The sequence below is a fragment of the Zavarzinia marina genome, assembly GCF_021568905.1.
In the GTDB taxonomy this organism is placed as follows: Bacteria; Pseudomonadota; Alphaproteobacteria; order Zavarziniales; family Zavarziniaceae; genus Zavarzinia; species Zavarzinia marina.
The window spans coordinates 1-226,735 of the sequence record NZ_JAKGSB010000001.1; the positions used below are offsets into that span (position 1 = coordinate 1).

General features: G+C 67.9%; 207 protein-coding genes and 1 tRNA gene (1 of these 208 cut by a window edge). 94 read left to right on the plus strand and 114 right to left on the minus strand.

All coding sequences use genetic code 11. The features are described 5' to 3' along the window. Window positions 1-314 precede the first annotated feature (314 nt). The 3 genes from L2U69_RS00010 (at window position 315) to upp (ending at window position 4,097) form a co-directional block, all read left to right on the plus strand. Window positions 315-1,688 carry a class II 3-deoxy-7-phosphoheptulonate synthase gene (locus L2U69_RS00010; RefSeq protein ID WP_236104296.1) on the plus strand — a complete coding sequence of 458 codons (1,374 nt, stop codon included), beginning with the start codon at window positions 315-317 and terminating at the stop codon, window positions 1,686-1,688. 166 nt (window positions 1,689-1,854) lie between these two features. Then, window positions 1,855-3,345, plus strand: coding sequence for an NCS1 family nucleobase:cation symporter-1 (locus L2U69_RS00015; protein WP_236104297.1), 1,491 nt, complete (start codon window positions 1,855-1,857; stop codon window positions 3,343-3,345). A 110-nt stretch (window positions 3,346-3,455) separates the two neighbouring features. Beyond that, on the plus strand, window positions 3,456-4,097 hold the full coding sequence (gene upp / locus L2U69_RS00020) for a uracil phosphoribosyltransferase (protein ID WP_236104298.1): 642 nt from the start codon (window positions 3,456-3,458) through the stop codon (window positions 4,095-4,097). Between the two features lie 145 nt (window positions 4,098-4,242). Here upp and L2U69_RS00025 read toward each other — a convergent pair whose 3' ends face one another. The 4 genes from L2U69_RS00025 to L2U69_RS00040 are packed head-to-tail and all read right to left on the minus strand — an operon-like array spanning window position 4,243 to window position 8,810. After that, entirely contained in the window at window positions 4,243-5,214 is a 972-nt protein-coding gene (locus L2U69_RS00025) for an esterase-like activity of phytase family protein (protein WP_236104299.1), read from the minus strand. A 4-nt stretch (window positions 5,215-5,218) separates the two neighbouring features. Then, window positions 5,219-7,156, minus strand: coding sequence for a cobaltochelatase subunit CobT (gene cobT, locus L2U69_RS00030; RefSeq protein ID WP_236104300.1), 1,938 nt, complete (start codon window positions 7,154-7,156; stop codon window positions 5,219-5,221). A 15-nt stretch (window positions 7,157-7,171) separates the two neighbouring features. After that, complete coding sequence (cobS, locus tag L2U69_RS00035) at window positions 7,172-8,164, minus strand: cobaltochelatase subunit CobS (protein ID WP_236104301.1); 993 nt, start codon at window positions 8,162-8,164, stop codon at window positions 7,172-7,174. Window positions 8,165-8,189: 25 nt separating this feature from the next. Then, window positions 8,190-8,810: a J domain-containing protein gene (locus L2U69_RS00040; RefSeq protein WP_236104302.1), complete on the minus strand. Its 621-nt coding sequence runs from the start codon at window positions 8,808-8,810 to the stop codon at window positions 8,190-8,192. Between the two features lie 46 nt (window positions 8,811-8,856). Here L2U69_RS00040 and L2U69_RS00045 point away from each other — a divergent pair, with 46 nt between their 5' ends. Next, the gene (locus L2U69_RS00045) at window positions 8,857-9,165 is read left to right on the plus strand and encodes a BolA family protein (RefSeq protein ID WP_236104303.1); all 309 of its coding nucleotides are present in this window, start codon (window positions 8,857-8,859) and stop codon (window positions 9,163-9,165) included. A 117-nt stretch (window positions 9,166-9,282) separates the two neighbouring features. Next, window positions 9,283-9,495, plus strand: coding sequence for a ribbon-helix-helix domain-containing protein (locus tag L2U69_RS00050; RefSeq protein WP_236104304.1), 213 nt, complete (start codon window positions 9,283-9,285; stop codon window positions 9,493-9,495). A 41-nt stretch (window positions 9,496-9,536) separates the two neighbouring features. On the opposite strand, the gene L2U69_RS00055 is transcribed toward L2U69_RS00050, so the two are convergent. The 4 genes from L2U69_RS00055 to L2U69_RS00070 form a co-directional block, all read right to left on the minus strand. Further along, a complete protein-coding gene (locus L2U69_RS00055) occupies window positions 9,537-10,775 on the minus strand; it encodes an ABC transporter permease (protein ID WP_236104305.1) in 1,239 nt (412 codons plus the stop codon). Then, window positions 10,772-11,692 (minus strand): ABC transporter permease, encoded by a 921-nt coding sequence (locus L2U69_RS00060; protein ID WP_236104306.1) that lies wholly within the window; start codon window positions 11,690-11,692, stop codon window positions 10,772-10,774. Before L2U69_RS00060 ends, L2U69_RS00055 begins: the two co-directional genes overlap by 4 nt. Before the next feature lie 5 nt (window positions 11,693-11,697). Further along, window positions 11,698-12,789 (minus strand): ABC transporter ATP-binding protein, encoded by a 1,092-nt coding sequence (locus tag L2U69_RS00065; RefSeq protein WP_236104307.1) that lies wholly within the window; start codon window positions 12,787-12,789, stop codon window positions 11,698-11,700. Between the two features lie 211 nt (window positions 12,790-13,000). Continuing rightward, window positions 13,001-14,143, minus strand: a complete 1,143-nt coding sequence (locus tag L2U69_RS00070; protein WP_236104308.1) for an extracellular solute-binding protein — start codon at window positions 14,141-14,143, stop codon at window positions 13,001-13,003. 114 nt (window positions 14,144-14,257) lie between these two features. Here L2U69_RS00070 and L2U69_RS00075 point away from each other — a divergent pair, with 114 nt between their 5' ends. The 3 genes from L2U69_RS00075 (at window position 14,258) to L2U69_RS00085 (ending at window position 17,513) form a co-directional block, all read left to right on the plus strand. Beyond that, complete coding sequence (locus tag L2U69_RS00075) at window positions 14,258-15,766, plus strand: aminotransferase-like domain-containing protein (protein WP_236104309.1); 1,509 nt, start codon at window positions 14,258-14,260, stop codon at window positions 15,764-15,766. Window positions 15,767-15,931: 165 nt separating this feature from the next. Beyond that, on the plus strand, window positions 15,932-17,044 hold the full coding sequence (locus tag L2U69_RS00080) for an NADH:flavin oxidoreductase (RefSeq protein WP_236104310.1): 1,113 nt from the start codon (window positions 15,932-15,934) through the stop codon (window positions 17,042-17,044). Window positions 17,045-17,303: 259 nt separating this feature from the next. Further along, window positions 17,304-17,513, plus strand: a complete 210-nt coding sequence (locus L2U69_RS00085) for a cold-shock protein (protein WP_236104311.1) — start codon at window positions 17,304-17,306, stop codon at window positions 17,511-17,513. A gap of 126 nt (window positions 17,514-17,639) precedes the next feature. Here the strand turns inward: L2U69_RS00085 and L2U69_RS00090 are convergent, their stop codons facing one another. Further along, window positions 17,640-18,956, minus strand: a complete 1,317-nt coding sequence (locus L2U69_RS00090; protein ID WP_236104312.1) for an aminotransferase class III-fold pyridoxal phosphate-dependent enzyme — start codon at window positions 18,954-18,956, stop codon at window positions 17,640-17,642. 140 nt (window positions 18,957-19,096) lie between these two features. Here L2U69_RS00090 and L2U69_RS00095 point away from each other — a divergent pair, with 140 nt between their 5' ends. From L2U69_RS00095 to purU, 7 genes are all read left to right on the plus strand, one after another. Continuing rightward, window positions 19,097-19,849, plus strand: coding sequence for an SDR family NAD(P)-dependent oxidoreductase (locus L2U69_RS00095; protein WP_236104313.1), 753 nt, complete (start codon window positions 19,097-19,099; stop codon window positions 19,847-19,849). Window positions 19,850-19,921: 72 nt separating this feature from the next. Then, window positions 19,922-20,557: a helix-turn-helix domain-containing protein gene (locus L2U69_RS00100; RefSeq protein ID WP_236104314.1), complete on the plus strand. Its 636-nt coding sequence runs from the start codon at window positions 19,922-19,924 to the stop codon at window positions 20,555-20,557. 92 nt (window positions 20,558-20,649) lie between these two features. Beyond that, window positions 20,650-21,546, plus strand: a complete 897-nt coding sequence (locus tag L2U69_RS00105; RefSeq protein ID WP_236104315.1) for a class II glutamine amidotransferase — start codon at window positions 20,650-20,652, stop codon at window positions 21,544-21,546. After that, the gene (locus tag L2U69_RS00110) at window positions 21,543-22,229 is read left to right on the plus strand and encodes a protein glxC (protein WP_236104316.1); all 687 of its coding nucleotides are present in this window, start codon (window positions 21,543-21,545) and stop codon (window positions 22,227-22,229) included. Before L2U69_RS00105 ends, L2U69_RS00110 begins: the two co-directional genes overlap by 4 nt. Before the next feature lie 13 nt (window positions 22,230-22,242). Further along, window positions 22,243-23,589: an FMN-binding glutamate synthase family protein gene (locus L2U69_RS00115; protein WP_236104317.1), complete on the plus strand. Its 1,347-nt coding sequence runs from the start codon at window positions 22,243-22,245 to the stop codon at window positions 23,587-23,589. A gap of 34 nt (window positions 23,590-23,623) precedes the next feature. Then, complete coding sequence (gene glnT, locus L2U69_RS00120) at window positions 23,624-24,925, plus strand: type III glutamate--ammonia ligase (protein WP_236104318.1); 1,302 nt, start codon at window positions 23,624-23,626, stop codon at window positions 24,923-24,925. 86 nt (window positions 24,926-25,011) lie between these two features. Then, entirely contained in the window at window positions 25,012-25,872 is an 861-nt protein-coding gene (purU, locus tag L2U69_RS00125) for a formyltetrahydrofolate deformylase (RefSeq protein WP_236104319.1), read from the plus strand. Window positions 25,873-25,875: 3 nt separating this feature from the next. Here purU and L2U69_RS00130 read toward each other — a convergent pair whose 3' ends face one another. The 4 genes from L2U69_RS00130 to L2U69_RS00145 all read right to left on the minus strand — a co-directional run bounded on the left by L2U69_RS00130 (window position 25,876) and on the right by L2U69_RS00145 (window position 34,984). Further along, window positions 25,876-30,933 (minus strand): nSTAND1 domain-containing NTPase, encoded by a 5,058-nt coding sequence (locus L2U69_RS00130; RefSeq protein ID WP_236104320.1) that lies wholly within the window; start codon window positions 30,931-30,933, stop codon window positions 25,876-25,878. 115 nt (window positions 30,934-31,048) lie between these two features. Further along, window positions 31,049-31,939 (minus strand): hypothetical protein, encoded by an 891-nt coding sequence (locus L2U69_RS00135; protein ID WP_236104321.1) that lies wholly within the window; start codon window positions 31,937-31,939, stop codon window positions 31,049-31,051. Between the two features lie 341 nt (window positions 31,940-32,280). After that, a complete protein-coding gene (locus tag L2U69_RS00140; RefSeq protein WP_236104322.1) occupies window positions 32,281-33,699 on the minus strand; it encodes a nucleobase:cation symporter-2 family protein in 1,419 nt (472 codons plus the stop codon). A 61-nt stretch (window positions 33,700-33,760) separates the two neighbouring features. Beyond that, window positions 33,761-34,984 carry a urate hydroxylase PuuD gene (locus tag L2U69_RS00145; RefSeq protein WP_236104323.1) on the minus strand — a complete coding sequence of 408 codons (1,224 nt, stop codon included), beginning with the start codon at window positions 34,982-34,984 and terminating at the stop codon, window positions 33,761-33,763. A 144-nt stretch (window positions 34,985-35,128) separates the two neighbouring features. On the opposite strand from L2U69_RS00145, the gene L2U69_RS00150 reads away from it, so the two are divergent. Next, complete coding sequence (locus tag L2U69_RS00150; RefSeq protein ID WP_236104324.1) at window positions 35,129-36,064, plus strand: LysR family transcriptional regulator; 936 nt, start codon at window positions 35,129-35,131, stop codon at window positions 36,062-36,064. Between the two features lie 11 nt (window positions 36,065-36,075). On the opposite strand, the gene xdhC is transcribed toward L2U69_RS00150, so the two are convergent. The 4 genes from xdhC to uraH are packed head-to-tail and all read right to left on the minus strand — an operon-like array spanning window position 36,076 to window position 41,007. After that, entirely contained in the window at window positions 36,076-36,861 is a 786-nt protein-coding gene (xdhC, locus tag L2U69_RS00155) for a xanthine dehydrogenase accessory protein XdhC (protein WP_236104325.1), read from the minus strand. Further along, entirely contained in the window at window positions 36,858-39,167 is a 2,310-nt protein-coding gene (xdhB, locus tag L2U69_RS00160; protein WP_236104326.1) for a xanthine dehydrogenase molybdopterin binding subunit, read from the minus strand. The genes xdhC and xdhB overlap by 4 nt, the downstream gene beginning before the upstream one ends. Beyond that, window positions 39,154-40,644 (minus strand): xanthine dehydrogenase small subunit, encoded by a 1,491-nt coding sequence (gene xdhA / locus L2U69_RS00165; RefSeq protein ID WP_236104327.1) that lies wholly within the window; start codon window positions 40,642-40,644, stop codon window positions 39,154-39,156. Before xdhA ends, xdhB begins: the two co-directional genes overlap by 14 nt. 3 nt (window positions 40,645-40,647) lie before the next feature. After that, a complete protein-coding gene (gene uraH, locus L2U69_RS00170; protein WP_236104328.1) occupies window positions 40,648-41,007 on the minus strand; it encodes a hydroxyisourate hydrolase in 360 nt (119 codons plus the stop codon). 188 nt (window positions 41,008-41,195) lie between these two features. Between uraH and puuE the strand changes: the two genes are divergently transcribed. Beyond that, window positions 41,196-42,113, plus strand: coding sequence for an allantoinase PuuE (puuE, locus tag L2U69_RS00175; protein WP_236104329.1), 918 nt, complete (start codon window positions 41,196-41,198; stop codon window positions 42,111-42,113). Continuing rightward, the gene (gene uraD / locus L2U69_RS00180) at window positions 42,110-42,610 is read left to right on the plus strand and encodes a 2-oxo-4-hydroxy-4-carboxy-5-ureidoimidazoline decarboxylase (RefSeq protein ID WP_236104330.1); all 501 of its coding nucleotides are present in this window, start codon (window positions 42,110-42,112) and stop codon (window positions 42,608-42,610) included. Before puuE ends, uraD begins: the two co-directional genes overlap by 4 nt. Window positions 42,611-42,614: 4 nt before the next feature. Here the strand turns inward: uraD and L2U69_RS00185 are convergent, their stop codons facing one another. After that, a complete protein-coding gene (locus tag L2U69_RS00185; RefSeq protein ID WP_236104331.1) occupies window positions 42,615-43,472 on the minus strand; it encodes an SDR family oxidoreductase in 858 nt (285 codons plus the stop codon). A gap of 84 nt (window positions 43,473-43,556) precedes the next feature. On the opposite strand from L2U69_RS00185, the gene L2U69_RS00190 reads away from it, so the two are divergent. Beyond that, window positions 43,557-44,012 (plus strand): winged helix-turn-helix transcriptional regulator, encoded by a 456-nt coding sequence (locus L2U69_RS00190; protein ID WP_329605352.1) that lies wholly within the window; start codon window positions 43,557-43,559, stop codon window positions 44,010-44,012. 4 nt (window positions 44,013-44,016) lie between these two features. Here L2U69_RS00190 and L2U69_RS00195 read toward each other — a convergent pair whose 3' ends face one another. Further along, window positions 44,017-47,424 carry an EAL domain-containing protein gene (locus tag L2U69_RS00195; RefSeq protein ID WP_236104332.1) on the minus strand — a complete coding sequence of 1,136 codons (3,408 nt, stop codon included), beginning with the start codon at window positions 47,422-47,424 and terminating at the stop codon, window positions 44,017-44,019. 159 nt (window positions 47,425-47,583) lie between these two features. Next, window positions 47,584-48,609 carry an AraC family transcriptional regulator gene (locus tag L2U69_RS00200; RefSeq protein WP_236104333.1) on the minus strand — a complete coding sequence of 342 codons (1,026 nt, stop codon included), beginning with the start codon at window positions 48,607-48,609 and terminating at the stop codon, window positions 47,584-47,586. 142 nt (window positions 48,610-48,751) lie between these two features. Between L2U69_RS00200 and L2U69_RS00205 the strand changes: the two genes are divergently transcribed. From L2U69_RS00205 to L2U69_RS00220, 4 genes are all read left to right on the plus strand, one after another. After that, window positions 48,752-50,401, plus strand: a complete 1,650-nt coding sequence (locus tag L2U69_RS00205) for an AMP-binding protein (protein ID WP_236104334.1) — start codon at window positions 48,752-48,754, stop codon at window positions 50,399-50,401. A gap of 184 nt (window positions 50,402-50,585) precedes the next feature. Then, a complete protein-coding gene (locus L2U69_RS00210; RefSeq protein WP_236104335.1) occupies window positions 50,586-51,350 on the plus strand; it encodes an SDR family NAD(P)-dependent oxidoreductase in 765 nt (254 codons plus the stop codon). Window positions 51,351-51,364: 14 nt separating this feature from the next. Then, window positions 51,365-52,540, plus strand: a complete 1,176-nt coding sequence (locus L2U69_RS00215; protein WP_236104336.1) for an acetyl-CoA C-acyltransferase — start codon at window positions 51,365-51,367, stop codon at window positions 52,538-52,540. A gap of 1 nt (window position 52,541) precedes the next feature. Then, the gene (locus L2U69_RS00220; protein WP_236104337.1) at window positions 52,542-53,681 is read left to right on the plus strand and encodes an acyl-CoA dehydrogenase family protein; all 1,140 of its coding nucleotides are present in this window, start codon (window positions 52,542-52,544) and stop codon (window positions 53,679-53,681) included. 24 nt (window positions 53,682-53,705) lie between these two features. Here L2U69_RS00220 and L2U69_RS00225 read toward each other — a convergent pair whose 3' ends face one another. Then, complete coding sequence (locus tag L2U69_RS00225) at window positions 53,706-54,848, minus strand: transferrin-binding protein-like solute binding protein (protein ID WP_236105805.1); 1,143 nt, start codon at window positions 54,846-54,848, stop codon at window positions 53,706-53,708. Between the two features lie 177 nt (window positions 54,849-55,025). Here L2U69_RS00225 and arsC (L2U69_RS00230) point away from each other — a divergent pair, with 177 nt between their 5' ends. Together arsC (L2U69_RS00230) and L2U69_RS00235 are read left to right on the plus strand one after the other, a co-directional pair. Further along, window positions 55,026-55,367 carry an arsenate reductase (glutaredoxin) gene (gene arsC / locus L2U69_RS00230; protein WP_236104338.1) on the plus strand — a complete coding sequence of 114 codons (342 nt, stop codon included), beginning with the start codon at window positions 55,026-55,028 and terminating at the stop codon, window positions 55,365-55,367. Continuing rightward, on the plus strand, window positions 55,367-55,681 hold the full coding sequence (locus tag L2U69_RS00235; RefSeq protein ID WP_236104339.1) for a cupin domain-containing protein: 315 nt from the start codon (window positions 55,367-55,369) through the stop codon (window positions 55,679-55,681). Before arsC (L2U69_RS00230) ends, L2U69_RS00235 begins: the two co-directional genes overlap by 1 nt. 6 nt (window positions 55,682-55,687) lie before the next feature. Here the strand turns inward: L2U69_RS00235 and L2U69_RS00240 are convergent, their stop codons facing one another. The 4 genes from L2U69_RS00240 to L2U69_RS00255 all read right to left on the minus strand — a co-directional run bounded on the left by L2U69_RS00240 (window position 55,688) and on the right by L2U69_RS00255 (window position 61,155). Further along, entirely contained in the window at window positions 55,688-57,004 is a 1,317-nt protein-coding gene (locus L2U69_RS00240) for a porin family protein (RefSeq protein ID WP_236104340.1), read from the minus strand. Continuing rightward, window positions 57,004-58,170, minus strand: coding sequence for a transferrin-binding protein-like solute binding protein (locus L2U69_RS00245; RefSeq protein ID WP_236104341.1), 1,167 nt, complete (start codon window positions 58,168-58,170; stop codon window positions 57,004-57,006). Before L2U69_RS00245 ends, L2U69_RS00240 begins: the two co-directional genes overlap by 1 nt. A 230-nt stretch (window positions 58,171-58,400) precedes the next feature. Beyond that, the gene (locus L2U69_RS00250; RefSeq protein WP_236104342.1) at window positions 58,401-59,783 is read right to left on the minus strand and encodes a glutamine synthetase family protein; all 1,383 of its coding nucleotides are present in this window, start codon (window positions 59,781-59,783) and stop codon (window positions 58,401-58,403) included. A gap of 1 nt (window position 59,784) precedes the next feature. Further along, on the minus strand, window positions 59,785-61,155 hold the full coding sequence (locus L2U69_RS00255; protein WP_236104343.1) for an aspartate aminotransferase family protein: 1,371 nt from the start codon (window positions 61,153-61,155) through the stop codon (window positions 59,785-59,787). A 160-nt stretch (window positions 61,156-61,315) separates the two neighbouring features. Here L2U69_RS00255 and L2U69_RS00260 point away from each other — a divergent pair, with 160 nt between their 5' ends. Next, complete coding sequence (locus L2U69_RS00260) at window positions 61,316-62,305, plus strand: zinc-dependent alcohol dehydrogenase family protein (RefSeq protein WP_236104344.1); 990 nt, start codon at window positions 61,316-61,318, stop codon at window positions 62,303-62,305. Between the two features lie 3 nt (window positions 62,306-62,308). Here L2U69_RS00260 and L2U69_RS00265 read toward each other — a convergent pair whose 3' ends face one another. Then, a complete protein-coding gene (locus L2U69_RS00265) occupies window positions 62,309-63,790 on the minus strand; it encodes a bifunctional aminoglycoside phosphotransferase/ATP-binding protein (protein WP_236105712.1) in 1,482 nt (493 codons plus the stop codon). A gap of 115 nt (window positions 63,791-63,905) precedes the next feature. Between L2U69_RS00265 and L2U69_RS00270 the strand changes: the two genes are divergently transcribed. The 3 genes from L2U69_RS00270 (at window position 63,906) to L2U69_RS00280 (ending at window position 66,181) form a co-directional block, all read left to right on the plus strand. Continuing rightward, a complete protein-coding gene (locus tag L2U69_RS00270; RefSeq protein WP_236104345.1) occupies window positions 63,906-64,691 on the plus strand; it encodes a Crp/Fnr family transcriptional regulator in 786 nt (261 codons plus the stop codon). 65 nt (window positions 64,692-64,756) lie between these two features. Then, window positions 64,757-65,209, plus strand: a complete 453-nt coding sequence (locus L2U69_RS00275) for a hypothetical protein (protein ID WP_236104346.1) — start codon at window positions 64,757-64,759, stop codon at window positions 65,207-65,209. Window positions 65,210-65,305: 96 nt separating this feature from the next. Continuing rightward, entirely contained in the window at window positions 65,306-66,181 is an 876-nt protein-coding gene (locus L2U69_RS00280) for a universal stress protein (protein ID WP_236104347.1), read from the plus strand. Here the strand turns inward: L2U69_RS00280 and L2U69_RS00285 are convergent. The 8 genes from L2U69_RS00285 to L2U69_RS00320 all read right to left on the minus strand — a co-directional run bounded on the left by L2U69_RS00285 (window position 66,178) and on the right by L2U69_RS00320 (window position 73,142). After that, window positions 66,178-67,422 carry an MgtC/SapB family protein gene (locus tag L2U69_RS00285; protein ID WP_236104348.1) on the minus strand — a complete coding sequence of 415 codons (1,245 nt, stop codon included), beginning with the start codon at window positions 67,420-67,422 and terminating at the stop codon, window positions 66,178-66,180. The genes L2U69_RS00280 and L2U69_RS00285 overlap by 4 nt on opposite strands. Continuing rightward, the gene (locus tag L2U69_RS00290) at window positions 67,422-67,886 is read right to left on the minus strand and encodes an iron-sulfur cluster assembly scaffold protein (protein WP_236104349.1); all 465 of its coding nucleotides are present in this window, start codon (window positions 67,884-67,886) and stop codon (window positions 67,422-67,424) included. Before L2U69_RS00290 ends, L2U69_RS00285 begins: the two co-directional genes overlap by 1 nt. Before the next feature lie 13 nt (window positions 67,887-67,899). Then, window positions 67,900-69,135 carry an aminotransferase class V-fold PLP-dependent enzyme gene (locus tag L2U69_RS00295; RefSeq protein WP_236104350.1) on the minus strand — a complete coding sequence of 412 codons (1,236 nt, stop codon included), beginning with the start codon at window positions 69,133-69,135 and terminating at the stop codon, window positions 67,900-67,902. 127 nt (window positions 69,136-69,262) lie between these two features. Continuing rightward, complete coding sequence (locus L2U69_RS00300) at window positions 69,263-69,961, minus strand: HAD family hydrolase (protein WP_236104351.1); 699 nt, start codon at window positions 69,959-69,961, stop codon at window positions 69,263-69,265. A gap of 121 nt (window positions 69,962-70,082) precedes the next feature. After that, window positions 70,083-70,571 (minus strand): DUF934 domain-containing protein, encoded by a 489-nt coding sequence (locus L2U69_RS00305; protein ID WP_236104352.1) that lies wholly within the window; start codon window positions 70,569-70,571, stop codon window positions 70,083-70,085. After that, entirely contained in the window at window positions 70,558-72,213 is a 1,656-nt protein-coding gene (locus L2U69_RS00310; RefSeq protein ID WP_236104353.1) for a nitrite/sulfite reductase, read from the minus strand. Before L2U69_RS00310 ends, L2U69_RS00305 begins: the two co-directional genes overlap by 14 nt. Window positions 72,214-72,224: 11 nt before the next feature. Beyond that, on the minus strand, window positions 72,225-72,521 hold the full coding sequence (locus L2U69_RS00315) for a DUF2849 domain-containing protein (protein ID WP_236104354.1): 297 nt from the start codon (window positions 72,519-72,521) through the stop codon (window positions 72,225-72,227). A gap of 144 nt (window positions 72,522-72,665) precedes the next feature. Beyond that, a complete protein-coding gene (locus L2U69_RS00320; protein ID WP_236104355.1) occupies window positions 72,666-73,142 on the minus strand; it encodes a Tat pathway signal sequence domain protein in 477 nt (158 codons plus the stop codon). Between the two features lie 187 nt (window positions 73,143-73,329). Between L2U69_RS00320 and L2U69_RS19080 the strand changes: the two genes are divergently transcribed. The 6 genes from L2U69_RS19080 (at window position 73,330) to L2U69_RS00345 (ending at window position 78,374) form a co-directional block, all read left to right on the plus strand. Then, a complete protein-coding gene (locus tag L2U69_RS19080) occupies window positions 73,330-73,458 on the plus strand; it encodes a hypothetical protein (RefSeq protein ID WP_268967194.1) in 129 nt (42 codons plus the stop codon). Continuing rightward, entirely contained in the window at window positions 73,443-74,222 is a 780-nt protein-coding gene (aztA, locus tag L2U69_RS00325) for a zinc ABC transporter ATP-binding protein AztA (RefSeq protein WP_236104356.1), read from the plus strand. Before L2U69_RS19080 ends, aztA begins: the two co-directional genes overlap by 16 nt. A gap of 196 nt (window positions 74,223-74,418) precedes the next feature. Then, a complete protein-coding gene (locus tag L2U69_RS00330) occupies window positions 74,419-75,291 on the plus strand; it encodes a metal ABC transporter permease (RefSeq protein WP_236104357.1) in 873 nt (290 codons plus the stop codon). A 2-nt stretch (window positions 75,292-75,293) separates the two neighbouring features. Further along, the gene (locus L2U69_RS00335; protein ID WP_236104358.1) at window positions 75,294-76,307 is read left to right on the plus strand and encodes a metal ABC transporter substrate-binding protein; all 1,014 of its coding nucleotides are present in this window, start codon (window positions 75,294-75,296) and stop codon (window positions 76,305-76,307) included. A gap of 17 nt (window positions 76,308-76,324) precedes the next feature. Next, a complete protein-coding gene (locus L2U69_RS00340) occupies window positions 76,325-77,287 on the plus strand; it encodes a CobW family GTP-binding protein (protein WP_236104359.1) in 963 nt (320 codons plus the stop codon). Further along, window positions 77,277-78,374, plus strand: coding sequence for a WD40 repeat domain-containing protein (locus L2U69_RS00345; RefSeq protein WP_236104360.1), 1,098 nt, complete (start codon window positions 77,277-77,279; stop codon window positions 78,372-78,374). The genes L2U69_RS00340 and L2U69_RS00345 overlap by 11 nt, the downstream gene beginning before the upstream one ends. 125 nt (window positions 78,375-78,499) lie before the next feature. Here the strand turns inward: L2U69_RS00345 and mce are convergent, their stop codons facing one another. The 11 genes from mce to L2U69_RS00400 all read right to left on the minus strand — a co-directional run bounded on the left by mce (window position 78,500) and on the right by L2U69_RS00400 (window position 87,128). After that, a complete protein-coding gene (gene mce, locus L2U69_RS00350; protein WP_236104361.1) occupies window positions 78,500-78,922 on the minus strand; it encodes a methylmalonyl-CoA epimerase in 423 nt (140 codons plus the stop codon). A gap of 80 nt (window positions 78,923-79,002) precedes the next feature. After that, window positions 79,003-79,551 carry a glutathione peroxidase gene (locus L2U69_RS00355; RefSeq protein ID WP_236104362.1) on the minus strand — a complete coding sequence of 183 codons (549 nt, stop codon included), beginning with the start codon at window positions 79,549-79,551 and terminating at the stop codon, window positions 79,003-79,005. Between the two features lie 63 nt (window positions 79,552-79,614). Then, a complete protein-coding gene (locus L2U69_RS00360) occupies window positions 79,615-80,022 on the minus strand; it encodes a DUF4149 domain-containing protein (RefSeq protein ID WP_236104363.1) in 408 nt (135 codons plus the stop codon). 30 nt (window positions 80,023-80,052) lie between these two features. Further along, window positions 80,053-81,654 (minus strand): proton-conducting transporter transmembrane domain-containing protein, encoded by a 1,602-nt coding sequence (locus L2U69_RS00365; RefSeq protein ID WP_236104364.1) that lies wholly within the window; start codon window positions 81,652-81,654, stop codon window positions 80,053-80,055. Beyond that, entirely contained in the window at window positions 81,651-83,141 is a 1,491-nt protein-coding gene (locus L2U69_RS00370; protein ID WP_236104365.1) for a complex I subunit 5 family protein, read from the minus strand. Before L2U69_RS00370 ends, L2U69_RS00365 begins: the two co-directional genes overlap by 4 nt. Further along, the gene (locus L2U69_RS00375) at window positions 83,138-84,634 is read right to left on the minus strand and encodes a proton-conducting transporter transmembrane domain-containing protein (RefSeq protein WP_236104366.1); all 1,497 of its coding nucleotides are present in this window, start codon (window positions 84,632-84,634) and stop codon (window positions 83,138-83,140) included. Before L2U69_RS00375 ends, L2U69_RS00370 begins: the two co-directional genes overlap by 4 nt. Beyond that, window positions 84,631-85,053 (minus strand): cation:proton antiporter subunit C, encoded by a 423-nt coding sequence (locus L2U69_RS00380; protein ID WP_236104367.1) that lies wholly within the window; start codon window positions 85,051-85,053, stop codon window positions 84,631-84,633. Before L2U69_RS00380 ends, L2U69_RS00375 begins: the two co-directional genes overlap by 4 nt. Then, the gene (locus L2U69_RS00385; RefSeq protein WP_236104368.1) at window positions 85,050-86,024 is read right to left on the minus strand and encodes a DUF4040 domain-containing protein; all 975 of its coding nucleotides are present in this window, start codon (window positions 86,022-86,024) and stop codon (window positions 85,050-85,052) included. Before L2U69_RS00385 ends, L2U69_RS00380 begins: the two co-directional genes overlap by 4 nt. Before the next feature lie 3 nt (window positions 86,025-86,027). Then, the gene (mnhG, locus tag L2U69_RS00390) at window positions 86,028-86,381 is read right to left on the minus strand and encodes a monovalent cation/H(+) antiporter subunit G (RefSeq protein WP_236104369.1); all 354 of its coding nucleotides are present in this window, start codon (window positions 86,379-86,381) and stop codon (window positions 86,028-86,030) included. Further along, window positions 86,378-86,635, minus strand: coding sequence for a monovalent cation/H+ antiporter complex subunit F (locus tag L2U69_RS00395; RefSeq protein ID WP_236104370.1), 258 nt, complete (start codon window positions 86,633-86,635; stop codon window positions 86,378-86,380). The genes mnhG and L2U69_RS00395 overlap by 4 nt, the downstream gene beginning before the upstream one ends. A 1-nt stretch (window position 86,636) precedes the next feature. Then, window positions 86,637-87,128 (minus strand): Na+/H+ antiporter subunit E, encoded by a 492-nt coding sequence (locus L2U69_RS00400; RefSeq protein WP_236104371.1) that lies wholly within the window; start codon window positions 87,126-87,128, stop codon window positions 86,637-86,639. 297 nt (window positions 87,129-87,425) lie between these two features. Here L2U69_RS00400 and L2U69_RS00405 point away from each other — a divergent pair, with 297 nt between their 5' ends. After that, window positions 87,426-87,962, plus strand: coding sequence for a cold-shock protein (locus tag L2U69_RS00405; RefSeq protein ID WP_236104372.1), 537 nt, complete (start codon window positions 87,426-87,428; stop codon window positions 87,960-87,962). 76 nt (window positions 87,963-88,038) lie between these two features. On the opposite strand, the gene L2U69_RS00410 is transcribed toward L2U69_RS00405, so the two are convergent. Continuing rightward, on the minus strand, window positions 88,039-88,959 hold the full coding sequence (locus tag L2U69_RS00410; protein ID WP_236104373.1) for a LysR family transcriptional regulator: 921 nt from the start codon (window positions 88,957-88,959) through the stop codon (window positions 88,039-88,041). A 145-nt stretch (window positions 88,960-89,104) separates the two neighbouring features. Here L2U69_RS00410 and L2U69_RS00415 point away from each other — a divergent pair, with 145 nt between their 5' ends. The 3 genes from L2U69_RS00415 to L2U69_RS00425 all read left to right on the plus strand — a co-directional run bounded on the left by L2U69_RS00415 (window position 89,105) and on the right by L2U69_RS00425 (window position 92,140). Further along, window positions 89,105-90,304 (plus strand): acyl-CoA dehydrogenase, encoded by a 1,200-nt coding sequence (locus tag L2U69_RS00415; protein ID WP_236104374.1) that lies wholly within the window; start codon window positions 89,105-89,107, stop codon window positions 90,302-90,304. Further along, window positions 90,304-91,473 (plus strand): CaiB/BaiF CoA transferase family protein, encoded by a 1,170-nt coding sequence (locus L2U69_RS00420; protein ID WP_236104375.1) that lies wholly within the window; start codon window positions 90,304-90,306, stop codon window positions 91,471-91,473. The genes L2U69_RS00415 and L2U69_RS00420 overlap by 1 nt, the downstream gene beginning before the upstream one ends. Before the next feature lie 91 nt (window positions 91,474-91,564). Further along, entirely contained in the window at window positions 91,565-92,140 is a 576-nt protein-coding gene (locus tag L2U69_RS00425; RefSeq protein WP_236104376.1) for a Spy/CpxP family protein refolding chaperone, read from the plus strand. A 73-nt stretch (window positions 92,141-92,213) separates the two neighbouring features. Here L2U69_RS00425 and rpsD read toward each other — a convergent pair whose 3' ends face one another. Continuing rightward, complete coding sequence (gene rpsD, locus L2U69_RS00430) at window positions 92,214-92,825, minus strand: 30S ribosomal protein S4 (RefSeq protein WP_236104377.1); 612 nt, start codon at window positions 92,823-92,825, stop codon at window positions 92,214-92,216. Window positions 92,826-93,063: 238 nt separating this feature from the next. Here rpsD and L2U69_RS00435 point away from each other — a divergent pair. From L2U69_RS00435 to L2U69_RS00445, 3 genes are all read left to right on the plus strand, one after another. Further along, a tRNA-Gln gene (locus L2U69_RS00435) sits at window positions 93,064-93,137 on the plus strand. A 201-nt stretch (window positions 93,138-93,338) separates the two neighbouring features. After that, the gene (locus L2U69_RS00440; RefSeq protein WP_236104378.1) at window positions 93,339-94,706 is read left to right on the plus strand and encodes a DUF1329 domain-containing protein; all 1,368 of its coding nucleotides are present in this window, start codon (window positions 93,339-93,341) and stop codon (window positions 94,704-94,706) included. A gap of 110 nt (window positions 94,707-94,816) precedes the next feature. Beyond that, entirely contained in the window at window positions 94,817-95,830 is a 1,014-nt protein-coding gene (locus tag L2U69_RS00445; RefSeq protein ID WP_236105714.1) for an AraC-like ligand-binding domain-containing protein, read from the plus strand. On the opposite strand, the gene gloA is transcribed toward L2U69_RS00445, so the two are convergent. Beyond that, window positions 95,770-96,291: a lactoylglutathione lyase gene (gene gloA, locus L2U69_RS00450; RefSeq protein WP_236104379.1), complete on the minus strand. Its 522-nt coding sequence runs from the start codon at window positions 96,289-96,291 to the stop codon at window positions 95,770-95,772. The two genes, L2U69_RS00445 and gloA, sit on opposite strands and share 61 nt — an antisense overlap. Before the next feature lie 220 nt (window positions 96,292-96,511). Between gloA and L2U69_RS00455 the strand changes: the two genes are divergently transcribed. Further along, entirely contained in the window at window positions 96,512-96,970 is a 459-nt protein-coding gene (locus L2U69_RS00455) for a cupin domain-containing protein (RefSeq protein WP_236104380.1), read from the plus strand. A 10-nt stretch (window positions 96,971-96,980) separates the two neighbouring features. Here L2U69_RS00455 and L2U69_RS00460 read toward each other — a convergent pair whose 3' ends face one another. Continuing rightward, complete coding sequence (locus L2U69_RS00460) at window positions 96,981-97,187, minus strand: hypothetical protein (RefSeq protein ID WP_236104381.1); 207 nt, start codon at window positions 97,185-97,187, stop codon at window positions 96,981-96,983. Then, window positions 97,184-99,430: a molybdopterin-containing oxidoreductase family protein gene (locus tag L2U69_RS00465; protein WP_236104382.1), complete on the minus strand. Its 2,247-nt coding sequence runs from the start codon at window positions 99,428-99,430 to the stop codon at window positions 97,184-97,186. Before L2U69_RS00465 ends, L2U69_RS00460 begins: the two co-directional genes overlap by 4 nt. An 89-nt stretch (window positions 99,431-99,519) precedes the next feature. On the opposite strand from L2U69_RS00465, the gene L2U69_RS00470 reads away from it, so the two are divergent. After that, complete coding sequence (locus L2U69_RS00470; protein ID WP_236104383.1) at window positions 99,520-99,999, plus strand: MarR family winged helix-turn-helix transcriptional regulator; 480 nt, start codon at window positions 99,520-99,522, stop codon at window positions 99,997-99,999. 6 nt (window positions 100,000-100,005) lie between these two features. Here L2U69_RS00470 and L2U69_RS00475 read toward each other — a convergent pair whose 3' ends face one another. Next, window positions 100,006-100,824 (minus strand): hypothetical protein, encoded by an 819-nt coding sequence (locus L2U69_RS00475; protein ID WP_236104384.1) that lies wholly within the window; start codon window positions 100,822-100,824, stop codon window positions 100,006-100,008. A 70-nt stretch (window positions 100,825-100,894) separates the two neighbouring features. On the opposite strand from L2U69_RS00475, the gene L2U69_RS00480 reads away from it, so the two are divergent. Further along, window positions 100,895-102,517 (plus strand): acyl-CoA dehydrogenase family protein, encoded by a 1,623-nt coding sequence (locus L2U69_RS00480; RefSeq protein ID WP_236104385.1) that lies wholly within the window; start codon window positions 100,895-100,897, stop codon window positions 102,515-102,517. Here L2U69_RS00480 and L2U69_RS00485 read toward each other — a convergent pair. The 17 genes from L2U69_RS00485 to L2U69_RS00565 all read right to left on the minus strand — a co-directional run bounded on the left by L2U69_RS00485 (window position 102,451) and on the right by L2U69_RS00565 (window position 122,767). Next, the gene (locus L2U69_RS00485) at window positions 102,451-104,094 is read right to left on the minus strand and encodes a bifunctional 3-(3-hydroxy-phenyl)propionate/3-hydroxycinnamic acid hydroxylase (protein WP_236104386.1); all 1,644 of its coding nucleotides are present in this window, start codon (window positions 104,092-104,094) and stop codon (window positions 102,451-102,453) included. The two genes, L2U69_RS00480 and L2U69_RS00485, sit on opposite strands and share 67 nt — an antisense overlap. 31 nt (window positions 104,095-104,125) lie before the next feature. Continuing rightward, window positions 104,126-105,079 carry a fumarylacetoacetate hydrolase family protein gene (locus L2U69_RS00490; protein ID WP_236104387.1) on the minus strand — a complete coding sequence of 318 codons (954 nt, stop codon included), beginning with the start codon at window positions 105,077-105,079 and terminating at the stop codon, window positions 104,126-104,128. Between the two features lie 10 nt (window positions 105,080-105,089). After that, window positions 105,090-106,202 carry a VOC family protein gene (locus L2U69_RS00495; RefSeq protein WP_236104388.1) on the minus strand — a complete coding sequence of 371 codons (1,113 nt, stop codon included), beginning with the start codon at window positions 106,200-106,202 and terminating at the stop codon, window positions 105,090-105,092. After that, entirely contained in the window at window positions 106,199-108,094 is a 1,896-nt protein-coding gene (locus tag L2U69_RS00500; protein ID WP_236104389.1) for an acyl-CoA synthetase, read from the minus strand. The genes L2U69_RS00495 and L2U69_RS00500 overlap by 4 nt, the downstream gene beginning before the upstream one ends. 2 nt (window positions 108,095-108,096) lie before the next feature. Continuing rightward, the gene (locus L2U69_RS00505; protein ID WP_236104390.1) at window positions 108,097-108,714 is read right to left on the minus strand and encodes a TetR/AcrR family transcriptional regulator; all 618 of its coding nucleotides are present in this window, start codon (window positions 108,712-108,714) and stop codon (window positions 108,097-108,099) included. A 70-nt stretch (window positions 108,715-108,784) separates the two neighbouring features. Continuing rightward, window positions 108,785-110,005: an MFS transporter gene (locus L2U69_RS00510; RefSeq protein WP_236104391.1), complete on the minus strand. Its 1,221-nt coding sequence runs from the start codon at window positions 110,003-110,005 to the stop codon at window positions 108,785-108,787. After that, the gene (locus L2U69_RS00515) at window positions 110,005-111,318 is read right to left on the minus strand and encodes an FAD-dependent oxidoreductase (protein WP_236104392.1); all 1,314 of its coding nucleotides are present in this window, start codon (window positions 111,316-111,318) and stop codon (window positions 110,005-110,007) included. The genes L2U69_RS00510 and L2U69_RS00515 overlap by 1 nt, the downstream gene beginning before the upstream one ends. Window positions 111,319-111,370: 52 nt before the next feature. After that, window positions 111,371-111,688, minus strand: a complete 318-nt coding sequence (locus tag L2U69_RS00520; RefSeq protein WP_236104393.1) for an ArsR/SmtB family transcription factor — start codon at window positions 111,686-111,688, stop codon at window positions 111,371-111,373. Window positions 111,689-111,756: 68 nt separating this feature from the next. Further along, window positions 111,757-112,782, minus strand: coding sequence for an ACR3 family arsenite efflux transporter (gene arsB, locus L2U69_RS00525; RefSeq protein WP_236104394.1), 1,026 nt, complete (start codon window positions 112,780-112,782; stop codon window positions 111,757-111,759). 9 nt (window positions 112,783-112,791) lie between these two features. Then, on the minus strand, window positions 112,792-113,220 hold the full coding sequence (arsC, locus tag L2U69_RS00530; protein ID WP_268967196.1) for an arsenate reductase (glutaredoxin): 429 nt from the start codon (window positions 113,218-113,220) through the stop codon (window positions 112,792-112,794). Then, window positions 113,220-113,747 carry an arsenate reductase ArsC gene (locus tag L2U69_RS00535; protein WP_236104395.1) on the minus strand — a complete coding sequence of 176 codons (528 nt, stop codon included), beginning with the start codon at window positions 113,745-113,747 and terminating at the stop codon, window positions 113,220-113,222. The genes arsC (L2U69_RS00530) and L2U69_RS00535 overlap by 1 nt, the downstream gene beginning before the upstream one ends. 124 nt (window positions 113,748-113,871) lie before the next feature. Continuing rightward, window positions 113,872-116,007, minus strand: coding sequence for a CHASE2 domain-containing protein (locus L2U69_RS00540; protein WP_236104396.1), 2,136 nt, complete (start codon window positions 116,005-116,007; stop codon window positions 113,872-113,874). After that, complete coding sequence (locus L2U69_RS00545; RefSeq protein WP_236104397.1) at window positions 115,994-116,770, minus strand: hypothetical protein; 777 nt, start codon at window positions 116,768-116,770, stop codon at window positions 115,994-115,996. Before L2U69_RS00545 ends, L2U69_RS00540 begins: the two co-directional genes overlap by 14 nt. An 88-nt stretch (window positions 116,771-116,858) precedes the next feature. Further along, window positions 116,859-117,983, minus strand: coding sequence for a CobW family GTP-binding protein (locus tag L2U69_RS00550; RefSeq protein WP_236104398.1), 1,125 nt, complete (start codon window positions 117,981-117,983; stop codon window positions 116,859-116,861). 89 nt (window positions 117,984-118,072) lie between these two features. Then, window positions 118,073-118,822: a SapC family protein gene (locus tag L2U69_RS00555; RefSeq protein WP_236104399.1), complete on the minus strand. Its 750-nt coding sequence runs from the start codon at window positions 118,820-118,822 to the stop codon at window positions 118,073-118,075. Between the two features lie 79 nt (window positions 118,823-118,901). Next, window positions 118,902-119,297 (minus strand): DUF4112 domain-containing protein, encoded by a 396-nt coding sequence (locus L2U69_RS00560; RefSeq protein ID WP_236104400.1) that lies wholly within the window; start codon window positions 119,295-119,297, stop codon window positions 118,902-118,904. Window positions 119,298-119,428: 131 nt separating this feature from the next. Then, window positions 119,429-122,767: a calcium-binding protein gene (locus tag L2U69_RS00565; protein ID WP_236104401.1), complete on the minus strand. Its 3,339-nt coding sequence runs from the start codon at window positions 122,765-122,767 to the stop codon at window positions 119,429-119,431. 498 nt (window positions 122,768-123,265) lie between these two features. Between L2U69_RS00565 and L2U69_RS00570 the strand changes: the two genes are divergently transcribed. From L2U69_RS00570 to L2U69_RS00590, 5 genes are all read left to right on the plus strand, one after another. Then, window positions 123,266-124,048 (plus strand): dienelactone hydrolase family protein, encoded by a 783-nt coding sequence (locus L2U69_RS00570; protein WP_236104402.1) that lies wholly within the window; start codon window positions 123,266-123,268, stop codon window positions 124,046-124,048. 104 nt (window positions 124,049-124,152) lie between these two features. Next, on the plus strand, window positions 124,153-125,427 hold the full coding sequence (locus L2U69_RS00575; protein ID WP_236104403.1) for an imelysin family protein: 1,275 nt from the start codon (window positions 124,153-124,155) through the stop codon (window positions 125,425-125,427). A gap of 73 nt (window positions 125,428-125,500) precedes the next feature. Beyond that, complete coding sequence (locus L2U69_RS00580; RefSeq protein ID WP_236104404.1) at window positions 125,501-126,916, plus strand: di-heme oxidoreductase family protein; 1,416 nt, start codon at window positions 125,501-125,503, stop codon at window positions 126,914-126,916. An 11-nt stretch (window positions 126,917-126,927) separates the two neighbouring features. Continuing rightward, complete coding sequence (locus L2U69_RS00585) at window positions 126,928-128,052, plus strand: imelysin family protein (protein ID WP_236104405.1); 1,125 nt, start codon at window positions 126,928-126,930, stop codon at window positions 128,050-128,052. 3 nt (window positions 128,053-128,055) lie between these two features. After that, a complete protein-coding gene (locus L2U69_RS00590; protein WP_236104406.1) occupies window positions 128,056-129,192 on the plus strand; it encodes a DUF1513 domain-containing protein in 1,137 nt (378 codons plus the stop codon). Between the two features lie 23 nt (window positions 129,193-129,215). On the opposite strand, the gene fabI is transcribed toward L2U69_RS00590, so the two are convergent. Beyond that, entirely contained in the window at window positions 129,216-130,004 is a 789-nt protein-coding gene (fabI, locus tag L2U69_RS00595; protein WP_236104407.1) for an enoyl-ACP reductase FabI, read from the minus strand. Next, a complete protein-coding gene (locus tag L2U69_RS00600; RefSeq protein ID WP_236104408.1) occupies window positions 129,988-131,721 on the minus strand; it encodes a PHA/PHB synthase family protein in 1,734 nt (577 codons plus the stop codon). The genes fabI and L2U69_RS00600 overlap by 17 nt, the downstream gene beginning before the upstream one ends. Before the next feature lie 206 nt (window positions 131,722-131,927). Between L2U69_RS00600 and L2U69_RS00605 the strand changes: the two genes are divergently transcribed. From L2U69_RS00605 to L2U69_RS00615, 3 genes are read left to right on the plus strand one after another with little or no spacing between them, the layout of a single operon-like run. Then, a complete protein-coding gene (locus L2U69_RS00605) occupies window positions 131,928-132,914 on the plus strand; it encodes an HlyD family secretion protein (protein WP_236104409.1) in 987 nt (328 codons plus the stop codon). Further along, window positions 132,878-135,637 (plus strand): ribosome-associated ATPase/putative transporter RbbA, encoded by a 2,760-nt coding sequence (gene rbbA / locus L2U69_RS00610; protein ID WP_236104410.1) that lies wholly within the window; start codon window positions 132,878-132,880, stop codon window positions 135,635-135,637. Before L2U69_RS00605 ends, rbbA begins: the two co-directional genes overlap by 37 nt. After that, window positions 135,638-136,768 carry an ABC transporter permease gene (locus tag L2U69_RS00615; protein ID WP_236104411.1) on the plus strand — a complete coding sequence of 377 codons (1,131 nt, stop codon included), beginning with the start codon at window positions 135,638-135,640 and terminating at the stop codon, window positions 136,766-136,768. It abuts the gene before it with no gap. 429 nt (window positions 136,769-137,197) lie between these two features. Here the strand turns inward: L2U69_RS00615 and opgC are convergent, their stop codons facing one another. The 4 genes from opgC to bufA2 all read right to left on the minus strand — a co-directional run bounded on the left by opgC (window position 137,198) and on the right by bufA2 (window position 140,377). Then, window positions 137,198-138,400: an OpgC domain-containing protein gene (gene opgC, locus L2U69_RS00620; RefSeq protein ID WP_236104412.1), complete on the minus strand. Its 1,203-nt coding sequence runs from the start codon at window positions 138,398-138,400 to the stop codon at window positions 137,198-137,200. A 63-nt stretch (window positions 138,401-138,463) separates the two neighbouring features. Further along, complete coding sequence (locus L2U69_RS00625) at window positions 138,464-139,237, minus strand: HvfC/BufC family peptide modification chaperone (RefSeq protein ID WP_236104413.1); 774 nt, start codon at window positions 139,235-139,237, stop codon at window positions 138,464-138,466. Further along, window positions 139,234-140,067, minus strand: coding sequence for an MNIO family bufferin maturase (gene bufB, locus L2U69_RS00630; protein WP_236104414.1), 834 nt, complete (start codon window positions 140,065-140,067; stop codon window positions 139,234-139,236). The genes L2U69_RS00625 and bufB overlap by 4 nt, the downstream gene beginning before the upstream one ends. Before the next feature lie 58 nt (window positions 140,068-140,125). Next, window positions 140,126-140,377, minus strand: coding sequence for a BufA2 family periplasmic bufferin-type metallophore (gene bufA2, locus L2U69_RS00635; RefSeq protein ID WP_236104415.1), 252 nt, complete (start codon window positions 140,375-140,377; stop codon window positions 140,126-140,128). A gap of 171 nt (window positions 140,378-140,548) precedes the next feature. Here bufA2 and L2U69_RS00640 point away from each other — a divergent pair, with 171 nt between their 5' ends. The 6 genes from L2U69_RS00640 (at window position 140,549) to sigJ (ending at window position 145,790) form a co-directional block, all read left to right on the plus strand. Beyond that, window positions 140,549-141,625 carry a glycosyltransferase gene (locus tag L2U69_RS00640; RefSeq protein WP_408065791.1) on the plus strand — a complete coding sequence of 359 codons (1,077 nt, stop codon included), beginning with the start codon at window positions 140,549-140,551 and terminating at the stop codon, window positions 141,623-141,625. 91 nt (window positions 141,626-141,716) lie between these two features. Continuing rightward, window positions 141,717-143,066: a TldD/PmbA family protein gene (locus L2U69_RS00645; protein ID WP_236104417.1), complete on the plus strand. Its 1,350-nt coding sequence runs from the start codon at window positions 141,717-141,719 to the stop codon at window positions 143,064-143,066. Next, window positions 143,063-143,875, plus strand: coding sequence for a 3'(2'),5'-bisphosphate nucleotidase CysQ (locus L2U69_RS00650; RefSeq protein ID WP_236104418.1), 813 nt, complete (start codon window positions 143,063-143,065; stop codon window positions 143,873-143,875). The genes L2U69_RS00645 and L2U69_RS00650 overlap by 4 nt, the downstream gene beginning before the upstream one ends. Window positions 143,876-143,941: 66 nt before the next feature. Continuing rightward, complete coding sequence (locus L2U69_RS00655) at window positions 143,942-144,388, plus strand: hypothetical protein (RefSeq protein ID WP_236104419.1); 447 nt, start codon at window positions 143,942-143,944, stop codon at window positions 144,386-144,388. Beyond that, entirely contained in the window at window positions 144,388-144,906 is a 519-nt protein-coding gene (locus L2U69_RS00660) for a hypothetical protein (RefSeq protein WP_236104420.1), read from the plus strand. Before L2U69_RS00655 ends, L2U69_RS00660 begins: the two co-directional genes overlap by 1 nt. Further along, a complete protein-coding gene (sigJ, locus tag L2U69_RS00665; RefSeq protein ID WP_236104421.1) occupies window positions 144,903-145,790 on the plus strand; it encodes an RNA polymerase sigma factor SigJ in 888 nt (295 codons plus the stop codon). Before L2U69_RS00660 ends, sigJ begins: the two co-directional genes overlap by 4 nt. Here sigJ and L2U69_RS00670 read toward each other — a convergent pair. Further along, entirely contained in the window at window positions 145,777-146,481 is a 705-nt protein-coding gene (locus L2U69_RS00670; protein ID WP_236104422.1) for a fused DSP-PTPase phosphatase/NAD kinase-like protein, read from the minus strand. The genes sigJ and L2U69_RS00670 overlap by 14 nt on opposite strands. 122 nt (window positions 146,482-146,603) lie before the next feature. Here L2U69_RS00670 and L2U69_RS00675 point away from each other — a divergent pair, with 122 nt between their 5' ends. From L2U69_RS00675 to L2U69_RS00695, 5 genes are all read left to right on the plus strand, one after another. Next, complete coding sequence (locus tag L2U69_RS00675; RefSeq protein ID WP_236104423.1) at window positions 146,604-148,373, plus strand: ABC transporter ATP-binding protein; 1,770 nt, start codon at window positions 146,604-146,606, stop codon at window positions 148,371-148,373. A 16-nt stretch (window positions 148,374-148,389) separates the two neighbouring features. Next, window positions 148,390-149,106, plus strand: coding sequence for a lysophospholipid acyltransferase family protein (locus tag L2U69_RS00680; RefSeq protein ID WP_236104424.1), 717 nt, complete (start codon window positions 148,390-148,392; stop codon window positions 149,104-149,106). Beyond that, the gene (locus tag L2U69_RS19085; RefSeq protein ID WP_268967197.1) at window positions 149,103-150,389 is read left to right on the plus strand and encodes a 3-deoxy-D-manno-octulosonic acid transferase; all 1,287 of its coding nucleotides are present in this window, start codon (window positions 149,103-149,105) and stop codon (window positions 150,387-150,389) included. Before L2U69_RS00680 ends, L2U69_RS19085 begins: the two co-directional genes overlap by 4 nt. Beyond that, window positions 150,376-151,347, plus strand: a complete 972-nt coding sequence (lpxK, locus tag L2U69_RS00690; RefSeq protein ID WP_236104425.1) for a tetraacyldisaccharide 4'-kinase — start codon at window positions 150,376-150,378, stop codon at window positions 151,345-151,347. Before L2U69_RS19085 ends, lpxK begins: the two co-directional genes overlap by 14 nt. A 62-nt stretch (window positions 151,348-151,409) precedes the next feature. After that, on the plus strand, window positions 151,410-152,192 hold the full coding sequence (locus L2U69_RS00695; protein ID WP_236104426.1) for a 3-hydroxybutyrate dehydrogenase: 783 nt from the start codon (window positions 151,410-151,412) through the stop codon (window positions 152,190-152,192). 35 nt (window positions 152,193-152,227) lie between these two features. On the opposite strand, the gene eutC is transcribed toward L2U69_RS00695, so the two are convergent. After that, on the minus strand, window positions 152,228-153,040 hold the full coding sequence (gene eutC, locus L2U69_RS00700) for an ethanolamine ammonia-lyase subunit EutC (RefSeq protein ID WP_236104427.1): 813 nt from the start codon (window positions 153,038-153,040) through the stop codon (window positions 152,228-152,230). Further along, the gene (locus L2U69_RS00705) at window positions 153,037-154,443 is read right to left on the minus strand and encodes an ethanolamine ammonia-lyase subunit EutB (RefSeq protein WP_236104428.1); all 1,407 of its coding nucleotides are present in this window, start codon (window positions 154,441-154,443) and stop codon (window positions 153,037-153,039) included. Before L2U69_RS00705 ends, eutC begins: the two co-directional genes overlap by 4 nt. 199 nt (window positions 154,444-154,642) lie before the next feature. On the opposite strand from L2U69_RS00705, the gene L2U69_RS00710 reads away from it, so the two are divergent. Then, window positions 154,643-155,068, plus strand: a complete 426-nt coding sequence (locus tag L2U69_RS00710) for an MAPEG family protein (protein WP_236104429.1) — start codon at window positions 154,643-154,645, stop codon at window positions 155,066-155,068. Here L2U69_RS00710 and L2U69_RS00715 read toward each other — a convergent pair. The 3 genes from L2U69_RS00715 to L2U69_RS00725 all read right to left on the minus strand — a co-directional run bounded on the left by L2U69_RS00715 (window position 155,065) and on the right by L2U69_RS00725 (window position 157,669). Then, complete coding sequence (locus L2U69_RS00715) at window positions 155,065-155,493, minus strand: hypothetical protein (protein ID WP_236104430.1); 429 nt, start codon at window positions 155,491-155,493, stop codon at window positions 155,065-155,067. The two genes, L2U69_RS00710 and L2U69_RS00715, sit on opposite strands and share 4 nt — an antisense overlap. A gap of 14 nt (window positions 155,494-155,507) precedes the next feature. Continuing rightward, window positions 155,508-156,686 (minus strand): vWA domain-containing protein, encoded by a 1,179-nt coding sequence (locus L2U69_RS00720; protein ID WP_236104431.1) that lies wholly within the window; start codon window positions 156,684-156,686, stop codon window positions 155,508-155,510. Between the two features lie 125 nt (window positions 156,687-156,811). Further along, complete coding sequence (locus L2U69_RS00725; RefSeq protein ID WP_236104432.1) at window positions 156,812-157,669, minus strand: AAA family ATPase; 858 nt, start codon at window positions 157,667-157,669, stop codon at window positions 156,812-156,814. A 309-nt stretch (window positions 157,670-157,978) separates the two neighbouring features. Here L2U69_RS00725 and L2U69_RS00730 point away from each other — a divergent pair, with 309 nt between their 5' ends. From L2U69_RS00730 to L2U69_RS00745, 4 genes are all read left to right on the plus strand, one after another. Further along, complete coding sequence (locus L2U69_RS00730; protein WP_236104433.1) at window positions 157,979-161,824, plus strand: ExeM/NucH family extracellular endonuclease; 3,846 nt, start codon at window positions 157,979-157,981, stop codon at window positions 161,822-161,824. A gap of 274 nt (window positions 161,825-162,098) precedes the next feature. After that, window positions 162,099-163,343 carry a flagellar hook protein FlgE gene (flgE, locus tag L2U69_RS00735; protein WP_236104434.1) on the plus strand — a complete coding sequence of 415 codons (1,245 nt, stop codon included), beginning with the start codon at window positions 162,099-162,101 and terminating at the stop codon, window positions 163,341-163,343. A gap of 30 nt (window positions 163,344-163,373) precedes the next feature. Beyond that, window positions 163,374-164,732, plus strand: coding sequence for a flagellar hook-associated protein FlgK (gene flgK, locus L2U69_RS00740; RefSeq protein ID WP_236104435.1), 1,359 nt, complete (start codon window positions 163,374-163,376; stop codon window positions 164,730-164,732). 6 nt (window positions 164,733-164,738) lie between these two features. Next, entirely contained in the window at window positions 164,739-165,725 is a 987-nt protein-coding gene (locus L2U69_RS00745) for a flagellin N-terminal helical domain-containing protein (RefSeq protein ID WP_236104436.1), read from the plus strand. Between the two features lie 15 nt (window positions 165,726-165,740). Here the strand turns inward: L2U69_RS00745 and L2U69_RS00750 are convergent, their stop codons facing one another. Next, window positions 165,741-166,220, minus strand: coding sequence for a hypothetical protein (locus L2U69_RS00750; protein WP_236104437.1), 480 nt, complete (start codon window positions 166,218-166,220; stop codon window positions 165,741-165,743). Between the two features lie 528 nt (window positions 166,221-166,748). Between L2U69_RS00750 and L2U69_RS00755 the strand changes: the two genes are divergently transcribed. Both L2U69_RS00755 and L2U69_RS00760 read left to right on the plus strand, forming a co-directional pair. Beyond that, complete coding sequence (locus L2U69_RS00755; RefSeq protein WP_236104438.1) at window positions 166,749-167,627, plus strand: flagellin N-terminal helical domain-containing protein; 879 nt, start codon at window positions 166,749-166,751, stop codon at window positions 167,625-167,627. 26 nt (window positions 167,628-167,653) lie between these two features. After that, window positions 167,654-168,010 carry a hypothetical protein gene (locus L2U69_RS00760; protein ID WP_236104439.1) on the plus strand — a complete coding sequence of 119 codons (357 nt, stop codon included), beginning with the start codon at window positions 167,654-167,656 and terminating at the stop codon, window positions 168,008-168,010. A gap of 81 nt (window positions 168,011-168,091) precedes the next feature. Here L2U69_RS00760 and L2U69_RS00765 read toward each other — a convergent pair whose 3' ends face one another. From L2U69_RS00765 to L2U69_RS00785, 5 genes are all read right to left on the minus strand, one after another. After that, the gene (locus L2U69_RS00765) at window positions 168,092-169,141 is read right to left on the minus strand and encodes an N-acetylneuraminate synthase family protein (protein WP_236104440.1); all 1,050 of its coding nucleotides are present in this window, start codon (window positions 169,139-169,141) and stop codon (window positions 168,092-168,094) included. Continuing rightward, window positions 169,138-169,782 (minus strand): NeuD/PglB/VioB family sugar acetyltransferase, encoded by a 645-nt coding sequence (locus tag L2U69_RS00770; RefSeq protein ID WP_236104441.1) that lies wholly within the window; start codon window positions 169,780-169,782, stop codon window positions 169,138-169,140. The genes L2U69_RS00765 and L2U69_RS00770 overlap by 4 nt, the downstream gene beginning before the upstream one ends. Further along, on the minus strand, window positions 169,782-170,864 hold the full coding sequence (locus L2U69_RS00775; RefSeq protein ID WP_236104442.1) for a nucleotidyltransferase family protein: 1,083 nt from the start codon (window positions 170,862-170,864) through the stop codon (window positions 169,782-169,784). The genes L2U69_RS00770 and L2U69_RS00775 overlap by 1 nt, the downstream gene beginning before the upstream one ends. A gap of 86 nt (window positions 170,865-170,950) precedes the next feature. Next, a complete protein-coding gene (locus L2U69_RS00780) occupies window positions 170,951-173,113 on the minus strand; it encodes a bifunctional diguanylate cyclase/phosphodiesterase (protein WP_236104443.1) in 2,163 nt (720 codons plus the stop codon). Window positions 173,114-173,286: 173 nt separating this feature from the next. Next, window positions 173,287-174,162 carry a LysR substrate-binding domain-containing protein gene (locus L2U69_RS00785; RefSeq protein WP_236104444.1) on the minus strand — a complete coding sequence of 292 codons (876 nt, stop codon included), beginning with the start codon at window positions 174,160-174,162 and terminating at the stop codon, window positions 173,287-173,289. A gap of 97 nt (window positions 174,163-174,259) precedes the next feature. Between L2U69_RS00785 and L2U69_RS00790 the strand changes: the two genes are divergently transcribed. Continuing rightward, a complete protein-coding gene (locus tag L2U69_RS00790) occupies window positions 174,260-175,198 on the plus strand; it encodes a DMT family transporter (RefSeq protein WP_236104445.1) in 939 nt (312 codons plus the stop codon). Here L2U69_RS00790 and L2U69_RS00795 read toward each other — a convergent pair. Continuing rightward, window positions 175,176-175,550, minus strand: coding sequence for a hypothetical protein (locus L2U69_RS00795; protein WP_236104446.1), 375 nt, complete (start codon window positions 175,548-175,550; stop codon window positions 175,176-175,178). The genes L2U69_RS00790 and L2U69_RS00795 overlap by 23 nt on opposite strands. A gap of 137 nt (window positions 175,551-175,687) precedes the next feature. Between L2U69_RS00795 and L2U69_RS00800 the strand changes: the two genes are divergently transcribed. Genes L2U69_RS00800 through L2U69_RS00810 form a run of 3 tightly spaced genes read left to right on the plus strand, consistent with a single transcriptional unit; the run spans window position 175,688 to window position 179,109 of the window. Further along, window positions 175,688-177,529: an ABCB family ABC transporter ATP-binding protein/permease gene (locus tag L2U69_RS00800; RefSeq protein ID WP_236104447.1), complete on the plus strand. Its 1,842-nt coding sequence runs from the start codon at window positions 175,688-175,690 to the stop codon at window positions 177,527-177,529. Window positions 177,530-177,560: 31 nt separating this feature from the next. Further along, window positions 177,561-178,262, plus strand: a complete 702-nt coding sequence (locus L2U69_RS00805) for a phosphatidylserine decarboxylase (protein ID WP_236104448.1) — start codon at window positions 177,561-177,563, stop codon at window positions 178,260-178,262. Window positions 178,263-178,272: 10 nt separating this feature from the next. Further along, window positions 178,273-179,109, plus strand: a complete 837-nt coding sequence (locus L2U69_RS00810) for a CDP-alcohol phosphatidyltransferase family protein (RefSeq protein WP_236104449.1) — start codon at window positions 178,273-178,275, stop codon at window positions 179,107-179,109. Between the two features lie 29 nt (window positions 179,110-179,138). Here the strand turns inward: L2U69_RS00810 and L2U69_RS00815 are convergent, their stop codons facing one another. Then, entirely contained in the window at window positions 179,139-179,765 is a 627-nt protein-coding gene (locus L2U69_RS00815; RefSeq protein WP_236104450.1) for a hypothetical protein, read from the minus strand. Between the two features lie 97 nt (window positions 179,766-179,862). Between L2U69_RS00815 and L2U69_RS00820 the strand changes: the two genes are divergently transcribed. Next, window positions 179,863-180,234, plus strand: coding sequence for a hypothetical protein (locus tag L2U69_RS00820; protein WP_236104451.1), 372 nt, complete (start codon window positions 179,863-179,865; stop codon window positions 180,232-180,234). A gap of 22 nt (window positions 180,235-180,256) precedes the next feature. On the opposite strand, the gene L2U69_RS00825 is transcribed toward L2U69_RS00820, so the two are convergent. The 4 genes from L2U69_RS00825 to L2U69_RS00840 are packed head-to-tail and all read right to left on the minus strand — an operon-like array spanning window position 180,257 to window position 185,520. Beyond that, on the minus strand, window positions 180,257-180,646 hold the full coding sequence (locus L2U69_RS00825; RefSeq protein WP_236104452.1) for a glyoxalase superfamily protein: 390 nt from the start codon (window positions 180,644-180,646) through the stop codon (window positions 180,257-180,259). Continuing rightward, the gene (locus L2U69_RS00830) at window positions 180,643-183,861 is read right to left on the minus strand and encodes an efflux RND transporter permease subunit (protein ID WP_236104453.1); all 3,219 of its coding nucleotides are present in this window, start codon (window positions 183,859-183,861) and stop codon (window positions 180,643-180,645) included. Before L2U69_RS00830 ends, L2U69_RS00825 begins: the two co-directional genes overlap by 4 nt. Continuing rightward, window positions 183,858-184,958: an efflux RND transporter periplasmic adaptor subunit gene (locus tag L2U69_RS00835; protein WP_236104454.1), complete on the minus strand. Its 1,101-nt coding sequence runs from the start codon at window positions 184,956-184,958 to the stop codon at window positions 183,858-183,860. The genes L2U69_RS00830 and L2U69_RS00835 overlap by 4 nt, the downstream gene beginning before the upstream one ends. Further along, window positions 184,951-185,520 carry a helix-turn-helix transcriptional regulator gene (locus L2U69_RS00840; protein ID WP_236104455.1) on the minus strand — a complete coding sequence of 190 codons (570 nt, stop codon included), beginning with the start codon at window positions 185,518-185,520 and terminating at the stop codon, window positions 184,951-184,953. Before L2U69_RS00840 ends, L2U69_RS00835 begins: the two co-directional genes overlap by 8 nt. A 290-nt stretch (window positions 185,521-185,810) precedes the next feature. Between L2U69_RS00840 and L2U69_RS19215 the strand changes: the two genes are divergently transcribed. Beyond that, window positions 185,811-186,536: a cold-shock protein gene (locus tag L2U69_RS19215; protein ID WP_329605353.1), complete on the plus strand. Its 726-nt coding sequence runs from the start codon at window positions 185,811-185,813 to the stop codon at window positions 186,534-186,536. A 74-nt stretch (window positions 186,537-186,610) separates the two neighbouring features. Here L2U69_RS19215 and L2U69_RS00855 read toward each other — a convergent pair whose 3' ends face one another. Genes L2U69_RS00855 through L2U69_RS00865 form a run of 3 tightly spaced genes read right to left on the minus strand, consistent with a single transcriptional unit; the run spans window position 186,611 to window position 187,850 of the window. Further along, entirely contained in the window at window positions 186,611-186,994 is a 384-nt protein-coding gene (locus tag L2U69_RS00855) for a hypothetical protein (protein ID WP_236104456.1), read from the minus strand. Continuing rightward, on the minus strand, window positions 186,991-187,476 hold the full coding sequence (locus L2U69_RS00860) for an EF-hand domain-containing protein (protein WP_236104457.1): 486 nt from the start codon (window positions 187,474-187,476) through the stop codon (window positions 186,991-186,993). The genes L2U69_RS00855 and L2U69_RS00860 overlap by 4 nt, the downstream gene beginning before the upstream one ends. A gap of 44 nt (window positions 187,477-187,520) precedes the next feature. Next, a complete protein-coding gene (locus L2U69_RS00865) occupies window positions 187,521-187,850 on the minus strand; it encodes a DUF2834 domain-containing protein (RefSeq protein WP_236104458.1) in 330 nt (109 codons plus the stop codon). Window positions 187,851-187,971: 121 nt separating this feature from the next. On the opposite strand from L2U69_RS00865, the gene L2U69_RS00870 reads away from it, so the two are divergent. Next, on the plus strand, window positions 187,972-189,582 hold the full coding sequence (locus L2U69_RS00870) for a GMC family oxidoreductase (RefSeq protein ID WP_236104459.1): 1,611 nt from the start codon (window positions 187,972-187,974) through the stop codon (window positions 189,580-189,582). 266 nt (window positions 189,583-189,848) lie between these two features. Here L2U69_RS00870 and L2U69_RS00875 read toward each other — a convergent pair whose 3' ends face one another. The 4 genes from L2U69_RS00875 to moaA are packed head-to-tail and all read right to left on the minus strand — an operon-like array spanning window position 189,849 to window position 193,355. Continuing rightward, on the minus strand, window positions 189,849-190,760 hold the full coding sequence (locus L2U69_RS00875; protein ID WP_236104460.1) for an aminotransferase class IV: 912 nt from the start codon (window positions 190,758-190,760) through the stop codon (window positions 189,849-189,851). A gap of 1 nt (window position 190,761) precedes the next feature. Further along, on the minus strand, window positions 190,762-191,502 hold the full coding sequence (locus tag L2U69_RS00880) for a sulfotransferase (protein WP_236104461.1): 741 nt from the start codon (window positions 191,500-191,502) through the stop codon (window positions 190,762-190,764). Between the two features lie 13 nt (window positions 191,503-191,515). Next, a complete protein-coding gene (locus L2U69_RS00885) occupies window positions 191,516-192,295 on the minus strand; it encodes an NAD kinase (RefSeq protein WP_236104462.1) in 780 nt (259 codons plus the stop codon). A 25-nt stretch (window positions 192,296-192,320) separates the two neighbouring features. Then, a complete protein-coding gene (gene moaA / locus L2U69_RS00890; protein ID WP_236105726.1) occupies window positions 192,321-193,355 on the minus strand; it encodes a GTP 3',8-cyclase MoaA in 1,035 nt (344 codons plus the stop codon). Window positions 193,356-193,474: 119 nt separating this feature from the next. On the opposite strand from moaA, the gene glpK reads away from it, so the two are divergent. From glpK to L2U69_RS00925, 7 genes are read left to right on the plus strand one after another with little or no spacing between them, the layout of a single operon-like run. Next, a complete protein-coding gene (gene glpK, locus L2U69_RS00895; RefSeq protein ID WP_236104463.1) occupies window positions 193,475-194,977 on the plus strand; it encodes a glycerol kinase GlpK in 1,503 nt (500 codons plus the stop codon). A gap of 49 nt (window positions 194,978-195,026) precedes the next feature. After that, window positions 195,027-196,040 carry a lipid A deacylase LpxR family protein gene (locus tag L2U69_RS00900; protein WP_236104464.1) on the plus strand — a complete coding sequence of 338 codons (1,014 nt, stop codon included), beginning with the start codon at window positions 195,027-195,029 and terminating at the stop codon, window positions 196,038-196,040. 10 nt (window positions 196,041-196,050) lie between these two features. Then, window positions 196,051-197,103, plus strand: a complete 1,053-nt coding sequence (locus tag L2U69_RS00905) for a patatin-like phospholipase family protein (protein ID WP_236104465.1) — start codon at window positions 196,051-196,053, stop codon at window positions 197,101-197,103. 50 nt (window positions 197,104-197,153) lie between these two features. Further along, entirely contained in the window at window positions 197,154-198,377 is a 1,224-nt protein-coding gene (locus L2U69_RS00910) for a hypothetical protein (protein WP_236104466.1), read from the plus strand. Between the two features lies 1 nt (window position 198,378). Beyond that, on the plus strand, window positions 198,379-199,764 hold the full coding sequence (locus L2U69_RS00915) for a cytochrome P450 (RefSeq protein ID WP_236104467.1): 1,386 nt from the start codon (window positions 198,379-198,381) through the stop codon (window positions 199,762-199,764). After that, window positions 199,761-200,957 (plus strand): glycosyltransferase family A protein, encoded by a 1,197-nt coding sequence (locus L2U69_RS00920; protein WP_236104468.1) that lies wholly within the window; start codon window positions 199,761-199,763, stop codon window positions 200,955-200,957. Before L2U69_RS00915 ends, L2U69_RS00920 begins: the two co-directional genes overlap by 4 nt. A 23-nt stretch (window positions 200,958-200,980) precedes the next feature. Next, complete coding sequence (locus tag L2U69_RS00925; protein ID WP_236104469.1) at window positions 200,981-201,622, plus strand: glutathione S-transferase family protein; 642 nt, start codon at window positions 200,981-200,983, stop codon at window positions 201,620-201,622. A gap of 45 nt (window positions 201,623-201,667) precedes the next feature. On the opposite strand, the gene L2U69_RS00930 is transcribed toward L2U69_RS00925, so the two are convergent. The 3 genes from L2U69_RS00930 to L2U69_RS00940 form a co-directional block, all read right to left on the minus strand. Continuing rightward, a complete protein-coding gene (locus L2U69_RS00930; RefSeq protein WP_236104470.1) occupies window positions 201,668-203,299 on the minus strand; it encodes an HAL/PAL/TAL family ammonia-lyase in 1,632 nt (543 codons plus the stop codon). Window positions 203,300-203,325: 26 nt separating this feature from the next. Next, complete coding sequence (locus L2U69_RS00935) at window positions 203,326-204,609, minus strand: allantoate amidohydrolase (RefSeq protein ID WP_236104471.1); 1,284 nt, start codon at window positions 204,607-204,609, stop codon at window positions 203,326-203,328. Between the two features lie 81 nt (window positions 204,610-204,690). Beyond that, entirely contained in the window at window positions 204,691-206,361 is a 1,671-nt protein-coding gene (locus tag L2U69_RS00940; protein ID WP_236104472.1) for a thiamine pyrophosphate-dependent enzyme, read from the minus strand. Between the two features lie 121 nt (window positions 206,362-206,482). Between L2U69_RS00940 and L2U69_RS00945 the strand changes: the two genes are divergently transcribed. After that, window positions 206,483-207,304, plus strand: coding sequence for a thermonuclease family protein (locus L2U69_RS00945; protein ID WP_236104473.1), 822 nt, complete (start codon window positions 206,483-206,485; stop codon window positions 207,302-207,304). 32 nt (window positions 207,305-207,336) lie between these two features. On the opposite strand, the gene L2U69_RS00950 is transcribed toward L2U69_RS00945, so the two are convergent. The 8 genes from L2U69_RS00950 to L2U69_RS00985 all read right to left on the minus strand — a co-directional run bounded on the left by L2U69_RS00950 (window position 207,337) and on the right by L2U69_RS00985 (window position 215,586). Then, on the minus strand, window positions 207,337-208,155 hold the full coding sequence (locus L2U69_RS00950; protein WP_236104474.1) for a hypothetical protein: 819 nt from the start codon (window positions 208,153-208,155) through the stop codon (window positions 207,337-207,339). 205 nt (window positions 208,156-208,360) lie between these two features. Continuing rightward, window positions 208,361-208,876 carry a CarD family transcriptional regulator gene (locus L2U69_RS00955; protein WP_236104475.1) on the minus strand — a complete coding sequence of 172 codons (516 nt, stop codon included), beginning with the start codon at window positions 208,874-208,876 and terminating at the stop codon, window positions 208,361-208,363. A gap of 476 nt (window positions 208,877-209,352) precedes the next feature. Continuing rightward, the gene (gene fdxA / locus L2U69_RS00960; RefSeq protein WP_236104476.1) at window positions 209,353-209,691 is read right to left on the minus strand and encodes a ferredoxin FdxA; all 339 of its coding nucleotides are present in this window, start codon (window positions 209,689-209,691) and stop codon (window positions 209,353-209,355) included. Window positions 209,692-209,717: 26 nt separating this feature from the next. Continuing rightward, window positions 209,718-210,113, minus strand: coding sequence for a tellurite resistance TerB family protein (locus L2U69_RS00965; protein ID WP_236104477.1), 396 nt, complete (start codon window positions 210,111-210,113; stop codon window positions 209,718-209,720). A 137-nt stretch (window positions 210,114-210,250) separates the two neighbouring features. Further along, window positions 210,251-210,730, minus strand: coding sequence for a DUF2269 family protein (locus L2U69_RS00970; protein ID WP_236104478.1), 480 nt, complete (start codon window positions 210,728-210,730; stop codon window positions 210,251-210,253). Continuing rightward, window positions 210,727-212,013 (minus strand): SDR family oxidoreductase, encoded by a 1,287-nt coding sequence (locus tag L2U69_RS00975; RefSeq protein ID WP_236104479.1) that lies wholly within the window; start codon window positions 212,011-212,013, stop codon window positions 210,727-210,729. Before L2U69_RS00975 ends, L2U69_RS00970 begins: the two co-directional genes overlap by 4 nt. 49 nt (window positions 212,014-212,062) lie before the next feature. Further along, window positions 212,063-212,344, minus strand: a complete 282-nt coding sequence (locus L2U69_RS00980) for an RNA-binding S4 domain-containing protein (protein ID WP_236104480.1) — start codon at window positions 212,342-212,344, stop codon at window positions 212,063-212,065. Beyond that, the gene (locus L2U69_RS00985) at window positions 212,341-215,586 is read right to left on the minus strand and encodes a helicase-related protein (protein ID WP_236104481.1); all 3,246 of its coding nucleotides are present in this window, start codon (window positions 215,584-215,586) and stop codon (window positions 212,341-212,343) included. Before L2U69_RS00985 ends, L2U69_RS00980 begins: the two co-directional genes overlap by 4 nt. Before the next feature lie 131 nt (window positions 215,587-215,717). Between L2U69_RS00985 and L2U69_RS00990 the strand changes: the two genes are divergently transcribed. From L2U69_RS00990 to L2U69_RS01000, 3 genes are read left to right on the plus strand one after another with little or no spacing between them, the layout of a single operon-like run. After that, on the plus strand, window positions 215,718-216,395 hold the full coding sequence (locus tag L2U69_RS00990) for a hypothetical protein (RefSeq protein WP_236104482.1): 678 nt from the start codon (window positions 215,718-215,720) through the stop codon (window positions 216,393-216,395). Between the two features lie 33 nt (window positions 216,396-216,428). Beyond that, a complete protein-coding gene (locus L2U69_RS00995; protein WP_236104483.1) occupies window positions 216,429-216,692 on the plus strand; it encodes a hypothetical protein in 264 nt (87 codons plus the stop codon). Next, window positions 216,693-217,130, plus strand: coding sequence for a hypothetical protein (locus L2U69_RS01000; RefSeq protein ID WP_236104484.1), 438 nt, complete (start codon window positions 216,693-216,695; stop codon window positions 217,128-217,130). Window positions 217,131-217,148: 18 nt separating this feature from the next. Here L2U69_RS01000 and L2U69_RS01005 read toward each other — a convergent pair whose 3' ends face one another. Both L2U69_RS01005 and L2U69_RS01010 read right to left on the minus strand, forming a co-directional pair. Continuing rightward, a complete protein-coding gene (locus tag L2U69_RS01005; RefSeq protein WP_236104485.1) occupies window positions 217,149-217,652 on the minus strand; it encodes a hypothetical protein in 504 nt (167 codons plus the stop codon). A 73-nt stretch (window positions 217,653-217,725) separates the two neighbouring features. Next, window positions 217,726-218,769 (minus strand): lipid A deacylase LpxR family protein, encoded by a 1,044-nt coding sequence (locus L2U69_RS01010; protein ID WP_236104486.1) that lies wholly within the window; start codon window positions 218,767-218,769, stop codon window positions 217,726-217,728. A gap of 162 nt (window positions 218,770-218,931) precedes the next feature. Between L2U69_RS01010 and scpA the strand changes: the two genes are divergently transcribed. Next, window positions 218,932-221,079 (plus strand): methylmalonyl-CoA mutase, encoded by a 2,148-nt coding sequence (gene scpA, locus L2U69_RS01015; RefSeq protein WP_236104487.1) that lies wholly within the window; start codon window positions 218,932-218,934, stop codon window positions 221,077-221,079. A 67-nt stretch (window positions 221,080-221,146) separates the two neighbouring features. On the opposite strand, the gene L2U69_RS01020 is transcribed toward scpA, so the two are convergent. Together L2U69_RS01020 and L2U69_RS01025 are read right to left on the minus strand one after the other, a co-directional pair. After that, the gene (locus L2U69_RS01020; protein ID WP_236104488.1) at window positions 221,147-222,028 is read right to left on the minus strand and encodes a DUF3108 domain-containing protein; all 882 of its coding nucleotides are present in this window, start codon (window positions 222,026-222,028) and stop codon (window positions 221,147-221,149) included. A 14-nt stretch (window positions 222,029-222,042) separates the two neighbouring features. Continuing rightward, the gene (locus tag L2U69_RS01025) at window positions 222,043-222,855 is read right to left on the minus strand and encodes a DUF3108 domain-containing protein (protein ID WP_236104489.1); all 813 of its coding nucleotides are present in this window, start codon (window positions 222,853-222,855) and stop codon (window positions 222,043-222,045) included. Between the two features lie 78 nt (window positions 222,856-222,933). Between L2U69_RS01025 and meaB the strand changes: the two genes are divergently transcribed. The 4 genes from meaB to L2U69_RS01045 all read left to right on the plus strand — a co-directional run. Beyond that, window positions 222,934-223,968 carry a methylmalonyl Co-A mutase-associated GTPase MeaB gene (meaB, locus tag L2U69_RS01030; protein WP_408065792.1) on the plus strand — a complete coding sequence of 345 codons (1,035 nt, stop codon included), beginning with the start codon at window positions 222,934-222,936 and terminating at the stop codon, window positions 223,966-223,968. A 252-nt stretch (window positions 223,969-224,220) separates the two neighbouring features. Then, the gene (locus L2U69_RS01035) at window positions 224,221-224,754 is read left to right on the plus strand and encodes a Csu type fimbrial protein (RefSeq protein WP_236104490.1); all 534 of its coding nucleotides are present in this window, start codon (window positions 224,221-224,223) and stop codon (window positions 224,752-224,754) included. A 19-nt stretch (window positions 224,755-224,773) separates the two neighbouring features. Continuing rightward, window positions 224,774-225,514, plus strand: coding sequence for a fimbrial biogenesis chaperone (locus tag L2U69_RS01040; RefSeq protein ID WP_236104491.1), 741 nt, complete (start codon window positions 224,774-224,776; stop codon window positions 225,512-225,514). Beyond that, on the plus strand, window positions 225,495-226,735 hold the 5' end (the start) of the coding sequence (locus L2U69_RS01045; protein ID WP_236104492.1) for a fimbria/pilus outer membrane usher protein. 1,342 nt of this gene lie beyond the right edge of the window; 1,241 of the gene's 2,583 nt are visible here — the first part of the coding sequence; its start codon is at window positions 225,495-225,497; its stop codon lies beyond the right edge, outside the window. The genes L2U69_RS01040 and L2U69_RS01045 overlap by 20 nt, the downstream gene beginning before the upstream one ends.

The window sequence follows — 226,735 nt, forward strand, 5'->3', positions numbered from 1 at the left end:
GGCAGATGCCGGTCGCCTTGATCTCGACCAGCACCTCGCCCGCCTTCGGGCCCTCCAGCTGCACCGTGACGATTTCGAGCGGTTTGCCGGCCTCGAAGGCGACGGCGGCGCGGACGTCCATGGATTCCCTCCCTCGGTTGTGGGCGGCAGTGTTCCAGAGCCCTGCCCGAGAGGCAATGGCACCAGCGGCGCATGGGCGCCCTGCGCGCGGCGGGACGGTTGAGGCCCGTCTGACGGGCCGTAATGCTGGCTTTCCCGGGCCAAAGTCCCTATATGTGTTGCCCCTGTTGTTGGAACGAACCGGATACGGAAAGATGGGTAAGCCCTGGAGCCCCGAAAGCTGGCGCAACCTGCCGATCAAGCAGGTGCCGGAATATCCCGACGCCGTCGCCCTCGACGGCGTGCTGGACAAGCTCCGCTCCTATCCCCCGCTCGTCTTCGCCGGCGAGGCCCGCAAGCTGAAGAAGGCACTGGGCGACGTGGCCGAGGGGCGGGCCTTCCTGCTCCAGGGCGGCGACTGCGCCGAGAGTTTCGCGGAGTTCCACCCGAACAACATCCGCGACATGTTCCGCGTCATCCTGCAGATGGCCGTGGTGCTGACCTATGCCGCGTCCTGCCCGGTGGTGAAGGTGGGCCGTATCGCCGGCCAGTTCGCCAAGCCGCGCTCGGCCCCGACCGAGGAAGTGGGCGGCGTCACCCTGCCGTCCTACCGGGGCGACAACATCAACGGCTCGGAATTCTCGGCCGAGGCGCGGATCCCGGATCCGGTGCGCCTGCTGCAGGCCTACGGCCAGTCGGCCTCGACCCTCAACCTGCTGCGCGCCTTCGCCCAGGGCGGCTACGCCGATCTGGCGGAGGTGAACCGTTGGAACATGGGCTTCGTGCAGGGCCCGGCGATGGAACGTTATCGCGACCTCGCCCAGCGGATCGAAGAGTCGCTCGACTTCATGCGCGCCTGCGGCATCACCGGCGAGACCACGCCGGCGATCCGCCAGACCGAGTTCTACACCTCGCACGAGGCGCTGCTGCTGAATTACGAGCAGGCGATGACGCGCGAGGATTCGACCCAGGGCGGCTGGTACGACACCTCGGCCCATATGCTCTGGATCGGCGAGCGCACCCGCAACCTCGATGGCGCCCACATCGAATTCATGCGCGGCATCCGCAACCCGATCGGCTGCAAGGTCGGCCCGGGCATGGAGCCGGACGAGCTGCTGCGCCTGATCGACGCGCTGAACCCGAACAACGAGGCGGGCCGCCTGACCCTGATCACCCGCATGGGCCACGATCAGGTGGAACGCAAGCTGCCGGCGCTGGCGCGCGCGGTGAAGCGGGAAGGGCGCAAGGTCGTCTGGTCCTGCGATCCGATGCACGGCAACACGATCAAGTCCGCCTCGGGCTTCAAGACCCGGCCCTTCGACCGCATCCTGGCCGAAGTGCGCGGCTTCTTCGCGGTCCATCAGGCGGAAGGCACCTATGCCGGCGGCATCCATCTGGAGATGACCGGGCAGAACGTGACCGAATGCACCGGCGGTGCGGTGGAGATCGTCGACGAGCAGCTCGCCGATCGCTACCACACCCATTGCGACCCGCGTCTGAATGCGTCTCAGGCCCTCGAACTCGCCTTCCTCCTGGCCGAGGGCATCAAGCAGGAACGCTCCGGCGCCAAGCTGGCGGTCGCTTCCTGAGAGTGATGGGCCTCGTCGGCGACGGGGCTCATCAAAACGCCCGAAATTTGGGCAATGCCGATGGCATTGTCGCGCATTTGCAATAAAAACCTGCAATCGCTCCAAGGGTTTTGCGATGCGGTATGCGCCTCTACGCTGAGATCGGGCCAGCAGAGGAGGTATAACAATGCGCCACGATTCAGATTTCGACATAAGCGAGAAGCACCCCAGCCTGTACAATGAAGACCTGGCGCCCCTGCCACCCTCGAAGAGGCGGTGGGGCTGGTTCGAAATCTTCAATGTGTGGTCGAACGATATTCAGTCGCTGTTCGGCTATACCCTCGCCGCGACACTCTTTCTGAGTTCCGGTCTCAACGGCTGGTGGGTCTTCGCGGGCATCATTCTGGCCGGCTTCATCGTCATGGCGCTGGTCAATCTGACCGGCCGGCCGTCGGTCCTCTACGGCATTCCCTATCCCGTGATGGCGCGGGCCGCGATGGGGATCCGGGGGGCGAATTTTCCCGCGCTGATCCGGGGTATCGTCGCCATCTTCTGGTATGGCGTTCAGACATATTTCGCCTCGACCGCCGTCGCCATGCTGCTTTACGCGCTCTTCGGCGGCAAGGACGGGGGCACCTTCCTGGGCCTGACCACCATGGACTGGCTGGCCTATGTATTCGTGTCCGCCTTCCAGGTCGCGCTCTTCATGCGCGGCATCGACTGGATCACCAACTTCCTGAACTGGGCCGGCCCGCTGGTCTATGCCGTGATGATCGCCCTTGCGCTCTACATCTGGTACGACGCGGGTAACGGCATCTTCACCGCGCTCGGTACGATCTTCAGCCCGGCCGAGGGTGCCGAAGGTGGCGGCGTGGGGGCGTTCCTCGGCGTCGTCGGCACGATGATCGCGTATTTCGCCGCGGTCATCATCAACTACGGCGATTTTTCACGCTTCGTGAAGTCGCAGGGCGCCATGCGTTTCGGTAACTTCATGGGCCTTCCGGTCAGCCTCGCCTTCTTCTCCTTCCTCGCGATGTTCATCACGGCGGGAACCGTCGCCATCTTCGGCACGGCGATGACCAATCCGGCCGAGATTGTCGGTCAAGTCGACAATGTCGCGCTGACCCTGATCGCCGCCCTGACCTTCTTCGGCGCGACGGTGGGGATCAATCTGGTGGCCAACTTCATTCCGCCGTCCTACGATCTCGCCAATCTGGCGCCCTCGAAGATCAGTGCCCGGACCGGCGGCCTCATCACCGCGGCAATCGCCTTCTTCATCGGTGGTCTTTGGGTCGCCGTGATCTCGAACATCGGCATCGCGGCCTTCGTCGATACGCTCGGTGCGGTGCTGGCGCCGCTGTACGGCATCCTGGTGGCGGACTATTACTTCGTCCACCGGTCGCGCCTGAACCTCCAGCATCTCTTCGCAACGCCGCCGTCGGGCGAGTATTTCTATCAGGACGGCTGGAACAAGCGCGCGATGATTGCCTTCGCCATCGGCGCCGTGTTCTCGATCGCCACCGTCTGGTTGCCGTTCCTCGGTTTCCTGTCGGGCTTTGCCTGGATCCTGGGGGCCGCGATCGGTGCCGGCGCCCATGTCTATCTGATGCGGGCACGCATGCGCGCGATCGCCGCCGGGCTTTCGCCCGACCTCGTTGCCCGGGAGCCGGCGGAATAATCCGGAGGGTCGCGAAAGGGCCGGCCTGGCGGCCGGCCCTCTTGCCGTTCGAGAAGAACGATGTGTCTGCTATAGAAACGAAGACGCGCGCGGAAACGATGAGAGGAAACATGGAGCCCGGTCGCGATGGGACGATCCTGGTGGATCACCCCCTGATCCAGCACAAGCTGACCATCATGCGGAAGGCCGAGACCTCGACCCTCGGTTTTCGCCGCCTGCTCGGCGAGATCGCCATGCTGCTCGCCTATGAGGTGCTGCGCGACGCGCCGACCGAACTGGTCGAGATCGAGACCCCGCTCACGACCTGCATGATGCCGCAGCTCGCCGGCAAGAAACTGTGCCTCGTCTCGGTGCTGCGGGCGGGCGACGGGCTGCTGTCCGGCATGCTCGACATCCTGCCGGCGGCCCGCGTCGGCCATGTCGGGCTCTACCGCGATCCGAAGACGCTCCAGGCGGTCGAATATTTCATCAAGCTGCCGCGCGACATCGACGAGCGCATGGCGATCGTCCTCGATCCCATGCTGGCCACCGGCAATTCCGCCGTCGCCGCCGTGCAGAAGGTGAAGGACGCCGGCTGCACCTCGATCAAATTCGTCGCCCTGCTCGCCGCCCCCGAAGGCATCGCGAACCTGCGCGAGGCGCATCCGGACGTGCCGGTCTACACCTGCGCCATCGACCAATGCCTCAACGACCACGGTTACATCGTCCCCGGCCTCGGCGACGCCGGCGATCGCCTGTTCGGCACGAAATAGGCACGGCATCGACACCCCTCACCCCTACCCTCTCCCCGCAAGCGGGGCGAGGGAGTCCGTCCCTTGCTCGGCCAAAGCCCTCGCCCCTTCGGGGAGAGGGTTGGGTGAGGGGGGAACACCAACGGTTCCCTCTCGCCCGGGATCTCTACGGCAGCACGAATTCGAGCAGCAGGGTGCGTTGCAGGAAGCTGGTGTTGTCGTCCGAGAGGATGAGGGCGCGGGTCTTGCCGGCGCCGTCCCGCCAGAGCGCCAGACATTCGAAATTGTCGACCGTCAGGGGCGGGATCAATTGCGCCAGCTCGCGGTCCTGGACCGGGCCGGTGCCATCGAGGATCGCCTTCGGGATCACCGAGAGGCGGGCGCCCGGGCCGCCGGTCACGGTGAAGCGGCGTTGCAGGAGCAGGAAGTCGCCATCCGGCAGGACCTTCAGATCGGTCGGCTTGTAGATGCCGGTGGCGGCCAGTTTCAGTTCCCGGGCGGCGCCGTCGCCCGTGGCCGGGAACAGCCAGCCGGTCTGGTTGCCGGCGCCATCGAGCAGGCTTTCGGCGAAACCGATCAGGCGCCCGTCCGGCAGCGCGAACAGGGCTTCGAGGCCGCCGTTCGGCTCCGCCGCCGCGATGCCGGCGGGCAGGTTCAGGGTCGTCGGCACGGCCGCCAGGGTCTGATAGCGGAGAATCCGGTGGCGATGCTCGAAGCCGACGGCGAAGGCGCCGTCGGGCAGCAGGGTCAGGGATTCCGCGTCGCCCCATTCCTTGTTGCCGGCAAGGGAGGCGCCGTCCTCGCCGCGCAGGGGCGCGATGTCGACATCCGCCAGGCCGGCGATGCGCCCCTCCGTCCGCTCGATCACGGCCGTCATGGACCAGCCGTTGTCGGAGACCGCGGTCAGATGCGCGCCGTCGGCGGCGACCACCATGCCCGACCACCCGCCGAAACCCTTGGCCGTGGCCACGAGGTTCAGACCGCCGGCATAGGCGAGCGCGCCGACTGCATCGCGCGTGCCGTCATCGGGATCGAGGGCGACCGGATAGGCCGAGACCTCGACCGGGGCCGCGATGGCCGGGCCGGCGCAGAGGCCGGCGGCGAGAAGGGCGGCGAGCGCCGCCCGCGGGAATGCCACCGGCCTATCTCCGCCCGCGACCGCCCGCGACGCGCCGCGCGGGCTTTGCTTCCGGCTTTTCGTCGAAGAGGGATGCGAGCTGTTCCATCATGGCGCCGCCCAGTTGCTCCGCCTCGACGATGGTGACGGCGCGGCGATAGTAACGGGTGACGTCATGGCCGATGCCGATGGCGATCAGTTCGACCGGCGACCGGGTCTCGATCCAGTCGATCACCTGGCGCAGGTGCTTCTCGAGGTAGGAGCCGGAATTGACCGACAGCGTGCTGTCGTCGACCGGCGCGCCGTCCGAGATGACCATGAGGATGCGGCGCTGTTCGGTGCGCGCGATCAGGCGGTTGTGGGCCCAGAGCAGGGCCTCGCCGTCGATGTTCTCCTTCAGCAGGCCCTCGCGCATCATCAGGCCCAGGTTCTTGCGGGCCCGGCGCCAGGGCGCATCCGCGCCCTTGTAGACGATATGGCGCAGATCGTTGAGGCGGCCGGGCTGGGGCGGCTTGCCCTCCTTCAGCCAGCGCTCGCGCGACTGCCCGCCCTTCCAGGCCCTGGTGGTGAAGCCCAGGATCTCCACCTTGACCGAGCAGCGCTCCAGGGTCCGGGCCAGAATGTCGGCGCAGGTCGCGGCGACGGTGATCGGGCGCCCGCGCATGGAACCCGAATTGTCCAGCAGCAGGGTGACCACCGTGTCGCGGAAGGTCGTGTCCTGTTCGACCTTGAACGAGAGGGGATGCATGGGATCGGTGACCACGCGGGACAGCCGCGCGGCATCGAGCAGGCCTTCCTCGAGATCGAATTCCCACGACCGGTTCTGCTTCGCCATCAGGCGCCGCTGCAGCCGGTTGGCGAGCTTGGAGACGACGCCCTGCAGCGCCTGGAGCTGCTGGTCGAGATAGGCGCGCAGCCGCGTCATCTCGTCGGCGTCGCACAGGTCCTCGGCCTCGACCACTTCGTCGAATTCGGTGGTGAAGGCGCGGTAGGGCGGCTCCCCCGGTTCGTTGGTCAGGGGGCCGTTGGGGCGCCAGGGACGCGTCGCCTCCGACGGATCCTCGCCCTCGGTGCTGTCGAGATCCTGGTCGGTGTCGACTTGGACGGCGGTCTCGGACGAATCGTCGTCGCTGCTCTCCTCGGTCTCGACCATTTCGGTGGTCGAGCCCTCGGGGGCGGCGCCGTCGCCTTCGCTGTCGTCGCTCTCGCCCTCGTCGTCGTTCTCTTCCTTCGCGTCGTCGTCCTTGTCCTGGTCGTCGGGCTCGGCGTCCATGTCGTCGGAGAGGCCGAGGTCGGCGATCAGCTTTCGCGCCATCCGGGCGAAGGCGGCCTGATCGTCGGCGACGCCGACCAGGCGCTCGATGTCGCCCGCCGCCTTCTCGTCCACCCAGTCGCGCCAGAGATCGACCATCTTGGCGGCGGATTCGGGCGGCGCCGAACCGGTCAGCCTCTCGCGCACCATCAGGGCGACGGCTTCGGACAGGGGGGCGTCCGCCCGCTCGGTCACCCGGCTGTAGCCGCGCGATTTCGAGCGTTCGTCGATCATGGTGGCGAGGTTCTGGGCCACCCCTTCCATCGAATTGGCGCCGAGGGATTCGCAGCGTGCCTGTTCGACCGCGTCATAGACCGCGCGCGCGCTCGATCCTTCGGGCAGGAACTGGCCGTGCAGCTTGTCGTCGTGATGGCGCAGCCGCAGCGCCGCGGCATCGGCCTGGCCGCGCACCACGGCGACGTCGGTCGCCGACATCTCGCGCCCGGGCTGGGGCAGGCGCAGTGCGGCACCGCCGCCCGCGGGCGCCTTGGCGGCGCCGGCGAAGCCGCTGCCGGGACCGGCCGGAACCGGGCGGTTGCTCACGCCTTCGGCGCCGAAGGCGATGGTCAGCTCGCGCTTGTCGGCGATGGCGCGGGTGGTCGCGGCCACCGCGCGCTTGAACGGCTCGACGGGGTTTTCGGGGCGGCCCATGATCGGCGCCCGTCCTCAGGCGATGCGGACGTTGGCGGCCGACTCCGGCAGTTCCTTGCCGAAGCAGCGCTGGTAGTATTCCGCCACCGTCGCGCGCTCGACCTCGTCGCATTTGTTGAGGAAGGTCACCCGGAAGGCAAAGGCGACGTCGTTGAAGATGCGCGCGTTCTCCGCCCAGGTGATGACCGTGCGGGGCGACATCACGGTCGAGATGTCGCCGGCGATGAAGCCCGCGCGGGTCAGGTCGGCGACGCCCACCATGGCGCCGATGGTCTTCTTGCCCTCGGCGCTCTGGAACTGCGGCGACTTGGCGAGGACGATCGCCACTTCCTGGTCCTTCGGCAGATAGTTCAGGGTGACGACGATGTTCCAGCGGTCCATCTGGCCCTGGTTGATCTGCTGGGTGCCGTGATAGAGGCCCGTGGTGTCGCCGAGGCCGACCGTATTCGCCGTGGCGAACAGGCGGAAGGCGGAGTGGGGCCGGATCACCCGGTTCTGGTCCAGCAGGGTCAGCTTGCCCTCGACCTCCAGGATGCGCTGGATGACGAACATCACGTCCGGGCGGCCGGCGTCATATTCGTCGAACACCAGGGCGGTCGGGTTCTGCAATGCCCAGGGCAGGATGCCTTCGCGGAATTCCGTCACCTGGCGGCCGTCCTTCAGGACGATGGCGTCCTTGCCGACGAGGTCGATGCGGCTGATGTGGCTGTCCAGGTTGATGCGGATGCAGGGCCAGTTCAGGCGCGCGGCAACCTGTTCGATATGAGTCGACTTGCCGGTGCCGTGATAGCCCTGGATCATGACGCGGCGGTTGAAGGCGAAACCCGCCAGGATCGCCAGCGTGGTCTCGCGGTCGAAGCGGTAGCTGTCGTCCAGATCCGGGACATATTCGTTGGGGACCGAGAAACCGGGAACCTCGAGGTCGCTGTCGATGCCGAACACCTGGCGCACCGAAACCTTGATGTCGGGCTTTCCGTCAGGCGTTACGGCATGGGTGGAAGCAGTCATGATCGGTCCAATCCTAACTCTGCGATTACCTGGTCGTTTCCTCGCGCATGAAGCCCTTGTCGCGCAGGTGACGATAAGCTTCGATCACCTGTCTTAGCCGGGTTTCCGCGCCCTTGTCCCCCCCATTGCGGTCGGGATGATAGCGTTTGACAAGGGTCTTGTAGCGCGACTTGACGTCCGGCGCCGCCGCCCCTGCGTCAAGTTCGAGGACGGCGAGGGCCTTTCTGTCCTCGTTGGAGAGGGGGCGGGCGGCCGGCGCCGGCCCCGATTTGGCGCCGGGATCGATTCGATAGCCGGCCTCGCCCAGAAGGTCGAAGGGATCGAGGTGGGCGGCATGGTCCTGATGCGCGGCATTCCGCCCGGACGAGCGTTCGCCGAGGCGCCAGGTCGGGCGGTGCCAGGTCGCGTTCTGCGACTGATAACGCTCGATCTCGGCCGCCCCCATGCCCTCGAACCAGTTCCAGTTGCGGTTATATTCACGCACATGGTCGAGACAGAACCAGAACGGCTCGGCCTTCGGATCGCGCGAGCGCGGGGCGCGGTATTCGCCGGCCAGAGCGCAGCCCTCGCTGGCGCAAATGCGCAGCGGCGGCGTCTCACCCGGGCTTCGCGCCCGGCGCGGGTATGCGCTTTCCTTCCGGGACATCGGTGGATTATGGGTGGCCTGATGCGGCGAAACAAGGTGGGCCGGCATGGAAACCGGCCCCCCGACGACAGACAAGGAATACAGCATGCGCATGGCGGACCGAATTCGCGAAACCCTGCAGGAAGCGCTCGCGCCGATCGTGCTCGAGGTGGTGGACGATTCCGCGCGCCATGCCGGCCATGCCGGCAACCCCGGCGGCGTCGGCGAGACCCATTTCCAGATCCGCGTGGTCGCGGCGGGTTTCGCCGGACAGAGCCGGGTGGTGCGCCATCGCCGGGTCAATCAACTGCTGGCGGCGGAATTCGGGCGCGGCCTGCACGCGCTTCAACTGACCCTGCTGGCCCCCGGCGAATGAAGCCCTGAATTGCGCGCCGAGATTTGTATCCCGGCAGTTCGCATGTTCCGATTGTAATATCCTGATTGGATATGATGTTATGTATCACTCGCGATGGTAGTTTCAGCGGGGCGGGACATGCGCGTGAAAAACATCAGGATCAACGGTCATCGCACCAGCGTCCGGCTGGAGCCTTCGCTCTGGGACGCGGTCGAGGACATCTGCAGGCGCGAGGGCATCAGCCTGGACGACCTGTGCAACCGCGTCGCCGCCGAGCGGCCGGGCGGCAACTACACATCCAATCTGCGCTGCTGGGTGGTCGACTACTTCAGGTTCGCCAGCGCGGCCTGAAGGGCCGCGCGTTGGTGGTCATGCCTGCGGCCTGAAGGGCCTCATTCGGCATCCACCGGCTTCGGCAGGCTGTCCGGCGTGAAGACACCGCCGAAGGGTGTCGACGGGGCGCTGGGGGGTGCCGCAGGGGCCGGCGCCGGCGCCGCATCGCCGCCGCCGAGGCCGCCCGGCGCGAAGACGCCGCCGAAGGGGGTCGAGGGCGCGGCGCTGCCGCCGGGGGCCGTCGGGGCGTCCTGGCGCTGCTGCTGCATCCGCTCGCGCATTTCCTGTTGCAGGCGTTCCTGTTCGGCGCGCTTGGCGTCCAGGATCGACTGCACGCAGACGTCGGAATTGTGCCGGCTGCCCAGATAGATCGCGCCGCCGATGACGGCGACGAGGATCGCCGCCACGGTCGCGGGATGGCGGATGAAGGCGTTGACCGGATTGTTCAGGATGCGCGCCGCCGTCGCCCCGCCCTGGGCGAGCGCCGCCGCCCGGCGCTGCCACGCCTCGTGGACGATGGCGCCGAACAGGGTCAGCGCGATGATCACCACGGCAACGGCCGAGATCGAGGGATCGATGCCGAGGCGGACCTTGGAGGCGAGTTCGGTCGTGAAGGTGCTTTCGGCGACGATCGAGAAGACGGTGGTGTTGTAGTTCTCGAGCGAGGCGAGGAAGGCGAGCACGGCGCTGGAGAAGATCGCGGGGCGCAGGAACGGCAGCAGGATCTTGCGGAAGGCCTGGGCCGGCGTCGCCCCCATGTCGAGCGCCGCCTCGGTCAGCGTATGGTCGAAGCGCTGCAGCCGGGCGATGAAGATCAGCATCGAATAGGCCGAGATGAAGCACACCTGGCCGAGGATGGTCAGGAAGAAGCCGTTGAAGAAGACGCTATCGAAACCGAAGCCGAGCCCGCTGCCGAGACGGCCCCAGAACATCAGGGTCGAGATGCCGATGACGATGCCCGGCATCAGGATGGGCGAGATGAAGATGGTATAGAGCGCGCCGCGCAGGCGGGGCCCGACCTCGGACAGGGCCAGGGCCGCGGCAAGGCCGATGGGCGTCGCGAGGAGGACGACGCCGGCGCCGATGAACAGCGAATTGCCGAGGCCGGTGAGAAGCTTGGCGTCTCCCGCCAGCTTGCCGAACCAGTCGGTGGTGAAACAGTCCCACGGCACCACGCGCGGGAAGGGCGACGAATTGAACGCCGTCAGCACCATGATCACGAGCGGCCCGAACAGGAAGCCGAAGAACAGCAGGCAGAAGGCGATGGTGCCGAGCCGGCCGGCGGCGCTGGAACTCATCGCCCGATCTCCCCGATCCTCACCTTGAAGACCCGCATCATGAGAAGCGTGAAGAGGATGCAGACGACCACCAGGATGACCGCATAGGCGGAGCCGCGCGGCCAGTTCGAGGCATCGTTGAACCATTGATAGACGAGTTGGGTGAACCACAGGTTCGACGGCCCGCCCAGGATCTGCGGCGCCGCCAGCGCCCCGGTGGTCAGCATGAAGACCATGGTGCAGCCGGAGGCGATGCCGGGCTTCGCCATGGGGATCACGACCCGCCAGTGGATGCGCCACCACGGCGCGCCCATGTCGCGCGCCGCCTCGATCTGGTTACGGTCGAGGGCTTCGATCGCATTGTAGATCGGGAAGATCATCAGGAGGATATAGGCATAGGTGAGGCCGGCGTAGAGCGCCACGTCCTCGCGGATGAAGTCGATCGGCTCGGACCACAGGCCCAGCGTCATGCCGACGCCGTTCACCAGCCCGGTGGAACCGAACAGGATACGGAAGGCGAAGGCGCGCAGCACCTCGTTGATCCAATAGGGCACGATCAGGCCGATCACCATCAGCCGCGCCATCGACTGGCGCGCGCCATGGGCCAGCAGATAGGCGATCGGATAGCACAATATCAGGTCGAACACGGTGACCACGACCGAGGCCAGCACCGTCTTCGCCAGGATGGTCAGATGCAGGGTGTTGAAGCCGCCGTCGTTGCCGAAGATGAAATAGCCGTATTGCGACAGGGTATAGACGTCGTTCGGCCCGCCCTGTTCCGAGGGCGGCAGATTGTGACTGAAGGAGATCAGCACCATGGCGATCTGCGGCAGCACGATCAGCACGAAGACCCAGAGCGCCACCGTGCCCGCGATGAAGAGACCGACGGCGGCGCCGTGGCGGGCGAAGATCTGCCGGAAATCGGCCAGCGCACCCATGGGCGTCAACCCTTGGCCAGCGGCCCGTCGGGCAGCACGAGGCCGTTCTCCGCCGGAAAGCCGACCAGGATCGAGCCGTCGGGCCCGATGGGGGGCGGGCTGCCGTCGTTGACCAGCGACATGCGAAGCCTGAGCCCCGCCGAAGTCTCCAGCATCAGATGGCGCAGATTGCCCTCGAATTCGTCGCCCACCACCTTGGCTGCGATCTCGTTGTCGCCGGGCCTGGCCGGGCGCATCTGTTCCGGCCGGACGAAGACCAGACAGGCATCGCCCGCCTTGTACTGCCGCCCGCCGGCGGCGACGCCATGCAGGCTCAGCCCGCCCGCTCCCTCGGCCGAGACGCGGTCGCCGGCCCTGGCGGTCACGCTGACCGGGATCGCATTGGTCTCGCCCACGAAGGAGGCGACGAAACTGGTCTTCGGGCGGTCGTAGAGGGTGACGGGATCCGCCACCTGTTCGATCACGCCCTTGCTCATCACCGCGACGCGGTCGGACATGGTCAGGGCCTCGCCCTGGTCGTGGGTGATGTAGATGAAGGTGAGGCCGACGCGCTTCTGGATCTCCCGCAGTTCCGTCCGCATGTGCTGGCGCAGCTTGAGGTCGAGGGCGGAGAGCGGCTCGTCGAGCAGCAGGATGTCGGGCTCGACCGCAAGGGCGCGGGCGATCGCCACGCGCTGGCGCTGGCCGCCCGAAAGCTCGGTCACCTTCTTGTCGGCGGTGCCGGGGAGCGCGATCAGCTCCAGCAGTTCCTCGGCGCGCTTGCGGCGCTTGGCCTTGGAGATACCGCGCACTTCCAGCGGAAAGGCGATGTTCTCGGCGACCGACATCAGGGGGAAGAGGGCGAGGTTCTGGAAGATCAGGGCGGTCGGACGCTTGTTCGGGCCGACGCCCTTCATGTCGTCGCCGCCGATCAGCACGCGCCCCTCGGTCGGCTGGATGAAGCCGGAGACGCAGCGCAGAAGCGTGGTCTTGCCGCAGCCGGACGGCCCGAGGAAGGAGAAGAACTCACCTCCCGCGATCTCGAGATGGGCATCGTCCACCGCGAGATATTGGCCGAAACGGATCGACACATGGTCAAGGGTGATGGTCTTGGTCATGCGCGCACCCGACGGCCGTTACGAAAACACATTGTCCCCCCCCCCAACGCGTCGTCCCGGCGCAGGCCGGGACCTCGTGACGGAAGGGCGCCCACCTCCCCCCGAAGATCCCGGCCTTCGCCGGGATGACGCCTGAAAGAGGAGGGCGCGGGGACGAAACCACGAAGAAGCATCCGGGCCGGCGCGCCCCCCGCGCCGGCCCGGACGGCCGTCAGGCGCTCTGGAACTTGTTGACGTATTCCGCGCGCTTTTCGGCATACCAGGGGGCTTCCGGCGGCCAGGGGTTCAGCTTGGCCAGGGCTTCGCCCGGATAGGCGTCGCCGAAATTCTTGGCATAGACCTCGCCGGCGAATTTCTCGGCCCCGGTGACGGGCGAGTTGTAGCCATGGGTCTTGATCGCCTCGCCCGCCAGCTCGGGGTCGTAGCAGGCTTCGATGAAGGCATAGACCTGCTCCATGTTCTTGGCGCCGACGGGCAGGCACATGCCGTCGACCCAGGCCATGGCACCTTCGACCGGGGCGCGGTACATCACCGGCTCGCCGGCGGTCTTCAGGGCGATGGGTGGGCCGTCCCAGGTCTGGCCCACGATCACGCCCTCGTTCAGAAGGCCGTTCTTCTGGGTGTCGGCATCGTTCCACAGAAGCTTCAGGTTCTTCTTCTTGCCGATGCAATAGTCGGTCAGCTTGGACCAGACTTCGTCCAGCTTCTCCGGCGTCTCATAGGCCGACCACATGGTGCCCGGTTCCCATTCGCCCTTGTATTCGAGGGCGAGACCGGCGCCCAGCATGCCGGAATGGCCGCGGCACATGGTCTTGCCGGCATTGGCGTCGTCCCAGACGTCGCCATAGGAGGGGAATTCGCCCGCCGGGGTGAACTTGTCGGTGCGCCACGCCACACCCTCGGTGCCCCAGATGTGCGGGATCCACATCTGGCCCTTGCCGCCGAAGTTCCAATTGGTCTCGCCGGCCTTGGCCATGGCCGGGTTCACCTTGTCGATGGCGATCTTCGACATGTCGAAGGGCTGCACCAGATCCAGCGGCTCCCACAGCAGCGAGCGGTTCATGGTCGGCGTGATGATGTCGAAGCCCTGGCCGTTCGTCGCCTTCATCTTGTTCAGGATGTCGTCGTTCGAACCGATGCCGGTGAAGTTGATCTTGATCCCGGTCTTCTTGGTGAAGGCCTCGCGGAAACTGTCCGGCAGATAGTCGGACCACATCATGATGTCGATCTCGCCCGACGAGGCGAGAACGCTGCGGCTCACGATCGCCGGCATGGCCAGGGCGGCACCCCCGACAGCAGCCCCCTTCAGAACCGAACGGCGGCTGACGCCGTTCTTCCCGCGCTTGGATGCCATTGACCACTCCTTGAATTGTTCCTGCCCCGGGGAACCCCTGCGCCCCATGATGCGGCGCAAAAACGCTAGGTCGATTAGGGGAAACGGTATTAGATCCACAGGAAGAATTTTTTGGTGCCAGGAACAACCGTGCTGGACCGCTATTTCCTCGAACCGCTGGACCACGCGCGCCGCCTTCAGCAACAGGTCCACGACCGCCTGGTGGAGGCGATTCTGGACGGCGGCGTGCCCCCGCACGAACCCTTGCCCGCCACCCGCGACCTGGCCACCCGCATCGGCGTCTCGCGCAATACCATCGTGCTGGTCTACGAACGCCTGGTGGAGGACGGCTATCTGACCCCGGTGCGCCGAAGGGGCCATTTCATCAACGAACAATACGTCCGCCAGCAGCTCAACGTCCGACTCGACTATCGCCCATCGACCCTGTTCCGTGATGGCGAGACCGCGGGCAAGGCCTGGGCGGAGCGTCTGCGCCAGCACCCCTCGCGCAACCGCAACATCGTGAAGCCGGCCAATTGGCGCGACTATCGCTATCCCTTCATCTACGGCCAGGTGACGACGGACAAGACCTCGATCGCGCGCTGGCGCGACTGCACGCGCCTTGCCGGCACGCCCTATCACGCCAATGCCTGGGTCGGCGACCTGATCGACGCCGACGATCCCCTGCTGGTCGACCAGGTGATCTCCCGCGTGCTGCCCCAGCGCGGGCTGCGCGCGGGAAGGGAGGAGGTGCTGATCACCTGCGGCTCCCAGAACGCGCTCTATATGGCGGCGCAGCTTCTCGCCGGGCCCGGCTGCCGGGTCGGGATCGAGAATCCGGGCTATGTCGATGCCCGCAACATCATGGCCGCCACGGGGGCGGACCTCGTGCCCCTGCCGGTCGATGCCAATGGCGTCGTCACCGGGGCGGCGATGCGCGGCTGCGATCTCGTCTATACGACCCCCAGCCATCAATCGCCGACCAGCGTCACCCTCTCCCTGCAACGCCGCCTCGCCCTGGCCGAGGCGGCGCGCAACGACGACATCCTCCTGATCGAGGATGATTACGAGCACGAATTGAATTTCATCGGGCCCCAGCGCCCGGCCCTCAAGAGTTTCGACACCACGGGCCGCACGATCTATCTGGGCTCGCTGTCCAAGGCCCTGTTCCCCGGGCTCCGTCTCGGCTTCGTCGTCGCCCCCGAACCCCTGATCCGCGAGATGCGGGCGCTGCGCCGCATGATGTATCGCCACCCCTCGGCCCACGACCAGCGCGCCATGGCGATCTTCCTGATGGAAGGCCATATGGACGCCCATGTCCGGCGCCTGCGCGATCAACTGGCCCGCAAATGGACCACCATGCACCGCGAACTCGCCGCCCGCCTCCCCGACAGCCGCCCCACCGCCACCACCGGCGGTTCCTCGGTCTGGCTCCGCCTCCCCCCCGGCATCGACTGCTGGACCCTGCAACGCGCCGCCGCCCGCCGCGGCGTCCTCATCGAACCCGGCGACATCCATTTCCTGGGCCCCGAACCGCCGAGGGATTACGTGCGTCTGGGGTTTGCCGCGATCGGGTTGGACGCGATTGCGCCGGGGCTGGCGGAATTGCAGGCGGCTGTGGAGGAGGTTGAGAGGGGGGCTTGATGCAGACTTCTTTCCGGTCAGTCTTTTTGCTTGAGCGTTGTCCCCCCAATCCACACCCCGCGACCGATGATCCAGGCGCACGGAGGCCCCGACAAAATGGGGCTAGGCAGGGGATTGCGAACGCAGCACGGTTTGCGGCAGGGCGAACACGCTTGAGGAAGAACAATGTCGGCTGACGCGAACAGCATTCTTTTCCGGCCCTTCGATGTGAAGAGCCTGCATATGAAGAACCGGATCGTCATGGCGCCCATGACGCGGGACAAGTCGCCGGGTGGTGTGCCGGGGCCGGATGTCGCGGAATATTACCGGAAGCGCGCGGCGGGCGGCGTCGGGCTCATCATCACCGAGGGCACGACGATCGACCATGCGGCGGCGTCGGGCTCCGACAATTATCCGCGCTTTCATGGCGAGGATGCGCTGGCGGGCTGGGCCGAGGTCGTGAAGGCGGTCCATGCCGAGGGCGGACTGATCGCGCCGCAGCTCTGGCATGTCGGCATGATGCGGAGCCCGAAGCAGGTGTTCAATCCGGAGGTGCCCAGCGTCGGCCCCTCCGGCCTCAAGGTGCCGGGCAAGCGGAACGGCCACACCCTGACCGAGAGCGAGATCGGCGACATCATCGCCGCCTTCGCCAAGGGCGCGGCGGACGCCCAGCGCCTCGGCTTCGATGCGGCGGAATTCCATGGCGCGCACGGCTATCTGATCGACCAGTTCTTCTGGGACGGCACCAACGAGCGCACCGACCGATGGGGCGGCGATCTGGTGGCGCGCGGGCGTTTCGGGGTCGAGATCGTCAAGGCGGCGCGGGCCCTGGTGGGCCCCGACTTCCCGCTGATCCTGCGCATGTCGCAATGGAAGCAGCAGGATTTCACCAAGCGCCTGGCCGAGACCCCGGCGGAATGGGAAGCTTTCGTCACCCCCTTCGTCGATGCCGGCGTCGATGTCTTCCACTGCTCCACACGGCGCTTCTGGACCCCGGAATTCGAGGGTTCGGACCTCAATCTCGCCGGCTGGACCAAGAAGCTGACGGGCAAGCCCACCATCACAGTCGGCAGCGTCAGCCTCGGCGGCGCCGATGACTTCATCGCCGCCTTCGCCGGCCAGGGCGCCGAGATCGTCGGCATCGAGAACCTGGTGGAGCGGATGGAGCGCGGCGAATTCGATCTGGTCGCCGTCGGCCGCGCGCTGCTCGCCAATCCCGACTGGCCGAAGCTGGTGCAGGGCGGGCGCTATGGCGACCTCAAGGCCTATTCGAAGGATTTCCTGCTCGAACTGGTCTGACGCGAGGGCTCGCGCGGCCGCCGTTCGCGACGATGAGAAGCGAGCGCGGCCAAGGGCTTGCCGGAATACCGACGGGGCCTTCGCGGCCCCGTCTTGTATTCTGGCCTTGAATGCCTTAAGTATGACCCGTCGATCTTGTTGACGAATTTTGTTACTGCGCTTTGGCGCCCCGACGATCTTCTACTCTCAATATCGAAATGCCAGTCCCTGGGGCGTTCCCGGGGGCGAAAACCTATGCCGATCTGAGAAAGGAATCGTCATGATCACGGGCACCGTGAAATTCTTCAACACCACCAAGGGCTTCGGCTTCATCCAGCCCGAGAACGGCGGCGCGGACGTCTTCGTCCACATCTCCGCCGTCGAGCGCTCGGGCCTGCGCGGCCTGGTCGACGGTCAGAAGGTCAGCTTCGAGATCGTCAAGGACAGCCGCACCGGCCGTTCCGCCGCCGACAATCTGCAGGCGGCGTAATCCACGCGCCGCGCCGGCGGTCGACCACGGATGTACTGGCGATCGCCGCGCTGAACGGCGTGATGGATTGAAGAGAGGTCGGGGGATTCCCCCGGCCTTTTTTCTTGCCCGATCGAGGCGTGCCGGTCAGAGATCGGCGCGGCCCAGCACCTTCTGCAGGATCTCGCCCATGCGCAGCATGTCGTCTTCCGGCACCGAGAGGGCGGGGGCGAAGATGACGGCATCGCCGGTCGCCTTGATGTGCAGGCCGGCATCGAACAGCAGGCGCTGCACCGTGCTGCCCTTGGCCCCCGGCGCCGCGCCCGGTGTCAGTTGAATGCCCGCCAGCATGCCGTAACCCCGCAGGTCCGCCACCTGGGGCAGGTTGCGGAAGCCGAAGACCATGTCGAGGAATTTTGGCGACAGCGCCTTGGCCCGGCCGAACAGATCCTCGTCGCGATAGATGTTCAGGGCGGCGATGCCGGCGGCGCAGGCGACCGGATGGGCGGAATAGGTATAACCGTGGAAGAGTTCCGGCCGGTCGCCCTGGGCGGCGTCGATCACCGCTTCCTGAATCTCGCCCTTCACCGCGACGGCCGACATGGGCACCACGCCATTGGTCAGCGCCTTGGCCATGGTGATCAGGTCCGGCTTCACCGCGAATTCCTGGGCCGCGAAGGCGGAGCCGGTGCGCCCGAAGCCGGTGATCACTTCGTCGAAGACCAGAAGGATGCCGTATTTGTCGCAGATGGCGCGGATCCGCTCCAGGTACCCCTTGGGCGGCACCACGGTGCCGATGGAACCGGCGATCGGCTCGATGAAGACGGCGGCGATGGTCTCGCCCCCGTAGAGGCGGCACATTTCCTCCAGATCCTCGGCGCGGTCGGCGCCCGTCTCCGGCTGGCCGCGGGAGAAGCGCTGCTCCTCCGACCAGGTGTGGCGCATGTGGACGGCATCGAAGGTGACGGCGCCGAAGTCGCGGCGATTGTTGACCATGCCGGCCAGCGAGGTGCCGCCCAGATTGACGCCGTGATAGGCCCAATTGCGCGAGACGAAGCGGGTGCGCTGGCTCTGCCCCGTGGCGCGATGATAGGCAAGGCAGATCTTCACGGCGGAATCGACCGCCTCCGAGCCCGAATTGCCGAAGAAGATACGGTCGATACCGTCCGGCAGGATGCCCGCCAGCCGTTCCGCGAATTCGAAGGAAATCGGCGCCGCGCGCTGGAAATGCGGCGTGTAGTCGAGGGTCATGATCTGCTGATGGACGGCGTCCGCGATCTCGCGCCGGCCGTGGCCGGCGGCGCAACAGAACAGGCCCGAGGCCCCGTCCAGGATCTTCTGCCCGTCCGGCGTCCAATAGCGCACACCTTCGGCCTTGGCGAAGATCTGCGGCGCTTCCTTGAACAGCCGGTTGTTCGTGAACGGCAGCCAGTGATGATCCATCTTCGGCAGGGGGGCATTCATGATCGGCATTCCCATCGAGCGCACAGTCGGTGCACAGTCTGCCGGATCGCCTCCACATGATAGATCCACGGGGGCTAATTTCGATGGTCCAGAGCCTGTTCTGGCACCATCGCCTCTCGCCGTCCTTCAGGAGATTCGTCATGTCCAAGACCGTGCTCATCACCGGCGCCACCGCAGGCTTCGGCGCCGCCGCCAGTCGCCGCTTCGTCGCCGCCGGCTGGAAGGTGATCGGCACCGGGCGCCGGGCGGCGCGGCTGGATGCGCTGCGCGACGAATTGGGCGCGGACAAGTTTTGCGGCGCCGCCTTCGACATGCGCGACGAGGCGGCGATCCAGGCGGCGCTCGACGGTCTGCCGGCGGATTTCGCCACGATCGACTGGCTGGTGAACAATGCCGGCCTCGCGCTCGGCACCGGGCCGGCGCAGACGTCCGATCTCGACCAGTGGCGCCAGATGATCGACACCAATATCACCGGCCTCGTCACCATCACCCGCATGCTGCTGCCCCGGCTGATCGAGGTGAAGGGCGGCATCGTCAACCTGTCGTCGGTGGCGGCCCATTGGCCCTATCCGGGCGGCAATGTCTATGGCGGCACCAAGGCCTTCGTGCGCCAGTTCTCCTATGGCCTGCGTTGCGATCTCGCCGGCACCGGCGTCCGCGTCACCTCGATCGAGCCGGGCATGTGCGAGAGCGAATTCACCCTGGTGCGCACCGGCGGCAACAAGGACGCCTATGACAAGCTCTATGGCGGCGCCGATCCCCTCCAGCCCGAGGATATCGCCGAGACGATCTTCCATGTCGCCAGCCTGCCGGCCCATATGAACATCAATGCGATCGAACTGATGCCGGTTTCGCAGAGCTGGTCGCCCTTCGCGGTTCATCGCAAGGGCTGAGCCATCGTTTTTGCGCCTCTCTTTCGCGTTGCGGTGTAGACTTTGGATTCCGCAATGCGAAAGGGGGAGCACGTGACGGGGATCGATCAGGACGAAGGCTTCGCCACCGGTTCCGGCGCGCCGGCCGTCGCCGACAAGACCCTCGAACAGGCGCTCGGCGTGCAGATCCGCCATCTGCGCCGCCAGCTCGACCTGACGGTGGCCCATCTGGCCGGCGCCGCCGGCATTTCGACCGGCATGCTCTCGAAGATCGAGAACGGCCAGATCTCGCCCTCGCTCAACACGATCCAGGCGCTGGCTGGCGCGCTCAATGTGCCCATCGCCGCGCTCTTCGCCTCCTTCGACGAGAAGCGCGACTGTTCCTATGTGCGGGCGGGGCAGGGCGTGATCATCGAGCGGCGCGGCACCAAGGTCGGCCATCAATACGAATTGCTCGGCCATGCGCTCGGCGGCGAGATCGTCTGCGAACCCTATCTGATCACCCTTCGGGAAGAGGCGACGCCCTATACCGCCTTCCAGCACGGCGGCGCCGAATTCATCTACATGATGTCGGGCGAGATCCAGTACCGCCACGCCGACCGCATCTACGACCTGAAGCCGGGCGACGCCCTGCTGTTCGACAGCGGCGCCGCCCACGGCCCCGACCGTCTGGTCAAGCTGCCCGCCACCTATCTCTCGGTGATCATCTATCCGCGGGACAAGGAGTGAGTTTCTTTTGAAGAAATAATTATTCCTGACCGTTGACGGCTCGCGAGGGCTCGGCTAGAACCGTGGCATCGGTCAAATCGCGGGACAGGCGCATGTGCGGCATCGTCGGACTCTTCATTAAGGACCCTGCATTGGAGCCGCGTCTGGGGGAATTGCTCGCCCGGATGCTGGAGGTGATGAGCGATCGCGGGCCGGATAGTGCGGGCTTCGCGGTCTATGGCGCCGGGCGGCCCGATTTCGTGAAATTGTCGCTGCGCCCGCCCGCCGGCTTCGATGCGCGCAGCCTGATGGCAGCACTCTCGGTCGCGGGCGGCGAGGTTTCGGCGGTGACGCGCGACAGCCATGTCATCGTCGAAATCCCGGCCAAGGCGGAGGCGGCGGCCCGCGCCCTGATCGCCGAACGCTTTCCCGAGGTCACGGTGGTCGGCTCCGGTGCGCGCATGGAAATCTACAAGGAAGTGGGCCTGCCGAAAGCGGTCGCCGAACGTTTCGGCCTGCCGGCCATGAGCGGCAGCCACGGCATCGGTCACACGCGGATGGCGACCGAATCCGCCGTCACCACCAATGGCGCCCATCCGTTCTCGACCGGGCGGGATCAATGCCTGGTCCACAATGGTTCCCTTTCCAATCACAATGACATGCGCCGCCGCCTGACGCGGGAAGGCGTGCGCATCGAGACCGAGAACGACAGCGAGGTCGCGGCCGGTTACCTGACCTGGCGCCTGGGGAAGGGGGAGGCGCTGAACGACGCGCTGACCGCCGCGCTTTCGGCACTGGATGGTTTCTTCACCTTCGTCGTCGGCACCGAGACCGGCTTCGGCGTGCTGCGCGATCCGATCGCCTGCAAGCCCGCGGTGATGGCCGAAACCGATGCCTATGTCGCCTTCGGGTCCGAATATCGTGCGCTTGCCGGCCTGCCGGGGATCGAGACTGCCCGCGTGTTCGAGCCGGAACCGGCCACCGTCTATTTCTGGGAGCGCGCGGCATGACCACCCGTGTCATCGATCTCGCCACGGAAGGCGTGCGCGGCCTCAATGCCGCCCTTCACGCCGACAAGGCGCATAAGCATTGGCAGGTACTGAACCCCGCCGGTCTCCATTCGATCGCGGTCGGTATCGATGCCCCAACGACGGTCGAGATCGACGGCCATGTCGGCTATTACTGCGCCGGCATGAACAAACATGCGTCCGTCACCGTGAAGGGCAATGCCGGGGTCGGCGTCGCCGAGAACATGATGTCGGGCCGGGTTCATGTGCTGGGCGACGCCAGCCAGGCGGCCGGCGCCACGGCCCATGGCGGTTCCCTGATCATCGACGGCAATGCCTCGGCGCGCTGCGGCATTTCGATGAAGGGCGTCGACATTCTGGTGAAGGGCAACATCGGCCATATGTCCGCCTTCATGGCCCAGGCCGGTACGCTGACCGTGCTCGGCAATGCGGGCGACGCGCTCGGCGATTCGATCTATGAGGCGAAGATCTTCGTCCGTGGCACCGTCGCCGGCCTCGGCGCCGACTGCATCGAGAAGGAGATGCGGGACGAGCACAAGGCCCTGCTGTTCGGGCGCCTGAAGGCGGCGGGGCTGGACGGCCAGGTCGACGTCGGGGAGTTCCGGCGCTACGGCTCGGCCCGCAAGCTCTATAATTTCACCACCGACAATCTCGACGCCTATTGAGCGGGGGCGGGACATGAGCAGTTACCACAATCCCCATACCTTCCCGCGCAAATCGGCCGCCTTCGACGATTATGCCCTGTCGGAAATTCGGCGCGCGGCGGCGACCGGCCTCTATGACATCAGGGGCGGCGGCGCCAAGCGGAAGGTGCCGCATCTCGACGACCTTCTCTTCCTCGGCGCCTCCATGAGCCGCTATCCCCTGGAAGGCTACCGCGAGAAATGCGGGACCAATGTGATCCTGGGCGATCGTTTCGCGAAGAAGCCGATCGAATTGAAGATCCCGGTCACCATCGCCGGCATGAGCTTCGGCTCCCTCTCGGCCGAGGCGAAGGAGGCGCTGGGGCGCGGCGCCTCCGCCATGGGCACCTCCACCACCACGGGCGACGGCGGCATGACGCCGGAGGAACGGGGCCATTCCTCGATCCTGGTCTATCAATATCTGCCGTCGCGCTATGGCATGAACCCGGATGATTTGAGGAAGGCCGACGCCATCGAAGTGGTCGTGGGCCAGGGCGCCAAGCCGGGCGGCGGCGGCATGCTGCTGGGCCAGAAGATCTCCGAGCGTGTGGCCGAGATGCGCTGCCTGCCACAAGGCATCGACCAGCGCTCCGCCTGCCGCCATCCGGACTGGACCGGGCCCGACGACCTCGAAATCAAGATCGAGGAACTACGGGAGATCACCGACTGGCAAAAGCCGATCTATGTGAAGATCGGTGCCGCACGGCCCTATTACGACACGGCGCTGGCGGTGAAAGCGGGGGCCGACGTCGTCGTCCTGGACGGCATGCAGGGCGGCACGGCGGCGACCCAGGAAGTGTTCATCGAACATGTCGGCCTGCCGCTGCTGGCCGCGATCCGCCCGGCGGTGCAGGCGTTGCAAGACCTCGGCATGCACAGGAAGGTGCAGCTCATCGTCTCCGGCGGTATCCGCAATGGCGCCGATGTCGCCAAATGCCTGGCGCTGGGGGCCGATGCGGTCTCGATCGGCACGGCGGCCCTGGTGGCGCTGGGCGACAACGACCCGGTGCACGAGACGGAATACAGGACGCTTGGCACCACCGCCGGCGCCTATGACGATTGGCACGAGGGGCGCGATCCGGCTGGCATCACCACCCAGGACCCGATGCTGGCCAAGCGCCTCGACCCGGTGCTGGCCGGGCGGCGCCTCGCCAATTACCTGGCGGTGCTGGCGCTCGAGGCCCAGACCATCGCGCGCGCCTGCGGCAAGAGCCATGTCCACAATCTGGAGCCGGAGGATCTGGTGGCCCTGACGGTGGAGGCGGCGGCCATGGCCAAGGTGCCCCTGGCCGGAACCGACTGGATTCCGGGCAACGAGAGTCGGGGGCGGGGCCCCTATTGAATGGATCGAGACTGACGGAAGGCGGGCGAGGCACATGGCGACGGATCTGGCGGCGGCGGCCAAGGAACTGGGCATCAGATATTTCCTGATCTCCTATACCGACCTCTTCGGCGTGCAGCGGGCGAAACTGGTGCCCGCCTCGGCGATCGGCGGCATGGCCCGGGACGGCGCCGGCTTCGCCGGCTTCGCCACCTGGCTGGACATGAGCCCGGCCGACAGCGATCTCTTCGCCGTGCCCGATCCCGACAGCCTGATCCAACTGCCGTGGAAGAAGGAAGTCGGCTGGCTGGCCGCCGATCTCTGGATGGACGGCAAACCGGTCGAACAGGCGCCGCGCGCGGTCCTGAAGAAGGCGATGGCGGCGGCGGAGGCCCGGGGCTTCGAGCTGAAGACCGGCGTCGAATGCGAATATTTCCTCATCACGCCCGACGGCAAGTCGATCTCGGACGCCGCCGATACGGCGGACAAGCCGTGCTACGACCAGCTCATCCTGATGCGGCGCTACGACGTCATCACGGAAATCTGCGATGCCATGCAGTCGCTCGGCTGGGCGCCCTATCAGAACGACCACGAGGATGCGAACGGCCAGTTCGAGATGAACTGGGAATACGACAACGCGCTCGTCACCGCCGACCGCCACGCCTTCTTCAAATACATGGTGAAGTCGATCGCGGAGAAGCATGGCCTTCGCGCCACCTTCATGCCCAAGCCCTTCCCCAATCTGACCGGCAACGGCTGCCACATGCATGTCTCCCTGTGGCAGGGCCATGTGAACGCCTTCGCCGATCCGGCGGGCGAACTTGGCCTCTCGAAGATCGGCTATCACTTCATCGCCGGCGTGATGGCGGAAGCCCAGGCGCTCTGCGCCCTGACCAATCCGACGGTGAATTCCTACAAGCGGATCAATGCCCCGGTGACGCTGTCGGGCGCCACCTGGTCGCCCAATACGGTCACCTATACCGGCAACAACCGCACCCATATGATCCGGATCCCGGATGCCGGGCGCTTCGAATTGCGCCTGGCCGACGGCTCGGCCAATCCCTATCTGCTGCCGGCGGCGGTGCTGGTCGCGGGGCTCGATGGCATGGCGCGGGAACTGGATCCGGGCAAGCGCCTGGACATCAACATGTATACCGAGGGGCACAGGGCGCGGAACGCGCGCAAACTGCCCCTCAACCTCCTCGACGCGCTGCGCCTGCTGGCTCGGTCGGCGGTGCTGCGCGGCGGGCTGGGCGACGATTTCGTCACGGCCTACCTCAAGCTGAAGCAGGAGGATTGGAACGCCTATTCGCGCCACCTCACCCAGTGGGAGCGCGATACCACCCTCGATTGCTGATCCCGCCGCAAAGGGCGATGCGGGCTTGACGCCGGGCGGTCGACAGGCTTTCTGACCGCCAAAGTCGAGACTGTCGCGAGAGAACCATGTCAAATGCTGCGATTCTGACCCTGTCCTGCCCCGATCGGCCGGGCATCGTGGCCCGTGTCTCGACCTATCTGTTCGAAGCGGGCGTCAACATCCTGGAAGCCCATCAGTTCGACGACACGGAGACCGGCCGCTTCTTCATGCGTGTCGATTTCGAAGTGGTGGCCGACGAAGCCTCGGTCGCCACGGTCCGCGACGGTTTCGCCGCGATCGCGGAGCAATTCGCCATGGACTGGCAGATGCGCGACAAGGCGGAAAAGCGGAAGGTCATGCTGCTGGCCTCCAAATCCGACCATTGCCTTGCCGATCTCCTGTATCGCTGGCGCGCCGGTTTCCTTTCGATGGACATCGTCGCCATCGTCTCCAACCACGCGCGAGCGACCTATCAGCACCTCGATTTCGACGGCATCCCCTTCCACCACCTGCCGGTCACCAAGGAGACCAAGCTGGAACAGGAAGCCGCGATCTGGGCCCTGGTGAAGGAGAGCAAGGCGGAACTCGTCGTCCTCGCGCGCTATATGCAGGTATTGTCGGACGGGCTGGCGGCCAAGCTGTCGGGCCGCTGCATCAACATCCACCATTCCTTCCTGCCCGGCTTCAAGGGCGCCAAGCCCTATCATCAGGCTCACGAACGGGGCGTGAAACTGATCGGCGCCACCGCCCACTATGTGACCTCGGACCTCGACGAAGGCCCGATCATCGAGCAGGACGTGGAGCGGATCAGCCATCAGGACAGTCCGGAGGATCTGGTGGGCAAGGGCCGCGACATCGAGCGCCGCGTGCTGGCCCGCGCCATCGCCGCCCATCTCGAGGACCGCGTGCTGCTCAACGGGCGAAAGACCGTGGTCTTCCGCCACTGACGGTCAGGACGGCGGCGCGCCGCCGTCCATTTCGCGCTGCAATTCCAGCACACGGTCCAGCCCGGCCGGATCGCTCAGGCGCAGCGCCTTTACCATGCCGGCCCGTGCGGCCTCCGCCTCGTCGCGCTCCCGTGACAGGCCCTGGCCCCTGGCCGAAAGCCGTTCCACCGCGCGCATCAGATTGGGCAGGGCGTCCGCCGGCGTCGTGGTGGCAAGGCCCAGCATGAGATCGGCCCGGCCGGATCCCAGCGCGGAACCCTTCAAATACCAATCCGCCGCCTGGGTCGCATCGGCCGCGCGCTTGCCCAATTCGACCGCCGCCTCGCCATCGCCGAGCGACAGCGCCTTTTCCAGAAGCGCCCGCGCCTGATCGGGCCTGTGGCGCGCCAGCCGGACCATGGCGGCCGGATAGTCGCGGGCCACCGCTGCCTCCAGAAGCTTCACGGCGGCACCGGTCTGGCCCAGGCGCAGAAGGGCCATGGCTTCCTGATGGATGTAACGTGGCTCGTCCGGTTGGGCGGCGGCCGCCGCCGCGCAGGCCGCGATCAGGGGATCGCCCTCCGCCGGCAGGGCGGGGAAGGGCAGGGGATCGGGCAGGGCGACGCCGGCCGAGACCATCGGATCCAGCGGATCGGCCGCGCCGGCATCGCAGGTCATGGCCGGCGGCGTGCCGGGAACCGGTGGGGCGGGCGGCGCGTCCAGGAAGGCGGCGATCCGCTCCGCCGCGGTCAGGCCACGGCGCGTGCTGGCGCGCAGCAGGTCGATGACATCGCCGTCGGGCCGCGTGACCGCCGGCGCCAGATCGAACCAGCGCACGCGCGCCCCCGCCGGCCCGCCCATATTGATGCCGGCGACCATCAGCGTGCCGGGCAGCAGGGCCAGGGGACCGCTGCTGGCATAGCGCCGGGCATAGGTGGCGCCGGTCGCCGGGTCGAACAGGGCGATCATGCCGTGGTTGGTCGCGGCGGCGGCAAGCCCGCCGTGGCGCGCGAAAGTGATGTGCTCGATCGCATCAAGCTCGTCCAGATCGCTGCCGGGCACCAGGTCCATGTCGCGCAGAAGGCGCCCGGCGGCGAGGTCGAGATGCTGGACATCGCCGCCGCCGAAGCCGATCAGCGCCTCGGTCCGGCCCGGCGCGATGGCGAAGGCGCTCGGGTTTTCGCGCAGGCCATGGATCCGCCGCAGCACCCCGCCGGTCGTGCCATCGAAGACCGTGAGGGTGCCTTCGCCGGTATAGGCGGCCAACATCGTGCCATCGGCGGTGAAAGCGGGCAGGGGATTGAACTGCTTCTGGACCGGCAGGGCGGCGATGACCGCCTTCCGGTCGATGTCGTAGAGCACGCCGCCGTCCCACCAGAACAGGGCCAGGCGCTTGCCGTCCGGGCTCAGCGCCAGGCCGGTGAAGGTGGCGCCTTCGGGCGCCGGCCCGGTCAGCACCTTGGCCCCGGTCTCGGTGTCGATCACGTCGACCCGCTTGCTCTCTACCGGGATCGCGGCGATGCGCCGCCCGGCGGCATCGCTGGCGATCTGGAGATAGAGTTCGTCGCCGAGTCCCGGCAGCGGGTCGGACAGGGCGCCGGTCGCGATATCCATGCGCCGCAGGCCGCCGCGCCGATAGACGGCCATCAGGCTTCTGCCGTCGTCGGCCGGGACGGCGGCGGCGATATATTCGGAACCCTGGCCGAAGGCAACGCCGGTGGACTGGTCCATCACCGTCTGCGGCAGGATGTGGGACAGGTCGATCAGTGAAATCAGCCCTTCCCGGTCGATCAGCGCGGCCCGCCGCCCGCCGCCGACGATGCGGTCCCAGAAGCCCCGCCCGGTGCCGAGGTCGGACCGCATCACGCGGCGTTGCAGGTCCAGGTTCCAGATCTCGATGCCGTGCTCGTGGGTGGCGATGACGGCAACGCCCGCTTCCTCGAACCAGAGGTGTTGGGTGGCGTCGGCGATACCCATGGGCACGGTCGACTGCAGGGCGAAATCGATGTTCGGTGTCCAGGTGGTCAGGTCGCGTCCGAAGGCCAGCAAGCCGTCGCCGATCCGCCGGAACAGGATGCCGGCGCCGACCGGGGCATCGGGCCGCGCCGCCACGAGGGCACCGTCAGCCCCCGCCAGCACCGCGAAACCATATTGATCGGCGACCGCGACATGGGCGCGGTCGGCCGATACGGCGATGCGCGTCACTTCCTGTTCCGCCAGCGCCGTGGTGCGCCACAGCAGGCGGCCGTCCCGGGGGTCGAAGGCAATGACGTCACCTTCGCCGGTCCCGGCGACGGCGAAATCCGGCGCCACGACGCGAAGCGCCGAAACATAGCCTTCGACCGGCAGGGTATAGGCCTGCTTGCCCCCGGCCAGCGGCCAGGCGCGGATGCCACCTTCGAAGCGCGAGGCGATCACCAGCGTGCCGTCCGTCGAGAGAGCGGCACCGGCCACCTGATCGCCGCCCTCGAAAGTGGCGACCACCGCGCCGTCCGTCAGGTTTCGCAGTTCGAGGCCATGGTCCCCGGTCACGGTCAGCACAAGGTCGGGTCCGACGAAACGAGCCAGCGTAACCGTGCCGGTGCCGATGGCGAAACTGTCGATGAAGCGTCCGCTGTCCATGTCGATGACATGCAGCGTGCCCTTGCCGTCGCCCACAACGGCCCGCGCGCCGTCGTCGGAGATAGAGATGTCGCCGGCGAAATTGTCTTGGCCGGGCATGCGGATGGTCGCGATCAGAATGTCCTGGTCCAGCGCCTGGCGCGCGGTCTCGACGGCGGCGGGCACCAGGGGGCGGGGCGGTTCCTCGCCGGGGCTGGGCAGGGCTTCGACCAGTAGGGCCATGGCGCGGTCACCGGCGCCTTCGGTCATGGCGGCCTGGGCCTTTTCGGTCAGGGCACGGGACATGGATTCCTGGGCGTCGATGCGGCGCCGGTCGGCCTCGTCGGCATTGCGTTCGGCGATCACCGCCTGGCGCTCGGCCTCCGCCTGGCCGGTGAAGCCGAACCAGGCGCCGACACCGGCACCCGCCGCCAGCACGGCCAGCACGGCGGCGGTCAGGCGCAGGCGGCGCAGGCGCCGCTTCTCGGCGGCGGCGGCACTGGTCGAGGAAATCTCGATGAATTCGGCCAGCGAAGGCGGCAGTTCCGCGCCGCGCCGGGCCAGCAGATCCTCCGCCTCCGACAGGGCCAGACCCTTCTGGAGGAGAAGGGTGGCGTCGCGCTCGCGCTGGGTCCAGGTCGCGGCGGCGGCCTCGATCCTTGCGCGGCGCTCGATGTCGTCGCGGTCGTGGGCGATCTGTTCGGCGGCGCGCGGCCAATGGGTGATCAGGGCTTCATGGGCGAGGCGCACCCGCTCGCCCTCGACCACGAGGAGACGGGCTTCGACCAGGGTCGAAATCAGATGATCCGCCGCGGCCGACAGCGCCAGATCCTCGCGCGCCACCGGGCGCGAGGTGGCATTGCCGTGGCCGCCCTGGCCGACGGTGACGAGCTGGCGCAGCAGGGCGGGGAAGGCGGCACGCTCCGCATCCGACAAGTCGGCATGGACCGCCTCGGCGCGCCGCGCCAACGCGCCTTCGAGGCCGTCCAGTCGCTCGTAGGCGGCGAAGGTCAGCAGACCCTCCGGGCTCCGCTCCCGCCACATCTGGTCGAGCAGGAAGGAGAGCAGGGGCAGGGCGCCCGGCGCCGACAGCGCGGCGGCGCGGATCACTTCGTCCAGCGCCTCCCCGGTCTCGGTCCGCGCCTCGAAACGAAGCCCGGCCTCGAAGGCGGGCAGGCGGACGATCTCGCCCACCTCGGCATCGCTGGGCGGCAGCAGGAGGAAACGTGCTTCCCCATCCGACAGGGTGGCGAGGCGCGGCACCGTCGCCAGCAGGTCGAAGAAATCGGCGCGCATGGTGGCGACGACCCAGACCACGCCGGAGCCGGCCAATCGCTCCAGGGCTTCGATGAAACGGCTGCGGGCCTCGTCGCCGATCTGTTCCTGGGTGAAGAGTTCCTCGAGCTGGTCGACGACGACGAGAAGCCGCGCCTCCGCCCCCTCCAGCAGACCGGCCGCCTTGCCGGCGGCCTCGAGCCCGAGGCGGATCACCTCGACCAGATCGCCGCTCGTCGGCGACAGGCCGAGGCCGGCGATCTCCGGCAGGGCGTCGGCGCCGAGAAGGGCGGTGGTCAGGGCGCCCAGGGGTTCGGCCCCGCCCTCCGACGGTTTCACGATCAGATGGCGGGTCAGGGCGACGCGGCCGATCATGCCGGGCAGCTTCAGATCCGGCAGCAGGCCCGCCTTCACCAGCGACGATTTGCCGGAACCGGACGCGCCCATGACCAGGACGAAGGCCTTGTCCCGCGCGGCCTGACGTTGGAGCAATTCGCGCAATTCGTTCCGGGCGCGGGTGCGGCCGAAGAAGACGCCGGCATGTTCCGGCTCGAAGGACAGCAGGCCGCGATAGGGCGGCTGGTGCCAGCGCACCTCGCCCGCCACGCGCTCGCCGTCGGCGGACAGGCCGCGCAGGCGCCGGCGCAGCAATTCGCGCAGATGGTCTTCCAGCAAGGCTTCGAATTCGGCGCTGGCGGCGAATTCCCAGAAGGCGGCGGTGAAGCCGCCCTCGGCATCGCGGGTCCAGCGCGCCATGAAATCCTCCACGAGGCGGCGCTGGCGGCGCGCTTCCTCGAGGCGGGCGTCGTCGTCGAGATCGGCGGCGAGGGGGGCGTTCTTTCGATAGAGCAGCAGGTCGGGCCGCTTGACGGCGCGAAAGCCCGCCAGCGCATCCTCGAATTCCCATTCGGTGCCGGTCACCGGCTGGCCGGAAATGGCGCCCTGGAAACGGTCGCGCGGCAGGATGACGCCGAGGCGGGACCACAGGATGCAGACCACCAGATCGGTCTCGCGCGGGGGGACGATATTGTCCTGGAAATGGGCGCCGGCGGTCAGCGGCTCGCGCTCCCAGAGCACGGGCTCGACGATGAAATGATAAGCGAATTCCCGCGCGAGACGGCGGATCAGCCGTTCGGCGATGAGCCGTTCCGGCCGCACGTCGGCCGGCGAAGAGACGAAGATCCTGATTTTTTGCCGTTCCGCCATCGCCGTTCTTTCGGACGATTCGCCACGCCCCCGATCCTAGGCGGCGAGCATAGCGGCGGCAGTGAGGGAATTCACTTCCCCGGCACGGGGGGAACCGTGCCGGGGGTGGGCGCCATTACCAGTGGAATTCGACGACCAGCTGCGGCACCGAGGCTTCGGTGCCGACGGCCGTGAATTTCGGGTCATTGCCGAATTTGTTCTTCCACCACTGATAGCCGAGGCCCAGGTAGAAGTGGCCCTTCTCGGCACCCAGGTTGGGGCCGATATCGGCCAGCAGCGCGGATTCGACCAGATATTCGATCGCGGTCGCCTGGCCGAAGCCATTGTCGCCCTTCTCGCCGGTCACGGTGAAGAAGCCCTTGAACTTGAACGGCAGGCCGACCTCGAAGGGGATGCCCCAGGCGCCGGCGACGCGCCACGTCGGATCGAAATCGTCGGGCTGGTTCAGGATGCCGTTGTAATTGTGCTCGAAATAGGCCTGCAGACCGATATTGGCGAACCCGGGGACGTCGAAGTCGATGGTCGGGCCGATGACGAACTTGCGCACGCGCGCATTGAAGGCGGCATCCTTGTAGGACAGGTCGGTGCCGAAGGTCAGGCCGATGTCGCGGATGATGCCGCCGTATTCGGCGCCGAAGATCTTCGACGAGCTGAGGGTCTCGCGGAAGACGAAATAGATTTCCTTCGCCGCCTTGGAGCCGTCCTTGCTGGCCTCCTCGTTCTTGCTGAGGCCGGCCAGCACGTCGAGGTTCATGAAGGTCGTGCCATAGGTCCAGCCATGGGTATGGCCCAACTGGAAGATGATCTTCGCCACGTCCTTGGGATTGGCCGGTTCCTGGTAATCGATGCCGTAGCGCAGAGCGGCGAAAGTGTCGCTCCACTGGATGATGTCGGCCTTGGCGCCGCCGGCGCCGGTCATCGTCGGGCCGGTCAGGGCCGCGCCGGCCACCAGGGCGCCCGCGGCCAGACGGAACAGCCCGCCCTTCAATCTTTCAATCGCCCCCATTGAACCCACTCCTTGCATCTAGATCGGTTTGACGTGTTGGCCTCGCAGCCCTGCAATTCCGCATTCCCGGGGCGTTTCCCGTCGCGATGTTGCGCGACATTTTTTTGACGCTTGATCTTGCGCCTTCAAGAAAGGTGCCAATGATCCGTGCAGTTCTGAACGCGGATTAGATCATTGGTTTTTATATGCTATTTCCAATTTCTCTCTTTTTCCGGGTTCCGGTCCTGTATGTACGTGAGAAGCGGTGGCTAAAAAGAGGGCAAAACTGGAAATATGCATGCATGATTTTTGGCGGTAGGTGACCACCGCCGGCCAAGACCGGCGATGGTCGTGGCGGTGGATCAGACGTGTTCGCTGGCGGCGGCGCCGGCGGCTTCAGCCTCGGCCGAGGCCTTGTCGCCCAGGCCGTTGAAGAACAGGTTGAGCAGCAGGGCGACCAGGGCGGCGAGCAGGATGCCGGACTCCAGCAGCGGGTGCAGGGCGTGCGGCAGGTGCTTGAAGAAATTGGGCGCGACCAGCGGGATCATGCCGAAGCCGACCGAAATGGCGACGACGAACTGATTGTTCGGCTGGCTCTTGAAATCGACGTTGGCGAGGATGCGCACGCCGGTGGCGGCAACCATGCCGAACATCACGATGCCGGCACCGCCCAGCACCACCGTGGGCACGGCCTCGACCAGGGCGGCCAGCTTGGGCATGAGGCCGAGCGCCAGCATGATGGCGCCGCCGGCGGCGGTGACGTAGCGCGTGCGCACGCCGGTGACGCCGACCAGCCCGACGTTCTGCGAGAAGGACGTATAGGGGAAGGTGTTGAAGATACCGCCGATCAGGGTGCCGAGGCCGTCGGCCCGCAGCCCCTTGGTCAGGGACGCGCGGTCCACCGTCTTGCCGGTCAGTTCGCCGAGCGCCAGGAACATGCCGGTCGATTCGATCATGACGACGATCATGACGAGGCACATGGTCAGGCTGGCGACCACGTCGAACTGGGGCATGCCGAAGGCGAAGGGCACCACGACGCCGAACCAGGGGGCGTCCGCCACCTTGTCGAAATGCATCAGGCCGAAGGCGGTCGCCACGGCACCGCCGACGATGATGCCGATCAGCACCGCGACATTGCGCACGAAACCCTTGCCCCAGCGGGTCAGGGCCAGGATGACGATCAGCACGAAGAGCGCGAGGGCGAGACCGCCGACCTGTCCATAGGCCGGATTGGCGAAATCGCCGAGCTGCTGCACCGGTGCCCCGTCGACCACGCGCTCGGCCATGGACTTCAGGGTGGGCAGCCCGCCGCCGGCCCAGTTGATGCCGACGCGCATCAGGCTGATGCCGATCACCAGGATGATGGTGCCGGTGACGACCGGCGGAAAGAAGCGCAGCAGGCGCGAGACGAAGGGCGCCACCAGGAGGCCGAAGATGCCGGCGACGATGACCGCGCCATAGATGCCGAGCAGCCCGAGGTCGGGATTGTTGGCCATGGACAGCATGGGCCCGACGGCGGCGAATGTGACCCCCATCATCACGGGCAGGCGGATGCCGACGCCCGGAAGGCCCAGGGACTGGATCAGCGTGGCGATGCCGCAGGCGAAGAGGTCCGCGTTGATCAGGGCCGAGACCTGTTCGGGGCTCAGCTTCAGGGCGCGACCGATGATCAGGGGCACGGCCACGGCGCCCGCATACATCACGAGGACGTGCTGGAGACCGAGCGTGAAGAGCCGGGGGGCCGGTAGCTTCTCGTCCACGGGATGTACGGCTGTACTCATGGGGCAACGTTCCTTGTCAGTATGGGCCGGTCGTTTCGGGCCTCTTCGGTTGGGAAAGGGGTCAGTTGACGGCGGCAGCGCCGTCCTGGAACCAGCGGGCCAGGCGGCGGCGCTCGTCGATGGTCATTTCGGTGATGTTCGAAGGCGGCATGGCATGGGTCCAGACCGAGGCGACGAAGATCTGGTCGGCGTGCTTGCGCACCGCTTCAGGCGTATCCAGGACGACGCCCTTGGGGGCGACATGGACGCCTTCCCAGACCGGCTCGGCCGTATGGCACATGGAACAGCGGCTGATCACGATGTCGGCGGCATCGGCCAGGCCGACGGGCGCTTCGGCAACCGCGGCCGCGGGCATCAGGGCCGCGTCCTCCGCCGGGTCGATCGGCGTGACGCGGCTGATGGCGACGACGATCAGGGCGCAGACGCCGGCGATCCACCAGGTCCACCACGGCGCCGGCAGGCCCTTGTGCATCGTGTTGAAGAAGTGGCGGATCGACACCCCCATGACGATCAGCACGGCGAGGATCAGCCAGTTCAGCACGGCGCCGTAAGCCAGCGGATAATGGTTGGCGATCATCACGAAGACGACGGGCAGCGTGATGTAGTTGTTGTGCATCGAGCGCTGCTTGCCCGTGCGGCCGAGGCTGGGGTCGGGCTTCTCGCCCTTCATCAGGGAGGCGACGACCCTGCGCTGGTTCGGGATGATGACCATGAAGACATTGGCCGCCATCACCGTGCCCATCAGGGCGCCGGCCATCATGAAGGCGCCGCGCGGGCTGAAGATAAGGGTGAAGATCCAGGTGGCGAGCACGACGAAGCCGAAGCCGAAGATCGCCAGCCAGCCGTCGCTCTTGCTGAGCTGCGAGCGGCACAGCCCGTCGTAGATGCCATAGCCGAGCACCAGCGAGCCGACCGAGATGGCGATCGCTTCCCACGTCTGCAGCGCCATGACCTGGGCATCGATCAGATAGAGCTGGGCGCCGAAGTAATAGACGAAGATCAGCAGGGCGAAGCCCGAAAGCCAGGTCGCATAGGCTTCCCATTTGAACCAGGTCAGTTCGTCCGGCATGTTCGACGGCGCGACCAGGAATTTCACCATGTGGTAGAAGCCGCCGCCGTGGACCTGCCAGGCTTCGCCGGCCGCGCCCTCGGGCAGGCCGGCGCGCGGCTTCAGGCTGCTGTCGAGGTGCACGAAATAGAAGGACGAGCCGATCCAGGCGATGCCGGCAATCACGTGCAGCCAGCGGATGCCCGCGCCAATCCATTCCCAGACTATCGGATCCATTTTCCGGCCCCCGCTCAGCTTTCCGTCAACCCCGGCGCATTTTTTTTGTGCGCCGCACTATTGCTACAGTTGCGTTGCGCTAAGAAAAGATTTTCACTGCCAATAGCACCTTCAAATTTTTGCGAAGAATGTAAGGGGCAGCCTGTGGCGCTGATCGAAAACATCAAGGTCTTCGTGCGTGTGCTGGAACTCGGCAGCCTGTCGGCGGCCGGCCGACACATGCGCCTGTCGCCGGCGGTGGTCAGCCATCGCCTGCAGCAGCTGGAGGGCCATCTGGGCGTTCGTCTGCTGAACCGGACGACGCGGCGGGTGCGTCCGACCGAACATGGCTCCGCCTTCTACGAAGCCTGCCAGGACGTTCTCGCCAGCCTCGAACGTGCGGAGGCGACGGTGGCCGATGCCGGCCGCCTGCCGCGCGGCACCCTGCGCATCACGGCGCCGCTCGGCTTCGGGCGGCAGATCCTGGCGCCGATCCTGCCCGACTTCCGCGACGAACATCCCGAGGTCTCGGTGCAGCTCCGCCTGTCGGACCATATCCTGGACCTGCTGGCGGAGGGCATGGATGTCGCCATCCGCCTCGGCACCCTCGCGGATTCGAGCCTGATCGCGCGCCGCATCGCCGATTGCCCCCGCGTACTCTGCGCCGCCCCCTCTTATCTGGAGCGGAAGGGCCAGCCGGAGGAACCGGGGGAGTTGCTGAAGCACGATTGCCTGATCCTGCGCCTGCCCGGCGCGCGGCCGGTGCGCTGGGTCCTGACCACGCCCGATGGGCCCGTGACCCTGCCGGTCTCGGGCCAGGTGGATGCCGATTTCGGCGACGTGCTGACCGAATTCGCGCTGCGCGGTCACGGCATCGTCCTGAAGCCCCTGTGGGAAGTGGCGCATTATCTCGAATCCGGGCGCCTGGTGCCGGTGCTCCCGGATTTCCCGCCGCCGCCGATCTCGGTCTCGGTGGTCTATCCACACCGCCGGCTGGTGGCGGCGAAGACCCGGGCCTTTTCCGATTTCATGTTCGACCGCGGCGCCACCGCCATCCGCGACGCCCTCGGCGGTTTCGCCGCCCAATCGACGGCGGCCTGAAGGCCGGTCCGTCACCCGATCAGGGCGCCCAGCAATTCGGCCGCCACCAGGGCGGCGATGACCGGGGGGCTCTTGTCCCCCAGTTTGCGACCGCCGATCGGGCAGATCAGCGGCTCCAGCAGGGCGGGATCATTGCCGTTGGCGATGAAGCCCCGGCAGAAGCGCGCGCGCTTGGTGGCCGAGCCGATCATGCCGACATAGGCGAAATCGCCGCGCACCAGGGCGGCTTCGGTGATGGCATAGTCCAGGCGATGCTCGTGGGTCATGACGACGGCGGCGGCGCCGGGCGGGGCCGCGGCGATGGCGGCGGCTGGATCCTCGCGCATGGCGGTCATGGGCGCGTCCGCGCGCTCGTCGTACCAGCGAAGGGCGAGCGGCAGGGGCGCCAGGGCCCTGGACAGCGCGATCCCGACATGGCCGGCGCCGAACAGCAGCACGGTCGGCCAGCCGACCGCCGCCGCCGCCTCGTCGCGCGCGATCGCGGCCGCGAGATCGGCGTCGAGCACGGCCAGCGCCAGCACGACATGGCCGCCGCAGCATTGCCCGACCGCGGGGCCGAGGGGCAGGGACATCACGGCCTCGCGCTCGCCCGCCGCCATCATGGCGCGGGCCCGGTCCGCCGCCGCCCACTCCAGGCGCCCGCCGCCGATGGTGCCGTGCAGCCTGTCGGCCGCGACGATCATGCGCGTGCCCGCCTCGCGCGGGGTGGATCCCCGGGCCTCCCGCACCGTGACCAGCACCGCCGGCTGCCCCGCCGCCGTCAGACGGGCAGCGACGGGGGCCAGCGCCTCGGTCATTTCGCGCGGGCCCTCAGCGCCTCGATCGTGTTCAGCACGCGTTCGGGTGTCGCGGGCGCGTCGAGACGCGGACAGAGGCGGTAATCGGCAACCGAGGCGATGGCATCCGACATCGCATGGAGCACCGAGAAGGCGAGCATGAAGGGCGGTTCGCCCACCGCCTTGGAGCGGTGGATGGTCTCTTCCACATTGGCCTGGTTCTCGAGGAGGGCGACCTCGAAATGCAGGGGGCGGTCGCCGCAGGCCGGGATCTTGTAGGTCGAAGGCGCATGGGTGCGCAGCCGGCCCTGGCCGTCCCACCACAATTCCTCGGTCGTCAGCCAGCCCATGCCCTGGACGAAGCCGCCCTCGATCTGGCCGATGTCGATCGCCGGGTTCAGGGACTTGCCGACGTCATGCAGGATGTCGACCCTGAGCACGCGGTACTCGCCGGTCAGCGTATCGACCGCGACCTCGGCACAGGCGGCGCCATAGGCGTAGTAGTAGAACGGCCGGCCCCGGCCCGCCGCCCGGTCCCAGTGGATCTTCGGCGTCTTGTAGAAACCGCTGGCGGAAAGCTGGACGCGGGCGTTGTAGGCGCGCTTCACGAAGTCGGCGAAGCTGAGCGTCTCGCCGCCGACGGTGACCGTGCCGTTCTCGAACTTCACGCTGTCCGCCGCCACCTGCCAGCGTTCGGCGGCGAAGGCGGTCAGGCGCTCGCGGATCTGGCGCGCCGCCGCCTGGGCCGCCATGCCATTCAGGTCGGAACCCGACGAGGCGGCGGTGGCCGAGGTATTGGGAACCTTGGAGGTATCGGTCGCGGTGATGCGCACGGCGCCGATGTCGAGGCCGAATTCGGCGGCGACGACCTGGCCCACCTTCACGTGAAGGCCCTGGCCCATCTCGGTACCGCCGTGGTTCAGCATGATGCTGCCGTCGGTATAGACGTGGACCAGGGCGCCGGCCTGATTATACTGCGTAGCGGTGAAGGAAATGCCGAATTTCACCGGGGTCAGGGCGATGCCGCGCCTGATCACCGGGCTCTTCGCGTTGGCCTCGCGGATCCTGGCCTTGCGCGCCGCGTAATCCGCCTTGTCGGCCAATTCGGTCATCAGGCGCGGGGCGACATTGTCTTCCACGGTCTGGTGATAGGGCGTGACGTTCCGCGTGTCGGTACCGTAGAGATTGCGCAGCCGGACCTCGAGCGGATCGAGGCCGAGGGCATAGGCGATCTCGTCCATCACCCGTTCCGCCAGGACGACACCCTGGGGCCCGCCGAAACCCCTGAACGCGCAGTTGGAGACCGTGTTGGTCTTCAGGGGCAGGGAGACGAAGCGCGCGGCCGGGTAGTAATAGGCATTGTCGGCATGGAACAGGGCGCGATCCGTGATCGGGCCCGACAGGTCGGCCGACCAGCCGCAGCGCGCGGCGAAGGTGCCCTCGATGCCCAGCACCATGCCGTCATCGTCGAAGCCGACGCGATAGTCGATCACGAAGTCGTGGCGCTTGCCGGTCACGATCATGTCGTCGTCGCGGTCGGGGCGGAACTTGGCCGGGCGGCCGGTCTTCCGCGCCACCAGGGCGGCGATGCAGGCGAAGACGTTGCCGCTGGTCTCCTTGCCGCCGAAGCCGCCGCCCATGCGCCGCATCTCGACCGTGACCAGATGCAGCGCCACGCCCAGTGCCTCCGCCACCATGTGCTGGATCTCGGTCGGGTGCTGGGTGGAGGACAGCACCTTGATCTCGCCGCCTTCGCCCGGGATCGCCATGGCGATCTGGCTTTCCAGGTAGAAATGCTCCTGCCCTCCGACGGCGCAGCGCCCCGCGATCACATGGGGGGCCGTGGACAGGGCGGCCGGGGCATCGCCCCGGTTCAGGGTCATGGGTGTGACCACGGTCCTGCCCTTGGGGCGCGCCGCCTCGATGTCGATATGGGCGTCCATATCCTCATAGGTCACCTTGGCGAGGCGGGCGGCGCGCCGTGCCGCATCCCGCGTGGCGGCGGCGACGGCGAAGATCGGGTGGCCGTGGAATTCGACCACGTCCGTCGCCAGGATCGGCTCGTCATGGGCGTGGACAGGGCTGATGTCGACGTCGGGCGGCATGTCCGCCCCGGTCAGCACCAGGACGACGCCGGGAAAATCGCGCACGGCCGAAAGGTCCATGGCGACGATCCGGGCATGGGCGCGCTGCGCCAGGCCGAAGGCGATGTGCAGCGTGCCGGGGAGCTCCGGCAGGTCGTCGATATAGGGGGCGGTGCCGGTGACGTGGCGCGCGGCGCTTTCATGGATGGTGCTGCGGTGGACCGCGAGGTCAGAGGCCGGCATCGTCAATCCCCCTCTTGTCCCAGAGCCGGGTCGCGGCGTCTTCGTCGGTCACTTCGATGAAGACACGCATCAGCATGTTCTGCGCCGCCTTCAGGCGATAGGCGGCGGAGGCGCGCATGTCGGTCAGCGGCTTGAAATCGATGGCGAGTGCCCGCATGGCGGTCTCGAAGGCGCTCTTCTCCAGGGTATGCCCGGTCAGGGCCGCCTCGGCCGAGGGGCTGCGCTTCGGCGTGCCGGCCATGCCGCCGAAGGCAACGCGGGCGGTCACGATGCGGCCTTCGTCGACGAAGAGGGAGAATGCGCCCATCACCGCCGAAATATCCTGGTCGAAACGTTTCGAGAGCTTGTAGGCCTTGAAGATCTGACCCGGGGCCGGGCGCGGGATGGTCACCGCCTCGACGAATTCGCCGGGCGCGCGGTCCTGCTTGCCGTAGTCGATGAAGAAATCCTCGATCGGGATGACCCGGCGGATACGGCCCTGGCGCAGATGCAGCCGGGCGCCGAGCGCGATCAGCATGGGCGGCGTGTCGCCGATGGGCGAGCCGTTGGCGACATTGCCGCCGATGGTGCCCGCGTTGCGGATCTGGGTCGAACCGATGCGGCGGACCACGGCGCCGAAATCGGGCCAGGTCCAGCTCAGATGGGCCAGCGCGTCGGAATAGGTGACACCGGCGCCGATGGTGATGTCCGTCGTCGTCTCCTCGATGGTGGCGAGGTCGCGGGCGCGGCCCAGCCAGATCAGGGGATCGGGACGCATCAGATGCTTGGTCAGCCACAGGCCGACGTCGGTCGCGCCGGCGACGATGGTGGCGTCGGGATATTGCAGCATCAGTTCCGCCAGCCCGTCGGCGGACGCCGGCGCGTGGAACCATCGCGTCTCGTCCTCGGTCAGGCTGACGTCGGCGCCGTCGTCCATGGCCGCGAGCGCCGCCTGGGTCTCTTCCCGGCGGGCGTCGAAACCGTCGGTGATCTCCATCGCCGCGAGGCCGTGGGCGGCGCGGGCGATCGGGGCATAACCGGTGCAACGGCACAGGTTGCCCGCCAGGATCTCGTCGATCGCCTGATCGTCGGTCTCGGGCGGGAAGCCCTCCTTGGTCATGGCGAAGAGCGACATGACGAAACCCGGCGTGCAGAAACCGCATTGCGAGCCATGGCAATCGACCATGGCCTGCTGCACCGGGTGCAGCGTGCCGTCCGCCGCCGCCAGATCCTCGACCGTGATCAGTTGCGCGCCGTCCAGCGTGCCGAGAGGCTGGATGCAGGCATTCACCGCCTGATAGCGAAGCCCGCCTTCGGGGCTCGGCCGGGCGACGACGACGGTGCAGGCGCCGCAATCGCCCTCGGCGCAGCCTTCCTTGGTGCCGGTACGGCGTTCCTCGAGGCGCAGATAGTCGAGGACGGTGGCGGTCGGGTCGACGGCATCGAGGGTCCGCGCCTCATGCCCGAGAAGGAACTTCAGGCAATTGCGCGCCGCCATCGGTCAACTGCCCCGATAGGTCGAGAAGCTGAAGGGCGAGGCCAGCAACGGGACGTGGTAATGCGCCGCCTCGTCCGCGATGCCGAAGCGGATGGGCACGATGTCGAGGAAGGCGGGGGCGGGCAGGGCGGTGCCCCGGGCGCGGAAATAGTCGCCGATGTGGAAGTCGAGCTGATAGACGCCGGCCCTGAAGGCGTCACCCGCCAGAAGGGGGGCGTCGCTGCGCCCGTCGTCATTGGTGACGACGGTCGCGATATGCCGGGGGGTGCCGTCGCCGAGCGCGACGAGGTCGATCCTGACGCCTTCCGCGGGGACACCGTGGGCGGCGTCGAGTACATGTGTGGTCAGCCAGCCGCCCGTCATCGTTCCGCGAATCCTTTCACCAATTGCCCCAGCCTATGGTGAATGCGGCCGGATGCGGGAGGGAAGACTCGATTTGGCCAAACATCTTTTAAAAAACACGAATGATCGCAACGGCCGATCTGTACTATGGCTGTCGGGCGGGCGATACATGCGGGAACGACGCTTCCCAATCCCCGGTGAGAGAGGACATGAGCTGGCAGCCCCCGCGCGATTTGATCGGTTACGGCCGCACCCCGCCCCGGGTGACATGGCCGGGCGGTGCCCGCATCGCGGTGCAGATCGTGCTGAATTACGAGGAAGGTGGCGAGAATTCGATCGAGAACGGCGACGCCGCCTCGGAAGCCTTCCTGTCCGAGGTGGTGAACGCCCAGCCGCTGCCGGGCGTGCGTCATCTTTCGGTCGAATCGGTCTTCGACTATGGCGCGCGGGTCGGCGCTTGGCGTCTGCTGCGGCTGTTCGCGGCACGGAAGGTGCCGGTCACCGTCTTCGCGGTCGCGCGGGCGGCGGAAAAGCACCCGGACCTCATCCGCGCCATGGTGGAGGAGGGGCACGAGATCGCCTCCCATGGGCTGCGCTGGATCAACTACCAATATGTCGAGGAAGCGGTCGAACGCGCCCATGTGCGCGAGGCGGTGGAAATCCTGAGCCATGTCGCCGGCAGCCGGCCGGTCGGCTGGTATACGGGGCGCACGGGGCCCAACACGCGGCGCCTGGTCGCCGAATACGGCGGCTTTCTCTACGATGCCGATGCCTATGACGACGAATTGCCCTATTGGCAGACGGTCGAGGGCAAGCCCCTGCTGATCGTGCCCTATACGCTCGACGCCAACGACATGCGCTTCATCAACGCCCAGGGCTTCGGTGACGGCGCGCAGTTCTACACCTACCTGAAGGACAGTTTCGACACCCTCTATGCCGAGGGGGCGGAGACGCCGCGCGTGCTGTCCATCGGCCTGCACTGCCGGCTGGCGGGCAGGCCCGGGCGCTTCATGGCCGTCCAGCGCTTCATCGACTATGCCCTCGGCCACGAGGGGGTCTGGTTCGCCCGGCGGGACGAGATCGCCCGCCATTGGCACAGGCATCATCCCTTCGGAGTTCGCGCATGAGTCTCGTCGCCGGCCTCGACCGCGCCGCCTTCGTCCAGCGTTTCGGCGGCATCTTCGAGCATTCGCCCTGGATCGCGGAAGGCGCCTTCGACGCCGGCCTCGGGCCCGAGGCGGCGACGGCGGACGGTCTGCACGCCGCGCTCTGCCGGGTGCTGGACGCGGCCGGAGAGGAGGCGAAGCTGGCCCTGCTGAACGCCCATCCGGACCTTGCGGGAAAACTCGCGCTCGCCGGCGGACTCACCGCCGATTCGACGGCGGAACAGGCGGGCGCCGGCCTCGACCGGCTGACGCCCGACGAATTGGCCCGTTTCACCACCTTGAACGACAGCTACAAGGCGCGCTTCGGCTTTCCCTTCATCATCGCGGTCAAGGGGCTGGACAAGACCGGCATCCTCGCCGCCTTCGAGACGCGGGTCGAAAATCCGCCGGCCGTGGAATTCGACACCGCGCTCGATCAGGTGAAGCGGATCGCGTTGCTCAGGCTCCGCGCGCTCTGAACCGTCAGGCGGCCAGGGCGGCCGCGACGGTCCGCGCCAGCGGCGTGGTCGGCCGGCCGATGAGGCGCGACAATTGCCCGCCGTCCTCGAAGAGCGCACCCGAAGCCGCCTTCACGTCGCTTTCCGCGAGCGCGGCGGCCAGACCCTCCGGCAGGCCGAAGCCGAGCAGGGCGGCCCGGTAGTCCGCTTCCGGCAGATCCCGATAGACCACCGGCTTGCCCGCCTGACGCCCGATCTCGGCCGCGAGATCGGCGAGCGTATAGGCGCTGTCGCCCGCCAGTTCGTAGATGCGGCCCGCCTGATCCTCGGCGCTGGCCAGCACCCGGGCCGCCGCCTCGGCGAAATCCGCGCGCGCGGCGGAGGAGATCAGGCCGGTGCCGGCCGAACCGATCACCGCGCCGTGGGCCAGCGCCGCGCCGGTGCTGCCGGTGTAGTTCTCGGTGTACCAGCCGTTCCGCAGGAACACGAAGGGCAGGCCCGAGGCCCGGATCGCCGCCTCGGTGTCGCGGTGTTCGACCGCCAGGCCCATGGGATTGCTGTCGGCGTGGAGGATGCTGGTATAGGCCAGCAGCCTGACTCCGGCGGCCTTGGCGGCGTCGATCACGTTGCGGTGCTGCGGGGCGCGCTGGCCGACTTCGCTCGATGAAATCAGCAACAGCTTGTCGACGCCGGCGAAGGCGGCGGCCAGGGTTTCCGGCCTGGTATAGTCGGCGCTGCGGATCTCCACGGGCAGATCGGCGGCGGCGGCGGCATTGCGCGCGATGGCGACCACATGGGCGCCGGGCGCCACGCGGCGCAGATGGTCGATCACCAGGCGGCCCAACTGGCCCGTCGCACCGGTCACGGCGATGGTCTCGGTCATTGTCTCGGTCCTTCTTTCAGGTTTAGAATGAAGACCTGGTCTATATATGAGACCTTGAGAGAGGACGTAAGGAGGCAGTTTTTCGTGACAGGGTTACCTTCCGATAACCACCTGCCCGATAACCAGGTTGCGGCGGCCCGGGCGCGGCTGGCCGCGTGTTTCGACGTCTGGAGCGCGGGGGATTTCGATCTGTCGCTGTGCCCGGTGCGCGGCGTGCTCGATCATCTGGGCGACAAATGGACGACCCTGATCGTGATCGTATTGGCCCTGCGCCCCCATCGCTTCAGCGAGATCCGCCGGGCGATTCCGGATATTTCGAAGCGGATGCTGACCCAGACCCTGCGGGATCTGGAACGCGACGGACTGATCGCGCGCCGCGTCTTTCCGACGAAGCCGCCCAGCGTCGAATACAGTCTGACCGCGCTCGGCCAGTCGCTGCTGGAGCCGCTGACGGCGCTGGTCACCTGGGCGGAAGCGAGCCGTCCCGCGATCGAGGCGGCGCGCACGGCCTTCGAGACGGCGGAGGCCGCCGTCCCCTGAACCGTCAGGCGATGTCGGGCAGGATGTCCTCGATCGGCACCGGCCGGGCGATGGTATAGCCCTGCGCCATGTCGACGCCGAGATCGCGCAGGAGGTCCAGGGTCGCCTGGTCCTCGACGAATTCGGCGATGGTGCGGGCACCGAACTTGTGGCCGAGATCGTTGATCGATTCGACGATGGCCCGGTCCACCGGGCTGTTCACGATCTGGCGCACGAAATTGCCGTCGATCTTCAACTGGTCGACCGGGAACCGGCGCAGATAGGAGAAGGAACTGAGGCCGGCCCCGAAATCGTCCAGCGTGATGCCGCAGCCGATGGCCCGGACCGAAGCGACGAATTCGCTGGCCGCCTCCAGATTGTCGATGAGGGCGGTCTCGGTAATCTCGAAATTGAGGCGGCGGGGCTCGATGCCCGAAGCTTCCAATTCGGCCCTGACGAAAGGCCAGAGGTTCGGATCGTTCAGGGAATTGGCCGAGAGATTGATCGCCAGCGAGAAGTCGCCGAGGGCGCGCAGCCGAGGTCCATAGCGGCGCAGCGTGGTCTGGATCACCCAGCGGTCGATCTCGCCCATCAGGTCGTAGCGTTCCGCCGCCGGAATGAAGGCGCCGGGGAACATCATCTCGCCGTTCTCGTCCTCGAGGCGCAGCAGGATCTCGAAATAGCGCCGGGTGCCGTCGCCGCCGTCCTGGAGATAGGTGATGCGCTGGGCGAAGATCCGGAAGCGGTCCTCGGCGATGGCGCTGCGGATGCCGGACGCGATCTGGATGTCGCGGTGGTAACGCCCGGCCTCGCTCTCTTCCGGGCGATAGAGGCTGACCCGGTTGCGCCCGGTCGATTTCGCCGTGTAGCAGGCGACGTCGGCGCGGCTCATCAATTCGCCGACGGCGATGCCCTCGACCGGGATTTCGGCGATGCCGGCGCTGGCGGTCAGGGCGAAGCCGCGGCCTTCCCAGGCGAAGGGCAGGGCGGCGACGGCGCGGATCACGGCCTTGCCGATCTGTTCCGCCTCGTCCAGGGGGCATTCCATCAGGATGGCGAATTCGTCGCCGCCCAGGCGGTGAACCTCGTCGCCGGGCCGGATGTTGGCGCGGATGGCCTCCGCGACCGCGACCAGCAGCGCGTTGCCGGCGGCATGGCCGGCGCTGTCGTTCAGGATCTTGAAGCGGTCGAGATCGATGAAGCACAGGCTGATCCGCCGGCGGCCCAGCCTGACCATCTCGTCCGCCTCGGCCAGGCGCTGCTCCAGCGCCTTGCGGTTGGGCAGGCCGGTCAGGGGATCGATCAGGGCCGATTGCGCCAGCTCGTTCTGCAGCGTGCGGGCCGGGGTCACGTCCTGGAACACCAGTACCGCGCCGATCAGCCGGCCCTCGACGTCGCGGATCGGCGCCGCGGAATCCCGCACCGTCAGGCGCTTGCCGTCGCGGGTGGTCAGACTGGTGTCGTCGCGCATGTAATAGGGGACGAGGTCTCGCAGGCACGCCCGGACCGCGCAGGGCGGGTGATTGCCCATGGGATCGACCACGTCGAAGATGTCGTGCACCGGACGGCCCACCGCTTCGCCGAGGGTCCAGCCGGTCATGGCTTCGGCCACCGGGTTCATGAACGTGATGTTGGCGTCGGTATCGGTACAGATCACCGCGTCGCCGATCGAACAGAGCGTGATCCGCAGGCGCTCCTTCTCCTCGAACAGGGCGGCGGTCAGGGCGCGCAGGTCGTCTTCCGAACGCTTCTGCGCGCTGATGTCGACATGGGTGCCGATCATGCGCCGCGCGCGTCCGTCCGCATTGCGGGCGACGACCCGGCCCCGGTCGAGAATCCAGATCCAGCGGCCGTCGCGGTGACGCATGCGGAATTCGCATTCGAAACCGTCGACGCCGCCGTCGATGCAGGCGGCGTCGAGCTCTTCGGCATGGGCCTTGTCGTCCGGGTGGATCAGGCGGGTCCATTCCGCCGAACTGTCCGATATCTCGTCGTCGCCATAACCGAGCATCGCCTTCCAGACGGGCGAGTAATAGGTGCGGCCGGCGGTGATGTCGCGATCCCAGACGCCGTGGCGCGCACTTTCGAGCGCGAAATTCCAGCGGCTCTCGCTCACCGCGAGCGCCTCCTCGGCGCGTTTGCGCTGGTCGATGTTTTCGATCTGGGAGATGAACTGAACGACGCGGCCGTCCTCGTCACGCATCGCGGACACCGCGAGATGGCCCCAGACCGCCTTGCCGTCGGCCCGGATGTACCGCTTTTCCAGGAAATAGCTGTCCGCTTCGTTGCGCAGCAGGCGATCCACCTGGGCGAGGTCCTTGGAAAGATCCTCCGGGTGGGTGAACTGGGCGAAATTCATCCGCGTCAATTCGTCGGCGGTATAGCCCAGCATGTCGCACAGGGCCCGGTTGACGCGGGTCAGACGGCCGTCGCTCGTCACCAGCGTCATGCCGATGGCGGCATTGTCCATGGCGCCACGAAAACGTCGCTCGCTTTCCACGAGGCTGGACTGGCCGCGGCGGTGCTGGTCCAGCGTCAGGGCGACGAAGAAGGGCGCGACGAGGGCGAGCCAGACGGGAAGATTTCGGGACGGGCCGTCGCCGCCGTCCGCGTCCGGATCGGCGAAGCCCATCGCCATCAGCACGAGAATGGCGCAGGCGGCCGAGAGTATGGCCATGGCGAAACGGTCGAGACGGACCGCCGCCAGCATCAGGACGACGCAGATCAGCACCATCGGTGCCTGGCTGACCGTCGACAGGTAGAAGGAGAGGATCAGGCAGGTGCTGGCGACGATGCCGAATTCGAGGCCCCGGCGCCCGCCGAAGGTTCTGGCGATGGCCTTGGCGTCGGCCGCGAAGACGATCGGCATGACGATCACGGCGCCCAGCGCCGAGCCCGACCACCAGCCCCAGAACACCGTCCAGAAGCCGCCGGCGCCGTCATGGCCGAAGCCGCAGAGCCCGGCGCCGAGGGCGGCGACGAAGGGCGCGGCGATGCCGGCCACGGCCAGCACGGGCAGTTCGATCATGGCGGCGCCGCGGTCGAACGGCAGACGGTCGATCAGCCAGGCGGCCACGGAAATCTCGAGGATATCGGCCGCGGTCAGGGCACCGGCGGCGGTCGGGGGGGCACCGAAGGCAAGCGCGGTGGCGAAGCCGCCGACGGCGGCGCCGAACAGCAGCGCCGCGACGTTGAGGTCGCGGTCGCGGAACATCAGCGCGATCAGGACGGCGTTGGCGGGCCAGACGGTCGGGGCGTGTCCGGTCAGGCGCGTGAGCAGAATGCCGGCGACGGCGAGCACCGCGTAGAGGCCGAAGGCCCCGACCACGGTCCGCGTCGCGTCATTGCGTCTCTCGGCGGCACGGGAATCCCGCCGTCGCCCCAGCAGCGAAGAGGCGGTGGAATAGGCGCGTTCGTGGGGGGGAGCCGTCAATCTGTCGATCTCCCTTGCCTGGAGTTCGGATTCGAACGGCGGCCGCAAGAGCCGAGCGCGCTGGATTTTAGACGTTCTGTCATGATCGTTTCGCTGACCTGGCCCGATCGGCCCAGATTGGATGTATTGCGATCCTCTCCGGTGGGAATTAAGGACAGGTTAAGCAGATACCGAGAGCGGCGCTCGCAGGTTGTGCCGCCGGCGATATTCGCGCGGCTGCAACCCCGTCCATTTCTTGAAGGCGCGATGGAACGAACTGGGTTCGGAAAAGCCGAGACGGGCCGCGATCTCGGCGACGCTGGCGTCACCCCGGGCCAGGCACTGGACCGCGAGGTCGCGGCGCAGCGAATCCTTGATCGACTGATAGCTCTCGCCCTCGCCGTCGAGGCGGCGGCGGAGCGTCGAGGCGGACATGTGCAGGCCCGCCGCCAGCGTGTCGAAATCGGGCCATTCGGTCGGTGGCTGGCGGCGCAGGCTCTGGCGCACCCGGACCGTCAGACTGTCGTTTGAACGGTATTTGACCAGGATGTTGGCCGGCGCCTTGCGCAGAAAGGACTTCAGTTCCGCCTCGCTGCGCTTCACCGGCAGGTCCAGGACGGCGGCGTCGAATTCCAGCCGCGTGCGCGACCGCCCGAAATGCAGGTCGTGGGTGAAGAGGGTGCGGTAGTCGTCGGTATAGGCGGGTTCCGGACAGCGGAACGATGCGGCCCGCAGCGGAATGCGCCGTCCCGCCAGCCAGCAGGTCAGGCCGTAGACGATCAGCCAGAAGGTGCAATAGGTGAAGGCCCGGCGCGGCGGGCCGTGCTCATCGAGGGTGATCGCCGCGCGCTCGCCCTCCAGCGACAATCGGGCCTCGAAATCGTCGAGGATCAGGCCGATGAAGCGCAGCGCCCGGCGCAGACCCTGGCCCACCGTCGGCGCGCCATGGGCGCTGCGGCACATCAGGGTGAAACTGCCCGGACGCATGGGATGGCTGTCCATGGCGAAGAATTCGCAATCCAGCGCCTGCGCGAGGCCGAGCCAGAGCGCGGCATATTGAGTCGCCGGCACCCGCGCTTCCGCCTCCCGCAGCAGGGCGGGGTCGATGCCGGCCGCCGCCAGAAGCGCCTCCACCCGGACATCGCGGGCACGTGCCTCCACCAGGGCTTCCTCGACCAGATGAATCGAAATGGTGCCGCGCTGCATGGTTCCGGCCTGGCGCCCCCTCCTGTTGCAAAAACGGTCGAACGATTTGGAGCCTGGGGCCATTGTAGCCGTCATGCAATTGGGCTTAAGCCCATGCATCAAACGGCGGATGCCGCAACAAAGCCGCAAGGGAGACGCGCAGATGAAGCGTGCCTATGATTCCGTGATCGCCAATTTCTCGGTTCCGGCGCTCGAGAAGGAACTGCTGAAGGGCAGTCTGGCCGGCGGTCTCAATGCCTGTCTCGAATGCTGCGACGCCCATGTCGGCGCCGGCAAGGTGGCCCTCCACTACGAGAGCAAGGACGGGGCGAGCGCCGACTACACCTTCGAGCAGATGCAGGCGCTGTCGGCCCGCTTCGCCAATGTCCTGAAGGCCCGGGGCGTCAAGCCGGGCGACCGGGTCTCCGGCCTGCTGCCGCGCACCCCCGAGCTGCTGATCACCATCCTCGGCACCTGGCGGGCCGGCGCGGTCTATCAGCCGCTGTTCACCGCCTTCGGCCCGAAGGCGATCGAGCACCGGGTGAAGACGGCGGAAAGCCGCTTCGTCGTCACCGATCTCGGCAATCGGGGCAAGCTGACGGACGTCAAGGATTGCCCGCCGGTCCTGACCGTGGGCGATGCGGTGCCGGACGGCGACCTGAACTTCCATGCCGAACTGGACGCCCAGTCGACCGATTTCGAGCCGGTGCCGCGCGCGCCCGACGATGCCTTCCTGCTGATGTTCACCTCCGGCACCACGGGCCTGCCCAAGGGCGTGCCGGTGCCCCTGAAGGCGCTGCTCTCCTTCGGCGTCTACATGCGCGATGCCGTCGATCTGCGGCCGGACGACGTGTTCTGGAACATCGCCGATCCGGGTTGGGCTTACGGCCTCTATTACGCCGTCACCGGGCCCCTGCTGCTCGGCCATGGCACCATGTTCTACGACGGTGGCTTCACGGTCGAATCGACTTATGGCCTGATCGAGAAGCTGGGCATCACCAATCTCGCCGGCTCGCCCACCGCCTATCGCCTGCTGATCGCGGCCGGGGCGGAAGCGGCGGCGGCGGTCAAGGGCAGGCTCCGCGTCGTCTCCTCCGCCGGCGAGCCCCTGAACCCGGAGGTGATCCGCTGGTTCGACGAACATCTGGCCGCGCCCATCAACGATCACTACGGCCAGACGGAACTCGGCATGGTGGTCAACAACCACCATGGTCTCGACCATCCGATCCGCATGGGTTCCGCCGGTCTCTCCATGCCCGGCTATCGCGCCGTGGTGGTGAACGAGGAGGGCACGGAAGAAATGCCGGTCGGCAAGCCCGGCATCCTGGCGATCGACCGCAGCCAGTCGCCGCTGTTCTGGTTCCCCGGCTATCTGAACCGCGACACGCCCAGCTTCGTCGGCCCCTATTACCTGACCGGCGATACGGTCGAATGGAACGACGACGGTTCGGTCAGCTTCGTCGGCCGCTCGGACGACATCATCACCTCGTCCGGCTATCGCATCGGGCCCTTCGACGTCGAAAGCGCCCTGATCGAACATGCGGCGGTGATCGAGGCGGCTGTGGTCGGCAAGCCGGACCCCGAGCGGACCGAGATCGTCAAGGCCTTCGTCGTCCTCGCCAAGGGGTTCGAGGCGTCGGACGCGCTGGCGGAAGAATTGCAGCAGCATGTGCGCAAGCGTCTCTCGACCCACGCCTTCCCGCGCGAGATCGAATTCGTCGCCGATCTGCCGAAGACCCCCAGCGGCAAGGTCCAGCGCTTCATCCTGCGCAACCAGGAAGTCGCCAAGTCGAAGGAAAGCAACGCCGCCTGAGCATTCCCCCCGCAAGGGGAGGGGCGGTGTCGAGCAGCAGCAATTACGCCCTCTCATATCGTCGTCCCGGCGGAGGCCGGGACCTTGAGGGGATTAGGTGGAGCCCTCTCCGTCGCGAGATCCCGGCCTGCGCCGGGATGACGAGTGGGGGGTGGGTCGAGACGATTTTTTTCAGGAGCCTGACGTGCAGATCACGGGCAAGACCTTCATCACGACCGGCGGCGCTTCGGGCCTCGGGCTCGCCACGGCCAGGATGGTGGTGGCGGCGGGCGGCAATGCCGTTCTCGTCGACGTCAATCCGAACGGGGCGGCGGTCGCCGACGAACTGGGACCCAACGCGATCTTCGTGAAGACCGACGTCACCAATGCCGATGACGCCCAGGCCGCCGTCGACGCGGCGCTGGCCAGGTTCGGCGCGGTCCATGGTCTGGCCAATTGCGCCGGCATCGTCATCGGCGAGAAGGTGGTGGGCCGCGAGGCGCCCCACAAGCTCGATACGTTCGCCAAGGTGATCGGCGTCAATCTGATCGGCGCCTTCAACATGCTGCGCGTCGCCGCCTTCGCCATGGCCAGGAACGAGCCGGGCGAGGACGGCGAGCGCGGCGTGATCGTCAACACCGCCTCGATCGCCGCCTACGACGGCCAGATCGGCCAGGCCGCCTATGCCGCCTCCAAGGGCGGCGTGGTCGGCATGACCCTGCCGATCGCGCGTGAACTGGCGCGTTCCGGCATCCGCGTCGTCTCCATCGCCCCCGGCACCTTCGAGACGCCGATGATGGCGGGCATGGCGCAGGAGGTGAAGGACAGCCTGGGCAAGCTCGTGCCCTTCCCGTCGCGGCTCGGCGATCCCGCCGAATTCGCCGCCCTGGTCAAGCATATCGCCGAGAACCGCATGCTGAACGGCGAGGTGATCCGTCTCGACGGCGCGCTTCGCATGGCCGCGAAATAACGAGGAGAGGAACCATGGAAGACCCCATCGTCATCGTCGGCGCCGCCCGCACCCCCATGGGCGGGTTCCAGGGCGACCTGAAGGATTTCACCGCCTCGCAGCTCGGCTCGGCCGCGATCGGCGCCGCCCTGTCGCGCGCCGGCCTCGCGCCCGAGGCGGTCGAGGAGATCGTCTTCGGCTGCGTGCTGCCCGCCGGCCAGGGCCAGGCCCCGGCCCGTCAGGCGGCGCTGGGTGCCGGCCTGCCGCTGGGCGCCGGTGCCACCACGGTGAACAAGATGTGCGGTTCGGGCATGAAGGCGGCCATGTTCGCCCATGACCTGATCCTGGCCGGTTCCGCCGATGTCGCCGTCGCCGGCGGCATGGAGTCGATGACCAATGCGCCCTATCTGCTGGAGAAGGCGCGCGGCGGCTATCGCATGGGCCACGGCCGCGTCATGGACCATATGTTCCTCGACGGGCTGGAGGATGCCTACGACAAGGGCCGCCTGATGGGCACCTTCGCCGAGGATTGCGCGCAGAGCTTCCAGTTCAGCCGCGAGGAACAGGACGCCTATGCCATCGCCTCCCTGACCAAGGCGCAGAAGGCGATCGCCGACGGCTCCTTCGCCGGCGAGATCGTGTCCGTCACCACGAAGAAGGGCGGTGATATCTCGAGCGACGAGCAGCCACCCAAGGCCAGGATGGACAAGATCCCGACCCTTCGCCCCGCCTTCCGCGAGGGCGGCACGGTGACGGCGGCCAATTCCTCCTCCATCTCCGACGGTGCCGCGGCGCTTCTCCTGATGAAGCGATCCGAGGCCGAGAAGCGCGGCCTGACCCCGATCGCGGTGATCCGGGGCCATGCCACCCATGCCGACAAGCCGAGCCTGTTCCCGACCGCGCCCATCGGCTCGATCGAGAAGCTCTTCGCCAGGACCGGCTGGACCAAGGCCGACGTCGATCTCTACGAGATCAACGAAGCCTTCGCCGTCGTCGCCATGGCGGCGATCCGTGAATTGGGCCTGGATCCCGAGCGCGTGAACGTCCATGGCGGGGCCTGTGCGCTGGGCCATCCGATCGGCGCCTCGGGCGCGCGCATCCTGGTCACGCTGCTGGCGGCCCTGCGCAAATACGACATGAAGCGCGGCGTCGCCTCGCTCTGCATCGGCGGCGGCGAAGCGACTGCCATGGCGGTCGAACTGGTGAACTGAGATGAACGATTTCGGTTACACCGAGGAACAGGTCCAGATCCGCGACGCGGCGCGATCCTTCGCCGCCGAGCGCCTGGCCCCCTTCGCGGCCGACTGGGACCGCAAGCACGAATTCCCGGCCGGTGCCATCGCCGAGATGGGCGAACTCGGCTTCTTCGGCATGGTCCTGCCGGAGGAATGGGGCGGTTCCGACACCGGCAATCTCGCCTATGCCATGGCGCTCGAAGAAATCGCGGCCGGCTGTGGTGCCGTTTCCACGATCATGAGCGTCCACAATTCCGTGGGCTGCCTGCCGATCCATAAATTCGGCACCGACGAACAGAAGGCGCGTTTCCTGCCCGACATGGCGTCGGGCAAGGCGATCGGCGCCTTCATGCTGACGGAACCCCAGGCGGGGTCCGACGCGGCGGACCTGCGCACCCGGGCCCGGAAGGACGGCAACAGCCATTACGTCCTGAACGGCACCAAGCAGTTCATCACCTCCGGCAAGAACGCCAAGGTGGCGGTGGTCTTCGCGGTGACCGACCCGGACGCCGGCAAGAAGGGCATTTCCGCCTTCATCGTGCCGACCGACACGGAAGGTTACAAGGTCGCCCGGATCGAGGAAAAGCTCGGCCAGCACGCGTCCGACACCTGCCAGATCATCTTCGAGGATCTGCGCCTGCCCGCCGAGAACCTGCTGGGCAAGGAGGGGGAGGGGTACAAGATCGCCCTTTCCAACCTCGAGGGCGGGCGCATCGGCATCGCCTCGCAATCCGTCGGCATGGCGCGCGCGGCTTTCGAATACGCCAGCGCCTATGCCAAGGAACGGGTGACCTTCGGCAAGCCGATCTTCGAGCATCAGGCGGTCGCCTTCCGCCTCGCCGACATGGCGACCAGGATCCAGGCCGCCCGCCTGATGGTGCATCACGCGGCAAGGCTCCGCGAGGCGGGCCTGCCCTGCCTGGTCGAAGCCAGCCAGGCCAAGCTCTTCGCCTCCGAGATGGCGGAACAGGTCTGCTCCGCCGCGATCCAGATCCTCGGCGGTTACGGCTATCTGGCCGACTACCCGGTCGAGCGGATCTACCGCGACGTCCGCGTCTGCCAGATCTACGAAGGCACCTCCGACGTTCAGCGCATGGTCATCGCGCGCAGCCTCTGATCACGGAAGCGGTGGCCGCCCGCGTCAGCGGGCGGCACCGAAGGCGCCGGTCCACAATTCGGTGAAGCCCGTTTCCGTGTCGTGCTCCTGCAGGCCCCAGGTGCCGCCGGCTTCGGTCGCGTTGGGGCCGAAGAAATTGCCGGCCATGGCACCGCTGCCGTTCAGGGCTTCGCCGCTGAAGCCGACGGTCATGCCGCTGTCGGTCGAGCCCGCAAAACTGGCATTGGCGGCGTCGATCGCGATGCCGTCGAAATCGATGGTCTCGCCCGTCAGGGAGGCGTCGACCGTGGCTGAATCGAAGAATTTCAATCCGGTGACCTGGGCGCTCATGGCGCCCGCGCCGAAATCCGCCCGCAGGCGAATGTCGCCGGCGAAGGTGAAGAACGCCCCCGCGCCCTCGACGACGACACCGCCCACGGTCGTCCCATTGTAGACGGCGGTCGCGGGCAGGGCGGCGATCGTGGTCAGATCCGGACTGACGGAGCCGATGGCGCCGCCGCTCATGCCGAGGAAGAATTCGGTCTCGTCCGGGTGCATGCTGGACAGGATCCAATAGGCGAAGCTCATGTGGCTGAGATCGACCGTGCCCGCGCCGTCGAGGGCCAGGCCGTTGATTTCCGTTCCGTCGGGCGGATCATAGAGCACGTCCTGAACACCGCTCATCCAGCCGCTGTCGGACACACCGATCTTCAGGCCGGGCATCAGTTCGTCGAGGGGCGCCCAGGCCGAGATGGAGGCGCCGACCACGAGATCGGGGCCGCCCGGCAGGGATTCCCTCATCTCGACCACGAAACCCTCGGCCGAACCGGGAATGCGGCTGAGGCTGGCTTCGGAGAAGGGGAATGTCACCGGCTCTATTTCGGGTATCGGGTCGAGCGTCCCGGGAAGTTCGGTGCTGCCGCCGGGGATATAGAAGGGCCCGGGCAATGTGCCGACGTCCGTTCCGGCGGCCACGATGATACCGGTCACGACGGCCGGCACCGTGCCGCCGTTGAAGCCGGCCGCCGTTTGGGCGGGGCTGACGGTCGTGGTACCGGAAGCGGGCAGAACGGCGCTGAAAGAGGTGATGGTGGGGGCCGGCGCCGGTGCCGGCGCCGGCGCGGATCCGCCGCCGCCGCCACCCGTGCAGGCGGCGAGGCCGAGGACGGCGCCCAGGAAAAAAAGCATCCGCGGCGCTTCGCCGATCCGGGTGCCGTGCAAACGAAGATTGGATTCCACGGACACATTTCCTCGAAGGTGGTTTTTCGTGATCAATAACACACGAGGATTGTGTCCCACAGCCCCATAATGCAGAGAGCAGGACGCCGTTGCCGGCACGGCGGGGGGCTGCCAGAATGCGGCGCCATGACCGTGACCATCTATCACAACCCGAAATGCGGCACGTCCCGCACCACGCTTCAGCGCATCCGCGCGGCGGGTATCGAGCCCGTCGTCGTCGATTATCTGAAGACCCCTCCGACCCGCGCCGAACTGGCCAGGCTCGCGGAGGTGCCGGGTCTCGGCGCCAAGGCCCTGCTGCGCGCCAAGGAGGCGCTGGCCAAGGAGATGGGTCTGGCGACGGCGGCCGACGGCGCCATTCTCGATGCCATCGCCGAGCATCCGATCCTGCTCAATCGCCCGATCGTGGTGACGCCGAAGGGGGGGCGCGCCACCCGCCCGCCGGAGACGGTGGACGAGATCCTCTGATGCGTTTCGTCGATCCCCGGGGCTTCACCGCCGCCCGTGCCTGGGGCGCCCTCGACATCGCGCGCTTCGATGCCGCGACCGTGCGCCTGCATTGGACCGATGCGCCCTATCGCTGGCATGTGAACGACGGCGAGGAAGTCTTCGTCGTGCTCGACGGCGAGGTCGACATGCATTGGAAGGACGAGACGGGGACGGAACGGGTCACCCGCATGGTCGCGGGCGACATCGCCCATGCCGGCGTCGGCGCCGAACATGTCGCCCATCCGCGCGGCCCGGCCCGCATCCTGGTGGTGGAGACGCCGGGCTCGGTCTGAACAGCGTCAGAACTCCTTGGTGAAGCCGATCTGGAAGATGTCCCGGTCGTATTCGTAGATCGAGATGTTCGACTGGTTCGAGACATGGGTGTAGCGGAACTGCGGCGTGATCTTCCAGAAATTGATCTTGCGGTTCAGCAGGGTGGCTGAGGCCTGCCAGACCGTATCGTCGCGGTCGACGCCGAACAGCGGCTGCACGCCGTCATAGGCCGCTTCCGAATAGCGGTAGGAGGCGCCGGCGGAAAAGCCCCAGGGCAGGTCGCCGTAGACCCCGGTGGCGACGCCGACAGATTTGCTCGACAGATGGTTCGCCTCCAGGCTCTCGCGATAGGCATTGGCCGAGCCATAGATCAGAAGGCTGGGGCGCACCGCATAGCGCAGCGTGAAACTGCTGTCGTAGGTCCGCCCCTCGCGCCCGTCGCCGGTCAGGGAGTCGAGCAGCGCGACCCGCCCCGATGCCTCCGCCCGCAGGCGCCGGGACAGCAGATATTGGCCGTCCACCCGGACGCCGGTCGACACGGCATAGGGATCGAGCCCGTACCAGCGGTAATAGCCGTCGAAGGAGACGCCGACCTCGCCGCGCGACAGCAGAAGGCGCGGGCCGACGCTGAAGCTCGCCACCGTGTCGTCGAAATCGCTGTCCTCATAGCTGCGCTGGTTCAGGCCGCCTTCGGCCTTGATGCGCCAGCGCTCGCCCAGATCGAAGCGATAGCCGCCGAAGACCCCGGTCAGGACGCCGACCCCGGATTTCCGGGTCGAGGAATCGTTCAGATAGAACGGCAGGCCGCCCAGATTCACCTCGCGGCTTTCGGGGCCGCCGGTGATGTTGCTGTCCGGCACGATGGCGACCGTCAGCCCCAGGCTCCAGCGTCGGCGCAGGCGGATCGCGTCGAGGAATTTCTCGATATTGGCCTTCACCGCCTCGGGCAGGTCGGCGGACAGCAGGCGCTCGAACTGGAAGCGCGCGCGGTCGTCGTGCTCCCCGGAGAGATAGAGTGCGCGGGCGAGCTCCAGGCGGACCCGGACCAGGTCCGGATCATGGTCCAGGATGTCGTCGAAGATGACGGCCGCGGCCTCGTAGTCGCCGGCGGTGATGGCGATCAGGCCGAGACGGAACGCGGCCTCGATCCGGAGCTGTTCGTCCGTCGGTCCGCTTTCGGGCGACAGGGGGGCTGGCGGCGCCTCGGGCCCGGTCGCCGTCTCGGCCGCGCGCGCGGGCGACGCGGCGAGGGCGATGCCGAGGGCCGAAGCCGCCAGGAGACGCGCCGCGTGGCCGGCGACGGAAGGAACGGCGCCCCGCCGCGCCGTCCGCCGCGGCGGCATCACTGCGCGGCGCCGAAGGAGCCGCTGATCTCCACCACGGGGGGCGTGCCCGTGGTGTCGGGGATCATGTTGTCGCCGCTGACGTACCAGGTGCCGGCGGTCTCGTTCGCGGCGGGGCCGAAGAAGCCGCCCTCCAGCGCGGTCTGACCGTTCGGCGTGGTGCCCGTCGTCGTGGCCGGATCGAAAAAGGTCTTGGCCGTGCCGCCCGAGAAGGTCGCATTGCCCATGTCGATCGCGGCGCGGGAGAAGGTGACGCTGCCGAGCGGCGCGGAATTGCCGGCACTGTCGTAGACCATGAGGTTATAGGCCCGGGCATTGACCAGGCCGGTGCCGAAATCGGCGCGGACCAGGAAATTGCCGGCGACGATGCTGATCCCGTCGATGCCGGAATTCACCGCCGCCGACCCCACGGTCTTGCCGATATAGGTCGCCGTGGCGGGCAGCGAGGCGATGGTGGTCAGGTCCGGGCTGCCCTCGGTCGAGAAGGACGAGCCGCCGGCCGCCATGAACTGGTATTTGGTCGCGTCGGCCGGATCGAAATCCTCCGCCACCCAATAGCCGAAGGCGACATAGCTGAGATCCGTGGTCGCCGTGGCGTCGAGGATCGTCACCTTGACGTCGCCGAGAGAAGTATATTCGGCCGCCGTGAAACCGGTCAGCGTCGCCGTTTCCGACAGGGAATGGCGCAGGCCCGGCAGGATGGTGTCGACCGCCGTCCAGTCCTTGAAGGTCGCCGTCAGTTCCTTGGCGGTGCCGCCGCCGGCGCGATTGCCGGTCAGGGTCACTTCGATCCCTTCCGGTTCCGCCGTCCTTGCCATCGCCGCCTCGTCGAAATCGAAGGGATAGTCGAGCCGCGCCGTCGTCGTCGTGGTGGTGGTCGGGCTGCCCAGCAGCAGGGCGAGCAGGCCGCCGAGCAGGCCGGTCGAGCCGCCGGTCGTGGTCGTGGAAGACGGTGTCACCACCGCGCCCTGGATGGTCGAGGCTTCGTATTGGCCGTCCGTGCCCTCCAGTTGGCCGGTCGTCGGCAGTACCTCGCGCAGGGAGACCAGGGGATTGGGCGTCGTGTTCGGCACGACCGGGGCGGTGCCCCCGCCACTGCCGCCGTTGCAGGCGGCGATCGCCAGCGGCAGCGCCAGCATCACAGGAATCCGGACGACCTTGACCATATGCTCCCCCTCGCGTCTGCCACGCGTCAGCAACCACGATCCGATCCGCCCCCGGGGACCGTGTCCCGCGCCCGTATGCCGCGGCGCGGGGAAGTCTTCACCGAAGACATGGTGAAAAATAAGTTAATACATCTTTCGGGAGGGGGCATACGGCCGTCGGCCCGGCCCGGCCGGCTAATTGACCCATAATGATATGGATTTAGAGTCGTTTTCGGCGGGCCGTCCCGAAATCAGGCGTTGCGCAGGTACCAGAGATAGTCGAGCGCGCCGACTTCCGCGTAGAAGCGATCCATTTCCGCTTTCTTGATGGCGGTGAAGACCTGGGCGTAACGCGCCCCCAGATAGTCGCGCATCAGATCGGACGATTCGAACAGGGCGATGGCGTCGGCCCAATGGGTGGGCAGGCGTTCCACCGTCTCGGCATAGCCGTCCTTCACCACGATGGGCGGCGGCGTCAGCTTCTTCACCATGCCGTGATGGGCGCCCGCCAGCACCGCCGCCAGCGCCAGATAGGGATTGGCGTCGGCGCCGCAGACCCGGTGCTCGACATGGCGGCTGGGGGCGGGACCGATCGGCACCCGGACCGAGACGGAGCGGTTGTTGACGCCCCAGCAGGGCGCGATCGGGGCATAGGAGCCGAGGCGGAAACGGCGATAGGAATTGGCGCCGGGCGCGAAGATCGCCGTCGCCTCGGGCATCGTCGCGATCAGGCCGGCGATGGCGTTGCGCATCACCTCGGGCCCGGTCTCGTCCGCGCTGGCGAAGGCGTTCCGGCCGTCGGCCCCGTTCATCGACAGGTGCAGATGCAGCCCCGATCCGGTGCGCCCGGTGAAGGGCTTGGCCATGAAGGTGGCGACCAGCCCATGCTTCTGGGCGACGCCCCGGATCGTCCGCTTGAAGAAGATCGCCTCGTCGATCGCCTTCATGGCGTCCGGCTGATGGCGCAGCGTGATCTCGAACTGGCCCGGCGCGAATTCGCTGATCGCGGTCTCGGCCGGGATGCCCTGGGTGTCGAAGGCGGCCTGCAGCTCGGTCAGGAACGCGCCGAATTCCTCGAGCGCGTTCAGCTCGTAGACCTGGGTGGTGGCGAGACGCTGGCCGGTCAGGGGCGATTTCGCCAGTTTCACCATGCCGTCGGCGCCGATCTCTGGATCGACCAGATAGAATTCGAGCTCTGGCGCCACCACCGGCGTCAGGCCCAGTTCGCCGAAGCGCAGCACCACGCGGGCCAGCGCATGGCGGGGATCCGCCTCCTCGGGCCGTCCGTCCAGATGCCAGACCGACAGGATCACCTGGGCCGTCGGCACCGGCAGCCAGGGCGCGCGCCGCAGCGTGCCGGGCACCGGAAAGGCGAGCCGGTCGGCATCGCCTTCCTCCCAGACGAGGCCGGTCTCGTCGACGTCGGCACCGGTCACGTCGAGGCCCAGGATCGAGCAGGGCAGGGGCCGCCCGCCGGTATAGACGGCGGCCAGTTCGTGGGCTCGCACCGTCTTGCCGCGCGCCACGCCGCTGGTATCGGTCAGGACCAGTTGCACCGCTTCGATGTCGGGATTGGCGGCGAGGAAGGCGGCGGCTTCGGCGCCGTCGGTGGCGGCGGGGTGGGTGAAAGGCAATTCAGGCTCCGGCTAGAAGATCGTCGCAGGCGGCGCCGACGCAGGCGACCAGGCGCTCCACGTCGTCCGCCGTCGTTGCGGGGCAGGTCAGGGTCATGTTGTGGAAGGGCGCGATCAGGAAGCCCCTGTTCATCAGGAACAGATGGATCGCCGCCTCGAGATCGCCGTGCATCGCCGCCGCCGCCTCCGTGCCGTTGCGCGGCGGCACGGGCGCGCAGACGAATTCTGCCCGCGCCCCGACGGAAGAGACGTGCCAGGGCAGGCCGCGCGCCGCGATCACGGTGCGAATGCCGTCCGCCAGCCGGGCCGACATCGCCAGCATGTGATCATAGGCGGCGCTGGTCATCACCCGTTCCAGATTGGCGCGCAGGGCGCGCAGCGCCATGGCATTGGCCGACAATGTGGTGCCCATGCCGGAATGGCCGGGGCCGGCCGCCGCGCGGGCGTGCTTCATCGCGGCGGCGACGGCCTCGGTGAAACCCCAGACGGCACAGGGAACGCCGCCCGCGATCGCCTTGCCGACGACGAGGAAGTCGGGTTCCAGATCCGCCGCCCTTGTCCAGCCGCCGGGCCCGGTCGAGATCGTATGGGTCTCGTCGATCAGGAGCAGGGTGCCGGTCGCCCGGCAGGCCCGCTGCACGCCGTCCAGGAAACCGGGTTCGGGCAGCACCATGCCGATGTTGGTCAGGGCCGGTTCGGTGATCACGCAGGCGATGTCGCGCGCCGCAAGCGCCGCCTCCAGCGCGGGCAGATCGTTGAATTCGACCACGGCGGTATTCGCCGTCAGGTCGACCGCCTGACCCAGCAGGCCGGGACGATGGACCGGGCGCCCGTCCGCCAGACGCACGAAGGTCTCGTCCACCGTGCCGTGATAGCAGCCGTTGAAGACCAGCACCCGGGGCCGCCCGGTGATGGCCCGGGCCCAGCGCAGCGCGAAACGATTGGCGTCGGTCGCGGTCGCCGCCACCTGCCATTGGGGCAGGCCGAAGCGTTCGGCCAGCAGCCGGCCGATCACCGGCACGTCCGCCGTCGGCAGCATGTAGGTCAGGCCATGGCCGCCCTGATCCGCCAGCACGCGCAGGATCGGGTCCGGCGAATGGCCGAACATGGCGCCGGTATCGCCCAGGCAGAAGTCGCGATAGCTGTGGCCGTCGACATCGGTCAGCCGTGCGCCGCGCGCTTCCGCGACGAAGAGGGGGAAGGGCGTGCCCCAGTCGGTCATCCAATGCAGCGGCACGCCGTCCGGAAAATGCCGTTCCGCTTCGGCGGCCAGCGCCCGGGACTGGGGATGGGCGGCCGAAAAGCGCGCGCTTTCCCGCGCCTTCACGGTGTCGATGCGCGCCCTGGCGATGCCGGCGATGCTGTCGTCCATGTCCCTTCGTCCCCGCGTTGGCGAGAGGGGCGGATCATGCTGCCGCCATGGTCCCCTTCGCAAGAGGATCGACCGCGCTCATCCCAAAATGCAGTTGCGGCGACCCGCCAGTGACGATCACTGTCGACCGGGTGGCAGGGCGGAGGCGAGAGGGCGGCGCATGACGTATCGCGCGATGGTGTCGGAACAGGCCGGCCGCCCCCTGATCCGCTGCGACCGGGCGTCGCCGCCCCTCGCGCCCGGCCAGATCAGGATCAGGGTCGCGGCCTGCGGTGTCTGCCGCACCGACCTCCATCTGGTCGACGGCGAACTGCCGGACCGCAAGGGGGCGGTCGTGCCGGGGCACGAGATCGTCGGCCGCGTCGCCGAATGCGGACCCGGCGTCGCACGCTGGAAGACGGGCGACCGGGTCGGCGTTCCCTGGCTGGCCTGGGCTTGCGGGGCGTGCCGCTATTGCCGCCGGGGTCAGGAGAATCTCTGCGCCGAGGCCCGTTTCACCGGCTATACGGTCGACGGCGGCTATGCCGAGGAAGTGGTGGCCGAAGCCGATTTCGTCCTGCCCATTCCCGACCGCTACGACGATGTTTCGGCGGCGCCGCTGCTCTGCGCCGGGCTCATCGGCTATCGCACCTGGGCCATGGCGGGGCCGGCGGAAACCCTGGGTATCTACGGCTTCGGCGCCGCCGCCCACCTGATCGCCCAGATCGCCGTCGCCAAGGGGCAGAGGGTCTTCGCCTTCACCAGGCCCGGCGACCGCGCCGCGCAGGATTTCGCCCGCGGCCTCGGCGCGGTCTGGGCCGGGGAGTCGGGTCAGGCACCGCCCGAGGTGCTGGACGCCGCCCTGATCTTCGCGCCGGTCGGCAATCTCGTGCCGCTGGCGCTGTCCCAGGTCGACAAGGGCGGCACCGTCGTCTGCGGCGGCATCCACATGAGCGAGATCCCTGCCTTCCCCTACGAGATCCTGTGGCACGAGCGCGTGCTCCGCTCCGTCGCCAATCTGACCCGGGCCGACGGTGAAGCCTTCATGGCGCTCGCGGCCGAAATTCCGCTCCATGCGGCCAGCGTGCCCTATCCCCTGCATCGCGCGAACGAGGCGCTGGGCGATCTCCGCACCGGGCGGCTTCAGGGGGCCGCGGTTCTCGTTCCCTGAGACCTAAAGAAGGCGGCGCGCCGCCGCCGCCAGATCGGCGATCGGGCCGCCGGCGGGAAGCCGGTGCCAGTCGATCGGGCCCAGGTCGTAGGACTCCTGCCGGGCCGCGACCTCGGCCGTGGCGTCGGAGGCATCGTCGCGCCGCCCGCCGATCCGCGCCTGCCGCGCGTCGAGGGGCAGGTCCAGCCAGATCCCGGTGAAATCGGGCCACAGCGCGGCGATGTCGGCCCGTTCGCCGGGTCTGGCGAAGACCGCGTCGACGATCACGCTCCGCCCCTCGGCGAGACCGGCGCGCGCGGCCGCCGCCATCGCGGCATAGACGCGGTCCGAGGCGTCGGGCGTATAGGCTTCGGGCGGCAGGCGCTCGGTCTCGGCAACCCCGCCGAGGCGCTTCCGGATCACGTCGGTGCGAAGGTGGAGCGCGCCCGGCACCAGTCCGACATGGGGCGCCAGGGCCCGGGCGACGGTGGTCTTGCCGGTGCCCGACAGGCCGCCGACGGCGATCAGCCGGGGCGGCGCCGGGCTCAGCGCCGCTTCGGCGATCGCAAGCAAATTCCCGATCTCGGCGGTCGGCGCCTCCGTGCCCTTCGGTGCCCCGTGCCAGGCGGCATGGGCGACGAAGGCGCGGATCGCGGCGCGCAGCGCGACGAAGGCGGGCATCAGCCGCGCCCCGCCCGGCCCATGACCGCCATAGCTCTCGAACAGGCTCAGGGCCAGGTCGGGACGGTCGCGCCGGCCGAGATCCATGACCAGGAAGGCGAGATCGTAGAGCACATCCCCGGTCGCCAGCGCATCGTCGAATTCGAGGGCGTCGAAGGGCACCAGGCGGCCGTCGATCAAGGCGATGTTGCCGAGGTGGAGATCGCCGTGGAAGCGCCGCCACCAGCCCTGGGCCGCGCGCTCGGTGACGTGCCGGTCGGCTTCCTCGAAGGCCGGCACCAGGCGCTCGACCAGCGCCGTCAGGCGTGCGGCCGGCACCACGTCGGCCATGGCGCGAATGGGCGCGAGGCAGGACTCCAGCAGGCGGGATGCCGGCCGCGGCCCGATCGGCGGCACCGGGCAGTCCCGGTGGAAGCGGGCGAGGCGCAGCCCCAGGTCGGCGATCATGGCGGCATCGATCCGCCCGTCGGCGAGCGCGGTCGTCGCCAGGGCATCGTCGGGAAAGCGGCGCATGACCACGACCGGCTCCACCGCTTCCCCCGGACCGTCGAGGGCGAGCGTGCCGTCCGCCGCGCGCGTGACGTGGGACAGGCCCAGATAGAGTTCGGGCGCGGTCATCCGGTTCAGGCGCAATTCGGCGGCGCAGGCGGCCTCGCGCCGGGCCATGGTGGCGAAGTTCAGATAGCCGAGGTCGACCGGGCGCTTGATCTTGAAGGCCCGTTCGCCCGCCAGGAAGACATGGGCGCAGGAGGTGTCGATTCGCCGGACGGGGGCGCCGCCGTGGGTCGCCGGGTCGGCCAGGAAGGCGATGATCTCGTCATGCATCGAATTCAACGCCGATACTCCCCGCCCTTCGGGCCTTGCATTGATCCAGGTCAAGGATTGTCGCCCCGGTCTCTGGACATCTAGCATCGGATTGTGATCGGGATGTGGATCTGAAATGCGGGATCGCGTGCAGGAAACGGCGAATTGCAGGGGCGCGGCGCACCGCCGCCAGCATCCCGACGCGCATACCTGCGACCTGTGCGAGGCCCGCGCCTTCAACATGTGCAACGCGCTGGAACCCCACGAGCTGGAGCGTCTGGCCGCCATCATGTCGAACCAGCGCGTCGAGGCCGGCACCACCTTCATCGAGGAGGGCGCGCCGGCGGACGACCTGTTCAACCTGACCGCCGGCACGGTGAAGGTGTTCAAGCTGCTGCCGGACGGGCGCTGCCAGATCACCGGCTTCATGATGGCGGGCGACTTCCTCGGCCTGTCGCGGGGCGGCGCCTATGCCTATAGCGCGACGGCGGTGACGCCCGTCACCTTCTGCCGTTTCCAGCGCCCGCAGTTGCGCGGCCTGTTCAACGAACTGCCGAAGATCGAGCGCCAGATGCTGGGCCTCGCCATGAACGAACTGATGGCGGCGCAGGATCAGATGGTGCTGCTGGGCCGAAAGACCGCGCGGGAGCGGATCGCCTCCTTCCTGCTGACATTGTCCGACCGGGCGGTCCGGCGCGGACGCCCCGGCAATCCGGTCGACCTGCCCATGACGAGGGGCGACATCGCCGACTATCTGGGTCTGACCACCGAGACCGTCAGCCGCAGCTTCACCCAGTTGAAGACCGACAGGGTGATCGCGCTCAAGGGCAATCACGCGGTCGAAATCCTGGATCTCGAGGCGCTGGAGGACATCGCCGGCATCGACGAGCGGGGCGAACTCGCCTTCGACAGCATCGCTTGATCCACCTCAAGGCATATTCCCCGCACGCCCGCTAGCGTTTCGGGCACGGCAGGGAGAGACCGGAAATGGCTTCGGCATATCAGGTGACACCATTGACGGCGGATCATGTGGACGAAGCGTTTCCGCTCGCTCACGCCTGTCTCGCGGTGCCCGACCTCGGCACCTGGCGCCGGACGGCGGCCCGCTTCGCCAAGGACGACGACTGCGGCATCGTGATCGCGGAACGCGACGGCTATATCCGCGGCCTTGCCACCTATTGCCTGCTGCCCGCCATTTCGGGCGGGCGCGAACTGGTGGTGAACGCCCTCGCGGTCCTCGAACTGCTGTTTCCCGAGCGCGCGGCGCTGGCCCTCGTCGATGCCATGCGCGCGGTTGCCCGTGCCCGGCAATGTGGTGATATCGTCTTCGCCGTGCCGAACGATTCGGCCTGGTTGACGACGCTGCTCTCGGATCATGCCTGGCACGACGCCGGGCGCCTCATGGTCGGCCACAGCGCCCAGACCATCGAGGCGCGATAGCGCCGCAAGCCATCGAGGCGCGATAGCGCCGCAGGCCCATGAGGCGCGCCGATCAAACGGGGCAGCCGCCCCTCGAAACGAACCCGAGGTCCGTCCATGTCCTTCAAGACCATCCTGGTGCCGGTCGAACGGCCCAAGACCGCCCGTCCCGCCCTTCGCCACGCTCTCGGCCTCGCGCGCGAGATGGACGCCCATGTCGACGTGTTCCATCCCCAGGTCGATCCGGCCCTTGTGCTGCCGCCGGTGTTCGACGGCCTCTCCGGCGTCGCCTTCGCCCCCGAACTGATCACCCAGGCCCAGCAGGCGGGCGAGGAACTGAAGGGCGAGATCAAGGCCATGGTCGAGGAAACCCTGGTCGAGGCCGGCATGGCCGATGTCCCGCGCGAGCGGAAGGCCGGGCTCTCCGTCGTCTTCTCGACCATGATCGGCGCGCCCGAACGCCTGGTCGGCGCGCGTGGGCGGCTCGCCGACGTCACGGTGATCGCCAGAACCCCCGCCGCCGTTTCGCGCGGGGAAAGTGACAGTCTTTCAGGCGCGCTCTGGGCCAGCGGCCATCCCGTGCTCATCGTTCCGGGCATCGAGGAGACGGCGGCCGCGGCCGCGGCCCCGAAGCGCGTGGTGATCGCCTGGAACGCCAGCCTCGAGGCGACGCGCGCCCTGGCGGCGGCGCTGCCCGTGCTGAAGGCGGCGGACAGCGTCGACATCGTCACGTTCGACGGCAAGGTCGACCGGGAAGGGCTCGCCGCCGTCGCCGCCTATCTGGGCGGCCATGGTGTCGAGGCGCGGACGTCCGACATCGCGACCGAGGGCTATCTGCTGTCGAAGGCGCTGTTCGACCGGGTCATCCAGCGCGAGGCCGACATGATCGTCATGGGGGCCTATACCCACAGCCGGGTGCGCGAATATCTGCTGGGCGGCCTGACCCAGGAGATCCTGGACGGGGCGCCGGTCCCCGTCCTGCTCGCTCACTAAAGCAGCACGACCGCCGCCGCCGCCCCGGTCATCAAGAGGGCGGCGGGGACGAGGCGGGTGGCCAGCGCCCGCCCGCCGGCATAGGCGCCGAGACCGGCCTTCACCAGGTTGTTGGTGACCGCGGCGATCACGATCACCCGGGCCGCGGCGCCGAGGCCGATGCCGGCCCCGGTATCGCCGCTGGCGATCGACAGCGTGATGGCGTCGACGTCCGCCACGCCCGAAATCACCGCCAGCACCTCCAGCCCCGAGGTGCCGAAGCGGTCCTCGACCCAGCGGCTCAAGAGCATGATCACGCCGAGCAGCACGGCGAAGCGCAGCGCATTGCCGATCTCGAACGGGTTCTGGGCCGGATGGGCGCGGTGGTCGTCGCCCTCGTGCCGCAGCCGCAGGAACCACAGGACCAGCAGGACGCCGACCCCGGCCATGGCGCCGATCGCCGGCAGCAGCGCGATCCCGAGGGCGGGGTCGAGGACATGGACGATCAGCACCACCCGGGCGCACATGACGACCCAGGCGGCGACCGCGCCGGCGGCGGCGGCCGGCGCGATCTCCGCCGCCGCCTTCGCCATGCGCGCCAGCGCCAGGGTGGTGGCGGTCGAGGAGACGAGGCCGCCGAAGACCCCGGCGAAGAGCACGCCGCGCCGCGCCCCGCCCAGCCGAACCGCGACATAGCCGACGAAGGAGAGGCCGGCGATGGCGACCACCATCAGCCACATCTCGAAGGGATTGAGGGCGCCGTAGGGGCCATAGCCCTGGTTCGGCAGCACCGGCAGCACGACCACCGAAATCAGCAGGAGGCGCAGGGCCGCCAGCATCTCCTGGGCATCGATCCGCCGCAGCAGGCTGTGGGTGAAGGGCTTGGCGGACAGCAGCACGGTGGCGACCACCGCCGCCATGGCCGCCGGCAACGGATGGCCGAGGGTCGCGGCCCCGCCCAGCAGCACCGCCAGCACGCCGGCGATGACCGTGGTCAGGCTGAGATCGCCGTCCGCGCTCGCCTCGCGCCAATAGCCGAGGCCGAGAAGGCCGGCGACCGCGACCACCGCCGCCGCCAGGGGCCAGCCGGGTCCGGCAAGGCCGGCGACGCCGCCGATCAGGCCGATCAGGCTGAAGGTGCGGATGCCGGCGACGCGGCTGCCCTCGGCATCGTCGCGGCGCTTCCAGCCGCGCTCGAAACCGATGACGGCGCCGCAGCCGAACGCGATGGCGAGATCGCCGACGGACGACAGGGGATCCATCAGGCGGACGCCTTTCCGCCGGCTTCGCCGGCCTTCCTTTCGGCCGCGTCCCGCGCCGCCGCTTCCAGGGTCTCGAAGGGCAGCAGCACGCAGGCGAAACGCGCGCGGTGCTTGCTGGTACTGGCGAAGAGATCGAAGCCCGGGTGGTCCGGCAAAAGCGGCGCCTCGCCCTTCTTCATGGCCGCCAGAAGGTCGTCGCCCATGGCGGCGATCTGTTCCGCATCCATGCCGGCGGCGGCGGCCGACAGCAGGCTCGCGCTCGCCTGACACAGCACGCAGGCCTGGACCCGATGGCGCAGCGCGCGGATGCGGCGCCCGTCGTCCAGGGTGACGTCGAAGGCGACCCGGTCGCCGCAGAAGGGATTGTCGAGGGTGGCGCTGCCGTCCGGCGCCGGCAGGCTGCCGGCGTGGGCGATATCCGTCGCGGCACGCAGCATGTCCCTGGGATAGAGGTCGTCGGTCATAATGGAAGAACCTTCAGGGCAGAAGAACCTTCATGGCGTCCTCGATACCGGCAAGGCAGGCGTCGATGTCGCCCCGGTCGTTGAAGGCGGCGAGGGAGGCCCGGGCCGAGCCGGCGACCCCGAAAGCCTCGTGCAGAACCTGGGCGCAATGATGGCCGCCGCGAAGGGCGACGCCGCGCCGGTCCAGGATCTGGCAGATATCGTGGGGATGCGTGCCCTCGACGATGAAGGAGACCAGCGGCAGGCGCTCGGCCAGGTCGTCCGGCCCGATCAGCCGCAGCCGGTTCCCGCAGCGCGCCTTCAGCCCGTCGATCAGGCGCCCGGTCAGGTCCATCAGATGGGCATTCGCCGCCGCGTGGTCGATCGCGGCATGGAAGCGGCAGGCGGCGCCCAGGCCGACGGCGGGGCCGATGGGCGGCGTGCCGGCCTCGAAGCGCTGGGGCGGGCGGGCATAGGTCGAAGCCTCGAAGCGGACGGAACGGATCATCTCGCCGCCGCCCAGGAACGGCGGCATGGCGGCCAGCAGGTCGCGCCGGCCCCAGAGCGCGCCGATGCCGTTGGGCGCGCCCAGCTTGTGGCCCGAAAGCGCGTAGAAATCGCAGCCCAGCGCGGGCACGTCCACGGGGCCATGGGGCGCCATCTGCGCGCCGTCGACCAGCACCACGGCGCCCGCCGCATGGGCCAGCGCCGCAACCGCGGCAACCGGCGTGATGGCGCCGGTGACGTTGGAGGCATGGGTGACCGCGACCAGCTTCACCCCGTCCAGAAGGCCGGGCAGGGCCGCCATGTCCAGCCGGCCGTCCGGCGTCATCGGCAGGGGCACGAGGCGCAGGCCCCTGCGCGCCGCCAGCATCTGCCAGGGCACCATGTTGGCGTGATGTTCGAGGGTGCTGACGGCGATCCCGTCGCCTTCGCTCAGCAGGCTGCCGTAACTGTGGGCGACCAGATTGATCGCCATGGTGCAGCCGGGCGTCAGCACCAGATCGCGGGCGTCGACGTTCAGATAATCCGCCACCGCGTCCCTTGCCGCGTCATAGGCATTGGTGGCCCGTTCGGCGAGGGTATGGACACTGCGCTTCACGTTGGCGCGGGACCGCGTCTCATGGGCGATCACGGAATCGAGCACCGCGCGCGGCATCTGCCCCGTGGCACCATTGTCGAGGTAATGCAGGGGCACGCCGGGCGCCAGGTCCTCGGCCAGGATCGGGTATTCGGCGCGGAGCAGGGCGGGAGAGAATACGGCGGGCATCACGCGCCCCCCTCACCCCATCCCTCTCCCCGAAGGGGCGAGGGGGCCGGCCCGCGCACCGCATCGACTCCCTCGCCCCCCTTCAGGGGGGAGAGGGCTGGGGTGAGGGGGGCTGCCGGGGGCGTATTCACGCCGCTTCCTCGCGCACCAGGGCGGCGGTGAAGATCGTGTCGAGGGCGCGTTGCAGATCGGCGAAATCGGGCAGCACGCGAGTGGCGCCGGCGGCGCGCAGGCGCTCGGCGGCGGCACCATCGCCGATGCCGACGAAGCCGATGCCGAGACTGCGGGCGGCGGCGAGATCCCAGACGCCGTCGCCGACATAGACACGGGCGGCAAAGGCGGCGATGGCGTGCTCGGCGCAGGCAAGGCGTGTCGCCGCCTCGATCACGCCGGCGCGTTCGTCATGGGCGTCGCTGAAGGCCTTGGGCACCTGATCGACATGAAGCCCGGAGGCGCCGAGCTTGAGGCGCGCGGTGCGGGGAAAACTGCCGCTGGCGATGGCGACGCCGACCCCGGGCAGGGCGCGGAGCGTGGAGACGAGGCGCTGGGCGCCGGGCATCTGTTCGAGGCGGAGGTCGGCGGGGTAGCGCCCGAGGATCGCATCCTCGACCTGGGTGATGGCACCGTCGTCCGAGGGGCGGTTCAGGCGTTCGCCCAGGATTTCGCGGGCGATTCCCCGGTCGGTCGAGGTCCGGTAGCGCGACCAGTTTGTGTCGATGGCATGGCCGTGGAGATCGGCCCAGGCGGCGGCGATCACGCCGTCGTCCACCCGGGTGGAGCGGATCAGCGTGCCGTCGATGTCGAGGATGACGAGGAGATTCGGCATGGCGGCGGGAAGCATAGCCGCCTTTGCTCAGGCGATCAGCAGCCAGATCGCGCCGAGGCCGAGCAGCACCAGGGCGGTGACCCAGACCGGGGCGCGAATGCCGCCCCGATCGGTGCCAGCGTCAGCCATGGCGCAGTTCGAACACGGTCGGGCGACCGCTGACGTCGGGCTGATAGACATTGGTGAACACGGTGCGCGCCTCCTCGAAGGCTTCGAGCGGGAAATCGTCGGCCACCTCGAAGGCGTCGACGCCACAGCGCAGCATATTCGGAATCTGGTCCCAGAGCACGTCCCCGACGGCGCGCACCTCGCCGTCGAAGCCGAAGCGCTGGCGAAGCTGGACGGCGTGGGTGTAGCCGCGCCCGTCGCGGAACACCGGGAACTCCAGGGCGACGACCTCGAAACGGGTCAGGTCCTCGGCCACGTCCGCCGGCGGCTCGTGGGACTGCAGGCGCAGGCCCAGCGGCGCGTTCCGGCCCATCAGGGCGTCGCGATCGGCCTTGAAGCGGGCCAGCGAGACGATGACGGCGGCGCCGTCCGGCAGCTCGCCGTCGTCGTCGACATGGGTCCAGGCGTCGGCGGCCGGGGCGCCTTCCTTAACGAGCTTCATAGAGCGCAGCCTTGAACGGGGCCATACCGACGCGGCGGTAGCAGGCCAGGAAGCTTTCGTCGTCGCCGTCGCGAAGGCTCAGATAGGTCTCCACGACGGTTTCGACCGCGTCGACGATACGATCCGGCGGGAAGCCCGCGCCGGTGAGTTTGGCCAGCGAGGCATCCTCCGCCCCCGAGCCGCCGAGCTGGAGCTGGTAGAGCTCCTGTCCGTGCTTGTCGACGCCGAGAATGCCGATATGGCCGACATGGTGGTGGCCGCAGGCATTGATGCAGCCCGACATCTTGATCTTCAGGTCGCCGATGGCGTGCTGGCGCTCGAGATCGGCGAAACGGCGCTGGATCGCCTCGGCGACCGGGATCGAGCGGGCATTGGCCAGATCGCAATAATCGAGACCGGGGCAGCAGATGATGTCGGAGACGAGGCCGATGTTGGCGGTGCCGAGGCCCGCCGCCTTCAGCGCCGTCCAGACGTCGTAGACGTCGTCCAGCGGGACATGGGGCAGCACGAGGTTCTGCTCGTGGGTCACGCGGATCTCGCCGTGGGCGTAGCGCTCGGCCAGATCGGCGACCAGGTCCATCTGTTCCGCCGACGCGTCGCCCGGCGCGACGCCGTCCGCCTTCAGGGAGATGGAGACGATGGCATGGCCCGGCGCCTTGTGGGCGCGGACGTTGGTGCGCACGAAGTCGCGGAAGGCGCGATCCTCGAATTTCCTGGCCTCGAAAGCGGTCGAGCGCGCGGGCAGGTCGGCGAAGGCGGGCAGCGCGAAATAGGCCTGGATGCGGGCGATCTCCGCCTCCGGCAGTTTCACCGTGCCGCGCGTGCGGGCGAATTCCGCCTCCACCGCCTCGGCGAATTTGTCGAGGCCCATCTCGTGGACCAGGATCTTGATCCGCGCCTTGTAGATATTGTCGCGCCGGCCGAGGGCGTTGTAGACGCGCAGGCAGGCGGTCGCGTAATCCAGAAGATCAGCCTTCGGCACGAAGTCCTTGATCTTCTTGGCGATGATCGGGGTGCGGCCCATGCCGCCGCCGATCCAGAACTCGAAGCCGGTCTCGCCCGCCTCGTTCCGGACCACGCGGATGCCGATGTCGTGCAGCTTGATCGCGGCGCGGTCGCGCTCGGAGGCGACGACGGCGATCTTGAACTTGCGCGGCAGATACATGAATTCCGGGTGGAAGGTCGACCATTGCCGGATGATCTCGCACCAGGGGCGGGGGTCCTCCACCTCGTCGGCGGCGGCGCCGGCGAAGGGATCGGAGGTCACGTTGCGGATGCAGTTGCCCGAAGTCTGGATGCCGTGCATCTGCACGGTGGCCAGGTCTTCCAGGATGGCCGGGGTGTCGACCAGGCGCGGCCAATTGTACTGGATGTTCTGGCGCGTGGTGAAATGGCCGTAGCCCTTGTCGTATTTCCGCGCGACATGGGCCAGCATCCGCATCTGCGCCGACGATAGCGTGCCATAGGGGATGGCGACCCGCAGCATATATGCATGGAGCTGGAGATAGAGGCCGTTCATCAGCCGAAGCGGCTTGAACTGTTCCTCGGTCATCAGGCCCTTCAGGCGGCGTTCCACCTGGCCCCTGAACTGGACCACCCGTTCGTTGACGGCGGTCTGGTCGAATTCATCGTAACGATACATGGCGGATACTCTCAGCGGCCCATTTCGGCCTGCTTGCCGAGATCGGTGCGGTTCGAGGGGCCGGCGGCGCGGATGCGCTCGCGCACGCTGTCGGGGCGAATGGTCCCGTCCTCGACGGTCACGGGCATCGGATAGGCGCCGACCACGAGCCGCGCCTTCACGGCCGCCTTGGCCGTGGCGTCGAGCGCGGCCTCGCCCTCGGCATCGGTCACGACGCGGGCCGCATCCAGGGTCTCGACCCAGGTTTCGCCATCGCCGATGTACACCACCGCGCCGTCGCTCAGTCTGTTTGCCGTGAATACCTTCATCGCCGTCCGACCTGTTGTCAGGTGGGACGGTGATACGCCCAATCCCCATTTAGATCAAGAAAGAACGGGATAATCAAATATATAACGCAATAATCTTGTTCAAATTGGCCAAGGCCCGGATGCCCCGCAAACCCGCGGATTTCCTCACTTGAAGAGTTTGGCGTCGACGCGGGAGGTCGGGGCTATGCGCTTGGTGCAGTCGGGGATTTCGCCGTCGGCACCGCTGCAGGCCATGACTTCGTTGATCAGCACGCTGCCGACGCGGCCGCAGTCCTGGCCCTGTATGTCGAACAGTTTCACCGTGGTCTTGCCGGTCGGCAGGGGCGACAGGCCGACGGCGATGCGCCGTTCGATCACCTGGTCCTGATTGAACAGGATGAGGTCGAGCTTGAGGTCGGTGATGTCGGGCCCGGCCGGGTTGACCAGCACGAGATAGGCGCGGCAGGCCCCGTCCTGGGCTTCCAGCTTGTTCAGCTCGATCGAGATCGGAGCGGGCGCTTCCTCGGCGGCCGGGGTTCCGGGCGCCTCGGCTTCCTGCGCCCGGGCACTGGCGCCGAGGGCCGCGATGCCGAAGAGGGCGGGGGCCAGAAGGGCGGTGACACGGCGGCCGGTGCCGGACATGGTGACTCTCATGCTGTCCTCGCGCGTATTCGAAGCGAACGGGGCGGAGCATGAAGCGTCCTCCACCCGGGCGCAAGAATGCAGGCAAATGACCACGGCCGGAATATGCCGATCACGAAAACCTGTGACCCCGACCGCGACCCGTGCTTGACCGCGCCTCGATGTGTGATGTTATAACGTTTCTTGAATGAACCGGGATCTCGTCATGCATCAGCCGCCGCCCACCGTCCTCACGCTCGGAGCCGGCACCCGTCTCGTCGTCGCGCTCGGCCTCGCCGTCGCGCTGTGGGGGGCCGTGGCATGGGCGCTCGCGTGACCATGCATCGCGGCGAGGCGCCCGCGATCGCGGTCGAGAATCTGACGGTCGCCTACGACCGCCATCCGGCGGTGCATCACGTCTCCTGCCGGTTCGAGCCGGGCTCGCTGACGGCGGTGGTCGGCCCCAACGGGGCGGGCAAGTCGACCCTGATCAAGACCCTGGTCGGACTCTTGAAGCCGGCGGAAGGCAGGGTGTCGGCCGGCGGCCTGACCCGCGCCGACATCGCCTATCTGCCCCAGCAGGCGGAAATCGACCGTTCCTTCCCGATCACCGTCGCGGATACGGTGGCGCTCGGCCATTGGCGCCGCGTCGGCATTCTGGGCACCCTGACCGGCGCCATGCGCCGCCAGGTCGGCGAGGCGATGTCGGCCGTCGGTCTCGAAGGCTTCGAGGACCGCGCCATCGGCTCCCTCTCGGTCGGGCAGTTCCAGCGCGTGCTCTTCGCCCGCCTGTTGCTCCAGGACGCGCGGGTGATCCTGCTGGACGAACCCTTCAACGCCATCGATGCCCGCACCACCGCCGATCTCATCGACCTCGTCGAGCGCTGGCATGGCGAGGGCCGCACGGTGGTCGCCGTCCTGCACGACATGGACCAGGTGCGCCGCCATTTCCCGGCCACGGTGCTGCTGGCCCGCGACCTGATCGCCGCCGGTCCGACCGCCGATTGCCTGACGGCGGAACATCTGCTGCGCGCCCGCCAGATGTCCGAGAATTGGCACGAGGACGCCGCGGTCTGCGAACCCGCGCGCCGAAGCGCGTGAGCGGGATCATGTCGGACCGTCGTTCCTCCACCCATCGTCATACCTCCCCCCGTCGTCATACCTCCGCCCGTCGTCATTCCGGCGAAGGCCGGAATCTCGTGGGCGTGGGCCTCGGTGCCATCTCGTCGCAAGGTCCCGGCCTTCGCCGGGACGACGAGTCTGGGACGACGCCGGCGGCGGGAGAGGGGGCTTCGTCATGACCCTCTGGTCCCTGCTGTTCGAACCCTTCGCCGACTATGCCTTCATGCGCCGTGCCCTTGTCGCCTGTTTCGCCCTGGCGCTCGGCTGCGGGCCCGTCGGCGTGCTCCTGATGCTCCGGCGCATGAGCCTGATCGGCGACGCCATGAGCCATGCCGTGCTGCCGGGTGCCGCCGTCGGCTTTCTCTTCTTCGGCCTCAACATCTGGGCCATGGGCCTCGGCGGGCTGGTGGCCGGTCTGTCGGTGGCGCTGCTCTCGGGTCTCGTCACCCGGACCACGAACCTGCGTGAGGACGCCAGCTTCGCCGGCTTCTACCTGATCTCCCTCAGTCTCGGCGTGCTGATCGTCTCGACCCGGGGCTCCAACGTCGATCTGCTGCATGTCCTCTTCGGCACGATTCTGGCGGTCGACGACGCCTCCCTGCTGACGGTCGCCGCCATCGCCACCCTCAGCCTCTTCGTGCTGGCGCTGATCTATCGCCCGCTGATCGTCGAATGTTTCGATCCCGGCTTCCTGCGCGCGGTCGGCGGCGGCGGATCCCTGTTCCACGTCGTCTTCCTGGTGCTCGTCGTGGTCAATCTGGTCGCCGGCTTCCAGGCTCTCGGCACGCTGATGGCGGTCGGCCTGATGATGCTGCCGGCGGCGGCCAGCCGCTTCTGGGCCGGGCAGGTCTGGACCATGTCGGCGGTCGCGATCGGCGTTGCCATGGCATCGGGCTGGCTCGGGCTCCTCGTCTCCTATCACCTCGATCTGCCGTCGGGGCCCGCCATCGTCATCACCGCCGGCGTCTTCTACGTCGGTTCCATCGTCTTCGGCACCGAAGGCGGCATCTTCTGGCGCGCCCTGCCGCGCCGCCATCTGGAGGCTTGATCATGTCACTGCGTTCGACCCTCGTGGCCCTCAGCCTTCTGGCCGCGACCCCTGCGCTCGCGGACGAACCCTTGAAGGTGGTGGCGTCCTTCTCGATCCTCGGCGACATGGTCGCCAATGTCGGCGGCGACAGGATCGCGCTGACCACCCTGGTCGGCCCGGACGGCGACGCCCATGTCTTCCAGCCCAGCCCGCGCGACGCCAAGGCGGTCGCGGCGGCCGATCTCGTCATCGTCAACGGCCTCGGCTTCGAGGGCTGGATGGAGCGTCTGGCGGAATCCGCCGGTTACGACGGCCAGGTCGCGGTCGCCAGCACCGGCGTCACGCCCCGAAAGATGGACGAGGGCGAGGAACACGAGGAACACGCCGGCGAAGACCATGATCACGATCACGACGGCGAAGAGATGCACGCCGACGACGATCACGAACACGATGGGGAGGAGCACGAGGAGCACGCCGAGGCGGAGCACGGCCACCACCACCATGGCGACATCGACCCCCACGCCTGGCAGAGCATCGGCAATGCCGTGATCTACGTCGACAATATCACCGCGGCCCTGATCGCGGCCGATCCGGCGGATGCCGCGGTCTATCGGGCCAATGCCGATGCCTATAAGGCGAAGCTGACGGCGCTCGACGCCAAGGTGAAGGGCGCGATCGCCGCCCTGCCGCCGGAGCGGCGCAAGATCATCACCAGCCATGATGCCTTCGGCTATTTCGCGGATGCCTACGGCCTCGAAGTGCTGGCGCCTCAGGGCGTCTCGACCGAATCCGAAGCCTCGGCCAAGGGCGTCGCCGAACTGATCGAGCAGATCAAGGCGGCGAAGGCGCCGGCCGTCTTCCTCGAGAACGTCACCGATCCGCGCCTGATCAAGCAGATCGCCGACGAAACCGGGGCCCGTATCGGCGGCACGCTCTATTCCGACGCACTCTCTGATGCATCCGGGCCCGCCTCTACCTATATTGCCATGTTCGAGCACAATCTCGCGGCCCTGGCCGAAGCGCTGGGGTCATGACCATGGAGTGAGTACCGATGGATCGGGTTCCCGTCACCGTCCTGACCGGCTATCTGGGCGCCGGCAAGACGACCCTTCTCAACCGCATCCTGACCGAGCAGCACGGCAAGAAATACGCCGTCGTCGTCAACGAGTTCGGCGAGATCGGCATCGACAACGACCTCGTCGTCGAGACCGACGAGGAAGTGTTCGAGATGAACAACGGCTGCATCTGCTGCACCGTGCGCGGGGACCTGATCCGCATTCTCTCGGGCCTGATGCGCCGCAAGGGCAAGTTCGACGCCATCCTGATCGAGACCACCGGGCTCGCCGATCCGGCGCCCGTGGCCCAGACCTTCTTCGTCGACGAGGACGTGCAGGCCAAGGCCAAGCTCGATGCCGTGGTGACCGTGGTCGATGCCCGCAACATCGAGGCGCGCCTCGACGACAGCAAGGAAGCGCGCGAGCAGATCGCCTTCGCCGACGTCATCCTCCTGAACAAGACCGATCTCGCGACCGGCGCCGATCTCGACCGGATCGAGGCGCGCATCCGCACCATCAATCCGGCCGCCGAAATCCACCGCACCAGGAACAGCGCGATCGATCTCGACAAGGTGCTGGACCGGGGTGCCTTCGATCTCGACCGCATTCTCGAGTTCGAGCCGGAATTCCTGGCGGCCGGCCATGTCCACAGCCACAACGACGACATCGGCTCGATCTCGCTGACCGCGATCGACGCGCTGGACGAGAACAAGTTCAACCGCTGGATCTCCCATATCCTGCAGACCCAGGGGCCGGACATCCTGCGCTCCAAGGGGATCCTGTCGTTCGCCGGGCAGAACGACCAATTCGTCTTCCAGGGCGTGCACATGCTGCTGGACGGCGACTATCGCAAGCCCTGGGCACCGGACGATCCGCGCATCAGCCGCCTCGTCTTCATCGGCCGCAACCTGGACGAAAAGGCGCTGGCCGCCGGTTTCGAGGCCTGTCGTGCAGCCTGATTTCGGTGATTTCCAGGACGAGGTCTACGCCGATCGCCTGCATCCGAGCCGGGTCGCCTGCTTCCCGCAGGAGGCCGGCATCCTGGCGCTGGCGCTCGGCGCCGACGGCACCATCGCCCTCGCCCTCGACGACGGGCGCATCGCCCTCGGCCAACAGGCGGAACCGGTCGATCTGAAGGCCGTCGAGGTTCACGACGGCGTTTCCCAGGCGCTGTGCGCCGGGCCCAGGGGCGGCTTCGTTTCCGGCGGGGACGATGGCCGCGCCGTGCTGATCGATGTCGGGGGTTCCATCACCGAACTTGTGGCGCCGGGCCGCGAATGGGTCGGGGCCGTCGCGGCCGCCCCCGCCAGCGGCGTGATCGGTGTCGCCTGCGCCAAGACGCTTCGGCTTTTCGATGCCGAGGGCAAGGCGCTGGGCGCCGCCCCGCCGGTCGCCACCACCATCACCGGCGTCGCCTTCAATCCGAAGGGCAAGCGGGTCGGTGTGGCGCATTATGGCGGCGTCACCCTGTGGTTCACGGGAGGCCTGAGCGGCACGCCGAAGGTGCTGCCGTGGAAGGGCTCCCATGTCTCCCTGACCTGGAGTCCGGACGGGCGTTTCGTCGTCACCGGCACCCAGGACAAGGAATTGCACGGCTGGCGCGTCGAGGACGGCATCGACATGCGCATGTCGGGCTATGCCGCCAAGGTGAAGAGCTTCTCCTGGTCGGCGGACGAACGCTGGCTGTCCTGCGCCGGCAGTCCCTATGTCACGTCCTGGGACTTCATCGGCAAGGGCCCCATGGGCCGCCCGCCCCATCAGTTCGGCGGTTCCGAGGAATTCCTGGCGACCCATGTCGCCGCTCATCCGACCCTGCCGGTGGTCGCCGCCGCCTTCGAGGATGGACGGATCGAAATGGGCCGTTTCGCGGTCGAGGGGCAGGTGCTGCTGAAGGAAGTCGGCGGCGGCCTGCCGTCCGGCCTCGCCTGGAGCGGCGATGGCGGCTCGCTCTTCATGCCGACCGAGGACGGCGAGCTTTTCGTCGTCGACCTCGAGGACCTGAAGGTTGCGGCGGCCGAGCAGAAGAAACAGAAGAAGCGGCGCTGACGGCGCCGCTTCCGCATCTTCCATCCTCGTCATCCCGGCGAAGGCCGGGATCTTTCGACGAGAAGTCGCCCTTTCTTGGGGGAGGTCCCGGCCTTCGCCGGGACGACGGGCGGGGGTGCCGGGCGTCAGTGCCCCGCGCCGGGCTCCTGCATCAGTTCGACCAGCACGCCGCCGGTGTTCTTCGGGTGGATGAAGATGATGGGCACGCCGTGGGCGCCGATGCGCGGCTCGCCGTTGCCGAGCACGGTGGCGCCCTTGGCCACCATCTCGTCGCGGGCGGCGATGATGTCCTTCACCTCGAAGCAGACATGGTGCTGGCCGCCGGCCGGGTTCTTCGCCAGGAAATTCTTGATCGGCGATTTGTCGTCATAGGGCTCGATCAGTTCGATCTGCGAATTCGGCAGGTCGACGAAGCAGACCCAGACGCCCTGTTCGGGCATGGCGAACTTGTCGTGGATCCTGGTGGCGCCGAGCAGGTCGCGGTACATGGCGACCGAATCCTCGATCGAGGGGGTGGCGACGCCGACATGGTTCAGCTTGCCGATCATGGGGGAACCTCCGGTTACAAGGCTGTGACGTTGTTCGTGGGCGGGAGAGAAGCAAAAGCCCTACCCGCTGCCAAGTGAAATCAGGGCTTCGGCAACACCATTTCGATGGTCTCGACCAAGCCCTCGGAGGTCGGGCCGGTCAGGCTCGAATAGGAGCCGACGATCTGCCCCTCGGGCGAGACGACATATTTGTGGAAATTCCAGGTCGGCACCCGGTCGGCGCCGAATGTCGTCGCGGCCCAGCGGTAGAAGGGATGGGCCTCGGTGCCGGTGACCCGGGTCTTGTCGGCCATCGGGAAATCGACGCCATAGGTCAGCTCGCAGAATTCCTTGATCTCCGCCGCGCTGCCCGGCTCCTGGTTGAAATCGTTGGAAGGCACGCCGACCACCACCAGGCCCCGGTCGCGATAGGTGGTCCAGAGTTTCACCAGGCCTTCGTATTGACCGGTGAAGCCGCAGAAGGAGGCGGTATTGACGACCAGCAGCGCCTTGCCCTCATAGGCGGCGAGGGGCAATTCGCCGCCGTCCAGCTTCTTGAAGGTGAAGTCGAAGGCGGTCTCGGCCAGGGCCGCGACGGGCGCCACGAGAAGGGCGAGGCAGGTCGCGGCGGCGGCAAGGGTTTTGCGCATGGTCTCTGTTCCCGGTGGCGGTTCCTGCATCAGAGATGGGCGTCGCGCCGGCCGGCGCAAGCCTCAATGGTTCACGATGCGGAAAACGACGAACAGCAGCACCAGGAATTGCGCCAGATTGAGCGCCTGGCTGAGCCCGTGCAGGCGGCGGAAGGCGCCGATCGCCTCGGCGTCGCCCGACGCCTTCAGGTCGGAGAGACGATTGACCTCGGGCCGGAGCAGCAGATGGGCGAGGAGAAAGCCGATACACACGAGGCCGAGCAGGGCGGCGGTCCAGAACGGCGGCGCCACCATGGCGCCGAGCCCGGTCAGGGCGGCCATCACGGGGTAATAGATGGCGAAGGCGTCGCGCATGAAGCGCCCGGCCTGGTCCAGCGGCAGTTTGGCGAAGACCAGGGGCGCGATGACGAAGCTGTACATGGCCATGCCCCCGAAGGCCAGGGTGGCCAGCAGACCGGCAAGGGTCATCATGGCGGGGTTCCTCTCAACCGGGCGGTTCTCTCAACCGAAGGAGACGATCAGCACGACCGTCAGCAGGGCGAGGGTCCAGAGCACGCCGTCGCCGACCCCACCATAGGTGACGAAACGCGCGAGGCCCAGAACCGCACGCCCGCCGAGCCGGCCGGCCTGGCCGAACATGGCGACGAATTCCTCGCCCAGGCGGACGAAGATATTGCCCAGCGGAATGGCGAGATCCAGGGTGCCGGTGACCCAGCGGCCCCAGGGCACCGCCAGGAAATCGAGCGCGCCCTGGCCCTGGGGCAGCAGGCGGCGCAATCCCGTCGCCATGAAGACGATGACGGCGGCGAGGGCGACGGCCTGAACCACCAGCGGCCCGACATGGAACGCGGCCTCGAAATGCCCGCTCAGCCGGAAGCCGAAGGCGCCGACGCCGATGCTGCCCGCCAGCAGGATCAGGGTCGCCGCGACGTCCCTGCCCGACACGGCGGTCGGGTTGGTGGCGCCCGGGCCCGAAGGCCGGCAGCGCTCGACCAGGGGGCGGAGCCCGGCGGTGGCGAAGACCAGGGCGCCGACGGCGACGATCACATAGTCCGCCCAGGCCATGCCGTGGTGGATCAGCGCCTCGCCGATCACCGCCTTGCCGGCATAGCCAGCGAGGCCCGGCAGGCCGATCGACAGCATCGAGACGAAGACCAGCAGGCCGAGGCCGCGCGGCGCCGCCTTGCCCGCGCGCTCCATGACGCCGGCGACGACGAATAGCATGGTCGCATAGATCACATGGCCGATCGCCAGCAGGACGACGCCGGCCAGCGCCTCCTCGGTGCCGAGACCGACGCCGACCACCATGACGCCCAATTGGCTGACCACGGCCCAGGCCAGCAGCCGGCGCCAATTGGCCTCGAACAGGGTGGGCAGGACGCCGCCGACGGCCATGGCGAGGCCGAACCAGATCAGCACCTCTGTCCCCGGCAGGAAGCGGACCATGCCGAGGATGGCGATCTTGGTGGCGAAGGCGGAGAGGAAGATGGAGCCGGTGGGCGAGGCGGTCGAATAGCCCTTGATCAGCCAGCCGTGGACCGGCGGCAGGGCCGCCTTGATGCCGAGGCCGATCAGGATCAGCACGCCCGCCGTCTCGGTCCCGAGGCCGTAGACGATGCCGAGGAGGAGGAGCACGCCGGCCAGCACCTGCAGCAGCAGATAGGCAAGGCCGCCCCGCACAGCTTCGATGGTGCCGCCCGCCATGATGATCAGGGCGGAGGCGATGGCGATCACCTCGGTCCAGATCATGAGCGCGGGCAGGGAGGTGCTGGCGATGGCGGCGGCGCCCGCGCCCGCCGCGATCAGGCCGCAGGAAACCGCGGCGCGGTCCTGCGGGGCGCCGTCCACGGGCCTCGCGAACAGCAGGCCGGCGGCGGCGACCAGGTGAAAGGCCAGGGCCAGCGCCCCGTCCAGCGGCGAGAGCACGGGGGCGGCGCCGTCGAGGAACAGGAACCACAGGCTGGCGATCAGCCCGACCCAGCCGATGTTGCGCGCGGCGATGGGCAGGGCGAAGGCGGCCGACAGCGCGCCGGCCAGCATCAGCGGCCAGCCGGCCGGCAGATGGGCGAAATCGAAGGCGAGGGCCTGGAACATGTCCGTCATGGCAGGCCTCCCAGCCCGATGACGGGCGCGACGAAGGCGAGGATCGACGGCGCCGCGACGAAGAGCACGACGCAGCCGGCCGCCGTCACCACCGGCGGGATCAGGGCCAGGATCGGCAGATCGCCTTCCTCGTGATGCTTCTCGGGCAGATGATGGGGATCGTCATCATGGGGGGCGCGGAAGAAGGCCTGGATGACGATCGGCACCAGATAGCCCAGGGTCAGCAGGGTCGACAGCCCCAGGCAGACCACCAGCACGGTCATGTCCTTGTCGACCGCCGCCTCGATCAGCAGGAACTTCGGCCACATGCCGCCGAAGGGCGGCAGGCCGGCGACCGAGAGCGCGCCGAACAGGATCGCGACCATCAGCAGGGGCACCTCGGCGCCGATGCCGGCGATTTCCGACAGGCGCTTCTTGTGGGTGGCGAGCTGGATCGCGCCCGCGCCGAAGAACAGGGTGATCTTGCCCCAGGCATGCATGACGAGCTGCAGGACGCCGGCGGCGATGGCGATCGGCTCGCCCAAAGCAACCGCCAGGGTGACCATGGCGAGCTGCGCCACCGTCGAATAGGCGAGGCGGGCCTTCAGGTCGTCCTTGGTCATGGCCATCAGGCTGGCGACGATCACGCTGGCCGCCGCGACCACGACCAGGAGATCGCCGACGCCGCGCCCGATCACCTCGATGCCGAAGATATAGACGGCGATCTTCAACAGGGTGAAGACGCCCGCCTTCACGACGGCGACGGCATGGAGCAGGGCCGAGACCGGCGTCGGCGCCACCATGGCGGACGGCAGCCAGCCGTGCAGGGGCATCAGCGCCGCCTTGCCGACACCGTAAGCGAACATGAACAGGAGGACGGCGAGCAGGCCGTCGTCCAGCCGGCCGTCCAGAATGCCGCCCGGCGTGAAGTCGAGGGTGCCTGCCGCGATCCAGGTCCAGACGATGGCGCCGAGGAAGGGCACCAAGGAGGTCGCGACCAGATAGGCGAGATAGCGCCGCGCGCCCTGGATCGCGCCCTCCGACTGCCAATGCACCACCAGGGGATAGGTGGCGAAGGTCAGCGCCTCATAGGCGACGAAGAGGGTGGCGAGATTGCCCGACAGCGCGATCGCCATGGCACAGCCGAGCGCCACCGCGAAACAGGCGTAGAAACGGGTCTGGCGCGGCGCGTGCTCGGCGCGCATGTAGCCGATCGAATAGAGCGAGTTGAGGCCCCAGAGCCCGGCCGCGACCCCGGCGAAGACGAGGCCGATGGGTTCCGCCCGCAGCATCACCTTGAAGCCGGGCAGGATCTCGGCCAGCACCAGGGGCGCGGCGGCCGCGGCATCGAAACCGGCGATCAGCTTGAAGACGACGATGGCGAGGCCGGCGGCGCCGACCAGGGTGACCGCCTCGCGCAGGTTCTGCCAGCGGCCGGTGACGAGGATCAGCAGGGCGGTGGCGAAGGGCAGCAGGATCGCCGCCAGCATCAACTGGTGCTGGGTCATGGCGTCACCCCCGCCATCTGATGGGCGATCCGGGTCGAGAGTTCGATCACCGGCGCGCTCCAGATGCCGAAGACGATGGTGCCCGCGCCGAGAAGGCCGACCGGCAGCCAGAAGGCGGGATGCATGTCGCCCTTGGGGGCGTCGCTTCTCGGCTCCGCCAGCATGGTCGCCTCGAAGATGCGCCAGACATAGGCGACGGTGATCAGGGACGACAGCAGGATGCCGCCCGCGACCGTCCAGTCGCCCAGGTCGAAGGCGACCCGCACCACCGACAGTTTGGAGACGAAGCCCGCGGTCAGCGGCACGCCGATCAGGGCCAGCCCGCCGATCACCAGGAAGATGAAGGCGACGGGCATCTGGCGCGACAGGCCGGCCATGGCGTCGAGCCGGGCGCTGCCCCTTCGGTGCACGATGGCGGTCGCGGTCGCGAACATGCCGCCCTTGATGATGGCGTGGTTGAACAGGTTGATCATGGCCGCCGCGATGCCGGCGACGCCGCCGAGGCCGAGGGCGACCAGCATCAGCCCCAGATTGGCGATCGAGGAGAAGGCGAGCAGGCGTTTCAGGTCCTTGGCCGTGACCGCGATCGCCGAGCCGAAGACCAGCATGGCGAGGCCGACCGGCGGCATCAGGGCGGCGAAATTCACCCGGCCCAATTCGCCCGGCGTGTGGAAGACGACGTCGGTCAGGCGGATCATCAGATAGATCGAGACCTTGGTCGCGGTCATCGCCAGGAAGGTCGCCATCACCGTCGGCGCATAGGCATAGGCATTGGGCAGCCAGCGGTGCAGGGGCAGCATGGCGGCCTTCAGCGCGATGCCGACGAAGAGGAAGGACGAGCCGACGATGACCGCCCGGCGCCCGGCATCGGAAATCCGCTCGCCGAGGTCGGCCATGTTCAGGGTGCCGGTGACGACATAGAGGAAGGCGATGCCGATGACGAAGAAGGTCGCCCCGGTCGCGCCCAGGATCAGGTAGTCGAAGGCGGCGGTCAGGGCGCGGCGGTCGCGCCCGCTGCCGGACGCGATCAGGACATAGGTCGCCAGCGACGAGATCTCGAGGAAGACGAAGACGTTGAACAGGTCGCCGGTGACGACGATGCCGGTCAGGCCGGACATGCACAGCAGCAGGGCGGCATAGAGGCGCGGCCGGTCGCCCGGCGCCATCTCGGGCGCGATCGCGGTCGACATCATCAGCGCGGCCAGACTGCCGCTGACGGTCAGCAGCAGCGCCATGGCGGCGGACAGCAGGTCCACCCGGTACTCGATGCCGATGGGCGCCTGCCAATTGCCGAGGGCGTAGGAGATGGTCTCGCCCCCCCAGGTGGCATTCACCAGTTCGAGGGCCAGAACGACGGAGGCCAGCGCGATCAGGATGGCCAGGGGGGCGGCGATCCGATGGTCGCGGATCAGGGCGACGATGGGGGCCGCCAGCAGCGGCAGCACGACCACCAGGACGGCGGCATGGGCCAGGATCGCGTCGGGCAGGATCACGGCCGCGTCTCCTCTCGCCCGGCGTTCGTGTCGGTCTCGGCCTCGGGGCCGGTGACGACCGGGTGGGTGGGCGCGGTCAGGGGCAGCAGGTCTTCTTCCTCGATGGTGCCGAAGGCCTCGCGGATGCGGACCGACAGGGCGAGGCCGACCGCCAGGGTGGCGACGCCGACGACGATGGCGGTCAGGATCAGGACCGACGGCAGGGGATTGGAATAGACGGCGAATTCATCGTCCAGGATCGGCGGCGTGCCGCCGTCGACCACGCCGACGGCGATGTAGAGCACGAAGACCGAGACCTGGAAGATGCCGAGGCCGATCAGCTTTTTGACCAGATTGCCCTGGGCGATGACGATATAGAGCCCGGTCATCATCAGCATGATGACCGCCCAATAGGGGAACAGGCCGACGAGGTCCTTCACATCACACCTCGGATGGCGAAACGCTGGAACAGAAGGGTCATGACGCAGGTCACGGTCATGAAGACGCCCAGTTCGATGGCGGTCAGGCCGATCGCCTGACCCGACGGGCCGGCACCGAAGGCGTAATAGTCGAGGAAGGCATGGCCCATCAGCATGGTGACCACGCCGGTGCCGCCGTAGAGCAGCACGCCGAGGGCGGCGATCACCCTGAGGATCCGCTCCGGCACCATCTTGTTCAGGGCGTCGATGCCGAAGACGAGGCCGTAGAGGATCAGGGCGCCGCCGAGGATGGCGCCGGCCTGGAAGCCGCCGCCGGGGCTGTAGGCGCCGTGGAACTGGACATAGGGCGCGAGGAACAGGGTCATCGGAATGAACAGCGTCGCCACCGTGCGCAGGATGACGTCGCGGTCGCGCCGCGCCGGCGCCTCGCCCCGGCCCAGGGGCCGGGACTGCGCCCCGCCCAGCAGGATCAGGACGCCGAGGGCGGCGGTGAACACCACCACCGTCTCGCCCATGGTGTCATAGCCGCGATAGGAGCCGAGGACGGAGGTGACGATGTTGGGAATGCCGATCTCGCCCTTGCTCTCCTCGATGTAGTGGGGGGCGACGTGCGTGCTGGCGGGCGAGGCCGGATCGCCGAAGCGCGGCAGTTCCAGGGTGCCGTAGACCAGCGCCAGGCCGCACACGGTGGCGACCACCAGCCCGACCACCGAGGCGCGGCGCCCGCCGCGCTTCTCGTGCCGGCCGACCAGGCGGATGGCGGCGATGGTCAGCACGGTCGAGACGCCGGCGCCGACGCAGGCTTCCGTGAAGGCGACATCCGGCGCGTCGAACAGCACGAAGAGGGCGCAGCAGGTGAAGGAGAAGATGCCCGACAGCATGGCGACAACCAGAAGATCGCTCATGAAGGCGACGGTGATCGCGATGGCGCCGAGCGCGGCCAGAAGGCCGATCATCAGCAGGCTTTCCATGGCTTACTCCCCGGGCTGCGGCGGCGGCGGCCGGTCGCCGTCGAGGGCGGGTCGGATACCGCTGCGGAAGGCCGCGCGGGCGAGCGCATGGCACGAGGTGGGCGAGGCGAAGAGAGCCACGACCAGCACGATCAGCAGCTTCAGCGCCGTCAGCAGATCGGGCGACAGAATGGCGAGGCCGACCAGGATGCCGATGGCGCCCGCCGTGTCGGTCACGCCGCCGGCATGGGCCCTTGTATAGAAGTCGGGCAGGCGCAAAAGGCCGATGGCGCCGACCAGCGTGGCGAAGGCGCCGAGGAAGACGAGCCCGTCGCCGAGCACGTTGCGGCCGAGGTCCAGGATGTCGGCGGCGGTCATGCGCTCTCCTTGTCGCCGATCAGGTAGCGCAGCACGGCGACCGTCCCGATCAGGTTGAGCACGGCATAGACCAGGGCGATGTCGATGAAGTCGTAGCGGTCGGTGGCGAAGCCGAGCACGGCGATCAGCAGGATCGTCTTGGTGCCGATGACGTTCAGCGCCAGCACCCGGTCGAAGACGGTCGGGCCGGCGAAAGCCCGAATCAAGGCTAGCGCGAAAGTTGCGAATATGGCGATGGCGGCGGCGTAGAGCATGTCAGGCGATCCGGCCGCGGAATTTTTCGTCGAGCGCGAGGCAGCGCCGGTCCATTTCTCCGTCCTGCAGTGCGGCGATCCCTTCGCGGTGCAGCGCATGGACGAGGAAGCGGTCGCCCTCGGCCAGGACCGTGAAGGTGCCGGGGGTCAGGGTGATCGAATTGCCGTAGAGCGTGCGGCACAGCTCGCTCTTCTGGGAGGTCTCGATCCAGGCCATGGAGGGGGTCGCGGGACGCCCGAGGCCGAGCACGCAGCGGGCGACGTCGATGTTCGACTTCACGATCTCGACCAGCAGCCAGCCCCAATAGATAACCAGCGGAACCACAAGGGAAAACGGCTGGAACTGACGCGCCACCAGACCCAGGTGGGTCAGCAGCAGCACGACCCCGACGACCGAAATCAGGGAGGTGGCGACCAGGAAGGGAGAGAAATGCCCGGACAGTCCGATCCACAGGAAATAGAACGCCACACCGAGCAGAATTCGCTGAATCACCGGGCTCCCCTTCGGCCGAGTCACAACCGTCCCCCAATCGCGACACTGTGCAATATCGCAGAGGTGATGGGAACCCGCACCTACCTTTTCAAGGGGGCGGAAAAGTTGCAGCGCAGCAAGCCTGCAGCCATTTGGGGTGAAATGACTCCAGCCCGGCCGTTCATTTCTGATGACAGCCAAAGGTCATGGTGGAATGATAGTGTCATAAAGGACGCAGGAAAAACTGCGCGTAAATAAAGGGGGATAGCCAGAAAAGATGACCTGCCCGTCATCTTTTCAGTGTGGGAAGTGTAGCGCATGGAACATGTCATGGCGGCGGGTGGCGGCGCCGAATTCGCCACAATCGAAATCTCCGGCCGTGTTAAATGGTTCGACATGACGAAGGGTTACGGCTTCGTCACGCCGGGCGACGGTCAGGGGGACGTTCTCCTTCATCTCTCCGCGCTTCGACAGGCCGGACTCGACCATGTCGACGAGGGCGCGACGCTCCGCTGCGAGGCGGTGCGAAGGCCGAAAGGCTTTCAGGCGCTTCGGGTGATCGACCATGATCCGTCGACGGCCCTGCCGTCCGACCGCATGAGGCCACCGCCCCGACGGGCGATGCCTCAGGTCGAGGATGCGGGTCCGCCCGTGGATGCCACCGTGAAATGGTTCAACCGCGCACGCGGTTACGGCTTCGTCTCTCGGGGCGAAGGCACGCCGGACATATTCGTCCATATGGAAGTCCTGCGGCGCTCGGGCGTGCTCGAGGTGGCGCCGGGCCAGGCCGTGTCGGTCCGCATCGTCGAAAGCGACAAGGGACCGCAGGTCGCCGAACTGAAACCGACCACCTAGGCCGTCCGCAAGGACGCTGCCAGCGGCGCGCCCCGGGCAGGGGTCGCGCCGTTCTTTTTTGGCGCGCGCCGTGCGATCAGCGCGCCGGCGGAAGTTCCCGCGCGATGACGCCGAGCAGCCAGTCACGGAAGGCGGCGAGGGCGGGCAGGGCGCGCTTGGCACTGGGATAGACCAGGAAATAGCCCTGGGCCGTGGTCACGCTGCGCCCGAACAGCACGGTCAATTCGCCGCGCGACAATTCCTCCGCCACCAGCAGCTTCGGCACCAGGGCGACGCCGAGGCCGGCGACGGCGGCCTGCAGCACCATGGCGAATTGCTCGAACGACAGGCGCGGCTGGCCCGGCGGCGGCGTCAGGTCCTCCGCGGCGTACCAATCATCCCAGGCGCGCGGGCGCGTCGCCTGGACCAGCAGGGTGGCGCGGGCGACGTCCCCGGCCCCGGTGATGTCCAGCTCGGCGGCGAGGGCGGGGGAGGCCACGGGCACCAGCACCTCGCCCATCAGGCGGTGCAGGTCGGCGCCCGGCCAATGGGCGTCGCCGAAATGGATGGCGGCGTCCAGCCCCTCGCGCGCGAAATCGAAGGGCCGCAGCCGGGTCGCGAAGCGGATGGTGACGTCGCGGTGGCGGGCGAAGAAATCCGGCAGGCGGGGAATCAGCCAGCGGGTGCCGAAGGTCGGCAATATGGCGAGGTCCAGGGTGCCGCCGCCGCCCTTGAAGGCGATGGTCTGGGCGGTCGCGGCGGCGAAACGCGAAAGCGTGTCGCGGAGCGATTCCGCGTAAAAGCGTCCCGCCTCGGTCAGCACCACGCGCTGGCGTACACGGGCGAAGAGTTCGACCCCCAGACGCTGTTCGAGATCCTTCACCTGGCGGCTGACCGCGCCCTGGCTGAGGCTCAATTCGCGGGCGGCGGCCGTCAGGCTGCCGTGGCGCGCCGCCGCCTCGAAGGCGACGAGGCTGGCGATGGGCGGCAGCAGGCGGCGATTGGCGGGCACGATCATGCGCACATCGTATCAATTCCCAACACGGCCGTGCGGATTTTCCGGCAAGTTCATTCCAATTCCGCATCAACTTGATGCCGCATCATCGGTTGCGGGATCCGGCTGGGTCATCCATCCTCCCCCGACATCACATCGGGAGAGCAGCATGGGCGCGACCACCAGGGACCGGGCTTCCTTCGTCTGGGAAGATCCTTTCCTCCTCGAAGAGCAATTGACCGAGGACGAGCGCCTGATCCGGGATTCGGTCCGCGCCTATGCCCAGGACAAGCTGCTGCCCCGCGTCGTCTCCGCCTTCAGGGACGAGCGTTTCGATCGCGAGATCATGTCGGAGATGGGCGAACTCGGCTTTCTCGGTTCGACCATCCCGGTCGAATATGGCGGTGCCGGTGTTTCCTATGTCGCCTATGGCCTCGCCGCGCGCGAGGTGGAGCGGATCGACAGCGGCTATCGCTCGGCGATGAGCGTGCAGTCGTCCCTCGTCATGCATCCGATCTTCGCCTATGGCTCGGAAGATCAGCGCATGAAATATCTGCCGAAACTCGCCAGCGGCGCATGGGTCGGCTGCTTCGGCCTGACCGAGCCTGATCACGGCTCCGATCCCGGCGGCATGCGCACCCGCGCCAGCAAGGTCGACGGCGGTTACATCCTGAACGGCGCCAAGATGTGGATCACCAATTCGCCGATCGCCGATCTGGCGGTGGTCTGGGCCAAGTCCGACGCCCATGACGACGAGATCAAGGGTTTCGTGGTCGAGCGTGCCTTCAAGGGGTTCTCCACCCCGAAGATCGAGAACAAGCTGTCACTGCGTGCTTCCATCACCGGCGAGATCGTGCTCGAGGATGTCTTCGTGCCCGACGAGAACCTGCTGCCCAACGCCAGGGGCCTGGGCGGTCCCTTCGGCTGCCTGAACCGGGCGCGTTACGGCATTTCCTGGGGGGCGCTCGGCGCCGCCGAATTCTGCTGGCACGCGGCACGGCAATATACCCTCGATCGCAAGCAGTTCGGCCGCCCGCTGGCCCAGACCCAGCTCATCCAGAAGAAGCTCGCGGACATGCAGACCGAGATCACGCTGGGCCTGCAGGGCTCGCTCCGCGTCGGGCGCCTGATGGACGAGGGCAAGACCCTGCCCGAGGCGATCTCGCTCGTGAAGCGCAATAATTGCGGCAAGGCGCTGGACATCGCCCGCATGGCCCGCGACATGCACGGCGGCAACGGCATCTCGGGCGAATTCCACGTCATCCGCCATCTCCTGAACCTCGAGACGGTGAATACCTATGAAGGCACCCACGACGTCCACGCCCTGATCCTGGGCCGGGCGCAGACCGGGCTGCAGGCCTTCTTCTGATGACCGACGCGCCGCCCCTCCAGGGCCTTCGGGTCATCGAACTGGCGCGCATCCTGGCCGGTCCCTGGGCCGGCCAGACCCTGGCCGACCTCGGTGCCGAGGTGATCAAGATCGAAAAGCCGGGAGCGGGCGACGATACCCGAAGCTGGGGCCCGCCCTTCGTTACGGGGCCGAACGGGGAGGCGCTGGGCGCCACCTATTATCATGGCTGCAACCGGGGCAAACGGTCCGTCGCCCTGGATATCGCAACGCCGGAGGGTCAGGCGGCGGTGCGCGAGCTGGTGCGCGACGCCGACGTGCTGATCGAGAATTTCAAGGTCGGCGGGCTCGCCAGATACGGCCTCGACTACGACAGTCTCTCGGCGCTGAACCCGCGTCTCGTCTATTGCTCCATCACCGGCTTCGGCCAGACCGGGCCCTATGCCGGGCGCGCCGGCTACGACCTGATGATCCAGGGCCTCGGCGGCATCATGGATCTGACCGGCGAGGCGACGGGCGAGCCCCAGCGCGTCGGCGTCGCCCTGGTTGATCTCTTCACCGGGGTTTACTCCGTGGTCGCGATCCAGGCGGCGCTGGCGGAACGGGTGCGCTCCGGCAAGGGCCAGCACATCGACATGGCGCTTCTGGATACGCAGGTGGCGATCCTCTCCAACCACGCGCTGTCCTATCTGGTGACCGGCCAGTCGCCGCGCCGCCATGGCAATGCCCATCCCAGCATCGTGCCCTATCAGAGTTTCGCCTGCGCCGACGGCCATCTGATTCTCGCCGTCGGCAACGACGGTCAGTTCCGGAAGGCGATGCAGGCTCTGGATCTGGCGACGCTGGCGACGGATCCGCGCTTCGCCACCAATGCCGGGCGCGTCGCGGCGCGCGACGACCTGATTCCGGCCCTCGCCGCCCGCTTCCGGGATATGGCGCGGGACGACATCCTGGCCCGGCTGGAAGCCGTGGGCGTGCCCGCAGGGCCGATCAACACGGTGGCCCAGGTCTTCGACGATCCCCAGGTGAAGCACCGCCAGATGCAGCTTTCCTTCGACTTCGGGGGCGGGACCATTCCCGGCGTGCGCACCCCCATCCGTTTCTCCCGCAGCCCCTTGGTGCTGGAGCGGCCGTCGCCCAGGCTCGGCGACGACACGGACGCGGTCCTCGGCACGGCGGACCCCGACTGATCCGATTCTCCGATCATTGACCGGGCTCAATGATCAGCAGCCCCGCCCGCGCCAAAGTGCCGGGCGAGGGGCGCGTGCAAGGAGAACAACGATGAAGACGATCTCTAAAGGCCTGGCGGTCGTGCTCGCCGCCGGCCTCGCCGCCGCGACGCCGGCCTTCGCCCAGATGGGCGGCCGGGGCGGCGGCATGGGCATGATCGGCGGCTCCTGCCCGACCATGGGCATGATGAACGGCGGTATGGGGCCTGGCGGCATGGCGCAGGGCGGCGGTCCGGGGATGGGCCAGCCTGGTATGGGCCAACCGGGCATGGGCCAATCGGGCATGGGTCGGCGCGGCGGCGGCATGGGCGTGATGGTCGATGCCCGCCTGACCTATCTGAAGGGTCAATTGGCCATCACCGAGGCGCAGGAGCCGGCCTGGGCCGCCTATGCGGCGGCGGTGAAGGGCCGGGTGGACACCATGCAGGGCAATCGCGCCGGCATGATGGACGCCATGGAGAATGGTAATGCCGTCGAGCGGATGGATGTGCGCATCGCGGCGATGGAGGCGATGCTGGATGCCCTGAAGGCGACGCGGGACGCGACGGTCGCGCTCTATGACGCCCTGGACGCCGACCAGAAGCTGCTCGCGGACGATCTGATCGGCAACGACTGCGGCGCCATGTGATCTGCATCGCGCCGGCGCCAAAAGAAAAGGGCGGCTCGAGGGCCGCCCTTTCCGATTCGAAGCCTGAGGCCGATCAGCGCGAGTAGAACTCGACCACCAGGTTCGGTTCCATCTGCACCGGATAGGGCACGTCCGACAGGCCGGGCACGCGGATATAGGTGCCCTTGGTGCCATCGAAGGCGATGTAGTCGGGGATTTCGCGCTCGGCCGAGGCCTGGGCTTCCATCACCAGGGCCATTTCCTTGGCCCGGGGGGTCAGCTCGATCACGTCGCCCACCTTCACCTGGTAGGAGGGGATGTTGACGCGGCGGCCGTTCACCTTCACGTGGCCGTGGTTCACCAGCTGGCGGGCGGCGAACACGGTCGGCACGAACTTCAGGCGATAGACGAGGGCGTCGAGGCGCTGCTCGAGAAGGCCGATCAGATTCTCGCCGGTGTCGCCCTTGCGGCGCACGGCTTCGGCATAGAGACCACGGAACTGACGTTCCGTGATGTTGCCGTAATAGCCCTTCAGCTTCTGCTTGGCGGCCATCTGCGTACCGAAGTCCGAGACCTTGCCCTTGCGGCGCTGGCCATGCTGGCCCGGGCCGTATTCACGCTTGTTGACCGGGCTCTTCGGGCGACCCCAGAGGTTTTCGCCCAGACGACGGTTGATCTTGTACTTCGCTTGAACGCGTTTGCTCATGTTTCCGTAGCCGCCAGCTTCGTCCGCCATGTCGAACCCCGCACCGTGCGGGCCTGAACGAGAGGCGGGTAGGAACCAAAAATGACGAACCGGGACGAAAGCCGCCCCGGCGTAGGTCGCGCACTATAGCCAGCGCGCGATGAATGTCAAACCCGTTTCAGCGGCCCGGGAGCGCCGAGCGGCAATTGACAGGGGCGATTCGTCCGATTATAACGCCGCCCTCACGCGACGATCCCGCTGGGGGATAGTTTAGCGGTAGAACCCCGGACTCTGACTCCGGTAGCTCTGGTTCGAATCCAGGTCCCCCAGCCAATCGCGTCCTTCCGCAGAATGCACGAGACAGCCGGCCGCTCCGGTCCCGACGGGGCCATGGCCAGGAACGGCATGCGTCTGCCGGCGATTTCTAGTCCATATGGTCGGCGTGCCGTCCTCTTCCCTGTGGCTTTCTTTGGCCACTAAACCCTGATCGGCGTGAAGTGCCACCGAATTAGGGGGAACCAAAGGGAGGTGCACATGAGGCGCAGGGACTTCATGGCGGGCGGCGCCGCCGCGCTGGCCTTCGCCGGCCGGATGTCGGCCCGGGCGTCGACGGAGGAGATCGCCCGCCTGGGCACGGCCTTGACCCCCTTCGGGGCGGAGCGCGAAGGCAGCGCCGACGGCCTGCTGGCGCCCTATTCCGGCCGATGGCTGGGAGCGCCGCCGGGCATTGCCTTCGCCGGCACCGGCGCGCCGCAGGCCGATCCCTATGCCGCCGAAAAGCCCCTGTTCTCGATCGACGCCGGCAATGTCGGGCAGCACGCCGCCCGCCTGAGCGAGGGGCAGAAGGCGATGTTCCGGAAGTTTCCGGACAGTTTCCGCATGGACGTCTATCCGTGCCACCGCGATTTCCGCTTCGGCGACGATCTTCTCGCCAACCTGAAACGGAACGCGGCGGAGGCCGCGCTGACGCCGGACGGCGAAGGCGTCACCGGCGTCTATGGCGCGCCGGCCTTTCCCTTTCCGAAGACCGGGCTCGAACTCATCTGGAATGCGATCACGGTGCCGCGCCCCTTTACGATGCGCGGCACGATGGACGAGGCGGTGGTCTATCCCAACGGCACCATCGCCTGGGGCGCCCAGAAATGGGACATCTATTGCCCGTCCTATGACCCCGCCGTGGCGCGGGCGGATTTCGACGGCACCTCGGCCCTGGTCTATCGCACCACCCTGAAGCCGGAGCGCGAGGCCGGCACGGTCGTGCTGGCCCGGGAATATTGGGACTTCGCGAGACGGCCGACCCAGGCCTGGACCTATGTTCCCGGCACGCGGCGCGTGAAGCAGGTGGCCGAAGTCGCGGGCGACTATCCGGTCGGGCCCGGCGGCTTCCATACGGTGGACGACACCGGCCTCTGGGCCCAGTCGCCGCGACGCTACGACTGGGAACTGGTCGGCAAGCGGGAGATCTTCGTTCCCTACAACGCCTTCCGGATCGACGATCCGGCCCTGCGCTACACGGATCTTCTGGGCGCGGCCCATCTGAACCCGGACCATCTGCGCTGGGAACTGCATCGCTGCTGGGTGGTGCGGGCGAAGCTGAAGCCCGGGCTGCGCCATGTCTATGGTGCCCGCACGATCTATCTCGACGAGGATTCGCTGAACCCGGTGGTGGCCGACCTCTACGACCCGCGCGGCGATCTCTATCGCCTGGCGATGAACACGATCGCCTACGACTACGCGACCCGGATCCTCGGGCAGCATGTCTGCATCTATTACGATCTCGTCTCCGGCGCCTATATGGTCGATCGCCTGACCAACGAGGTGAGCGACCGGCCGCGCTGCAACGAGGGGGATCGGGAGGCACGGGACTATTCCCCGCAGGCTCTCGCCCGGAAAGCGATCTGACACCGAAATCGGGCGGGAGGCGGGCGTATTTGATGGCCCGCGCCAGCCGGCGTATCCTTCCCGGGCAGACGACGGAAAGTCGCGGTGATCGGGAGGGACGATCCGTGAGCATGGCAGCCGAAGGCCGGTGGCAGTCCGGCGATTTTTGGCAATCCGGCGATTTCCCGGCCGGACAGCGTTTCGAGGCGTGGCAGGATCTGCTGCGGGACGTCTATGGCGCCCTCGATGTCGACCGGCCGGTCGGGCCCGATTTCGAGGCCCGGGTGAGCCATCACGCGGTCGGCGGCTTCCAGATCGCCGACTGCATCTGCGACCCTTGCGCGGGCGGACGCACGCGCCGCCACATCGGCGCCGATGCGCGCGAGACTCTGACCCTGCAACTGACGCTGGCCGGCACCGAAATCTTCACCTTCGACGGCGAGACGGTCGAACTCGGCCCCGGCGACGTCTTGATCTGGAATTCGACCCGGCCGATCCGCTTCGACGTGACGCAGCGCCTGCACAAGATTTCTGTGACCATGCCGCTCGCCCGGCTGCGCAGCTGGATGCCGACGACCTGGCATTCGATCGACCGCCGCCTGCCGCGCGCCCTGCCCGGGGCGGGGCTGCTGTCGTCGGTCATCGGCACGCTGTCGCCCGCCTTTCTCGAGGGCACGCTGACCAATGCGGACGCGCTGACGGAATCGGTTCTGGGGCTGCTGGTCAACGTGCTGGGGCCCGAGCGATCGACGCCGGACACGCCTCGGGCGGCGCAGCTCCGCGTGGTCAAGGCGCATATCGCCGCCCATCTCGGCGATCCGGGGCTGACCCCGTCGGCGATCGCCGGTGCCTGCCGGATCTCGCTTCGCCATCTCCATTCCCTGTTCGAGGGCGAGGGCACGACGGTCCGGCAATATGTGATCATGGAGCGCCTGCTGCGCTGCCGGCGCGAGTTCGAGAACCCGCGCATGGCCTGGCGCAGCATCACCGACATCGCCTTCGGCTGGGGCTTCCAGAACGCGACCCATTTCAGCCGCCGCTTCAAGGCGGCCTTCGGTCGATCGCCCCAGGATTTCCGCGAGGATTACCGGGCGGCGTCGATCATGGCGGCCAGCGACCGGGCGGCCAGGATCTCGATCCAATAGCCGTCCGGATCCTTGACGAAGGCGAGGCCCTTCATGGCGCCGTCGTCCGGCCGCTTCACGAAATCGACCCCCAGGGTCTCGAAGCGGGCACAGGCTTCATGGACGTCGGGCACGGTGATGCCGATATGGCCGAAGCCGCGCGGTTCGGCATTGCCGTTGTGATAGCCGGCGAAATCGCCATCCGCCTCCGTGCCCCAATTGTGGGTCAGTTCCAGGGTCGCCTTCTGGCGAAAGACATATTCGGCCCGGGCGGCCGGCGCTTCGGGGATCGGGCCGTCCTCCGGCCGGACATAGGCCATGAAATAGAGCGAGAATTTCATGGCCGGGAAATCGAAGCGGTCGAGCAGGGTCATGCCGAGAACGTCGCGGTAGAAGGCGACGGAGCGTTCCGGGTCGCGGATGCGCAGCATGGTCTGGTTGAAGATGAAATCGCCGGTCGCGGCGGCGGTGTCGCTGGTCATGGTGCCCTCTGTCCTCACCCGTTCGAATCGCAAGGATGTCGCCGGCCATTATCACGCGCCCGGCCGCTGCCGCGCATGCCCCCGTGCACGCCGGACCGACTGTCCGTGCAGCCCTGCACGCGCAATCGCCTCCGCCTGCATCGCCAGCGCAGCACCCGTGCCCGGGCCCCTCTAACCTGATCACGGGCCGAAGAGCCCCGACGAACAGGGAGGAGCCGAGATGAAGACCAAGGCAGCCGAAGAATATGTCCAGATCGACGACACGACCTTTGCGCCGTTCCCGGCCCCCTTCGCCCATGGCGGCGTGACCTGGCGCCTGCTCCACGCCTCGCCCGAGGCGGCGACCTGGTCGGCGATCTTCCAGTGCCCGGCCGGTTCATCCTTCGCCTCTCACGTCCATGCGGGGCCGGGGGAATATTTCCTGCATTCGGGCCGGATGGACGTGCGCGGCGGCAAGGCGGCCGGCGGCGAGACGGCGGTGGCGCCCGGCTATGGCTTCGAATCCTCGGGCTCGCGCCACGACCACACCTTTTTCCCGGTCGAGAGTTCCTTCTACATGAGCTTCTCCGGCCCGCTCGTCTTCATCGACGAGAATGACGCGGTCATCGCCGTCATCGGCTGGCAGGAAGCCCAGGACGCCTGGCAGGCCCATCTGGACGCCTTGAAGGCGGCGGCCTGAGGGGGCAGGGCTACAATCCCTTCTGGTAGCGTTCCAGCTCGTCGGGATCATAGCCCTGGTCCATCAGGACCATCTCGTCCAGATCGAAATCGAAGCGCAGGACCCGGCCCAACAGGCGCCGGGCCAGGCGGTCGAGCAGGGTCTGGTTGCGCGACGCCCGCTTGGCGAGCGCGAAGCCCGCCTTGGCGGCAAGGGCGCGGAGCGCATAGGCGGTCATGCCGCACCTCCCGCTTGCTTCGAGATCCGGCAGGGCACGCCCTTCAGATGCGGGATGCCCTGCTCCCGGTCCAGGAAATCGCCATCGTCCGGGCACAGCAGGGCATCGGCATAGCGAAGCGCGCCCGACAGTTCGCCGGCCCCCCGCGCCATTTCCGGTTTCCACCAGCCGTGCGGAATGCGCACCAGGCCATCGGGCATGTTGGCGCGGATGCCGACCGTGATCTCGATGGCGCCGGTCCGGGTTTCGACCTTGACCCATTCGCCTTCCCGAAGATCCCAATCGCTCGCGGTGGCCGGGCTGACGAACAATACGGGTTCCGGCTTGCGGGCGCGCATTTCCGGGATGTGGCGGCCGCCGGTCTGGAAATATTCGGCCTCGCGCACGCCGGTGAACAGGTCCAGCGGATAATCCGGGTCGGGCGGCGGCGCATCGCGCCAATAGGGCAGGGGATCGAAACCGAGGTCTTCCAGGATGGAAGAGCGCAGTTCCACCTTGCCGCTCGGCGTGGCGAAGCCCGTCCGTTCGTATTTACGGAATTCCAGCTTGTCGGCGTGGACGTCGTAAACCTCTGCGAAGGTTTCGAAATCCATGCCGAGGCCGGCGATGCGCCAGTCGTAGAAATCCTCGATCGTCGCCCAGGGCACGAGGTCCGGCCGGTCCAGGGCGCCGGCGATACCCTTCCAGAAGGCGAAGGTGCTGCGGCATTCGCCGGGCGGCTCCATCGACTTCTGCGACGGTTTGTAGAGCGACAGCCAGCCATAGCCGTCGAACATCCAGGGGCGTTCCAGCCAGGAATCACCGGGCAGGACATAGTCGGCCAATTGCGCCGTCGGCGTCATGACGTGTTCCTGAACGACGATCAGGTCCTGGTTCATGAAGGCGCGCAGGATCAGCGGCATATTGGCATAGCCGAGCAGCGTGTTGTTGCCGATGGAGAACAGCGCCTTCACCGGATAGGGACCTTCGCCGGCCATGGCCCGGAATACGGCGGACGGGTTCGCCATGAAACAGCCCGTGACCTGATTGGCGTATTCATGGCCCCAGACCCGCTTGCACGGCTCGCGCAGCGCCGCCTGGCCGCGATAGGTGAAGACGGGGTGCGTGTCGGCGCCGAGTTGCTTGGCCTTCTGGCTTTCCGGCAGCACGTGGTGCATCTCGATCTCGGACTCGGGCACGATCTGGGGATGGAAGCCCATCATGGCCTCGCCCCCCGGCACGTCCAGGTAACCGCAGACGGCACGCAGGATGGTTTGCAGCCGAATGCCCGACGTGCTGTTCCGCTGCTGATCGGTGATCGGCGTCCAGGGGATCACGGACGGTCCCATGGTCGCATACATCCGTGCCGCCTTGGCGATCAGATCGGGCGCGCAGCCGGTGATGGCGGCGACGCGTTCCAGCGGAAATTCGTCGACCCGGCGGCGCAGGTCCTCGAAACCCAGGCACCAGCGCGCCACGAAATCGCGGTCATAAAGCCCTTCGTCGAAAATGACCTTCAGCCAGCCCATCATCATGGCGGCGTCGGTGCCGACCTTCAGCGGCAGCCAAAGATCGGCCAGTTCGGCGCATTCGCTCTTCCTGGGGTCGAGCACGATCAGCTTGCCGCCGCGCGCCTTCACGCGCTGGATCTGGTTGTAGACGGGAACCCATGAGTTACGGCCGGGATTGTGCCCGAAGAGCACGATGCAGCGCGTGTTGTCATAGTCCGGCCAGGGATACCAGCCATAGGTCAGGCGATTGACCGCCGCCGTATTGCCGGCGCAGAGCGCGACGCCGCTGATCCAATTGGGCGAGCCGACATGGTTCATCACCCGCCGCCCCAGGCCATGGTCCGTGCCCGTATTCCACTGGCTGGTGGAAACGGCCCAGGCTTCGGGGCCATGTTCGGCGATGATCGCCTTCAGGCGGGCGCCGATATCGGCCAGTGCCTCGTCCCAGGTGACGCGTTGCCATTGGCCCGAGCCCCGCTCGCCCACCCGCTTCATGGGGTGGAGAACACGATCGGGATTGGCGAAATTCTTCGGGGCGACGATCCCCTTGATGCAGATGTTGTCCTTGAAAAGCGGATTGTCCGAGGAGCGGACGCGGGTGACGCGCCCTTTCTGGATTTCGGTGACGACGCTGCAGGCAATGTCGCAACTGGAGCATAGCGCCTTTCGGGTTTCGACGCCGGGCCGCAGGTTCTTGCGTGGAATGCTGCGGCTCCCCGCAGCGGACGGCGTGACCGATGGTGCGCCCGGCATGATGCTTCTCCCTTTAAACGCGCGCTTCGATCCGCGCGCTTCTCTCTTGGCGCGTGACCCTCGCGCAATATTGGTGTATATACACTGAAATGACCCCGAAACGCTATCACCTTGACTATCTCGAAGCGGTCCGCAGTCAGCGGCACGTCTGTTTCGCCGAGCAATTGCGCTCGGCCAACCGGGCCATCACCAAGCTCTACACCGAGCATCTGGGCGATTCAGGCATCGGCATCGCGCAGTTCTCGCTGCTGATCCGGCTCTATTATTTCGGCGAGGTGACCATGTCGCGCCTCGCCCGCAATCTGGAGACGGACCGCACCACGCTCGCGCGCAACGTCCAGATCCTGGAACGTTCGGGCCATGTCGAGGTGGTCGAGGGCAAGGATCGCCGCAATCGCCTGGTGCGCCTGACCGACCGGGGCTTCGCGGCCCTGGAGATCGCCATTCCCCGCTGGCAGGAAGCGCAACGGGAACTGCACGAGCGCCTGGGCGGCCCGCAATGGGACGAGCTTTTCAAGGGGCTGCGCACCTTGGCGACCGTCGAAAGCGCGCTCCGTGATCCGGCCTGAGAGGCCTCACCCTGCGAGATAGCGGCGCCAGATCGCCTTGCCCCGGCGATCATAGGTGTCCATGGCGGCGATCAGGGCCGATAGGGCATCGGGCGGACATAGGGCGTCCGGCAGCAGGGGATCGCGCAGCACGGCGCGGATGGCGGCGCGGCCGACCAGCAGACATTCGGCGGCGGCCTCCGTCAGGGGGAGGTCGGCGAGGCGGGCGCTGCTCCGCGCCAGGTGGTGCGCCATCTCGACATGGCTTTGGCGCAGGTGATCGACCGGCCACAGGGTCTGGAACCGGGCCTGGCGCGTATCGTCCAGGGCCGCCGCCTCGACCAGCAGCAGGCTGGGCGCGCCATCGAGGGCCTGGAGGCGCCGGCGCATCACGGCGGCGCCGCCGGCCAGATTGTCCGGCCGGGCCCAGACGTTCGTTTCCGCCTCGGCGAAGCCTTCGAGTTCGAGGGCCCGCACCGTATGGCGCCAGATCGTGCGGTTGGCCCGTTCCGCCGGCCCGGCGACGGCCAGCAGCCAGCCGCCGTGCCACGGCCGGCGGCGTGCCTGCACATCGCGCCATTGCAGGATCCGCTGTTGCAGCGGCTCCGCCCTTGCGCCGATCGTATGGCGGCCACGATCCAGCGTGCGCACACGGCCTTCCTGGCGCAGCCGGGTGAGGGCGGTGCGGATGCCGGTCGCCTCCAGCCCGAAGGCGGTACCGGCATGGACGAGGTCGCGGGTGGAGAAATCCGGCGGCGTGCCGGTGTCCAGCAGGTCGAGGATCAGGGTCCGCGCGCTGATGGCCGGCCGCGCCGCTTCGACATATATGTTGCTATCGGTGTCCATATCTGACAAAAAACGTAACAAATAAATCCAGGCTTGAGAATACGCCGAAGAGAACGAGGGAGACGAGATCATGACCAGCCTGAAGCCGCTCGCCCAGCTCGAGACCCATGACGTCTTCAATCAGCCGCCGCCCTTCGAGGGTGTCAATCTGTTCACCGGCGATCTCGCCCTGGTGGATGCCGTGCGCAATGCCGGCGGCGCCCATCACGAAGCGCGGCTGAGAGCGCTCGGCGCCCGTGCCGGCTCGGCGGAAGTGATCGACTGGGGCTATGAAGCCAACCGCAAGACACCCGAACTCGACACATTCGATCGCTATGGTCACCGCATCGACGAGGTGCGCTTCCACCCGACCTATCACCAGTTGATGGCTTTCGGCCTCGACAATGGCTTCGCCTCCATCGCCTGGGATGGTTCGCCCGCCGGCCACGTCGGCCATGCTGCCATCCTGTTCCTGGCGGGGCAGGCGGATTCGGGCACGATCTGCCCCATGACCATGACCTATGCCGCCGTGCCCGCGCTGCGAGCAGAGCCTTCGGTGGCGGAAGTCTGGGTGCCCCGCATCACGGCCGGGCGTTACGACCCGGCGGCGCGCCCGGCGCAAGAAAAGGCCGGCGTCACCATCGGCATGGCGATGACCGAGAAGCAGGGCGGCTCCGACGTCCGCGCCAATACCACACGGGCCGTGCCCACCGGCGACGAGGGCTGGTACAGCCTGACCGGCCACAAATGGTTCTGCTCCGCCCCCATGTGCGACGCCTTCCTGACCCTGGCCTACGCGGAAGGCGGCATGACCTGTTTCCTGGTGCCGCGCTGGCTGCCGAACGGGGAGCGCAACGCGGGCTTCCGCGTCATGCGCCTCAAGGACAAGCTGGGCGACCGTTCCAACGCCTCGTCCGAGATCGAATATCACGGGGCGCTCGCCCAGCGTCTCGGGCCCGAGGGGCGCGGCGTGGCGACCATCATTCAGATGGTCCAGCACACCCGCCTCGACTGCGTCATGGGTTCGGCCCAGATCATGCGCGCCGCCGTCGCCCAGGCGCTGTGGCACACCGCCCATCGCTCCGCCTTCCAGCGCCGGCTGGTCGATCAGCCGGCCATGTCCGCCGTGCTCGCCGATCTCGCGATCGAGAGCGAGGCGGCGACGGCGCTCGGCCTGCGGCTGGCCAAGGCCTTCGACGACAGCGATCCGGTCGCCCGCCTGCTGACGCCGATCGCCAAATATTGGGTGTGCAAGCGCACCCCGGGCGTCGTCTACGAGGCAATGGAATGCCATGGCGGCGCGGGGTACATCGAGACCGGACCCATGGCGCGGCTGTTCCGCCAATCGCCCCTGAACGCGATCTGGGAAGGTTCGGGCAATGTCATCGCCCTCGACGTGCTGCGCGCCATGGCGCGGGAGCCGGAAGGGGTGCGCGCCATGCAGGATTATCTGGCGTCCCAGACCGGGCGAAACGCCGATTACGATGCCTGGATCGCCCGTATCGACCTGGCCAAGGTGACGGAGGCCAACGCCCGCATGCTGGTGGAACGCCTGGCGCTCGCCGCCCAGGCCGCCGTCCTCCTCGAATGGGACAATCCGCTGGCGGATGCCTTCTGCGCCATCCGGCTGCGCGAGCGGGGCGCCGTCTATGGTGCCTTCGAAGCGGAGATCGACACCCGCGCCATCATCGACCGCGCCATGCCCCGCGCCTGAGACGCCGGGCCCCGCAACAGGGCGAGGCCGTCGGCGAGCACGGAGGCGACCTCGGCGGCCGGGCCCTGGTGCAGGACGGTGCGGTCGGGCCGTACCAGGGCGACCCAATCCTTGGGGGCCGCGCCCGGCACCAGGGCGCCGGTCAGGTCCTCGAGCACGAGGCCGGTCTCGGCCCGGTGCAGGCATTGGCCGCGAAAACAGACCTGGGCCGGCAGGCCACCGACAGCCGATAGCGCGTCCTGCTGCGCCGGGCTCAGGCGGAAAGCGGCGTCGGTGCCGAAGCCAAGCAGCACCAGCCCGCAGCCGAGCGCATCGTCGCTGAGGTGGATGGCGCCGGCGGCATCACGGACCAGACCCTGGGGCAGCACGTCACCGGAGGCGAGACGGCAATGGTGGCGGGCCCGGCGGAACAGGCCCTTGGCGAAGCGATTCTTCGGCTTGATGCCCAATTCGTCGAAATGGCGGCGCAAGGGCGGCGCCAGCCGGGCGAGGCGCATGGTGCCATGGACCAGCAGGGCCCTTATGGCGCCGGTCGGCATGACCAGCCGGCCCATGAATTTGGCAAGCCCGATCATCGCCTTGGCGTGGGGCCGGCGTTCCTGGTCGTAACTGTCGAGGATCGCGGCATCGGCCCTTCCCCGCAGGACGAAGGCGAGTTTCCAGGCGAGGTTGGCGGCGTCCCGCAGCCCCGCGACCAGCCCCTGACCGACGAAGGGCGGGGTGATATGGGCGGCATCGCCGGCCAGGAACACGCGGCCCCGGTGGAAATGGCGGGCGGCACGGGCATGGAAGCGATAGATCGCGCGGCGTTCGATCTCCACCGCGCGGCCGCCGGTCCAGGGGTTCAGCATTTCGGCGATCCGCGCCTCGTCCTCGAAGGCGGCGCGATCCTCGCCCTTGGCCAGCATGAATTCCCAACGCTCCCGCCCGCCCGGCGCCACCATATGGGGCGTGGGACGGCGGTGGTCGCAGATGAATTCGACATGATCGATCGGGCGCGGCACATGTCTGGCATCGACGATCAGCCAATCCTCGGCATAGCTGTCGCCGTCGAAGGCTTCGCCGATCAGGCGCCGGACCATGGAACCGGCGCCGTCCGCCCCGATCAGATAGCGCGCCTTGACCTCCACCGCCGAGCCGTCGGCGCGCGAAAGCCGGGCCGTGATACCGTCCCCGGTCTCCTCGAAGCCCTTGAATTCAGTGCCCGTCAGGCTGCGCACATGATCGTATTGCGACAGGTTCCGGCGGAGCGCGCGCTCCAGATCCGGCTGAAAGAAGGTGACCAGCTTCGGGTGGCCGTCGATGGCGCCCAGCGAATTGATCCGCCCGAATTCGCCGAGCAGGGGCGAATGCATGCGCACCTCGGGGATCGCGATCCGCTCGAAGGCGCCATCGTCCAGCCCCGCCCATTGCAGGATGCGCAAGGCCTCATTGTCGAGGGCGATGGCGCGGGGGGCCATGAAGATATCGTCCGCCTTGTCGATCACCACTGTATCGACACCCTGGCGCCCCAGCAGGTTGGCGAGCGCCGCGCCCACCGGCCCGAAGCCGACGATCAGGACCTCCGTCTCGATCATGACGCTTCCTCCCCCCGTTTCTTCTTCTTGTTCAGGCGGTGATGGTCACGCGCTGTTCGCCCAGATCGACCACCCTGTCGGCGCTGGCGATGCTGGCGGTCACCACGTCGCCGGGCTTCAGGTATTGCGGGCGCCTGGCCTGCATCCTGCCGAAGGTGGCCCAGAGCTTCTTCTCGGGCAGCAGCAATTGGGTGAGCTTGCGCACCAGGGGCGGCGGCACGCGCAGCGCACAGCCCGACGGCGTGCCGGTCAGCAGCAGATCGCCCGGTGCGACGTCGCTGAAGGTCGACAGTTCGGTGATCGTCTCGGCGGGCTTGAACACCAGATTGGCGGTCTCGTCCTGCTGGCGGATCTCGCCATTGACCGCCAGCGTCAGCGAGAGGTGGTCGAGATAGCGGAATTCCTCGCGCTCCAGAACCGCCAGATGGGGCCCGACCGGGCAGAAGCCGCGATAGCTCTTACCCTTGAAGAATTGCATCTGGGGCAATTGCACGTCGCGGGCAGAGACGTCGTTGGCGATGACGAGCCCGAAGACGTAATCCGCCAGATTGCTTTCGGTCACCGTCACCGGGCCGGTGATCGCCGCCCGAAACACCAGGGCCAGTTCGATCTCATAGTCCAGCAGGCGGACATGGGCGGGGCGCGCGACCTTGCCCATGGGGGCGTTCAAACTGCAGTCCGATTTCTCGAAGAACATGTTGAAGACTTTGTCGTCCGGGTTCACGCCGGATTCGATCATGTGCTGGCGGTAGTTGGCGCCCTGGCACAGCAGGCGCGCCGGCGCCGTCACCGGCGACAGCAACTCGACGGCGGTGAAATCCACGCCGGGTGCGACGGTCCTTGCCTGGCGCCAGTCGGCTTCGCCATTCGCGATCAGGTCGGCGGTCGTCGCATAGGTGCCGGACAGCGGGCTGATGCCGCCGGGCAGGGCGACGCCCCAGGCGGTCGCACCGTCCTTGGCGAAACGGACGAGATTGGTGGCCATTGCTGTCTCCTCAACCCGCCTTTGGCTTGCGGATGGTCTTGCCGGCCCAGGGCCGGGGGGGTACGTCGAAGGCTTTCTTGATGGCGGCGAGGCGCTTCAGGCTGAAATCGGCGCGGTCGCGCAAGCCCCGCAGGATCGCCGCGATCAGGGCGGGCGTCGGCCGGGCATCGATGAAATGCCTCGGCATTTCGGGGCCCCATTGATAGATGCTCTCCTTGCCCGTGACGTGATAGCGGGTCGGATAATCGGCATCTAGAACGTCGCCGTCGGCGTAATGCTCGACCGCGAAGCCGGCGGGATCGAAGTGATAGTCGAAGACCTGGGACCCCAGGATGTGACGCCCCACGCCCCAGTTCTGCACCCAGCCCCGGCGCAGCAGATATTCCCCGCCCAGCGCCACCGCATCGAGATCCAGTGTCTCGAAGGCGGCATGGTCGTAGTGATCGCGCGGGCCGGCGGCGATGACCACCGTATGGTGATCGGCGGGATCGGCGCCCCGGTCGCAGCGCAGGAAGGCCAGCACCGGCTCGTGGCTCCTGGGCAGCACCTCGACGTCGCTGGCGATCAGGCCGAAGGTCTCGACGTACCAATTGGCGTTCCGCGCGAATTCCTGACGCTGCATCACCACATGACCCAGGCGGAAGACCTCGGCGGGCTCGGGGATGGCGGGCTGGGGCGCGTTCACCCGCCGCTTGTCGCCCGGGAAATTCCAGACGCGCGGCCTGCGATGGGGCAGGGGCGGCAGATCGGCGAGACCATGCACGACCTCGACCGGAAAGCCGGAGGGATCGGTCAGGCGCACCAGATGCCCGCCGCCGGGACCCGGATTCTCCAGAACCTCGGCGCCATGAGCGGCCGCAAGAGTCGCAAGATCATCGGCGCTCGCGGCGCGTAGCCCAAGCGCCAAAAAGCCGTCATGGGGCGCGCGTTCGACGATCAGGCAATGATGCTGCGGCATCACGCCCCGGAAATGGACCGTGTCCGCCGACCGGGCGACGACGGTCAGGCCGAAATCCCGGAAATAACGCGTGGCACGCTCGAGGTCGCGGCGGCCGAAGCGCAGATAGGCGATGTCGGCGATCCTGACCAGGGGCTGGGCCGCGCGCGGGCTGAAGCGGGTCATGCGGCGAACTCCGTCGCGAAGGCATAGCGCCCGAGGGCGGTCTTCAGGGCGCCGGCATCGGGCCCTGCGTCGATCCTTGCCAGCAGCCCGCGACGCGCGTCCTGCACCACGGCGAGCGTAGCCAGCGCAATTCCGGCATCGGCGGCCTCCCGGCGCACCACATCCTCGATCTCGCGCATCGCCAGGGCGGGTTTGAAGATCTTGCCGACGCCGGTGGTAGGCATGGTCTCGACGACATGGACCGCCTTCGGCCAGGCCGCGCGCTCGGGGATATGGCCGGTCGCGAAGTCCAGCAGGTCGGGGGCGGCGGCGCCGGCCTTCAACTGGACATAGGCGACCGGCACCTCGCCGGCATGGGCATCCGGCCGGCCGATGGCGGCGGCCAGCGCGACGGCGGGATGCAGGTGCAGGGCTTCCTCGATCACCTTGGGGTCGATGTTGTGGCCGCCCCGGATGATCAATTCCTTCTTGCGGCCGGTCAGCCAGAAGTAACCATCCGCATCCTGGCGCGCGAGATCGCCGGTATTGAGCCAGCGCCGCCCGTCATGCTCGATCCAGAGCCCCTTGTCGTGGGCGGGGTCGAGATAGCCGGCGAAGACGTTCGGCCCTTCGATCGCGAGGACACCGGCCTCGTCGGTCGCGGCTTCGCGGATGACGCTGCCGTCGTCGCCCAGAATCAGCACGCGCATGTCCTGATAGGGATAGCGGATGCCGATGGAGCCCACGCGGGCCGGCGCCCCCGGCGGGTTGCAGGCGGAGGCACAGGCGCCCTCGGTCAGGCCGTAACCTTCGAGGATGCGGACGCCGGTGCGTTCCTGAAAGGCGCGGAACAATTCGACCGGCATGGGCGCCGCGCCGCAGAGCGCGAAATCGAGGCTGGATATGTCGTCGCCGTCGACCGGCACCTGAAGCAGCGCGGAATAGACCGTGGGCACGCCCGAAAAGGCGTTCAGGCGATAATGCGCGACCAGTTTCCAGAAGGTCTTGATCACCCCCTCGCCCCGATAGCCCTGGGGCGTGCCCATGACGACATGGGCGCCGCGCGACCAGGGGGCGAGGCCGGTGACGAGCTGGCCGTTCACATGGAACAGCGGCAGGCCGCAGAACACGGTCTTGCCCGGGGCGAAGCCGGCGTCGACGAAGCTGGTCATGGCCCAGGCGTCGAAACTCTCCGAAAAATGCGTGCGGCGCGCGATCTTGGGCAGGCCCGTGGTGCCGCCGGTGCAGAAATAGGATGAGATGTCGCCGGGCCCCGGCGGCTCGAAATTCAGGGCATCCCCCCGCTCCCGTGCCAGTTCGCGGCCGAAATCCAGCACCGGCACGGCAGCCGTCGGCGGGCGAAGGCGGTGCGTGGCGCGCAGCATCAGGCCGGCGGTGCCCGGGATATGGGGCCCCATGCCGACCGCCAGGATACCGCGCAGGCCCGGCACCTCGGCGGCGGCGGTGCTGGCCTTCCGCCACAGGTCGGTGCCCGGCGTCGGTGCCAGCGTGACCAGCCATCGGGCACGGCCGGCCTTCAGCAGGTCGGCGATCTGCGCCGCTTCCAGCAGGGGATTGACGGCGAAGACGATGCCCGCGGCTTCCCCGCCCCAGATGGTCAGATGGGTCTCGGGCAGGTTGGGCAGCACGAAGGCGACGACGTCGCCGCGCCCGATGCCGAGGCGGCGGAACATGTTGGCGGCGCGGTTCACGTCGCGCATCAGGTCGCGGAAGCGCCACACGCGGGGTTTCGCGAAATCCCGGGTGCGCGCGAAGAACGACAACGCGGGGGCGTCGGGCGAAAGCCGGGCGCCCGCCGCCAGCATGGCATAGGTGGTCGGCGGGATCGCACGGTCCGAAAGGGGCACGCGCTCGATCGCATGGATGTCGGCGAGGGTGCGGACGTCGGGCATGGTCAGGCCGGCAGTTCGGGCAGGGGCGGCAGGTCGGCGGCGGCGATGCGGCGTGCCTCTTCCGCCTCGATGCCGATGGCGCGCAGTACCAGTTCGGCGGCATCCGCGCCCGCGTCGCGCCAGGTGCGGTGGCCTTCCAGCACCATGAACATGCCGGACAGGCCGACACTGGCGATCATGGCGACGACCGAGGGCACCTGTTCCGGCCGGAAGCTGTAGCGCCCGCCGTCGAGACCGGCGGCGAGGTCGCGCAGGGGATAGCCCTCCCACATCTGGCGCAGCGCCGCCGTGGTCATGGCGAAGCGGACGATGAAGCGGCCCCAATGGGGTTCGTCATGGGCGCGGCGGATGAACAGGCGGAGTCCATTGGCGAGCCGCGCCGCCGGATCCTCGACCGCGCTGAAGCTGAGGTTCACGCGCTCGTGCATTTCCGCGCCCAGGCGCTCGGCCACGGTCTGGAACAGGGATCCGGGGTCGGGAAGATTGTTGTAGACCGTGCCCCGCGCGATGCCGGCGGCCCGCGCCAGATCGCGCACGGTCACCTGTTCGCTGCCCTGTTCGGAGAACAGGCGAAGGGCGGCGTCATGGATGCGGGCCTGGGCAGCGGACAGAGGGTGCACGTGTTCTCTCGCGTCATTAATTGAACATATGTGTTCAATAATGCGCGGATGCGGCCCAAGTCAAGGGGATTCAGGCAATGGGGGGCCGGGATCGGGAGAGGCCGGCGGCGAACCAGAAGGCGACGGCAAGCACGGCGGCGCCGGCGATCATGGCGGCCAATACGGGGCCGTAGCTGCCGCCCGCGTGCCACAACAGGGCTGCGCCGGCCGGTGCCAGGGCGCGGGCGACGAGCCCCGGCGCCGCCAGCAACCCGTTGACGGCGCCATAGGAATCGCGGGTCACCATTTCGGGCACCGCCATGCCGCGCACGATGGTCATGATGCCGTTGGCGGCGCCATAGAGGGCGGCCGCCAGCGCCGCCGTGGCGAAGACGGGCGGCAGCATCGCCAGCAGGCCGAGGGCGAGGGGGAAGACGGGCACCACGAAGGCGCCGATGCGCCGGACGGAGGCCCGGGGCGCCAGGGTCCAGATCGCGATCCGGCCCGCCACCTGGGCCGGCCCGATCACCGCCATGGCGGCGACGGTGGCGCCGGTATCGAAGCCCTGTTCCGCCAGCAGGGGATAGAGATGGAAGGTGAAGGCGGAGAAGGTGGCGGCATAGGCGGTGAAGGCGAAGGCGAGGGCCCAGAAGGCCGGAATCCGCGTGACGCGCGGGCGCGGCGGGGCCGCCGAGCCGCGCGCCGCATGGGGCGTCGGCGCATCCAGCCGGCGGTCGATGACGGCGGCATAGAGCCCGGCGCAGATCGTGGCGTTGACGAGGCCCAGCACCAGCAGCGTGTCGCGCCAGCCGATCCGGTCGAGCAGGAATTGCACCAGCGGAATGAACACGGTCGAGGCGAAACCGCCCCAAAGGGTCAGGGCGGTGATGCCGGCCCGCGCCTCCAGCGCGCCGGTGCGCCGGGCCACCACGGCGAAGGCGGGTTCGTAGAGCGTCGCCGCCTGAAGGGTGCCGAGGCCGGCGATCGCGACGTAGAAGAGGACGAGACCGTCGATCCGCGACCACAGAAGGAAGAGGGCGCCGGCCAGCAGGGAACCGAGACTCATCACCACCCGTCCATGGCCCCGGTCGACGGCGACGCCGACCGGCCAGGCGGCAAGGCCCGCCAGCAGCAGGCCCACGGTGGCGGCGCCATAGAGCGTGGCCTTCGACCAGCCGAGGTCCGCCTCCATGGCGGTGGCGATCTGGGGGAACGAATAATAGATCGAACCCCAGGAACAGATCTGCGCGATGCCGAGGCCGGTGATGAAGCCGAAGGCGCGGCGCGGGGCGATACTGTCGGGCGCCGCCATCACGCCGCCGTGCCGCAGCAGGATGTCGCCTTGGGCGCGTCGCGGACGGGGGCCGCCGGCCCGCCGTTGCAGACGCCGGTTTCGGGCAGCACCAGTTCGACCCGGCTCGCCGCCGCATGATCGCCCGCGATCTCGGCGACGATGGAGCGGACCTGTTCGTGCCCCGTCGCCATCAGGAAGGTCGGGGCCCTTCCATAGGATTTGGCGCCGGCGACATAGAAGCCGGCCTCGGGATGGGCGAGTTCGCGCGCGCCATGGGGCGGGACCGTGCCGCAGGAATGAAGATTGGGATCGATCAGCGGGGCCAGCGCCGGCGGCGCCTCCACGACGGGATCGAGCGCGACGCGCAATTCCCGCGCCAGCGACAGATCCGGCCGAAAGCCGGTGGCGACGACGATACGGTCGACCGCGAGCCGGATCGGGGTTTCGCCCTGGCGCGCCTCGACCGTCAGCCCGTCACCATCGCGGGCGATGGCTTCCGCCGCGAAGGGGGCGAGAAGCGTCACCGCGCCGGTCTCGATGGCACGGAGAGCGGCGGTGCCGAGGTTGCCGCGCTCGGGCAATTGATCGTTCAGGCCGCCGCCGAGCAGGCGCTCGATCCCCGGCCGACGCAGCGCCCAGGTAACGCGTGTCGTTGCCACCTCCTCACGCAGGCGCAGCAGGTCGAGAACGACGTTGATCGCGGAATGGCCGCCGCCGACCACCAGCACATGGCGCCCGGCATGGCGATCCCGGTCACGGCCGAGAACATCGGGCAGGCCATGGGCGATGCGGTCCGCCGCCGCCGCCTCGCCCGGCACGGCCAGACCGTCGACGCCCATCGGGTTCGGCCGCGTCCAGGTGCCGCTGGCGTCGATCACGGCCCGGGCGAGGCTGCGGCGCTCGATCCCGGCGGCGTCGCGCCAGACGACCGCGAAGGGCGCGGCGTCCCGGCCGTCGTCCCTGGCCTTGTCGCGGCCAAGGCGCGTCACCGCCACGACCCGCGCCCCCAGCCGCAGGTGCGGGGCCATGCCCGGCAGGGCGGCCAGCGGCGCCAGATAGCGTTCGACGACATCCCGGCCCGTCGGCACGCCATCCGCGTCGGGCGCGTGCCAGCCGGCGGCGGCGAGCAGCCGGCGCGCGGCACCGTCGACGTTGAATCGCCAGGGCGAGAACAGGCGGACGTGGCCCCAGTCGCGGACGGCATGGCCCACGGCGGGCCCGGCCTCGAAGACGAGCGGCGTCAGCCCGCGTTCGACGAGATGCGACGCGGCGGCGAGACCGACCGGGCCTGCCCCGATCACGGCGACGGGGAGTTCGGCGAAATTCGTCATCTTCGGTCCTTCCGGCATAATGGAAATTATGAAAACGAAAATTCGCGCCCGTTCATGCGGCGCTCTCGCGCGTGTCGCAGCGGCCTTCGTCGGCGCAGCATTCGTCCGTCAGGAAGCCGACGAGGGCATTCATCGCGGGATAATGGGCACGGCAGATGAGCACCGTCGACTGCCGTTCCTGGGTCACGAGCCCCGTCGACACCAGACGCTTCAGATGGTGCGACAGGGTCGAGGCCGGAATGTTCAGGCGTTCCTGAAGGCTGCCGACGGGCAGGCCGGCGGCGCCGGCCCGCACCAGATGGCGATAGAGGTCGAGGCGGCGGGCATTGCCCAGGGCCTCGAGCTGCGGGGCGATTATTTCCGTATTCATGGAAATATGATCCGCCCCGCCATCGGTTCGGTCAAGCCATTATTTCGAAAAAAATCGAAATAATGGCTTCAAGCCCGTCCGGCCTCGTACCAATGCTTGCTGCGGTTCACCAGGGCGACGACGCTGAGCATGACGGGCACTTCGATCAGCACGCCGACCACGGTGGCAAGCGCCGCACCCGACTGGAAGCCGAACAGGCTGATGGCGGCGGCGACCGCCAGTTCGAAGAAGTTGGATGCCCCGATCAGCGCCGAGGGCCCGGCGACGCAATGGGCTTCCCCGGCCATCCGGTTCAGCAGATAGGCGAGGCCCGAATTGAAATAGACCTGGATCAGGATCGGCACCGCCAGCAGGGCGATGACCAGGGGCTGGGCCAGGATCTGTTCGCCCTGAAAGCCGAACAGCAGCACGAGCGTCGCCAGCAGCGCGACGAGCGAGAGCGGCTGCACGACCGCGAGGAAACGGTCGAGGGCGCCGCCGCCCCGGGCCAGCAGGCCCCGGCGCAGCACCTGTGCCGCGATCACCGGCACCACGATATAGAGGGCGACCGAGAGAACCAGCGTGTCCCAGGGCACGGTGATGGCCGAAAGCCCGAGGAGGAAGGCGACGATCGGGGCGAAGGCGACGATCATGATCACGTCGTTCAGCGCCACCTGGGACAGGGTGAAGACCGGCTCCCCCTTGGTCAGGCTGGACCAGATGAAGACCATGGCGGTGCAGGGCGCCGCCGCCAGGATGATGAGACCTGCAATGTAGCTCTCGATCTGGTCGGCCGGCAGCAGGTCGCGGAACAGGAAGCCGATGAACAGCCAGCCGAGGAAGGCCATCGAAAAGGGCTTCACCGCCCAATTGACGAAGAGGGTGACGCCGATGCCGCGCCAGTGCCGCGTCACCTGGCCGAGGGCGGCGAAATCGATCTTCACCAGCATGGGCACGATCATCAGCCAGATCAGCACGGCGACCGGCAGGTTGACGCGCGCGATCTCCGCCGCGCCGATCATATGGAAGACACCCGGCATGACATGGCCGAGCGCGATGCCGGCGACGATGCAGAGGGCGACCCAGAGGGTCAGGTAACGCTCGAACACGGACATGGAAACCTCTCAGGCAGAAACGCGCCGACCATCGGCATCCAATATGACCTCGCCGTCCTCCTTGCGGAACATGCCGGGTCCCGGCGGCGGCAGAAGGTCGAGAACGGTCTCGGACGGGCGGCACAGTCGGACCCCCAGGGGGCTCACCACGATCGGCCGGTTCAGGAGGATCGGGTGGGCCGCCACGGCGTCGAGCAGGGCGTCGTCGTCGAGATCGGGATCGTCCAGCCCGAGTTCGTCGAAAGGCGTGCCCTTGCGCCTGAGAACGTCCCGAAGCGGCACGCCCATGCGCGCCACCAGGTTGCGGACCATGATACGGCTGGGCGGTGATTTCAGATATTCGACGACATGGGGTTCGACACCGCAATGCCGGATCAGCGCCAGCGTGTTGCGCGACGTGCCGCAGGCCGGGTTGTGATAGATGACGACATCCACCATCAGGCGCTCTTCGCCGGGGCCGTCGTCGATCCTTCGCCCTCGCCGATCGCGCGCAGCCTTGCCGTCAGGCTGAGGCGGTCCAGGCTCGCCAGGGGCAGCGCCGTGAAGGCCGTGATCCGGTTGCGCAGGTGGCGGAAGGCGGTGACGAAGGCGCGCTCGCGCTCCAGGTCGGTGCCGGTCGCGGCGGCGGGATCGTCGATGCCCCAATGGGCGGTCATCGGCTGGCCGGGCCAGATCGGGCAGACCTCGCCGGCGGCGTTGTCGCAGACGGTAAAGACGAAATCCATGACCGGTGCACCCTCCACCGCGAATTCCGACCATGACTTGGAGCGCAGGCCGACGGCCGGATATTCGTAGCTTTCGAGCACGTGAAGCGCCAGCGGATTGACCTCGCCCTTCGGCATGCTGCCGGCGGAAAAGGCGCGGAAGCGCCCCGCGCCGTCCCGCGCGAGAATCGCTTCCGCCATGATCGAGCGGGCCGAATTCCCCGTGCAGAGGAACAGCACGTTCCGGGTTTCATATGACATGGCGGCCTCTTGTGGCGGAGGAACGGGAGCGCCTCGGCAGCGAGGACGGAACCCGTTAATATCATATGTCTAGAATAATAGAAATAAAATATGCGCTCCGGCCGAGACCCGGGCCGACGCCCGCCTATTTCGTCTCGAGCACGTGGCGGCCGTCCCAATCCTCGGGCGGGGGGGTGGCCATGAAGGCGCGGGCGCGGGCTTCGTAGAGGGCGGCGACCGGATCGGTCGCGGCCAGGGGCGCGAAGATGTCGGCGGCCATGGCGAAATCCCGCGCCAGATAGGCGTCGAGGCCGCGCTCGAAGGCCGCGAGAGCGGCAAGCCGTGCGGGGTCGACGCCGTCGCGCCGGCCGATCAGTTCGAAGATCGGCACCGGACGCGACTTGCCCTTGACCACCAGCCGGTCCAGCGGGCGGAGCACGAAACCGGCGCCCAGGCGTTCCGCCGTCGGGCCGCTGACGATGATGCTGGTGCCGTAGTGATTATTGGCGCTCTCGAGCCGCGAGGCGAGGTTCACCACGTCGCCGGTCACGGTGTAGTTGAGCCGTGTCCGCGAGCCCATGTTGCCGACGATGGCCTCGCCCGTGGCGATGCCGATGCGGGTGCCGAGGGGCTTCAGGCCGAAACCCGGCACCACCACGGCGCGGTTGAACTCGGCCAGCGTCGCCTGGGCCTCCAGCGCGGCCTCGGCCGCCAGGGTCTCGGCCTCTTCCTGCGACAGGGGGGCGCCCCAGATCGCCATCACGGCATCGCCGATGAATTTGTCGATATAGCCTTCGCGCCGCTCGATCGCCTTGGTCAGCACGGTCAGATATTGGTTCACCACGTCGACGAAGCGTTCCGGTTCCGCCGCCAGACGTTCGCTCAGCGAGGTGAAGCCGACCATGTCGGAGAAGAAGACGGTGACATGGCGCCGCTCACCCCCGAGGCGCAGTGCCGCCGGATCCTCCGCCAGGCGATCGACCAGGGCGGGGGCCAGATAATGGCGGAAGGCGTGATGGATGCGCCGGCGCCCGCCGTCCTCGATCACGAAGCGATAGGCATAGATCGCGGCGAAGAGCACCAGGGCGCCGATGCCCATGGGCAGGATCGGCACGACATGGCCGGCGGCAAAGGCCAGCACCGATCCGGCGAACAGCAGGCCGGCGGCCCCGGCGCCCGCCAGCGCCCCGACCGCCGGGCGCAGCCGGAAGAAGGCGACATCCAGCATCAGGAACCAAAGCAGGCAGAGGCCGGCGGCCAGCCCGATCGGCAGGGGGCGCAGCCACAGGTCCTTGGTCACCGTATTGATCGCGGCGGCATGGATCAGCACCCCGGGCATCGACGAGCGCTGGCCCAGCGGGCGGAAGCGTTCGGGCTCGGCGGCGATCCGGCAGCGTTCGGGATCGCGGCTGTTGTCGCCCTCGGTCAGGGCATAGCGTTTGGCGGCGCGGAAACGGTCCTCGATGTCGAGCACTTCGCCGATCAGCACGATCTTGCCGGCGAAGGCACCCTTCAGGTAATCCGTGTCGTCCGCCTCGATGCAGGCGGCAATATCGGCCAGGCTGTAGGTCGGCACGTCGCCGGGCCCGGTGTTGAAATTGATCAGGAAATCCTCGTCCGGCACCGCATGGCCGGCCCGGGCGGCAAGCTCGGTCCCGAAGGAGGTGACGCTCCCCACGCCCCCTTCGAGGGCGTATCGCGCGATATAGGTGCGCACCACGTCGTCATCGTCGAATTTCAGGTTCAGCAGGCGGATGTTGGCATCGCCTCGCGCCGCCAGGCGCTGGCCGCCATGGGGGCGCAGCACCTCGCGCGACAGGCGCGCCTCGCCCAGCACCAGCTTGCCGGCATCGGCGGCCCGGCGCAGGCTGACCAGGAACGGCCGGTCGCGCCCGGGCAGCAGGTCGGGCCGGTCCAGGGTGACGGGAAAGATCACGTCGAAGCCGACGGCGCGGGCGCCCGCGCCGACCGCGGCGTCGAGGATGCGGGCCAGTTGCGGCGTCCACGCCACCTTCGGGGTCTGGGCGAAGGGCGGGACGTGATAGGTCTGCTCGTCGATCGCGACCAGCACGACGTCGGACTCTTCGGGCGGGAACAACGGCCCGAACAGGGCATGGCGCGCGGGGATCAGGAAATCGATCCCCGCGCGGCCCAGGAAGTCGAAGGGCCCCGCGACCGTGAACAGGGTCAGCAGCAGCGCCAGCGCGCCGGAAACACCGATGCGCGAGAGGGAGACCGCGCCGGATCCGCGATCCTTTCCTTGCCCCTCAGGGCTTGGCAATCGGCACCAGGCGGTTGGCCAGCGTGTCCGGCACCGCCAGCGTCGGGTCGACCGAGAAGCGCGCCAGGCCGATCACGGCCCCGCCCGAGCGGACTTCGACCCGATAGGGCACATTGGCGTCGAGCGGCGGGGCGTCGGCCGGATATTCGACATGGCCCGCGGCGCCCTGGCCCGACCAGACGAGCTGGGCCGGCACCCGGCCGATGTTGTAGATGCGGACTTCCGCCGCGCCGCCGGCCAGCCAGCGGAAGGCCGGCGCGGGGGAGCGGATCACCCGGTCCTCTTCGGCCTCGCCGCCGAACGGGCTGCCGGTGCCGCGCACGGCGACCGCCCCGGCCTCCGTCGCGTCGGCGTCGATCCGGGCCATCGTCGTTTCGCAGTTCGGCGCTTCGGTCGCGCTGACCGTGCCGCCGACCGCGCGCGCGCCATTGGGCGAGAATTGCACGGTGCCGCCGGTGATGGTCTCGCTGCGGCAGCCCGACAGGTAGGAGACGGTGAGGCGGCCGTCGGCGCCGAGGTCGATCGACTGGCCGGCGAAGACGAAATCCATGAACTGCAGCCCGCTGGCCGGCGCCGCGACATCCTCCACCACGGCGATGGCATTGGTGCCGAGATGGGCGAGGGGGGCCTGGGCACGGGCGACCTGACTCGCGGCGCCCATCAGCGCCAGCGCCACGGTCGCACCGGCCAAGGTGGCGAACGCCGGGCCGAATCGCCGGCCCGAACCATGTTCGTGTCCGGTCATCTGCTCGAGTTCAATCATGACAGCCTTCCAATCAAAAGGCGCCGCACACCGGGCGGCGACACGAGTGGACGATAGGACGACCGGCGATGCAAGGCTGTGATGGCGGTCACCGAGTGCTGCTGAGGCCGCCGAAGCGCGGGTCGTCGCCGCCGATCGGCGCCGCATCGGTGAAGGCGGCGAAGGTCTCGGCGATCACCGCGCGGTCGAGATCGCGGGTGATGAAGACGATGCGGCTGCGCCGGTCCTCGCTCGGCCAGGCGGGCAGTTCGACCGCCGGGTGGAACAGCTCCTGCACCCCATGGATCGCCACCGGCCGCTCGTGCCCCGCCAGATTCACGATGCCCTTGATGCGCAGCAGATTGGGCCCCCGGAAACTGGTCAGCACGTTCAGCCAGGATTCGAAGGCGAAGGGATCGATGGGCCGGTCGACGGTGAAGCAGAAGGCTTCGATGCGGTCGTCGTGGCGATTGACGTCGTGATGATGATGGTGGTCGTGATCGTGATGATGGCCACGATCGTGATCCGGGCCGTCATAGGCCTCGGCCCGGAGCCAGCGGCGCACGTCGGCACTCTTGGTCTCGGGATCGAACAGGCCGAGGCCGGTCAGGGCGCCGGGATCGACGGCGCCGGCCACCACGGGCAGCACGCGGGCGGCCGGGTTAAGGGCATGCAGCCGGGCTTCGAGCGCCGCCCGGGCTTCGGCATCGGCGAGATCGGTCTTGGTCAGCAGGATGCGGTCGGCCATGGCGACCTGTTTCACCGCTTCCTCATGGGCGTCCAGGGTGGCCATGGCATTGGCGGCATCGACCGTGGTCACCACGCCGTCCAGGCGATAGCGCGCGGCGACCAGGGGATCGGCCATCAATGTGTGGATGATGGGGGCCGGATCGGCCAGCCCCGTGGTCTCGATCACCACCCGGTCGAATTCCGGCACGTCGCCCCTGACCCGTTGCAGGAACAGGCGGCGCAGGGCGTCGATCAGATCGCCCTTCACGGTGCAGCACAGGCAGCCCGACTTCAGCAGGATCATCTCGTCCTTGGCGCTGGCGACCAGTTGATGGTCGAGGCCGATCTCGCCGAATTCATTGATGATCACGGCGGTGCGCGCCATGCCGGGATGGGCCAGCAGGCCGTTCAGCACGGTCGTCTTGCCGCTGCCGAGAAAGCCGGTCAGCAGGGTGACGGGGAGGCCGGCACTCTCGGTGCCGGAAAGCGGGGGCAGGTCGGTCATGGTGAATGTTATAATATCACATTTTACCGGCGATCAACCCGCCCCTGTCAACCCGCCCCTGTCAACCCGCCCCTGTCCGGGATTCCGCGTCAGCCGAGGCGCGACTGCAGACGCTCCACCAGCATGGGCCAGCGGCGCAGCGAGATGAAATGGGCGACGATCGCGGTGATGAAGCCGCGCTTGGTCCAATCCAGCACGATTTCATCGGGCAGGTCGCGGAACTTCTGTTCGTCGACCACCTGGAAGCCGCTCATGGAGAAGCGCCGGCCCTTGCGGTCGTTCAGGTCGATGTTGCGCGGGGTCAGCAGATCGTGCTGGACCAGGGCTTCGCCGAAGGCGCGGGTGGCGACCAGCTGCTTCTGGAACGCTTCGCAGAAGGCAAGCGAGGTCTTGGCGAATTCCGTCGCCTCGCCGTTCTCGAACAGCGCCTGGCCGGCGGTCCCGCCCTCCGCCAGATTGGCGGCGGCGCGGTCGATGCACAGGGTCAGGCGGTCCTGTTCCGGCAGTTCCAGGAAGATGAAGGGATAGCGCCGGACATAGGCGGGCACCGGCACGCCGGGCAGCCAGCGGCCCTTGAGGTCGAGGAAGAGGTTCTCGTTGTCCCGAAGGCCGACGATCGCCACGGTCGAGGGCTGCGCCCCTTGCGTGAAGACGATGGGATAGGCGCCGGCGCAATCCAGGAATTCCTCGGCCACGATCGGGATGGCGTTGGACTTGGCGGCGAATTTCAGATGCTCGGGCGCCTTCACCCGCAGATTGCCGTGGGCGCCGGGGTTCAGCACCTCGGGCTTGGAATAGAACAGGGGAAGGGTGGGGGCCGGCTTGGCTTGTTCGGTCACGTCTCGTCTCTGTTCTGTTGCAGGATCCGCCCGCTCCGGGCGGCGCCACTATAGGTGCGGGGCGCCTGTTGGGCGAGGTTCAATCTTCGCCGGAGGCCGGATCGCGCCCCAGTTCAGGGTGCTCCCGGGCCAGATCGCGCCGGATCAGGGCCATGTTGCGGCTGTTGGCGCGAAAGAGCACGTCGGCATAGTCGCCGACCAGCGGCAGCAGGCCGATCAGCACGTCGGCCCCGACGATGCCGGTCATGCGCAGCAGGGTGCGCCGCCGCACCCCGAGTCGCCAGCCTTCCACCACGAAGCCGAGGGATATGACCGCCGTGACCAGATCGCCCGCCACCGGCAGCAGCCCGATCATGGCATCGAGGCCGATGGGCCTGCGCACGATCGGCAGCATCCACCGCGCCTCCAACAGCCGGGCAAGCCCATCCAGCCGCCGCAGATGGCGGGCGAGCGTGGCGGGGTCGCGGTCCGTCATGGCGGCGTTGGCTCGTCGGTCGTGGTCGTCGCCGCCAAGATGGGCAAGCCGAGCCCGATTGCCAAGAGGGGGAGGGCGCGCGCGTCGCCCCCCCCCTGACCGATTGGCCCGAGGGGGTCTGGTGGTGTGGATCAGACGAAGACGAAATCGCTCGCGTGGATGTTGGCGCCATTCACGATCTCGATGACCTCCTGGATGGCGCCGCTCGCCGAATTGACCTGCCAGTGGGTCGCGTCGACCTGGACGAAGCTCGCCCCTTCCGCCGCCGTGCCATAGCCGGTGAAGAGGAAACTGTCGCCCGTATTGGCGCCGGCCCCCGCGAAATCGGTCACCACGTCGCCGTTCGCCTCTCCCGCCGCGAAGACGAAGACATCCTGGCCGCCACCGCCGCTCAGCGTGTCGGCGCCGGCGCCGCCGTCCAACGTATCGCCCCCGCCCAGGCCGTCGATCGTATCGTCACCGCCGAGGCCGGAGAGAACATTGGCACCCGCGCCGCCGGTGATCGTGTTGGCGACGGCATTGCCGGTGGCGTCGATCGCCGTGCTCCGGGTCATGATGAGTTCCTCGATACCATTGCTCATCACGAAACTGGCACCGGCCATGATCGTGTCGTAGCCGTCCCCGCCGACCTCGCTGGCGACGTCGCCGGAGGAGTCGACGATATAGGTATCGTCGCCGGTGCTGCCGCGCATGATGTCGTCGCCGGCGCCGCCGTCGAGCACGTCGTTGCCCGCCTCGCCGTAGACGAGATCGTCGTCATTGCCGCCGGACAGGACGTCGTCGCCGTCGCCACCTTCGAGGCGGTCCTCGCCGATGCCGCCGGAGATCGTGTCGTTGCCGTCTTCGCCCAGCAGGCGGTTGCCGCCGAGATTGCCGGAGAGCGTATTGTCGAGATCATTGCCGGTACCCGCGATGCCGACATCGCCGATCTGGTTCAGGTCCTCGATGCCGGCACCGAGTGTATAGGTGGCGGAGGCGATGACGATGTCGTGGCCGGACCCCGTGCTCTCGTCGGCGATATCGGTAATGATGTCGACGTCATAGGTATCGTCGCCTGCGCCGCCCACCATGGTGTCGCCACCGTCGCCGCCCTGAAGGTGATCGTTGCCGTCGCCGCCGAAGAGCGTGTCGACACCCGCCGCACCCTGCAGCACATCGTCGCCGGCCCCGCCGGTCAGCGTGTCTTCGCGGCCACCCGCGGAAAGGACATCGTTGCCGTCGCCGCCCGTTATGACATTGGCATAGGCGGTGCCGGTACCGGTGAAATTGCCCTCGCCGGTGTAGGTCAGGTTTTCCACGGTATTGTCGAGTGCGAAGGCAGCAAGGGTGGTGACGACCGTATCCACCCCCTGATTGGCCACCTCCACGATCACGTCATCGGCGTCGTCCACCACATAGGTATCGTCGCCGAGGCCGCCGGTCAGCGTATCGGCGCCGGCCCCACCGTCGAGACTATTGGCACCGTCGTTCCCGACGAGCGTATCGCTGCCCGATCCCGCGATCAGATTTTCAATCGAGACGAGGGTTTCGGGTGATCCGCTCGCCATCGCCGTACCGGCGGACAGGTCGAGTGTCCAATCGGAGGAGGAATAGCTGAAATCGGCGGTGTCGCTTCCTTCACCACCATCGAAACTGTCGAAGCCTGTACTGCCGATCAGCATGTCGTCGCCCGCGCCGCCGCTGAGTGCGTCATCGCCATTGCCGCCGAGCAAGCGATCATCTCCGGCGTCACCGAAGAGTTGGTCGTTTCCATCGTCGCCCGCGAGGGTGTCGTTGCCGAGGCCGCCGTGAATAATGTCGCCACCGTTGGTGCCAACAGCACTGTCGTCACCGTCCGTTATATCCAGAGCGATGACCATGTCGGCGATCGCCGACATGGTCCACACGGTGCCGTCGTCGAAATGGACCTCCTCAACTCCCTGTGTGTCATTGAAGTATATTTGGCCATCGAGGAAGATGGTCCCGCCGTCGCTGGCGCCGGGCGAGGACTCGGCGATCACCAGTGTGATGTCCTCATCGCCGTTACGGATGAAGGAGACGTCGGCCGGGGCGATCCCATGGAGGATCAGTGTGTCGAAGTTACCGATCAGGTTCTCGTAGATGCTATCGTTTCCGTCGCCCCGGGCGTAGATATAGATGTCGTTGCCTTCGCCACCCCGCAGGGTGTCGTCGCCGAGACCGCCCTGAATGGTGTCGCCGCGATTGGTGCCGACGACGGTGTCGTTGCCGTCGGTTTCGTATTGAGCGATGACCATGTCGGCGACCTGCGACTTGGTCCACACGGTGTCGTCGTCGAAATGGATTTCTTCGACACCCGGCGTGTATTGAAAATACATCTGGCCATCGAGGAAGATGGTCCCGCCGTCGCCGGCGCCGGGCGAGGACTCGGCGATTACCAGCGTGATGTCCTGATCTCCGTTACGGATGAAGGAGACGTCCGCCGTGGCGATCCCATAGAGGATCAATGTATCGGAGGCGCCGATGACGTTCTCGTATATGCTGTCGTTGCCGTCGCCCCGGGCGTAGATATAGACATCGTTGCCTTCGCCACCCCGCAGGGTGTCGTCGCCGAGACCGCCCTGAATGGTTTCACCACGATTGGTGCCGACGACGGTGTCGTTGCCGTCGGTTTCGTATTGAGCGATGACCATGTCGGCGACCTGCGACTTGGTCCACACGGTGTCGTCGTCGAAATGGATTTCTTCGACACCCTGAGCGCCTTGAAAATACACTTGGCCATCGAGGAAGATGGTCCCGCCGTCGCCGGCGCCGGGCGAGGACTCGGCGATTACCAGCGTGATGTCCTGATCTCCGTTACGGATGAAGGAGACATCGGCCGGGGCGATCCCATGGAGGATCAACGTGTCGAAGTCGCCGATCAGGTTCTCGTAGATGCCGTCGTTGCCGTCGCCCCGGGCGTAGATATAGACATCGTTGCCTTCGCCGCCCCGCAGGGTGTCGTTGCCGAGGCCGCCCTGAATGGTTTCACCACGATTGGTGCCGACGACGGTGTCGTTACCGTCGGTTTCGTATTGAGCGATGACCATGTCGGCGACCTGCGACATGGTCCACACGGTGTCGTCGTCGAAATGGATTTCTTCGACACCCTGAGCGCCCTGAAAATACACTTGGCCATCGAGGAAGATGGTCCCGCCGTCGCCGGCGCCGGGCGAGGACTCGGCGATTACCAGCGTGATGTCCTGATCTCCGTTACGGATGAAGGAGACATCGGCCGGGGCGATCCCATGGAGGATCAACGTGTCGAAGTCGCCGATCAGGTTCTCGTAGATGCTGTCGTTGCCGTCGCCCCGGGCGTAGATATAGATGTCGTTGCCTTCGCCGCCCCGCAGGGTGTCGTTGCCAAGGCCGCCGGCAATGGCGTCGTCTCCGCTGGTGCCGGTAATGGTGTCGTTTCCATTTGTGCCGGCGATGATGTCCTCTTCGTCGAAGAGGCCTTCTGCAAAAGCCATTACGTTCATTCCTGATTTTTGGACCTGGTGGTTGCCTTACGGCATGTTCTCGGGGAAGCAGGCCCCTAAGGGGCAACATAGTGTGATGCCCTTTGGGGCTTTCCGAATCACGTGGGTCGAAGATGCTTGATGCGGTGACCGACGACCGGTCGCGGGCCAAAGGAATTTGGAGGGTGTCCACTTAGAGGCAGGCGAGATCATATCCATGTTATCGTCAGCGTTACATATTAAGGGGTTTTTGGGTTGTGGGTGATGATTGACTTTTTCCGAGGGTTGCATTTATTTCTTATGAAATTGTTACTATTGCGGGAAATATAATTATATTTCCATTTTATGGTTGTTTTCTCGAGCCTTGGGCCCACGTCATTCGGACCAGCAGAAGCGTGAGCGGTGACGAATTCGAAAGCTCGTAGGGCCTAGTCTCCAGACAGCAACGGATGGAGAGCGCTCTCGACAATGATTGGCCTTGGTACCATCTCGCGGTTTTGCACAGTTCTAATGGCGCTCTCGCTTGCTGCCTGCGATCTGGCCGATCCGGTGGAGGATGCGGTCTGGGCGAAGACCGTGATCGCCGTGCCCTGGTCGGCGACAGCCGACGGGCGGGGGATCGAGGCGACGGTGGGGGAACTGGTGGCCGAAGGCGGGACCCGGGGCGATCCGCTGGCGGGACGGCTTGCCGTGGGCGGGCGCTGGCCGGTCGTCGTCTTTCTGCATGGCTGTTCCGGGGACATGGCGGGGGTGCCGGCGCGCTTCGCCGAGCGGGGCTTCATCGTCGTCGCGCCCTGGTCCTTCGCGCGGCCCGGCCGGCCGGCGAGTTGCGGCGACGTCGGGCCCGAGACCCTGCGGTGGCGGCTCGAGGAGACGCGCTGGACCCTGGCGCGGCTGCGCGGCCTGCCCTGGGTCGATCCCTGGGGCATCGCCGTCGTCGGCGCCAGCGAGGGCGGGCTGGCGGCGGCGCAATTCGCCGATGCGCCGGACGAAGTGGTCGCCCTGGCGATCATGGGCTGGACCTGTACCGATCGGAACAATGTCGATTTCGATGGCGTGCGGGTGCCGGCGGATCGCGCCGTCCATGCCGTCATCGGGCTGGAGGATCCGCTCGTCGCCGACGCGCGGGTGGGGGGCGACTGCCGTGTCGCGCTCCGCGACCGCGACCATGCGGTCGGCCGGGTGGTTCAGGGCCTCGGCCATGCGGTGCCGCCGCCCGCCATCCTGGACGAAATCGCCGGCTTCATCGCCGATGCCCGCCGCCGCCACGCGGCGGTGATCGCGAAACCCTAGGCCGTTTCGGCCTGCAAGGCTTGCATCCCGCCACCCCTTGCTATTAATAATGCGTCGCAGAATGAGGGCGCGGCGGGGCCGTGCCGCCCTATGGAGGACGAGCGATGATCAGCAAGAGGTGGGCGACCGCAGTGGTGGCCGGGGCAGTGGCTTTCGGCGCGGCGCAGGTCGCGACGGCGGCGACGGAGAAGGCGGCGGTCGTCAAGACCTATGGCGACATCGCCCAGGCGATCTACGAGGACAGCCTGGTTTCGGCCAAGGCGCTCGAAGCCGCGATCGACAAGCTGGTGGCCGAGCCTTCGGCCGAGACCCTGTCGGCGGCACGGGCCGCCTGGGTCGCGTCGCGCGTGCCCTATCAGCAGTCCGAGGTCTATCGCTTCGGCAATGCCATCGTCGACGATTGGGAAGGCAAGGTGAACGCCTGGCCGCTGGACGAGGGCCTGATCGACTATACCGCCGAAGCCTATGGCACCGAGTCGGACGAGAACCCCTTCTATGCCGCCAATGTGATCGCCAATCCGAGCATCAAGGCCGGCGGCGAGACCATCGACGCCACCAACATCACTCCCGAACTGCTGGAGCAGCTTCAGGAGGTGGGCGGTGTCGAGTCCAATGTCGCGACCGGCTATCACGCCATCGAATTCCTGCTCTGGGGCCAGGATCTGAACGGCACGGGCCCGGGCGCCGGCGAGCGTCCCTGGACCGACTACGCCAAGGGTGACGATTGCACCGGCGGCAATTGCGACCGTCGCGGCGCCTATCTGACCGCCGCCGCCGAGCTTCTGGTTTCCGATCTGACGACCATGGCCGAAGCCTGGGCGCCCGGTGGCGAAGCCCGCGCGGAACTGGCCGAAAAGGGCGAGGACGGCGGCATCACCACCATCCTGACCGGCCTCGGCAGCCTCTCCTATGGCGAACTGGCGGGCGAGCGCACCAAGCTCGGCCTGATCCTCCACGATCCGGAGGAGGAGCACGACTGCTTCGCCGACAACACCTACAACTCGCATTACTACGACACGCTGGGCATGGCCGCCGTCTATTACGGCCGCTACAAGCGGATCGACGGCACCCTGGTCGAGGGCCCGTCGCTCGCCGACCTGGTGACCGAGGCCGATGCCGATCTCGCCGCCGAAGTCGCCGCGAAGCTGGCGGCCACCGGGGCCGCCGCCGCCGCCATGAAGCAGCGCGGCGAGCTGATCGAGAGCTACGACCAGATGATCGGCGCCGGCAACGAGGCTGGCAACGCCACGGTCCAGGCCTTCGTCGACGGCCTGACCGACCAGACCAAGTCGTTCGAGCGCATCATCACCGCGCTGAAGCTGACCCCGGTCGAGTTCGAGGGCTCGGACAGTCTCGACAATCCCTCGGCGGTCGAATAAGCCGAAGGGAACTTCGGTGATATCGGGGCGGGGCCGGATTTCCGGCCCCGTCCGCATTTTGAGGACGGGTGTCTTGAAGCCTCTCGCGTTGTCCCTGCTGCTGGTGCTGGCGGTCTTCCCGGCCGCCGCGGTCGAGGTGCCGGCGGATGCGGACGGGGCGGCGCCCGGTGGCGGCGCGACGTCGTGGAATGCGCCGGATCGGCGCGCCTTCACACATCCCTCGACCGGCATGAGCCTGGAGCGGCGGATGGACTTCCGTCTGGGCGATGCCATCTTCCGCAAGCTCTGGGCGTCTTCGCCCGCCTCGACCAAATCGTCCGACGGGCTGGGCCCGTTCTACAACGCGCGCTCGTGCCAGAGCTGCCATGTGCGCGACGGCAGGGGCGTGGTGCCGCTGCCGGGGGAGACGGCGGTCTCCCTGTTCCTGCGCCTTTCGGTGCCGCCCCGGACCGGGGAAGAGCGGGCCCTGCTCGACTCGGGCGCGCTGTCCGTCCTGCCGGAGCCGACCTATGGCGGCCAGTTGCAGAATGCGGCGGTCCACGGCCTCTCCGCCGAGGGCCGCATGACCGTCGACTATACCGAAGAAACGGTGGAACTGTCGGGCGGTGAGACCGTCAGCCTGCGCCGCCCGGCCTATGGCGTCGCCGATCTCGCCCATGGCCCGATGGCGGCGGACGTCATGCTCTCGCCCCGGCTGGCGCCGCCCATGATCGGCCTCGGCCTGCTCGAGGCGATTCCCGAAGCCGATATTCTGGCCCGCGCCGATCCGGACGATGCCGACGGCAACGGCATTTCCGGCCGGGCCCAGCGTGTCGGACCCGAGGGACGCCTCGGCCGGTTCGGCTGGAAGGCGGGCCAGCCCGACGTCGCGGCCCAGAGCGCAGATGCCTTCGCCGGCGATATCGGCCTGTCGACGCCGCTCGACCACCGCTCGCGCGGGGACTGCACGGCGGCGCAGGCGGACTGCATGGCGGCCCCCGTCGGCGACGATCCGGTGGAAGGTATCGAGGTGCCGAAGGTCCTGTTCGATTACGCCGTCTTCTATGCCCGTCATCTGGCGGTGCCGGGCCGGCCGCGCGCGGCGGATCCCACGGTCCGCGCGGGCGCGGCGCTGTTCGCGGCCGCCGGCTGTTCGTCCTGCCATGTCCCCGTCCAGGTTACGGGGACCGAGGGTGTCGATCCCGAACTGGCGGGCCAGCGCATCCATCCCTATACCGACCTGCTGCTGCACGACATGGGGGCCGATCTCGCCGACGGAAGGCCCGAGGCGCGGGCCGGCGGCAGCGAATGGCGGACTCCGCCGCTCTGGGGCATCGGCTTGACGGCCCGGGTCACCGGGCGTAACGCGTTTCTCCACGACGGGCGGGCGCGCAGCCTGCTCGAAGCCATTCTCTGGCACGGCGGGGAGGCGGCGGCGGCGCGCGCCCGCGTCGTCGCCATGACGCCGGACGAGCGCCGGCACTTGATCGAATTCCTGAATTCCCTCTGAAGGAGCAGGCCATGCGTGACTGGTTGAAGATTCTGACGGTGGCCGGTCTCGTCTTCGGTATCCCGGCCCACGGCCGGGCCGAGGACGAGGACGATACCCCCGCCCTCAGCGCCGAGGCCCAGGCCGCGCTCGCGGCCATGAACGCGACCATCATCGAACGCCACGTCCTGCCCCGTTTCGCCGCCCTGGCCGAGGCCGGCGCCGCCCTTCAGGACGCGGCCGCGGCTTTCGCCGCTGCCCCTGACGACATGGGCCGGGCGCGCCTGCGCGTCGCCTATGGCGCCCTTTCCGACGCCTGGCAGGGCGTGCAGCACCTGCGCTTCGGCCCTTCCGAACTCTTCATGCGCTCGTCGCGGCTGATGTTCTGGCCCGATCCGCGCAACAATGTCGGCCGCCAGCTCGACGCCCTGCTGGCGGCCAAGGACACGGCCGCCTTCCAGCCGGAAGAACTCGAAAAGCAGAGCGTCGCGGTGCAGGGCATTCCCGCCCTCGAGCGTCTGCTCTTCGGCGAGGATTCGGTCAGCCTGATCGACGCCGATGAAGACGCCAAGCTCCGGCGCGCCGCCATCCTGGGGATCGCCCAGGTGATCGCCGATCAGGCAAACGGCGCCAGCCAGGACTGGCGCGGCGGTGCCGTCGATTATGCCCGCCTGATGAAGGCGACCGGCCCCGACAACGACTTCTACCGGACGCCGGAGGAGGCGACGGTCGAATTGTTCAAGGCCCTGCACCTCGCGATCGAGGTGGTGGCGGACCGCAAGCTGACCCGCCCGCTCGGCGAATCCGCCGACAAGGCGCGCCCCCGCCTGCTGGAGCAATGGCGCAGCGGCCGCGCCCTCGACAATATCCGGATCGATCTCGCCGCCGCCATGGACCTCTGGCACGCCGGCATGGCCGACGTGGTGCGCGACCGCGACCCCGCGCTCGCCAAGGACGTGGAGGACGGCCTGTCGGCGGCGATCGCGACCGCCGATGAAATCGAGATGCCGCTGGACGAGGCTCTGACCGATGCCTCGGGCCGTACCCTGGTGCAGCGCCTGATCGACCAGGCGGAAGCGACGAAGACCCTGCTGGCCAATCGCGTCGCGCCGGTGCTCGGCATTCCGCTCGGCTTCAACGCCCTCGACGGGGATTGAGTGATGGCGGCGATCACGCGGCGCCTCGGTCTCGGCCTGCTGGCCGCCGTGGGCCTGGGCACGCCCTTCGCGCGCCGTGCTTCAGGCCAGGACGAGGCCGGGAAGGGCAGGGCGCTTTGGTTCGGGACGCGGCTGGATGCGGCGGGCGATGCCCATGCCACCGCCTTCGACGGCGATGGCCGGAAAGTCGTCGACATTCCCCTTCCGGCGCGCGGGCACGGCGTCTCCATCGCCCCCGACCGGCGCCATGCCGTCGTCCTCGGCCGGCGGCCGGGGCTCTTCGCCTTCGTCTTCGACATGGCGACGGGGGAGATCACGGCGCGCCTTTCGGTGCCGGACGGCCGTCACCTCTGCGGTCACGGCATCCATACGGCGGACGGCCGCCTGTTTCTCGCCACCGAAACGGACTGGGAGGGGGAGCGCGGCCTGCTCGGCGTCTATGACGTCGCCGACGGTTACAGGCGCGTCGCGGAATGGGAAACCGGCGGCCTCGATCCCCATGACGTCCGCGTGCTGCCCGACGGGCGCCATGCCGTCGTCGCCAATGGCGGCATCCTGACCCATCCGGACGCACCGGGCGCGAAGCTGAACCTGGCGGAGATGGATTCGTCGATCGCCGTCATCGACCTTGGCGACGGCTCGATGGCGCGCCAGCACCGCCTGTCACCCGATCTGTTCCAGCTTTCGATCCGCCATCTCGCGGTGAGTGCCGAGGGCGACGTCGCCTTCGCCATGCAATACGAGGGACCGTCGATGGACAGCGTGCCGCTGGGCGGTATCCTGCGGCGGGACGGCGGTCTCGAACTGCTCGACATGCCGCGCGACGACCTGCGCGATCTGCGCCACTATTTCGGTTCCATGGCCAGCGACGACGGCGGCACGGTCTTCGGCATGACCAGTCCGCGCGGCGGCAAGGCGGTGTTCTTTCGCTATGCCGACGGCGCCTATCTCGGCGCCCGCGACCTGTCCGATGTCTGCCCGATCGCGGCCGATCCCGGCACGCCCGGCCAATTCTACCTGGCGGGCGGCCACGGCGGCATCGCCGTGGTCCGGCCCGAGGGCGCGGTCAGGACGCTGACCGGCGCACTCGCGGAACAGGCCCATTGGGATAACCACATGATCGTGGCTGTCCCATCCTGAGGGCGCCATCCCGAGCGGCACGCTCAGTCGACGACGTGATAGCCGCCGTCGACGAAGGCGATGTTGCCGGTGACGCCGCTGGAGAAGTCGGAGACCAGGCCGAGCGCGATGGCGCCCACTTCGTCTATGGAGACGAGGCGGCGCGATGGCGCGCGCTTCCGGGCCGCCTCGACCAATTCGTCGAAATGGTCGATGCCGGAGGCGGCGCGGGTCTTCAGGGGACCGGGCGAGACGGCGTTGACGCGGATGCCCTTCGGCCCGAGCTCCGCCGCGAGATAGCGGACCGAGGCTTCGAGCGCCGCCTTCACCGGGCCCATGACGTTGTAATGGTCGACCACCTGTTCGCCGCCGTAATAGGACACGGTCAGCAGGCAGCCGCCATCGGCCATCAGGGGTTCCGCCAGCTTCGCCATGCGGATGAAGGAATGGACCGAGACGTCCATGGCGATGCCGAAGCCCTCGCGCGAGCAATCGGTGACGCGGCCGTGCAGGTCGTCCTTCGGGCAGAACGCGATCGAGTGCAGGAGGAAGTCGAGCTTGCCGTGGTGTTCGTGGATCGCGTCGAAGACGGCGGCGAGGCCGGCATCGTCGGTCACATCCATGGGCAGCAGCAGGTCGGCGCCGACTTCCTCGGCCACCGGCAGGACAAAGGGCCTGGCGCGCTCGTTCAGATAGGTCAGGGCCAGTTCGGCCCCGGCCGCGCGGAACATGCGGGCGCAGCCGGCGGCGATCGAGGAGCCGTTGGCGACGCCGGTGACGAGGCCGACCTTGCCCTTCAGCAGGCCGGAAAGCACTTCAGGATTGGTGGACATAGGATCCCGGGGCCGGTTCGAGGGGCGCATAGCCCGCCGCCGCATTGCCCATGGCGGGCGGCGCGACGCGGGCGCGATTGCCTTGCAGGGTCTCGATCCAGTCGACCCATGCGGGCCACCAAGAGCCTTCATGGCGCGGGGTGTTGGCGAGGAAACTGTCGGCCGAGACGTGGCGGTCGGCCTCCCGGTGATTGCCGATCTGATAGTGGCGGCGCGGGTTTTCGGGCCCCGCCACGATGCCGGCATTATGCCCGCCGCTGGTCAGCAGGAAGGTGACGTCGGTATCGGTCAACTGCTTGATCTTGTAGACCGAGCGCCACGGCGCGACATGGTCGGTCAGGGTGCCGACGGCGAAGATCGGGGCGCGGATGTCGGTCAGGGAGATCGAATGGCCGCCGACCTTGAAATGGGCGCGGGCCAACGCATTCTCGAGGAACAGCTTGCGCAGGTATTCGCTGTGCATCCTGTAGGGCATGCGCGTCGCATCGGCGTTCCACGCCATCAGGTCGATCATCTTCTCGCGCTGGCCGAGGAGATAGTCGTGGATCACCCGCGACCAGACGAGATCGTTGGAGCGCAGCATCTGGAAGGCGCCGGCCATCTGCTTCGCTTCCAGATAGCCGCGCTGCCACATCATGTCCTCGAGGAAGGTGACCTGGCTCTCGTTGATGAAGAGCGCGATCTCGCCCGGCTCGGTGAAGTCGGTCTGGGCGGCGAAGAGGGTGATGCTGGCCAGCCGCTCGTCGCCGTCGCGGGCCATGGCGGCGGCGGCGATCGACAGCAGGGTGCCGCCCAGGCAATAGCCGGTGGCATGGATCTTCTGGTCGGGCACGATCGCCGAGACCGCGTCCATGGCGGCCATGACGCCCAGGCTGACGTATTCCTCCATGCCCATGTCGCGGTCGCCCTCGTCCGGGTTCTTCCACGAGATCATGAACACCGTATGCCCGCGCGACGTCAGGTAGTTGACCAGGGAATTCCCGGGCGAGAGGTCGAGGATGTAATACTTCATGATCCAGGCCGGCACGATCAGGATCGGCTCGGCGTGGACCGTTTCGGTGGTCGGGCTGTATTGGATCAGTTCCATCAGCGGATTGCGCAGCACCACCTGGCCCTTGGCCGTGGCGAGATCGGTGCCGACCTCGAAATTGTCGCCCACGGGCTTTTCGTGCATCAGGTTGCGGCCCGTGTCCTCCAGGAAGTTCTGGAAGCCGCGCAGCAGGTTGGCGCCGTGCTGCTGGATCGTCTGCTCGAGGACGACCGGGTTGGTGGCGACGAAATTGGTCGGCGCGAAAATGTCCAGGACCTGGCGCATGGTGAAGGAGACGACGTCGCTGTGCTGCTTGGTCACGCCGCGCACGTCGGTGGTCGCCTGATGCCACCATTGCTCGACCACCAGGAAGTTCTGGGCCAGCACGTTGAAGGGAAAGCGGTCCCAGGCCGGATCGTCGAAGCGGTGGTCGCCCGGCTGGGGCTTGCACGGGGTGACGGCGCCGTCCACCGGCTCGGTCGCCGAATGGGCGCCATAGCGCATCATGCAGGTCAGGCCCGACACCGCCTTTTCCAGAAGCTCGATCTGCTTGCCGGGGGATCCCATCAGGTGCTGCGCCCAGTCGCTGTAGGCGCCGAGCAGGGCCGTCGGGGAAATGCCGCCGGTCAGGCGCGCCGTCGCCGATTTGGTCAGACGGTCGAGGGTCGATGTGGAATGGCCGTTCATGTCGTACTCCGGTACTCTGGATCCGGTAGGCGGGGCGGGCCGAGCGGTCGTCCGCCCCATTCGGCACCCTGCGCAGCGATGCCTCATCCTCCATTTCTCTTGCGGTGCATCATTGACTTTTATCATGGCCGCGTCATGACCACATGATGATGTCTTGGCATGAGTGCGGGGCGTGAAACGCGCCCCTGTTCGATCGGGAAGAATCCATGTCTCGTCTTTTGCGCGCCGTCCTCGTCCTCCTCGTGATCGGAGCCCTGGGGGCGGGCGGCTATTGGTATTGGCACCAGCGCCAGGCCGGCGTCCTGCCTGACGGAATCGCCGGCGCCAACGGCCGTCTCGAAGCCGATCAGGTCGACGTTTCGACCAAGATGGCGGGCCGCGTGGTCGAGATTCTGGTGCATGAGGGCGATTTCGTCTCGGCCGGGGAAACCGTCGCCCGCATGGACCGGGCGGAGATCGATGCCCAGGTCGCGGGCGCCCGCGCCCAAGTGACGCAGGCCGAAAAGGCCGTCGCCTCGGCGGAGGCGTCGGTCGCCCAGGCCGAGAGCCAGAAGGCGCTCGCCAAGCAGGAATACGACAGGGCGGAAGCCCTGCACCGGCGCGGCTTCCAGTCGGTCGAAGTGCTGGATCAGCGCCGCGCCCAGCTGGCGGCGGCGGATGCCGCTCTGGCGGCTGCCGAGGCCAATGTCGCCCAGGCGGAAGCCGCGATCGACACCGCCAAGGCGTCCCTCGACCGTCTGCTGACCCTGGCCGCCGATACCGAGCTGAAGGCGCCGCGCGCCGGCCGCGTCCAATACCGTCTGGCGGAGCCGGGCGAGGTGCTGGCGGCGGGTGCCCGTGTGGTCACCCTGCTCGACGTCGGCGCGGTCTATATGACGATCTATCTGCCGGCGTCGGAGGTCGGGCGCCTGGCGATCAGCAGCGAGGCGCGGCTGGTGCTCGACCCGGTGCCGGAATATGTGATTCCGGCCACCGTCTCCTTCGTCTCGGCCGATGCCCAGTTCACCCCCAACGCGGTCGAGACAAGGGACGAGCGCGACAAGCTGATGTTCAAGGTGAAGCTGCGCATCGCCCCCGACCTCCTCGAAGCCTATCAGGCCCAGGTGAAGACCGGCGTGCGCGGCATGGGCTATGTCCGCTATGGCGCCGATGCCGAATGGCCCGACGACCTGGCGGTGAGGCTGCCCCGGTGACCGAGCCCGTCGCCGTCCTCGAAGGGGTCGGCCATCGCTACGGCAGGACGGATGCGCTGGCGGATGTCGCCATCGCCATTCCCGGCGGCTGCATGGCGGGGCTGATCGGGCCGGACGGCGTCGGCAAGTCGACCTTGCTGGCGCTGGTCGCCGGCGTCCGGCGCATCCAGTCCGGATCGGTCACCGTGCTCGGCGGCGACATGGCGCGGCGCGGCCATCGCCGCCGTTCCCTGCCGCGCATCGCCTATATGCCCCAGGGCCTGGGCCGCAATCTCTATCCCAGCCTGTCGATCCACGAGAACCTGGATTTCTTCGCCCGCCTGTTCGGCCAGCCGGCGCCGGAACGCCGTGCGCGCATCGCCGAACTGGTGGCGGCCACGGGGCTGGCCCCCTTCGTCGATCGGCCGGCGGGCAAGCTGTCCGGCGGCATGAAGCAGAAGCTCTCGCTCTGCTGCGCCCTGATCCATGATCCCGACCTGCTGATCCTCGACGAGCCGACGACCGGCGTCGATCCCCTGTCGCGGCGCCAGTTCTGGGACCTGATCGACCGCATCCGCCATCGCCGTCCGGGCATGAGCACCCTGGTCGCCACCGCCTATATGGAGGAGGCGGAGCGCTTCGACTGGATCGCCGCCATGGACGACGGCCGCGTGCTCGATCACGGCCGCCCGGCCGACCTGCTGGCGCGGACCGGCGCCGCCAATCTGGAACAGGCCTTCATCCGCCTGCTGCCGGCGGAGAAATCGGACGGGGCCGGCGTCACCGTGCCGCCCAGGCCCGAGGACGGCGGCGAGATCGCCATCGAGGCCGAGGGCCTGACCTGCCGTTTCGGCGATTTCACGGCCGTCGATCACGTCTCCTTCCGGATCGAGCGGGGCGAGATCTTCGGCTTCCTCGGCTCCAACGGCTGCGGCAAGACCACCACCATGAAGATGCTGACCGGCCTTCTCGCCCCGACCGAGGGGGAGGCGAAGCTGTTCGGCCAGACCCTCGACGCCGGCGACATGACGACGCGGCGGCGCGTCGGCTATATGTCCCAGTCCTTCTCGCTCTACGGCGAGCTGACGGTGCGCCAGAACCTCGAACTCCACGCCCAGCTCTTTCACCTCGGCCGGGACGAGGGCAAGGCGGCAATCGCCCGGGTCATGGCCGACTTCGAGCTGGACCATGTGGCCGACAGCCTGCCGGACGACCTGCCGCTCGGCATCCGCCAGCGCCTGCAACTGGCGGCGGCGGTGCTGCACGGACCCGACATGCTGATCCTGGACGAGCCGACCTCCGGCGTCGATCCGGTGGCGCGCGACCAGTTCTGGCGCTTCCTGGTCGATCTCGCGCGCAACCGGGGCGTGACCATCTTCATCTCGACCCATTTCATGAACGAGGCGGAACGCTGCGACCGCATCTCGCTGATGCATGCGGGCAAGGTGCTGGCGGTCGGCAAGCCGGCCGAGCTTGCCGCCGCCAAGGGCGCCGCCCGGCTGGAGGAAGCCTTCATCGCCTATCTCGAGGCGGTGGCGGAGGCCGACACGGCCGAGGCGCCGGAGGCCCCCGCCGTCGACGGCGCGGGGCGCACGGGCGGGCGCGTCTTCTCCCGCCGGCGCTGGTGGGCCTATGCCCGGCGCGAGGCGATGGAGATCCTGCGCGATCCGATCCGTCTCGCCTTCGCGCTGCTGGCGCCCGTCCTTCTCATGGTCACCTTCGGCTACGGCATTTCCTTCGACGTCGACGATCTGCCCTATGCCGTCTACGACCAGGACCGGAGCCGCGAGAGCCGCGCCGTCCTCGAAGCCTTCGAGGGCAGCCAGTCCTTCGAATTCCAGCGCGCCCTGCAACGCCCGGGCGAGGTCGATGCGGGGCTTCGCGACGGCAGCCTGAAATTCGTCGTGGAGATCCCGCCCGGCTTCGGCCGCGACCTTCTGGACGGGCGCCGCCCCGAAGTCGCGGTCTGGATCGACGGCGCCATGCCGTTCCGGGCGGAGACGACGCGGTCCTACGTCAAGGCCGCGCTGGCCCAGCGCTTCGCAGAGATCGCCGCCGAGCAATCTGGAATGGAACAGGGCGGCACGCTTCAGGGCGATGCCTTCGGCGTGGTCAGCCGCTTTCGCTACAATCAATCGTTCAAGAGCGCGCCGGCCATCGTGCCCGGCGTCGTCATGCTGATGCTGGTGCTGATCCCGGCGATGATGACCGCGGTCGGCGTCGTCCGCGAGAAGGAGACCGGCTCCATCGCCAATTTCCGCTCGACCCCGGTCACGCGCTTCGAATTCCTGACCGGCAAGCAGGCGCCCTATGTCGCCATCGCGGTCTGTTCCTTCGCCATGATGGTGCTGCTCGCGATCTTCGTCTTCGAGGTGCCGGTGAAGGGCTCGCTGCCGGCGCTGGCGGCCGGCACCTTCGCCTATCTCTGCGCGACCACCGGCTTCGGCCTCGTGATCTCGTCCTTCACCAGGTCGCAGCTCGCGGCGATCTTCGCCACCGCCATCGTCTCGGTCATTCCGGCGGTGAATTTCTCCGGGCTCATGGTGCCGGTCTCATCGCTTTCCGGCGGCGGGCGCATCTTCGGGCTGACCTTTCCCGCCGGCTGGTATCAGCAGATCAGCGTCGGCACCTTCACCAAGTCGCTGGGTTTCGCCGAGCTTTGGCATAACCATGTGATGCTCTGCGTCTTCGTCGTGGTGTTCATCCTTCTCGCCATGCTGGCCCTCGACAAGCAGGAGAAGTAGATGAGGGCGAGGCTCGCGACCATCTTTCGCCTCGGCATCAAGGAACTGCGCTCGCTGCGGGCCGATCCGGTGATGCTGTTCCTGGTGCTCTACACCTTCACCATCGCCATCTATACGGTGGCGACCGGCTCGCGCTTCGACGTCCATGACGCCGCCGTCGCCGTCGTCGACGAGGACCGCTCGGCACTGTCGCGCGCCATCGCCGACGCCATCCGCCCGCCCCAGTTCAAGCCGCCGGTCGAGATCGCGGCCCATGAGATCGACGAGGCGATGGACAATGGCCGCTACGTCTTCGTCATCGACATCCCGCCGCGCTTCGAGGCCGACGTGCTGGCGGGCCGGCGTCCGGACCTTCAGATCAACGTCGATGCGACGGCGATGACCCAGGCCGGCAACGGCCTCGCCTATCTGCGCGGCGTGCTGTCCGACACGGTGGGCGATCGCCTGCGCCGCGACGGCCCGGCGCCCGACGATGCGGTCACGGTGATCACCAGGGCGCGCTTCAACCCCAACCTCGCGTCCGAATGGTTCACGCCGGTGATGCAGGTGATCAACAATATCACCATCCTGACCGTCATCCTGACCGGCGCCGCCTTCATCCGCGAGCGCGAGCACGGCACCATCGAACATCTGCTGGTGATGCCGGTGCGCCCGATCGACATCATGCTGTCCAAGATCTGGGCCAACGGCATGGTGATCGTGATCGCCTCGGTCCTGTCGCTGCTGATCGTGGTGCAGGGCGTGCTCGAGGTGCCGCTGGCCGGCTCCCTGTTGCTCTTCATCGCGACCACGATCCTCTATGAATTCGCCATCGCGACCATGGGGCTGCTGATCGCCACCTTCACCGCGTCGATGCCGCAGTTCGGCCTGCTGGCGCTGCCGATCCTGATCGTCATGAACCTGCTGTCCGGCAGTTCGACGCCGATGGAGAGCATGCCCGACTGGCTGAACTGGGGCATGCAGATCTCGCCCTCGGTCCATTTCGTCGCCGCCGTCCAGGCGATCCTCTATCGCGGCGCCGGGCTCGACGTGGTCTGGAAACCGCTCGTCATCCTGGCGGCGATCGGCGCCTTCTATTTCGCCGTTGCCGCCGCCCGCTTCCGGGCGACCCTGTCGACCCTGAGGGGCTGATGCCGAAGAAAGCCGACAGGTGCCATTTCCGGGGGCGACGGGCGGAGGAAAGCGATCGCTGATATCTTTGATGCGAGACACCGCGGCGAGACGACGATGAAACCCATTTGGATTGCGGCCTTCTGCCTGAGCGGCCTCGTTGCGGCGGCATTTGCCCTGCTCGCGTACGTGGCTTTTTCCGACGCTCTTTATCGGTGCCCAGGCATGCAGTGCAGCGACGCGATCAATTCTGGAGCGATCTTCGTTTTTTTGTCCTTGGTCGGCCTGATTGTTGCCGTCGTCAGTTACCGCTCCCTCTCGAAAATGAGAGGTTAGCCACCGTCAGCTTCATCCAGGCAAAGGGCCGGGATCTTTCGACGATGACGGCGCCTCTTCCGGATGAAGGTCCCGGCCTTCGCCGGGATGACGCGGGGGGAAAGAGAAGGGAGATCAGGCGAGAACGGCGGCGCGGGCCTGTTCGCGGCGTTGGGACAGGTGGTGCCAGGTCGCGGGGATGCCGAGGCTGGCCCAGGCGGCGACCACCAGCGCGCTCTTGGTCCATTCGTCGAACGGGCCCCAATACCATTGCAGCGCGACGACGGCATAGGCGACGAGCACGTGGAAGGCGTAGACCTGCAGCGAATGTTTGCCGAGGAAGGCGAAGAAGGGGAAGGCGAAGAAACGGCGCAGTCCGCTGCCCGCCATGGCCAGGACGCGCGGCACTTCGCGCGTGTCGGCATTGGCGATCAGATAGCCGACGCCATAGCCGAGCGCGGCGAAGTTCAGGACATAGACGAGGCTCAGATCCTCGCGCCGGAGCAGGCGATAGAAGCGATCGGCCAGATCGCCTTCGAGACCGATGCCATGGGCGATGCGGATGCCGGCGAAGACGGCGGCGAAGCCGAGCGCGATCAGGGCGAGGCCGAGGCGCTCGCGCCCGAAGATCCGCTGGAGGTCGAGACGGCCGGACTGGAAGGCGGCACCGGTCACGGCCCCGGTGACGAACAGCAGCTGCCAGCCGAGCGGATTGAAATAGGAGCGCAGCGCGGCGCCGGAATCGACCGACTGCACCGCGGCCTCCAGCCCCGCCACCACGGGCAGATGCAGGCCGACCTGTGCCGCCATCCACAGCGCCAGGCTGCCGGCGACGATGGTCGGGCCATGGCCGGCCGCGGTCCAACGCACGATGAAGGGCGCCGCGATCAGATAGATCATGTATTGCGGCAGGATATCGAGATAGGCGGGCTGATAGAGCAGGGCGGCGGCGATCCCCAGATGGTCCAGCGGCGCCGTGCCCAGAAGGCCGAGCTGCCAGCCCCAGATGCGGTCGCCGTCCGGCAGCACCAGGGCGGCGAGGATCACGGCGGCCAGGGTCAGCAGCAGCAGGCGATAGAGTTCGCCGACCCGCGTCCAGGCCTTGCTGGTCAGGGCCGCCGGCCCCTTGCGATCGAGGATCCGGCAATAGGTGAGACCGACCACGAGACCCGACAGGAAGACGAAGCCCTGGGCATCCTCGACGAAGGCGAGTTCGCCGTGATGCAGGTGCAGCATCATGGCGCCGCCCTGGAAGATCAGGTGGCTCGACATCATCATCACGAGGAAATAGCCCCGCAATCCGTCGATGACGGCGATTCTCTTGGCAGTGGCGGCCATGTCGGCGCTCGCGCTCCAAATTGTCACCAACCTGAAACGCGGGCCGGGGCCGCCGGTTCCCGACTATTTTGCGGGGGCGGCGTCTTCGTGGGGCAGGCGAAGCGCCCCGACGATCCCCGAAAGACACCAGCCCGCCAGCAGTTCGATCGCCGCTTGCGGTTCGAGCGCGCTGGCGCCGACCGCCGCGCCGAAGCCGGTGGCGTTCCCAAGCGCATCAAGCAGGGCGGCTTCCGCCGCCGTCGCCACCCGATAGCGGACGTCGAGGTCGAAGCGCCAGACCAGCAGGCGGACGGGAGCTTCGAGGGTGGGCGCCGCCGGGGCCTGGCCGGCCTGATGGGCGGCCCAGCCGTCCTGCACCGCATGTTCGACCGCGACCATGGAAAAGCCCGGCTGGAAGACGGGCACCAGGCCCTCCCATTGCCCGGGCGTCAGGGCGGCCAGTGTCTCCATCGCCACCGTGCCGCCGGGGGCGGCGTCGAAGGCAAGGCCCAGCGCCCATTCGAAACCGGCCATGTCGGCGCCGGCGAGCGCACCCTGGTCGCGCAGGTCGCCGGCCAGATGACGGCCGAGCCAGCGGATCGACGGCGTTCGCGACGGGTGCCGCGCGACATAGCCGCGCGCCGCCGCCGCGAATTCGGCGCTGCCCATCAGCGCCAGGGTGACGGGGAAATCGGCCGCCAGCACGTCGACCAGCCGGCCGCCATAGGCATGGCGATAGACGCCGGCCATGGTCGGGCGGGGCGCGCGGGCGGCATCGTCGATCATCTCTTCGATCACCGGGGCGCCGCCCAGCAGGTCGGCGGCGAAACGGCGTTGAAGCTCGCGCAACCCGCTCATTCGGCCGCCTCCGCCCGTGTCGCCAGGGCCGTCGCGGCATGGCGCCGGGCCACCGCCAGCTCGTCCAGCAGGTCCGCCAGGGGCGGGATATGGTCGTCGCGCTCGATCATGGTCGGCACCGCGCCGAAGCGGGCGATGGTCGCGGCATAGAGATCGAACACCTCGGCCGCGATCGGCGCGTCGTGGGTGTCGACGATGTAATCGCCCATGTGGCTGTGGCCGGCGAGATGGATCTGGCGGATGGCCGCCGCCGGCAGCGTGTCGATGAAATCGAGGGCGTCGAAACCATGGTTGAAGGCGCTGACATGGACGTTGTTCACGTCGAGCAGCAGCTCGCAGCCGCTTCTGGCCACGAGTTCGCGCAGGAACTGGGCTTCCGACAGGCCGGCATCGGCGAACCGGACGTAACTCGACACATTCTCGATCACCAGCGGGCGTTTCAGCCGGTCCTGGACCTGGCCGATGCGACCGGCGACATGGGCCAGCACCGGGTCGGTATAGGGCAGGGGCAGCAGGTCGTGCAGATTGGTGCCGTCGATCCCGGTCCAGCACAGATGGTCCGAGATCCAGCCGGGCTCCACCCGACGCGCCAGCGCGACCAGATCGTCGAGATAGGCATCGTCCAGGGGATCGGTGCCGCCGATCGACAGCGAGACCCCATGCATGACCATGGGATAGCGCGCGCGCAGCCGGTCGAGCCAGTCGAGCGGGCGGCCGCCGGCGACCATGTAATTCTCGGAAATGATCTCGAGCCAGTCGACGGCGACGCCGTCCCGGTCGAGGTCGCTGTAGTGATCGGTGCGCAGGCCGAGGCCGAAGCCGGAGATCATGCCGTTCTCCCGAAGATGGCGGAGGCGGCGGGCGCCGCCCCCGTCATGACGGATGCGATCAGCCGACGGTGCCGCCGGCCGTGGTGCAGGCCGCCTCGTCCGGGGTCACGATGAAACCCTGGCCCTTGCACTCGTTCAGGCCCTTGCAGGCGCTGCTGGCGGTCTTGCAGGCGCTCTGGCCCTTGCAGGCATTGACGCCCATGCAGTGCACGCCTTCCGACGCCGAAGCGGCGGTCGGGGCCAGCATCATGGCGCCGGCCGAGAAGAGAGTGGCAGCCGCCGCGGCGAGGGTGAAACCGGTCTTGCTCATGTCGTCCCCCTGGAAAATCCAGTCTGTGGTTGGGTAGGGAAGCCGGCACAGCGCCGCCTTCGAAAGGGTAGTTCGAAGGCCCGGCGGCGGAAGTTACACGAAATTTCAGCGGCGAATCCCGCATGGCGATGCGTGGCCGTGGCCAGGCCGGAAAAATCGCGCGGGAACGAAATGCCCGTGAGCCGCGTTCCTGAACCGGATACCGGCACCCAGCGTCGTGCCGTCGAGAAGGAACAAGAGATGGATTGGTATGCGGGCGCCGGGCGTCGGGTCGCCGTCATCGTCCCCTGCCTGAACGAGGAAGCGGCGATCGCCACCGTGGTGCGCGATTTTCGCACCGCGCTGCCCGGGGCCATGGTCTTTGTCTACGACAACATGTCGACCGACGGCACCATGCGCGCCGCCGCCGCCGCCGGCGCCGTGGTGCGCCAGGTCGGCCATCGCGGCAAGGGCAATGTCGTGCGGCGCATGTTCGCCGACGTCGACGCCGACGTCTATGTGATGGTCGACGGCGACGGCACCTATGACGCCGGCGCGGCGCCGGCCATGGTGCGCCGCCTGCTGGACGATCATCTCGACATGGTGGTCGGCACCCGCGTCGACGACGATCCCGAGGCCTATCGCCGGGGCCACCGCTTCGGCAACTGGATGCTGACGACCCTGGTCACCAGGCTGTTCGGGCGCACCTTCACCGACATGCTGACCGGCTATCGCGTCTTCTCGCGCCGATTCGCCAAGGCGTTTCCGGCCCTGTCGCGCGGGTTCGAGATCGAGACCGAGATCACGGTCCATACCCTGGAACTCCGCCTCGCCACGGCCGAGATGCCGACGCGCTATTCGTCCCGCGTCGAGGGCAGCACCTCGAAGCTGTCGACCTATCGCGACGGCTTGCGCATCCTGAAGCTGATCCTGCGCCTTCTGATGCTGGAAAAGCCGCTGGCCCTGTTCGGCGGGCTGGCCGGGGTGCTGGCGCTCGCCTCGATCGGCTTCTTCATTCCGGTGCTGATCGACTATCTGGCGACCGGCCTGGTGCCGCGCTTCCCGACCCTGATCGTCTCCGTCAGCCTGATGTCGCTGGCGCTGCTGGCGCTGATGACCGGCATCATCCAGGACAATGTCACCCGAGGGCGGCAGGAGATGAAGCGCCTGTTCTATCTCGCCGCCGGTGACCGGGCGGCGGACCGCGAACAGCGCGATGAGCGCGGCGGCGACAGCGACTGGCAGGGGGAATGGCGCCGCCAGGCCTGATGCTGCGGCAACACGAAGGCTGACGCCGGTCCATCGAACCCTTTAGGATGCGCCCCGCGAACTTTCAGGGTGCATTCTTTCAGGTAGGACCATGGCCGAACCCCTCGAACTGCTGGACGATCTTCTTGGCCGCGCGCGCCGCGCGGGCGCCGATGCGGCCGATGCGCTCTATTTCGAGGCGGTTTCCCTCGGTGTTTCCTGGCGCCTCGGCCGGCTGGAGGATCTGGAACGGTCCGAGACCCGCGATCTCGGGCTGCGGGTTTTCGTCGGTTCCTCGCCCGCCATCGTCTCGTCCAGCGAAATCGATTCGGGGGCTCTCGACCGCATGGTCGAACGCGCCATCGGCATGGCGCGGGTAGCTCCGCCCGATCCCTATGCCGGCCTCGCCGATTCCGCGCTCCTGGAAACCGCGCCGCCCGACCTCGACCTGCTCGATCCCGTCGAGCCCGATCCCCAGATCCTGTTCGACCGCGCCGCCGCCGCCGAGGCCGCGGCCATGGCCGTCGAGGGCGTGACAAATTCCGAAGGCGCGGGGGCGAGCTGGGGCACCAATCGCGTCGCCTTGGCGACCACCGGCGGCTTCGCCGGCGAATACACCAGTTCGATGCACGGTTTCTCGGTCTCGGTCCTGGCGGGCAGCGGCACCGCCATGGAACGCGATTACGACTATTGCGCCAATCGCCATGCCGAGGATCTGGAGGATGCGGCCACGGTCGGCAAGCGCGCGGGCGAGAAGACCGTGCGCCGCCTCAATCCCCGCAAGATGGGCACGGCCCAGGTGCCGGTGGTGTTCGATCCCCGCGTCTCCGCCTCCATGCTCGGCCATCTGGTCGGCGCCATCAACGGCGCCGCCATCGCGCGCGGCACGTCCTTCCTGAAGGATTTCCTGGGCAAGCCGGTGTTCGGGCCCGGCATCACCATCGTCGACGATCCGTTCCGCCGGCGCGGCCACCGCTCCCGCCCCTTCGACGGCGAAGGCGTGCGCTGCACGACCCGGAAGCTGATCGACCAGGGCATGCTGACCACCTGGCTGATGGACAGCGCCGCCGCCCGTCAGCTCGGCCTCGCCAGCACCGGCAGCGCCGCGCGCGGCACCTCGGGCCCGCCGGGCGCCGCCGCCGCCAACCTGCACATGGAGCCGGGTACCGTCTCGCCCAAGGATCTGATCGGCGACATCGAGCGCGGCTTCTACGTGACCGAGATGATCGGCTCCGGCGTCAACGGCATCACCGGCGACTACAGCCGGGGCGCGGCCGGCTTCTGGATCGAGAAGGGCGAGATCGTCTTCCCGGTCAGCGAGATGACCATCGCCGGCAATCTGAAGGACATGTTCCGCAACATGACCCCGGCCGACGACCTGGTGTTCCGCTTCGGCGCCAATGCCCCGACGCTCCGGGTCGACGGCATGACCGTTGCCGGCTCCAAGAAATCCGACACGTGACGGCGGACGATCTCGAACTCCTGACCGCGGCGGCGCGCGAGGCGGGCGACATCGCGCTCGATTTCCGGGCCAAGGGGTTCCGCACCTGGGAAAAGCCGGGCCACGGCCCGGTCACCGATGCCGATCTCGCCGTCGACGCCCATCTGAAGGAGATGCTGGGCCGGGCCCGGCCCGACTATGGCTGGCTGTCGGAAGAAACCACGGATAACCCGGCCCGTCTGGACGCCAAGCGGCTCTTCGTCGTCGATCCGATCGACGGCACCCGCGCTTTCGTCAAGGGCCGGCCGCTGTTCGCCGTCTCGATCGCGGTGGTGGAGGACGGGCGTCCGATCTACGGCGTCGTCTTCAACCCGGCGCTGGGCGAACTCTATGCCGCCATCCGCGACGGCGGCGCCCGTCTCAACGGCGATGCGATCCGGGTCAGCCCCCGGGGCCTGCTGCCGGGGGCGCGGCTGATCGGTGCCGCCGACATGTTCCGCTCGAAATTCTGGCCGACGCCCTGGCCGGAGATCGAGGTCTCCCCCTCCAACTCGATCGCCTATGCACTCTGCCAGGTGGCGAGCGGGGCCAAGGACGGTTCCGTCAGCCTGACCGGCAAGAGCGACTGGGACATCGCCGCCGCCGATCTCATCGTCAGGGAGGCGGGCGGCATCGCCAGCACCCACATGGGCGAACCCTTCCTCTTCAACCGTCCCTCGACCCGCCACCGCAACGTCATTTCGGCCGGCCCCGAACTCCACGCCCGCCTCATCGAGAAGCTGGAGGAATTCCGCCCGCCGGAAGACGTCGCGAAACAGCTCATGGGCTGATTTTTTTCGCGCCGCTTGTCACAAGCCGGGCGCTGCCGTCGTCATCTCTTTGGAAAGGAGACAGATATGACGGCAGATCTTCATCAGGGGCGTCATCCTCATCAGGGGCGTCATCGTCATCAGGGGGGTCTCTGGCGCGGCGCGGGCCTCGTCCTCGGGCTCGGCTTCATCGCCAACGGCCTCTTCATGTTCGCGGATCCCTATGGCTGGTATCTCGATGTACCGGGCGTCGTGGACACCGGGCCGCCCAACCGCCATTTCATCGGCGATATCGGCGGGGCCTATCTGGCGACCGGGGCGGGGCTGCTGGCCGGGCTTCGCTTTCGGGCGCTGCTGCCGGGGGCCGCTTTGGTTGCCGCCCTGTTCCATGGCCTGCATGCCGTGGTGCACGGGCTGGATGCGGCGGCGGGGCGCTGCTCGCCCCGGCAATTGATGCTGGATCCCTGGGCCGTCGGCCTGCCGGCCCTGGTGCTGGCCGGTTTCGCGGTCGCGATCCTGCGGGGGAGGGCGTGATGCTGGATTGGTACTATCGCCGCCAGATCGACAAGGGCGAGGCCCGCCTCGGCCAGTCGGCCGAATGGCTGCGCGACGTGCTGGCCAGCAGCCGCGCCGGCTTCCGCAAGTTCGGCATGTTCATGATGCTGGCCAATCACCGGGCCCATGCCCCGGCCGATCTCTGGCACCTTTGCCGCGTCGCCGCCGACATGGTGGAGGATTGCGGTCCCTGCACCCAGATCGCCGTCGACATGGCCTTGCAGGGCGGCGTGCCGGCGTCGGTGTTGCGCGCCGCCGTCGACGGCAGGCTGCAGGACCTGTCGCCGCGCCAGGCGCTCGCCTTTCGCTTCGCCCGCGCCGTCGCCGCCAATACGCCGGAGGCGGAGGACCTGCGCGCGGCGCTCGAAGCGGAAATCGGCAAGCCGGCCATGGCCGATCTCGCCATCGCCATCGCGACCGCAAGGGTGTTTCCGGCGATGAAGCGGGCACTCGGCCACGCCCTGTCGTGCAGCCGGGTCGAGGTGCGCACGCCATGAGCGGGCGGGCGGGGCTGGCGGACCTGATGGCGGCGCGGCCCCGCCTGCTGCGCCTCGCCTATCGCCTGACCGGGGTGATGGCCGAGGCGGAGGACCTGGTGCAGGAGATGATGCTGCGCTTTCACCGGGCCGAGGCGGCGGAGGTCCGCGAGCCGGCGGCCTGGGCGACGACGGTGGTGACGCGGCTCGCCCTCGATCACCTGCGACGGCGGCGGCGCGAAGCCTATGTCGGCTCCTGGCTGCCCGGCCCGGTCGCGGACGATCCGGGCGACGAGGGCAGGGCGGCGCAACGCGCCGAATTGGCGGACGACCTGTCGCTCGCCTTTCTCATGGTGCTGGACCGGCTGTCGCCCGGCGAGCGGGCGGCCTTCCTGCTGCACGACGCCTTCGGCCACGATCATGCGGCGATCGCCGCGATCCTCGGCAAGAGCGAGGCGGCGGTGCGCCAGCTCGTCAGCCGGGGGCGGGCGCGGATGCGCGCGGAGCGGCCGGAAATCCATGTTCCCAAGGCGGCGCGCGACGCCGTCGCCGCGCGCTTCATCGCCGCCCTGGTGGCGATGGACGGCGCCGAACTGATGGCCACCATGGCCGAGGACGCGGTGCTGCATTCCGACGGCGGCGGCAAGCGCCGCGCCGCCCTCAACCCGATCCGCGGGGCGGACAGGGTGCTGCGCTTCTTCGTCGGAATCGCGCGCAAGAACGACATGGCCCTGCGCTTCGTGGCCATGCGCCTGAACGGCGCCCCCGGCCTCGTCGCCCTCAATGGCGACATGGTCTGGTTCGCCCTGGTGCCCGACGTGACGGGCGAGCGCGTGACCCGCATTCTCCTGATCTCCAACCCCGACAAGCTGGGCGGGGTGGAGGCCGCGCTCACTCCCGCCTGAGGAGCTTGTCGACGATCAGGTTGCCGACCATGCCGGCGTGGAAATCGGCGCGCAGCGCGACCGGGTCGTAGACCGTGTCGACCCAGGTCCAGAAATCGATGCCGGTCTCGTCCCGGGCCTCGATATAGGCTTCGAAGAAACGGTCCAAGACGCCGGTGCGGCCCTGCCTGATATGGCCGTATTTGAGCGCGAGCTGTTTCTGCGCTTCCTCGATCGGCCGGCCCTCGTGCAGGAAGAGATAGAGCGCCGAGGTGATGCCGGCCCGGTCGGCGCCCGACTTGCAGTGCATCAGGGCGGGATATTCGATCCGTTCGAACAGCGCCTTCAGGTCGCGCAGGCGCTCGGCGGACGGCGGCTCGCGCGAGGTCATGACGAAGTCGACCAGGGTGATGCCGGCGTCCGCCGCCGTCTTCTTCTCGAACAGATAGGTGGCGCAGTCGCGCGGGCCGCGCAGGTTCAGGATCGTCTTCACGCCCCGCCGGCCCAGCGCCCGGATCTGCCACGGATGGGGCTGGGCGCCGCGCCACATGGCGTCCGAGACCCGGCGCATGTTCCAGAACAGCAGGCGGAAGACGCCGTGGTCGACGAACAGCGCCTCGAACCAAGCGAGCGTGCGGCGCCAGGGCGTATCGGCCTCGGCGCGGGCGGCACGCAGGCTGTTCCCGATCTTCCGGGTTTGCTGTTTGAACACGTTCCATCCTCGCTGCGTCGCCGCCTGCATATAGCGGCGCGGGCCGCGCGGGGCAAGTCGACGCCGGTTTGTCCGCGGGAGAAGACGTGCTAGTTTCCGGCGCCGTAGAGACGGGTAGAGAGTTGACCACCACATCCGCACCGGCGACCCCGACGGCCGCCCAGAAACCCACCGTGATCCGCCGCCTGCTGCTGAGCGCGGTCCGGCCCCATGCCCGCCGCCTCGTCCTCGCCGGCATCATGATGGCCTTCGTCGCCGCGACCACGGCGGCGCTCGCCTATCTGCTCGATCCCGCGATCGACGACATCTTCGTCGCCAAGGATCCCGAGGCGCTGTGGATGGTGCCGCTGGCGGTCATCGTCACGGCGCTCATCAAATCGGTCGCGGATTACATCCAGAGCGTGCAGATGTCCTATGTCGGCCAGCGAATCGTGGCCGATACCCAGCTCCAGCTGTTCGACCGCTTCATGCGCGCCGATCTCGCCTGGATCCACGACATCCATTCGGGGCGCCTGATCTCAGCCTTCCTCTATGACGCCAATCTCCTGTCCGAGGCGGTGTCGAAGGGTGTCGTCGGCCTGCTGCGCGACGCGGCGACGGTGCTCATGCTGGTCGGCGTCATGTATTACCAGAACTGGCAATTGGCCATGGTCGCCTCCATCGGCTTCCCGGTCGCCGCCCTGGTCATGCGCCGCATGGGCAGGAAGACCCACAAGACCTCGACCAGGGCCCAGGCCGAGACCGGCACGCTCGCCTCCCTCCTGACGGAGCGTTTCGACGGCAATCGCCTGATCAAGGCCTACGGCCGCGAGGAAGACGAACTGGCGACCGTCACCGCCTCGGTCGAGCGCCGCCTCGGCCATCTGATGCGCGGCGTGCGCACCAAGGCGGCGACGGTGCCGATCAACGATGCCGTGGGTGCCGCCGCCATCGCCGCCGCCATCCTCTATGCAGGGCTCCAGGCCCAGACGGCGGAACTCAGTTTCGGCGGCTTCACCAGTTTCATCGCGGCCATGATCATGGCCTATCAGCCGCTGCGCAGCCTCTCGACCCTGAACAATACCTGGCAGGAAGGGCTGGCGGCGGCCGTCCGCGTCTTCGCCATGCTGGACGTCGAGCCCCGCGTGACCGACGCGCCGGACGCGGAGGAGATCACCGTCAGCCGGGGCGAGCTTCGCTTCGACGACGTGAAATTCGCCTATGGCGACGGCACCGAAGCCCTGAAGGGCGTTTCCTTCACCGTGCCGGCGGGCAAGACCGTGGCCCTGGTCGGGCCGTCGGGTGGCGGCAAGTCGACCACCATCAACCTGATCCCGCGCTTCTACGATCCGACCGGCGGCACCATCTCGATCGACGGCACGGAGATCCGCCGGGCGACGCTCGCCTCGCTCCGCCGCGCCATGGCGCTGGTCGCCCAGGAAGCCACTTTGTTCGACGATACGATCGCCGCCAACATCGGCTATGGCCGGCCCGGCGCCGGGCGCGACGAGATCGAGGCGGCGGCCCGTGCGGCGGCGGCCTATGACTTCATTGCCGCGCTGCCCAAGGGTTTCGACACGGTGGTCGGCGAATCGGGGGTCAAACTCTCGGGCGGGCAGCGCCAGCGCATCTGCATCGCCCGTGCCTTCCTGCGCGATGCCCCGATCCTGCTCCTGGACGAGGCGACCTCCGCCCTCGACACGGAATCGGAACGGGCGATCCAGGCCACCCTGCGCGGCCTGATGAAGGGACGTACCACCCTCGTCATCGCCCACCGTCTGTCCACCATCGTCGATGCCGACTGCATCCATGTGGTCGAAGGCGGCCGCATCGCGGAAAGCGGCACCCATGACGAGCTGATCGCGAAGGGCGGTCTCTATGCACGGCTCTATGCCCAGGCCGAGGCGGAATAGGACCAGCGGTCCGCTCTTGAAGCGGATCGCCCGGTCGCGGTTCGTCCAGACCCTGCTGATCTGGCTGATCACGGGCTATATCCGTCTGGTCCGCATCACGTCCCGCTTCGCCGAGGACGGGCCGGGGCTCGACCGCTTCCTCGATCATTGGGAAGGAACGAGGAAGCCCATGGTGGTCTGCTTCTGGCACGGCCGCCTGATGATGATGGCGCGTTTCCGCCGCCGCGATCAGCGCCATTCCAACGTCCTGATCTCGACCCATGCCGATGGCGAATTGATCGCCCGGGCGATCGAGAACCTGGGCATGACCACCGTGCGCGGCTCCAGCCGGCGCGGCGGCGTCGGCGCGCTCCGCGAGTTGCTGCAGGTGATCGAGCGGGGCGAGATCGCGGTCTTCACCCCCGACGGGCCCAAGGGGCCGCGCATGCGCGCCCAGGGCGGCGCCATCGCCGCCGCCTCGGCGACCGGCGTGCCCCTGTTCCCGGTCACGGTCTCGACCAGGCGCGGGCCGATCCTGAATTCATGGGACCGTTTCCTGCTGGCGACGCCGTTCAATCGCGGCCTTTATTTCGTCGGCGAGCCGATCATGGTGCCGCCCGACCTCGACGATGACGCCTTCGAACGTTGGCGCCTTCTGCTCGAGACCCGGCTGAACGACCTGACGGCGGAAGCCGACCGGCGCATGGGCCGCGCGACGGTCGAACCGGCGCCGCCGGGGAGGCTGCGGCGATGAGGGCGGAACGGCTCTATCGGATCGCCACCTGGGCCGCGACGCCCCTGGTGCGCCCCCTGCTGGAACGCCGCCGCCAGCGGGGCAAGGAGGATGCGGCCCGCCTCGGCGAACGTCTGGGCGAGGCGGCCATGGAACGACCGGCCGGCCGCCTGCTGTGGCTCCACGGCGCCAGCGTGGGCGAGGCGCAATCGGTCCTCGGCCTGATCCGGGCCCTGATGGCGGCGGAACCCGGCCTGTCGATCCTGGTCACCACCGGCACCGTCACCTCCGCCGGCCTGATGGCGCAGCGCCTGCCGGACGGCGCGTTCCACCAGTTCGTGCCGGTCGACCATCCCCGCGCCGTCCGCCGCTTCCTCGATCATTGGCGGCCCGACGCCGCCCTCTGGGTCGAAAGCGAACTCTGGCCCAATCTGGTGCTGGATACGGCCAGGCGCGGCATTCCCATGGCGCTGGTCAACGGGCGCATGTCGGAAGGCAGTTTCGCGCGCTGGCAGAAGCGCCCGAAACTGATCGGCGCCCTGCTCGGCGCCTTTCGCTTCGTCGCCGCCCAATCGGCGGCGGATGCGGATCGGTTCACGGCGCTCGGCGCGGGCGACGTCCGCTGCCTCGGCAATCTGAAGCTCGATGCGCCGGCCCTCGGCGCCGATGCGGCCACGGTGTCGGATCTGGCGCTCGCCTTCGGGGAGCGGCCGCGCTGGCTGGCGATTTCGACCCATCGGGGGGAGGAGACGCGCATCGCCGAAGCCCATCGCGCCATCGCCGATTTCGTGCCCGGCCTGCTGACCATCGTCGTGCCGCGCCATCCCGAACGGGGCGGCGACGTCGCGGCGGAAATGGCGGACGCGGGCCTGACCGTCGCCCGCCGCCGCATCGGCGACCCCGTGACGGGGGAGGTCGACGTCTATGTCGCCGACACGCTCGGCGAACTCGGCGTGTTCTGCCGGCTGGCCCAGGTGGTGCTGGTGGGCGGCAGTCTCGTGCCCCATGGCGGCCAGAATCCGCTGGAGCCGGCGCGGCTCGGCTGCGCCATCATCGCCGGCCCCCATATGGGCAATTTCGCCGAGGTCATGGACATGCTGCGCGCCGGCAACGCGGTGGCGGAACTGGCCCGGCCCGAGGATCTGGCCAGCGTCCTCGCCCGCCTGCTGACCGATCCGGACGAGGTCGAGGTCATGGCCGGTGCCGCGCGGGCCGTGGCGGCCCAGGGCGACGGTGTGGTCGACCGGGTGCTGGATGCCGTCCGTCCCCTGCTGACACCGGTCGCGGACGATGCGCGCCCCTGAGTTCTGGGCGGGGCCCGGCGACGGCGGCTGGCCGGCGCGCCTGCTGTCGCCCCTGTCGCTGATCTGGTGCGGGCTGACGCGGCGGCGCCTGGCGCGCGGGCCCGGTTACGATCCGGGCGTGCCCGTGATCTGCATCGGCAATGTCACCGCCGGCGGCACCGGCAAGACGCCTTTCGCCATGGTCGTCGCCCGGCGCCTCGCCGCCATGGGGCGGCAGCCTCATTTCCTCTCGCGCGGGCATGGCGCCCGCATCACGGCGCCGCTGCGGGTCGCCGGGCAGGGGGCGGCCACGGTCGGGGACGAGCCGCTGCTGCTGTCGCGCGTCGCGCCCGCCTGGGTCTGCCCCGACCGGGCGGCGGGGGCGCGGGCCATGGTCGCCGCCGGGGCCGACGTCATCGTCATGGACGACGGCTTCCAGAACCCCTCGCTGGCAAAGCGCCTGTCGTTCCTGGTGATCGACGGCGGCGCCGGCCTCGGCAACGGCCGGGTGATTCCGGCCGGCCCCCTGCGCGAGCCCTGGGGCGACGCCATCGCAAGGGCCGAGGCCGTGGTGGTGGTCGGCACGGCGACGGCACCCCTGCCGGACATGGCGGGGCGGCCTGTGCTCTCGGCCGCCGTCGTGCCCCTGAACGGCGATGATTTCCGGGGTCGCCGGGTACTCGCCTTCGCCGGTATCGGCAGGCCCGCCAAATTCTTCGAGACCCTGGCGGCCACGGGGGCCGATGTGGTGGCGGGGCGGGCCTTCGCCGATCATCACCCCTTCGCGGCTTCGGAGATCGCCGATCTGAAGCGCGAGGCGGCGGCGCTCGACGCCGTTCCCGTGACCACGGCCAAGGATTTCGCCCGCCTGGACGCTGGGGCGCGGGCCGGCATCGAAGTGCTCGAGATCACCCTCGCGCTCGACGCCGAGGGCGAAGCGCACCTCGACCAATTGCTGGCATCCTCTTTCCACGAATAGGTCTCGAAACTGCCGCACAGCGGGTCCATGCTGTGCCGCGGTAATCGTCAAGGAGATCCGTCATGTTGAAAGGGCGTACAGCGATCGTCACCGGCTCCACCAGCGGCATCGGCCTCGGCATCGCGCGGGGCATGGCCGAGGCGGGCGCCAATGTGGTGATCAACGGCTTCGGCAAGCCCGAGGACATCGAGAAGGAGCGCGCCGGCCTTGAGTCCGAATTCGGCATAACCTGCGTCTATTCCCCCGCCGACATGACCAAGCCCGAGGAAATCGCCGGCATGGTCGAGATGGCGGAAGAGAAATTCGGTTCCGTCGACATTCTGGTGAACAACGCGGGCATCCAGCTCGTCAGTGCGATCGAGGAATTCCCCATCGCCAAGTTCGACCAGATCATCGCCATCAACATGGTCTCGAACTTCCACGCGATCCGCGCCGCCCTGCCGGGCATGAAGAAGCGCAACTGGGGGCGCATCATCAACATCGCGTCGGCCCATGGCCTCGTCGCCTCGCCCTACAAGTCGGCCTATGTATCGGCGAAGCACGGCGTGGTCGGCATGACCAAGACCGTCGCCCTCGAAATCGCCGAGCAGCACATCACCTGCAACGCCATCTGCCCCGGCTTCGTCCGCACCCCGCTGGTCGAGGCGCAGATCGCCGATCAGGCCAAGGTGAACGACATGCCGGTCGAAAACGTGATCCGCGACATCATCCTCGCCTCCCAGCCGAACAAGCGTTTCGTCGAGGTCGAGGAAGTCGCGGCGCTGGCGGTGTTTCTCGCGGGCGACCACGCGCTCTCGATCAACGGCACCTCGATCTCGATCGACGGCGGCTGGACCGCGCGCTGAGGCATGGTTTGGGGCGGGGGTGAGGGGCAGGCCGCTCAATCCGTCCCGACGACCTTCGTCTCGGCGCGTTTCGCCGCCGTCAGTTCGGCGGCGGACTCTTCCTTCAGGTCGATGCCGGAGATTTCCCGGCGCAGCGCCTCGCGCGCCAGCCAGGCGATCTTGTAGGCGGCGTCCGCCGGCGCCAGGCCGTCGGGGCGGATATTGGAGACGCAGTTGCGCGCCGAATCCGCCAGCCCCTCGCGCGGGCGGAAGGTGAGATAGCAGCCGAGCGAATCGGCGGAGGTCAGGCCGGGCCGCTCCCCGATCAGCACGATCGCGAGATCGGCCTTCAAGACGGCGCCGATCGGATCGCCCACCGCGACCCGGCCCTGCTCCACCACCACCACGGCGTCGACGGCGTTGCCGTCGGCCGCGAGGCGGGGCGCCAGGGCGTCCAGGGTCGGCAGGACGTTGGCTTCCACGGCTGCCGCCGACAGACCATCGGCGACGACCACCACCAATCGGCACGGGCCGAGGGCATCGGCGAGCGCGGCGGCGGCTTCCGGCGCGATCCGGCGGCCGAGATCGGGGCGGCGGACATAGGTCGCGCGATCCTCCGCCAGGCTGTGGACCGTCGCCACGCGAAAGCCGCGCGCTTCGAGGGCGGTCCGCAGCCGGCCGCCGTCGACCGCCGACCAGACCGCGTCGCGCGCCCTGGCGTGGTCCAGGGTGAACTTCAGGTGGGCCGCGGTCGGCAGGGCATTGCCGGCGCGGCCCAGCGCGACCCTTGCGGCGGTGTAATGCCTGAGGTTCGACAGGCTGTCGGAGGCGGGAACCAGGGCCGGGAGGGCGGGCTTGTCGTCGCTCACTCGGCCGCCTCCAGATGGCGGGTGAGGGCGGCGAGGCCGCCCCGGCCGAGCAACGCTTGCGGATCCGGGTTCAGGCGCCCGGCACCGTCGGTCAGGCCGACTTCGGCCAGCCAGGCCTCGAACTCAGGCGCGCGGCGCCGGCCGGTGATTTCGCGCGCGCCGAGGGCGTCGTGATAGGACAGGCTCTGGTAATTCAGCATGACGTCGTCGGCGCCGGGCACGGTGATGACGAAGCTCACCCCCGCCTCGATCAGCAGCAGGAGGAGGGCGTCCATGTCGTCCTGATCGGCGTCGCAATGGTTGGTGTAACAGACGTCGACCCCCATGGGCAGGCCCAGCATCTTGCCGCAGAAATGATCCTCCAGCCCGGCGCGGGTGATCTCCTTGCCGTTGTAGAGATATTCGGGGCCGATGAAGCCGACGACCGTATTGACCAGCAAGGGCTCGAAATGACGGGCGACGGCATAGGCCCGCGCCTCCATGGTCTGCTGGTCGACGCCGTGATGTGCATTGGCGGACAGCGCCGCGCCCTGGCCGGTCTCGAAATACATGACGTTGCGCCCGACCGTGCCCCGGCCCAGCGACAGCGCCGCGTCCCGCGCTTCCGCCAGCACCGCGAGATTGACGCCGAAGCCGGCATTGGCGCCCTCGGAGCCGGCGATCGACTGGAACACGAGATCGACCGGCGCGCCCGCCTCGATCGCCTTGATCGCCGTCGTGACATGGCCGAGGCAGCAGGTCTGGGTCGGCACCTTCAGGCGGCCGCGCACCTCGTCCAGCAGGCCGACGATGCGGCAATAGTCCTGAACGCCGTCCGTCGCGGGATTGACGCCGAAGACGGCGTCGCCCGCCCCCAGCAGCAGGCCGTCGATCAGGCTGGCGGCGATGCCCCGGCTGTCGTCGGTCGGGTGATTGGGCTGGAGGCGGGTGGCAAAGGTGCAGGGCTGGCCGATCGTGTTGCGAAAGCCGGTCACGACCCGGCATTTGGCCGCGACCAGCACCAGATCCTGCAGGCGCATCAGCTTGGAGACGGCGGCCACCATCTCGGGGGTCAGGCCGGGGCGCAGTGCCGTCAGGGCCTCGGACGTGGCCAGCGGCGAGAGCAGCCATTCGCGGAACTGGCCCACGGTCATCGACGCGACGGGAGCGAAGGCGGCGGCGTCATGGCCGTCCAGGATCAGGCGGGTGACTTCATCGGTCTCATAGGGCACGAATTCGGCGCCGAGGAAATCCGCCAGCGGCGCATCGGCCAGCGCCATCTGGGCGGCGATGCGGTGCACCGCGCTTTCGGCCGCGATGCCGGCCAATTCGTCGCCCGAGCGCCGGGGCGTCGCCTTGGCCATCAGGTCGCGGAGATCGGGAAAGACCCATCTGGTGTCGTCCAGCGCGATCGCATAGGTCATCGCCACCTCGCCCGTAAAGCCCGAAACGCCGGGGCGTGACGCCCCGTACCGCGATCAAAGCCGAAAAGCCGGGGAGGGGCAAGGAACTGGCGGCCGGCGAAAGCCATGGTGCCGCCGATCCGGCGCCGATTGCGATTGCCCTAGGGTATTCGCCCTTCAAACTGTGGGAAGGAGAGGAATTCGAAAGGGGGGCGATCCCATGCCCATCGAAGCGACTGCCGCATCGGCCATGTTCTGGCCGCTCGCCGCCCAGGTGGCGCTCACGTTCGTCGTGCTCGTTCTCGTGCTGCTGACGCGGATCAGGTCCATGTCCGGCGGCACCACGACCATGGACAGCTACAAGGTCTACGACGGCGCCATGCCGGACTATGTCGTCCAGGCATCGCGCAACTACAGCAATCAGTACGAAATGCCGGTGCTGTTCTTCGTCGGCGGCGTTCTCGTCATCGCGCTCGGCAAGGTGGACGACATTTTCGTGCTGCTCGGCTGGATCCATGTCGGTGCCCGCGCCGTCCATGCGCTGATCCACCTGACGATCAATCAGGTGGCCGTGCGCCTTCTGATCTTCGCGGTCTCGGCGCTCGCCGTTGCCGCCATCTGGATCCGGCTGGCGCTGGCGCTCTAGTCCCGCTGAAGGATCAGGGCGAGGCCGGACGGCTTGTCGATCAGGCGCACCACGCCGCGCTCGATACGGATCGCCTCGCGCTCGGGATCGAGGTCGTTCTCCTTGCCGGCCTGATCCAGGCAGTTGCTGGGTAGGACATAGCCGTCCTTGCCCATCGCCCAGTCGCAGCGGGTGACCGTGTCGCCCGCGACGACTTCCAGCGCCTTGCCCGCGAAGGTCATGGCGAAGCCGCTGGCCATGGCCGAAAGATCGTTGCGCATGCGCTTGATGTCGTCGGGCCCGACGGTCTCGGACGCGGCCTTCAGGGTCGCTTCGAGGTCGAGGGTCCAACGCCCCTCGATGTCGGCGGCGCGGGCAGGGGCGCCCGCGCAGAGGCCGAGGACGGCGGCCGCGACGGCCGCCCGCCCGATGGACGGGAAATTCATCAGAGTCTCCGGTATCAGCGGTTCAATTCGCGCGCGGCGGCATCCAGCCCGCTCAGGGTGAGGGGGAACATGCGCCCCTCCATCAGTTGCCGCATCACGCCGATCGACGAGGTATGGCCCCAGTGCCGTTCCGGCGTCGGGTTCAGCCAGACCGCGTGGGGATAGATGTCGAGGGTGCGGCGCATCCATGTCTCGCCTGATTCCTCGTTCCAGTGTTCGACCGAGCCGCCGGGATAGGTGATCTCATAGGGGCTCATCGAGGCATCGCCGACGAAGATCACCTTGTAGTCGTGGGGATAGGTGTGCAGCACGTCCCAGGTCGGCATGGTGTCGGTCATGCGCCGCTTGTTGTCCTTCCACACCTTCTCGTAGAGGCAGTTGTGGAAGTAGAAATATTCGAGGTGCTTGAACTCGCTGCGCGCGGCCGAGAACAGCTCCTCGCACAGGCGAATGTAGCTGTCCATCGAGCCGCCGATGTCGAAGAAGATCAGCACCTTCACCTTGTTGCGCCGCTCGGGCCGCATCTTCAGGTCCAGCCAGCCCGCGTTGTTGGCGGTCGAGCGGATGGTGTCGGGCATGTCCAGCTCGACTTCCGCCCCCTCGCGCGCGAATTTGCGCAGGCGGCGAAGCGCGACCTTGATGTTGCGGGTGCCGAGTTCGAGGCTGTCGTCCAGGTTCTGGAATTCGCGCTTGTCCCACACCTTGACGGCGCGGCGGTGGCGGCTCTTGTCCTGGCCGATGCGCACGCCTTCCGGATTGTAGCCATGGGCGCCGAAGGGGGATGTGCCGGCGGTGCCGATCCACTTGTTGCCGCCCTGGTGGCGGCCCTTCTGTTCCTCGAGCCGCTTCTGCAGGGTCTCCATCAGCTTGTCGAAACCGCCGAGGGATTCGATCAGCGCCTTCTCTTCCTCGGTCAGGGTCTTTTCGGCCAGCTTGCGCAGCCATTCCTCGGGAATCTCGATCGCCTCGCCGTCGGCGACGCTCTCCAGGCCCTTGAACACGGTGCCGAAGACCTTGTCGAACTTGTCGAGGTTGCGTTCGTCCTTCACCAGGGTGGCGCGCGACAGATAGTAGAAATCGTCGACGCTGTAGCTGGCGACGCCCGCCTTCATGGCCTCCAGAAGGGTCAGATATTCCTTCAGGGTGACCGGCACCTTGGCGTTCTTCAATTCGTAGAAGAAGTTGATGAACATGGGCGTTCACCCCCCATTGCCGTCATCCCGGCGAAGGCCGGGATCTTGAGCCGAAAGAGTCTCTTCCGTGGAAAGGCCCCGGCCTTCGCCGGGGTGACGCGCCAATAATTCGACGCGTCCCCACGTCATTGCGGCGGCTGGCGTTCCTGGCGCCGCGCGAGGAAGGCCAGGCGCTCGAACAGATGGACGTCCTGCTCGTTCTTCAGGAGGGCGCCATGCATCGGCGGGATCAGCTTCTTCGGGTCGCGCTCGCGCAGCATCTCGGGCGTCAGGCTCTCGGACATCAGCAGCTTCAGCCAGTCCAGCAGTTCCGAGGTCGAGGGCTTCTTCTTCAGGCCCGGCACTTCGCGGATGTCGTAGAAGATGGTCAGCGCCTCGCGCACCAGGTCGTGCTGGATGCCGGGGTAATGGACCTCGACGATCTGGCGCATCGTATCCGGGTCGGGGAACTTGATGTAGTGGAAGAAGCAGCGGCGCAGGAAGGCGTCCGGCAATTCCTTCTCGTTGTTCGAGGTGATCATGACGATCGGGCGTTCGGCCGCCTTCACGGTCTCGCGCGTCTCGTAGACGTAGAACTCCATGCGGTCGAGCTCCTGAAGGAGATCGTTCGGGAATTCGATGTCGGCCTTGTCGATCTCGTCGATCAGCAGGATCGGGGCGGGGGCGGCGGAGAAGGCTTCCCACAGCTTGCCCTTGACGATGTAGTTCGAAATGTCGTGCACGCGGTCGTCGCCGAGCTGGCTGTCGCGCAGCCGGCTGACGGCGTCGTACTCATAGAGGCCCTGCTGCGCCTTGGTGGTCGACTTGATGTGCCATTGGATCAGATCGCGCCCCAGCGCCGAGGCCACTTCCTGCGCCAGCACCGTCTTGCCCGTGCCCGGCTCGCCCTTGATCAGCAGCGGGCGCTGCAGGGTGATCGCCGCATTGACCGCGACCTTGAGATCGTCGGTCGCGACATAGGACTCGGTACCTGTGAACTTCATCGCCGGCGTTTCCCGTGAATATTTCCGCAACGTCGTCATGAAACTAGGGGCCCATGTCGGCCCGATCAAGCGCCATGGATCCGACGTCGCGTCGGCCCCGGCATCGGCCGGCCATTGCGAAGGCCGCCACGGATTCGGTCGGCGGGAGAGATTCTCTAGGTATGAGGGTAAGATGACGCAGAACATTCCAAAATAGACAATATGGTTGTCACGGAGCCGTAAATTGTCGCTGACACCATCCCCCGCCATCGCCTGCGGCCGTCTTGGCTGCGGGATCAGTTTCCGTGGTGTATTCGGGGGGATTTCACAATGTCGAATGCCTATCACGACCTCGGCGCGAGCGATTTTACGCAGGATTGGACTGCCACGAGCCAGATCTCGACCAATGACGACTGGTCGGGCGTGGCCAGCATCATCGGTTATCTCGGCGACATCAGCTCCAGCTCGACGACCAACGTCGATCCGCGCACGTTGACCGGCGCCGATCTCGGCGCCGTCGACGTCATCGCCAATCAGAACAGCACCACGATCAGCAACGGTGGCGTCGCCGAGTTCGAGATCACCAATCCCGCCGTCGCGCTCCAGGGCTCGGGCACGGCCGACGCGCCGTCGCTGGTCCTCTTCCTCGACGCCACCGGGCGCGAGAACGTCCGCGTGCAGTTCAACGCGATCGACCTCGACGGCTCGGGCGACGACGCGGCCCAGCAGATCAACGTCCAGTATCGCATCGGGGAGAGCGGCGACTGGACCAACGTCGACGGCGGCTATGCGGCGGATGTGACCACGGCGAATGCCTCGGGCCAGACCACGGCCTTCGACGTCACCCTGCCGGCGGCGGCCAACGGCGAGGCGCAGATCCAGGTCCGCATCATGACCACCAACGCCGGCGGCAGCGACGAATGGGTCGGCATCGACGACATCAGCGTCTCCAGCGCGGCGGCGGGTGCCAGCGGTACCGGCGTCTCGATCGCGAATGCCGCCGTGACCGAAGGCGACGCGGGCACCAAGGTGCTCGAATTCACCGTCACCCGGACCGACAACACGGGCGACTTCACCGTCGATTACGCCACCGCTGACGACAGCGCGGCCGCGGGCGGCGACTATGTCGCCGCGTCGGGCACCCTGACCTTCGTGGCGGGCGGCGACCTGACCAAGACCGTCTCGGTCACCATCAACGGCGATGCCGACGTCGAGACCGACGAGACCTTCACGGTCGAGCTGAGCAACCTTCAGGAAACCTCGGGCACGGCCTCGATCACCGACGGCTCGGCGACGGGCACCATCACCAACGACGATTTCGTCATCACCAATATCTCGGCGATCCAGGGCGCCGGCGACGCCAGCGACCTGGACGGCCAGACCGTCACCGTCGAAGCGATCGTGGTCGGCGACTTCCAGAACGGCGATGCCGACGACAGCCGCAACCTGAACGGTTTCTACCTGCAGGAAGAAGCGGGCGACTGGGACCTGGACGCCCTGACCTCCGAAGGCATCTTCGTCTTCGGCGGCGGCACCGACGTCCAGATCGGCGACCGCGTCCGGGTCACCGGCACGGTCGACGAATATTTCGGCCAGACCCAGCTCAACGCCAGCGCCGTCACGGTGGTCGAGGCGGGCGCGGTCGCCGACGTGAACACCATGGCGCAGGAAATCACGCTTCCCGCCGCCGATGTCACCGTCAACCAGGACGGCGACTATCAGCCGGACCTCGAAGCCTATGAGGGCATGCTGGTCCGCTTCTCCGACGCGCTGACCATCACCGAACAGTTCAATCTCGACCGCTTCAACGAGATCAAGCTCGTTCAGGGCGACCGCCCGGCCCAGTTCGTCCAGGACAATGCCCCGGACCAGGCCGGCTATCAGGCCCATCTGGAAGAGGTCGGCAGCCGCACCATCACCTATGACGACGGCCTGAACGTCCAGAACGCGGCGGTCGAGAACCTCGACGGTTTCGCCGGCTACGACACGGCGACCGCGCCGCGCATGGGCGACACGATCACCGACCTGACCGGCGTCCTCGACTATCAGTGGGCCGGCAATTCCTCCAGCGGCTCCACCTGGCGCGTGCGCGCGGTCGAGGACGGCGCCAATGAATTCGTCACCACCACCCCGCGCGAAGCGGAACCGGCCGACGTCGGCGGCACGCTGTCGGTCTGCAGCCTCAACGTGCTCAACTATTTCGCCACGCTCGACGACGGTTCCCTGATCGCCAACGGCAACGAGCCGCGCGGCGCCAACACCAGCGCGGAATTCGATCGCCAGACCGAGAAACTGGTGACCGTGCTGCAGACCATCGACGCCGATCTGTTCAGCCTGGTCGAGCTCGAGAACGATTTCCTGGCGGGCTCGCCGGGCAATTCGCTCGAATATCTGTGCGATCAGCTCAATGCCGCGCTCGGCGCCGACATCTACGACTGGGTCGATCCGGGCATGCAGTTCGTCGGCGGTGACGCCATCGCGCCGGGTTTCCTCTACAAGACGACCACGCTGGCGCTTTCGGTGGGCACCACGGTCGAGACCCTGAGCGATGCCGATCTCGCCGGCCTCGGCCTCGACGGCCTGCTGACCACGAGCACGGTCGGCTCGCTCTTCGATGCGGCGAACACCAGCCGCTATTCCCTGGCGGCGACCTTCACCGAGCTTTCGACGGGCGGTGAATTCACGGCGATCGCCAATCACCTGAAGTCGAAGAGCGGCACGGGCACCGGCGCCGACGCCGACCAGCTGGACGGCCAGGGCAATTGGCAGCAGCAGCGCGAACTCGCGGCCGAAGCCCTCGCCGCCTGGGCCGCCTCCAAGCCGACGGGCACCACCGACGACGACATCCTGCTGGCGGGCGACTTCAACGCCTACTTCAAGGAAGACGCGATCGGCGTGCTCGAGACCGCCGGCTTCGACAATCTCCAGGCGACGCTGACCCTGGATGCCTATTCCTACGTCTTCGACGGCCAGACCGGATCGCTCGACTACATCTTCGCGAACGATACGCTCGGCGCGCAGATCACCGGCCTGACCGAATGGCACATCAATTCCGACGAAGCGGATGCGATCGACTACAACCTCGACTACAGCCGCGACCCCGGCTACTTCGACGGCACGGTGCCGGTCCGGGTGTCGGACCACGACCCGCTCCTGATCGGCATCAATCTCTACGAGTATGAGACGCCGACGGGTGGCGACGACGAGATCATCGCCAATGCCGACGACAATGCCATCGACGGCGGCGACGGCGACGACACGATCGACGGCGGCGACGGCAACGACACGCTGACCGGCGGCGCCGGCGACGACATGCTGAGCGGCGGCGAGGGCGACGACGTCTTCATGGTCAGCGCCACGCTGCCGGTCCGGGACGGCCGCGACACCTATGACGGCGGCGACGGTATCGACACCCTCGACTGCAGCAGCTGGACGACCCGTGTCCACATCAGCCTCGGCGACGGCAAGCAGGGCATCGACAAGATCATCGGCGTCGAGAATGCCGTGGGCGGTTCCGCCAAGGATACGCTGCGCGGCAGCAGTGACGCCAATTCGCTGGTCGGCAACGACGGCGACGATCTGCTGGTCGGCTTCGACGGCGACGACAAACTCGACGGCGGTCTCGGCAACGACCGGCTGGACGGCCGCGAGGGCAACGACACCCTCGACGGCGGCGACGGCGACGATCGCTTCTACGGGGCGCAGGGCGACGACACCATGGAAGGCGGTGCCGGCGAGGATCTGATGATCGGTGGTGCCGGCAACGACGTCATGAACGGCGGTGCCGATGCCGACCGGATCGAGGGCCGCGGCGGCGACGACGTCATCGACGGCGGCGCGGGCGCCGACCTGCTGATCGGCGGTGCCGGTGTGGACGGCTTCCTGTTCACCGACTTCGACAGCATCGACATCGTCGCCGACTTCCAGACCGGCCGCACCGTGAAGGACGCGATCCTGCTCGACTCCTCCGCCTTCACCGATTTCGGCGGCACGACGATCCAGGATCTCTTCGACGACGGCTATCTGAACGTGGTCGAAGACGGCGGGTCGACCCTGCTGCAGGCCGATCTCGACGGCGGCGGCGACGGTTTCGCCACCTTCGCCTCGCTGACCGGCGCCTATGAGGCCGAGATCCTGATGGCGCAGATGCAGTTGACCGACATGATGGTCGCCTGATCCGCCGCGATCGCCCGATCCATCACGCCCGATCCATCACGATCGTCCCGGGGCGCCGCCACACCGCGCGAGCAGGTGGCGGCGCCTCGCGTTTCGGCGTCTAGGCCAATTTTGCGCGCCGCGCCGCTTCGTCCCGGCAGAAATTGCCGCCGCGGCACGGGGGCACGGGGCGAGGGGCGCGGAAACCGGCGCTTTCGCCACTTGGCCCGGGCATTGCATTTCCTCTCGCGAACGCGATCGGTGGGCCGGTCGCACCGGATCGAGAGGGAATGCCATGTCGTTCGTCGGCTATTTCAGTACGGCGCTTTCGGGCCTCAACGCCCAGTCCCAGGCGCTTGGGGCGATCTCCACCAACATCGCCAATTCGACCACCACGGGCTATCGCAAGGTCGAGACCAATTTCGAGGCCCTGGTGACCGAGGCGACGGCCGACGTCTATCATTCGGGCGGTGTCATCGCCTCGCCGATCTACCGCAACACCCTGGCGGGCACGACCGAGAGCACGGGCATCACCACCAATATGGCGATCGCGGGCAACGGCTTCTTCGTCACCTCCAAGGCGACGGACGTGAACGGCTCCGTCGTTTCCTTCGAGGACCTGCCCTATTACACCCGCGCCGGCGACTTCGAGGTGGACGGCAATGGTTACCTGGTGAACGGCAGCGGCTATTACGCCCAGGGCTTCACCGTCGACCCCAATACCGGCCGCGCCACCGGCGCGCTGGACGAGATCCGCGTCGGCACCCAGGTCCTGGCGCCCTCCGCCTCGGCCTCCGTGACCTATCGCGCCGACCTGCCGGCGGACGCGGCGGCCGGCGCCCAGCCGGTCAATTCGGTCGACGTCTTCGACAGCCTCGGCGCCTCCCACGCCCTCGAGCTGACCTGGACCAAGACCGGCGACAATGCATGGAACCTCGACATCGCGGCGCCCGACGATACCGACGGCACCACGACCTCGCAGACCTATGCCGTCACCTTCGACGGCAACGGCAAGCTGGCGAGCGTCAGCCCGTCCCCGGTCGCGATCAATGTGACCTTCCCCGGCGCCTCCGCCCAGACGATCACGGTCGATCTCGGCGCCGTCGGTTCCGCCGACGCCGTCACCCAATATGCCGGCACCTCGATCGATCTCGGCAATCTGGAAGCGGACGGCTATGGCGCCGGCGGCTTCAAGAGCCTGACCATCGACGGTCAGGGCTATGTCACCGTGAACTACGACAACGGCGAGAGCGTGGTGGCCTATCAGATCGCCCTGGCGCGCTTCAACGCGGCCCAGAACCTGCAGTCCGAGGACGGCCAGGCCTTCACCGAGACCGCCTATTCGGGTGCCGCCCTGATCGGCAAGCCCGGCGAATCCGGTCTCGGCTCCCTGATCGGTTCGGCGGTCGAATCCTCCAACGTCGACGTCGGCGAGGAGTTCACCAGCCTGATCACCACCCAGCGCGCCTATTCGGCCAATGCCAAGGTGCTGACCACCGTCGACGAGATGCTTCAGGAAATCCTGAACGTGAAGCGCTGACGTGGCCATTGACCGCAAAGGAGACGTGACATGAGCCTGAACGGTGCCATGAATGTCGCCCTGACCGGCCTGCTCGCCCATCAATCGGCGCTGCAGGTGGTGGGCGGCAACGTCTCCAACGCGACCAATCCGAACTATACCCGCAAGACCCAGGAAACGACGGCGACGGCGGGCGGCGTTCTGGTCACCGCCGTGGAACGCGCCACGGATCAGGCGCTGGCCAAGGACCTGCTGGCCTATTCGTCGCTGGCCGGGGAAACCGGGGTCCAGTCCAAATATCTCGACAAGCTCTCGACCCTGGTCGGCGGCAGCGACGGCAGCGCGCGCCTGGCGACGGCGGCGGAGGATTTCGCGACCGCCTGGACCGTGCTCCAGGCGACGCCCGACAGTTCGACCGCCCAGGCCGACGTCATCGCCAAGGCCGATGCCTTCGCGGCGGCGGTGAACGCCCTGGTCGCCGGCATCGATTCCGTCGATCGGGAAGTCCAGTCGGCGACGGCCGATACGGTGGACGAGATCAACGGCCTGCTGACCAAGATCGACCGCCTGAACGACCAGATTTCGGCCGGCAACGGCGCCGCCGCCAATACCCTCGACCTGCAGGACGAGCGCGACGCGGCGGTGCGCGACCTGTCGGCCCTGGTCGACGTCAAGACCATCGCCCGCTCGGACGGCGGCCTTGCCGTCTTCACCACGAGCGGCCTGACCCTGGTCGATCAATCCGCGGTCCAGCTCGCCTATGACGGTACCGACGTCACGAGGGCCGGCGACGCCAGTTCCCTGAACGGCGTGTTCCGGGCCGGCGAGTTGGCGGGCCTTCTGGCGCTTCGCGAACCCGGGCCCAGCGCCGAGGCGGGCACCGGCACCATCGCGGGGCTGCGCGATCAGGTGACCGCGCTCGCCGCGATGTTCACCGACACCTCGCCCGGCACCTTCGCCGCCGCCTATGACGGCGCCGCGACCGGGACCGGGGAGCTGGCGGACAGTTTCTTCGTCATGACCGGCTCAACCCTGTCGGTGAACCCGGCGCTGCTGGACGGCAGCGCCCGCCTGAAGCAGGCGGCGGTCAACGACGTGCAGACCGCGCTCGAAGCGGGCAGCCGCAGCCTCGCCATCGGCGGCCTGACGGTCAGCGGCAAGGATTACGCCGGTCTCGCCGGCGCCATCACCACCAGCCTGACGGCCGAAGCCGGCACCGTCCGCGACAAGGCGGAACTGGCCGAAGCCACCAGGACCGAGGCGCTGACCCGCTTCGAATCCGCCGTCGGCATCAACATGGATACCGAACTCGCCAATCTCCAGGTGTTGCAGAACGCATACGCCGCCTCGGCCAAGGTCATGCAGGCGGTGAACCAGCTCTACAACGACCTCTTCGCCATCATGGGGTAAGCGGCCATGCTCTCCGTATCGACCTACGCCAGCCAGCTCTCGACCCAGACCAACATCCAGCGCAATCAGCAGGAATTCGACCGGCTGGCGCGCCAGGTGGCGACCGGCGTGAAATCCGAGGATCTGTCGGACTACGGCGCCGTCGACGCCAGGCGCATCCTCAACGCGCGCCAGGAAGTCCAGCGCCTCGAAGGCTACAACAAGGCGATCGACATCGTGACGCCCCGCCTCAAGGCCTATGACCTGCAACTGACGCGGATGGACGACATCGCCAAGCTGATGTCGAACACCCTGAGCACGCAGGACGCCTATGACGGGACCGAGCAGGCGGGCCTCGCCACCCTGATCGACAATGTGATGAACGACCTGACCTCGCTCCTGAACGAGCAGATCGATGGCCGCCATCTCTGGGCCGGCGCGAATTACGACACGGTGCCGGTCGCCGATATCGCCTCCCTGCCGACGCTGGCCACGGCCGCGCCCCTGACGGCGGCGACCGACCCGGACCTGCCGGACTATTACAATGCCGCCCCCGGCACCGATGCCAATGCCTGGGTCGAGGCCAGCTTCTCGCCCGAAACGGGCAAGACCGTGCGCTATGGCCAGGTGGCCTCGGCCCCCGCGATTCAGGAGCTGGTGCATGCGCTCCGCCTGGCGAAGAGCGGGCTGGAGGCGGCGGCCGCCGCCGGCGACGCGGAAGCCGCCCAGGCGGCCTATGCCGATTTCCGCCAGCAGGCATTGACCGCCTTCGGCAGCGCCCGCGACGGGCTGCAGGCGATGAGTGCCGCGGTCGGGGTCGATCTCGCCTCGGTGCAGGACAGCGCCGACGCCAATGCGGCGGCGATCAATCTCTTCGCCGACGAGGAAAGCGGCATCACCGCCGTCGATACGGCCGAGGCGGGCGTCATGCTGACGCGCATCCAGACCCAGCTCCAGGCGACCTATCAGGTCACGGCAAGCCTGACCCAGACCTCACTGGTGAATTATCTGTAGGGATAGGATGCGGGCTCAGACCGTGATCTCGACCTGCTGAAACGGGGCGGGGGCGGGCGCCGCGCCGGCCTCGCCGGTCACGGTCGCGACGGCGGCCGTCTCCCTGTCGCCCGAAGGAGCCGGCGCATCGGCGGCGGTACCGCCCGCCGTGGCTTCCCCGGTCGACGCGGCGACCGTCTCGTCCTCGCCATCCAATCGCTGGGTCTGAACCCGGGCCTGCGCCTGCTGGCGCCGGTATTCGCGGACGACCTGTTCGCTCGGATATTGGGTGGTGACCTCACCCTCGGCGTCGCGCACCTGCACCAGCACCATCTCGATGTCGCTGGCATAGACCACATGCGGGTTGAACAGCACGGCCGGGGCCGCCTGCACCGCCGTCACGGTCTGCGTCGGCACGCCCTGCACGGCGCTGGACGCGGCCTGCCCCCCAACCGGCACCACGGCGACGGAAGCTTGCGTATTCTGCACGGGGCTCGCGGCAGTGATGCCAAACATGGGCACGGTCCAAGGGTGCGGTAACAGGAATGCCGTACCGTCTTCGCATCCATGGTGACCGGCATCGAAGTGGTCATCGTCCATGGCGGGGCGTCGTCGGGCCGACGTCTCGTGCGGGACGAAGTGACTGGCCTTGCCGTCGGGGGCGCCGCGCCGCCCAGAGGCCGGTGGGACCCCGAGACTGACACGGCAAGAGTTCGGCAACGACTTCGGCCGCTTTGCCCACACTTGGAGGCGAATGCACCCAAAGCTTCGCCACACCTAAGCGAAAATTCTAATTTGGGGTTAATGCAAGTCAAGGGACAGAAAGGGTTAATGCCGCCCGCACTGCAAGAAATGCTCGGTTCCCCTGGCAAAAAATGCCGGGTCGCATGTGCCCGGCGCGCGCCGAGTGTTTCGTGATGGGGCAAATAATCCAGTAAAAACAATAGCTTGAATGTTTTTCGAAACTTGGCACGGGGCTTGAAATCCATCTGGCGAACCGCTGCGACAGAACGTGGCGGCCACCGACCAGAAAGGACTTGAACCATGGCCGATATCGCACTCAGCGCAACTTCCAGGGCAAACCTATTGTCCCTGCAGGATACGACCGATCTTGCCAACCGGACCCAGTCGCGTCTTTCGACCGGGCTGAAGGTGGCGAGCGCCCTCGACGACGCCGTCGCCTATTTCCAGTCGAAGGCGCTCAGCGACCGCGCCGCCGACTTCACCGACCGCAAGAACGAGATCGACCAGGGCATCTCGTCGCTGAAGTCGGCGCTGAACGCGACCGAGGCCGTCGACAAGATCCTGAAGCAGATCAAGGGCGTCGCCATCTCGGCCAAGACCGCCGACGACGCCACCAAGGCGGATCTTTCGGCGCAGTTCAAGGACCTGCTGAACCAGTTCAACAGCCTGCTGGCCGATGCGTCCTATCAGGGCACGAACCTGATCACCGGCACCACCCAGGACCTGACGGTCAAATTCTCCGAGGTCAGCACGTCCGAACTGGTGGTTGCGGGCCGCGACCTGCGCGCCGGCGCGCTGTTCACCGATGCCGCCGCGGCGGACGAGGCGGGCACCGTGCTCTTCGTCAATCTGATCGGCGGCAGCTCCTTCACCGACATCCAGGCCTCGGTCCTGGTGACCTCGCTGAACGATCTGACCGACAAGATCGACGGCGCGATCTCCAGCGTCCGCGCGACCACCGCCAGCCTCGGCGCCAACATCACCCTGCTGCAGACCCGCCTCGACTTCTCGAAGCAGTACATCAACTCGCTGACGGAAGGTGGCGACAAGCTGACCCTGGCCGACCTGAACGAGGAAGGCGCGAACCTGGTCACCCTGCAGACCCGTCAGCAGCTCGCGCTCCGCGCGCTGTCCTTCGCCGGCCAGAACGAACAGGCCGTGCTCCAGCTCTTCCAGTAAGCCAACGCGAATAAAGGAGACGCAAGATGACCGTTCTCGCCCAGCCGACTTTCGCTTCGGCCGCCGCTCTCTCGCCGCGCGAGGAAGCCGCCTATCCCTTCCTCGAATGCGCCGTCCTGCTGGACAATGCGCGCAAGTCCGAGCCGGCGATCCAGCTTGCCGACGCGCTCGACGTCAATGCGCTGCGCTGGCAGACCGTGGCCAACCGCGCCCTCGGCCGGAACCGCGACCTGCCGCACGGCACGGCCGATTTCTTCGGCCGCGCCAGCCGCTTCATGGTGGAAGCGGCCCGCACCATGCGTCAGCGCCCGGACGACGACGTGATCGACATGATGATCAGCATGAACCTGAACATGTCGGAGACGATCCTCACCGCTCGCTGACCGCCGCCACCGGCGGCCGGAGGGGAGCCTGTCCCTCCGGCATGCCGGGGCGGCCAACGCCGCCGCGATTGATGACTGTCTTCAGGCGAAATCCTCGAGGCCCAGGGGCCGGCCTGCCGCGATGTCGCGGGTCAGGCGGCGGCCCACCACGAGGTCGAGGCGATCGGCGGGAATGCCGTCGCCGGGCCGCAGCGCCACCAGGTCCTCCAGCGAAATGGGATCCCCGGCGTGCAGGCCATGAGCGGCGCAGAGACTGCGCTGCGCCACCGCCGCGACATCGCCCTCCGAGGCGCGCGGCCGCTTCACCCCATCCCCCAGCGCCTTTTCGACCGCCCGGACGCCCGCGACCAGCGCGGCGAATTCGTCCGGCAGGGCGGAGGCGCGATGATCGGGCCCCGGCAGTTCGTGATCGAGGGTGATGTGCTTCTCGATGATCGCGGCGCCGAGCGCCCGGGCCGCCAGCGCGCATTCGTTGCCGAGCGTATGGTCGGAGTAACCGGTGACGACGCCCAGCGCCTTCGCCATCACGGGGATCGCGCGGAGATTGGCGTCCGCCGGATCGGCCGGATAGTTCGACGTGCATTGAAGGACCGCGACCGGCCCGCCGCCCGCCCGCGCCAGATGATCGAGCGCGGTATCAACGTCGGCGAGGCGGGCCATGCCGGTCGACAGGATCACCGGCAGGCCGGTGCGCCCGACGGCGGCGAGATGCAGATGGTTGCGCACCTCGCCCGAGGGGATCTTGATCACCGGCAGGCCGAGGCCGACGAGGAAGCTGAGGCTGCGCGGGTCGAACGGCGTCGACAGGAACAGGATACCCCGGGCCTCGGCATAGCGCGCGAGACCGGCGAAATCGTCGAAGGTGAGTTCGAGAGAACGCAGGAGGTCGGCCTGGGTGCCGTTCGCGCCGGTCGTATCCTGCTGATAGGCGGCCTTGCGGGCGTCGGGCCGGGTCAGGGCATCGGTGCGCCAGGTCTGGAACTTCACGGCATCGGCGCCGCATTCGGCGGCGGCGTCGATCAGGCGCCGGGCCATGGCGATGTCGCCGTTATGATTCACGCCGGCTTCGGCGATGATGAAACAGGGTGCGTCTCCCCCGACGGGGCGGCCGGCGATGTGAAAGCCGTTCATGGCTGAAGATCCTTGCTGGGGAGCGGACGCGCCGGCACGCCGGCGACGCGAAGGCCGGGCGCCACCTCGGCGGTGACGGTGGCGCCGGCGGCGACGAAGGCGCCCGCGCCGATGGTCAGGGGGCGGCCGGGCCTGCCGTTCGCGACGCTGGCGCCGATGCCGAGAAAGGCATCCTCGCCGATCGCGACATTGCCGGCGACATGAACCCCGGGGGACAGACTGGCGAAGGCCCCGATGGCGACGTCATGGGCGATGGTGACGCCCGGGTTGACCAGGACATGAGCGCCGACCGCGACGTCGACGGTGAAGACGGCGCCGGGCAGCACCAGCACGCCGTCGGCGAAACCGACGCCGGGTCCGGTGACGGTGGTCGGATCGATCAGGGCCGGACAGGCGAAGCCGAGATCCGCCGCGACGGCGGCAAGGCGTCGGCGCAGGGCGTGGTCGCCGACGGCGATCACCGCGTCGGCGCCGGGGTGGCGGCGCGCGGCCTCCGCCTCGGTCATCACGGGGATGTCGTGGATGGCGGGGCCGGGGGCGCGATCGACGAAGGCGGCCGCCTCGTGACCGAGACGGCGGGCGACCATGGCCGCCTCACGGGCAAGGCCGCCCGCGCCGAAGACGACCAGGGTCGGCACCATCACTCGACGCTCGCGGCGGGGGCGCCGAAGACCGACTGATAGTCGGAATTGGCCTGGGCGAATTCCGCCTTCTGGCCGACGTCCAGCCAATATTCGTGCATGGGGAAGGCGACGACCTTGCCGCCGGTCTCGCCCACGCGGTCGATCAGCGTCGGCATGTCGAGGGCGGCGCCCGGCTCGATCTCGCGCAGCGCCTCGGGCGAGAGGACATAGACCGCGGCATTGACCAGGAAGCGCAGTTCCGGCTTCTCGGTGATGCGCGCGACGAGGCGGCCGGCAAGGTCGACGGTGCCGTAAGGCACCTTCACCCGATATTCGCGGACGCAGAGGGTGATGTCGGCGCGCTGGCTGTGGTGATAGGCGAGCAGCGCGTCATAGTCGACATTGGTCAGGAGGTCGCCGTTGGCGACCACGATCGGTTCCGTCACCGCGTCCCGCACCAGCCCCAGGGCCCCCGCCGTGCCCAGCGGCTCGTCCTCGTGGACATAGCGGATCTCGACGCCGAAGCGGCTGCCGTCGCCGAAGTGGTCCTCGATCTTCTGGGCCTGGTAGTGGACCGAGATGAAGAAGCGGCGGAACCCGTGGCGGACGAAGGATTCGAGGATCGTCTGCAGGATCGGGCGATCGCCGACGGTCAGCATGGGTTTCGGGGTATCGTCGGTCAGGGGCGCCAGACGCTTGCCGAAGCCGCCCGCCATCAGCATGACCCAGCCGGGCCGCCGGTCGGCGTTGATCGCGGCCCGGTCCAGGGGTTCGAGGCCGATCAGCCGGCCCTCGGCATCGGTCACCGGCAGGTGACGGATGTGAAGCTGGCGGCAGCGGGAATAGAGCGCGAAAAGCTCGTTCGTGCCGAGGCCGACGCGCTTCGCCATGGGGCGCGTGTTCATCACCTCGGCCACCGGCGCCTCGAAATCGCGGCCGGCCAGAAGGGCGCGGCGCACGTCGCCGTCCGTCACCGTGCCGACCAGCCGTTCGTCGCCGTCGGCGACGAGGCAGATCTTCAACGGCGCGCTGTTCAGCACCTCGACCGCGCGGCGCAGGGGCCAGTCGGGGCGGATCAGCATTTCGTGCCAATCGATCATGGGATCTCCGCCTTCCCGTGAATGTTCCGGCGCATTACACCGCGGACACGGTTAACAAGCGGTTTGCGCCCGGCGCGTCGCGGGGGTCACAACAGGCTGTGGATGCGGTTGCCGCCGGCGCTCTTCGCCATATACATGGCGGCGTCGGCGCGTTTGATCACCTGCTGGGGATCGCGCTGTTCACCGCTGGTCGCGGCGATGCCGATGCTGGCGGAGATGTGCACGTCGCGGTCCGAGATGCGGAAGGGCCGGTCGAGGGCGGCCCGGATGCGCTCCGCCAGTTCGATCACGCCGAGGTCTTCGCCGGCCAGCGGCAGGACCACGACGAATTCGTCGCCGCCGATGCGGGCCACCGTATCGTCGGCCCGGACCGTATCGCTGATCCGCCGCGCCACCTGGCACAGCAGATCGTCGCCGGCGCGGTGGCCATAGGTGTCGTTCACCGGCTTGAAGTGGTCGAGATCGATGAAGAGCACGGCGGCCCGGTCGCGGCGCCGCCGCGCCTGGGGCACGGCCTGGCCCAGTCGGTCCATCATCAGGGTCCGGTTGGGCAGGCCGGTCAGGCTGTCGAAATTGGCGCGGCGCCAGATCTCCTGGTCCATGCGCTTGCGCTCGGTGATGTCGGACAGCAGCGCGACATAGCGCAGCACCTTGCCCTCGGCGTCCTTCACGACGCTGATCTTCAGCCATTCGACGAAGATCTGACCGTTCTTGCGACGGTTGGTGATCTCGCCTTCCCAATGGCCCTTGGTGTCGAGGGAGGCGGCCATGGCGTGGTAGAATTCCGGGCCGTGGACGCCGGAACGCAGCAGTTCGCCGGGCGAGCGGCCGACCGCCTCCTCCGGCGAATAGCCCGTGATCTCGGTGAAGGCCGGATTGACCGAAACGATGCGCCGGTCGGCGCCCGTGACCATGATGCCCTCGTTCGCCGCCTCGAACACCGATTGGCTAATGTGCATGGAATCCTCCAGCATCACCAGGCGCGTCACATCGGTGAAGGAGATGACGGCGCCGAGCGACGTCTCGTCCTCGTCCATCACCCTGCGGGAGTGGAACGACAGCCAGCGCCGGTTGCCGTCGCGCCGGGTCACCGGGTGCAGGGCGCTGCGGTCGCGCTGGCGGTTGGCGAGCGCGGTGGGGAATTCCGTGGCCGGCAGGGGACGCCCCTGGTCGTCCAGCAGGGCGGCGCCGCGATTGAGCAAGCCGTCCTCGTCGACGCCGAGGAGATCGAGCGCGGACTGGTTCCAGAGCGTGACGCGGCCGGTCTCGTCCACCAGGATCATGCCGTCGGGCACAGCATCGAACAGGCGGCGATAACGGTCGTCCGCATGATGCAGGCGGCGGCGTTGTTCGACATCGCGCAGGACGAGGAAGCCGGTGATTCCGAACAGGGCCGTGAACATCACCGTGACCAGGATGTTGTTGGCGATGTACTGGTCGATTTCCCGGTCGGGCGTCGCCAGGATGTCGGCGCGCGCCTGGGTGAAGGTCGCCACCAGCGGGGTGCCGGGGATCGTTCGCCAGGCGACGACGGCGGCATCTTCCGTCGGGCCGGACGTCGTGTATACGCCGGCGTCGCCGTTGCCGGCGCCCATATGCGCGATGATCTCGGCGTCGGGGGCCGGGGAACCGCCGGGCGGGCCGCTGCGGGCGATCATGCTGCCGTCGTCACGGTGCCGGATAGCCAGTTGCTCGTGCGCGCCGAGGCCGAGGGCCGCCAGCCGCGACGACAGATAGTCGGGCGACAGCGCGAAGAGGATGACGCCCGCGAAGACGCCCCCGCGCTCGATGGGCCTGACGAAAAGGATCCACGTCCGGCCCGCGTGGCGGCCGGTGATGGGAGACGTGATGATCAGGCGGTCGGTCGCATCGTCGCGCAGCGCCCGGAAATAGTCGCGGTCAGCGATCGTTATGTCCGAGAGGCTGGCTTCGGACGAAGCCAGCGGAGCGCCGTCGGCGTCGAAGACCCAGGCCGAGAAATCGCCGTTCGGACCGAAGAGGTCGCGGCTGCGCAGCGCGTCCTCCCTGAAATCGAAACCGTCCAGCGCGATCTCGCTGCGCAGGTCGAGCAGGAGGAAATCGACCTCGCGCACGACCGAGGTGAATTGCTGGGCGACGGCGATGGTGATCCGGTTGCCGTAGGTTTCAGCCTCGGCAATCGCGTGGCGGCGAAATTCGCCCGCCGCGCGCAGCAAATAGATCCAATAGATGCTGCCGACCACCAGCGCGGTCCCAAGCAACAGGATCACGGAAGATCGGTAACGGCGAAGCGAGGGCATCAGGTTCCAATAGAGGAAGGGCGTCGCCGACGGCGAAACGCCACGGCCTGTGTTTTGACAAGTATGTCGTCAAGGTGCCTAAGATTTCGTTGCCGGGCACGCGCCGATCGTTTTTTGGGAACAATTGTTGCCGCCTTCGCCAACTATTGCGGCATGGGCGAGGCCGAGGACATCCGTCGATTGCAGAATTCGGCGATGACCTGGCACAGGGCGGTCGCCGCCTCCGGTGCGTCGGGCCGATGTTCGAGGGCGATTTCGGTCGACGGCACGGGGGGCATGCCGTCGTCGGGCCCCATCACCCGGTGATGCGGCGCGACCGTTGCCCGCTCCATCAGCGCGACGCCGAGGCCGCCGGCGATCGCCGCCTGCACGCCGGCCAGATTGGGGCTCTCGTAGGCGACGCGCCAGCGCCGGCCGGCCGCTTCGAGCGCGCGTATCGCCCGTTCGCGATAGAGGCAGCCGGGCAGGAAGGTGATCAGGGGCAGGGGATCGACGCCGCCGGCAAGATCATGATCTCGGCTGGCGATCCAGACCAGGCGTTCGGGCCAGGCGCCGAAGCCCCCCGCCACGCCGGGATCGCGCTTCGCCAGAACCGCGTCGTGGCGGCCCTGGGCAAGGCCGTCCCGCAGCGCGACGCTCAGGTCGCAGCGCACTTCCAGCCGCACGTCGGGCCGGCGGCGGGCGAATTCGGCGATGACGTCGGTCAGGGCGGTGACGGCGAAATCCTCGGGAATGCCGAGGCGGACCACGGTCGCTGGCCGTTCGCCGCCCAGCGCCTGATGCGCTTCCGACGCGATCGCCAGCAGGCGCCGGGCATAGCCGAGCAGGGTTTCCCCCGCGTCGGTCAGTTGAACGCGGCGGCGGTCGCGCCGGAACAGGGGCTGGCCCACGGCCTCCTCCAGCCGGCGGATCTGCTGGCTGACGGTCGATTGGGTGCGGTGGACCTTTTCTCCGGCACTGGTGAAGCCGCCGGTATCCGCCACCGAGACGAAGCTGCGCAGAAGGTCGAGATCGAACACGGCATGGATCCATTTTTTGAATGATAAGGATGAATATATTCAATTTCTGAATGACAAGCCAGCCTGATAGGGTGCCGTCCTCGAAGGAGTAAAGGCCATGACGGTGATGGATCAGGCGATGGTGGGAACACGGACGAGGGGCGGGGAAATCGCCCTGGTGGCGCTGTTCTGCCTGTTGTGGAGTTCGGCTTTCGCGCCGGCCAAGATCGCCATCGCCGATGCGCCGCCCCTGTTCCTGCTGTGGCTGCGCTTCCTCGCCGCCGGCGGCCTCTGCCTCGCCATCGGCTGGCGGGCGGGGGAGGGGCGGCTGCCGCGCGGGCGCGACCTCCTCGCCTTCGGGTTGCTCGGCCTCCTGAACAACGGGATCTATCTGGGCCTGTCGTGGTCCGGCATGGCGACGGTGTCGTCGGGCTTCGCGGCGGTGCTGATCAGCGCCAATCCCCTGCTGACCGCCGTTGCCGCCGGCCCCCTGCTGGGGGAACGGCTGGGGCCGCGCAAGGTCTTCGGTCTGCTGCTCGGCCTGGCCGGGGTCGCCATCGTGCTGCGTTCGCGTCTTGGTGGCGGGGATCTGGGCGGCGGAGATCTGGGGGGCGGCATGGAGGATCCGGGGGGAACGCTGATGGTGGCGGGCGGCCTCATCTCCCTCGTCGCGGGGACCGTGCTCTACAAGCGCCTGGCGCCCGCCTCGGTCGGGCCCTGGACGGGAAACGGCCTGCAGGCGCTGTTGGCGGGACTCGCGCTGCTGCCGGTCAGCCTGATGATCGAGGACATGGACGCGGTCCGGGTGACGCCGTCCCTCCTGCTCGCGCTCGGCTGGATGGTGTTCGGCGTCTCGATCGGCGGTTACATGCTGTGGTTCCGCATCCTTGCGCGGCACAGCGCGACGGTCGCCAGCAGCCTGCATTTCCTGATGCCGCCGCTCGGCCTCGGCTTCGGCTGGCTCCTGGCGGGGGAGGCGGTGCCGGCCCTGGATCTGCTGGGGATCGTGCCGATCGCCCTCGGGATCGCGCTCGTCACCCGGCCCGCTCGGCGGTGAAGCGGCGCGCGGCCGTTCCCGCCGCGGCCGGTTTCCGGTCCGCGACCGCGTCGTGACGGACGGAGAGGGCGAGAACGGTCAGCACCTCGATCAGGCGCGACGCATCCATCGGCCCCTCGACCCGCGTCCGGCTTTCCAGCCGGACGTGGGCGTTTTCGTCGAGACGGTGGTGATCCGGCTCGCGGGCGTCGCTGCCGGCGATCCGCGACAGCCAGCGCTTTCGCCCGGCGGCGTCCTCCGCCGAGAAGGGCAGACCGCCCAGATCGGCGCCCAGGGTCAGAACGTCACCGTCCAGCCGGCCGTCGAAGGCGGTGCCGTCGACGCGGAAGCGGAAGGTGGAGGCCATGGACATGGCACGACAACTCCTATACTGGCAGGGGCACGACCCGGCGGCCGATGATCCATGGTGATAGACTGTAGCGATCGGGCGGCCGATTCCCCATATGGCCGTCAGGATCCCGTCCTTTCGTTGAAAGAGCCTTAATACTTATGTCCGATCCGAAGACGGCGCAGCCGACGAGCCGCAGCGGTCTGCAGACCGTCAGGCTGTTCCTGCCCTATCTCTGGCCGAAGGACCGCCCGGACCTGCGCCGCCGCGTGGTCATCGCCATCGGTTTCCTTGTCCTCGCCAAGGTCGCCAACGTCATCGTGCCCTATTTCTACAAGGCGGCGGTCGATGCCCTGTCGGTCGAGGCGACGGTGGTGACGGTGCCGATCCTGATGATCATCGCCTATGGCCTCGCCCGGGTCGGGGCCCAGGCCTTCGGCGAATTGCGCGACAGCGTCTTTTCGCGGGTCGCGCAGTTCGCGGTGCGCCGGCTCGGCCTTTCGACCTTCGAGCATCTGCATCGCCTGTCCATGCGCTTCCACCTGGAACGGCGCACCGGCGGCCTCAACCGGGTGATCGAGCGCGGCACCAAGGGGATCGAACTCCTCCTGCGCTTCACCCTGTTCAACATCCTGCCGACGCTGCTCGAAATCTCCTTCGTGCTGATCCTGCTGTTCAGCGGTTACGGCCTGCCGATGGTGAGCGTGATGGTGGCGACCATCATCGCCTATATCGGCTTCACCTTCCTGGTCTCGGAACGGCGCATCAAATACCGCCGCGAGATGAACGACCAGGACACGGACGCCAACACGAAGGCGGTCGACAGCCTGCTGAACTACGAGACGGTCAAATATTTCTCGAACGAGGCCCATGAGGCGCGGCGCTTCGACAAGGCCCTGCAGGCCTATGAGAAGGCGGCGGTGAAGAGCCAGACGACGCTTTCGATGCTGAACGCCGGCCAGTCGGCGATCATGGCGGCGGGGCTTGCCGGGGTCATGTATCTGGCCGGGCGTGGGGTGGCGGACGGCAGCATGACCGTCGGCGACTTCGTGCTGGTCAACACCTTCCTGATCCAGCTCTACATCCCGCTCAACATGCTCGGCTTCGTCTATCGCGAGATCAAGCAGGGCATCGTCGACATGGAAGCGATGTTCAGCGTGCTCGAAGTCCCGGAAGAGGTGCAGGACAAGCCCGACGCCGTTCCCCTGCGGGTCACCGGCGGCGCGGTCGAATTCGAGGACGTGGTGTTCCAGTACGATGCCCGCCGGGGCATCCTGAAGGATGTCAGCTTCAAGGTGCCGGCCGGTGCCATGGTCGCCATCGTCGGACCGTCCGGCGCCGGCAAGTCGACCATCAGCCGCATCCTGTTCCGCTTCTACGACATCCAGCACGGCAAGGTGACGATCGACGGCCAGAACCTGCGCGACGTCACCCAGGAGAGCCTGCGCAAGGCGATCGGCATCGTCCCGCAGGACACCGTGCTGTTCAACGACACCATCCGCTACAACATCCGCTACGGCCGCCCCGGCGCCAGCGATGCCGAAGTGATGGAGGCGGCGAAACTGGCGCGCATCCATGATTTCATCCTGTCGCTGCCCGACGGCTACGACAGCATGGTCGGCGAGCGCGGCCTGAAACTGTCGGGTGGCGAGAAGCAGCGCGTTGCCATCGCCCGCACCATCCTCAAGAATCCGCCCATCCTGCTCCTCGACGAGGCGACATCGGCCCTCGACACCCAGACGGAGAAGGAAATCCAGGCGAGCTTGAAGGAGATTTCGCGCGACCGGACCGCTATCGTGATCGCGCATCGCCTGTCCACCGTGGTCGACGCCGACGAGATTCTCGTGCTCGACAAGGGCAGGATCGTCGAACGCGGCACGCATGAAGCCTTGCTGGCGCTGAAAGGGCAATATGCCGGCATGTGGCAGCGCCAGCTGGAGGCGGTCGAGGCCGAGGCGAAGCTGGCCGAGGCCCGCGCAGAAGGCCTGGTGGTCAACGCCTGATCGTCAATGTCCGACCTGGGGGAGAAGACTGTTGGATATTCTCGCTTCCATCCGCTCCGCGCTGCACCCGCTGCACCGTGAAGGGGTGCGTTTCGTCCTGATTTTCGCGATCGCCACCCTGATCCTGTTCCTGATCTGGAAGCCGCTCGGCTGGATCGGCGTCGTGCTGACGGTCTGGTGCGCCTATTTCTTCCGCGATCCGCCGCGGGCGACGCCGACCCGCCTCGGTCTCGTGGTCTCGCCCGCCGACGGCAAGGTGGTCTCGACCGCCGATGCCGTCCCGCCCGAGGAACTCGGCCTCGGCGAGGCGCCGCGCCCGCGCGTGTCGATCTTCATGAGCGTCTTCGACGTCCATGTGAACCGCATGCCGGTGACCGCCACCGTCGACCGCATCTCCTACCGTCCCGGCAAATTCCTGAACGCCGCCGACGACAAGGCGAGCGACGACAACGAGCGCAATTCGCTGCGCCTGATCCTGGACGACGGCCGCGACCTCGGCGTGGTGCAGATCGCGGGCCTCGTCGCGCGGCGCATCGTCTGCGACGTCGAGCCGGGGGAGAAGCTGGAGGCCGGTACGCGCTTCGGCATCATCCGCTTCGGCAGCCGGCTCGACGTCTATCTGCCGCCGGGCACCGTGCCGCTGGTCGCCGCCGGCCAGACCGCCATCGCCGGCGAGACCGTGATCGCCGATTTCACGGCGGTCGAGGGGCCGCGCCTCGCCACGGTCGGCTGAGGCGCGCGCGATGCTGGAAGGCAAGCGCTGGACCCGGCGGGTCACCCTGCGGCGCCGTCCGGGCCGGCTGCGCCGCCCGGCGATCAACCGGCTGCCGGTCAGAAGCCTGCTGCCCAACATCCTGACCACCCTGGCGCTATGCGCCGGGCTGACCTCGATCCGCTTCGCCCTCGACGCCAAATTCGAGCTGGCGGTCGCCGCGATCATGATCGCCGGCCTGCTGGACGGTATCGACGGGCGGGTGGCGCGTCTCCTCAAGGGCACCAGCCGTTTCGGCGCGGAGCTCGACTCGCTGTCGGATTTCCTGTCGTTCGGGGTGGCGCCCGTGGTGGTGCTCTATCTCTGGACCCTGCAGGACATCGCCGGCCTCGGCTGGATCGCCGTCCTGTCCCACGCCGTCTGCTGCGCGCTGCGCCTCGCGCGTTTCAACGTCGCCATCGACGATCCGGACGCCCCTGTGTTCGCCAGTTCCTTCTTCGTCGGCGTGCCGTCGCCCGCCGGCGCCGCGCTGGTGCTGCTGCCGATCGTCGCCTATTTCGGCACGGACCTGGATTTCTTCCGGTCGCCCTGGCTGGTCGCGGCGATCGCGGTGACCGTCGCCTTCCTTATGGTCAGCCGGGTGCCGACCTTCTCCTTCAAGAAGATCCGCGTCCATCGCGACTGGGTGCTGCCGACCCTGGTCTTCGTCGGCCTCGGCACCGCGCTCGCGCTGTCCTACCCTTGGGAAGTGCTTGCCTTCGTCATCCTGGCCTATGCCTGCACTATCCCCTTCGGCCCCCTCGGCTGGCATCGGGCGCAGCAGAAGTCGGATCGGCTGGCGGCTGCGGAGCAGGTCGGCGAGGACTGAACAGAAGGGTGTCGAAGGTTTGGCCGCTTTCACTCTTCGGGTGAAGGCGCGGCGATGAGGGCTCGGCCGTCCAGCGGCGAGAAGACCGTGATGCCCTGTTCGCGATCGTCGAAGGCCCCGTCGGGCGAGGCGACGGCGCCACCCAGTGCGACGATGGTGGGGATGATCAGATTTCGCGCCGACCATCCGACCGCGGACAACGTATTCAAGATCGGCGCCGACGGCACATGACCGATTACGACGAAAGCCGATTTGTCGGCGATGAGATCGGCGACGTCGGCGATACTGCCGCTGCCGAAGGCCGCCGTTCCGAAGAAGCAGTCCCATTCGGCGAACTCGGCAAAGCAATCGGTCTTCTCGGTGAAGGCGTCGATATCGATGCCACGGCGTTTCAAGAATTTCCAAAGGCCCAGATGGCGCGCGATGCGGCTGCCCCTGTCGACCCGGCACCAGGTGACGATCGACGTATTTTCGTCGACGACGGCGCGGCAAAGCAGAATGAATTCCAATATTCGCCGATAGTCGGGCCGGCCGTAGCTGATCTGATGGAAAAAATCTGAACGGACGAAATCGGGCATCAGAATGGTATGGCCGTTCAAATAATAGGACTTCTGCGCCCATCGCGCGAAAGTCTCGATATGGATGTCGTCGTCCATGGCCGGGAGCGTGAAGAGGCACCGGCCTTGCGTCAAGGGCGGGTATGTCCCTTCATGGTTGCGGCAATGGGCGGCAATCTCGAGTGCGGACGGGACCATGAAGACCTTCGACAGCGATTTGGCGGAAATGTTGAACGCGTGTTGCGACGGCAGCCCGATCGAACGGGTGATCCTGGGCATGCACGACTTTCAACTTGCGTTCGCCGGTATCAGTCGGCTGCAAGGGACGTTCAAGGTTGTCTTCCGGCTTCGGGGGCACCGCTATTCCTGGACCGGGGGGCCGTGCGACATTCCGGCCTGGAGGCTGCCGGGTCAGGTCCCGATCCGTTTCGAGCGCGTTTCCGCCTTCGTGCTCCGCTTGTGCCTTGCGTCGGGCGATGAGGTCGAATTTCACACGGCCGAAAACGCCTATGAATGCGTCGTCATCGAATTTTTGAGAAATGGCCGCGAGGTCATGGAGATCGCGTGAGTGCCGTTTTGGCGGATGGCGCTCAGCCGCCGAATTCCATGAAACGGATGCGGTTGCCGAAGGGATCGGTGACCTGCATCTCGATGCGGCCGCCCATGTCTTCCAGACCGGGCTTCATGTAGCGGTAGTTCTTCGCCGCCAGTTCGGCCTGGAAGGCGGCGATGCCGGTGACGGCGACGCACATATTGCCGCCCGGCGTGGCATCGCCCGCATGTTCCGAGAGATGCAGCTTCAGGCCACCGCGCGAGACCTGCATATAGAGCGGGAAATCATCGCCGAAGCGATGTTCCCAATCGACCTTGAAGCCCAGGAAATCGAGATAGAATTCACGCGCCTTGGCGACATCGAAGATGCGGACGATGGGGATGGCGGGGCCGAAGCTGACTTCGGCCCCTGAATCTCCCGTACTCATGTCGCCGTGCCGGGGCGCTGGCCTTCGGTATCGGCGCTTCGCGCCGTCACGAGGCCGGCGGGCGCTGTGCCGAGCCCCATGTCCGGCGTCGCAGGTTGGCGCTTGAAACGGCGCACCGTCTCGCGCAGGCGCAGCGGCAGGGCCAGCAGGCAGGGCGTCACCACCAGGGTCAGCACCGTCGCGAAGGCGAGGCCGAAGGCGACGGCGGTCGCGAGCTGGATCCACCATTGGGCCGACGGCGCGCCCAGGGTCACTTCGCGCCCGATGACGTCGATGGTGAGGCCCAGCGCCATGGGCAGGATGCCGACGATGGTGGTGACGGTGGTCAGCAGCACCGGGCGCATGCGCTGGGCGCCGGTGCGCAGGATCGCCTCATAGGGTTCCATGCCGCCGTCGCGGAGTTCCTTGTAGGTGTCGATCAGCACCACGTTGTGGGCGACGACGACGCCCGCCAGCGAGATGACGCCGATGCCGGTCATCACCATCGAGAACAACTGCCCGGTGATCAGCAGCCCGGCGAAGACGCCAATCGTGGACAGCAGCACCGCCGACAGGATGACGAAGGTGGAATAGAAGCTGTTGAACTGGGTGACCAGGATGATGCCCATCAGGAACAGGCCGACGAAGAACGCCTTGCCCAGGAATTCCCCGGCCGCCGCCGTCTCCTCGTCCTGGCCGCGGAAGATGATCTGGACACGGGGATCGAAATCCTGCGTGTCCATCCAGGCCTTGATCTCCCGCACCTTGTCGTCGGGCAGCACGCCGGGCGCGGTATTGGCCTGGAGCGTGATGACGCGCTTGGCGTCCACATGCTTCAGCTTGCCGGTGGTCGGCTCCGCCACGCGCTCGACGAAGCTCGAGATCGGCACCTGGCCGAGGCGCGTCTCCAGCCGCAACTGATCGAAGGCGTCGAGATTGCGCATGCTCTCGGGGAAGCGCACGCGGATGTCGATCTCCTCGTCCGCGTCGTCGGGCCGGTATTCGCCGATCTTCACGCCGTTGGTGACGAGCTGCACGGCATTGCCGACCGAGGTGATGTCGGCGCCGAAGCGCCCGGCCTGGGCCCGGTCGACCCGCAGCACCCAGTCGATGCCGGGCAGGGGACGGCTGTCCTCGAGGTCGATCAGGCCGTCGACGGTCTGCAGATAGGCGCTGATCCGGTCCGCCACCTCGGGCAGGGCGTCGGGATCGCTGGTGGCCAATTCGACCTGCACCGCCTTGCCCACCGGCGGGCCGACGTCGGGCAGGCGGGTTTCGACATGGATGCCGGCGATCCGGCCCGCGCGCTCGCGGATCTCGCCCAGGATCTGGGCCGCCGGACGGCGCTGGGTCCAGTGCAGGAATTCGACGGTGATGTTGCCGATGGTGTCGGGTGCCGCTTCCGCCCCCTTGGGCGGCTCGCCCACGGTGGTGTTGGCGATCTCGATCCCCTCGACGTCGAGGACTTCGCGCTCGACGTCGCGCATCAGGGCGTCGCGCTCGTCGATCGAGAGATTGCCCCTGGCATGGACGAGGACGATGGCGCGGTCGGGCTCCACGTCGGGGAAGAACTGCACGCCCTTGCCCTGCATGCCATAGGCGATCTGCAGGGCGACCAGCACGCCGACGCAGCCGAGCAGGATCATGCCGGGATGGCGCAGCGCGCGTTCCAGGGTTCTTGAATACCAGCCGGTGAAGCCGGGCAGGGTGCGCACGTCGCCCCGTTCGGTGACGGCGATGAAATTCTCGGTCGCTTCGTCGGTCGTGCCGGGCTTGCCGAAGGTGGCACCGAGCACGGGAATGAACATCAGCGCGATCAGGATCGAGCCCATCAGGGTGACGATCAGCGTCATCGGGATATAGGACATGAAGCGCCCGGTGACGCCGGGCCAGAACAGCAGCGGCACGAAGACGATGGCGGTGGTGGTGGTGGTGGTGATCACCGGCCATGCCATCCGCTTCGCCGCCGTGGCATAGGCCTTGCGGCGATCCATGCCCTCGATCATGCGGCGGTCGGCGTATTCGACCACGATCACGCCGCCGTCGACCACCATGCCGACCACCAGGATCATGGAGAACATGACCAGCATGTTCAGGGTGACGCCCATGGACGACAGCAGCACGAGGCCGAGCAGGAAGGAGCCCGGAATGGTCAGCGAGACGAGCCCGGCGGCGCGCAGGCCCAGTGAGCCGACGACGACCACCATGACCAGGAAGACCGCGATCAGCACCGAATTCTCGAGATCGACCAGCATGTTGCGGATCTCTTTCGAGGCGTCCTGGGCATAGTCGATCCGCACCGTGGGCGGCAGTTCGGCGCGGGCGTAGTCGACGATCGCCTTCACCTTCTCGACGGTCGCGATGATGTTGCGCCCGGCGCGCTTCTTGACCTCGATGGTCAGGGACGGCTTGCCGTTCACCCGGGCGAAGGTCTCGGGGTCCTTGAAGGTGCGGCGGATCTCGGTGATGTCGCGCAGCGTGACGACGCCGTCGCCCGAGACCTTGACCGGCAGGGAGAGCACGTCCTCCGCCGTCTCGAACAGCCCCGGCACCTTGACCGAGAAGCGCCCGGACCCGGTGTCCAGCGCGCCGGCGGCGACGAGGCGGTTGTTGACGGCGACGAGGTTCAGCAGATCGGCCTGGCTGATCCGATAGGATTCGAGCTTCAGGGGATCGACCACGATCTCCAGCAATTCGTCGCGCCGTCCGGTGATATCGGCCGACAATACCTCGGGCAGGGCTTCGAAGGCGTCTTCCAGGCGGCGTGCGATGGACAGCAGCGTGCGCTCCGGCACGTCGCCCGAAAGGGAGACCAGGAGGACCGGAAAGAGCGAGATCGAGACCTGGGTGACGATCGGCTCCTCCGTGTCGTCCGGCAGCTTGGGCTTGGCCAGATCGACCTTCTCGCGCACATCCGCCATCGCCTTGTCGGCATCGAAGCCGGCATCGAATTCGAGGAGGACATAGGCATAGCCTTCGCCGGCCTCGGACTTCATCTTCTTGATGCCCTCGATGGCGCGCAGCTCCTTCTCCATGGGCTTGAGCAGCAGGCGCTCGCCGTCCTCGGGCGAGATGCCCTCGTGGATCATGTTGACGTAGACATAGGGGATCTCGACGTCCGGCTGCGCCTCGCGCGGGATCGTCGCATAGGTCGAGATGCCGGCGACGGCCAGCAGGACGAGGAAGCTGAGGATCGTGCGCGGGTAGCGCAGGCACCAGTCGATCAGCGCGGTCACGAGGCGGCATCCTCTTCGCGGCTGACCTCGACCTTCTGGCCGGGCAGGACATAGTCCTGGCCGACGGTGACGACGTCCGCCTTCTCGGGGAGACCGGTCAGCCAGACGCCATCATCGTCGGCGCCGATGATCGCCACCGGGACGAAGGCGATGACGTTTCCGGCGTCGACCGTCTTCAGGCCGATGGTGCCCTTGCTGTCGAGATTGAGGATCGCGGGCGAAATATGGTGGGCGGCGACCGGCGAGGTCGGGATCTCGGCCTCGGTGGTGACGCCGGCGCGAAGCGCGCCGTCCGGATTGTCGACCTCGATCTCGACCCGGAAAGTGCGGGTGTCGGGATCAGCCTTGCTGGCGATGAAGCGGACCTTGCCGGTCACCTTCTGGCCGGTGATCAGGCGGGCGGTGGCGCTGGCGCCTTCGGTGATGTCGGCGATCTCGCGCTCCGCCACCTGGCCCGTTACCAGGATGGTCGAGGTGTCCACGATCAGGGCGCAGCCCTGGGGCCCGCCGCCGGGGCCGGGATTGAGGACCGTTCCGATTTCGGCCGTCGTCTCCTCGACCACGCCGTCGAAGGGGGCCTTGATCTCGGTATTGCTGAGGTCGAGGGTCATGCGCGTCACCTTGGCGCGCGCGGCATCCAGCAGGGCCTGGGCCTCGGCCAGGCGATTGGCGGTGCCATAGCCCGCCCCCTTCAGCTTGGCGGCGGCATTGTATTCGATCTCGCGCTGGCGCAACTCGGCCCTGGCTTCCGTCAGCGCGGCCTCGCGGTCGCGCACCGAAAGACGGCAGATCACGTCGCCTTCGCGCACGGCGGCGCCGCGCTGGACCAGGATCTCGTCGACAGCGCCGGATACCTCCGCCCGCGCCTCGACGCTGCGCAGGGCCTCGGTCCGGCCGCGGAGCGTGACGGTGCCCACATAGGTCTCGGCCTTGGAGGTGCGCACGCGAACCTGGGGCAGGGGCGCTTCCTCGTGGGTCGACGTGTCAGTGGCCTTGGCGCTCTCCTCGCCCTCGGCCCCGCCGAAGACGGCGCCGCTGGCGATCCAGAGCGCCATGGCGGCGGCCATGCCGCCGGCGATGAGATAGGACTTACGCATGTTTCACTCCCGATACGGCAACCGCCTCGTCGTCGGGCGGCACGGCGGATGCCTCGAGCATCCCCCGGTGGCTTTCCAGATAGTCGATGGCGGCGTTCAACTGCACGCGCCCGAAGCCGATGGCGAAGCGCAGATTGGTCATCGCGCTGCTCGGGTCGCATTCGGCGAGGTCGAGGCGGGCGAGGGCGGCGCGATGTTCCTCGATCTGCTGGTCGATATAGGCGGCGATCACGGCGCGGGGCAACAGATGGGCGAAGATGGTCGCGATGGCGAATTCGGATCGAACCTTGTCGGGCTGGATGCCGCGCGACAGTTCGGCGATGAAATGAGCCCGGCCCTTCGGCGTCAGGGAATAGACCTTCTTGTCCGGCCGGCCCTGCTGCTCCTCGGCCCGGCACAGCACGTGGCCTTCCTCGGCCAGTCTGGTCAGGGCCGGATAGATGGAGCCGAAGGAGGCGTCGTAGACACCGCTGAAGGTGCCGTCCTCGAACAGCTTCTTGATTTCATAGCCGCTCGCCTCGCCGAAGGTGAGGAGGCCGGCACAGACGGTCTTGATGTCCATGATCCCGGATATCTATATCGGCTTGATATATGACGGGCCGATATATGCCGGTGGAATGACAGACTGTCAACGGCCGAAGGCCCCCGTGTTGCTTGTCTTATGCGCGGCATGCGATATGCTCATTCCCGATTTGCATATCGGAATTGGGCGACAAAGCCTTATTTCCGGCCAAGACATGAGCAGTCCGATCCGACCAGTCGCCCCAAATTTGATTTGAATATGGGGCGGACGGCGCCTATCGTTTACACGCTTCCTCGAGCAAGGGGTGAGGGCGGCACGGTGCCGTGCCCATGACCATGCGTCGGGGAGCATTCGCTAAAGTTTTGCGTCGCCTGGAACGGTCGACGCGCCTCTCAAGGTCTGATCCAGTGCCGAACAACGTCAAAGCGCGTGTCAAGTGGTTCAACAGCATGAAGGGCTTCGGCTTCGTTGCCCCGCTCGACGGTTCCCCTGACGCTTTTCTTCATGTCTCCGTGCTCAGCTCCGCCGGTTATGGCGATCTGCCCGATGGCGCGGAACTCACCGTTGACATCGGCGAAGGGCCCCGTGGCCCGCAGGTCCAGCGCCTGATCGAGGTGGTCGGTGTCGAACCCGGCTCCGCCCCGCCGCATCGCGCGCCTTTCGGCGACCGCGGTGGTTTCGGCGATCGTGGCGGCTTCGGTGGCCGCGAGCGCGGCGGCTTCGGCGATCGCGACCGTGGTGGTTTCGGCGGCGATCGCGGCGGCTTCCGCGAGCGTTCGTCCTTCGGTGGCGGCGGTGACCGCGGCGGCTTCTCCCAGGCCCCGGTGGCCGAGCCCGCCTCCGACGCGGAGACCGTGAGCGGCACCGTGAAGTGGTTCAAGCCGGAATCCGGCTTCGGCTTCATCGTTGCCGACGACGGCGGCAAGGACGTCTTCATCCACAAGAGCGTGCTGCGCCGCTGCGGCCTGATGGAACTGCAGTCCCAGCAGCGCGTGAAGATGACCGTGCAGACCGCGCAGAAGGGCCGCGAGGCGACCTGGATCGCCACGATCTGACCTTTCGCATCCGACGCTTCAGGGCCGGACGGGCGACCGTCCGGCCCTTTGCGTTTCGGGTCCTGGTTTGCGTTTCAGGTTCTGGAACGATGTCGCCGCAGGCGCAGCAGGCCGGCAACGAGGCCGAGCAGAAGCGCGGGCGCCAGGGCGACGGCGCCGACGAAAGCCGCCGCCGCGCCGTTCCGCAGCGCAAGCGCCGTCGCGGTCTCGGCTTCGAGGCGCTGCCAGTCGGCGTCGCTCTTCGGGGCGGGCAGGGCGATGGGGCCGAACAGAATGTCGATCCCGCCCACCTGGGCCGGCACCAGATAGATCGTCGAATAGGCCGGCAGCACCGATGCCCGCGCCGGCAGCCGCGCCCAGCTCACATGGGGCCCGGCCATGACGACGACGGCGACCGCGAAGGCCAGGCAGAGGGCGAGCAGGATCGGCAGGGGCCGAAGCAGGCGGCGGCGCGTCACGGATTGGCCGCCAGACCGCCCGGTGCCACCAGGTCGCGGCCCGCCAGATCGGCCAGGGTGATGGCACCGTCGTGATCGGCGTCGAGAAAGGCGAAATGGCCGACGGCGGCCGTGTTCACCTCGCGCCCGTCGATGAAGCCATCGCGGTCGGCGTCCAGCCGGCGGAACTGGGCCCGCACCCGGCGGCCCGCGTCCTCGCCCGGCGCGAAACGGGCCTGAAGGCCGACCACTTCGCCGAGCGACAGGCGCGCGTCGCCGTCCGAGTCGGCCTGGGCGAAGAGATTGTCCAGGAAGAGATCGGCTTCGCCGCTTTCGATCCTGCCGTCGGCGTTGCGGTCGACGGCGACGAAGAGGAGCCGCAGCCCGATCGGGACATTGGCGGCCGCTGCACCGCCCGCCGCCGTCCCCTCGGCATGGGCGCCGGGGAAAGGCAGCGCGCTCGACAGCGCGAGGGCCAGCAGGCAGGGGCGAAACCGTCTCATGGTCCGACCATCGGGCCGCCGTTGCGCCCGGTCAAGCCCCGCCCTCAGCGCCCGCGCGGGAGCTGGGCGAAACGCAGCAGCAGATAGAAGGCAAAGCCCGTCGCCACCCCCGGCACCGCGCCGAGGACGAGGGCGATCCAGCCGTGGCGCACACCCGCCGACTGCCGTTCCCGGAGGATCCAGACCGCGAGCACGGCATAGCAGGTCAGGACGTCCAGGGAATAGCCGCTGGAATAGGGATTCACGAAGCCCTGGCCCAGGGCGCCGATGACGTCCGGATTCTCGATCAGCGGCGGTATGCAGATCGCCGCGAAGGCGGCCGCGAAGCCGAGGCCGAGCACGATCAGCAGGGCCCGATAGGCGGAATCGCTCATTTCTCTCCCCTCTCCATTGCCCCATGTTGCCGAAGCCTGCGGGCTTGGGCACAATATGAACAAAAATCACAAACACCCATAACGATAAGAACGCCCGAAGTGGCGCCAAGGGGAGGTCGGAATGTTCGATTACGTGATCGTCGGCGCGGGGTCGGCGGGCTGTGTGCTGGCCCATCGCCTGTCCGCGGATCCCACCGTGAAGGTGGCGCTGCTCGAAGCCGGCGGGCGGGACTGGAACCCCCTGATCCACATGCCGACGGGCATGCGCGCCCTGGTCGGCGGCAAGGCGGTCAATTGGCATTTCGAGACCGAACCGCAGGACCATCTCGATAGGCGTCGTCTGTTCTGGCCGCGCGGAAGGGTGCTGGGCGGCTCCTCCGCCATCAACGGCATGGTCTATATCCGGGGACACCGCTCCGATTACGATACCTGGGCCCAGTCCGGCTGCCGGGGCTGGTCGTGGGACGAGGTGCTGCCCTATTTCATGCGCTCCGAACACAACGAGCGCGGCGCCGGTGCCGTCCATGGTCAGGGCGGTCCCCTGAACGTGCAGGATTTCGCCGAGCCCAATCCCCTGGTGGACGTCTTCCTTCGCGCGGGGGAGGAGGCGGGCCTGCCGCGCACGGCCGATTTCAACGATGGTGAGCATCTGTTCGGCGTCGGCACCTATCAGCGCACCTGCAAGGACAATCGGCGCTGGTCGACGGCGCGCGCCTTCCTCGGCGCCTCCGAGGGCCGGCGCAATCTGACCGTCATCACCAGGGCACAGGCGACGCGGATCCTGTTCGATGGCCACCGCGCCAAGGGGGTGGAGATCGCGCGCGGGCGAAAGCGCGAAGTGATTTCCGCCGCCCGCGAAGTGATCCTGGCGGGCGGTGCCGTGAACACGCCTCAACTCCTGCTGCTTTCGGGCGTCGGGCCGGGCGACGCGTTGCGCCATCACGGCATTCCGGTGGTGCTGGACCTGCCGGGTGTCGGCCAGAACCTGCAGGATCATCTGGGCATCGGGCTCTATTACGACTGTCCGGCCGGCGTCTCCTACGACGAATTGCTCACCCCCTGGGGCCAGCTCTCGACGCTCGCCAAATATGCCTTAACCCGAAGGGGCGCGGGGGCCAGCCACGGTTTCGAATCCGGGGTCTATGCCTCGTCCCGCCCGGGGCTGGAGGCGCCGGATCTTCAGGGCTTCTTCCTGTCCAGCCTCGCCATCGACCATGGCCGCCAGCATCTCGGCGGCAAGGGCTCGCAGCTTGATTTCTATCCGGTGCGCCCGGCATCGCGCGGTTACATCGGCCTGAAGTCCGACGATCCCCTGGCCCATCCCCTGATCCAGCCGCGTTACCTCGAGGCGCCCGAGGATCTGGAGGTGATGGTCGAAAGCATCCTGATCGGCCGCGAGATTTTCGCCGCCCGCGCCTTCGACGGCTATCGCGGCAAGGAAGTGCGCCCCGGCCCCGACTGCTCCAGCCGGGAGGCGATCCGCCGCTACATCCGCGCCAAGGCGGAAACCGCCTACCACCCGGTGGGCACGGCGCGCATGGGCACCGACCCAATGGCCGTCGTCTCGCCAGAACTGGCGGTCCATGGACTGGAGGGCCTGCGCGTGGTCGATGCCTCGATCATGCCCAATGTGATCTCGGGCAACACCAATGCCCCGGTGATCATGATCGCCGAGAAGGCATCGGACATGATCCTCGGCCGCGCCGCGCCGGTAATGGCGGCGGCGGCCTGACAGCCCATCCCCCCACGCGCGTCATCCCCCACACGAGTCATCCCCCACACGCGTCATCCCCCACGCGCGTCATCCTCCACGCGCGTCATCCCCCACACGCGTCATCCCGGCGAAGGCCGGGATCTCGTGACGAGAAGGCGCCCTTACATCGAAAGATCCCGGCCTTCGCCGGGATGACGCAGAAGTGAGGACGCTGAAGTGAGGACGCTGAAGTGAGGACGCTGAAGTGAGGACGCTGAATTGATGACGCGGAAGTGAGGAGGCGTTTACGCCCCCTCGGCGTCGCGCAGGCGGCGGTAGAAGGTGCTCAGCGCCTCGGTCACCGGGCCGGGGCGGCCGTTGCCGATGGGGCGGCCGTCCAGCATGGTGGCGGGGGTGATGCCGCCGAAGGTGCCGGTGACGAAGGCTTCGTCGGCATTGGCGACGTCGGACAGCGCGAAGTTCCGCGTCTCGATGCGCAGGTTGTTCTTCTGCGCCAGTTCGATCACATGGGCGCGGGTGATGCCGTTGAAGCAATAGTCGCCGGTCGAGGTCAGCACGCGCCCACCCTTGACCATGAAGAAATTGGTCGCGTTGCACGACGAGACGAAACCATGGGGGTCCAGCATCAGGGCTTCGTCGGCCCCCGCCTTGATGGCGTGATTGAGCGCGATGATCAGATTGAGGCGCGAATGGCTGTTCAGGCGCATGTCGAACATGTCGGCCGGCGAACAGCGGATCGGCACCGACGCGAGATGCAGACCGCGCTCGAACAGCGCCGCCGAGGGTTCCTTCCATTCGGCGACGATGACCAGGGTCGCGGGGCCGACGGTCATGCGCGGGTCCTGGTTCGGTGTCTTCTTCAGGCCGCGTGTGACCATCAGGCGGATATGGACGCCGTCGGCCATGTTGTTGGCGACCACGGTCTCGTAGAGCGCCGCCGCCAGTTCGATCCGGCTGCGCCCGATGTCGAGCCCGATCGCCCGGGCGCCGGCGAAGAGACGGTCGAGGTGGCGGTCCATGAAGGCGATCCGGCCCCGGATCAGGCGAAAGCCCTCCCAGACGCCGTCGCCCAGCACGAAGCCCGCGTCGAAGACCGAGACCTTGGCCTCGGCGCGCGGCACCAGGGCGCCGTTCAGATAGATCAGCACGCTCTCGTTGCGGGGATCGTCGGCGTAGGACTGGCTGCCGATGGACATGTCAGGCTGCTCCGGTCAGGCGATGGGCGCGCAGGCGCTCGTAATGGGGGCGGGCGGTCTCGATCAGGGCCTCGAAGCCGGGCGGCGGCGGCTTGGCCGGCCCGGGCGGGCTGAAGCCGGTCGTGGCCTCGACGGCACCATACCAATGATCGGCCCAGATCCCGTCCGTGTCGCGCCGGCCCTTCGGCCAGGACAGCATGGCGGGATCGAAGGGAATGCCGACGGCGGCGCAGAGCGCGCGGAGCATGGCTTCGGGAGCGGCCTGGACGTCGCGCCCTTCGATCACCGGGGGCGCATGGCCGAGGCGGTCGGCGGCGCGCTCGAAGATCTCCGCCTGTTCGACGATGCCGATGTCGGCCAGCGTCACCGTCTCCCGCTTCTCGAGATAGGAGGCGATCACTTCCACCGGATCGCGGATCAGGAAGCAATGGTTCAGGCGGTCGAGGACGCCACGGTCCACCTGCGGCAGCAGATGATGGCTCATGTGCTTCTGGTAGTGGATCGCGCCCCTGGCGATCGGGCCCGCGGTCAGGCCCGCCATCACCGATCGCCAGTCGCAGTCCATGGCGGCGACGATCGTCTCGCGGCCCGGATGATCGGCGCCGGTCGCGGCCAGATAGAAGCCGTAGAGAGGCTCGTCCACGACCGTGGTGTCGGTCCGGTTCTCGAAGGCGCGCATCATGGCGGTCGAGATGTTGCGCGGGCCCGACCACATGGCGAGGCGCAGCACCGCCTCGGTCATGACAGGGGGGCCGTCATGGCGCGAATTGTTCCATGAGGATGCGTTCGCCGAGGGCGCCGCCCGGATCGAACAGCAGCTTCAGGGTGATCTCGCGGTCTTCCTCGATCTCGACCTCGGCGACGTCGCGCACCTCGGCATTGTCGGCGACGGCGGAGACGGGGCGCTTGTCGCCGCCCTGGGCCTCGACCCGCACCACCGCCTCGTGGTGCAGCAGGGCGCCGCGCCAGCGCCGGGGCCGGAAGGCGGAGATCGGGGTCAGCGCCAGCACGCCCGCGTTCAAGGGCAGGATCGGGCCATGGGCCGAGAGATTATAGGCCGTGCTGCCCGCCGGTGTCGCCAGCAGCAGCCCGTCGCAGGTCAGCGAATCGAGACGCATGCGGTTGTCGACGAAGATGCGCAGCTTGGCCGCCTGATGGGTCTCGCGGAACAGGGAGACTTCGTTGATGGCCAGCGCCTCGTGGATGCGGCCGCTGCGGGTACGCGCCTTCATGCGCAGCGGATGCAGGCTCGAACTCTCCGCGACCGACAGGCGCAACAGCAGATCGTCCTCGGCATAGGGGTTCATCAGGAAGCCGAGGGTGCCCTGGTTCATGCCGTAGATCGGCAGGTGCCCCTTGCCCAGATCTTCCTCCATGACCCTGTGCAGGGTCGAGAGCATGAGCCCGTCGCCGCCCAGCGCCACGATGACGTCGGCATTGGCGCCGGCCTCGCCATAACGGTGGCGCAGGCGCTGCAGGGCGGCCTGGGCTTCCAGCGTGTCGGAAGCGACGAAGGTGATACGGTCGCGGGCCATGATGATCGGATCGGGCGGGATGGACTCAGCCGCCGGTGGTGCTCATGTGACGGGCGAGGGCCGGCGGCGCGCCCAAGCGGTCGATGACGAAGTCGTGGCCCCTGGGCTTCCGGGCGATGGCGGCATCGATGGCCTTCGCCAATGCCGCATCGTTTGCCCCGCTGCGCAGGACCGCGCGAAGATCGGCAGAGTCTTCCTGTCCGAGGCACATGTAAAGAGTGCCGGTGCAGGTCAGGCGAACGCGATTGCAGGATTCACAGAAGTTGTGGGTCAGCGGCGTGATGAAACCGACGCGCCGGCCCGTTTCCGCGACATGGACGTAGCGCGCCGGCCCGCCCGTGCGATGGCCGGAGGGGGCGACGGTCCAGCGCGTGGCGATGCGCCGCTCGACCTCGGTCAGGGGCAGGTAATGTTCCGTCCGGTCGCCGTCGATGTCGCCCATGGGCATGGTCTCGATGAAGGTGATGTCCATGCCTTCGCCATGGGCCCATTCGATCAGGCGGGGGATCTCGTCCTCGTTGACGCCGCGCAGGGCGACCGTGTTGATCTTCACCGCGATGCCGGCGGCCTGCGCCGCGCGGATGCCGTCCAGCACCGGCGCCAGTTCGCCCCGCCGCGTGACGGCGCGGAAACGGTCGGGATCGAGGGTATCGAGGGAGACGTTGACGCGCCTGACGCCGGCCGATGCCAGATCATCGGCGAAGCGCGCCAACTGGCTGCCGTTGGTGGTGAGCGTCAATTCGTCCAGGTCGCCGGTCCGCAGGTGGCGGCCGAGGTTCCGCACCAGACCCATCACGCCCCGGCGCAGCAGGGGCTCGCCCCCGGTCAGGCGCAGGCGCCGCACGCCGCGCGCGACGAAGGCGGAACACAGGCGGTCCAATTCCTCCAGCGTCAGCAGGTCGGACTTCGGCAGGAAGGTCATCGCCTCCGCCATGCAGTATTGGCAGCGGAAGTCGCAGCGATCGGTGACCGAGACGCGCAGATAGGTGATCCGCCGCGCGAAGGGATCGATCAATGGGGCCGAAGCGGCGCGAGGGGCCTGGTTCACGGTGCCGTCCATGGCCTCTATATGGCATGGAACGCCGCCGCCCGCCATCGCCGGCCGCCTCATGCCAGATCCGCCCCTTGCTTGACCTTTGCCCGGCGATGCCCCAACCATCGCGCCAAAGGGGAGGGACGATGACCGCACGGCACATATTGGCGATCGACCAGGGCACGACGTCGACGCGCGCGATCCTGTTCACCGAAGCGGGCGTGCCCGCCTTCGAGGCGCGGCGCGAACTCCGCCAGATCTATCCGGCCGAAGGCTGGGTGGAACATGATGGGGACGAGATCTGGCAGGCCGTCCTCGCCACCGTGCGCGAGGTTCTGGCGGAAGCCGGGCTCTCGGCCCGCGACGTCGCCGCCATCGGCATCACCAATCAGCGCGAAACCACGTTGGTCTGGGACCGCAAGACCGGCCAGCCGCTCTACAAAGCCATCGTCTGGCAGGACCGGCGCACCGCCGAGACCTGCGCCGCGCTTCGCGCCAAGGGGGCGGAGGCCCTGGTCGCCGAACGCACCGGTCTCGTCGTCGATCCCTATTTCTCCGGGACCAAGCTCGCCTGGATCCTGAACCATGTGCCCGAGGGCAGGCGCATGGCGGCGCGGGGCGAGATCGCCTTCGGCACCATCGACAGTTTCCTGATCTGGCGCCTGACCGGCGGCCGGGCTCATGTCACCGACGTCACCAATGCCGCCCGCACCATGCTGTTCGACATCAACCGCCAGTGCTGGGATCCGGACCTGCTCGACCTTCTCGGCGTGCCCGCCAACGTGTTGCCGGAGGTGCTCGATTCGGCGGGCGACTTCGGCCGGACCGAGGCGGATCTGTTCGGTGCCTCGATCCCGATCTGGGGTGTCGCGGGCGATCAGCAGGCGGCGGCGGCCGGCCAGGCGTGTCTATCGCCCGGCGACATCAAGGCGACCTATGGCACCGGCTGCTTCGTCCTGATCAATACCGGCGAAGGCGTGATCCCGTCGCGTCACCGCCTGCTGTCGACCATCGCGCTGCGCCATGGCGGGCGTTCCACCTATGCCCTCGAAGGTTCGATCTTCGTCGCCGGCGCCGCCATCCAATGGCTGCGCGACGGGCTGAGGCTGTTCAAGGGCGCCGCCGAGACCGAGGCTCTGGCACGGAGCGCCAGGCCCAATTCCAGCGTCTACATGGTGCCCGCCTTCACCGGTCTCGGCGCGCCCCATTGGGATGCCGGGGCCAGGGGCGCGATTCTGGGCCTGACGCGGGATACCGGCATCGCCGAGATCGTGCGCGCCGCCCTCGAATCCGTCGCCTTCCAGACCCACGATCTGATCGAGGCGATCGGCAAGGACATGGCGGCGGAAGGCCGCGCCGGACCGAATGCGCTCCGCGTCGACGGCGGCATGGTGGTGAACGACTGGGCCATGCAGTTCCTGGCCGACATGCTGGGCATCCCCGTGGAACGGCCGGCGGTGACCGAGACGACGGCCCTGGGCGCCGCCTTTCTCGCCGGGCTCGGCGCCGGGATCTACGGCTCGACCGATGCCATCGCCCGCGCCTGGCGCCTCGAACGGCGTTTCGAGCCGCGCCTCGGCGCCGATGAGCGGGGCGCCCGTCTCGAAGGCTGGCGCCGGGCGGTGGGGCGCGTCCTGACGGCGGATTGACCTGTTGTTGCGGCGCACATTACCATCCGCCGACCGTGCGGGGGATATCATGAACAGATCGACATGCGCGCTGGCGGTGGCTGCCGGCCTCGCGCTCAGCCTTCAGGCCGGTGCCGCAAGGGCGGAATACCGCTCGCCCAGCGACCTTCGGGACACGTTCACGATCGTCCTCGAGAACGACAAGTTCAACAAATCGGACAAATGGTACACCAGCGGCGGCAAGCTGACCCTGTCGAAGCCGATCCCGGCGGAACGCTTCATCCTCAGCCCGCTGATCGACGCCAATCTGTGGGTCTTCGACGATCGCGGACGCAGCCGCTGGGAACTCTCCATCGGCCAGAACATCTACGAGCCGGAGGACGAGCAGCTCAACCCGCCCGATCCCCTGGACCGGCCCTATGCCGGCTGGCTCTACCTCTCCGCCGCCGCGGTGGCCGAGAACCGGCACCAGCAGAACATCCTCGAAGTACAGTTCGGCGTCGTCGGGCCCTGGTCGCTGGCCAAGGAATTCCAGGACCTGACCCACGAGATCATCGGTTCCGACGAATCCAAGGGCTGGGGCCATCAGCTCTCGAACGAGCCGGGCCTCGTCGTCGGCGTCTCGCGGCGCTGGCGCTCGTCGCCCGCGACCTTCCTCGGCAATGTCGCCTTCGATGTCGTGCCCCATGTCGGCGCCGCCGTCGGCAACGTCCAGACCTATGCCGAAGCGGGCGCCATGGTGCGTCTCGGCTCGAAGCGGGCCCTCGCCAGCGATTTCGGCGTGCCGCGCATCCGTCCGGCCGGGGGCGCGGCGGCGCCCGCCATGGGCCGCAGCTTCGGCTGGTACGTCTTCGCCGAGGCGGACGGCTGGGCGGTGGCGCGGGACATCTTCCTCGACGGCAATACGTTCGACGACTCGCCCAGCGTCGACAAGCGGACCCTGGTCGGCGAATGGAGCGTGGGCTTCGTCGCCCATGTGCCGGGCGGGCGCCTGACGGCGGCCTATGTCAAACGGACGAAGGAATTCTCGGACCAGCCCGAAGCCTTCGAGTTCGGCAGCGCTTCCGTCACCTTCAATTTCTGAGGATCAGCCGATGGCCGCGGCGGCCCCGGATCCCGTCGCCGCGCTGGTCCGGGCGCGCAGGGCGTCCGGCTCGCGTCCCGGCGCGCGCGACGACGGCTGTCGTCTCGCCCTCTGCATCGAGGGCGGGGGCATGCGCGGCGTGGTCGCCGGCGGCATGGTCTCGGCGCTGGAGGCGCTGGGCCTCGTCGACTGCATCGACGTGGTCTACGGCACCTCGGCCGGGGCCTGCGCCGGCGCCTATATGCTGGCGGGGCAGGCGCTGCAGGGCACCTCGATCTTCTACGAGGACATCAACAATCCGACCTTCCTGCGCATCGGGCGGGTGCTGATCCGCCGCCCGATCATGCGCGTCGACTATCTGATCGACCATGTCATGCGGCGGTCCCGCCCGCTGGATACGGCGGCGGTGCTGGCCTCTCCCATCCCGCTCGTCATGATGACGACCGACGTCGAGACCGGGAAAGCCCATGCGCTCCGCGATTTTCCGGACGGCGATTCGGTGCTCGAGGGCCTGCGCGCGACGACCCGCTTGCCGCTGGTCGCCGGCATGCCCGTCACCTGGCGCGACGGCCGGCAATTGGTCGACGGCGCCCTGACCGAACCCATCGCCGTCGAGACGGCGGCGGTGGAAGGGGCCACCCATATCCTGGTCCTGACCACGCGCCACGACATCGGCACGGTCGATGGCGGCAAGGTCCGGCCATGGTTCGCGCGGATGCTGGCGCGCCATGTCTCGCCCGCCGTGGCGGACGCCTATCGGGCCCGGGCGGCGATCTATGCAAGGTTGTCGGTGATCCTGGCATCGGACCATGTGCCGGTCGCGGGCGCCCCCTATCTGACGGTGGTCTCGCCGACCGGGCGCTGGCGCAAGGTCTCCAAGATCGAGAAACGCTCGGGCAAGCTGGTGCGGGGCGCCGACGCCGGCTGGGCCGCGGTCATGCGATGGGCGGGGGAAGAACCATCCCCCTATCCCGATACCCCGAGCCGACGGCTTCGAAAGCGCGGACGGCCGCGCCGCTTTCGCGTCATTCGCCGGCTGCGCGGTCTTGAACGGCGCGAATGAGCTGTGCGACACAGGGTGAAGTCGCGGCGAACGGGGGACGAGAGCGCGTGATGAACGACAGGGTCCGGCGTCGTCGTGTGGTTTTCGTCAGCGGTTTCGATCCGCGCGGTGCCCGGCACTATCACCAGCTCTGGCGGGACGAGGCAGCCAAGGCGGCTGCCAGCCACGGCCCCGACGTGACCTTCACGCTCGGCAACAGGCGCAAGCACGGCGACATCGTGGTCGAATGGCCGGTGACCGGCAATCTGCCCTTCAAGGGTGCGGCGGCCGAGGTCGAGACCCGTTTCGACTTCCTGCGCTGGGACGATGTCGCGCGCGAACTCTGGCCCAAGGCGGCCTGGCCCTTCATCCGGGATACGCTGCGCACCATCATGCGCGGCATCGGTATCGGCTATTTCGCCCGGCTCTATCGGGTGCGCCGGCTCTATCTGCTGACGCTGTTCCAGCCGGTCGCGGTGATTTTCGGGATCTTCGCCGGGCTCTACCTGGCGGCCGCCGTGCCGGCGGTGATCGGTTTCGCCCTCTCGGGCCTGTCCTGGACCTGGGGCCTGCTGGCCGGGCTGCTCGGCTTTGCCGGGCTGCCGATCATGCTGCGCCGGCTGGAAAAGGGTTCGGTGCTGTGGCGCGGCCAGCTCAACAATTTCTACACCCACCTGATCTATGACGAATCGCCGCTGATGCAGGCGCGCATGGACGAGATGGCGGAGGCCATCGCCGATCTGGCGGCGGAAGGCGGGGTGGACGAATTCCTGGTGATCGGCCACAGCGTCGGCACCACCGTGGCGATTTCGGCCTTCGGTCGCGCCTTGCTGCGCCGGCGCGACGCCTTCGACGGCATCCCCGAGATCGGCTTCGTCACCCTCGGCTCCATGGCGCCGCTGCTGGCGATCGAGCCCAAGGCCGACTGGTTCCGCCGCGAACTGGCGGCGATCGCCCTTGATCCCGCCGTCACCTGGGTCGATTCCGGCGCCAATTACGACGTCGTCTGTTTCGCCCGCGTCGATCCCCTGGGCATCGCGGGCATCGAACGGCCGGACGGCGCGCGCAACAGCCCGGTCCTGGTCACCCCGCGTTTCCACGTCCTCTACGACAAGGCCGAATATGAAGCCCTGTGCCGCGATCCGGCGCAGATGCACACCCAATATCTGATGGCGACGCCCAAGGCCGGGCGCTGCGACTTCATGGCGCTGGCCGCCGGGCCCCTGTCGCTGAAAGATCGCTTTCCGGAAGCCAAGGGCCCCTGGGCCCCGGCGCCGCGCAAGCAGGGGAAGTGACATGACCGGCTTCAGACCGCCGAAACCCGAGCCCAAACCCGGCGGCCTGCCCTTCTGGAAGGTGCTGCCGACCTGGTTGCGCGACGGTCTCGCGGTCCTGTCCGACAAGGCCTATCGCATGAAGATGGGGCAGTTCCGCTTTCCGACGCGGCGCTTCTTCATGCTGAACGATCCCCCGCTGATCCGTCAGGTGCTGGTCGAACGGGCCCAGGATTTCCCGAAGAGCGACATCCTGGGCTTCATGCTGAAGCGTCTGATGGGCGATTCCATCTTCACCTCCAACGGGGCCACCTGGCGGCGCCAGCGCGCCATGCTGAACCCCGCCTTCGAGGCAACGCGGGTGCGCCTGGTGTTCGACCAGATGCGCTTCGCCACCGAGCGCATGATCGAGCGCCTGGACACGATCGCCGACGGTTCGCCCCAGGACATCGACATCGAGACGACCCACGTCACCGCCGACATCATCCTGCGCACGATCTTTTCCGAAACCCTGGACCGCGAGCGGGCGGAGCGCGTCTTCACCGCCTTCAACCGCTTCCAGGAGATCGCCTATGGCCTCGGCATGTGGCGGGTGTTCCGGGTGCCGACCTTCCTCTTCGTCGCCCGCAACCGCGAGGCGGAGCGCATGGCGCGCGAGATCAAGGGCCTGCTGGCGCCCATGATCCAGCACCGCCTGGATCGCATCGCCGCCGGCGAAACCCCGCCGGAACGCGACTTCCTGGCCGCCATGATCGAGGCCCGCGATCCCGAGAGCGACGAACCCTTCGGCTTCTCCGAACTCTACGAACAGGTCGCCATGCTGTTCCTCGCGGGGCACGAGACCTCGGCCTCGGCGCTCGGCTGGACCCTGTTCCTGATCGCCTCCCAGCCTGAGGTGCAGACCCGCCTCCATGAAGAGGTGACCACCGTTCTCGGCGAGCGGGAGCCGGCCTTCGGCGATCTGCGCGGGCTGTCCTACCTGCGTGACGTGTTCCGCGAGTCGCTGCGCCTCTATCCGCCGGTCGCCTTCTTCGCGCGGGCGACGGCCGGGCAGGAATGCATGCGCGGCAAGGACATGAAGCCCGGCTCCATCGTCTTCGTCTCGCCCTGGATGCTGCATCGGAACATCGACGCCTGGGAGCACCCGGACGAATTCGACGCCGACCGTTTCCAGACCGAGAAGGGGGCGGAAGCGGCCCGCAACGCCTATCTGCCGTTCAGCATGGGGCCCCGCGTCTGCCTGGGCGCCGCCTTCGCCCAGCAGGAGGCGGCGCTGATCCTGGCCAGCCTGATCCGCCGCTACCGCTTCGAGCCGGTCGCCGGGCGGGAGCCGAAGCCCGTGGCGCGCCTGACCCTTCGGGCCGAGAACGGCATCTGGCTGCGCATCCATCGCCGCGAGGCGGCGTGATCGGCCTCCTGCTCTGGCTCGGCGCCGCCTGGGCCCTGGGGGCGGGGCTGGTCACCCTCTGGTCCGCCAATCTGATGCGTCGCCGCGTGCCCCCGCTCGCCGAGGTGCCGGCGGCCGACGTCTTGGTGATCATCCCGGCGACCGGGCCGCTGCCGCGCCTCGAGGCCCTGGTGGCGGCACTGGACGGTCAGCGGCCGCGCCCCGCCCGCGTGGTCTTTTCCGTCGAATCCGAGGCCGATCCCGCCCATGCCCGGATCGCCGGCCTGATCGCCGCGCGGCCGGCTTCGGCGGTCCCCCTGTCGCTGGTCGTGGCGGGGGAGGCGGAAACCTCGTCCCAGAAATGCCGGAATCAGGCGGCGGCGCTGCGTGCCCACGGCGATGCGCCCTTCATCGTCTTCGCCGATGCCGACATATTGCCGCCGCCCGACTGGCTGGCCCATCTGCTGCGCCCCCTGGCGCGCAATGCCGCGGACATCGTCACCGGTTATCGCTGGCCGCTGCCGCTGGACCATCGCGCGGGCACCGTCTTCGGCGCCTGGATCGACCGGGCGGTGGCGGGCCTGCCCAAGCCGAACCGGGGCTGGCTCACCTGGGGCGGTTCCATCGCCCTCTCCGCCAAGGTGGTGGAACGTCTCGATCTCGCCGAGATGTTCGAACGGACATTGTCCGACGACCTGGCCCTGGCGGGGGCGGCACGGGCGGCGGGCTTGCGCATCATCTTCCGGGGCGCCGTGCTGGTGCCGACGCCGTTCCATCATTCGCTCGCCTCGCTGCTCGGATTCGGGCGGCGGCAGTATCAGATGTTCCGGATCTATCAACCCTGGCTCTGGGCCTGGGCGGGGGCGACGGTCGCGCTGAATTTCGTCGGCAGTCTGGCGCTCGTCGCCCTTGCGCTCGGTGGCGGCGCGGGGTTGGCGGCCTGGGCGGCCGGCGCGACGCTCGCGCTGCTGGCGGATCGGGAGCGCCGCATCCTGGCACGTCGGGCCGGCATCGAGGCGCGCGGCGTGCCGGCGGCGGAGGGGCTGCTGCGCCTGATGCCCCTGGTTCTGCCGCTGGTCCACGGCCTGCATCTGGCCGCCGTCGTCCTCAGCGTCGAGCGGGGCCGGGTGGTCTGGGGCCATTGCACCTATCGCATGACGGGGCGGCGTGTAACGTCCATCGAAAGACAGCCGTGGTCGTCTAAGGTTCCCTGACCCACCAAGGGGAGGATTCGACGATGGCGGAATATACGCTCTATTGCTTCGCTCAATCCGGCAATGCCTACAAGCCGGCACTCTTTCTCGAACTGGCCGGCGCCGCGTGGGAACCCCGGTTCGTCGACTTCTTCAACGGCGAAGGCCGCACCCCCGCCTTCCTCGAGAAGAACGAGATGGGCGAGGTGCCGGTGCTGGAGCACGGTCCCGTCCGGCTCACCCAGTCGGGTGTCATCCTCGACTATCTGGTCGAGAAACTCGGGCGCTTCGGCTGGGCCGACGATGCCGAACGGCGCGAGATCCTGCGCTGGATCCTGTTCGACAATCACAAGTTCACCAGCTATATCGCGACCTACCGCTTCCTCCTGAACTTCATGCCCAAGCCGCCGGCGCCGGAAGTGCTGGATTTCCTGAAAGGCCGCGTGCGCGCCGCCTGCAAGGTCTTGGCGGCGCATCTCGAAAACCGGGATTTCGTGGTCGGCGCGGCCCCGACCATCGCCGACCTCTCGCTCGCCGGCTACGTCTTCTTCGAGGCGGAATACGGCATCGAATGGGCCAGGGACTTCCCCTCGATCCACGCCTGGGCGGAACGCATCAAGGCCCTTCCGGGCTGGAAGCATCCCTATGACCTGATGCCCGGCCATCCGCTGCCGGGGCGGGCTTGAGGATACGTCGTCCCGGCCTTTCGCCGGGATGACGGACCTCGGGCTTCACTCCAGCGGGCCGACGGAGTCCTCGACGGCGTCGATGATGGCGCCGGACTTGGCCAGGGTGACGATCGCCGCCATCTCGTTGTGATACCAGCGGTCGCCGTCGAGCGCCGGCAGAATCTCGGCGCGAATGGCATCGAGGGCGGCCTGGGTGCCGGTGCCGAGGGGGTGGTCCTTGGCGAGGTCGGCGACGAGGGAGAGCGCCTGAGCCGCCATCAGGGCTTCGGTGGCGACGATCACTTCCGTGTTCTCGACGATGGTGCGGGCCTTTCGCGCGCACCAGGTGGAATTGGAGACGTGATCTTCGGCGTTGCTCTTGCCCGGGATCGAATCGACGCTGCCGGGCGTCGCCAGGTGCCGGTTCTCCATGACCAGGGCCGACATCGAACATTGCACGGTGGCGAAGCCGGTGTTGAGGCCGCGCTGGCCCGCCAGCAGGTTGCGCGGCAGGCCGTAGGACATGGTGGGATCGACCAGCCGCGCCAGGCGCCGTTCCGAGATCGAGCCGAGATCGGCCATCGAAATGCCGAGAAGATCCATGGCCTGGGCGACATAGGCGCCATGGAAATGGCCGCCGGAAATCACCGTGTAACCGCCGTCATCCAGGGCGAACATCAGGGGATTGTCGGTCGCCGAATTGATCTCGGTCGTCACGATCCCCTCGACATAGTCGAGGGCCTGGGCCACCGGCCCGTGGACCTGCGGCGCGCAGCGCAGGGAATAGACGTCCTGCACCCGGGGCGGCGCCTTCGTGCCCGGGGCGCGCGTCTCGTCCGGAAAGACGACGTCGCGGGCCGCCGGACAGCAGCGCGCGGAATCGCCGATGAGACGCATGACATTGCGCGCCACCTTGGCCTGGCCGGCATGGGGCCGCGCGGCATGGACGCGGGGATCGAAGGCCGCCTTCTCGCCGCGCAGCGCCTCGAGGCTGAGGGCGAGCGAAATATCGGCGAGCTTGGCGATGCGGCGCGCATCATGGGTGGCGAGCACGGCGAGCGCGAGCGAGACGGTGGAGCCGTTGATCAGGGCCGAGGCATCCTTGGCGCCCAGCTCGAAATCGGGCGCGAAACCCGCCTTCGCCAGCGCCGTCCGGGCCGGCATGCGCTTGCCTTTGTAGATCGCTTCCGCCTGGGGCAGGCCGGCCACCGTCGCCGCCAGATAGGCGAGCGGCGCCAGGTCGCCGGAGGCACCGACCGATCCCTTCGCCGGGATCACCGGGTGGACGCCGGCATTCAGGAGCGCGATCAGGCGCTCCACCACCTCGACCTGCGGCCCCGAATAGTTGGAGGCGAAGGCATTGGCCCGAAGCAGCATGGTGGCGCGGGTCACGTCCTCGGCGAAGGGCTCGCCCACGCCGGTGGCATGGGCCAGGATCGATTTCACCTGATAGGCCGCCATGTCGGCCATGGGCACGCGGATTTCCTTGAACAGGCCGACGCCGGTGTTGAAGGCGTACATCAAGGGCGCGTCGTCATGCATCCAATTGGCTTCGATGAAGGCGCGGGCGCCGGCGATCGCGGCCCGGGCGTCGGGATGCAGGGTGGCCTTGTCGAAACAGCCGTCGGTGCCGGGGCGCGCGACTTTCACCACGCCGCCGATATCCAGTCGGCGGCCGTCGATTTCTACGGTCATGGGGAGGGGGTCCTGGTAGGCGGTGTTCAGGCGGCCGGGCGTTCCTCGTTGGGGCGGGTCAGCCGACCGGCATCGAAGTGGCGGATGAAATCAAGAAGGACGCGCATGGACACGTCGGCGTCCGCCACGGTGATCGCTTCGGCCGGATTGTGGCTGATGCCCTTTTCGCACCGGACGAAGATCATGCCCACGGGGCACAGGCGGGAGAAAGCCATAGCATCGTGGCCGGCGCCGGAAGGCAACTGCCGGACTTCGACGCCCGCCCGGGCGATGGATTTGCCGATCGCCTCGATCAGGGCGGGATCGCAGCGGCAGGCCGCCGCCTCGTGGGTCTGGGTGATGGAAATGTCGACGCCGCGCGCTTCCGCGATCTCGCCGATGCGGCGGTCGATGTCGGCGACGGCGCGGCGCCGCGCGGCATCGGAAGGCGAACGCACGTCCATGGTGAAGCGCACCAGGCCGGGGATGACGTTGACGGCGCCCGGCAGCACGTCGACACGGCCGACGGTCGCCACCAGATCGGGTTCGGCGCCACCCCGCGCCTCGACCGCCAGCATCATCTCGGCGGCGGCGGCGAGCGCGTCGCGGCGCAGGTGCATGGGCACAGTGCCGGCGTGATTGGCGGTGCCCCGCACCTCGACAGACAGGCGGCTGGCGCCATTGATCGCGGTGACCGCGCCGACCGGCAGGCCGGCGTCCTCGAGCACGGGGCCCTGTTCGATGTGGAGTTCGACGAAGGCGAGCACCTGTTCGCGGCGGCGCGCCACCTCGGCGACACGGTCGGGATTGCAGCCGAAGGCGGTCAGCGCCTGGCGGAGCGTGGTGCCCTCCTTGTCGCGCAAGGACAGCGTGGTCTGGTCGAAGGTGCCGGCGACGGCGCGCGAACCCGACAGGGTCACGGGAAAGCGAACGCCTTCCTCGTCGCCGAAGGCCACCAGTTCGATCGCATAGGGGAAACGTTCCCCGTTGCGGTTCAATTCCTCGATACAGCCGAGTGCGGCGAGAACGCCCATGTTGCCGTCGTATTTGCCGGCGTCGCGCACGGTGTCGATATGGCTGCCCATCATCAGGCAGGGCGCGTCGGGCGTCAGCCCCTCGTAGCGGCCGACGACATTGCCGATGGCATCGATCTGGGCGGTCATGCCGGCATCGCGCATCCAGCCGAGCAGTTCCTCGGCGGCGGCCCGATGCTCGGGCGAGAGGAAGACGCGGGTCAATGTGTCCGGCCCGTCCTCGGAATGCCGGGCAAACGCTTCGAGCCGCTCGTAGAGCCGCTGTCCGAGGGAGATATCATTGACCGACTGGCGCATGGGAAAAAGATGGGGTGGTAAAGGCTTCCTGTCTTCCGGCCGGTTTGCCAATGGTCCTTCTTCGATTTTCGAACAATCGCCTCAACCGCCCCGGACGGCGGCGAGCGTCGTCCGGGTCGAGATCACCTCGATCGACAGTTTCAGGCACAGCAGCGCGGGCTGGCCCGAAGCCGTCGCCGCGAGCGCCCGGTCGAGCGCCGGGGCGAAGTCGGCGGTCCGGCTCACGGTCTCGCCGAAGGCGCCGTAGGCGGCGGCGAGCAGGGTGAAATCCGGGTTGATCAGGTCGGTGGCGACCACGCGGCCCGGGTAGTGGCGTTCCTGATGCATGCGGATGGTGCCGAAGGAGGCATTGTCGATCACGAGGATCAGGGGGGCGGCGCCGTGTCGGATGGCGGTCGCCAGTTCCTGCCCGGTCATCATGAAGCCGCCGTCGCCGACGAAGGCGACCACGGGGCGTTCCCCCGCGCATTCGATGGCGGCGGCGACGGCGGCGGGCACGGCGTAACCCATGGCGCCGTTGCACGGGCCGAGCTGGCTCCTGAACCGGCGATAGCACCAGAAGCGTTGCAGCCAGCCGGAAAAATTGCCGGCGTCGTTGACCATCACGGTCTCGGCCGGCAGGACCTCGGCCAGACGGGCCATGACGGCATTCATGTCGAGGGGGCCGGGGCAGGGCGTCGGCACCGTGCCCGCCACATAGTCGCCGCGCACCGCCTGCGCCCAACCGTCCCAGGCGGTGCCGGGCGCGGGCAGGGCGGCGGCGGCGGCGGCGAATTCGCCGGGGCCGGCATTGATGGCGAGGGCCGGCTGATAGACCCGGCCCAGTTCCGCGAGATCGGCATGGACGTGGATCAGCGGCACCCGCGGCACCGGGATGTCGACGAGTTCATAGCCCTGGGTGGAGATTTCCGACAGGCGCGTGCCGACGGCGAGGATCAGATCCGCCTCGCGCACGCGGGCGATCAGCCGCTTGTCGACGGCGGTGCCGAGTTCGCCGGCATAGACGGGAAGATCGTTGGCGACGATGTCCTGGCGGCGGAAGGAACAGGCGGTGGGCAGGTTCCAGGCCGTCGCGAAGCGCCGGATGTCGGCCGCCGCCGCCTCGCTCCAACCCCCGCCGCCGACGATCATCAGGGGCCGTTTGGCCGCCGCGATCAGGCGCCCGGCCTCGGCCACCAGGGCGGGATCGGGAAAGGGCGCGAGGATCGGCGCGGGCGGCGCGTCGGCGACGGCGACCATCTCGCTCAGCATGTCCTCGGGAAGGGCGATGGCGACCGGGCCGGGGCGGCCGCCGGCAGCGATCCTGAAGGCGCGGGCCATGATCTCCGGCAGGCGGCGGGCGTCGTTCACCTCGACCGCCCATTTGGCGGTCCAGCCGAACAGGCGTTCGACGTCGATTTCCTGAAATGCCTCGCGGTGGCGCATCGCGCGGCCCACCTGGCCGATCAGCAGGATCATCGGCGTCGAATCCTGCATGGCGGTATGGACGCCGATGGCGGCATTGCAGGCGCCGGGCCCCCGCGTGACGAAGCAGACGCCGACCTCCCCGGTCAGCTTGCCGTGGGCTTCCGCCATGAAGGCGGCGCCGCCCTCCTGGCGGCAGACCACGCTCTCGATCGAGTCGGCATGGTCGTGCAGGGCGTCGAGGGCCGCGAGATAGCTCTCCCCCGGGACCAGGAACACCCGCCGGACCCCGTTGATCGCCAATTGGTCGACGAGCACGGCGCCGCCGCTGCGTTCCTGGATGGTCATTCTCTGCTCCCGCTGGATTCGGTCGGCATTCTAGAGCCGCTTTCGCCGCCACGGAAACGGAGCGGGGGCGAAACCGCGGCCGATTGCCGTTAGGCTGTCGGCGCGAAGGAAAGGACATGTCATGCAGGTGAACAGGCGCCACATTCTGGCACTCGCGGCGGGGGGGCTGGTCCATGCCGGTCTGCCGCCCGCGTCGGCCAGGGTGCTGCCCGTCCTGCCGGCGGGGTTGCGGCCGATCGGCCATGGCCGCGTGGTCGAAGTGGTGGACGGCGACACGGTCCGGCTGGACACGCGCGAACAGGTGCGTTTCGTCGGCACCCAGGCGCCGAAACTGCCCCTCGGCCGGCCCGGCTATCCGACCTGGCCCTTCGCCCGTGAATCACGGGCGCATCTGGTCTCGCTGGTCGGCGGGCAGCGGGTCTCGCTTCATGCCGGCGGGGCGGCGCGCGACCGTCACGGCCGCATCCTCGCCCATCTGGTCACGGACGACGGCACATGGATCCAGGGCGCGATGCTCGAGGGCGGCTTCGCCCGGGTCTATACCTTCAAGGACAATCGGGTGCCGGCGCGCGCCATGCTGGCGCTGGAGGCGGCGGCACGCGAGGCGCGGCGCGGGCTCTGGGCCGATCCGACCTATCGCGTGCGCCAGGCGGGCGAGCCGGATCTGGCCACGCTTGCCGACGGCGTGCCGGGCTATCATCTGGTCGAAGGCCGCGTGCTCGACGTCGGACGCTCGCGCGGGCGCTGGTTCCTGAACTTCGGGCGCGACCACCGCACCGACTTCACCGCCACCATCGCGCCGGAGGACGCCGACCTCTTCGCCGACGAGGGCATCGACGTCCATGGCCTCGAAGGCCGCCGTGTCCGCATCCGCGGCTGGATCGAGGATCGCAACGGCGCCTCGATCGACGTCACCCACCCGGAACAGATCGAGTTGTTCTGAGCGTCTGACCCGATCCGCCGCCTTCAGGCCGCTCAGGCCTCGATCCAGTCCTCGACCGTGCCGTCGGGCAGGAAGCAGGCGGCGACCAGCTTGCCGCCGAAGCCGCAGCCGCCGTCGATGGTGGCGCGATGGGCGCCCATGGCGGGCCCGCCGCCGGTGCGGTCGTAGCCGCGGACCACCATGTGGAAGTCGCCGTAGGGTTCGGCGTCGATGGGAAAGCCGACGCCGGCACCCCACCAGAAGGTGTCGCGCTGTTCGCTGAGCGGACGGCCGGTATCGAGGCCGGCGTTGACGAAGAGCAGGCCGGCCTCGGCTGCGACGGCATAGCGCCGCAGGCCCGAAAGGATCTCGTCGTGGCCGGGATGGTCGTGGACCGCCTGCTGAATGCGCGCGGTCCAGCGCGTGATCGCCAGAATGCCGTCCCGGCAATGATTGTGCCCGCTCTCCGGATCGATGCCATAGGACTGCAGGGTGGCACCCACGCCCTGTCCCACCATCCAGTAGAGCACTTCCCGGGGATTGGGCGCGAATTGCAACTGGGTCAGTTTCACCCACATCTCTTCCTGCGCGCCGCGCAGGTGGACGACGTCCCAGGGCTCCATGCCCGGCAGGCCCATGAAGTGGCGGCGGAAGGCCAGCATCTCGTCGATCGTGTCGGCGGCGGCCGGTCCATGGCCGATCATATTGCCCAGATAGACCAGGCGGTCGCCCTGGCGCAGCCGCGCCGCCATGTCATCGTGGAGGCGGGTCAGGCGCTCGATCTCGGCATGGACGGCGCCGACGCACCAGATCCGGCGCGGACGGTCGATCCGTCCGTAGATCTCGCTGCGCGCGCTGGCCATAACCGTCATGGAACCCCACGGGATGCACCGCGCCGTCGGGCCGGCGCGGCGAATCGGCAATTCAGGAAACTCGTCCTAATTCTACCATGTCTGGGGCGGCGGGCGAGGGGGCAACACAAGGGATGGTGTGCGCCTACCGTGCTTCGGGCGAGAAAAAAGGCGGCGGCATCGCTGCCGCCGCCCCCTTTCGTCGAAAGCGCCTCGAAGGCGGGGATCAGGCCGCGCGCAGCACCTTTTCCAGGCGCTCCACGGCGGCGTCCTCGTCGATCTTCTCGACCGCCGCCACTTCCCGGGCCAGACGGTCCAGTGCCGCCTCGTAGATCTGGCGTTCGCTGTAGGACTGTTCCGGCTGGCCGGCGTTGCGGTGCAGGTCGCGCACCACTTCGGCGATCGAGACGGGGTCGCCCGAATTGATCTTGGCCTCGTATTCCTGGGCGCGGCGGCTCCACATGGTGCGCTTCACGCGGGCGCGGCCCTTCAGCACGGTCAGCGCGGCCTTCATGGTGTCGGGGCTCGACAGCTTGCGCATGCCGACCGACTGCGCCTTGCCGCAGGGCACGCGCAGGGTCATCTTGTCCTTGTCGAAGACGATGACGAAGAGTTCGAGAGCGAATCCGGAAATCGTCTGGCTTTCGACGGCCACGATCTTGCCGACGCCATGCGCAGGGTAAACGACGTGATCGCCGACCGCATATTCGATCTGCACCTTCTTCTTCGTCACGACAGCCATTTTTCGTCCCATCTTAGACGGATAGACAATTTGCCTCTTACGGCCGAGTCCGTCGGGTCTCGAGGCCGCAGGCACAAGCACTGTTTGCCAAGGCGGTCAGCGCGGAACCGTACCCAGGACAAAACGGCCGCGCGCGCTGCAACTGTCGCGACGGCGGCAGGTCTGTCCGAAGGGGCGGTTATCCAGGGAGGATGAGCCGACCGGGCTATCTATATATCATGCGGCGCGGCGAAATTGAAGGGATTGTCACTTTGCCCCTTGACACGGCGCCTCAAAAATTCCAAACGCGAGGATTGTGGCCGGCGCTAAGTCATTGAGTCTTTTCATCAACTCGTAATGCTAGCGTTATTTCGCCACAGGGCCATGCATGCAGCCCATGGCAGTAGACCGCCGCGGAACAGGCGTCCGCGGCGTCATTTCCAGCCGATTTCGGTTGCGGCGCGGCAAAATCGCCTGCCGCGCTTTGGGGCGAAGGCTCAGTCCTGCGCGGCCGGCTTGGGCGAAAAGAATTTTTCCAGCTTGTCGGCGACGCCCTTGAAGCTGTCGGCGTCGGCCATGGCGTCGATCTTGCGGGTGATGTTCGGCCACTGGCTGGCGTAATCGCGGTTCAGTTCGGCCCATTTCTCGATACCGTCCTCGGTATCGGGGAAGATCGCTTCCGCCGGGCATTCCGGTTCGCATACGCCGCAATCGATGCATTCGTCCGGATTGATGACGAGCATGTTCTCGCCTTCATAGAAGCAATCGACCGGGCAGACTTCGACGCAGTCCGTGTACTTGCACTTGATGCACTGTTCGCCGACCACATAGGTCATCTTCGTTTCTCCATCCAGCCGGGCGGTCAGTCCTCGAGACCGAGCCTGCGGCGTACTCTCTTGCGCGCGGCGCCGCTGACCGCGTCCTCGACGTAGATCAGGCCGGCGATGCGGCGCATCAGGTTGGCTTCGCGGGCGTGTTCGGTGCCATCGGCATAGATCACTTCCCACAGCCATTCGATCAGTTGTTCCCGGCCGGCCTCGTCCATGCCGTCCTTGACCGCACGGGTGAAGCGCAGCAGCTGGGCGGATTCCGCCTGGCGCTTGCCGGCCGTCGCGAGCAGCGTCCTCGCCCCCTCGGGGTCGAGGTCGAAACGGCGGACGAGGATCGCCTGGATCGTATCCAACTCGGCGTCGTCGACGCTGTCGTCCTGGGCGGCGGCCTCCAGCAGCAGCACGGCGGCGGCGAACGGCAGGTCCACCGCAGCCTTCCGCGGGGGCTCCTCGCCCTTCAAATATGACAGCAATCGTTCAAACACCGCGCTTGCCTATCACGCGCGGCGGACGACAACAACCCTGTGCGGAATGCGGAATTGTCGCGGCGGATGATCGGCGGGGCTTATAGGTCCGGCTTCAGCACCATCAGGGCGAAGATCAGCACCACCGCGCCGAAACCGGGCCAGCCGAGGATGAACCAGCGGCGGAACTGCCGGTGGTAGGCGGCGGGCAAATCCGATCCCGCCGCGACCGCCGCCTCGGCGATGTCGCGCATGTCGCGCTGGATGAAGACCACGGGGATCCAGGCCGCCCCGGCGATCCCGTAGAGGACGAGGCTGGCGGCGATCCAGGGCTCGAACAGGCTGAAACCCGCCATGTGCAGAAGGGCGAGGCCCGACAGCGGCTGGACGATCACGGAAGGCGTGGTGAACCACCAGTCGGCCCAGACCACCTGGGCCGCGACCCTGGCGACGACCACGGGGCGTCCGTCGCGATGGGCCATCAGCATCTGGAACGCGGTGCCTATGCCGGTGCCGAAGACCACGGTCGACGACAGCACATGCAGCAGCTTGACCAGCATATAGGGATCGGCGGCGATCATCGGTCGTGGTCCATGCCGGCCAGGGCGACGGCGGCGGCGATCACCGCCAGATTCTTCAGAAGGGGCCCGAAGGGATCGAGCCAGAGCGCGGGCAGGCCGATGCCGAGCACGAGCGTATAGCCCGCGACCACGGTGACCTGGGCAAAGGCGGTCCATCCCGGCCTGTAGCGCAGGAGGACGGCAAGCCCGATGGCGATGTCGACGAAGCAGAAGCCGTAACCGGCGATGAGCCCGGCCGCCGGCCCGAGGCCGATGGCGGCGGCGGTCGCGATCATGGTGGAGGCCGGAACCAGCAGGCCGAACAGGCCGGACAGCAGCCAGACCAGCACCAGGGCCGCCCGCAGCGCGGGCCGGGCGAAATAGGTCCGTGCCTGCCAGCGCGCTTCCGGCGGCACCGGGGTTTCGGCGAGGCTGGCGGTGAAACCGCGCGGGTGCCGCCCCATGGCCTCGGCATAGGGCGCGGGATCGCCGTCGTTCCCCGCCAGCAATTGGGTGAGGGCGGTGGTCGACATCGGCCCGCCGAAGAGATCGCCGAAGCGGCACGCCAGGCGGACCAGGGGCAGCGGCAGGCGCAGGAAGGGGGCCGGCCCGCCGCCCAGCCAATGGCGCAGCACGGGCAGGATCTCGGCGAGGCCGACCCGTTCGGGCCCCATGGGTTCGAGCACGAGGCGGCTCACCCGGCCATCGGCGACGAGATCGGCGATGTCGGCGGCTAGGTCCTCGGCATGGATCGGGTTGAACGCGGCGGCGCCGTCGCCGACCAGGGGGATCGCCAGGGGAAACAGCGCCAGCGCCCGTATCAGTGCCGTGCCGCCGTAACCCCCGGCGCCATGGACCAGGGAGGGTTTCAGGATCACCCAGTCGAGCGCGCTCGCCATCAGGGCGGTATCGCCGGCGCATTTGGTGCGGGCGTAATCCGTATCGGCATCGGGCCGGGCGCTGATCGCCGAGACATGGACGACCCGGCGCACCCCCGCCGCTTCGCAGGCGGCAAAGAGCGCGGCCGGGCCCCGGTGGTGGACGGCGTCGATCGGCTGTCCCGGCCGGGCCTGGAGGATGCCGGCGCAATTGACCACCGCGTCGATCCCCGCCAGCCGGGGCGCCCAGGCCGAGGCTTCGACGTCGCGCGCCAGATCGACACGGGCATGGCCGAGGCGCGGGTCGGGCGAGGGGGGGCGCGGCGGCCGGCGCATGGCCACGGTCACATGGTGACCGCGCTTCACCAGCGCGGCGACGACATGGCCGCCGATGAAACCGTTACCGCCGAGGACCAGAACATTCATCGTGCTTCCCGTAGCTTCCCTTCGCCGGGCATTGCGGATGCCGCAATCCTCAGCCGCCGGGCGTGATGTCCTCATAAAGGGCCTGGGCCTCGGGCGCCGGGCCACGCCGCGTGCCGAGACCAAGGACGCGGATCACCCGCGGCGCCGGCCCGAAGCTGAAGGTCAGCACGTCGCCGACACGGATGTTCTGATGGGCCTTCAAGGCGGGCTGGCCGTTCAGGCGGACGCGTCCCGCCTCGGCGTGATCGGCGCCGAGGCCGCGCGTCTTCACGAAACGCGCGTGCCACAGCCATTTGTCCAGGCGGATCGCGGGCCCGGACGTCTCCGTCATTTGCCGCCGAGTTTGTCGCGCAGCGCCATCAGCTTGGCGAAGGGCGAATCCGGATCCACCTTCGGCGGCGGCGGTTCGCCGCGGCGCGGCCGGTTCTGGTGGTGCTGATGGTGGCCCTTGCCGCCCTTCGGGCCCTTGTGCGGGCGCGGGCCATGGCCGCCCGGCGTCTCGTGCCGGGCCTGGGGCTGAGCGGCAGGAGCCGCATCGGCCTGCTGCGCATTCGGCGGTGGCGCGGCCCCCTCCTCGCGCGGAGGGCGGGGCTTACGCTTCTTCTTGCTGCGCCGGTCGCGGGGATCGGGATGTTTCTTCGGCTGCGGCGCGAAGGACCCGATCAGCTTCGGCTCGCCACCCTCGGTTTCGCCTTCGCCTTCCGTGGCCTCCAGGTCGGCCGGTGCCGCGTCGGCGGCTTCGGGCGCCATCACCGCTTCGATCTCGGCGGCGCCGGTCGGGGCGGCCTCGTCGCCGGTCACTTCAGCGTCGGGGGCGGCGTCGATGGTCGTCTCTTCGCTTTCGGCCGGCGCGGCTTCGGTGGGCGCGGCTTCGGTGGGCGCGGCCCCGTCGGTGCCGGGGCTGCCTTCCGCCTGGGCGTGGCGCGGCTTCCGGCGCCGGCGGCGGCGCTTGCGCGGCTCGCCCGGCTGGCCCTCGGCGGTCACGCCGTCCTCACCTTCGCCGGCTTCGACTTCGCCTGTCTCCCCTTCGCGGGCCTCGACTTCCGTCTCCCCGGCCGCTTCGCCTTCGGCATCCGGTGCCGGCGGGGCGGCGGCGGGTGCCGGGGCGGCGGCGGGCGTGGCCGGGCGCGGGCGGCCCCGGCGGCCGCGAATGCGATAGCGGACGCTCTCGTCCTCCATCGTCAGCTTCTCATAGCCGAGGGCGCGCATGACGGCGGCGAATTCCTCGTTCGAGCAGCCGACGAGGCCGGTCAGCTCGCCGGTCGGGACGATCATGTCGTCGCCCTGCTTGTCGCGGAGCGCCTGGTCCAGGCGCTCCAGCATGTCGATGCGGATCGCCTTGGCGCCGCAGCGACGGAAGCCGGCGACGGACAGCCATTCGTCGGGCGTGCGGCCGTCGAGGGGATAGGCGACATGGCCGGCCGCCGGCGGCGTCACCGAACCCTCGCCCAAGGCGACGGCGCGCAGCGTCAGCTTCATCTGCGTCGCCTCGGGCTTCAGCAGCGCGGGCAGATAGATCGTCAGCTTGCCGAATTTCACGCCCAGGCGGCGCAGGTCGGCGCGCGCGGGCTGGGGCAGGGCATCGAGTTCCTGGGCGATGTCGCGTCGGGAAAGGGCGCCCAGCGCCTCGCCCAGGCGGAAGGCCAGGCCGCGCGCGGGGCCAGGCAGTTCCTCCGCCGTCTGCAGCTTGATCAGGGCGCCGAGCACGGCGTCGATACGGGCGGCGACGAAGCGTTCCAGGCGGTGCAGCACGCGCTCGCGCTGGGCGCCGTCCAGCAATTCGTGGGGCAGCAGATGAACCCGGGGATGCAATGTGTCGCGCCCGGCCAGCAGCCGCGCCAGCACCGTGCCGTCCCACAGGATGCGGCCGTCCGGGTCCAGCTTGAAGACCTCGTCGCCGGCCGCTTCCAGTTCCTCGGTGCGGCGCACGACCTCCGGCCCCAGCGCGCGATTGGCGGCGGCCATCACGGCCTTGCCGTCGGTGCCCTCGGCTTCCGGATCGGGGATGAATTTCAGACCAGACATGCGACCCACATACTCCCCTTCGACGAGAACGTCACCTGCGGAGTCGACCGCGCCCAGCAACTCGTTCTCGCCTGCCAGTCTTCTGATCAGCGCCGACGATCGCCGGTCGACGAAGCGTTGCGTCAACCGTTCGTGCAGGGCGTCCGACAGCCGGTCCTCTATGGCCCGGGCTTGTTCCTGTAGCGGTTCCGGACGCTCAAGCCAATCCCCCCTGTAAGAGACGAACGTCCAAGTTCTGATGTGGGCGAGGCGGGTCGCCAGCATGTCGATGTCGCCCTCGGTATCGTCGAGGCGATTCAACTGGTCCTCGACCCAGGGATGAGGAAGGCGCTCGTCGGTGCAGAGATGGCCGTAGATGCGGCCGAGAAGGCGGACGTGGACATCCGCCATGGTCTTGCGGAAGTCGGGGATCTGGCACACCTGCCACAGCAGTTCGACCCGGCGCCGGCCCTGGGCGAGCGCGCGGATCGCCTCGTCCTCGGCCATGGCGCGCAGGCTCGACTGGTCGTCGGCGTCGCGCACGCGCATCAGACCCGGCAGGGGCGCCTGACGCTCCAGGCTGGCGAGCAGGGCGGGCACGGTGGAGAAATCGAGTTCGGCGGACCGCCACTGCAATTGCCGCACCGGGTCGAAGCGGTGGTTCTCGACCCGGGACACCATGTCCTCGTCGAAGGGCTCGACGCCGGCCGTGGTGCCGAAGGTGCCGTCGCGCATGTGGCGGCCGGCGCGGCCGGCGATCTGCGCCACCTCGGTCGGGGTCAGGGGGCGGTGGCGGCGGCCGTCGAACTTGTCGTGGGCGGCGAAGGCGACGTGATCGACGCCGAGGTTCAAGCCCATGCCGACGGCATCGGTGGCGACCAGATAGTCGACCTCGCCCGCCTCGAACATGGCGACCTGGGCGTTCCTCGTTCGGGGCGACAGCGCCCCCAGGACGACGGCGGCGCCGCCGCGCTGGCGCCGGATCGCCTCGGCCAGCGCATAGACGTTGTCGGCGGAGAAGGCGACGACGGCCGAACGCCGGGGCAGCCGCGCGAGCTTTCTGTAGCCGGCATGGCTGAGGGTCGAGAGGCGCGGCCGCGTGATGAAGGCGGCATCGGGAATCAGGCGCCGGATCACCGGGCGCATGGTCTCGGAGCCGAGGAACAGGGTCTCGGACAGGCCCCGGGCGCGGAGCAGGCGGTCGGTGAAGACGTGACCGCGCTCCAAGTCGGTGGCGAGCTGGATCTCGTCGACGGCCAGGAACTCGAAGGCGCGGTCCTGGGGCATGGCCTCGACCGTCGCCACCCAATAGCGCGCGTCGCGCCCGACGATCTTCTCCTCGCCGGTGACCAGCGCCGCCGAATGCTCGCCCTTCAGGCGGACGATCCGGTCATAGACCTCGCGCGCCAGAAGACGCAGCGGCAAGCCGATGACGCCGGTCCGGTGGGCCAACATGCGCTCGATGGCGAAATGGGTCTTGCCCGTGTTGGTCGGCCCCAGGACGGCGGTGACCCGTCCCTCGGCGACCACGGCGGCGGTCGACCGGACAGGGCGATGAAGCGACGACATGATGCCTGAAGATCGGGTGTTGCCGGCGGATTCTCAAGCGCTTCGTTGCGCCGGCCTCCTAACCCCGGTTGTCTCGAGGCGAATTGCATCTATCCTTGGTTATCGATTCTCGCCGCCGGACGCCTTACACGATGAAGTATGCCCATTCGATCCTCCTTGGCGGGCTCATGTTCCTCCTCGCGGCCTGCATGACGCCGACCGGGCGCGATTTCCATCGCGCAGACGGCGGGCAGATCGAACCAGGACGCACGACGGAGGCCGACATTCGCCGCCAGTTCGGCGAGCCGGCGAAGGCGCAGCGCTTCACCACGCCGAAGGGGCAGGAGGGCGGCGGCAATGTCGAGGGATCGCCGTTTGACTCGGCAATGGTCGAGGGATCCTATGTCGTCCTGTCCTATGCGTTTTCCGAGAATGTCAATGCGGCGGCCTGGCGTCAGTCCAGCCAATACTGGCAGCGCTCGGCAACCTTCATGTTCTGGGAAGGTATCTTGATCGACTATCACATCATGAGCAGCTTTCCCGAGGATTCGTCCGATTTCGCGTCTGACCGCCTGCAGGCGATCGAGAAGGGAAAGACGATCGAGGCCCAGGTCGAAAGCCTGTTGGGGCGGCCCGCCGGCGTGGCGATCTATCCCGCCGTTCGAGACCCCGGCACGCGTGTCCTTCGTTATGCATATGGTTTCGTTACGGTCGGGACATTCGTTTCGGACCAGGCGCTTACGGGCAAGCAGGCGGAAGTCCTGATCGGCCCCGATGGACGCGTCGTCGACTATAAATTCTCCACGGTAGCCGCCAGCCCCAACCGCTGACGGACGATCGGTTCATTGCAACAGAAAATCCCGATGTTCAAATCTCTGGCCACCCTCCTTGCGTCCGCGCTGGTTCTGGCTGCCTGCGCCAGCGGCACAGATTTCGCGCGGCCCAGCGCCGCCAATGTGACGGTCGGCGTTTCGACCGAACAGGATGTGATCGCCCGTTTCGGCGCCCCCGGACGCCGGCAAGGCGGTATCGCCCCGAAACCCACGCCCGAGCAGATCGCCAAGGTGACGTCGCCCTTCGACCCGATGCCGGTCGAAGGCTCTTTCGCGCGCCTGGATTACGACTAGATGAAGTCGGACGGCTTTGGAGAGCGGGACTTCAAGAATGTCGTCTTCGTCCTGTGGAACGACCGGGTCGTGTCCTACAATTTCACGAGCGACATGGAGGGGGCTTCGACCCGCTTCGACGCGAGCCGTATCGGCCAGTTGCAGCGGGGCGTCACGACCAAGGCGCAAGTCATCGAACTGCTGGGCACGCCGGCGGGCGAGACCATCTATCCTCTCGTCCGGGATAAGGGCAATCGCCAGATCAACTACAGCTACATCGGCATCGGACGCAGTGCCTTCTACACCGGCACGCGTGACATCGAACTGTCGTTCCTGGAGATCCTGCTGGGCCCCGACGACAAGGTGATCGATTTCCGCTCCCAGTCCGAGACGAAGACGATCACCCCGGAACGGGCCCCCAGCGCGCCGATCATGCCGATCTTCATTCCGACCAACTGACGCCGGGTGCCGTCCGCGTCACGACGGTTGAAGCGGGCGCTGGCCGGCGTCGTCGAAGTCGAGGAGTTCGCCGATCTCGGTCGCGGTGACGATCCAGAAGATCAGGCCGGCCAGCGCCCCGAGCATGGCGGCGGCGACGATCAGGGCCGGCCCTTCGCCGCTGTGGAGCGAGACCGCGAGGCCGTGGGAAAAGGCGATCTGCGTATTCGCCATCAGATCGGCGCGGCCGAGGAACGCCATCGCCAGCAGCCAGGGCAGGGCGGCGACGGTGGCGCCGAAGCTGATCGCCCACCGCAGGCGCCACAGGACGCCGCGCACCAGCGGATAGAGCGGCAGGCCGAAGGCCAGTGCCGGCAGATAGCCGCCGGCCAGTGCCGCGAAGATGAAGTAGAACATGCGGTCGACGGTCGGCGGCTCCGACAGCGCGAGCACCGCCGCCGGCGCCAGGGGGGCCAGCAGGAAATCGACCGCGACATGGCGCAGGGGGCGCCGGGCGCTATGGTTCCGAGGATTACCAACCATAATGGTTATAAGTATACCCATTATGGTTAGAATTTCCAGTCCCTTCGAACCGTCATTCCCGCACGGCCGGGCTTCAGAAACTCCAGCTCAGGCTGAGGGCGCCGAAGGCGGAATTGTTCTTCTGGCCCTCGAATTCCTCGCTGCGCAGGACATAGCTGTAGGTGAGGCGGGTGGCGCCCAGGAAGACGGCGGCGCCGGCCTGGAGATCGCCGACCAGCGGCCGCTTGTCGACCGATGGACCATCGCGGAATGTATTGCCGTCGAGGAAGATGTCGCGCAGCACCACGCGCCCCGATATGCCGCCGAACAGATACCAGCCGAACCCCTCGCGCTTGTCGTAGAAGGCGGTGCCGGCCAGCGCCGGGCGGATGCGCGGCGCGCCGAAATCGGCGCGCAGGTTCTGGCCGAGGCGCAGCATCAGCCCGGCGGCGGCATAGGTTGAGACATTGCCGACCGCGACCGTGACGTTGGGGGTGACGTCGATGCCGATGCCCGTCGTCTCGCCGGTCAGGCTGACGGCGCGCCACTTGCGGTCGAAGGTCAGATTGATCGCCGCTTCGTCCTTCAGCTGATGGTCCCAGCCCCGGGCCGGATTGTCGTTGATGATGTCGTGGACCGTGTTCTGGATCTGCTCGCCGAGCGCCGAGGGCCCGACGACGCCGAACTGGAGTTCGAAGGTGTTCAGCACTTCCTCCGTATAGGCGAGGAAGGAGACGCTGCCGAACAGATAGCCGGCATAGGGCCTGTCGGCGGGATCGGGCACCGCGATCGAGGTGTCTTCCGGCGTGAAGATCATCTGGCCGATGCCGAAACCCCAGCGAAGCTGCGATTCCGGCGCATAGAGAAAGGCGCCGAGCTTGCCGACGTCGGTCACGAAGGAGGGCGGCGACGAGGGCGACAGCCAGGAGATCTGCGCGCCATTGGTATAATAGCGGTCGGTGTCGGCGATGGTGTCGTTCTCGATCTGGAACGTCAGGGTGCCGTTCGGGTCCCGCAGCGGCGCGACGCTTTCCTGCGCCAGGGCCGGCGAGACGCAGAGGGGAAGAAGGAGGGGGGCGAGAACGGCATGGCGCGTCCGTGCCCGGCGGCCCCGCTCTTCGTCGTGCCTCGAATGCATCGCCTTCTCCTTTCCGTCGCCGGTCGATTTTCGTCCACGGGCCCGCCCCCTCGAATGGGCGGAGAATCGGCCCATTCTCCAATGGTTGAGTCTGCCCGTCGATTGACTTTCGCAGTGCGAAGATCCTATTACGACGGTGGAATTGTAAGGGGATGGCGGGTGATGGCCGATTTTCCGAAGCGTAGCCTGGAGGACTGGCAGGCTCTCGTTGAGAAGGAACTCAAGGGCGGGACTGCGGAAGGCCTGACGTGGCAGACGCCGGAAGGCATCGCGGTGAAGCCGCTCTATACGGCGGCCGACGTCGCGGGGCTGGAGACGGCCGACACGCTGCCGGGTTTCGCGCCCTTCACGCGCGGCGTGCGCGCGTCCATGTACGCCAACCGGCCCTGGACCATCCGCCAATATGCCGGGTTCTCGACGGCCGAAGCCTCGAACGCCTTCTACCGCAAGAATCTGGCCGCCGGGCAGATGGGCCTTTCCATCGCCTTCGACCTCGCCACCCACCGGGGCTATGACAGCGACCATCCGCGCGTCACCGGCGACGTGGGCAAGGCCGGCGTCGCCATCGACAGCGTCGAGGACATGAAGATCCTCTTCGACGGCATCCCGCTCGACAAGATGTCGGTCTCCATGACCATGAACGGCGCGGTGCTGCCCTGCCTCGCCAACTACATCATCGCGGCGGAGGAACAAGGCGTCTCCCAGGACAAGCTGTCGGGCACGATCCAGAACGACATCCTGAAGGAGTTCATGGTCCGCAACACCTATATCTATCCGCCCGAGCCCTCGATGCGGATCATCGCGGACATCATCTCCTATACCTCGGCCAACATGCCGAAGTTCAACTCGATCTCGATCTCCGGCTACCACATGCAGGAAGCCGGCGCGAACCAGCTCCAGGAGCTGGCCTATACGCTGGCCGACGGCCTCGAATACGTCCGCGCCGCGCTCTCCAAGGGGCTCGACGTCGACGCCTTCGCCGGCCGCCTGTCGTTCTTCTTCGCCATCGGCATGAACTTCTTCATGGAAGTGGCCAAGCTGCGCGCCGCCCGCTTCCTCTGGGCCGAGCTGATGGCCCAGTTCAATCCGAAGAAACCGTCCAGCCTGATGCTGCGCACCCATTGCCAGACCTCCGGCGTCTCGCTGACCGAGCAGGATCCCTACAACAATGTCGTGCGCACGGCCTATGAGGCGATGGCGGCGATCTTCGGCGGCACCCAGTCGCTGCACACCAATTCGCTGGACGAGGCGATCGCCCTGCCGACCGAATTCTCGGCCCGCATCGCCCGCAACACCCAGCTCATCCTGGCGGAGGAGACCGGCGTCACCCATGTCGTCGATCCCCTGGGCGGCTCCTATTATGTCGAGAGCCTGACCGCCGAACTGGTCCGGGAAGCGCGCAAGCTGATCCAGGAAGTGGAGGACATGGGCGGCATGACCAAGGCGGTCGAGAGCGGCCTGCCCAAGCTCCGCATCGAGGAATCGGCGGCGCGGCGCCAGGCCGCCGTCGACCGGGGCGAGGAAGTCATCGTCGGCGTGAACAAGTACCGCCTGAAGGAAGAAGAGCCGGTCGACATCCTGGACGTCGACAATGTCGCCGTCCGCGAGGCCCAGGTCGCCCGCCTGAAGAAGATCCGCGAGACCCGCGACGAAGCGGCGGTGCAGGCCGCGCTCGAGGCCCTGACCGAAGGCGCCAGGGGCGATGCCAATCTGCTCGACCTCTCGGTCAAGGCGGCGCGGGTGCGCGCCACCGTCGGCGAGATCTCGGACGCGCTCGAGAAGGTCTTCACCCGCCACAAGGCGGTGATCCGCTCCATCTCCGGCGTCTATGGCGCGGCCTATGACGGGGACGAGGGCTTCGAGCGCATCCGCCAGGAAGTCGCCGCCTTCGCCCGCGACGAAGGCCGGCGGCCGCGCATGCTGGTCGCCAAGATGGGTCAGGACGGCCACGATCGCGGCGCCAAGGTGATCGCCACCGCCTTCGCCGACATCGGCTTCGACGTCGACGTCGGCTCCCTGTTCCAGACCCCGGCGGAGGTCGCGCGCGACGCGGTCGAGAACGACGTCCATGTCGTCGGCGTCTCGTCCCAGGCGGCGGGTCACAAGACCCTGGTGCCGGAATTGATCGCCGAACTGAAGAAGGCCGGCGCCGAGGACGTGCTGGTGGTCTGCGGCGGCGTCATCCCGGCGCAGGACTACGACTTCCTCTACAAGGCGGGCGTCGCCGCGATCTACGGCCCCGGCACCAATATCCCGGCCGCCGCCGCCGAGATCATGTCGATCATCGCCAAGCGCCGTCAGGCGGCCTGAGGCGCTTCCGGTCGGAAAGCGAAAGGCGGGGGAGACCCCGCCTTTTCCTTGATGGGACCGCTTCCCGTTACCCGCCCATGTGCTTGATGTCGGGCGGGGGCAGGAGGGCGGCGGCGGCGCCGAGACTGTCGGTCGGGGTCAGGCCGCGGGCGACCAACTGGGCCATGGCGATGCCGTATTCCGTCTTCACCTGCACCTTGACCGGGATGGCGCGGGGCAGGTCGGGGAAGCGGGCGAACCAGATGTCGATCTCGTTCGGATATTTCCTGGCGTCGGTCCGCTCCCACGACGGATCGAAGCCCTTGATGCGGCGATAGCGGATCACGCAATGGACCGCCTCGCCCGAGAAGAACGTATCGCCATGGGCCTCGATCGTCTCGGGGCCCTTGTTCTCGAAGGCGATGTCGTAACGCCGGCGGCCGTCGAAGATCTTGAATTCGCGCTGACAGATGCGATCGTCCGGGCCCGCCTCGGCCGCCAGCATGGCGGCGGTCGCGGGATCCATGGCGCCCATCAGGAATTCCGGCTCGACCGGGCGGCGGCCGTCCTCGGCATTGGGCGGCACGGTGACGATCTCTTCCGGTCCGTCGGCATCGAAATAGACGTCGATGGAGCGGCGCTTGCCGACGCGGCCGTCATAGCGCACCTGATAGAGGTCGGGCCGGGCCGAAGCGTCGTCACTCGCCATTTCGCCGTCGACGCGGCTCTGCATCCGGGCCTTGAACAGGGATTCCCACAGGCCGACGGTGCGGGTCAGGCTGTCCATGCGGTAGCGATCGCCGTCGACCGTGGTCCTGGTGTCGACCTCGACGATGGGAATGCCGCCCAGGAACACCCGATAGGTCAGGTCGACCCGCTCGGCCGACGCAAGCGCCCCGGTGGCGAGCGGCGGGCCGAGGAACGCGGCGGCGGCCGCGAGGGCGAGAAGGCGACGGGCGATCGGCATCATGGGAGACCTCCGCTTCAGGCGATGGGATCGGCGGGCAGAGGGGCGAGGCCCTCGGCCCTGGTGATGTCGCGGGCGACGAGCTGGGCCACCGCCTCGCCGAATCTGGTGTGAAAGCACGCCTTCACCGGCACCGGCCGGGGCAGATCGGGGAAACTGGCGAACCAGGCCTCCAGCGCCTTCGGGTAGTTGCGGTCGCGCGCGCGGTCCCAGGCCGGGCTCGGCTTTCTGATCCGGCGATAGCGGATCACGCAGCGCACGGCCTCGCCGGCATAGAACGGCCGGCGTTCCGCCGCCAGCGTCTCCGGGCCCTGGTGATCCAGCGCGACGTCGAAACGCTTGCGCCCGTCGAACATGCGGATGTTGCCGCGCAGCCGCCGGTCGATCAACTCCGGCTGGGCGGCGAGCAGCGAGACGGTGGCGGGATCGAGCGCACCGGTCAGGAAATCCGGCGCCTCGACCGGCGGCTCCGGCGGTTCGGTGACGATCCGGCTCGGGCCGTCGTCGCCGAAGGCGACGTCGACCGATTGCAGCCGCGTGGCACGGGTGTGATAGCGCGCCTCGAACCGATGGGCTCGGGCGCCGGCGACGGTGCCTCGCGGCCCCAGCGCGCCGTCGACCCGGCTCCACAGTCGGAGCTTCAGCAGCAGGTCGAAGGCACCGGTCGTGCGTGCCACGGCCTCCACGGCATAGCGTCCGCCGTCGAAGGTGGTTCGCGTGTCGACTTCGGCGAAGCCGATGCCGCCGACCATGATGCGATAGGTCAGGTCGACCCGTTCGGCCGAGCCGGTCGGGGAAAGGGGTCTGTCCTCGGTCTTGGCGACATCCATCGAAGCGTCCACTGCAAATCCATACGAAAACGGCCGACGGGGCTTTGCGGGCGATGCCCGTACTGATAAATCCAGCCCATGATGACAGGTTCCATCCCCGCCGGCGCGCCGGAAAGCATGTCACCCCAGACCGAAGCCCTCGCCGCCGGCATTCTGGCCGGCCAGCGCCGCGCGCTGGCGCGTGCCATCACCCTGGTCGAATCGACGCGGCGCGATCACCGGGGCCAGGCTTCGCGCCTGATCGAACACCTGTTGCCGGCGACGGGCAAGGCGATCCGCATCGGCTTCTCCGGCCCGCCGGGTGTCGGCAAATCCACCTTCATCGAAGCCTTCGGCATGCACCTGATCCGCCACGGCCTGAAGGTCGCGGTTCTCGCCGTCGATCCCTCGTCCAGCCTGTCCGGCGGCTCGATCCTCGGCGACAAGACGCGCATGGAAACCCTGGCCAGGGAGGCGAACGCCTATATCAGGCCCAGCCCCTCCGGCGGGACCCTGGGCGGCGTCGCGCGGCGCACCCGCGAAGCCATGCTGCTGACCGAGGCGGCGGGCTTCGACGTCGTCTTCATCGAGACCGTCGGCGTCGGCCAGTCCGAGACGGCGGTCGCCGACATGGTCGATCTCTTCGTCCTGCTGGCCAGCCCGGCGGGCGGCGACGATCTCCAGGGCATCAAGCGCGGCATCATGGAGCTGGCCGACCTGCTGATCGTCACCAAGGCGGACGGCGACCTCGCGGCGGCCGCCGGCCGCGCGGCGGGCGAATTGCGCATGGCGCTGCACCTGATGCGGCCCAAGGTGCCGTGCTGGCGCGCCGAAGTGCTGACCGTGTCCGCCGTCGCGGCCAGGGGCCTCGATACCGTGTGGGAGGCGATCGGCCGCTTCCGCACCGCCATGGAGACGACGGGGGAACTGGCCAAGCTCCGCGCCGAACAGGCCCGTGCCGCCCTCTGGCGCGAGATCGAGGAAGGCTTGATCGCCGCCCTGAAGGAGCATCCCGCCGTCGCCGACCAGGCGCCGGCTCTCGAACGCGCCGTCCTCGCCGGGGAAACGACACCGACCCTGGCGGCCGAACGGCTGCTGACGGCATTTCTCGGCCGGACCGTCCGGCCGGAGTGAACGCCGGCCCGAAATGGCGCCTCCCTTATGCAATTTTATGGTTAATTTTCGCCGTTAATGCCCTGATCTGGGATTGAATGGCCTCGATACACGCCAGAATGGTGATTTTCCGGCCTCCGTTTCTTTGAACTTCGTCCAAATTTATGGCTGTCGGCGGTTTCGATCGCCGTCGGGCCGCGACAGGGACGTCGGCGCGACAGGGGCGCCGGCCACAGGGGCGTGGCAGAGCAAGGGGGACAAGGGGGAGTGGGTATGAACAGGTTCTTCGCGTCGGCCGCGGCGCTCGCCATTTCGGCCGCCGTCGCCCTTCCCGGCCTCGCGGCCGAGAAGACGACGACATTCAACGTTTCCATCGAAATCGGCAACGACTGCACGATTTCGGCCAACGACCTCGTCTTCGGCTCGGGCGCCGTGGGCGTCCTCGACACCAGTATCGATTCGACGACGACGATGGACGTGCTGTGCACCGCCGGGCTCGACTACGCGGTCGGCATTTCCGACGGCGCGAGCCCGCAGTCCTCGCCCACGCGGCGCCAGATGACCGGCGGCCCGTCGAGCGAGACCATCAGCTACGAACTCTATACCAATGCCTCGCGCTCGAACGTCTGGGGTGCCATCGCGACCAGTGCGGGCGGGTCCTCGACGGCGGTGTCGGGCACCAGCCTGGTGACGGGCATCGGCAGCGGCGACACGCAGACCCTGACGGTCTACGGCCGCGTGCCGACGCAGACGACGCCACAGGCCGGCACCTACAACGACAATGTGACCGTCACGATCTCGTTCTGATCGGGTAGACGAGGGTCCGATGGCGAACCGAGCCTGCTTCGGCAGGCTCGCCGGCCTGTTCCTGTCGGCCGCGATTGCCGTGGGCGTCGCGGGGCAGGCGCGCGCGGCGAGCCTGAACGTCTCTCCGGTGACTTTCGACGTGGTGGCACCGCAGGCCACGACATCCCTGGTCCTGCGCAATTCCGGTACCGTACCGATCTATGCCCAGGTCCGGGTCTTCGGCTGGCGGCTGGTCGACGGCCGGGAGGTTCTCGAGCAGACCTCCCGCGTCGCCGCCAGCCCGCCGATCCAGCAGGTGCCGCCGGGCGGGGAGCAGATCGTTCGCATCGTGCGCATCGGCGATGCGCCGCTGGAGGGGCAGGAAGCCTATCGCCTGCTGATCGACGAATTGCCGTCGGATCCGACGCGGATCGGCCCGTCGCGCGTGGCGTTGAACCTGCGCTATTCCCTGCCGGTCTTCTTCACGCCGGATACGGCGCGGCGCGCCGATCTTGCCTGGTCGATCGAGCGGTCGGGCGCCGGCCACGTGCTGCGGATCCGCAATGGCGGTGGCGACCGCGCCCGGCTGAGCGCGGCTTCGGTCGCGGCGGGCGGGCAGGAACGCGCCCTGGCCGAGGGGCTTCTCGGCTATGTCCTCGCCGACAGCTTCCTGGACTGGCCGCTGCCGCCCGACCTCGCGGCGGCGGGCGCCGGGAACACGGTGACCGTCAGGGCCCGGGTCGACGGCCGCGAGACGGAACATGTCCTGGCGGTCCCCTGAACGCCGCGCCCATGTCGTTCCCGTCGTTACGGCCGTCATGTGGCTGCAGGTCGCCGCGATGCCGGCTCATGCCGCCGAGACGGTCATCGTGCCGATCGTCGATCGTTCGTCGGCCGAGGTTGTCGGAACCAAGTCCGGCGGGGTGACCCGCGGCCATATTCCGGGCGTCGGCTACGGTGTCGTCGCCGATCTGCCGCCACCCGCATCGAAGGGCGCCGCGGCTTCGGGCGCGACCGGCGAATTCGGCGATGCCGTGCCGGCCCCCGACGCGACGCCGTCCGTCGTCGCCCGCATCGATCACGGGGCGAGCGCCGCCGAACTGGTGCAGGCCGATCACGAACTCGTGCTCGAAGTCTTCGTGAACGGTGCCTCGACCGGCATGGTGGCGCGCTTCACCGAAAGGCTGGGCCGCTTCTTCGCCAGCGTCGGCGAATTGAACGAGGTCGGTATCGTCGCGGATGCGGCGGATGCCGATCCCGAAACCCGACTCGTCGCGCTCGATGGCCTCTCCGGGCTTCGCTATCGCCATGATTCCGCGCGCCAGCGCATCGAATTGACAGCGGCGCCGGAACGCCTGCTGGCCACCCGCATTGGCGCCCGTCCGCTCCGCCCGATCACGCCCGAGGCGGATCCCGGGACCGTGACCAATTACGACTTCTTCGGCCGCGTCAGCGATGGCGGCACGGTCGGCTCCCTGTTCCTCGAAAACCGCGTGTTCGGCTTTCTGCCGGGCCTGATCGCCAATACAGGCATCATCGGCTTCGGCGACGACGCGATGATCGGCGTCTCCCGCGACGAGACCGTCCTGCGTCTCGATTCCAGCTGGTCCTTCGCCGACGCGGCGGAAATGGTCTCCTATCGCCTGGGCGATGCCATTTCGGGCGCTCTGGCCTGGGTTCGGCCGGTCCGCTTCGGCGGCATCCAGATCCAGCGCAATTTTTCCCTGCAGCCCGATCTCGTGACCTATTCCCTGCCGCGCCTGGACGGCGTGGCCCCGGTGCCGTCGACGGTCGAACTCTATGTCAACAACGTACGCCAGCTCAGCGAGGATGTGCCCGGCGGGCCCTTCGTCATCGACCAGCCGCCGCTGCTGACCGGCAGCGGCGACGCGGTGATCGTGATCCGCGACGCGCTGGGGCGCGAGAGCCGCCAGGTGCTGCCGCTCTATCTCGACGCGACCTTGCTGGACGAGGGGCGCAGCGACTTCTCCCTGGAGGCCGG

Excerpts from the sequence above, each read along its gene's own strand:
- L2U69_RS00010 (WP_236104296.1), top strand. The coding sequence starts at position 315 with ATGGGTAAGCCCTGGAGCCCCGAAAGCTGGCGCAACCTGCCGATCAAG.
- L2U69_RS00015 (WP_236104297.1), top strand. The coding sequence starts at position 1,855 with ATGCGCCACGATTCAGATTTCGACATAAGCGAGAAGCACCCCAGCCTG.
- upp (WP_236104298.1), top strand. The coding sequence starts at position 3,456 with ATGGAGCCCGGTCGCGATGGGACGATCCTGGTGGATCACCCCCTGATC.
- cobT (WP_236104300.1), bottom strand. The coding sequence starts at position 7,156 with ATGGGCCGCCCCGAAAACCCCGTCGAGCCGTTCAAGCGCGCGGTGGCC.
- cobS (WP_236104301.1), bottom strand. The coding sequence starts at position 8,164 with ATGACTGCTTCCACCCATGCCGTAACGCCTGACGGAAAGCCCGACATC.
- L2U69_RS00040 (WP_236104302.1), bottom strand. The coding sequence starts at position 8,810 with ATGTCCCGGAAGGAAAGCGCATACCCGCGCCGGGCGCGAAGCCCGGGT.
- L2U69_RS00045 (WP_236104303.1), top strand. The coding sequence starts at position 8,857 with ATGGAAACCGGCCCCCCGACGACAGACAAGGAATACAGCATGCGCATG.
- L2U69_RS00050 (WP_236104304.1), top strand. The coding sequence starts at position 9,283 with ATGCGCGTGAAAAACATCAGGATCAACGGTCATCGCACCAGCGTCCGG.
- L2U69_RS00055 (WP_236104305.1), bottom strand. The coding sequence starts at position 10,775 with ATGAGTTCCAGCGCCGCCGGCCGGCTCGGCACCATCGCCTTCTGCCTG.
- L2U69_RS00060 (WP_236104306.1), bottom strand. The coding sequence starts at position 11,692 with ATGGGTGCGCTGGCCGATTTCCGGCAGATCTTCGCCCGCCACGGCGCC.
- L2U69_RS00065 (WP_236104307.1), bottom strand. The coding sequence starts at position 12,789 with ATGACCAAGACCATCACCCTTGACCATGTGTCGATCCGTTTCGGCCAA.
- L2U69_RS00070 (WP_236104308.1), bottom strand. The coding sequence starts at position 14,143 with ATGGCATCCAAGCGCGGGAAGAACGGCGTCAGCCGCCGTTCGGTTCTG.
- L2U69_RS00080 (WP_236104310.1), top strand. The coding sequence starts at position 15,932 with ATGTCGGCTGACGCGAACAGCATTCTTTTCCGGCCCTTCGATGTGAAG.
- L2U69_RS00085 (WP_236104311.1), top strand. The coding sequence starts at position 17,304 with ATGATCACGGGCACCGTGAAATTCTTCAACACCACCAAGGGCTTCGGC.
- L2U69_RS00090 (WP_236104312.1), bottom strand. The coding sequence starts at position 18,956 with ATGAATGCCCCCCTGCCGAAGATGGATCATCACTGGCTGCCGTTCACG.
- L2U69_RS00095 (WP_236104313.1), top strand. The coding sequence starts at position 19,097 with ATGTCCAAGACCGTGCTCATCACCGGCGCCACCGCAGGCTTCGGCGCC.
- L2U69_RS00105 (WP_236104315.1), top strand. The coding sequence starts at position 20,650 with ATGTGCGGCATCGTCGGACTCTTCATTAAGGACCCTGCATTGGAGCCG.
- L2U69_RS00110 (WP_236104316.1), top strand. The coding sequence starts at position 21,543 with ATGACCACCCGTGTCATCGATCTCGCCACGGAAGGCGTGCGCGGCCTC.
- L2U69_RS00115 (WP_236104317.1), top strand. The coding sequence starts at position 22,243 with ATGAGCAGTTACCACAATCCCCATACCTTCCCGCGCAAATCGGCCGCC.
- glnT (WP_236104318.1), top strand. The coding sequence starts at position 23,624 with ATGGCGACGGATCTGGCGGCGGCGGCCAAGGAACTGGGCATCAGATAT.
- purU (WP_236104319.1), top strand. The coding sequence starts at position 25,012 with ATGTCAAATGCTGCGATTCTGACCCTGTCCTGCCCCGATCGGCCGGGC.
- L2U69_RS00130 (WP_236104320.1), bottom strand. The coding sequence starts at position 30,933 with ATGGCGGAACGGCAAAAAATCAGGATCTTCGTCTCTTCGCCGGCCGAC.
- L2U69_RS00135 (WP_236104321.1), bottom strand. The coding sequence starts at position 31,939 with ATGGGGGCGATTGAAAGATTGAAGGGCGGGCTGTTCCGTCTGGCCGCG.
- L2U69_RS00140 (WP_236104322.1), bottom strand. The coding sequence starts at position 33,699 with ATGAGTACAGCCGTACATCCCGTGGACGAGAAGCTACCGGCCCCCCGG.
- L2U69_RS00145 (WP_236104323.1), bottom strand. The coding sequence starts at position 34,984 with ATGGATCCGATAGTCTGGGAATGGATTGGCGCGGGCATCCGCTGGCTG.
- xdhC (WP_236104325.1), bottom strand. The coding sequence starts at position 36,861 with ATGACCGAGGCGCTGGCCCCCGTCGCTGCCCGTCTGACGGCGGCGGGG.
- xdhB (WP_236104326.1), bottom strand. The coding sequence starts at position 39,167 with ATGCCGGCCTCTGACCTCGCGGTCCACCGCAGCACCATCCATGAAAGC.
- xdhA (WP_236104327.1), bottom strand. The coding sequence starts at position 40,644 with ATGGCGGCGCGCAATTGCCTGAAGTTCCTTCTCGGGCATGAGGCGCGG.
- uraH (WP_236104328.1), bottom strand. The coding sequence starts at position 41,007 with ATGACGGGCGGCTGGCTGACCACACATGTACTCGACGCCGCCCACGGT.
- puuE (WP_236104329.1), top strand. The coding sequence starts at position 41,196 with ATGAGCTGGCAGCCCCCGCGCGATTTGATCGGTTACGGCCGCACCCCG.
- uraD (WP_236104330.1), top strand. The coding sequence starts at position 42,110 with ATGAGTCTCGTCGCCGGCCTCGACCGCGCCGCCTTCGTCCAGCGTTTC.
- L2U69_RS00185 (WP_236104331.1), bottom strand. The coding sequence starts at position 43,472 with ATGACCGAGACCATCGCCGTGACCGGTGCGACGGGCCAGTTGGGCCGC.
- L2U69_RS00200 (WP_236104333.1), bottom strand. The coding sequence starts at position 48,609 with ATGCAGCGCGGCACCATTTCGATTCATCTGGTCGAGGAAGCCCTGGTG.
- L2U69_RS00205 (WP_236104334.1), top strand. The coding sequence starts at position 48,752 with ATGAAGCGTGCCTATGATTCCGTGATCGCCAATTTCTCGGTTCCGGCG.
- L2U69_RS00215 (WP_236104336.1), top strand. The coding sequence starts at position 51,365 with ATGGAAGACCCCATCGTCATCGTCGGCGCCGCCCGCACCCCCATGGGC.
- L2U69_RS00220 (WP_236104337.1), top strand. The coding sequence starts at position 52,542 with ATGAACGATTTCGGTTACACCGAGGAACAGGTCCAGATCCGCGACGCG.
- L2U69_RS00225 (WP_236105805.1), bottom strand. The coding sequence starts at position 54,848 with ATGCTTTTTTTCCTGGGCGCCGTCCTCGGCCTCGCCGCCTGCACGGGT.
- arsC (WP_236104338.1), top strand. The coding sequence starts at position 55,026 with ATGACCGTGACCATCTATCACAACCCGAAATGCGGCACGTCCCGCACC.
- L2U69_RS00235 (WP_236104339.1), top strand. The coding sequence starts at position 55,367 with ATGCGTTTCGTCGATCCCCGGGGCTTCACCGCCGCCCGTGCCTGGGGC.
- L2U69_RS00240 (WP_236104340.1), bottom strand. The coding sequence starts at position 57,004 with ATGCCGCCGCGGCGGACGGCGCGGCGGGGCGCCGTTCCTTCCGTCGCC.
- L2U69_RS00245 (WP_236104341.1), bottom strand. The coding sequence starts at position 58,170 with ATGGTCAAGGTCGTCCGGATTCCTGTGATGCTGGCGCTGCCGCTGGCG.
- L2U69_RS00255 (WP_236104343.1), bottom strand. The coding sequence starts at position 61,155 with ATGGACGACAGCATCGCCGGCATCGCCAGGGCGCGCATCGACACCGTG.
- L2U69_RS00260 (WP_236104344.1), top strand. The coding sequence starts at position 61,316 with ATGACGTATCGCGCGATGGTGTCGGAACAGGCCGGCCGCCCCCTGATC.
- L2U69_RS00265 (WP_236105712.1), bottom strand. The coding sequence starts at position 63,790 with ATGCATGACGAGATCATCGCCTTCCTGGCCGACCCGGCGACCCACGGC.
- L2U69_RS00270 (WP_236104345.1), top strand. The coding sequence starts at position 63,906 with ATGCGGGATCGCGTGCAGGAAACGGCGAATTGCAGGGGCGCGGCGCAC.
- L2U69_RS00275 (WP_236104346.1), top strand. The coding sequence starts at position 64,757 with ATGGCTTCGGCATATCAGGTGACACCATTGACGGCGGATCATGTGGAC.
- L2U69_RS00280 (WP_236104347.1), top strand. The coding sequence starts at position 65,306 with ATGTCCTTCAAGACCATCCTGGTGCCGGTCGAACGGCCCAAGACCGCC.
- L2U69_RS00285 (WP_236104348.1), bottom strand. The coding sequence starts at position 67,422 with ATGGATCCCCTGTCGTCCGTCGGCGATCTCGCCATCGCGTTCGGCTGC.
- L2U69_RS00290 (WP_236104349.1), bottom strand. The coding sequence starts at position 67,886 with ATGACCGACGACCTCTATCCCAGGGACATGCTGCGTGCCGCGACGGAT.
- L2U69_RS00295 (WP_236104350.1), bottom strand. The coding sequence starts at position 69,135 with ATGCCCGCCGTATTCTCTCCCGCCCTGCTCCGCGCCGAATACCCGATC.
- L2U69_RS00300 (WP_236104351.1), bottom strand. The coding sequence starts at position 69,961 with ATGCCGAATCTCCTCGTCATCCTCGACATCGACGGCACGCTGATCCGC.
- L2U69_RS00305 (WP_236104352.1), bottom strand. The coding sequence starts at position 70,571 with ATGAAGCTCGTTAAGGAAGGCGCCCCGGCCGCCGACGCCTGGACCCAT.
- L2U69_RS00310 (WP_236104353.1), bottom strand. The coding sequence starts at position 72,213 with ATGTATCGTTACGATGAATTCGACCAGACCGCCGTCAACGAACGGGTG.
- L2U69_RS00315 (WP_236104354.1), bottom strand. The coding sequence starts at position 72,521 with ATGAAGGTATTCACGGCAAACAGACTGAGCGACGGCGCGGTGGTGTAC.
- L2U69_RS00320 (WP_236104355.1), bottom strand. The coding sequence starts at position 73,142 with ATGTCCGGCACCGGCCGCCGTGTCACCGCCCTTCTGGCCCCCGCCCTC.
- L2U69_RS19080 (WP_268967194.1), top strand. The coding sequence starts at position 73,330 with ATGAACCGGGATCTCGTCATGCATCAGCCGCCGCCCACCGTCCTCACG.
- aztA (WP_236104356.1), top strand. The coding sequence starts at position 73,443 with ATGGGCGCTCGCGTGACCATGCATCGCGGCGAGGCGCCCGCGATCGCG.
- L2U69_RS00330 (WP_236104357.1), top strand. The coding sequence starts at position 74,419 with ATGACCCTCTGGTCCCTGCTGTTCGAACCCTTCGCCGACTATGCCTTC.
- L2U69_RS00335 (WP_236104358.1), top strand. The coding sequence starts at position 75,294 with ATGTCACTGCGTTCGACCCTCGTGGCCCTCAGCCTTCTGGCCGCGACC.
- L2U69_RS00340 (WP_236104359.1), top strand. The coding sequence starts at position 76,325 with ATGGATCGGGTTCCCGTCACCGTCCTGACCGGCTATCTGGGCGCCGGC.
- mce (WP_236104361.1), bottom strand. The coding sequence starts at position 78,922 with ATGATCGGCAAGCTGAACCATGTCGGCGTCGCCACCCCCTCGATCGAG.
- L2U69_RS00355 (WP_236104362.1), bottom strand. The coding sequence starts at position 79,551 with ATGCGCAAAACCCTTGCCGCCGCCGCGACCTGCCTCGCCCTTCTCGTG.
- L2U69_RS00360 (WP_236104363.1), bottom strand. The coding sequence starts at position 80,022 with ATGATGACCCTTGCCGGTCTGCTGGCCACCCTGGCCTTCGGGGGCATG.
- L2U69_RS00365 (WP_236104364.1), bottom strand. The coding sequence starts at position 81,654 with ATGACGGACATGTTCCAGGCCCTCGCCTTCGATTTCGCCCATCTGCCG.
- L2U69_RS00370 (WP_236104365.1), bottom strand. The coding sequence starts at position 83,141 with ATGACCCAGCACCAGTTGATGCTGGCGGCGATCCTGCTGCCCTTCGCC.
- L2U69_RS00385 (WP_236104368.1), bottom strand. The coding sequence starts at position 86,024 with ATGGAAAGCCTGCTGATGATCGGCCTTCTGGCCGCGCTCGGCGCCATC.
- mnhG (WP_236104369.1), bottom strand. The coding sequence starts at position 86,381 with ATGACCGCCGCCGACATCCTGGACCTCGGCCGCAACGTGCTCGGCGAC.
- L2U69_RS00395 (WP_236104370.1), bottom strand. The coding sequence starts at position 86,635 with ATGCTCTACGCCGCCGCCATCGCCATATTCGCAACTTTCGCGCTAGCC.
- L2U69_RS00405 (WP_236104372.1), top strand. The coding sequence starts at position 87,426 with ATGGAACATGTCATGGCGGCGGGTGGCGGCGCCGAATTCGCCACAATC.
- L2U69_RS00410 (WP_236104373.1), bottom strand. The coding sequence starts at position 88,959 with ATGATCGTGCCCGCCAATCGCCGCCTGCTGCCGCCCATCGCCAGCCTC.
- L2U69_RS00415 (WP_236104374.1), top strand. The coding sequence starts at position 89,105 with ATGGGCGCGACCACCAGGGACCGGGCTTCCTTCGTCTGGGAAGATCCT.
- L2U69_RS00420 (WP_236104375.1), top strand. The coding sequence starts at position 90,304 with ATGACCGACGCGCCGCCCCTCCAGGGCCTTCGGGTCATCGAACTGGCG.
- L2U69_RS00425 (WP_236104376.1), top strand. The coding sequence starts at position 91,565 with ATGAAGACGATCTCTAAAGGCCTGGCGGTCGTGCTCGCCGCCGGCCTC.
- rpsD (WP_236104377.1), bottom strand. The coding sequence starts at position 92,825 with ATGAGCAAACGCGTTCAAGCGAAGTACAAGATCAACCGTCGTCTGGGC.
- L2U69_RS00440 (WP_236104378.1), top strand. The coding sequence starts at position 93,339 with ATGAGGCGCAGGGACTTCATGGCGGGCGGCGCCGCCGCGCTGGCCTTC.
- L2U69_RS00445 (WP_236105714.1), top strand. The coding sequence starts at position 94,817 with ATGGCAGCCGAAGGCCGGTGGCAGTCCGGCGATTTTTGGCAATCCGGC.
- gloA (WP_236104379.1), bottom strand. The coding sequence starts at position 96,291 with ATGACCAGCGACACCGCCGCCGCGACCGGCGATTTCATCTTCAACCAG.
- L2U69_RS00455 (WP_236104380.1), top strand. The coding sequence starts at position 96,512 with ATGAAGACCAAGGCAGCCGAAGAATATGTCCAGATCGACGACACGACC.
- L2U69_RS00460 (WP_236104381.1), bottom strand. The coding sequence starts at position 97,187 with ATGACCGCCTATGCGCTCCGCGCCCTTGCCGCCAAGGCGGGCTTCGCG.
- L2U69_RS00465 (WP_236104382.1), bottom strand. The coding sequence starts at position 99,430 with ATGCCGGGCGCACCATCGGTCACGCCGTCCGCTGCGGGGAGCCGCAGC.
- L2U69_RS00470 (WP_236104383.1), top strand. The coding sequence starts at position 99,520 with ATGACCCCGAAACGCTATCACCTTGACTATCTCGAAGCGGTCCGCAGT.
- L2U69_RS00475 (WP_236104384.1), bottom strand. The coding sequence starts at position 100,824 with ATGGACACCGATAGCAACATATATGTCGAAGCGGCGCGGCCGGCCATC.
- L2U69_RS00480 (WP_236104385.1), top strand. The coding sequence starts at position 100,895 with ATGACCAGCCTGAAGCCGCTCGCCCAGCTCGAGACCCATGACGTCTTC.
- L2U69_RS00485 (WP_236104386.1), bottom strand. The coding sequence starts at position 104,094 with ATGATCGAGACGGAGGTCCTGATCGTCGGCTTCGGGCCGGTGGGCGCG.
- L2U69_RS00490 (WP_236104387.1), bottom strand. The coding sequence starts at position 105,079 with ATGGCCACCAATCTCGTCCGTTTCGCCAAGGACGGTGCGACCGCCTGG.
- L2U69_RS00495 (WP_236104388.1), bottom strand. The coding sequence starts at position 106,202 with ATGACCCGCTTCAGCCCGCGCGCGGCCCAGCCCCTGGTCAGGATCGCC.
- L2U69_RS00500 (WP_236104389.1), bottom strand. The coding sequence starts at position 108,094 with ATGCCCGACGTCCGCACCCTCGCCGACATCCATGCGATCGAGCGCGTG.
- L2U69_RS00510 (WP_236104391.1), bottom strand. The coding sequence starts at position 110,005 with ATGGCGGCGCCCGACAGTATCGCCCCGCGCCGCGCCTTCGGCTTCATC.
- L2U69_RS00515 (WP_236104392.1), bottom strand. The coding sequence starts at position 111,318 with ATGACGAATTTCGCCGAACTCCCCGTCGCCGTGATCGGGGCAGGCCCG.
- L2U69_RS00520 (WP_236104393.1), bottom strand. The coding sequence starts at position 111,688 with ATGAATACGGAAATAATCGCCCCGCAGCTCGAGGCCCTGGGCAATGCC.
- arsB (WP_236104394.1), bottom strand. The coding sequence starts at position 112,782 with ATGTCCGTGTTCGAGCGTTACCTGACCCTCTGGGTCGCCCTCTGCATC.
- arsC (WP_268967196.1), bottom strand. The coding sequence starts at position 113,220 with ATGGTGGATGTCGTCATCTATCACAACCCGGCCTGCGGCACGTCGCGC.
- L2U69_RS00535 (WP_236104395.1), bottom strand. The coding sequence starts at position 113,747 with ATGTCATATGAAACCCGGAACGTGCTGTTCCTCTGCACGGGGAATTCG.
- L2U69_RS00545 (WP_236104397.1), bottom strand. The coding sequence starts at position 116,770 with ATGATTGAACTCGAGCAGATGACCGGACACGAACATGGTTCGGGCCGG.
- L2U69_RS00550 (WP_236104398.1), bottom strand. The coding sequence starts at position 117,983 with ATGACCGACCTGCCCCCGCTTTCCGGCACCGAGAGTGCCGGCCTCCCC.
- L2U69_RS00560 (WP_236104400.1), bottom strand. The coding sequence starts at position 119,297 with ATGACGGACCGCGACCCCGCCACGCTCGCCCGCCATCTGCGGCGGCTG.
- L2U69_RS00565 (WP_236104401.1), bottom strand. The coding sequence starts at position 122,767 with ATGGCTTTTGCAGAAGGCCTCTTCGACGAAGAGGACATCATCGCCGGC.
- L2U69_RS00570 (WP_236104402.1), top strand. The coding sequence starts at position 123,266 with ATGGCGCTCTCGCTTGCTGCCTGCGATCTGGCCGATCCGGTGGAGGAT.
- L2U69_RS00575 (WP_236104403.1), top strand. The coding sequence starts at position 124,153 with ATGATCAGCAAGAGGTGGGCGACCGCAGTGGTGGCCGGGGCAGTGGCT.
- L2U69_RS00585 (WP_236104405.1), top strand. The coding sequence starts at position 126,928 with ATGCGTGACTGGTTGAAGATTCTGACGGTGGCCGGTCTCGTCTTCGGT.
- L2U69_RS00590 (WP_236104406.1), top strand. The coding sequence starts at position 128,056 with ATGGCGGCGATCACGCGGCGCCTCGGTCTCGGCCTGCTGGCCGCCGTG.
- fabI (WP_236104407.1), bottom strand. The coding sequence starts at position 130,004 with ATGTCCACCAATCCTGAAGTGCTTTCCGGCCTGCTGAAGGGCAAGGTC.
- L2U69_RS00600 (WP_236104408.1), bottom strand. The coding sequence starts at position 131,721 with ATGAACGGCCATTCCACATCGACCCTCGACCGTCTGACCAAATCGGCG.
- L2U69_RS00605 (WP_236104409.1), top strand. The coding sequence starts at position 131,928 with ATGTCTCGTCTTTTGCGCGCCGTCCTCGTCCTCCTCGTGATCGGAGCC.
- rbbA (WP_236104410.1), top strand. The coding sequence starts at position 132,878 with ATGGCCCGACGACCTGGCGGTGAGGCTGCCCCGGTGACCGAGCCCGTC.
- L2U69_RS00615 (WP_236104411.1), top strand. The coding sequence starts at position 135,638 with ATGAGGGCGAGGCTCGCGACCATCTTTCGCCTCGGCATCAAGGAACTG.
- opgC (WP_236104412.1), bottom strand. The coding sequence starts at position 138,400 with ATGGCCGCCACTGCCAAGAGAATCGCCGTCATCGACGGATTGCGGGGC.
- L2U69_RS00625 (WP_236104413.1), bottom strand. The coding sequence starts at position 139,237 with ATGAGCGGGTTGCGCGAGCTTCAACGCCGTTTCGCCGCCGACCTGCTG.
- bufB (WP_236104414.1), bottom strand. The coding sequence starts at position 140,067 with ATGATCTCCGGCTTCGGCCTCGGCCTGCGCACCGATCACTACAGCGAC.
- bufA2 (WP_236104415.1), bottom strand. The coding sequence starts at position 140,377 with ATGAGCAAGACCGGTTTCACCCTCGCCGCGGCGGCTGCCACTCTCTTC.
- L2U69_RS00640 (WP_408065791.1), top strand. The coding sequence starts at position 140,549 with ATGCCCGTGAGCCGCGTTCCTGAACCGGATACCGGCACCCAGCGTCGT.
- L2U69_RS00645 (WP_236104417.1), top strand. The coding sequence starts at position 141,717 with ATGGCCGAACCCCTCGAACTGCTGGACGATCTTCTTGGCCGCGCGCGC.
- L2U69_RS00655 (WP_236104419.1), top strand. The coding sequence starts at position 143,942 with ATGACGGCAGATCTTCATCAGGGGCGTCATCCTCATCAGGGGCGTCAT.
- L2U69_RS00660 (WP_236104420.1), top strand. The coding sequence starts at position 144,388 with ATGCTGGATTGGTACTATCGCCGCCAGATCGACAAGGGCGAGGCCCGC.
- sigJ (WP_236104421.1), top strand. The coding sequence starts at position 144,903 with ATGAGCGGGCGGGCGGGGCTGGCGGACCTGATGGCGGCGCGGCCCCGC.
- L2U69_RS19085 (WP_268967197.1), top strand. The coding sequence starts at position 149,103 with ATGAGGGCGGAACGGCTCTATCGGATCGCCACCTGGGCCGCGACGCCC.
- lpxK (WP_236104425.1), top strand. The coding sequence starts at position 150,376 with ATGCGCGCCCCTGAGTTCTGGGCGGGGCCCGGCGACGGCGGCTGGCCG.
- L2U69_RS00695 (WP_236104426.1), top strand. The coding sequence starts at position 151,410 with ATGTTGAAAGGGCGTACAGCGATCGTCACCGGCTCCACCAGCGGCATC.
- L2U69_RS00705 (WP_236104428.1), bottom strand. The coding sequence starts at position 154,443 with ATGACCTATGCGATCGCGCTGGACGACACCAGATGGGTCTTTCCCGAT.
- L2U69_RS00710 (WP_236104429.1), top strand. The coding sequence starts at position 154,643 with ATGCCCATCGAAGCGACTGCCGCATCGGCCATGTTCTGGCCGCTCGCC.
- L2U69_RS00715 (WP_236104430.1), bottom strand. The coding sequence starts at position 155,493 with ATGAATTTCCCGTCCATCGGGCGGGCGGCCGTCGCGGCCGCCGTCCTC.
- L2U69_RS00720 (WP_236104431.1), bottom strand. The coding sequence starts at position 156,686 with ATGTTCATCAACTTCTTCTACGAATTGAAGAACGCCAAGGTGCCGGTC.
- L2U69_RS00725 (WP_236104432.1), bottom strand. The coding sequence starts at position 157,669 with ATGAAGTTCACAGGTACCGAGTCCTATGTCGCGACCGACGATCTCAAG.
- L2U69_RS00730 (WP_236104433.1), top strand. The coding sequence starts at position 157,979 with ATGTCGAATGCCTATCACGACCTCGGCGCGAGCGATTTTACGCAGGAT.
- flgE (WP_236104434.1), top strand. The coding sequence starts at position 162,099 with ATGTCGTTCGTCGGCTATTTCAGTACGGCGCTTTCGGGCCTCAACGCC.
- flgK (WP_236104435.1), top strand. The coding sequence starts at position 163,374 with ATGAGCCTGAACGGTGCCATGAATGTCGCCCTGACCGGCCTGCTCGCC.
- L2U69_RS00745 (WP_236104436.1), top strand. The coding sequence starts at position 164,739 with ATGCTCTCCGTATCGACCTACGCCAGCCAGCTCTCGACCCAGACCAAC.
- L2U69_RS00750 (WP_236104437.1), bottom strand. The coding sequence starts at position 166,220 with ATGTTTGGCATCACTGCCGCGAGCCCCGTGCAGAATACGCAAGCTTCC.
- L2U69_RS00755 (WP_236104438.1), top strand. The coding sequence starts at position 166,749 with ATGGCCGATATCGCACTCAGCGCAACTTCCAGGGCAAACCTATTGTCC.
- L2U69_RS00760 (WP_236104439.1), top strand. The coding sequence starts at position 167,654 with ATGACCGTTCTCGCCCAGCCGACTTTCGCTTCGGCCGCCGCTCTCTCG.
- L2U69_RS00765 (WP_236104440.1), bottom strand. The coding sequence starts at position 169,141 with ATGAACGGCTTTCACATCGCCGGCCGCCCCGTCGGGGGAGACGCACCC.
- L2U69_RS00770 (WP_236104441.1), bottom strand. The coding sequence starts at position 169,782 with ATGGTGCCGACCCTGGTCGTCTTCGGCGCGGGCGGCCTTGCCCGTGAG.
- L2U69_RS00775 (WP_236104442.1), bottom strand. The coding sequence starts at position 170,864 with ATGATCGATTGGCACGAAATGCTGATCCGCCCCGACTGGCCCCTGCGC.
- L2U69_RS00790 (WP_236104445.1), top strand. The coding sequence starts at position 174,260 with ATGACGGTGATGGATCAGGCGATGGTGGGAACACGGACGAGGGGCGGG.
- L2U69_RS00795 (WP_236104446.1), bottom strand. The coding sequence starts at position 175,550 with ATGTCCATGGCCTCCACCTTCCGCTTCCGCGTCGACGGCACCGCCTTC.
- L2U69_RS00800 (WP_236104447.1), top strand. The coding sequence starts at position 175,688 with ATGTCCGATCCGAAGACGGCGCAGCCGACGAGCCGCAGCGGTCTGCAG.
- L2U69_RS00810 (WP_236104449.1), top strand. The coding sequence starts at position 178,273 with ATGCTGGAAGGCAAGCGCTGGACCCGGCGGGTCACCCTGCGGCGCCGT.
- L2U69_RS00815 (WP_236104450.1), bottom strand. The coding sequence starts at position 179,765 with ATGGACGACGACATCCATATCGAGACTTTCGCGCGATGGGCGCAGAAG.
- L2U69_RS00820 (WP_236104451.1), top strand. The coding sequence starts at position 179,863 with ATGAAGACCTTCGACAGCGATTTGGCGGAAATGTTGAACGCGTGTTGC.
- L2U69_RS00825 (WP_236104452.1), bottom strand. The coding sequence starts at position 180,646 with ATGAGTACGGGAGATTCAGGGGCCGAAGTCAGCTTCGGCCCCGCCATC.
- L2U69_RS00835 (WP_236104454.1), bottom strand. The coding sequence starts at position 184,958 with ATGCGTAAGTCCTATCTCATCGCCGGCGGCATGGCCGCCGCCATGGCG.
- L2U69_RS00840 (WP_236104455.1), bottom strand. The coding sequence starts at position 185,520 with ATGGACATCAAGACCGTCTGTGCCGGCCTCCTCACCTTCGGCGAGGCG.
- L2U69_RS19215 (WP_329605353.1), top strand. The coding sequence starts at position 185,811 with ATGACCATGCGTCGGGGAGCATTCGCTAAAGTTTTGCGTCGCCTGGAA.
- L2U69_RS00860 (WP_236104457.1), bottom strand. The coding sequence starts at position 187,476 with ATGAGACGGTTTCGCCCCTGCCTGCTGGCCCTCGCGCTGTCGAGCGCG.
- L2U69_RS00865 (WP_236104458.1), bottom strand. The coding sequence starts at position 187,850 with ATGAGCGATTCCGCCTATCGGGCCCTGCTGATCGTGCTCGGCCTCGGC.
- L2U69_RS00870 (WP_236104459.1), top strand. The coding sequence starts at position 187,972 with ATGTTCGATTACGTGATCGTCGGCGCGGGGTCGGCGGGCTGTGTGCTG.
- L2U69_RS00875 (WP_236104460.1), bottom strand. The coding sequence starts at position 190,760 with ATGTCCATCGGCAGCCAGTCCTACGCCGACGATCCCCGCAACGAGAGC.
- L2U69_RS00880 (WP_236104461.1), bottom strand. The coding sequence starts at position 191,502 with ATGACCGAGGCGGTGCTGCGCCTCGCCATGTGGTCGGGCCCGCGCAAC.
- L2U69_RS00885 (WP_236104462.1), bottom strand. The coding sequence starts at position 192,295 with ATGGCCCGCGACCGTATCACCTTCGTCGCTTCCGACACGCTGGAAGCC.
- moaA (WP_236105726.1), bottom strand. The coding sequence starts at position 193,355 with ATGGACGGCACCGTGAACCAGGCCCCTCGCGCCGCTTCGGCCCCATTG.
- glpK (WP_236104463.1), top strand. The coding sequence starts at position 193,475 with ATGACCGCACGGCACATATTGGCGATCGACCAGGGCACGACGTCGACG.
- L2U69_RS00900 (WP_236104464.1), top strand. The coding sequence starts at position 195,027 with ATGAACAGATCGACATGCGCGCTGGCGGTGGCTGCCGGCCTCGCGCTC.
- L2U69_RS00905 (WP_236104465.1), top strand. The coding sequence starts at position 196,051 with ATGGCCGCGGCGGCCCCGGATCCCGTCGCCGCGCTGGTCCGGGCGCGC.
- L2U69_RS00910 (WP_236104466.1), top strand. The coding sequence starts at position 197,154 with ATGAACGACAGGGTCCGGCGTCGTCGTGTGGTTTTCGTCAGCGGTTTC.
- L2U69_RS00915 (WP_236104467.1), top strand. The coding sequence starts at position 198,379 with ATGACCGGCTTCAGACCGCCGAAACCCGAGCCCAAACCCGGCGGCCTG.
- L2U69_RS00925 (WP_236104469.1), top strand. The coding sequence starts at position 200,981 with ATGGCGGAATATACGCTCTATTGCTTCGCTCAATCCGGCAATGCCTAC.
- L2U69_RS00930 (WP_236104470.1), bottom strand. The coding sequence starts at position 203,299 with ATGACCGTAGAAATCGACGGCCGCCGACTGGATATCGGCGGCGTGGTG.
- L2U69_RS00935 (WP_236104471.1), bottom strand. The coding sequence starts at position 204,609 with ATGCGCCAGTCGGTCAATGATATCTCCCTCGGACAGCGGCTCTACGAG.
- L2U69_RS00940 (WP_236104472.1), bottom strand. The coding sequence starts at position 206,361 with ATGACCATCCAGGAACGCAGCGGCGGCGCCGTGCTCGTCGACCAATTG.
- L2U69_RS00945 (WP_236104473.1), top strand. The coding sequence starts at position 206,483 with ATGCAGGTGAACAGGCGCCACATTCTGGCACTCGCGGCGGGGGGGCTG.
- L2U69_RS00950 (WP_236104474.1), bottom strand. The coding sequence starts at position 208,155 with ATGACGGTTATGGCCAGCGCGCGCAGCGAGATCTACGGACGGATCGAC.
- L2U69_RS00955 (WP_236104475.1), bottom strand. The coding sequence starts at position 208,876 with ATGGCTGTCGTGACGAAGAAGAAGGTGCAGATCGAATATGCGGTCGGC.
- fdxA (WP_236104476.1), bottom strand. The coding sequence starts at position 209,691 with ATGACCTATGTGGTCGGCGAACAGTGCATCAAGTGCAAGTACACGGAC.
- L2U69_RS00970 (WP_236104478.1), bottom strand. The coding sequence starts at position 210,730 with ATGATCGCCGCCGATCCCTATATGCTGGTCAAGCTGCTGCATGTGCTG.
- L2U69_RS00975 (WP_236104479.1), bottom strand. The coding sequence starts at position 212,013 with ATGAATGTTCTGGTCCTCGGCGGTAACGGTTTCATCGGCGGCCATGTC.
- L2U69_RS00980 (WP_236104480.1), bottom strand. The coding sequence starts at position 212,344 with ATGACGGAGACGTCCGGGCCCGCGATCCGCCTGGACAAATGGCTGTGG.
- L2U69_RS00985 (WP_236104481.1), bottom strand. The coding sequence starts at position 215,586 with ATGTCGTCGCTTCATCGCCCTGTCCGGTCGACCGCCGCCGTGGTCGCC.
- L2U69_RS00990 (WP_236104482.1), top strand. The coding sequence starts at position 215,718 with ATGAAGTATGCCCATTCGATCCTCCTTGGCGGGCTCATGTTCCTCCTC.
- L2U69_RS00995 (WP_236104483.1), top strand. The coding sequence starts at position 216,429 with ATGTTCAAATCTCTGGCCACCCTCCTTGCGTCCGCGCTGGTTCTGGCT.
- L2U69_RS01000 (WP_236104484.1), top strand. The coding sequence starts at position 216,693 with ATGAAGTCGGACGGCTTTGGAGAGCGGGACTTCAAGAATGTCGTCTTC.
- L2U69_RS01005 (WP_236104485.1), bottom strand. The coding sequence starts at position 217,652 with ATGGTTGGTAATCCTCGGAACCATAGCGCCCGGCGCCCCCTGCGCCAT.
- L2U69_RS01010 (WP_236104486.1), bottom strand. The coding sequence starts at position 218,769 with ATGCATTCGAGGCACGACGAAGAGCGGGGCCGCCGGGCACGGACGCGC.
- scpA (WP_236104487.1), top strand. The coding sequence starts at position 218,932 with ATGGCCGATTTTCCGAAGCGTAGCCTGGAGGACTGGCAGGCTCTCGTT.
- L2U69_RS01020 (WP_236104488.1), bottom strand. The coding sequence starts at position 222,028 with ATGATGCCGATCGCCCGTCGCCTTCTCGCCCTCGCGGCCGCCGCCGCG.
- L2U69_RS01025 (WP_236104489.1), bottom strand. The coding sequence starts at position 222,855 with ATGGATGTCGCCAAGACCGAGGACAGACCCCTTTCCCCGACCGGCTCG.
- meaB (WP_408065792.1), top strand. The coding sequence starts at position 222,934 with ATGATGACAGGTTCCATCCCCGCCGGCGCGCCGGAAAGCATGTCACCC.
- L2U69_RS01035 (WP_236104490.1), top strand. The coding sequence starts at position 224,221 with ATGAACAGGTTCTTCGCGTCGGCCGCGGCGCTCGCCATTTCGGCCGCC.
- L2U69_RS01040 (WP_236104491.1), top strand. The coding sequence starts at position 224,774 with ATGGCGAACCGAGCCTGCTTCGGCAGGCTCGCCGGCCTGTTCCTGTCG.